Raw genomic sequence first — 224,411 nt, forward strand, 5'->3', positions numbered from 1 at the left:
CCTTGGTACCGGCCGACATCACGACTCACCTGCCTCGCGCCGGACGATGCGGCACTTCATCGGAAGCTTGTGAGCAGCGCGGGTGAGCGCCTCACGAGCAATCTTCTCGTTCGGGTACGACAGCTCGAACATCACCCGTCCCGGGTGAACGTTCGCGACCCACCACTCCGGAGAACCCTTACCGGAACCCATGCGGGTCTCGGCAGGCTTCTTGGTGAGGGGGCGGTCCGGGTAAATGTTGATCCAGACCTTGCCGCCACGCTTGATGTGGCGGGTCATCGCGATACGAGCCGCCTCGATCTGGCGGTTGGTCACGTACGCCGGCGTGAGGGCCTGAATGCCGTACTCGCCGAATGCGACCGTCGTACCACCCTTGGCCTGACCGCGGCGCTTGGGGTGGTGCTGCTTGCGGTGCTTGACCCTACGGGGGATCAGCATTTCGGTCAGGCCTCCGTTCCGGTGCTCTCAGCCGGAGCGGCAGCGGCGGCGGGAGCGTCGGCCTTGGGGGCCTCGGCAGCCGGCGCGGACTGCTGCTGCGGCTTGCGGCCGCGGCCGCCACGCTCGCCACCGCGGCCACCACGGGCCGGGCGGTCGTTGCCGCCGCCACGGGCCGGGCGGTTACCCGCACGGGCCGCGGCGTTCTCGGCGCGGACCTCGGCGATGTTCTTGACGTCGCCCTTGTAGATCCAGACCTTCACGCCGATGCGGCCGAAGGTCGTCTTGGCCTCGAAGAAGCCGTAGTCCACGTTCGCGCGCAGCGTGTGCAGCGGCACACGACCCTCGCGGTAGAACTCGGACCGGGACATCTCGGCGCCGCCGAGACGGCCGCCACACTGGATCTTGATGCCCTTGGCGCCGGCCTTCATCGCCGACTGCATGCTCTTACGCATGGCGCGACGGAAGGAGACGCGGGAGGACAGCTGCTCCGCCACGGCCTGGGCCACGAGCTGAGCGTCGACCTCGGGGTTCTTGACCTCGAGGATGTTCAGCTGGACCTGCTTGCCCGTGAGCTTCTCGAGGTCACCGCGGATGCGGTCGGCCTCGGCGCCACGGCGGCCGATGACGATGCCCGGACGAGCGGTGTGGATGTCCACACGCACGCGGTCACGGGTGCGCTCGATCTCAACCTTCGAGATGCCGGCGCGCTCCATGCCGGACGTCATCATCCGACGGATGGCGACGTCTTCCTTGACGTAGTCCTTGTACAGCTTGTCGGCGTACCAACGCGACTTGAAGTCGGTCGTGACACCGAGCCGGAACCCGTGCGGGTTTACCTTCTGGCCCATTACCGGGTTCCTTCCTTGCTGCTGACGACCACGGTGATGTGGCTGGTCCGCTTACGGATCCGGTAGGCACGGCCCTGAGCACGCGGACGGAACCGCTTCAGGGTCGGGCCCTCATCCACGTACGCCTCGCTGATGACCAGCGAAGAGGCGTCGTTGTGGTCGTAGTTGTGCGCGGCGTTGGCAATGGCGCTGTCCAGCACCTTGCCGACCGGCACGCTCGCGGCCTGCGGGGCGAAACGCAGGACCGCCTGAGCCTCCGTGGCATCCATGCCACGGATGAGGTCCACCACGCGGCGGGCCTTCATGGGCGTGACGCGGATGTACCGCGCCTGGGCCCTGGCTTCCATGGTTGTCCCTTCGGTGTTAGTCATAGTCGTTTCCACCCCGCGCTAGCGGCGCTTCGACTTCCGGTCGTCCTTGACGTGGCCGCGGAAGGTGCGAGTCGGCGAGAACTCGCCGAGCTTGTGGCCGACCATCGACTCGGTGACGAACACCGGGATGTGGGTCTTGCCGTTGTGCACCGCGATCGTGTGACCCAGCATGCTGGGAATGATCATCGAGCGACGGGACCAGGTCTTGATGACGTTCTTGGAACCGGCTTCGTTCTGCACGTCCACCTTTTTTACGAGGTGGTCGTCGACGAAGGGCCCCTTCTTGAGACTGCGCGGCATCTAAACCCGCTCCTAGCGCTTCTTGTTCGACTTGCGGCGACGGACGATGTACTTGTTGCTCGCCTTGTTGCGATCACGAGTACGACCCTCCTTCTGACCCCACGGCGAGACCGGGTGACGACCACCGGAGGTCTTGCCCTCACCACCACCGTGCGGGTGGTCGACCGGGTTCATCACGACACCACGCACGGTCGGGCGGACGCCCTTCCAGCGCATGCGGCCGGCCTTGCCCCAGTTGATGTTCGACTGCTCGGCGTTGCCGACCTCACCGATGGTGGCGCGGCAGCGCACGTCGACGAGACGGATCTCGCCGGACGGCATACGAAGGTGCGCCATGGCGCCTTCCTTCGCGAGCAGCTGCACCGAGGCACCGGCCGAGCGGGCGAACTTCGCGCCGCCGCCGGGCCGCAGCTCGATGGCGTGGAGGGTCGTACCCACCGGGATGTTGCGCAGCGCCATGTTGTTGCCGGGCTTGATGTCGGCACCGGGGCCGCTCTCAATCCGGTCACCCTGCTGCGTGCCGCGCGGGGCGAGGATGTAGCGCTTCTCGCCGTCCGCGTAGTGCAGCAGCGCGATGCGCGCGGTGCGGTTGGGGTCGTACTCGATGTGCGCGACCTTGGCCGGCACACCGTCCTTGTCGTGACGACGGAAGTCGATCACGCGGAAGGCGCGCTTGTGTCCGCCACCCTGGTGGCGAACGGTGATCCGACCGGCGTTGTTACGGCCGCCCTTGCTGTGCAGCGGGCGAACCAGCGACTTCTCCGGCGTGGACCGCGTTACCTCGACGAAGTCGGCGACGCTGGAGCCACGACGGCCCGGCGTAGTCGGCTTGTACTTGCGGATTCCCATTTCTCAGTCCTCGTCCGATATTCGGACCAGGGCGCTCCGTTAGGAGGCCTGGCCGAAGATGTCGATACGGTCGCCCTCAGCAAGGGTCACAATCGCGCGCTTGGTGTCGGCACGCTTGCCGAAACCAGACTTGGTGCGCTTGCGCTTGCCCTGACGGTTGATCGTGTTGACTCCGGTGACCTTGACCGAGAAGACCGACTCGACGGCCTGCTTGATCTGGGTCTTGTTGGAGCCGGGGGCCACGATGAACGTGTACTTGCCCTCGTCGAGCAGCGCGTACGACTTCTCGGAGACGACCGGCTTGACGAGGACGTCGCGCGGGTCCGAGAAGGACTTGCTCAGCGGGGTGGGCTCAACAGCGATCTTGCCCTCGGTCGCGATGCGCTTCGCCTTGGCGACGCGCGCGGCCTTGGCGGCCTTCGCAGCCTTGGACGCGATGCTCTGGTGACGAATAGCCATCAGGCTTCGCTCCCTTCGGTCTCATCGGCCTTGGGGCCAGACACGAAGGACTCGAAGGCGGCCTTGGTGAAGACCACGTCGTCCGAGACGAGCACGTCGTACGTGTTCAGCTGGCCCGGCTCCAGGATGTGCACCTGGGGCAGGTTACGGGCGGAGAGCAGCGCGGTCTCGTCCGAGCGCTCGATGACCAGGAGCACGTTCTTGCGCTCACTGACCTTGCCGAGCAGGCTCTTCGCGGCCTTCGTCGAGATCTCGCCCGCGACCACGTCGGAGACGACGTGGATGCGCGAGTTGCGCGCCCGGTCGGTGAGGGCGTGACGCAGAGCGGCAGCCTTCATCTTCTTGGGCGTGCGCTGCGAGTAGTCACGCGGCTGCGGGCCGTGGACGACGCCACCGCCGGCGAACTGCGGCGCACGGGTCGAACCCTGGCGCGCGCGGCCGGTGCCCTTCTGGCGGTACGGCTTCTTGCCGCCACCGCGGACTTCGCCGCGACGCTTGGTCTTGTGCGTGCCCTGGCGGGCAGCGGCCAGCTGAGCGACGACGACCTGGTGGATCAGCGGAATGCTGATCTTCTCGACGTCGAAGATCTCCGCGGGGAGCTCGACCGTCCCGGTCTTGTCGCCTGCCGGCGAAAGGATGTCAATGGTGCTCATGGGTTACCTCAGGCCCCCTTGGCCGCGGTACGGACCAGGACGAGGCCGCCGTTCGGACCAGGAACCGCGCCCTTGATGAGGAGCAGGCCCTTCTCCGCGTCAACGGCGTGGACGGTCAGGTTCTGGGTGGTGACCCGCTCGCTGCCCATGCGACCGGCCATGCGCTGGCCCTTGAACACACGGCCAGGCGTGGCGCAGCCACCGATGGAACCGGGCTTGCGGTGCACGCGGTGGGCACCGTGGGAGGCCTTGCCGCCGGCGAAGTTGTGACGCTTCATCACACCGGCGAAGCCCTTGCCCTTGCTCTTGCCGGTGACGTCGACCTTGATACCGGCCTCGAACGTCTCGGCAGTCAGCTCCTGGCCGAGGGTGTACTCGCTGGCGCCAGCGGTACGGATCTCGACGAGGTGGCGACGGGGGGTCACGTCGGCCTTGGCGAAGTGGCCCTTGAGGGGCTTGTTCACCTTGCGCGGGTCGATCTCGCCGAAGGCGATCTGGACCGACTCGTAGCCGTCGCTGTCATTCGTACGGACCTGGGTAACGACGCAGGGTCCGGCCTTGACCACGGTCACCGGGACGACACGGTTGTTCTCGTCCCAGACCTGGGTCATGCCGAGCTTCTCGCCCAGGATGCCCTTGATCTGCTTGGTCATCTTCTCCGCGCCCTTCAGAGCTTGATCTCGATGTCAACGCCGGCCGGAAGGTCCAGGCGCATCAGCGAGTCAACGGTCTTGGGGGTCGGGTCGAGGATGTCGATCAGGCGCTTGTGCGTGCGCATCTCGAAGTGCTCGCGCGAGTCCTTGTACTTGTGCGGCGACTTGATGACGCAGTACACGTTCTTCTCAGTGGGCAGCGGCACCGGGCCCGCGACCGACGCACCAGTACGCGTCACCGTCTCGACGATCTTCTTCGCCGAGGAATCGATGACCTCGTGGTCGTAGGCCTTGAGCCGGATGCGGATCTTCTGTCCCGCCATGGCTACTTAGTAGTCCTTTGTCTCGAACGCTCTGGCTCCCGGGAGGCCCTTTTTTCTACTTCCTCCGACCCACGCGGTCGGGCGTGTCGCAGTCCCGCTCACACAGTTCTCCCGAAGGAGAATCCCTGCTAGGGGCTGCGGCCCAGATGACCGCGGGTCCGGGGGAAGAAACCCACCGGGCGCCTGGTCGAGCCACCGCACCGCACTTCCCGAAAGATTCCCGTACGTCCGCCCCAGCGCTGCCAGTGGGCCTTTTCGGGCCCTGCGACAGATAAGGCGACGAGTACTGTGGGACTCGCTTCCGGTCCTCCCGGCGGGAGGCGCGCAGCATCGGCACTCAACCGAGCAACCATGACAGTCTGCCATACGGGGCATGCCTGGTGCCAATCGAGCGGATGAGCGTACCCCGTGAGTGACGGAGATCAAACCCGGGGACCCGGGTCGGCGCGCCGGAGCCCCGTGGGCATGGGGGTCTGGGCGACTGCGTCTCACCCCACCGGAACCCGCCCCCGCGTGCTCCGGTGGCGCGGGCGACTTCCCCCAAGAAACCTGAGAGAGAAAGAACCCCCACCAAGCCCCACCAGGCCCCGCCGGGCCGCGAGTCAGCGGTGCCGCGCCCGCTCACTCCCCCGAGTGAACATCACCGGCTGGGCTGGCTTTCCGACCCCCCAACTCCCTTACGCTCACCGCCAGCAGGCGAAATCGAATCGCCGCAGCGAAACAACCCCAAACATGCGACGGCCCCCGCCGGGACGGCAATCCCGTGGCGAGGGCCTGACCACCGAGGAAGTAGGCCCTTCCCGATGGATACCCAAAACACTAGCGCGCCCCCGTGCGCCAAGTCCGCCGACGGGGACAACAAACCCCCCGCAAGGGCGACCACACGTCCCCGAGGCGAAGCGCACGCCACCGCTGCCCGGCGCCAGCCGTCCGGCATCGCCCACGAGAACACCCGCCACACCGCCCGTTTCACGGTGATCGGCAACCACCTCGCGCAGCACCAGGAGCTCTCCCTCCTGGCGATCGGCCTGGCCTGTCACATCCAGTCGCTGCCGACCGGCGCCCGCGTCGACATCAAGACGCTGGCAGCCCGCTTCCCCGAGGGAGCCACCCGTATCGCCGCGGCCCTCCGTGAGCTGGAGACACACGGCTACCTGCGCCGGGACCGCGAACGCACCCCCACCGGCCGCATCGTCACCCGCACGACCTCCTGCAACCAGCCACGCACCACCCGGCAACACCCCCCGTCGCCGAAGCCCCACCCCGAAAAGGCGCGAGCCGAGCAGGCATCCCCCTCGCCACCCCGCAAAATTCCCCGCCCCCTCCCGGCGGTACCGCACCCCACCTGCGCGGCCCCGCACCTCCTCGACGAGGCGAACCAACTCCTCACGGGCCTGAGCCACCACGACCCGCGCCTGATCCTGACGGCTCGCGACACGGCCCACCTGACCACGGGTGTGGTCGCCTGGCTGGAACGGGACGTCACCCTTGAGGCCGTGCGCCACGCCCTGACGCACGACCTGCCACCCACGGGCCTGCACCGCCCGGCCGCCCTGCTGGCCCACCGCCTGACGGCCCTCCTCCCACCCGCACCCGCCTTCCGCACCCCGACGGCGATCCGGCACCCCCTCCAGAACTGCGACACCTGCGACCGCGCCTTCCGAGGCCCGGAGCCGGGGCCCTGCGGCGACTGCCGCGAGGCTGAGGAACCCGCGTCCGATCTGCCGTACACCCACTGACCAGCGGAAACACTGAACAATGTTCGCGTCCCCCCATCCCGAGAGCCACAGGCGACCGCAGGCCGACCACGGACACGAGCTGGCACCCCGCCCTGAGCACACGCCCGACGCCCTGCGCGCCGCCCTCGCCGTCGTCGCCCCGGCGCGCCTGCCGGAGATGCAGCTCACCAAGGACGAGGCCTTTGCCAAGGCCGTCGAGTGGCAGTCCCTCAGCCCGGTACGGAGCTGGGTCCTCACCTGGGCCCGGGACATCGAGATCGCGCGCCGCCCCGACCTGTCCGCCCGGCACACCCGCGCGACGCGGGACCTGGAGCACGAAGACGCGGCAGTCGCCGGGGAAGCCCTGCGTGAGCTGAGCGCTGTCCTCGACGAGGCCATGAAGGCAGTACGGGCTTGAGCTGGAGCTGGGAGTACGCCTTCGCAGCGGAAGAAGCCGCCCGTACCGCGCCAACGCGCACCACACACGCAAAAGGGCCCGTACGACCGAAGTCGTACGGGCCCTTCCGTTACTGCGTGTACTGCGATGCGCTCAGTTCAGAGCAACCGGGTCTCCCCGATCAACGCGCAAGCGGAATGCTTACTTGTTGATCTTGGTGACCTGGCCGGCGCCGACGGTCCGGCCACCCTCACGGATGGCGAACTTCAGGCCCTCTTCCATCGCGACGGGCTGGATGAGCTCAACGGTCATCTCAGTGTTGTCGCCCGGCATGACCATCTCGGTGCCCTCGGGGAGGGTCACGACGCCGGTCACGTCGGTGGTGCGGAAGTAGAACTGCGGGCGGTAGTTGTTGAAGAACGGGGTGTGACGGCCACCCTCGTCCTTCGACAGGATGTAGGCCTGGGCCTCGAACTCGGTGTGCGGCGTGACCGAACCGGGCTTGATGATGACCTGGCCGCGCTCGACATCCTCGCGCTTGATGCCACGGAGGAGCAGACCGACGTTCTCACCGGCCTGGCCCTCGTCGAGCAGCTTGCGGAACATCTCGATGCCGGTGACCGTGGTGGTGGTCTTCTCGGTCTTGATGCCGATGATGTCGACGGTCTCGTTGACCTTGAGGACACCACGCTCGATACGACCGGTGACGACGGTGCCACGACCGGTGATCGTGAAGACGTCCTCGATCGGCATCAGGAACGGCTTGTCGACGTCACGCTCGGGCTCCGGGATGGACTCGTCGACAGCCTTCATCAGGTTGAGGACGGACTCACCCCACTCCTTGTCGCCCTCGAGCGCCTTGAGCGCCGAGACCTTGACGACCGGCAGGTCGTCGCCCGGGAACTCGTACTCGGAGAGGAGCTCACGGACCTCGAGCTCGACGAGCTCCAGGATCTCCTCGTCGTCCACCATGTCGGCCTTGTTCAGGGCGACAACGATGTACGGAACGCCGACCTGGCGGGCCAGGAGCACGTGCTCCTTGGTCTGCGGCATCGGGCCGTCGGTCGCGGCGACCACGAGGATCGCGCCGTCCATCTGCGCGGCACCCGTGATCATGTTCTTGATGTAGTCCGCGTGACCGGGGCAGTCGACGTGGGCGTAGTGACGCGCCTCGGTCTGGTACTCGACGTGCGCGATCGAGATCGTGATACCGCGCTGGCGCTCCTCGGGAGCCTTGTCGATCTGGTCGAAGGCCGAGGCCTCGTTCAGGTCGGGGTACGCGTCGTGCAGCACCTTGGTAATGGCGGCCGTGAGGGTCGTCTTACCGTGGTCAATGTGACCGATGGTGCCGATGTTGACGTGCGGCTTAGTCCGCTCGAACTTTGCCTTCGCCACTGAATCCTCCTGCGGAGTGGTTCTGTACGCCTTGCTTCATCGGCGCCAGGTGATCTTTGCTGGGAAGCCAGCCGCCGGGGTTCTTGCCCTGGGGTTTCGAACCCCGGCGGATGGTGTCAAGCCTAAAGCGTGAACTCGGGTGAGCTACTCGCCCTTGGCCTTCGCGATGATCTCCTCGGCGACGTTCCGCGGAACCTCGGCGTAGGAGTCGAACTGCATTGAGTAGCTTGCGCGACCCGACGTCTTGCTGCGGAGGTCTCCGACATAGCCGAACATCTCCGACAGGGGCACGAGGCCCTTCACGACGCGAGCGCCGCTGCGCTCCTCCATGGCCTGGATCTGGCCACGGCGGGAGTTGATGTCACCGATGACATCGCCCATGTAGTCCTCGGGCGTGGTGACCTCGACGGCCATCATCGGCTCGAGCAGCACAGGGCTGGCCTTGCGCGCGGCCTCCTTGAAGGCCTGCGAGCCGGCGATCTTGAAGGCGAGCTCGGAGGAGTCGACCTCGTGGTACGCACCGTCGAGAAGCGTGACGCGGACACCGGTCATCTCGTAGCCCGCCAGGATGCCGAACTGCATGGCTTCCTGCGCACCCGCGTCCACCGACGGGATGTACTCGCGGGGGATGCGGCCACCGGTGACCTTGTTCACGAACTCGTACGACGCGTCGCCGCCCTCGATGGGCTCGATCGCGATCTGCACCTTCGCGAACTGACCGGTACCACCGGTCTGCTTCTTGTGGGTGTAGTCCACGCGCTCGACGGCCTTGCGGATCGTCTCGCGGTACGCGACCTGGGGCTTGCCGACGTTCGCCTCGACGCGGAACTCGCGCTTCATGCGGTCGACGAGCACCTCGAGGTGAAGCTCGCCCATACCACCGATGATGGTCTGGCCGGTCTCCTCGTCCGAGTGAACGCGGAAGGAGGGGTCCTCCTCCGAGAGACGCTGGATGGCGACACCCAGCTTCTCCTGGTCACCCTTGGACTTCGGCTCGATGGCGACCTCGATGACCGGCGCCGGGAAGTCCATGGACTCCAGGATCACCGGCTGCTTGTCGTCACTGAGCGTCTCACCCGTGGTGGTCTGCTTCAGGCCCATGACGGCGACGATGTCACCGGCGCCCACCGACTCGATCTCCTCACGCTTGTTCGCGTGCATGCGGTAGATCTTGCCGATGCGCTCCTTCTTGCCCTTGACGGAGTTCAGCACCGCGGTGCCGGAGTCCAGGCGACCGGAGTAGATCCGGACGAAGGTGAGCTTGCCGAGGTGCGGGTCGCTCGCGATCTTGAACGCGAGGGCCGACAGCGGCTCGTCGTCGGACGGCTTGCGCTTGACGACCATCTCCGGGTCCTTGACGTCGTGGCCCTCGATGGCCTCGACGTCCAGGGGGGACGGCAGGTAGCGCACGACCGCGTCGAGCAGGGGCTGGACGCCCTTGTTCTTGAACGCGGTACCGCAGAAGACGGGGGTGACGGTGGTGTCGCCGCCCTTGCCGGAGGCGATGGTGATGCGACGGATCGCCGCGTACAGCTGCTCCTCGGTGGGCTCCTGGCCCTCGAGGTACAGCTCCATCATCTCTTCGTCGTTCTCCGCGACGGCCTCGAGCAGCTTGCCGCGGTACTCCTCGGCAGCCTCGGTGTGCGTGTCGGGGATGTCGACGATGTCGTAGGCCTCGCCCATCTTGGTCTCTGCGGACCAGACGAAGGCCTTCATCGTGACGAGGTCGACGACGCCCTTGAAGTCAGCCTCTGCGCCGATGGGCAGCTGCATGACGATCGGGGTCGCACCGAGGCGGTCGACGATCATGTCGACACAACGGTGGAACTCGGCACCGGTGCGGTCGAGCTTGTTGACGAAGCAGATACGCGGGACGCCGTAGCGGTCCGCCTGACGCCACACGGTCTCGGACTGCGGCTCAACGCCGGCGACGCCGTCGAACACCGTCACGGCACCGTCGAGCACGCGGAGCGAACGCTCCACCTCGACGGTGAAGTCGACGTGGCCCGGGGTGTCGATGATGTTGATGGTGTGGTCGACGTCGTTCATCGGCCAGTGACAGGTGGTGGCAGCAGAGGTGATCGTGATGCCACGCTCCTGCTCCTGCTCCATCCAGTCCATCGTGGCGGCGCCGTCGTGGACCTCGCCGATCTTGTACGACACACCGGTGTAGAACAGGATCCGCTCGGTGGTCGTCGTCTTGCCCGCGTCGATGTGGGCCATGATGCCGATGTTGCGCACCTTGGCCAGGTCAAGTGAAGTGGTAGCCATGTCGGCTCAGTCTTCTCTCGGTCTCGATGTGGGTAGCGACTACCAGCGGTAGTGCGCGAAGGCCTTGTTGGACTCGGCCATCTTGTGGGTGTCCTCGCGCTTCTTCACAGCGGCACCGAGGCCGTTGGAGGCGTCGAGGAGCTCGTTGAGCAGACGCTCGGTCATCGTCTTCTCGCGACGGGCGCGGGAGTAACCGACCAGCCAGCGCAGGGCGAGCGTGTTCGCACGGCCCGGCTTGACCTCGATCGGGACCTGGTAGGTCGCGCCACCGACACGGCGGGACTTGACCTCAAGGGTCGGCTTGATGTTCTCGAGCGCGCGCTTCAGCGTGATGACCGGGTCGTTGCCGGTCTTCTCGCGCAGGCCCTCCATGGCGCCGTACACGATGCGCTCGGCGGTGGAGCGCTTGCCGTTCAGCAGCACCTTGTTGATGAGGGAGGTCACCAGAGGAGAACCGTAGACCGGGTCGATGATGACCGGGCGCTTCGGGGCGGGGCCCTTACGAGGCATTCTTACTTCTCCTTCTTGGCGCCGTAGCGGCTGCGGGCCTGCTTGCGGTTCTTGACACCCTGGGTGTCGAGGGAACCGCGGATGATCTTGTAGCGAACACCAGGCAGGTCCTTCACACGGCCACCACGCACGAGCACGATGGAGTGCTCCTGCAGGTTGTGTCCCTCACCCGGAATGTAGGCCGTAACCTCGATCCCGGAGGTCAGACGCACACGCGCGACCTTACGGAGGGCCGAGTTCGGCTTCTTCGGGGTGGTCGTGAACACACGCGTGCAGACGCCACGGCGCTGGGGCGAACCCTCGAGTGCGGGCGTCTTGTTCTTCTCGACCTTGTCCTGCCGGCCCTTACGGACCAGCTGCTGGATCGTAGGCACTACTTCTCCGGTTTCTGTGTGCCGAATAGGTAAAGCTAACCTGGAACATCTCCGACCCACGCGGTCGGGTGTGTCGAATGCTGCAGACTCCCGCCGCTAAGCGGAGAGTGGGCGCAGATCACGGTGGCCGTTCTCGGACTCCCGCTGCGGTTGAGGACACGCGCGCGAGCCCAGGCACACCCCAGGCACAAGGTCTGAGCGTACCTACCTCATCGAGTCTGGTCAAAACAAATGCGATGGGCCGCGACACGCCGGACATCTGGACGGATCCGTGACGCCGCGGAAGTCCTTGATCAATTCGCATGTGACCTGTTCACAGCCGGTGGACCAGCGAACGTCAGCGCCACAAGGGCCCTGGTCGGCGCCTGAACGGCCGGGACCGGCCCGCCCCTCCCCCGCGCCCTCCGCGGCCTCCAGCAGGGCGCAGCGCCCCCTGTACGCCCGGGAGGACGCCGAAGGGCGGTCACCCCGTGGCAACGGGGTGACCGCCCTTCAACAGACCTGAGCCTTACCGGCAGACCGGAGTCTTACTGGTTGTACGGCCCGTAGTCGTAGTCCTCCAGCGGAACGGCCTGGCCGGAGCCCGTGCCGAACGGGGAGTAGTCGATGTCGTCGTAGCCGACGGCCGAGTACATCGCGGCCTTGGCCTCTTCGGTCGGCTCGACCCGGATGTTGCGGTAGCGGGAGAGACCCGTACCGGCCGGGATGAGCTTACCGATGATGACGTTCTCCTTGAGGCCGATGAGGCTGTCGGACTTGGCGTTGATCGCCGCATCCGTCAGGACTCGGGTCGTCTCCTGGAAGGAGGCGGCCGACAGCCAGGATTCCGTCGCCAGCGAGGCCTTGGTGATACCCATCAGCTGCGGACGGCCGGAGGCCGGGTGGCCGCCTTCCGTGACCACACGACGGTTCTCGGTCTCGAACTTCGAGCGCTCGACGAGCTCGCCCGGCAGCAGCTCCGCGTCGCCGGACTCGATGATCGTCACACGGCGCAGCATCTGCCGGATGATGATCTCGATGTGCTTGTCGTGGATCGACACGCCCTGGCTGTTGTAGACCTTCTGGACTTCGCCGACCAGGTGGACCTGGACCGCGCGCTGACCGAGGATCCGCAGCACGTCGTGCGGGTTGGTGGCACCGAAGGTGAGCTTCTGGCCCACCTCGACGTGGTCACCCTCACGCACGAGGACCTTGGCGCGCTTCGAGATCGGGAAGGGAGTCTCGTCGCTGCCGTCGTCCGGCGTGACGACGATCTTCTTGGTCTTCTCGGTCTCCTCGATACGGACGCGGCCTGCCGCCTCCGAGATCGGGGCGACACCCTTGGGCGTACGAGCCTCGAAGAGCTCGACGACACGGGGCAGACCCTGGGTGATGTCGTCACCGGCCACACCACCGGTGTGGAAGGTACGCATCGTCAGCTGCGTGCCGGGCTCACCGATGGACTGGGCGGCGATGATGCCGACCGCCTCACCGATGTCGACCAGCTTGCCGGTGGCGAGCGAACGGCCGTAGCAGAAGGCACAGGTGCCGACCGCGGACTCACAGGTCAGGACCGAGCGGGTCTTGACCTCCTCGACGCCGTTGGCGACCAGGGCGTCAATGAGGACGTCACCGAGGTCGACGTTGGCCGGCGCGATGACCTTGCCGTCGATGACGACGTCCTCGGCCAGCATGCGGGCGTACACCGAGGTCTCGACGTTCTCCGTCTTGCGGAGCACACCGTCCTCGCCCTTGACCGCGATCTTGAGCTTCAGACCGCGCTCGGTGCCACAGTCCTCCTCGCGAATGATGACGTCCTGCGAGACGTCGACCAGACGACGGGTGAGGTAACCGGAGTCGGCGGTACGCAGAGCCGTGTCCGCCAGACCCTTACGGGCACCGTGGGTGGAGATGAAGTACTCGAGAACGGTCAGGCCCTCACGGAACGAGGCCTTGATCGGACGCGGGATGGTCTCGTTCTTCGCGTTCGACACCAGACCACGCATACCCGCGATCTGACGCATCTGCATCATGTTTCCTCGGGCACCCGAGTCAACCATCATGAAGATGGGGTTCGTCTTCGGGAAGTTCGCGTTCATCGCCTCGGCAACCTCGTTGGTCGCCTTGGTCCAGATCGCGATGAGCTCCTGCGTGCGCTCGTCCTTGGTGATCAGACCGCGCTCGTACTGCTTCTGGACCTTCTCGTCCTGCGCCTCGTAGCCCGCGACGATCTCCTTCTTGGCCGCGGGGACCACGACGTCGGAGATGGCCACGGTGACGCCGGAACGGGTCGCCCAGTAGAAGCCCGCCGCCTTCAGGTTGTCGAGCGTCGCCGCCACGATGACCTTGGGGTAGCGCTCGGCGAGGTCGTTGACGATCTCGGAGAGCTGCTTCTTGCCGACCGAGTAGTCGACGAAGGGGTAGTCCTCGGGCAGCAGCTCGTTGAAGAGCGCACGGCCGAGCGACGTACGCAGCCGGAAGCTGTCGCCCTGCTGGTACGGCCGCTCCTCGACGCCCTCGTCGCCCGCCTCGGAGACCGGCGGGGTCCAGCCGCGCGGCGGGATGGTGCCCACCGGGAAGCGGATGTCGACCGTCGACTGCAGCGCGAGCTCACCGGCGTCGAACGCCATGATCGCCTCGGCCGTGGAGCCGAACGCGCGGCCCTCGCCCTTGGTGTCACGGAGCTCACCGTCGGTGGTCAGGAAGAACAGACCGAGGACCATGTCCTGGGTCGGCATCGTGACCGGACGGCCGTCGGCGGGCTTCAGGATGTTGTTCGAGGACAGCATCAGGATGCGGGCCTCGGCCTGCGCCTCCGCGGAGAGCGGCAGGTGCACGGCCATCTGGTCACCGTCGAAGTCCGCGTTGAACGCGGTGCAGACGAGCGGGTGGATCTGAATGGCCTTGCCCTCGACCAGCTGCGGCTCGAAGGCCTGGATGCCGAGGCGGTGCAGCGTCGGCGCACGGTTCAGGAGAACCGGGTGCTCGGCGATGACCTCTTCCAGGACGTCGTACACGACCGTGCGGCCGCGCTCGACCATGCGCTTGGCCGACTTGATGTTCTGCGCGTGGTTCAGGTCGACCAGGCGCTTCATCACGAACGGCTTGAAGAGCTCAAGCGCCATGGCCTTCGGCAGACCACACTGGTGCAGCTTCAGCTGCGGGCCGACGACGATCACGGAACGCGCGGAGTAGTCCACACGCTTACCGAGAAGGTTCTGACGGAAACGACCCTGCTTGCCCTTGAGCATGTCGCTCAGGGACTTCAGCGGGCGGTTGCCGGGACCGGTGACCGGGCGACCACGACGACCGTTGTCGAAGAGGGCGTCCACGGCCTCCTGGAGCATGCGCTTCTCATTGTTCACGATGATCTCGGGAGCACCGAGGTCGAGAAGCCGCTTCAGGCGGTTGTTGCGGTTGATCACGCGGCGGTACAGGTCGTTCAGGTCGGAGGTCGCGAAGCGGCCACCGTCCAGCTGCACCATCGGACGCAGGTCCGGCGGGATGACCGGCACGCAGTCGAGCACCATGCCCTTGGGGCTGTTGCTGGTCTGCAGGAACGCGGAGACGACCTTGAGGCGCTTGAGCGCACGGGTCTTCTTCTGGCCCTTGCCGGTACGGATGATCTCGCGGAGGCGCTCGGCCTCCTCGTCCAGGTCGAACGACTCAAGGCGCTTCTGCAGTGCAGCGGCACCCATCGAACCGTCGAAGTACGTGCCGAAGCGGTCACGCAGCTCGCGGTAGAGCAGCTCGTCACCCTCCAGGTCCTGGACCTTGAGGTTCTTGAAGCGGTTCCACACCTCGTCGAGACGGTCGATCTCGCGCTGCGCACGGTCGCGCAGCTGCTTCATCTCCCGCTCGGCACCTTCGCGCACCTTGCGGCGCACGTCGGCCTTGGCGCCCTCGGCCTCGAGCTCGGCCAGGTCGGTCTCGAGCTTCTTGGCGCGGGCCTCCAGGTCGGAGTCGCGGCGGTTCTCGATCTGCTGGCGCTCCACGGAGACGTGCGCCTCCAGGGAGGGCAGGTCACGCGTACGGCGCTCCTCGTCCACGAACGTGATCATGTACGCCGCGAAGTAGATGACCTTTTCGAGGTCCTTCGGAGCGAGATCAAGCAGGTAGCCGAGGCGCGACGGAACGCCCTTGAAGTACCAGATGTGCGTGACAGGCGCGGCCAGCTCAATGTGGCCCATCCGCTCACGACGCACCTTGGCGCGAGTGACCTCGACGCCGCAGCGCTCGCAGATGATGCCCTTGAAGCGGACACGCTTGTACTTGCCGCAGTAGCACTCCCAGTCCCGGGTCGGACCGAAGATCTTCTCGCAGAAGAGTCCGTCCTTTTCGGGCTTGAGCGTGCGGTAGTTGATGGTCTCCGGCTTCTTGACCTCGCCGTGGGACCACTGTCGGATGTCGTCCGCGGTGGCAAGGCCGATCCGCAGCTCGTCGAAGAAGTTGACGTCGAGCACTTTGTCGTCAATCCCTCTTTCGGGGTCGAGTCTCAATCATGGTCTGAACGGGTCCGGGGAGAGCCGGCCGGACACGAGGTCCGGCCGGCCAACCCGTCAGACCTCTTCGACGCTGCTCGGCTCGCGCCGGGACAGGTCGATACCGAGCTCCTCCGCCGCGCGGAAGACGTCCTCGTCGGTGTCACGCATCTCGATGGACATGCCGTCCGAGGACAGCACCTCCACGTTGAGGCAGAGCGACTGCATTTCCTTGATGAGCACCTTGAAGGACTCAGGGATGCCGGGCTCGGGGATGTTCTCGCCCTTGACGATGGCCTCGTAGACCTTCACGCGGCCGGTCACGTCGTCGGACTTGATCGTCAGCAGCTCCTGGAGGGCGTACGCGGCGCCGTATGCCTCCAGCGCCCACACCTCCATCTCACCGAAGCGCTGACCACCGAACTGAGCCTTACCGCCCAGCGGCTGCTGGGTGATCATCGAGTACGGGCCGGTCGAGCGGGCGTGCAGCTTGTCGTCGACCAGGTGGTGCAGCTTCAGGATGTACATGTAGCCGACCGAGATCGGCTCCGGGAAGGGCTCACCCGAGCGGCCGTCGAACAGCGGCGCCTTACCGGTCGGGAGCACCATGCGCTCGCCGTCGCGGTTCGGGATCGTGTGCTCGAGCAGACCGGCCAGCTCGTCCTCGCGCGCACCGTCGAAGACGGGGGTCGCGACGTTCGTGCCGGGGTCGACCTGGTCGGCACCGATGGCCTGCAGGCGCTGCGCCCACTCGTCCGCGAGGCCTGAGACGTCCCAGCCGCGGCTGGCGAGCCAGCCGAGGTGGATCTCCAGGACCTGTCCCGGGTTCATTCGGGACGGCACACCCAGCGGGTTCAGGATGATGTCGACCGGAGTTCCGTCCTCGAGGAACGGCATGTCCTCGATCGGAAGGATCTTCGAGATAACACCCTTGTTGCCGTGGCGGCCCGCGAGCTTGTCGCCGTCCGTGATCTTGCGCTTCTGCGCCACGTAGACACGAACCAGCTGGTTCACGCCCGGCGGCAGCTCGTCGCCCTCTTCACGGTCGAAGACGCGGACGCCGATGACCTTGCCGATCTCGCCGTGCGGCACCTTCAGCGAGGTGTCGCGCACCTCGCGCGCCTTCTCACCGAAGATCGCGCGGAGCAGGCGCTCCTCCGGCGTCAGCTCGGTCTCACCCTTGGGCGTGACCTTGCCGACGAGGATGTCGCCGGCGACGACCTCGGCACCGATACGGATGATGCCGCGCTCGTCGAGGTCCGCGAGGACCTCTTCGGAGACGTTCGGGATGTCCCGGGTGATCTCCTCCGGGCCCAGCTTGGTGTCACGGGCGTCGACCTCGTGCTCCTCGATGTGGATCGAGGAGAGGACGTCGTCCTGCACGAGGCGCTGCGACAGGATGATCGCGTCCTCGTAGTTGTGACCCTCCCAGGGCATGAACGCCACGAGCAGGTTCTTGCCGAGGGCCATCTCGCCCTCTTCGGTCGCGGGACCGTCGGCCAGGACCTGGCCCTCGATCACGCGGGCGCCCTCGTCGACGACAACCTTCTGGTTGACCGAGGTGCCCTGGTTCGACCGGGAGAACTTGGCGATGCGGTACGTGGTGTACGTGCCGTCGTCGTTCGTGACCGTGACGTAGTCCGCGGAGACCTCCTGGACCACACCCGCCTTCTCGGCCTTGATCACGTCACCGGCGTCGACCGCACAGCGGTACTCCATGCCGGTGCCGACGAGGGGAGCCTCGGCGGTGATCAGCGGCACGGCCTGACGCATCATGTTCGCGCCCATGAGGGCACGGTTGGCGTCGTCGTGCTCGAGGAAGGGGATCATCGCGGTCGCGACCGACACCATCTGGCGCGGCGAGACGTCCATGTAGTCGACGTCCGTGCCGGGCACGTAGTCGATCTCTCCGCCACGACGGCGGATCAGGACGCGGGCCTCGGCGAAGTGGAGGTCGTCCGTCAGCGGCGCGTTGGCCTGCGCGATGACGAAGCGGTCCTCCTCGTCGGCCGTCAGGTAGTCGACGTCGTCGGTGACCTGGCCCTCGACGACCTTGCGGTACGGCGTCTCGACGAAGCCGAACGCGTTGACGCGGCCGTACGAGGCGAGCGAACCGATCAGACCGATGTTCGGGCCTTCGGGCGTCTCAATGGGGCACATGCGGCCGTAGTGAGACGGGTGCACGTCACGGACCTCGAAGCCGGCCCGCTCACGGGAGAGACCACCCGGACCAAGCGCCGACAGACGGCGCTTGTGGGTGAGACCCGACAGCGGGTTGTTCTGGTCCATGAACTGCGACAGCTGGCTGGTGCCGAAGAACTCCTTGATGGAGGCGACGACCGGCCGGATGTTGATCAGGGTCTGCGGCGTGATCGCCTCGACGTCCTGAGTCGTCATGCGCTCGCGGACGACGCGCTCCATACGAGCCAGACCCGTGCGGACCTGGTTCTGGATGAGCTCGCCGACGTTGCGCAGACGACGGTTGCCGAAGTGGTCGATGTCGTCGGTCTCGACGACGATCGACGTACCGCTGTCACCAACGGTCTCGGTCTCACCGGCGTGCAGCTTCACCAGGTACTTGATCGAGGCGATGATGTCCTCGACCGTGAGGATGCCCGCGTCGAGCGGAGCGTCCGCACCCAGCTTCTTGTTGACCTTGTAGCGGCCGACCTTCGCGAGGTCGTAGCGCTTGGGGTTGAAGTAGAGGTTCTCAAGCAGCGTCTGAGCGGCCTCACGCGTCGGCGGCTCGCCCGGACGGAGCTTGCGGTAGATGTCGAGCAGCGCGTCGTCCTGGCCCTGGGTGTGGTCCTTCTCCAGGGTGGCGCGCATGGACTCGTACTCGCCGAACTCCTCGAGGATCTGCTCGGTCGTCCAACCGAGAGCCTTGAGCAGAACGGTGACCGACTGCTTGCGCTTGCGGTCGATGCGCACACCGACCATGTCGCGCTTGTCGATCTCCATCTCCAGCCAGGCACCCCGGGACGGGATGATCTTGGCGGAGAAGATGTCCTTGTCGGACGTCTTGTCGATCGAGGAATCGAAGTAGACACCCGGCGAACGGACCAGCTGCGACACGACGACACGCTCGGTGCCGTTGATGACGAAGGTGCCCTTGTTGGTCATGAGCGGGAAATCGCCCATGAAGACCGTCTGAGACTTGATCTCACCGGTCTCGTTGTTGGTGAACTCGGCCGTGACGAAGAGCGGGGCGGCGAACGTGAAGTCGCGCTCCTTGCACTCGTCGATCGAGTTCTTCGGAGGCTCGAAACGGTGGTCGCGGAACGTCAGGGACATCGACCCGGAGAAGTCCTCGATCGGGGAGATCTCCTCGAAGATCTCCTCCAGACCTGACTTGGTGGGGACGTCCTGTCCGCTGTCCAGAGCCGCCTCGACACGAGCCTTCCACGCGTCATTGCCGAGCAGCCAGTCAAAGCTCTCGGTCTGCAGCGCAAGAAGGTTCGGAACCTCGAGGGGCTCCTTGATCTTTGCAAAGGAGATGCGCAGCGGGGCGGTGCTGGCGCCGTTGTTCGTATTCGCGGTCGAGGCAGTGCGCGAGGCGGCCAAGAGGGGGTCCTTCCGAGGGCTCGGACTCACTACGCGCGTACCGGTCCCAGGCTGGACACGGAGACAGACATCCCAGGTCAGGGAAGATTCGATCCACAGTGCTCAAGCATGGGCATGCCCCTGGTGACGGGCAGGAGGCAGCTAACAGGCAGCGCAAAGGGTCAGTGTAGCCACTAGGCCCACTGATGTCCAGTGCGGGTTTTTGAAGACCCTCGTTGTTCTCAACCCCTGCTGCAAGCCACGCCCTCGATGCACATCGATACTGCCCTCTTCGCCGCCGATCCATGCCTCGGATCCGGATCGTTGTGACGACGCGTCCTGAGAATTGCGCGCTGCGTGCGGTTCGTCAAGGCCCCCCATGCCCCGACATCGCCTGAGATCGTCACCGTCACGGGCCGTCCCGAGGCACAACGAAGATCACCATACTCGCCGGGACCGACATCGCAAGGCAGCCTTCGCGGGCGTGCCCGGGAACGCCAAAAGGCGACCACCCACATGGGTGATCGCCCTTGGCGACCCGCGCGTTACAGCGTCTGCGCCATACGTGCGGTGAAAGAGTCAGACGACTCGCAAGGTCACTTGACCTCGACGGAGGCGCCGGCGCCCTTGAGGGACTCGGCAGCCTTCTCGGCGGCCTCCTTGGTGACCTTCTCGAGGACCGGCTTCGGGGTGCCGTCGACGAGGTCCTTGGCCTCCTTGAGACCCAGCGAGGTCAGCTCACGCACGACCTTGATGACCTGGATCTTCTTCTCGCCGGCGCCGGTGAGGATGACGTCGAACTCGTCCTGCTCCTCGGCGACCTCGGCGGCGGCGGCCGGGCCGGCCGGGGCGGCGGCGACCGCGGCGGCGGCGGTGACGTCGAACTTCTCCTCGAAGGCCTTCACGAACTCGGAGAGCTCGATGAGGGTGAGCTCCTCGAACTGAGCGAGCAGGTCTTCCTGGCTGAGCTTCGCCATGATGGGCGATCCTTCCACTAATTCGGCTGGTGCCGGGTGTATATGAAGGCGGGCGTACGTTGGGCCCGCTGCGACCGTCGCCCTAGCGGGCGGCGATCAATGCGCGAGCCGAATTACTCGGCACCGCCCTGCTCGGCCTTCTTGGCGCGAAGCGCTTCCGCGGTGCGGACGAACTTCGACGGCAGAGCCTGGAAGAGCTGCGCAGTCTGCGTCTGCTTGCCCTTCAGCGCACCGGCCAGCTTGGCGAGCAGAACCTCGCGGGACTCGAGGTCCGCGAGCTTCTTGAACTCGTCGGCGGACAGCGCCTTGCCGTCAAGGACACCGCCCTTGATGACGAGGTTCGGGTTCTCCTTGGCGAAGTCACGAAGACCCTTCGCCGACTCCACCGGGTCACCGGTGACGAAGGCAACCGCCGTCGGACCCGTGAACAGGTCGTCCAGCGTGTTGATCCCGGCCTCGTTGGCCGCGATCTTGGTCAGCGTGTTCTTCACCACGGCGTACTCGGAGTTTTCACCGAGGGAACGGCGCAGCTGCTTGAGCTGGGCCACGGTGAGACCCCGGTACTCGGTCAGCACGGCGGCGTTCGAGCTGCGGAACTTGTCCGTGAGCTCGGCTACCGCGGCAGCCTTGTCGGGCGTCGGCATAGAGCGTCGGCCTCCTTCCGGGTGATGAGGACCGCTCAGAAGGGGCCGACAAAACGAAACGCCCCGGCGCAGGCGCACGGGGCGTGAGCTCGACCGAACCGAATTCGGTCCAGGAGCACATCCACAGTCACCTGCGCGGGTCGTCCGCCGTTTCAGCGGATCCTTCGGCCACTGCACCCTCTTGCGAGAACACAGCAACGACCAGCGGTCTTTGGCTTCTGTGGAAGAGTACGCGAACGGGGCCGCGTCGGGCAAATCCGGTCGAGCCTCAACGGCAGGCTCTCAGCCCTGGAGGCCCTTCATCTCCTTGGCGAGGTCCATGACCAGGTTCTTCGGCGGAGCCTCGACGTTCACCGGCTTGTTGTAGTCGAGGAAGGTGATGGTCATGTCGAGCGGGCCCTTGTCGCCCTTGCCGCGGGCGCGGAACTGCTTGGTGTGGTCCTCGCCGTCGACCCACAGGTCCATCGTGAGCTTCTCGACGCCCATGTCCTCGTACTGCTTGATGCTCTTCTCGCGGCGCTTCTTGGTGGCCGCGTCCTCGTCCTTGCCGAGCTCGCGCATCCGGTCCAGCGTGACCGTGCCCGTGTAGCGGGTGGTCTTGACTCCGCCGACGGATTCGTCGCCGACCTTCTTGAGGTCCTTGGAGCCGGTCAGCAGCGTGGACTGGTCGGCCGGGTTGTTCTCCGCCTGCGAGGAGACCGAGCCGCCGGCGGCCTTGCCGCCCCCCTTGCCCATGGCCGAGGCGTCGAACTTGATCCAGCTCTTGCCGTCCATCTCCTTGGCGGCCTCCTTGCCACCGCCGAGGTAGACGGCGCCGCCGACGAAGCGCAGCTCCATCTTCTCCGGGCCCTGGTCGGGCGCGGACATCTTCATGCGCATGGCGAGCGGCTTGGTGCTCATCGCCGCGTCGGCCTGGACCCGGCCGTCCTCCGGGACGGTGCCCTTCATCCGGAAGGTGAACGAGGTGAGGTCCTCGGTCTTGTCCGCGGCCTTCTTCACGGCGGCCGCGGGCGAGATGTCCTCCCCCGCCTCGTCGCCCTTCTCCGAGCCGCAGCCCACCGCCCCACCGGCGAGCAGCGCGGCCGCCAGCACGGCGCCCGCGGCTCTCTTGCGTCCCGTACGCACGGAAATACTCATGACCCCACCCCTAAGGAACATTTGATCCATTTATTGCGGTGGGCTGAGATTACCCGAAGGTACGCCGCGCTTTCCTGCGGGTTGTCTGCCGGTGAGGCCCTGCGGTGGGCCCTGCGGCCGTGCCCTACATCGCCGACTGCTTGTTCAGCAGGTCCTTGAAGCTCATGGTGTCCGAGGCCGGGGGCTTCGCCACGGAGAGCGGGGTGCCGTAGTCGCTGTAGTAGGCCGTCTGCTGGAAGGGGCCGTTCTTGGTGTCGGCCTTCTCGATCTTCTTGACCAGCAGGTCGTCGCCGTCGACCCAGATGTCGATCGTCTCGGTGTCCATGCCGACCTGGTCGAACTGCTTCTTCAGCTCGGACATCTGGTCCTTGTCCAGGTCCGCGCTCTTGGCGGTGAAGTCGGCGACGTCGACCTTGCCGGAGTAGTGGGTCGCCTTGGTCCCGCGGACGTTCTCCTCGCCGACGCGCTTCACGTCGCCGGAGGCAAGCAGCATCTTCACCGACTGGTTGGGGGTGGTGTTCTGCATCTGGTCCTGGAAGGCCTCGCCTGCGGCGCCGCTCATCTCGGCCAGGGTGTCGTAGTCGTACTCGAGCCAGTGCTTGCCCCCGCCCGCCTGCGCCGCGAACTTGTCACCCATGTTCGCGTAGAAGCCGTTCTTCAGGTAGCGGTAGTCGAGCTTCGGCTGGCCGAGCTGCCGCATCTGCTGGGCCTGTGTACCGCCGGTGAACGTCACCGTCACGTTGCCGGTGATGCCGTCCGACCAGCCCATGACGCCCTTCATGTCCATGGCCGTGACCGTGCCCATGGTCGTCGAGCCGTCGATCCGGGCGGTGTCCGCCTTGTCGGTGGACTTCTCGACGGTGCGCAGGGCGGCTATCGGGCTGAGGTTGATGCCGCCCTTCTTGCCGTCTCCCCCGCCCGCCTTGTCGGAGGAGCCGCCCGTATCGCCCGAGCCGCAGGCCGCGAGACCCGTCAGTGCGGCGACCACCGCGATCGAGAGTCCGGCACGGCGCATCGTCCTGCTGTTCATGTATCCCACCCCTTGGCCTTCGTGGAGCCTGCACGCTAGCGCAGACCTATGACACACCTGTCCGACAGGTCCGTACACAAACAGGACGGGCCCCGCACCTCGAAAGGTTGCGGGGCCCGTCCACAGAACGCGTGCGCGACGCGGCTGCCGTCAGTTTCAGACGGCGGCCGGGTCCTCCTCGGTGAGGAGGTTGCGGGTGCGGTTCGAGTCCAGCGGAATGCCGGGGCCCATCGTGGTGGTGACGGCGGCCTTCTTGATGTAGCGACCCTTGGCGGCCGACGGCTTCAGACGGAGGATCTCCTCCAGGGCCGCGGCGTAGTTCTCCACCAGCTTGGTGTCGTCGAAGGACACCTTGCCGATGATGAAGTGCAGGTTCGAGTGCTTGTCGACGCGGAACTCGATCTTGCCGCCCTTGATGTCGTTGACAGCCTTCACGACATCGGGGGTCACGGTGCCGGTCTTCGGGTTCGGCATCAGACCACGCGGACCGAGCACGCGGCCGAGGCGGCCGACCTTGCCCATGAGGTCCGGGGTGGCGACGACGGCGTCGAAGTCCAGGCGGCCCTTGGCGACCTCGTCGATGAGCTCGTCGGCGCCGACGATGTCGGCCCCAGCGGCTTCCGCGGCCGCAGCACGGTCACCGGTCGCGAAGACCAGGACCCGGGCGGTCTTGCCGGTGCCGTGCGGGAGGTTCACGGTGCCGCGGACCATCTGGTCGGCCTTGCGCGGGTCGACACCCAGACGCATGGCGACCTCGACGGTGCCGTCGAACTTGGTCGAGGAGGTCTCCTTGGCGAGACGGACGGCCTCGAGCGGGGCGTAGAGCTTGTCCCGGTCGATCTTGGCGTCCGCAGCGCGGAGAGTCTTGCTGCGCTTCACTTCTGCTCCTGTGTGTTCAGGGGATGGAGTTGTGGTGCGGACCAGCGCTTGGCCCTACCACTGAGAAAGGTCAGACGGGGGGAGGCTCAGCCCTCGACCGTGATGCCCATGGAACGGGCGGTGCCGGCGATGATCTTCGACGCGGCGTCCAGGTCGTTGGCGTTGAGGTCTTCCATCTTGGTCGTGGCGATCTCGCGGACCTGCGCCTCGGTGATCTTGGCGACCTTGGTCTTGTGCGGCTCGCCAGAGCCCTTCTCGACACCAGCGGCCTTGAGGATCATCTTGGCGGCCGGCGGCGTCTTGGTGATGAAGGTGAAGGAGCGGTCTTCGTAGACCGTGATCTCCACCGGGATCACCCAGCCACGCTGCGACTCGGTCGCGGCGTTGTAGGCCTTGCAGAACTCCATGATGTTGACGCCGTGCTGGCCCAGCGCGGGGCCGACCGGCGGGGCCGGGTTGGCTGCGCCGGCCTGGATCTGGAGCTTGATGAGCCCCGTGACCTTCTTCTTCTTGGGAGGCATTGCTCTCTCCGGGTCCTAGTGAGAGTTTCCAGCCACCATCCAGTCATCCGGATGGAGGCATACCGCACAACGATAACGGGTATAGTCGTGCGGCTAAAAACCGAGCAGGTCAGACCGGCTTTTGCAGCCTGTCTGACCTGTTCGGAAGCATGTGTTCCAGAGGGCGCCGCGGGGGCTAGTTCTTCTGGATCTGGTCGAAGCTGAGCTCGACCGGGGTCTCGCGGCCGAAGATCTCGACGAGGCCCTTGACCTTCTTCGAGTCGGCGTTGATCTCGTTGATCGTCGCCTGCAGCGTCGCGAACGGGCCGTCGGTGACGGTGACCGAGTCGCCCACCTCGAAGTCCAGGACCTGGACCTCGACCTTGCGGGCCGGAGCCGGCTTGCCCTCGGCCTCGGCGGCCTCGCGGGCGGCCTTCTCCTCGGCCTCCGGAGCGAGCATCTTGACGATCTCGTCCAGGGTCAGCGGGTACGGGTCGTAGGCGTTGCCCACGAAGCCGGTGACGCCGGGGGTGTTGCGGACGACGCCCCAGGACTCGTTCGTCAGGTCCATGCGCACCAGCACGTAGCCGGGGAGCTTGTTCTGACGGATCGTCTTGCGCTCGCCGTTCTTGATCTGGGCGACCTCTTCCTGCGGCACCTCGGCCTGGAAGATGAAGTCCTCGACGTTCAGCGAGACGGCGCGCTGCTCGAGGTTGGTCTTCACGCGGTTCTCGTAACCGGCGTACGTGTGGATGACGTACCACTCGCCGGGGAGGGTGCGGAGCTCTTCGCGCAGGGCGACGATCGGGTCGACCGGCGCGGACTCCTCGTCCTCGGTCTCCTCCGTGGCGTCCTCCGCGTCAGCGGCGGGCTCCTCGGCGGGCTCCTCGTCGGCGGACTCAGCGACGGCGGCCTCGTCCTCGGCGGACTCGGCGACGGCCTCGGCATCGCCTTCCAGGTGGATGGCGGCCTCTTCGGCGGGCTCGCCCGCGACAGCGTCGGCAGCCTCGGCCTGATCCGGCGCCTCGGCGTCCGCCGCCTCGACGATGTCGAGCTCGTCCTCAACGGACTCGACCGACTCGATGGCGTCGTTCAGGTTCGGGTCAGACACGGTGGCTGCTTCTTCCTGGATACATGGGTGGAACACGCGAATAGGGGCGCCGGGTACGGCGCCCTTCGCTCTCGGCTCAGCCGAAGATGTACTTGACAGCGTGGCTGAAGCCATAGTCAATCACGGTCACGAGGCCGATCATGATGATGACGAAGACGATCACCACGGAGGTGTAGGTCGTGAGCTGACTGCGAGTCGGCCAGACGACCTTGCGGAGTTCCGCGACAATCTGGCGGTAGAAGAGCGCGAGACGGCCGAAGGGGCCCTTCTTGCCGCGCTTGCCGCCCTTGCGGGCCTTCTTCTTGGACTCCGGCGCCTCGTCCTGGGCATCAGGCATGTCGATGGAGCCCACGGCGTCCGTCACTCGTCCTCACCTGATTCCGGGTCGTGGCCGTGCCGCGCCCGGTTGAGCCGCACGGCGGTGCAATGCAGTACGTACATGCGCACACATCCTGGCGAAGGAGTGTGTAGCAGGGCCGGAGGGACTTGAACCCCCAACCGCTGGTTTTGGAGACCAGTGCTCTACCAATTGAGCTACGACCCTTTGATTTCCCCCAACCTACCGCATCCGCCCATGTGCACGGAGTGCGTCGAGAGGGTGCGGCCGGTGAGGGCCAACGAGCAGTGAGTGTACGTGCTCCGCGGCCCCCCGTCGAACAGAAAGGGATCCGATGCTCTTGGAAACCCGCGCACCGGGGCTGTTCGAGGTCTGGAACGATGGGGTCATGAGCGCTGCAACTTCTCCGACCGAGCGCCGGGTGTCCGCGCGCATCGGCGCGATCTCCGAGTCCGCGACCCTCGCCGTCGACGCCAAGGCCAAGGCCCTCAAGGCCGCGGGCCGCCCGGTGATCGGCTTCGGCGCGGGCGAGCCCGACTTCCCGACTCCGGACTACATCGTCGAAGCGGCCATCGAGGCCTGCAAGAACCCGAAGTTCCACCGCTACACGCCCGCCGGGGGCCTCCCCGAGCTCAAGGCCGCGATCGCCGCGAAGACCCTGCGCGACTCGGGGTACGAGGTCGACGCGTCGCAGATCCTGGTGACCAACGGCGGCAAGCAGGCCATCTACGAAGCGTTCGCCGCGATCCTCGACCCGGGCGACGAGGTCATCGTCCCGGCCCCCTACTGGACGACGTACCCCGAGTCGATCCGTCTGGCCGGCGGTGTCCCGGTCGAGGTGGTCGCCGACGAGACCACCGGTTACCGCGTCTCCGTCGAGCAGCTCGAGGCCGCGCGCACAGAGCGTACGAAGGTCGTGCTCTTCGTGTCGCCGTCGAACCCGACGGGTGCCGTCTACAGCGAGGCCGACGCCGAGGCGATCGGCCGCTGGGCCGTCGACAACGGCCTGTGGGTCATGACCGACGAGATCTACGAACACCTCGTCTACGGAGACGCGAAGTTCACCTCGCTCCCCGCGATCCTGCCCGAGCTGCGCGACAAGTGCATCGTGGTCAACGGCGTCGCCAAGACGTACGCGATGACCGGTTGGCGGGTGGGCTGGGTCATCGGCCCGAAGGACGTGGTGAAGGCGGCGACGAACCTGCAGTCGCACGCCACGTCCAACGTCTCCAACGTCGCGCAGGCCGCCGCGCTCGCCGCCGTCTCCGGCGACCTGGTCGCCGTCGAGCGGATGCGCGAGGCCTTCGACCGGCGCCGCAAGACCATCGTGCGGATGCTCAACGACATCGAGGGCGTCGTCTGCCCCGAGCCCGAGGGCGCCTTCTACGTGTACCCCTCGGTGAAGGGCCTCATCGGCAAGGAGATCCGCGGCAAGCGCCCGCAGGACTCCGTCGAGCTGGCCGCGCTGATCCTGGAGGAGGCCGAGGTCGCCGTCGTTCCGGGTGAGGCCTTCGGGACGCCGGGTTACCTGCGCCTTTCGTACGCACTCGGCGACGAGGACCTCGTCGAGGGCGTCTCGCGCGTCCAGAAGCTGCTCGCCGAGGCCCGCGCCTGAGCCTGCCGGCCGAGAACAGCGCGCCACGCGCGCGTGCGGGCCGTCTCCCCTCCTGGGGAGGCGGCCCGTTTCTTCGTTCGGAGGATTCCACGAAGGGGGAAAGCGGCTACCCGGGCACCAGGTGCGTACGGCAAGATCCTGGAATGGAGCACGCGCGAAACGTAAGAGAGCTGCCGAAGGCTCACCTGCACTTGCACTTCACCGGGTCGATGCGGCCCGCCACTCTGCTCGAACTCGCCGACAAGTACGGGGTGCGGCTCCCGGAGGCGCTGACCGGTGCCGAGCCGCCGAAGCTGCGCGCCACGGACGAGCGCGGATGGTTCCGCTTCCAGCGGCTCTACGACGCCGCGCGCTCCTGTCTGCGCGAGCCCGAGGACATTCAGCGCCTGGTGCGCGAGGCCGCGGAGGAGGATCTGCGGGACGGGTCGGGGTGGCTGGAGATCCAGGTCGACCCCACCTCGTACGCGCCGCGCCTCGGTGGTCTGATCCCGGCCCTCGAAGTCATCCTGGACGCCGTCGAGAGCGCCTCGCGCGAGACCGGCCTCGGCATGCGCGTCCTGGTCGCGGCGAACCGCATGAAGCACCCGCTGGACGCCCGCACGCTGGCGCGGCTCGCGGTGCGGTACGCGGACCGGGGCATCGTCGGCTTCGGGCTCTCCAACGACGAGCGGCGCGGCATGGCCCGGGACTTCGACCGGGCCTTCGCCATCGCGCGCGACGGCGGTCTCCTCGCGGCGCCGCACGGGGGCGAGCTGACCGGGCCCGCGTCGGTGCGGGACTGCCTGGACGACCTGGAGGCGGCGCGCATCGGGCACGGGGTGCGGGCGGCCGAGGACGCGCGGCTCCTGAAGCGGCTCGCGGACCGGGGCGTGACGTGCGAGGTGTGCCCGGCGTCCAACGTGGCCCTCGGCGTCTACGAGAAGCCCGCGGACGTCCCCCTGCGCACCCTGTTCGAGGCCGGGGTGCCGATAGCTCTCGGCGCCGACGACCCGCTGCTCTTCGGGTCGCGGCTCGCCGCCCAGTACGAGATCGCGCGCAGGCACCACGACTTCACCGACGCCGAACTGGCCGAGCTGGCACGGCAGTCGATCCGCGGTTCGGCCGCGCCCGTGGACGTCCAGGACAAGCTGCTGGCCGGCGTGGACGAGTGGCTGGTCAGCTGATGCCCTTCAGAAGGGTGCGGGCGAGGGCCGCCGCGAACTCGTCGACGGACTGCGGGGGCTGCTTGCCGACCGTGGCGTCGTAGGCGAAGGCGCGCTGGGCGCAGGCGCCCATGAGGAGCGAGGCGGCCGCGAAGGTGTCGGCGTCGGGTGCGATGCGGCCGGCGTCGCGTTCGGCGCGCAGATAGGCGTCCAGGGCCTCGATGGGCATGTGGGGGCCCGCCCCCATCTCGCGCAGGGAGTCCTCGTGGCGGCGCTTCAGCTTGGTCTCGGCGTACAGGGAGGCCGCGATCGGGAAGCTCTGCGCGTAGAAGCCGCTGGCCGAGCGGGCGATCTCGGTGAGGTTCTCGGCCACGCTGCGCTCCCCCGGCTTCTCCAGGAGCTCGTCCAGGAGGGGGGTCAGCCGGGGCAGCCTCTCCTGGAGGACGCCCACGAACAGCTCCTCCTTGCTGGCGAAGTGCTTGTAGAGCGCCGCTTCGGAGCAGAGCGCCGCCTTGGCGATCTCCTTGGTGGTGGTCCTGGCCAGGCCGCGGGTGACCATGAGCTCGTGGGCCGCATCGAGGATGCGGGCCCGGGTGGGCTTCTGCTGCATGCCGTCCAACCTGATTTGACGAAGGGGTGAGTGCCTCCTCACCCTAGAGGTGAGTGAATACTTACCCACCCTTTGGGAAGGCGCGCGATGAAACTCACGGTGTTCGGTGCGACCGGTGGCATCGGTCAGGAGATCGTCCGGCAGGCGCTCACGGCAGGGCACAAGGTCACGGCGGTGGTGCGCGACCCGGCCCGCCTCACGGTGACCGGCGAGGGACTCGACGTGTTCCGGGCGGACGTACGGGATCCGACGGCGCTGCGCCCCGCGGTCGCGGGCCGGGACGCGGTCCTCTCGGGACTCGGCGTGCGCAACCGCGCGGACGCGGCACGGGGGATCGCCACGGAGCTGACGCGCTCGGTGCTGCGGGCGCTGGACGCGGAGGGCACCCGGCGGCTGCTGGTCGTGAGCGCGGCCCCGGTGGGGCCGGAGCCCGCGGACTCGCCGCTCCTGGACCGCCTGATGCGCCCGGTGATCAGCAAGATCCTCAAGGACGTGTACGCCGACCTGGCGGTCATGGAGGGCGAGCTTGCCGCGAGTGCGACGGACTGGACATCGGTCCGTCCGCCCAAGCTCCTCGACAAGCCCCTCACCGGCAACTACCGCACGGTCGTGGACGGCTTCCCGCGCGCGGGGCGCATGATCGGGCGCGCGGACGTGGCGCACGCGATGCTCGCCATGATCGACGACAGCGCGACCGTGAAGCAGGCCGTGGGGGTGGCCTACTGACCGGCCCGCGGGCCCTCTACAGGTCTACAGGCTGACGCCCACCGTCACCGGCTCGTTGACCAGCCTCACCCCGAAAGCGTCCCGCACTCCGGCGACGACCTCGCGGGCCAGCTCAAGGAGGTCCTCGGTGGTGGCGCCGCCCCGGTTGGTGAGCGCGAGCGTGTGCTTGGTGGAGATGCGGGCCCGGCCCTCTCCGTAGCCCTTGGTGAAGCCCGCCTTGTCGATGAGCCAGGCGGCGGAGGTCTTCACGCGGCCGTCGCCGGCCGGGAAGGCCGGCGGGGCGGCGTCCGGGCCGAGGCGGTCCGCCACGCGCGCGCGGAAGGCGGTGAACTCCGCCTCGGTGAGGATCGGGTTGGTGAAGAAGGACCCGGCCGACCAGCTGTCGTGGTCCTCGGGGTCGAGCACCATGCCCTTGCCCGCGCGGAGCTTCAGCACGGTCTCGCGGGCCACCGCGGCGGGGACGCGTTCCCCGGCCTCGACGCCGAGCGTGCGCGCCGTCTCCGGGTACTTGATCGGGGCGCTCATGCCCTGCGCGTCCTCCAGCTCGAAGCGGACCCGCAGCACCACGAAGCGGTCGGGATCCGCCTTGAAGCGACTGTGGCGGTACGAGAAGTCGCACTCGGCGTTCGACATCGTGACCGTCTCGTGCGTCTTCCGGTCGTACGCGATCACCTCGGTGATCGTCGACGAGACCTCCTGGCCGTACGCCCCCACGTTCTGGATCGGCGTCGCGCCCGCGGAACCGGGGATCCCGGCGAGGCACTCGATGCCCGCGAGGCCCGCCTCGACGGTCCGCGCCACGGCGTCCGTCCAGGTCTCGCCGGCCGCGAGCTCCAGCATCGTGCCGTTGAGCTCGAAGCCCTGGGTGGCGATGCGCAGGGCGGTGCCGTCGAAGCCCTTGTCGCCGATGACGAGGTTCGAACCACCGCCGATGAGCAGCAGCGGAGTCCCGGAGTCGTCGGCCTCGCGGACGGCTGCGACCACCTCGGCGTCGGTCGTCGCGGTGATCAGACGGGTCGCGGGGCCGCCGAGCCGGAAGGTGGTCAGCGGGGCGAGCGGAGCATCGTGGAGTTCCTGCACGTGCTCAAGAGTACGAGAACGGCCCCACCGGTCAGGGCAGGGCCGGTCTCGTACGACCGCTCAGGCGGCGATCAGGTCCTCGTGCGACTTCGGAGAGGCCGCGCCGGAGCCTCCGGTCGCCGCCCGGCGGGCCGGGATGAACAGCGCCGCCACCGCCGCGAGGGCCACCGTCGCCGCACCCACCCACAGCGCGGGCTCCAGGCCGTCCACGAAGTTCCGCGCCGAGTCGTAGCCGCCCTGCGCCGTGAAGATCGACGACATCACCGCGATGCCGAGGGCGCCGCCCACCTCGCGCAGCGCGTTGTTGGCGCCTGAGGCGATGCCCTGCTCCTGCGGGCGGACGCTGGACATGACCAGGTTGGCGGCCGGGGCGAAGTACAGGGCCATCCCGACGCCGCTGATGATCAGGGCGGGCAGCTGGGCGGCGTAGGTGGCGTCGGGCGCGACCACGACGGCGTACCAGGCCAGTCCCAGGGCCTGCAGGAAGAGCCCGGCTGCGACGACCGGACGGCCGCCGACGCGGTCGGAGAGGTAGCCCGCGAGCGGTGAGACGAGCATGGGCATGCCGGTCCAGGGCAGCATCCGCAGCCCCGCCTCGGTGGGCGAGTACCCGAGGACACCCTGCATGTACTGACTGAGGAGGAAGATCGAGCCGAACATGCCGAGGAACATCAGCAGGCTCGCGGCGTTGATGCCGGAAAACGCACGACTACGGAAGAGGCGCATCGGCAGCATCGGTGCGGTGCTGCGGATCCCATGGTGGATGAAGCCGCCGAGCAGGGCGATGCCCGCGATCAGGCTGACGAGGACGGTGGCGCTGGTCCAGCCGTCGAGCGGACCGCGCACCAGGGCGTACACGATGCCGAAGAGACCGCCGCTGGCAAGGAGGGTCCCTGCGATGTCGAGCCGCGCTCCGGGGGCGTAGGACTCGGCGAGGCGGAGACGGGCGAGCGGCAGCAGGGCGAGGCCGAGCGGGACGTTCAGCCAGAAGATCCACTGCCAGGAGACGTGCTCGGTGAGACTGCCGCCGATCAGCGGACCGCTGGCGACCGCGAGTCCGTTGACGGCGCCCCATATGCCGTACGCCATACCGCGCTTGGCCGGGGCCACGGCCGCCGTCAGCAGGGTCAGTGTCAGCGGCATCATGATCGCGGCGCCTACGCCCTGCACCGCGCGGGCGGCGATCAGCGCGTCCAGGCCGGGCGCCAGGGCCGCGGCGGCGGAGGCGCCGGTGAAGACCGTGAGGCCGACGATGAAGAGGCGCCTGCGGCCGAACCGGTCCCCCAGAGCCGCGCCGAACATCAGCAGCACGGCGAAGGTGAGGGTGTAGGCGCTCACCGTCCATTCGAGGTCGTGCAGCGCGCCACCGAGGTCCTCCCGGATGGAGGGCAGGGCGGTGGTGACGACGAGATTGTCGAGTGCCGCCATGAACCCGGCGACGCTGGTGATGACGAGGGCCCAGGCCGCTCCCCGGCGCTGGGCTGTCTGCTGTGACATCGCTTCCCCTGAGGTTAGTTATTGATGACTAACTTTCGTGGGCACAAAAAAACACGCACCCCCCGTGACAAACAGAACCCCTGCGCGCACCCCCGTGACACGCAGGACTCCCGCCTCATTGCTTGGGCTGAGGGGGCTCATAGAAGCCCTCCCACACCCGGTGGTCGGGCTGGAACCCCAACGACACCAGGACGTTGATCAGCATCCCGTACGCCAGGAACGCCGTCGTCTCGTCGACCCCGGCCCCCCGCGCGAGATGCACTGTGTCGTACATCTCCATCCAGGCGGCCCGCAGCGTCGCACTGAACTCCGGATCACCGGCCGCCTCCGCGGCGAACGCGGCGACGTACATCTGCATCTGCATGAGCAGCTTGTCGGGGTCGTCCGCGATGAGCGCCTGATAGGCCCGCCCCATGGCGCGCTCGGCCTCTTCCGCCTCCAGCCCTTCGGTCGCGGCCCGGAAGACCTCCGTGGTCTCCTGGCAGCAGCGCTCGGCGGCGGCGAGGAAGATGGCCCTCTTGTCCGGGAAGAGCCGGAAGAGATACGGCTGCGAGACACCCACCCGCTTGGCGATCGCCTCGGTGGAGGTGCCCTTGAAGCCGCCGCGGGCGAACTCGACCATCGCCGCGCGGATGACGCTCTCGCGCCGCTCCTCTGCGCTCATCCTGACCATGTGAGTAAGTTAGTGGCCAATCACTAAGTGGTCAAGAGGGGCCTTGGGGCCTTGGGGTCTTGGGCCTGACTCGCCCATGCGTAAGGGGCACCCTCAATGGAGGGCGCCCCTTACGTGGTACTGACGGTTCAGGCCAGCCGCACGACGGCCCGCGACATGCCGAGGACCTTCTGGTCCCCGCTCTTCGCGAGCAGGTCGACCCGCACGCGGCGGTCGTCCAGCTTGGCCGCGACCTTGGCGCTGACCTCGATCGTGGCGCCCTTGTCGTCGTTCGGGACGACCACGGGCTTGGTGAAGCGCACGCCGTACTCGACGACCGCACCCGGGTCGCCCAGCCAGTCGGTCACGACGCGGATCGCCTCGGCCATGGTGAACATGCCGTGCGCGATGACGTCGGGCAGGCCGACCTCGACCGCGAACTTCTCGTTCCAGTGGATCGGGTTGAAGTCACCGGAAGCGCCCGCGTACCGCACGAGCGTGGCGCGCGTCACCGGGAAGGTCTGCGCCGGCAGCTCGGTGCCGACCTCGACGTCGTCGTAGGAAATCTTCGCCGTCATCGCGTCAGGCCTCCTTCGCCGCGGGCTCCGCCGCACGCGAGACGAGCTTGGTCCAGGCGGTCACGACGTGCTCGCCGGCCTCGTCGTGGACCTCGCCGCGGATGTCCAGGATGTCGTTGCCCGCGAGGGACTTGACCGACTCGATGGTCGAGGTGACCGTGAGCCGGTCGCCCGCGCGCACCGGACGCGTGTAGGCGAACTTCTGGTCGCCGTGCACGACGCGGCTGTAGTCGAGCCCCAACTGCGGGTCCTCGATGACCAGACCCGCAGCCTCAAATGTGATCGCAAACACAAAGGTCGGCGGCGCGATCACATCCGGGTGACCGAGCGCCTTCGCGGCCTCCGTGTCGGTGTACGCGGGATTGGTGTCCCCCACCGCCACGGCGAACTCGCGGATCTTCTCCCGGCCGACCTCATAAGGATCAGTGGGGGGATAGGACCGCCCCACGAAGGACTGGTCGAGCGCCATGGCCCGGAACCTCCTGCGGTTGATTGATCACGACTGATTGATCAAACGACACGAGGCCGCCCCCAACAAACGGGGACGGCCTCGAGTACGAGCCTGTGTTTAGCGCGTTTCGCGGTGCGCAGTGTGCGCGTTGCAGCGCGGGCAGTGCTTCTTCATCTCCAGTCGGTCCGGGTCGTTACGCCGGTTCTTCTTGGTGATGTAGTTCCGCTCCTTGCACTCCACGCAGGCCAGCGTGATCTTCGGGCGGACGTCGGTGGCAGCCACGTGAGTGCTCCTTGACGGACGGATGGACGGATGAACGCATACAAGAGTAGCCGATCGAAGGACCGACCCAACAATCGGCTACCGTTGGTAGCGGTGACCGGACTTGAACCGGTGACACAGCGATTATGAGCCGCTTGCTCTACCGACTGAGCTACACCGCTGCGATGCCGAATCACCTCGCCCGAAGGCGAGGATCACTCAACATCAGAGCCCCAATGCGGAATCGAACCGCAGACCTTCTCCTTACCATGGAGACGCTCTACCGACTGAGCTATTGGGGCGAGCGATGAAGACATTACACGGTTGGTCGCCGATCGCCCAAATCCGTTTCGCCGGGGCCGCCCCAGGGCATCGGAAGGCCCGCCTCAGGGCTCTGTGAACGCCCCACCAGTGCACTCGCACCACACCGGTACGACTATTCCGCTCCTCCTCGAAGCGGGCCTTTCGCCGTCCTAGGCTCGGCACACGCTGCGTGATCTTGACGCCTCGACGACTGCAGCCGCCCCCGAGCCCCAGGAGCGCGATGTCCGACAGCCAGCCGCAGCAACCCCACTCCTCGGGCGCCTCCGGACCCTCCGGTTCCGGCCCCGCCGACGACTCCGGGGCCCTGCTCCTCTGCGGCGCCCGGCTCACCGACGGCCGGACTGTGGACGTCCGTCTCGGCGGCGGGCGCATCGAGGCCGTCGGCACCGCGGGCAGCCTGAGCACGCACGCCGCACGCGTGGACCTCGCCGGCTACCTCCTGCTGCCCGCGGCGGCGGAACCGCACGCGCACAGCGACACGGCGCTGTCGGCGGACATGCCGGGGCCGGTCTCGTACGACGTCCCTGACGTGCAGCGCAGGGCCACGGAGGCAGCGCTGCTGCAGCTCGGCCACGGCGCCACGGCGCTGCGCTCGCACGTGCGGATCGGCGACGTCCAGGGGCTCGGCCCGATGGAGGCGGTGCTGCAGGCGCGGCGCTCGCTCCGGGGTTTGGTGGACCTCACGGCCGTCGCCGTGCCGCGACTGCTCACCGGCGTCGCGGGCGCCGACGGGCTCGCGATGCTGCGGGACGCGGTGAAAATGGGCGCCTCCGTAGTGGGCGGTTGTCCTGATCTCGACCCCGATCCGACGGGGTACACGGAGGCGGTCCTGGAAATCGCCGCGGAGCACGGGTGCCCCGTCGACCTGCACACGGACGGTGACGATCCGGCGAGGCTCGGGCGGCTCGCGGCGATGGCCGGCGGGCTGCGGGCGGGCGTGACGATCGGGCCGTGCGGCGGGCTCGGGCGGCTGCCCGCGGATGTGGCCTCGCGCACCGCCGAGCAGCTCGCGGCGGCCGCCGTAACGGTAGTCTGCCTGCCGCAGGGCGGGTGCGGGAGCGCGGAGCGGCGCGGGGCGGCGCCCGTACGGCTGCTGCGGGCGGCGGGGGTGCGGGTCGCCGCGGGCAGCGGGGCGATGCGGGACGTGTCGAATCCGGTGGGGCGCGGGGATCCGCTGGAGGCCGCGTACCTGCTGGCCTCGCGGTGCGGGCTGCGGCCCGAGGACGCCTACGGCGCGGTGAGCGGGGCGGCGCGGGCGGCCATGGGGCTGCCGGAGGTGCGGGTGGAGGCCGGCTTCCCCGCCGAGCTGCTCGCCGTGCGCGGCGACCGGCTCGCGGGGGCGCTGTCGCTCGCGTACAGCCGGATCGTGGTGCACCGGGGGCGCGTCGTGGCGCGGACCAGCGCGGTGCGCGAGTACTGCGACTCCGCGGCCGCCGTGGCGCTGGATCTGCCGCGGCAGGGACGGTCGACGAACACGGCCCCCGGGCGGGCGAAGGGTGACGAACCGTCGGCCTGAGATTTCCGGCCGTCCGCGCGGAGCTCCCGGACGTGGCCGTGGAGGGTCGCCGGGCGGTCCGTGACGCCCCTCCACGCGTGTGTGCCTCGCGCTGGATCTCCGGGGCGCCGCGCGTGTGTTGAGCACTCTCGTCCGCCCTGTCGTACGGTCGGGAGTATGCGCATTGTCATCGCTGGTGGTCATGGTCAGATCGCGCTGCGGCTGGAGCGTCTGCTCGCCGCGCGCGGCGACGAAGTCGCGGGTCTCATCCGCAATTCCGGACAGGAAGCCGACCTGCGCGAGGCGGGTGCCGAACCGGTCCTGTGCGACTTGGAGTCGGCGTCGGTCGACGAGGTCGCCGGGCATCTGCGCGGCGCCGACGCGGCCGTCTTCGCGGCGGGCGCGGGGCCGGGCAGTGGCGTGGACCGCAAGGGCACCGTGGACCGCGGCGCGGCCGTGCTGTTCGCGGACGCGGCGGAGCGGGCCGGCGTGCGGCGCTACATCGTCGTGTCGTCCATGGGCGCGGACCCGGCCCACCAGGGCGACGAGGTCTTCGACGCCTACCTGCGGGCCAAGGGCGAGGCCGACGCGTACGTACGCTCGCGCGGCGCCCTGGAGTGGACGATCCTGCGCCCCGGGATGCTGACGGACGACGCGGGCTCCGGTCTGGTCCGCCTGGAGGCGTCGACCGGGCGCGGGCCGGTCCCCCGGGACGACGTCGCCGCGGTGCTCGCGGAGCTCGTGGAGACACCGGCGACGGCGGGCCTGACGCTGGAGCTGGTCAGCGGCTCCGTGCCGGTGTCGGTGGCGGTCAAGTCGGTCGCGGGGAATTGAGCCCCGCCGAGGCCCTGGGTGCCGGGGCTCCCGGGCCCCTCTGAGGGCCGCTCAGAACAGCGGGAGCTGGCCGGGGTGGTCCGGGACGACATAGCCGTCCAGAGCGGGCTGTGCGGCGCCCAGCTGGGCCTGGCTTCGGGAACCCGGGCACGAGATCAGGTCAGCGGTACCGCGCGGGCCCGGCGGGTCGTGGCGGGCGAACCGTCCGCCGACGACGGCGATCTCGCGGCGGCACACCGGGCAGTTTCTGCGACGGGACGACATGGGCCCCATTTTGTACACAGAGGGCCCCGGAAAGGCCCCGGAAAGGCTTCCGCGGGCGCATGAAAAGACCCTCCCCGACTTGCGTTTCCGCAAGTCGGGGAGGGTCTCCTTCATGTGGCGGCGCCAGGATTCGAACCTGGGAAGGCTGAGCCGGCAGATTTACAGTCTGCTCCCTTTGGCCGCTCGGGCACACCGCCGGGTTTGCTGCCTGCTCCGCTTTCGCGGGGCTCCGTGGCAACGACGTAAACGATACCTGATGCACAGGGGTGCTTCGCCACCCGATTGATCGGCACCCCGCGCGGGGGCGATGGCTAGGCTTTGCGGATGCGGCCGGCGCCAGAGGGCCGTATCCGCTGAGTACGCATACCCCGATACAAGGAGCCACAGGACATGGCCGACTCCAGTTTCGACATCGTCTCGAAGGTCGAGCGGCAGGAGGTCGACAACGCGCTCAACCAGGCCGCCAAGGAGATCTCGCAGCGCTACGACTTCAAGGGTACGGGCGCCTCGATCGCCTGGTCCGGCGAGAAGATCCTGATGGAGGCGAACGGCGAGGAGCGGGTCAAGGCGATCCTCGACATCTTCCAGTCCAAGTTGATCAAGCGCGGCATCTCGCTGAAGTCGCTGGACGCGGGCGAGCCGCAGCTGTCCGGCAAGGAGTACAAGATCTTCGCCTCGATCGAAGAGGGCATCTCCCAGGAGAACGCGAAGAAGGTCGCCAAGATCATCCGTGATGAGGGCCCCAAGGGCGTCAAGGCGCAGGTCCAGGGCGACGAGCTGCGGGTCAGCTCGAAGAGCCGCGACGACCTGCAGGCCGTGCAGGCCCTGCTCAAGGGGCAGGACTTCGACTTCGCGGTGCAGTTCGTCAACTACCGGTAGTCCAGGTAGTTCGCTGTCGTGCGACGACGGAGGGCGGGCGCCCCGTGCGGGGTGCCCGCCCTTGCTGCTGGCCGCAGACCGGGGGAACGGTTCCTCAGCGCCGTGAGTGGCCGAAGAGGATGCGGTAGGCGACGAGCAGGACGAGCGAGCCGCCGATGGCCGCCGCCCAGGTGGCGCCGTCGTAGAAGTGGTTGGTGATCGGGCGGTCCAGGTAGCGGGCGGAGATCCAGCCGCCGATGAAGGCGCCGGCGATGCCGATGGCGGTCGTGCCGATGAAGCCACCCGGGTCGCGGCCGGGCAGCAGCAGTTTGGCGACGGCTCCGGCCAGCAGACCCAGAACGATCCAGCTGATGATGCCCATGCGGTGACCTGACCTTTCTCGCGCGGTGAGCTCTGTGCGCTGTTGTCCTGGAAGACGTCACCGGGCGGGGTCGCGGTTGCGGTGACCCGTGGGGTGCGGCGTACGACACAGCGCATGGAACCGCAGGCCAGGCCCTACGCGCGCGTGCGCTCGTCCTGCCACATCGGCAGCTCCGGGTCGTCGCTGTCCTCCGCGTACCAGCCCGTGCCGTCGAGCCAGGCCGTGAGCCATGTCGTGAGGTCCGGGGAGTCGACGAACCAGGCGTGCCGCGGGTCGCCGCCGTTCGGCTCGAAGAGCAGGACCTGGGCGTCGTCGGTGCGGCAGTCCACGCACGCGTACATCGCGCAGCCCCAGTGCGATACCGGCAACACGCCTTCGGGCCAGCCCCACGCGGAATCGCGCATCGTGCGGTACTTCTCGACGACGGCCGGCTCGCCTCCGGAGGACTTCTCTTCGAGCAGGGGCAACAAGCCGTACTCCGGGCCGAATCCGCCGTCTCCTATGCGGGTGTAGAGCGCGGCGAGCAGGGGTGGCAGGTGAAAGCCCAGGCAGACCTCCGCCCTGGCCAGGGTCTCCGCGTCCACCGGGGTCGGCAGGGAGTCCCAGCCCCAGGGGCGGGTGGCGCGCGCCGCCGCGGCGACGCGGTCCAGCAACTGCTCGGTCTCGGTCATGAGTTCATGGTGGACCATGGCAGTGACAATCGGCGGCGGGCGCCGGTGGCGGCCGTCTGTCGGGCCGTCAGGCCGAGGCGCTTCTCGAAGGGCGGCGCAGTGCCCCCTAGTAGCGGGCCGCGAACGGCTGGTCCGTGCGGACGATCTCGCGGCCGAGCGGGAGCAGGGAGACCGGGATCAGCTTGAAGTTGGCGATGCCGAGGGGGATCCCGATGATCGTGACGCACAGGAGGAAACCCGTGACGATGTGGCCGATCGCCAGCCACCAGCCCGCGAGGACCAGCCACAGGATGTTTCCGACGCAGGACGGGGCGCCCGCGTCGCGGCGCTCGACCGTCGTGTAGCCGAACGGCCACAGCGCATAACGGCCGATGCGGAAGCTGGCCAGGCCGAACGGGATGCCGATAATCGTGACGCAGAGCAGTGCTCCCGCGACCAGGTAGGCCAGGAACATCCAGAAGCCGCAGAGTACGAGCCATATGACGTTCAGGATTGTCTTCACTGGTGGCGACCTGCCATCTGCTCGAGTCGGGCAATGCGCTCCGCCATCGGCGGATGCGTGGAGAACATCTTGGACATGCCCTGCCCCGGGCGGAAAGGGTTCGCAATCATCATGTGACTTGCCGTCTCGAGACGGGGCTCGGGCGGCAGCGGCAACTGCTTCGTCCCCGCGTCGAGTTTACGCAGGGCGCTCGCCAGAGCCAGGGGGTCGCCGGTGAGTTGTGCGCCGGACGCGTCGGCCTCGTACTCCCTGGAGCGGCTGATGGCGAGTTGAATGATGGAGGCCGCGAGCGGGCCGAGCAGCATGATCAGGAGCATGCCGAAGATGCCGGGGCCCTCGTTGTCGTTCGACCGGCCGACCGGGATCAGCCAGGCGAAGTTGACCAGGAACATGATCACGGAGGCCAGGGCGCCCGCGACCGAGGAGATCAAAATGTCGCGGTTGTAGACATGGCTGAGCTCATGGCCGATGACCCCGCGCAGTTCGCGCTCGTCGAGGAGGCGCAGGATGCCGTCGGTGCAGCACACCGCCGCGTTGCGCGGGTTGCGGCCCGTCGCGAACGCGTTCGGCGCCTCGGTGGGCGAGATGTACAGGCGGGGCATGGGCTGGCGGGCCTGGGTGGAGAGCTCGCGGACCATGCGGTACAGCTCGGGGGCCTCGAACTCGCTCACCGGGCGGGCCCGCATGGCGCGCAGGGCGAGCTTGTCGCTGTTCCAGTACGCGTACGCATTGGTGCCGAGCGCCACGAACAGCGCGACGATCAGGCCCGTACGCCCGAAGAAACTGCCGATGACAAGGATGAGCGCGGACAGTCCCCCGAGGAGTACGGCGGTCTTCAACCCGTTGTGCCGGCGGTGCACGGTACGCCCTCCTGGTGGTGCGTGGGGGAACCCTCTGCTGACTGGTGCTTCCACTGTTCAGTGGACCCTCCCGTACTGGTCAACGCCAGGCGGGGAGCACTAGTTCCCTTGTGCACGCAGGAGCGATGTAGGCCGCGCGGGTGACGGCCCCGGGGCCGGGTCAGAACAGGCCGGTGTCCGAGAAGCGCAGGATCAGCTGGGGTGCTCCGGAGAGCGCGATGCCAAGGACCGCCGTCAGCGCGATGGCCGCGGTGAGCGGGGCGGGCACCCGGTGCCGGACCGGTTCGCCCTCGGGGGCACGGAACAGGAGCGCGGTCCACTGCAGGTAGTAGTAGAGCGCGATCACGACGTTCACCGCCATCACCACGGCGAGCCAGCCGAGGCCCGCGTCGACCGCGGCCGAGAGGACCGTGACCTTCGCGAAGAGGCCGATGATGCCGGGCGGCAGGCCGGCGAGGCAGAGCAGGAAGAAGCCCAGGACGAGCGCGGCCAGCGGGCTGCGGGCGTACAGGCCGCGGTAGTCGCTGACGCGGTTGTGGCGCCGGGTACGGCCCACGAGGGCCGCCACGGCGAAGGCTCCCAGGTTCACGGCCGCGTACATCAGGGCGTACGCGACGGTGGAGCCGACGGCCTTCTCGGCGGCGGCCTCGTTGTCCGCGTAACCGGCCGCGGCGATCGGCACCAGGAGGTAGCCGGCCTGGCCGACCGAGGACCAGGCGAGGAGGCGGACCGCGCTGTACGCGCGCGTGGTCCGCTGTCGCAGGGCCGCGACGTTGCCCGCGGTCATGGTGAGCGCGGCGAGGACGGCGAGTGCCGGGCCCCAGACGTCCGCGTACGAGGGGAAGGCGACGACGGTGACGAGGATGAGGCCGGAGAAGCCGACGGCCTTTCCGACGACGGAGAGGTAGGCGGCGACGGGCAGGGGCGCGCCTACGTAGGTGTCGGGTACCCAGAAGTGGAAGGGGACGGCCGCCACTTTGAAGGCGAACCCGACGAGGGTGAGGGCGACGCCGGTCTGGGCGAGGGTGTGCAGCTGGCCGTCGACGTTCCGGAGCTCGGTGGCGATCTCGGTCAGGTGCAGGGTGCCGGTCGCCGCGTACACGAAGCTGACGCCCATGAGGGTCACCGCCGTCGCGGTGACGGAGGAGAGGAAGAACTTCAGGGCCGCTTCGGAGGAGCGCTTGTCGCCGCGCTTCAGACCGACGAGGGCGAACGCGGGCAGGGACGCGACTTCCAGGGCGACGATGAGCGTCGCGAGGTCGCGCGAGGCGGGCAGCAGGGCGGCGCCCGCCGCGGAGGAGAGCAGCAGGAACCAGTACTCCCCCGCGGGCAGTTCGTCCCCGGAGTCCTTGAGCGTGCTCATGGAGAGCAGGGCGGCGAGCAGGGCGCCGCCGAGGACGAGGAGCTGGATGACGAGGGTGAAGCGGTCCGCGGTGTAGCTGCACGCGTGCGTGCCGCCGCCGGTCAGGCAGAAGGTGGAGCGGTCGTCGTCCAGGAGGGGCAGCAGCGAGAGCGCGGCCGCGGCCAGGCCCGCCACGGAGATCCAGCCGAGGACCGCCTTCTTGCCGGTTCCTACGAAGAGGTCGGCGACGAGCACGACGAGGCCGACGACCGCCGCGACGGTCGGCGGCGCGATCGCGAGCCAGTCGACGGACTGGACCAGGTTTGCCGCGCTTTCGGCGCTTTCGGCGGCCACGGTCACGACTTGCCTCCAGTGAGGAGCTTCTGCACGGCCGGGTCGGTCAGGCCGAGGAGAGCCGCGGGCCAGAGTCCGGCGAGGACGGTGAGGGCGACGAGCGGGGTCCAGGCGGCGAACTCGTAGCCGTGGACGTCGGCGAGCGCCTTGGGCGCGGACCCGTCGGTCGCGGCCTGCGGCATGGGGCCCATGCAGACACGGCGTACGACGATGAGCATGTACGCGGCGGTGAGCAGGGTGCCGAAGGCGGCGATCGCCATGAAGGTGAGGAAGGCGGGGCGGCTCAGGTCGTCGGCGGGCTCGAACGCGCCGAACAGGGCGAGCATCTCGCCCCAGAACCCGGCGAGTCCCGGCAGTCCGAGCGAGGCGACGGCGCCGAAGGCGAGGAGGCCGCCGAGGCGCGGGGCCTTGCCGTAGAGCGCCGCGCCGGACTCCTGCGCGAGGGAGTCGAGGTCGGTGGTGCCGGTGCGGTCCTTGAGCGCGCCGACGAGGAAGAAGAGCAGGCCGGTGATGAGGCCGTGGGCGATGTTGGCGAACAGCGCGCCGTTCACGCCGGTCGGGCTCATCGTCGAGATGCCGAGCAGGACGAAGCCCATGTGGCCGACGGACGAGTAGGCGATGAGGCGCTTGAGGTCACCCTTCGCGCCCTGCTTGGCCAGCGCGAGGCAGGCCAGGGAGCCGTAGATGATGCCGACGACGGCGAAGGCGGCGAGATACGGCGCGAACTCCCGCATCCCGTCGGGCGCGAGGGGGAGGACGATCCGGACGAACCCGTACGTACCCATCTTCAGCATGACACCGGCCAGCAGCACCGAGCCGACGGTCGGCGCGGCGGTGTGGGCGTCCGGCAGCCAGCTGTGCAGCGGCCACATCGGCGTCTTGACCGCGAGCCCGATCCCGATCGCCAGAACCGCGATGACCTGCACGGATGTGGACAGCCCCCGGCCGTTGTCAGTGGCGAGTGCCACCATGTCGAAGGTGTCGGACTTGAGCCCGATCAGGAGGAGGCCGAGCAGCATCACGACGGAGCCGAGCAGCGTGTAGAGGATGAACTTCCAAGCGGCCTGGGCCCGTTGCTCACCGCCCCAGCGGGCGATGAGGAAGTACATCGGGATGAGCACCATCTCGAACGCCAGGAAGAACAGCAGCAGATCGAGGACGGCGAAGGTCGCGAGGGTGCCGGACTCGAGGACGAGGATCAGTGCGACGAATGCCTTGGGGGACGGCCCGGCAGGCATTTTGAAGTAGCTGTAGAGCGCGCAGAGGAAGGTCAGGAGCGCGGTCAGGACCAGGAGGGGGAGCGAGATGCCGTCGATGCCGAGGTGGATGCGCACGTCGAGCGCGGGGATCCAGCTGATATCCGTCGTGGCCTGCATCTTTGACGGGTGGTCATGGTCGAAGCCCAGCGCGAGGACGATCGCGGCGACGAGAATCGCGCCGGTCACGATCACGCCGTGGCGGAGCACCGCCTGGTCGGGTGACTTCCCCTTCAGTCCGGGCGGGGCCGGCAGCAGGGCGGCCACGGCGCCGATGAGTGGCCCGACGACGATCAACGCCAGAAGAAACTGCATCACGGACTCACTGATACCGATCACGGCTGCTCACGCTCCGGCGGTGGCGACGAGGACGGCGGCGACGGCCAGGACGACCGTGCCGGCGAGCAGCGCGCTCAGGTAGGTCTGGACATTGCCGGTCTGCGCGCGGCGGACGGCCGCGCCGAGCCAGCGGGGTGCCGTGCCCGCGCCGCGCACGTACGTCTCGACGACCTCGCGGTCGAGGAAGCGGACGAGGCTCGCGGCGGCCCGCACGGGGCGCACGAACAGGGCTGCGTAGACGGCGTCGAGACTGAAGCCGACGGCGGCGTGCCGGTGCAGCGGCCCGAGCAGCAGGCGGCCGGGGTCGGCCGGGTCCGGGGCCGACGCGACGTCCCCGTACGCGGGGGTGTGGGTGGCGATGGCCTCCGCCTCGACCAGACCGCCGTCGGCGTCCGGGTCCGCGGCGACCGCGCCCATCGGCACCCGGGCGGCCAGCGCCGAGGTGTGCCGCCACGCGCCGTAGGTGACCAGGCCGCCGACGAGTGCGAGGCCGGTGCCGAGGACGGAGGTGGTGAGCGTCGGGGTGAGCGAGTGGCCGTCGAACCAGTCCGGCAGGACGCCGACGGCGAGACCGAAGACGAGGGAGGGGACGGCGAGCACCCACAGCACGGCGGTCATGGCGAGGGGCTGCCGGCCGTGATCCGGGGCCTCGGTGCCCCGGCCGTTGAAGGCGAGCAGCCACAGGCGCGTCGCGTACGCGGCGGTGAGGAGGGCGGTGAACAGACCGGCGACGAGGACGATCCAGCCTGCCGCGGTGGGCACGGACTCGGCGTGGCCGGTGGCCGTGTGCTCGGCGGCGCCGAGCACCGCCTCCTTGGAGAAGAAGCCGCTGAACGGCGGGATCGCGGCGAGCGCGAGAAGCGCCACGGTCATCGTCCAGTAGGCGTCGGGGATGCGGTCGCGCAGGCCTTTCATCCGGGACATGGCGGCAAGGGAGTTGGTGCCGGCGGCGTGGATGATCACGCCCGCCGCGAGGAACAGCAACGCCTTGAAGGCACCGTGCGACAGGAGGTGGAAGACGGCGGCACCGCGGTCGCCGACGGCGAGGGCGCCGGTCATGTAGCCGAGCTGGCCGATCGTCGAGTACGCGAGGACGCGCTTGATGTCGTCCTGGGCGAGCGCGGCGAGGGCCGAACCGGCCATCGTCACCGCGGCCATGACCGCGAGGACGACCAGGGCGGCCGCGGAGGCGGCGAAGACGGGAAGGAGCCGGGCCACGAAGTAGACACCGGCGGCGACCATCGTCGCGGCGTGGATCAGCGCGGAGACGGGCGTGGGGCCCGCCATCGCGTCGGGCAGCCAGGTGTGCAGCGGGAACTGCGCGGACTTGCCCGCCACGCCCGCGAGGAGCAGCAGGGCGATCAGCGTGGGGTGGTCGAGGCCGCCGTCGTTGACCGTCGCGAGGATCGTCGTGATGCGGAAGGAGCCCGTGTCGGCGGCCAGGGCGAACAGGCCGATCAGGAAGGGGACGTCGCCGAGCTTGGTGACCAGGAAGGCCTTCAGGGAGGCGGCGCGCGCCTCGGGCGTCTCCCAGTAGTGGCCGACGAGGAAGTACGAGCAGATGCCCATGATCTCCCAGCCGACCAGGAGCACCATCAGGTCGCCGGAGTAGACGACGAGCAGCATCGCGGAGGTGAAGAGGGAGACGAGAGCGGCGTACGAGGGGTAGCGGGGGTCCTCGCGGAGGTAGCCCGTCGAGTAGATCTGCACGCAGGACGCGACGACGCCGACCAGGACGGCGACGAGGGCCGCGAAGCCGTCGATGTGCAGGGCGAGTTCGATGGGGACCGAGCCGGTCGGGGTGAGCTCGGTGGCGGCGTCGAGGGAGGCGTGCCCGCCGCCGGTGCCGCCGCCCTGCCGGACGGCCACGAGCACGGCGAGGAGCAGGGCCGTCAGCGTCGGCAGGACGGCGAGGGGACGTACGAGACCGGGGACCTTGCGGCCCAGCAGCAGGCCTGCGGCCGCGCCCAGGAACGGAAGGAGGGGGACGAGGACGGCGAGGGTGGTCGTGGTCACGCGGTGGCCTCAGCCTTCTGCGCCGGTGCGGCCTGCTGTTCGTCGGTGCCATCGGGGCCGACGGTGTCGTCGGCGTCGACGGTCTCGTCATCGTCATCGGGACCGTCGGGGCCCTCGGCGGTGTCGCGGAGGTCGTCGACGGCGGAGCTGCCGCGGTTGCGGTAGACGGCCAGGACGATCGCGAGGCCGATGCCGATCTCGGCGGCGGCGATGGCGATGGTGAAGAGGGTCAGGGCCTGACCGGCGTGGAGGGAGTCGCGGAGCCAGACGTCGAAGGCGACCAGGTTGAGGTTGACGGCGTTGAGCATCAGCTCGACGGACATCAGGACCAGGATCGCGTTGCGCCGGGCGAGCACGCCGTACAGGCCGACGCAGAAGAGGAGGGCGGCGAGGACGGTGGGATAGGCGAGGTGGAGGTGCATCAGCGGTCTCCCTCCGGGGCGGACGTGCCCTTGGCCGTCTTGCGGGACAGGACGATCGCGCCGACGAGGGCGGCGAGGAGGAGGACGGAGAGCGCCTCGAAGGGGAGCACCCAGTGCCGGAAGAGGATCGATCCGGTCACGTCGGTGGAGCCCTGGGCGGCGCCGTCCAGGTCGATCACCGTGGTGCGGAACGCGTCCACGACGACCCAGACCAGGGCGGCGGCAGCGGCGAGGGCCACCGCGAACGCGACCGGGCGGTTGCCCGAATCGGCGTCCGGGGAGCGGCCGATGGGCGCCCTGGTGAGCATCAGTCCGAAGAGGAGGAGGACGACCACGGAACCGACGTAGATGAGGACCTGCACCCAGGCGATGAACTCGGCGCTCAGGAGGAGGTACTCGACGGCGAGCCCGCCGAGCGCCACCACCAGCCAGAGCGCGGCGTGCACCAGCTGCTTGGTGGTGACCGTGATGACCGCCGCGCCGAGCGTGACGAGTCCGACGAGGAGGAAGGCGATCTCGACGCCGGTCGGCGACAGGAAGCCGTGGCTCTCGGCGGACTTGGCCACGGTGGCCTGCGCTGCCGTCGTGGCGGCTGCTGCGAACGTCACGCGTCCCCCTCCGGCCCGGGGTCGGGCGTCTCTTGGGCGGCGGCCAGTTTCTCCGCGGACTTGCGGGCGGCGGCGAGTTCCTTCGGGTCCTCGGCGCCGGGGTCCAGGGCGGGCGGGGCCGGGACCGTCCACATCCACTCGCGGAGTTTGTCGCGCTCGTGGGTGAGTTCGTGGATGTCGGTCTCGGCGTACTCGAACTCCGGGGACCAGAAGAGCGCGTCGAAGGGGCAGACCTCGATGCAGATGCCGCAGTACATGCAGAGGGCGAAGTCGATGGCGAAGCGGTCGAGGACGTTGCGGCTGCGCTCGCGGCCACCCGGGGCGGCGGGCGGGGCCGTCTCCTTGTGGGAGTCGATGTAGATGCACCAGTCCGGGCACTCGCGGGCGCACAGCATGCAGACCGTGCAGTTCTCCTCGAAGAGGCCGATGACGCCGCGGGTGCGGGGCGGGAGTTCGGGCTGGTGCTCCGGGTACTGCTCGGTGACGGTCTTCTTCGTCATCGTGCGGAGGGTGACGGCGAGGCCCTTGGCGAGGCCGCTGCCGGGAATCCGGGGCCGGGTGGGCGGGAGGGACGCAGCCATCAGTTGATCGCCACCTTCACGATTCCGGTGAGCGCGATCTGCGCGAGGGCGAGCGGGACGAGGAGGGTCCAGGAGAGCTTCTGGAGCTGGTCCTCGCGGAGACGGGGGTAGGACACGCGCAGCCAGATGACCACGAAGGCCAGGACGGCCGTCTTGAGCAGGGTCCAGACCCAGCCGAGGCCGTCGGCGCCCCACGGGCCGTGCCAGCCGCCCAGGAACAGGACGGTGGTCAGGCCGCACAGGACGACGATCCCGGCGTACTCGGCGAGGAGGAAGAGGGCGAAGCGCAGGCCCGTGTACTCGGTGTAGGCGCCGAAGATGATCTCGGAGTCGGCGACCGGCATGTCGAACGGCGGGCGCTGCAGTTCGGCGAGGCCCGCGATGAAGAACACGAGCGCGCCGACGAGCTGCCAGGGCAGCCACCACCACTCGAAGGCGTCGACGATGCCGGGCAGCGAGACCGTGCCCGAGGCCATCGCGACCGAGGCGGCGGCGAGCAGCATCGGGAGTTCGTACGCGAGGAGCTGGGCGGCGGTGCGCAGGCCGCCGAGGAGGGAGAACTTGTTGGCGCTGGCCCAGCCCGCCATGAGCGAGCCGAGTACGCCGACGCCCATCACCGCGAGCACGAAGAAGATGCCCGCGTCGACGACCTCGCCGACCGCGCCCTCGTCGGGGCCGACCGGGATGGCGATGAGGACGAGGAGGTAGGGCAGGAGGGCGATCGCGGGGGCCAGTTGGAAGACGCGGCGGTCGGCCTCGGCCGGGACGATGTCTTCCTTCTGGGCGAACTTGACGCCGTCGGCGACGAGTTGGGCCCAGCCGTGGAAGCCGCCCGCGTGCATGGGGCCGAGGCGGCCCTGCATGTGGGCCATCACCTTGTGCTCGGTCTGGCCGATGACGAGGGGCAGGACCAGGAACACCGCGAAGACGATGACGAGGCGCAGGGCGACGTCGAGGGCGTCGTTCACTCGGTGCCTCCTCGGCGTTCGCCGTCCTGGGGCTGGGGGTTCTCGGGTGGGGCGGGCTGCTCGGCGGGCGCGGGGGCCTGCTGTTGCGGGGCGGGGCCCGGCTGTTGCGGCGCGGGGCCCGGCTGTTCCGGCGCGGGCCGGTCGTCCGTTGCCGGATCGGGTGACGGCTCCGGCCTCGGCTCGGCCTGTGGCTTCGGCTGCTGTTCGGGGGCGTCGTCGAACGCCGGGCGGGCGTGGTGCCAGGGGGCGTCGGAGCTACCCGTGGCCTTGGACTCGGCCACGGGCTCAGACCCAGACCCAGGCTTCGGCTCCGGATTCACCGCAGGCGCGGCCCCCGGGTCCGGTGACGACTCCGGTGTCGAAGTCGACGCCCGCTGCGACGCGGACCCCTGGCTCACGCTGCGCGAACGCCTCGGGGGACGTGCCGACTCCGCTGCCTCCGGTTGCTGCGCCTCCGCGGGAGTCGTCTCGGCAGGAGTCGTCTCGGCGGGACGCGCCTCCGCGGGAGCCGTCTGGCTCGCCGAGCCCTGACCGGCCGTGCGGGTGCGCCGGGCCGGGCGTTCACCGGATGCCGTTGCCGAAGCCGAAGCCGATGCCGCCGCCGAGGCCGCCGCACGCCCCGCCCCACGAGCCGGGCGGGCCGGAGCCGCGGGGAGCTGCCCCTTCAGAGGGCCCCACTCGTTGGGGTCGGGCACGCCGGGCGGCAGCATCTGGCGGCGCTTGGGTCCGCCGTGCTCGGACTCCCCCGGCTCCTTGGCGCCGGGCCAGGCCTTCGCCACGCGGGCCGCCAGCACGAAGTCCTTGCGCAGGGGGTGACCCTCGAAGTTCTCGGGGAGGAGCAGCGGGGTCAGACCGGGGTGCCCCTCGAACGTCACGCCGAACATCTCGTGCGTCTCGCGCTCGTGCCAGGCGGCGCCCGCGTAGACGTCGACCGCGGAGGCCAGCACCGGGGCCTCGTGCGCGACCGTCGTACGGAGCAGGAGGCGGCGTACCGGGGAGAGCACCACGAGGTGGGCGCAGACCCGAAAGCCCGTCCCCGGCTCGTCGACCGCGCTCAGCCAGTCGAAGTACGTGCAGGCCAGCGTGGTGCGGGCGGTTTCGAGAGCGGTGATCCACGAGGCGGGCGGGACGTCGACGGTGAGTACGTCGTACGACTCCTCGGCCGTCGCCTCCGCGCCGAAGAGCTCCTCCACGGGGCTCGGCAGCCAGCCGGTCACCGGTCCCCCTCCTGCTCGGCCGTCGCCCCCGGCGCCGGGGCGGGCGGCTGCACCAACCCACTCCGCAGCGCCGCCGTCGACGGTCGCGCCCCGTTCCCGTACCGCTCCCCCAGCGACTCGCGCGCGATCTTCTCCTGGAGCTTGAGGATTCCCTGGAGGAGGGCTTCCGGGCGGGGCGGGCAGCCGGGGACGTACACGTCGACGGGGATGATCTGGTCGACGCCCTTGGTCACCGAGTACGAGTCCCAGTACGGGCCGCCGCAGTTGGAGCAGGCGCCGAACGAGATGACGTACTTCGGCTCGGGCATCTGCTCGTACAGCCGCTTCACGGCGGGCGCCATCTTGTCCGTGACCGTGCCGGAGACGACCATCAGGTCGGCCTGGCGCGGCCCCGGAGCGAACGGGATGACGCCGAGCCGGATGAAGTCGTGCCGCGCCATGGAGGCCGCGATGAACTCGATGGCGCAGCAGGCGAGGCCGAAGTTGAAGACCCAGAGCGAGTACCGGCGGCCCCAGTTGAGGACCACCTTCATCGGTTCGGGGGCGAGGCGGGCGAGCGCGCCCAGCCTCTTCGGCTCGGGGAGCGGCACGGGCTGCCCGTTGGTGTCCGGGGTCACGTCCATGTCAGGACGCCCTTCTTGTATGCGTACAGCAGGCCCACGGCGAGGAAGCCGAGGAAGATGAACATCTCCACGAGCGTCGTCGCGCCGTAGCCGGGCGCGGCGAAGACCGTCGCCCAGGGGAAGAGGAAGATCGAGTCGACGGCGAAGATCACGTAGAGGAACGCGTAGACGTAGTAGCGGACCTGGGTGTGGGCCCAGCCTTCGCCGACCGGGTCGACGCCGCACTCGTACGTCAGGAGTTTCTCCGGGGTGGGCACCACCGGGCGCAGCAGCCGCCCCGCGCCGAAGGCCACGGCGACGAACAGCACGCCCACGACGGCGAGCAGTCCGACGACGGAGTACGACTGGTAGTAGCTCGCCGCGACGTTCGTCACGTGCACGTCAGCCCCTCACTCCCTGACCGTCCTTGACCTGACCCGTTCGACGATCTGTACGCACGGGAGTCTAGGGCCTGCTAAAGGTTAGGTAAGCAGAGCGTCACGCATCCGTCAGCGCACGGCGTCACGCTTTCGGACAGCACGGGGCGTCACGCTTTCGGACAGCGCGCAGCGTCACGCTTTCGGACAGCGCGCGGCGGCGCACGGCTTCCGCCTCCGGTCCGGGTACGGCGGCACGCTCCGGACCGCGGGGTGGGGTTATCCCCAGGGCCCCCGGGCGGCCGCCCTCATGGCGCCGCGGCGGCGGGCCGGGCACTCTGGCGCGTATGACCGCACGCACCATGCCCCAGCACGACGACCGGCCGCCACCCGCGCGATTCGCGTACGACCGGCACACCTGGAAGGAGATCGCCCACCTCCTGGTGAACCTCCCGGCGGGCATCATCGGCTTCGTCTACGCGGTGGTCGTGTTCGCCCTGGGCATCGGACTGACGGTCACGGTGATCGGTCTGCCGCTGCTCGCGGCGGGGCTGCTCGGCGCGCGCGTCCTTGGCAGGTTCGAACGGGGGCGGGCCCGGAAACTGCTCGGCGTGCGGGTGGACGAGCCGAGTCCGATGCCGGGGTACCGCGGGCAGGGGATCCTCGGCCGGGTGTGGGCGAGCGTGAAGGACCCGGTGGGCTGGCGCACCATGCTGTACGCCTTCATCCGGCTGCCCTGGGGCGTGCTCACCTTCGCCGTCATGGCCACCGGGCTCTTCGTGCTCTGGCCGGTGCTGCCCTTCGTCGCGCGTCTCCTGGCCAACGCCGACCGGGCGATGGTGCGCGGACTGCTCTCGCCCTCCGACGAGTTGGAGCGGCGGATCGCCGAACTGGAGTCCGACCGCGGGGTGGTCGTGGACACCGCGGCCGCCGATCTGCGCCGCATCGAACGCGATCTGCACGACGGCGCGCAGGCCCGCCTGGTCGCCCTCGCCATGGGCCTCGGCCTCGCCAAGGAGAAGCTCCTGGAGGACCCCGAGGTCGCGGCCTCGATGGTCGACGAGGCGCACGGCGAGGTGAAGCTGGCGCTGCAGGAGCTGCGCGACCTGGCCCGCGGCATCCACCCCGCCGTCCTCACCGACCGCGGCCTGAACGCCGCGCTCTCCTCGGTCTCGTCGCGCTGCACGGTGCCGGTGAAGGTCACCGCCGACCTGCCGGCGCGTCCCGCGGCCGCCATCGAGGGCATCGCGTACTTCACGGTCTCCGAGCTCCTGCAGAACGTCAGCAAGCACAGCGGCGCCAAATCCGCGAGCGTCGACGTCTGGCGGGCCGACGACCGGCTGCTCATCCAGGTGTGGGACGACGGGCGCGGCGGGGCGCGGCTGGACGGCGGTACGGGCATGGCGGGGCTCGCGGACCGGCTCGGCGCGGTCGACGGGCTCTTCGTGATCGAATCGCCGGAGGGCGGTCCCACAACGGTCACGGCGGAGCTGCCGTGGCGCGACCGCCCGGCGGACGGCTCGCACCGGGCCTGAGGCCGGGCCCTAGGGTCGGGCCTGGTGCAGGGCCCGAAGACAGGGCCTGAGGCCGGGCCCGAAGGCAAGACCTGAGGCCGGGCCCGAAGACAGGACCTGAGGCCAGGCCCGAGGACAGGACCTGGTGCCACGCCCAAAGGCAAGACCCGGTGCCACGCCCAAAGGCAAGACCCGGTGCCACGCCCAAAGGCAAGACCCGGTGCCACGCCCAAAGGCAAGACCCGGTGCCACGCCCGAAGGAAAGACCCGGTGCCACGCCCGAAGGAAAGACCCGGTGCCAGGCCCGAAGGTAGGGAAAACCCCCGGGCGAAGAGGCCGACGCGCTCCATGGTCCGCAGCCGTCGCGACGGCGAATCTGGAACCACGGCACACAGGCGACAGCCAGGCGACAGCCCGGCAGCAGACGCAGAAACGGACGGCAGCGATGGCCACGGAGTACGGACAGGGGTACGCGCACATGGACCGGCCGGATTCCCGGGGACACGACGTCGGGGAGCGGCGCCGCCGCCTGCCCGCCGGACTGCGCGCCCCGGTGGAGGCCCGCACCTGGCGGGAGTTCGCCTACACGATGCTGAGCCTGCCGATCGGCATCACGTCCTTCGTCTTCGCCGTCGTGGCGCTCTCGCTCGGCGCGGGCCTCCTGATCACCTTCATCGGCATCCCGGTGCTCGCGGCCGGTCTCGCCGGCTGCCGGGGCATCGGCGCCCTGGAGCGGACGCGGGCCCGCGGGCTGCTCGGCCTCGAGGTCGCGCCGCCGGAGCCGCTGCGCCCCAAGGGCGGCGGTCCGATGGCGCTCATGGGTGCCGTCCTCAAGAGCGGCGCCTCCTGGCGGCACCTGCTGTACACGCTGCTGATGCTGCCGTGGTCGGTCTTCTCGTTCACCGTGGCGGTCGTCTTCTGGTCGTACGGCTGGCTGATGCTCACGTACCCGCTGTGGTTCTGGCTCTTCCCGATGTACGGCGGCCAGGGCGGCATCCAGCTCTTCGCCGACGACGGCCACCGCATCTACCTCGACAACCCCTTCGAGATCGGCGTCACCGCGGCGACCGGCCTGCTCATCACGCTCGCCACGCCGTGGATCCTGCGGGCCCTGACGACGGTGGACCGCCTGATGGTGTTCGGGCTGCTCGGCCCCTCGCGGCTCGCGACCCGCGTCGTCGAGCTGGAGTCGGACCGCGGCGTCGTCGTGGACACCGCGGCCGCCGACCTGCGCCGCATCGAACGCGATCTGCACGACGGCGCGCAGGCCCGCCTGGTCGCCCTCGCCATGGATCTGGGCCTGGCCAAGGAGAAGCTCACCGAGGACCCGGAGGCCGCGGCGCGCATGGTGGACGAGGCGCACGGCGAGGTGAAGGTCGCCCTCCAGGAGCTGCGGGACCTGGCCCGCGGCATCCACCCCGCCGTCCTCACCGACCGCGGTCTGGACGCCGCGCTCTCCGCGCTCGCCGCCCGCTGCACGGTGCCGGTCCAGGTGGAGGTGGACCTGACGAACCGCCCGGCGGCCGCCATCGAAGGCATCGCGTACTTCACGGTCTCCGAGCTCCTGCAGAACATCAGCAAGCACAGCGGCGCCAAGTCCGCGGGCGTCGACGTCTGGCGGGCCGAGAACCGGCTGATGCTCCAGGTCACCGACGACGGGACGGGCGGCGCGGACGTCTCGGCGGGCTCCGGCCTCGCGGGTCTCGCGGAGCGCCTCGGCGCGGTCGACGGAATCCTGGTGGTCGATTCGCCGGTGGGCGGCCCGACGGCGGTCACCGCCGAGCTGCCCTGGCGACAGGCCTGACCCGCGCCTGCCTGCGCCCCTGCCGGTGCGCCGCCCCCGGTTCGTACGCCGAGCCGGGGGCGGCGCATGCGCGGGCGGGCCGCCCGGCGACCGGCCCGGCGACCAGTCCGTCGACCGGACCGGTGAGCCGCCTCGGATCGCGCGATACTGGGGTGCCGAGTGTTCGGCGGGGCGATACCGTCGCCGGGCCGACGCGGGGGCGGACAAGCGCGCCGGGGGGCCGAAAAAAGTGCCGGGGGGCCAAAAAGTGGAGGACAAAGTGCGGGTGGTCATCGCCGAGGATTCAGTGCTGCTCCGGGAGGGCCTGACCCGGCTGCTGACCGACCGCGGGCACGATGTGGTGGCGGGAGTGGGGGACGCCGACGCGCTGATCAAGACGATCACCGACCTCGCCGCGCAGAACGACCTGCCGGACGTGGTCGTGGCCGATGTGCGGATGCCCCCGACCCACACCGACGAGGGCGTACGCGCCGCGGTGTATCTGCGCCACCAGCACCCGGGACTCGGGGTCCTGGTTCTTTCGCAGTACGTGGAGGAGCAGTACGCGACCGAACTCCTCGCCGGATCGAGCCGGGGCGTGGGCTATCTGCTCAAGGACCGGGTCGCCGAGGTGCGGGAGTTCGTGGACGCGGTCGTCCGGGTCGCGCAGGGCGGCACGGCACTCGACCCGGAGGTCGTGGCGCAGCTGCTCGGCCGCAGCCGCAAGCAGGACGTGCTCGCGGGGCTTACACCACGCGAACGCGAGGTACTCGGGCTGATGGCCGAGGGACGGACCAACTCGGCGGTGGCCCGGCAGCTCGTGGTGAGCGACGGCGCCGTCGAGAAGCACGTGAGCAACATCTTCCTGAAGCTCGGGCTGTCCCAGAGTGACGGGGATCACCGCCGCGTGCTGGCGGTCCTCACCTACCTCAACTCATAAATGACTGACACCCTGTCAGATGGCTTCCGGACCCGGAGATCATGACAGCGGGAGCAGGGACGATCACGGAGAGGCACCGCCGCGAGGGGGCCGTCGGGCGGTGGGTCCTAGAACCAAAGGATGAGCGGGGAGCGTCTTCCAAGGAGGACCGGGGGCGAGGCAAACCATGGCAAATGAGTGCGACACGGTGTCTCAGAAGTGCTTCCACCATGCGAACAACCCCAGGAAGGCACCCCTTACGGACGTAGGGTGGACCTTGGGAGCGCCGGTCGTCCCGGCGATTCCGCTCAGTCGCCTCGAGGGAGGTCCAGTTCAGTGACCAGCCAGGTCAGTAGCCAAGCCGAGCAGGCCGACGCGGCAGTCGTCGGAGGCCAACGCAAGCCTGCAGGTGACAAAGATGTGCGCCGTCTGGACCGGGTCATCATCCGTTTCGCGGGTGACTCCGGTGACGGGATGCAGCTCACGGGCGACCGGTTCACCTCGGAGACGGCGTCCTTCGGCAACGACCTGTCGACGCTGCCGAACTTCCCCGCGGAGATCCGCGCCCCGGCCGGAACGCTGCCGGGTGTCTCCTCCTTTCAGCTGCACTTCGCCGACCACGACATCCTGACCCCGGGCGACGCGCCGAACGTCCTGGTGGCGATGAACCCGGCGGCCCTGAAGGCGAACATCGGCGACGTGCCGCGCGGCGCGGAGGTCATCGTCAACACCGACGAGTTCTCCAAGCGCGCGATGCAGAAGGTCGGTTACGCCACCTCACCTCTCGAGGACGGCTCCCTGGACGGCTACAGCCTCCACCCGGTGCCGCTGACCACACTGACGGTGGAGGCGCTCAAGGACTTCGACCTCTCCCGCAAGGACGCGGGCCGCTCGAAGAACATGTTCGCGCTCGGCCTGCTGTCGTGGATGTACCACCGGCCGACCGCGGGCACCGAGAAGTTCCTGCGGGCCAAGTTCGCCAAGCGCCCGGAGATCGCCGAGGCGAACATCGCGGCGTTCCACGCGGGGTGGAACTTCGGCGAGACCACCGAGGACTTCGCGGTCTCCTACGAAGTGGCCCCGGCCACCCAGGCGTTCGCGACCGGCACCTACCGCAACATCTCGGGCAACCTGGCCCTTTCGTACGGCCTGATCGCGGCGGGCCGGCAGGCGGATCTGCCGCTCTACCTGGGCAGTTACCCGATCACACCGGCCTCGGACATCCTGCACGAGCTGTCCCGGCACAAGAACTTCGGCGTCCGCACCTTCCAGGCCGAGGACGAGATCGCGGGCATCGGCGCGGCGCTGGGCGCCGCGTTCGGCGGTTCCCTCGCGGTGACGACGACCTCCGGCCCCGGCGTGGCGCTCAAGTCGGAGACCATCGGCCTGGCGGTCAGCCTCGAACTGCCGCTGCTGATCGTCGACATCCAGCGCGGCGGCCCGAGCACGGGCCTGCCGACCAAGACCGAGCAGGCCGACCTGCTGCAGGCGATGTACGGGCGCAACGGCGAGGCTCCGGTGCCGATCGTGGCGCCGAAGACGCCGGCGGACTGCTTCGACGCGGCGCTGGAGGCGGCCCGGATCGCCGTGACGTACCGGACGCCGGTCTTCCTGCTGTCCGACGGCTACCTGGCCAACGGCTCGGAGCCCTGGCGCATCCCCGAGGTCGACGAACTGCCCGACCTGCGCGTGCAGTTCGCCTCCGGACCCAACCACACCGAGGCCGACGGCGCCGAGACCTTCTGGCCCTACAAGCGCGATCCGCAGACCCTGGCCCGCCCCTGGGCGATCCCGGGCACGCCGGGCCTTGAGCACCGCATCGGTGGCATCGAGAAGCAGGACGGCACGGGCAACATCTCCTACGACCCGGCCAACCACGACTTCATGGTGCGCACCCGGCAGGCCAAGGTCGACGGCATCGAGGTGCCCGACGTGGAGGTCGACGACGCGGGCGGGGACGCCGACACCCTCGTCCTCGGCTGGGGTTCGACGTACGGGCCGATCACCGCGGCGGTCCGCCGGCTGCGCACCGCGGGCGAGTCCATCGCGCAGGCCCATCTGCGCCACCTCAACCCCTTCCCGCGGAATCTGGGCGAGGTCCTCGCGCGTTACGACAAGGTGGTGATCCCCGAGATGAACCTCGGTCAGCTCGCCACGCTGATCCGTGCGAAGTATCTGGTGGACGCCGTCTCGTACAACCAGGTCAACGGAATGCCGTTCAAGGCCGAGCAGCTCGCCACGGCTCTCAAGGAGGCCATCGATGGCTGACACTCAAACGGCCGGGCCGGAGGGGACCGGGGGCGCGATCGAAGCACTTTCCCTGGTGCCCAAGGCCGATGCCCAGCAGTCCATGAAGGACTTCAAGTCCGACCAGGAGGTGCGCTGGTGCCCCGGCTGCGGTGACTACGCCGTACTGGCCGCCGTGCAGGGCTTCATGCCCGAACTGGGCCTGGCGAAGGAGAACGTCGTCTTCGTCTCGGGCATCGGCTGCTCCTCCCGCTTCCCGTACTACATGAACACGTACGGGATGCACTCCATCCACGGCCGCGCCCCGGCCATCGCCACCGGACTCGCCTCCTCGCGGCGGGACCTGAGCGTGTGGGTGGTCACCGGCGACGGCGACGCGCTGTCCATCGGCGGCAACCACCTCATCCACGCCCTGCGCCGCAACGTGAACCTGAAGATCCTGCTCTTCAACAACCGGATCTACGGCCTCACGAAGGGCCAGTACAGTCCGACCTCCGAGCTCGGCAAGATCACCAAGTCGACGCCGATGGGCTCCCTGGACGCGCCCTTCAACCCGGTCTCGCTGGCCATCGGCGCGGAGGCGTCCTTCGTGGCGCGGACCGTGGATTCCGACCGCAAGCACCTCACCTCGGTGCTCCGCGAGGCCGCCGCCCACCCCGGCACCGCGCTGGTGGAGATCTACCAGAACTGCAACATCTTCAACGACGGCGCCTTCGAGGTCCTCAAGGACAAGCAGCAGGCCGAGGAGGCGGTGATCCGCCTGGAACACGGGCAGCCGATCCGCTTCGGCGCCGACCGCTCGAAGGGTGTCGTACGCGACACCCTGACCGGCGACCTCAAGGTCGTCGCCGTCACGCCGGAGAACGAGGCCGACGTCCTGGTCCACGACGCGCACTCCACGTCACCGACCACGGCCTTCGCCCTGTCCCGGCTCGCCGACCCGGACACCCTGCACCACACCCCGATCGGCGTCCTGCGCAACGTCGAACGCCCGGTCTACGACACGCTCATGGCCGACCAGCTCGACAGCGCCATCGAGAGGGACGGCAAGGGCGACCTCGCCACGCTCCTCGCGGGCAAGGACACCTGGACGGTCGTCGGCTAGGCCCCCAGGTCTTCTCCTCTAGGCCCGGTTCTGATCTTTCAGGACCGGGCTTCGTCGTACTCCAGGCGCGCCTTGAGCACGTCGTCCATGCGCCGCTCCGTCCATGTCGCGAGGGCCCTGACCTGCGCTGCGGCCTCACGGCCGAGCTCCGTGAGGGAGTAGTCGACGCGGGGCGGGATGACCGGCTTGGCGTCGCGGTGCACCAGGCCGTCACGCTCCAGGATCTGCAGCGTCTGGGCCAGCATCTTCTCGCTGACGCTGCCGATCCGGCGGCGCAGCTCGCTGAACCGGTGCGAGCGCTCCTCCAGGGCGATCAGGACGAGGACGCCCCAGCGACTCGTGACGTGCTCAAGAACGAGGCGGTGCGGGCACATCTCCTCGCGCGCGGTCCAGTCGCTTACGTCCATGCCAGTACCTTACTTCAAAGTGGGTACTTACGGAAAGTTAGCGCTGTCTCTAGGGTGGGTGTCAGACCAGTCGTAACGAGTCCTAACGATTCAAAACGGAGATTCCACCCATGAGCATCGTCGTCACCGGAGCCACCGGAAACCTGGGCCGCCTCGTCATCGAGGGGCTGCTCGCCGCCCGCGTCCCGGCCGGGGAGATCGCGGCCGTCGTACGCGACAAGGAGCGGGCCGCCGACCTCGCCGAGCGCGGCATAGCGCTGCGCATGGCCGACTACAGCGCGCCCGAGACCCTGCGCGGCGCCTTCGCCGCGGGCGACCGCGTCCTGATGATCTCCGGCAGCGAGGTCGGGCGCCGCGTGCCGCAGCACCGCGCGGTCGTCGACGCGGCGCGCGAGGCGGGCGTCGCGCTCCTCGCGTACACGGGCATCCTCGGCGGCCCGGACGCCGACTTCGAGCTGGCGGCCGAGCACAAGGTGACCGAGCAGCTGATCCTCGACTCCGGCCTGCCCTACACCTTCCTGCGCAACGGCTGGTACCACGAGAACTACACCGAGCACCTCGCCCCGGTCCTGGAGCACGGCGCCGTCATCGCCTCCGCGGGCGAGGGCCGGGTCGCCTCCGCCTCGCGCGCCGACTACGCCGCGGCCGCCGTCGCGGTCCTGACCGGCGAGGGCCACGAGGGCAAGGTCTACGAGCTGAGCGGCGACGTCGCGTGGAGCTTCGCCGAGTACGCCGCCGAGGTCGCGGCGCGCAGCGGCAAGGACATCTCGTACGTGAACGTCCCCTCCGAGCAGCACCTCGCCGTGCTGACCGGGGCGGGGGTGCCGGAGCCCATGGCGGCGCTCCTCGTCGACGTCGACGCGGGGATCGGGCGGGGGCGCCTTGCGGGGACGAGTGGGGAGCTTGCTCGGCTGATCGGGCGGCCGACGACGGCGATCGGTGAGGCGGTGGCGGCGGCGCTGCGGGGCTGACCCCTTGCAGGGGGCTGGGCGGGGACTTCGGCTCGGTCTGTCGCCCTTCGGGCTCGTCCTCAAGCGCCGGACGGGCTGGATTGCCGCCCTTCGGGCTTGTCCTCAAGCGCCGGCCGGGCTGGATTGTGCGGCGGGGCATGTGTCATGAGTGTCTCTCTGAGACAGGCATGACAGGTGACCTTGCTCGGCGCTACCTTCTGGGAAGCAGCGTGGCGCTGCCGTGCACCTAGGAGGGGCCGTGGACAGCGGAGCAGCCGGGACGTCCGGGAGTGAGCAGCGCAGTGGGCTGCTGAGCGGCTTCGCCGCCTACGGGATGTGGGGGCTTATCCCCCTCTTCTGGCCGCTCCTCAAACCGGCCGGCGCCGCCGAGATCCTCGCCCACCGGATGGTCTGGTCCCTCGTCGTGGTCGGCATCGCGCTGCTCTGCATCCGGCGCTGGGACTGGGCGCGCGAGCTGCTGCGCCAGCCGCGCAGGCTCGGCCTGGTGGTGGTCGCCGCGGCGGTCATCACCGTCAACTGGGGCATCTACATCTGGTCCGTGAACTCCGGGCACGTCGTGGAGGCCTCCCTCGGCTACTTCATCAACCCGCTGGTCACCATCGCCATGGGCGTCCTGCTCCTCGGCGAGCGGCTGCGGCCCGTGCAGTGGACGGCCGTCGGCATCGGGGTCGCCGCCGTACTCGTGCTCGCCTTCGGGTACGGCAGGCCGCCGTGGATCTCGCTCAGCCTCGCCTTCACCTTCGCGACGTACGGCCTGGTGAAGAAGAAGGTCAACCTCGGCGGCCTGGAGTCGCTCGCCGCCGAGACCGCCGTGCAGTTCCTGCCCGCCCTCGGCTATCTGGTGTGGCTCGCCGCACAGGGCGACATCGTGTTCGGCACGCGGGGCGCCGGGCACGCGTCGCTGCTCGCGGCCACGGGTGTGGTGACCGCCGCGCCCCTGGTCTGCTTCGGCGCCGCGGCGATCCGGGTACCGCTCTCCACCCTGGGGCTGCTGCAGTACCTCGCGCCGGTCTTCCAGTTCGTGCTCGGGATCCTGTACTTCCACGAGGCGATGCCGCCCGAGCGGTGGGCGGGCTTCGGGCTCGTGTGGCTGGCGCTCTCGCTCCTGACCTGGGACGCGTTGCGCGCGGCCCGGCGCAACGCGGTACGGCTCGCCGCCGCGCGGGACGCGTCCGCCGCTCCCGCCGCCGCCCGGGGCGCGCGGGAGCCCGCGGTCTGACGTACCGCGTCACTCCTGTTCCTTTCCGGACCGTTCGGTGAGATCCGACGTGGCGGCATGCCGTAACCGCTATAACTGGTTACATGACCACGTTGCACTGGAAGCTCGTCATCGACGCCGCCGACCCGCACGCCCAAGCCGCCTTCTGGGCCAGCACGTTGGGGTATGAGATCGAGGACAACAGCTCGCTGATCGACCACCTGCTCGGCCTCGGCGCGGCGCCGGAGGCCACGACCGTCGAGTTCCGCGGCCGCCGCGCCTGGCGAGACCTCATCGCCGTCCGTCACCCCGACGACCCCTACGACGAGCAGAGCGGCACGGGCCTGGGCCGCCGGATCCTCTTCCAGCGCGTGCCGGAGCCCAAGACCGGCAAGAACCGGCTGCACCTCGACGTGCACACCGCGCCCGGCCGCCGCGACACGGAGGTGGCCCGGCTCGAAGGGCTGGGCGCCGCCGTGGAGCGGCACGTCAAGGAGCCCGGCGGCGAGTGGGTGATCATGACGGACCCAGAGGGGAACGAATTCTGCGTCCACTAGGGTTCTGCGTCCACTAGGGCGGCCCGGGGCCGGTGTAGGGGCCCCCTTGTTGGCAACGCCAGGATCCAGACGCCAGACGTGCGCCCCCGCCGCGTGCGCACGCTATCCGGAACTCCGCGCACGCTCTGCGGTCTTGACGGCACACCTGTCACCCACGCACCATCAGGCAACTCCGAACTCGTGTGCCACTCAGACGAGTTCGAGTTCGCGTGTCATCCCCCCCCACACACAAAAGAATCGGAAACCGGAGCCCCCACATGAAACTCTCCGTTCCCGGACGTACCGCGGCGGCCGCAGTCCTGGCCGTCACCGGACTCCTCGCCACCAACGCGATATCCACCGCGGCGCCCGTCCCCAAGGCCGCCGCCGCTCCCGACATATCCGTCGGCAACGTCAAAGCCCACCTCGCCGACCTCCAGGCCGTCGCGGACGCCAACGGAGGCAACCGCGCGCACGGCAGCGCGGGTTACAAGGCCTCCATGGACCACGTGAAGGGCAAGCTCGACGCCGCCGGATTCACCACCTCCGTCCAGGAGTTCACGGCGGACGGCAAGACCGGCTACAACCTGATCGCCGACTGGCCGGGCGGCGACGAGGGCAAGGTCGTCATGGCGGGAGCCCACCTCGACAGCGTCTCCGAAGGGCCCGGGATCAACGACAACGGCTCCGGGTCCGCCGCCGTCCTGGAGACCGCGCTCACCGTCGCCCGCGAGAAGTACCAGCCCACCAAGCACCTGCGGTTCGCCTGGTGGGGCGCCGAGGAGCTCGGCCTGGTCGGCTCCTCGCACTACGTCGAAAGCCTGGCCGGCGAAGACCGTTCGAAGATCAGCGGCTATCTGAACTTCGACATGATCAGCTCCCCGAACGCCGGTTACTTCGTCTACGACGACGACCCCACGATCGAGAAGACCTTCAAGGACTACTACGCGGGCCTGAACGTCACCACGGAGCCGGACGACGAGGGCGACGGCCGCTCCGACCACGCGCCGTTCCAGCAGGCGGGCGTCCCGGTCGGCGGCCTGTTCACCGGCGCTGAGACCACCAAGTCGGCGGAGCAGGCGCAGAAGTGGGGCGGCACGGCCGGCGAGGCGTTCGACAAGTGCTACCACTCGGCCTGCGACAAGGAGTCGAACGTCGACGCGACCGCGCTCGACCGCAACAGTGACGCGATCGCGTACGCGGTGTGGGGGCTCTCCTCGTAGGGCGGCTCTCCTCGTAGGGCGGCTCTCTTCGAGCAGGAGGGCTCTCCTCGTAGTCGCAGGAGGGCTCCCCTCGTAGCAACCCGCGGGCCTCTGAGCAGGGGCCCGCGGATTCCCCCTGGACGACATTGCTTGCGCATGCATATAGTGCGCGTGCAAGTAAACGTCGTAGGCATGCGTAGGCAACCCCAGGGGGATCCATGACCCGCTCGTTCCTCTTCGTTCTCGGCAGCGCCCGCCCCGAGGGCAACACCGAGCTCCTGACCCGCAAGGCCGCCGAGCAACTCCCCCCGGACGTGGAGCAGCGCTGGATCGATCTCGCCGAGCTGCCGCTGCCCGACTTCGAGGACGCACGCCACGACGCGACCCGCGAGCGGGCCCGCCCCCGCCCCGTCGGCACCAACGAAGCGGTGCTCCTGGACGCCACCCTTAAGGCCACGGACATCGTCATCGCGTCGCCCCTGTACTGGTACTCGCTCTCCGCCACCGTCAAGCGCTACCTCGACTACTGGGACGCGTGGCTGGAGACGCCGGAGATCTCCTTCAAGGAGACGCTGAAGGACCGCACCCTGTGGGGCGTGACCGCGCTCGCGCACCGCGAGGAGGAGGTGGCGGACCCGCTGATCGGCACGTTGCGCAACACCGCCGCGTTCTTCCCGATGCGCTTCGGCGGCGTCCTGCTCGGCAACGGCACCCGCCCCGGCCAGGTCCTGGAGGACACCGAGGCCCTGGCCCGCGCCAAGACGTTCTTCGCGCAGGAGCCGCCCCTGGCCCGGTACCCGTACGACAACTGAGGGTCCGTATGACAACTGAGGGCCCGTACGACAACTGAGCCCTACGCCATGATGTCCTTCGCCCCGAACCGCGCCCACGCCGCCGAGCCGAACACGGCCGCGTACAGGCCCTGCATCTGCAGGTTCTTGACGATGTCGGTCCAGTAGACCGGCTCGCGCATCAGGTCGGCGAAGGAGAGCCAGTAGTGCGAGAAGAAGTACGGGTGGAGGGCGTGCAGCTGCGGGATCTGGTCGAGGATCTGGACCGTGATCAGCAGGCCGACGGTCGTCGCCATCGCCGCGATGCCGCTGCTGGTGAGCGTCGACACGAACAGGCCGAGCGCCGCGACGCCGGTCAGTGACACGGCGACGACGAGCGCGATCAGCAGCGCCCGCAACAGCCCTTCGCCGAAGCCCATCCGGGTACCCGAGATCGTGGTGACATCGCCGAGCGGGAAGAGCAGCGCGCCCGTGGCGAGCGCGGACGTGGCGACGACGAGGGTCGCGACCAGGCAGAACGTCAGCGTGGTCGCGTACTTGGCGAGGAGCAGACGGGTGCGTCCCGCGGGCGCGACGAGGAGATAGCGCAGGGTGCCCGCGCTCGCCTCGCCCGCGACGGCGTCACCGGCGATGACGCCGATCGCCATCGGCAGGAAGAACGGCAGCGTCGCGGCGAGCGCGGTGAAGACCAGGAACAGACCGTTGTTGGTGATCTGCGCGATGAAGGCGGGCCCGCCCTCGTCACCGCCTGCGCCGATCGTGGAGCCGTCGCTGGTCTCGATCTTGACGGCGATGCCGACGAGGACCGGCACGGCGGCGAGCACCGCGAGCAGCGCGAGGGTCCGCCAGCGCCGGAAGGTGATCGCGAGCTCGCTGCGGAAGAGACCGAGGGTCCAGCTCCGCCGGGGTTCCCGTGCGCGGTCCGCCGCCGTCGGCCCGGGCGCGTCCGTGACCTCAGCCCGCGACATCGAAGCCCTCCCCCGTCAGCGCCACGAACGCGTCCTCAAGAGAGGCCCGTTCGAGCCCGAAGCCGCGGACGCGGACGCCCGCCCCGACCAGTGCGGCGTTCAGCTCGGCCAGGTCCACGTCCGGCCCGGCCGCGTCCTGACCGGGCGGTTCGCCCGTCACGCGGTCCTCCGTCACGACGAGGTCCGTCACACCCTGCTCCTTGAGGACGCGGGCGGCGTCGCCCGGGTCCGGTGTCGTCACGACGAGCCTGCCGCGCGCACCCGCCGCGAGTTCGGCGACCGGGCCCTGGGTGATCAGGCGCCCCTGGGTCATCACCGCCGCGTGCGTGCAGACCTGCTCGATCTCGTCGAGGAGGTGCGAGGAGAGGAAAACCGTCGTGCCCTCGGCAGCCAGCTCCCGCACCAGCGTGCGGATCTCGCGCATGCCCTGGGGGTCGAGGCCGTTCGTCGGTTCGTCCAGGACGAGGAGCCTGCGCGGCTGGAGCAGGGCGGCGGCGAGCCCGAGCCGCTGCTTCATGCCGAGGGAGTACGCCTTCGCCTTCTTGCCCGCGGCCGCGGTGAGCCCGACCCGGTCCAGGGCCGCCCCGGCCCGCGCCCCGCGGGTCCGCGGATCGGCGTTCGGGTCGGCGGAGTCGTACCGCAGCAGGTTGTCGCGGCCGGACAGGAAGCCGTAGAGGGCGGGCCCCTCGATCAGCGCGCCCACGTGCGGGAGCACCGTGCGGGCGGCGCGCGGCATGGGGCGGCCCAGGACCTGGGCGCGGCCGGAGGTCGGCTCGATGAGGCCCATCAGCATGCGGATCGTGGTCGTCTTGCCCGAGCCGTTCGGCCCGAGGAACCCGAAGACGCTGCCTTCCGGGACGGTGAGGTCGAGCCGGTCGACGGCGAGGTGTTTCCCGTACCGCTTGGTGAGCCCGTGCGTCTCGATGACGTGCGCCACCGAGGCGCCCCCCGCCGTGGCGGAGGCCTCCCTCACCGAACTGCCGCTGCTGCCCGGCACGTTGCCCTCCCGTCGTCCCCGTCGTCCGACGCGGCGGATGGAAGGTGCCCTGTCGCTGTCGGCACCTTCCATCCGCCGCATCCCCACGCTGCGCGCACCCCGCCAGGGGCGGGCCTAGTGCGCCTCGTTCGCCGCCTTCACCAGCGCGTCCTTGGTGACCGCGCCCACGTAGACCTTGCCGTCGTCGGTGACGAGGGCGTTGATCAGGCGGGTCGAGAAGACCGTTCCGGAGCCGAACTCGCCGTTGACCTGGTCGCCCAGCGAGTCGAGCAGCTTCTGCGCGTCCGGCGGGACGTCGCCCGAGCCGGCCGTCGGCAGGCCCTGGCCGCCCGGCAGCTTCAGCTCGGCTATGGAGCCCCAGCCCTTACCGATGATCTTCGGTTCGTTGAGGTCGCCCTCGCCGAACTCCTTGCTCCCCCTGCTCCCCTTGCCCTTGAAGTCCCGGCCCGGCGCGGCGTGCTCGTCGGCCTCGGTGACCTTCGTGCCCTTGGGCGGCGCGAAGTCGAACGTGTCCGCGGACGGCTTGCCGAAGTCGACCTTGGTGAAGCCCGCGTCGACGACGGCCGCGCCGCCGGAGGCCGGGGTCAGGGTGAACTTGAGCGGTGTGCCGGTCTCGCCGTCGACGGCGACCGTGATGCGGCCGACCGTCGAGCCGGAGTCCTTCGGCTGGATCACCAGGCGGTACGCGTCGCGGCCCGCGACCTGCGCGGTGCCGTCGACCTTCACCGAGGTGGTGTCGTCGACGGCCTTCAGGGCCTGCTCGGCGAACTCCTTGGGGGTGGAGGGGAGCTTCTGCGGCATGCCCTTGTCGCCCTTGCCGGGCCTCTCCGAAGAGGCGCCTTCGCCCTTCGCGTGGTACGCCTCGTTCGACGCGCTGTCGTACGCCCACAGGTCGTCGCCGTTGTGGATCATGCTGTACTCGGCGGCGTCCTCCAGGACGGACACCTTCTGCCTCTCGGGGCCGTCGGCCGCGACGCGCAGCGTGTGCGTGCCGGACGCCAGCTCCATCAGCTTGCTCTTGGGGTCGGCCGCCGAGCCCTTGTCGCCGCCGTCCCCGCCGCGGTCCGCACCGCCGCCGCCACCCGCGAAGCCGCCCGCCATGCCGCCGATCGACGGCAGGCCCAGGTCAGTGCTGATCTTGACGTTGCCGGACAGCTGCTGCGTGTCCGACGCGGCGATCTTCTCGACGAGCTCCTGTGCGGTGACCTTCGGCAGGTCCGGGTCGCCCGAGGTGGCGAGTGCCGGGACGAGCCCGATGGTCGCCGCCGCCACCCCCGCCACCGCGATCGGGACCGCGTAGCGGGCCGCCTTGCGGCGGCCGGCGCGCAGTTCCCCGGCCTCGCTGGTGTCCTTCTCCGGTTCGTACGGTGCCATTGTCTGCCTTACCTCCGTGGTCGGCGGCGGCCTTCCCTGTACGTGCCCTCGTCCACCCTGTGCCGCCATTCTCACCCGAATTGGTCAGGAGTGGTGGTTCTCTCTGGGATCCATCCGACCAAATCGGCCGATGAGAAGCGTCAGACCCCGGGCGCAACTCCGTGTACTGCCCTGGGATGAGACGGAGCGTCCGTACCTCCCCCGTCCAGTAGGGGATGCGCCCCTGCCGACCGGCAAGGGACACCGTCGGCGGGCAGGCAAAAACGGCCATGTGACTCACGTCACATGGCCGTGGTGGCGTAGCGGGAGCCTCAGGCTCTCAGCCGGCCCGGTGCACCACCAGGTCGCAGAGCTCCACGAGCGACGCCTTCGCGTCACCGTCCGGCAGCGGGCCGAGTGCCGCCCGGGCGCTCTCCGCGTAGCAGACGGTGTCCCGGCGGGCCTGCTCCAGGGCGGGGTGCTCCCGCAGCCGGGTCAGCGCCTCGGCGTGCCGCGCGTCGTCGGTGAGGTCGGAGTCGAGCAGTTCGCACAGGGCGATGTCCTCGGCGAGACCGAGCCGCGCCGCCCGCTCGCGCAGCCGCAGCACGGGCAGCGTGGGGATGCCCTCGCGCAGGTCCGTGCCCGGCGTCTTGCCGGACTCGTGCGAGTCGGAGGCGATGTCGAGGACGTCGTCGGCGAGCTGGAAGGCGACGCCGAGCCGCTCTCCGTACTGCGTGAGGACGTTCACGGCGGACTCGTCGGCGCCCGACATCATCGCGCCGAACCGGCAGGCCACGGCGACCAGCGAGCCGGTCTTGCCGCGCAGCACGTCGAGGTAGTGGTCGACCGGGTCGCGCCCCTCGGACGGCCCCGCGGTCTCCAGGATCTGGCCGGTGACCAGGCGTTCGAAGGCCTCCGCCTGGATGCGGACGGCCTCCGGACCGAGGTCGGCCAGGATGTAGGAGGCGCGGGCGAAGAGGAAGTCGCCGGTCAGGACCGCGACGGAGTTGCCCCAGCGCTGGTTGGCGCTCGCGACGCCGCGGCGCACCTCGGCGTCGTCCATCACGTCGTCGTGGTACAGCGTCGCGAGGTGCGTCAGCTCCACGACCACGGCGGAGGGCACGATGCCCGGCGCGTAGGGGTCGCCGAACTGGGCGGCGAGCATCACGAGCAGCGGGCGGAACCGCTTGCCCCCGGCACGGACGAGGTGCTGGGCGGCCTCGGTGATGAAGGGCACTTCGCTCTTGGTGGCCTCGAGCAGTCCCTCCTCGACAGCAGCCAACCCGGCCTGGACATCGGCTTCGAGAGCCTGGTCCCGCACGCTCAGCCCGAAAGGCCCGACGACGGTCACGAGAGGTTCTCCTGTCTGCTGACGATCACACGGCCAACTCGGTCGATCATTGGAACTCGGTCGATGACACGGGTTTGTCGATGTGTCGCTGCCATCACTCAAGTCAGCGTATCCGGTCGACTTTCGATCACGGCGAGCACCTGCCCGCCCGTCGCACGCCGCTGCCCTGGTCGGCGCGGCGCGTCGGCCCTCGCCGCCGCCCCGGCACACCAGGCCGCGCGGCCCCCAAGGTGCACCGGTATGTTCTTGATCAGCCCATACGACTGAGAAGACCGCCCTGCACCACAAGAACCGTAACGACCGGGAGAAGTAAGTTTGTCCCGTACTACGGCCGAGTACGAGCCGCCCGCCGAACCGACCGGCGACCCACCGCCGGGCGACGACCACGCCTTCTTCGGGCAGCCCCGCGGCCTGCTCACCCTCTCCGGCCTGGAGGTATGGGAGCGGTTCTCGTTCCTCGGCATGCAGGCCATCCTGGTCCTCTACTTCGCCGACTCCGTCGCGCACGACGGCATGGGGATGGACGCCGGGACGGCCGCGTCGGTCTCAGCCGCATACGGCACGCTCGTCTATCTGGTCTCCGTGGCCGGCGGCTGGCTCGCCGACCGCATGCTCGGCTCCTACCGGGCGGTGCTGTGGGGCGGCATCCTCATCGCCTGCGGCCACTACTCGATGGCCGTGCCGACGGCGACGATGACCTGGGCCGGCCTCGGCCTGATCAGCGCGGGCACCGGCCTGCTCAAGCCCAACGTCGCCTCGATGGTCGGCAAGCTCTACCGCACCGACGACGACCGGCGGGACGCCGGCTTCGCGCTGTACTACATGGGCATCAACATCGGCGCCTTCGCGGGCCCGCTGATCACCGGCTGGCTCGGCGACCACAAGGGCTGGCACTGGGGCTTCTCGGCGGCCGCGGTCGGCATGACGTTCGGCCTGGTCCAGTACGTCCTGGGCCGCCGCCACCTCGCCGGGCGCACGGCGTCGGCCGAGTTCGCGCTGCCCGGGGACGCCATGCGCCGCGCCGTGCTCCTGATCGTCGGGGGCCTCGTCGCGTGCGCCGCCCTCGCGGGCCTGCTGGCCGCCGTCGGCTGGCTGACCATGGACCGCTTCGTCGACCTGCTCACCCTCGTCTCGGTGATCGCACCCGTCGTCTACTTCGCGGTGATGTTCCGCAGCCCCCGCGTGAGCGCCGGGGAGCGCGAGCGCCTGAAGCCCTACGTGGTCCTCTTCCTCGCGTCGGTCGTCTTCAACTTCATCCTCTTCCAGGCCTACTCGACGATGATCCTGCTGGCCTCGACCAACGCCGAGACGTCGATCTTCGGCTACCACTTCCCTGCCAGCTGGTACGCCTCCGCGCTCGGCGCCTTCGAGGTCGCCCTCGCCCCCGTCGTCGCCGCGGTCTGGGCACGGCTGGGCCACCGCCAGCCGCACGCCTCCAACAAGATCGCGCTCGGCGTGATCCTCGGCGGCCTGTCGTTCCTCCTGATGGTCCTGCCCACCTCCGGGCACGGCGACGGCACGTACCGGATGGCGGTCTGGTGGATCGTCGGCTCGTACCTGCTCCTCGGCCTCGGCGACATCCTCGTGGAGACCTCGGGCATGTCGGCGACGACCAAGCTCGCCCCGAAGGCCTTCGCCAGCCAGACCATGGCGCTGTGGTTCCTCTCGCTCGCCCTCGCCAACGGCATCCAGGCGCAGGTCGTGAAGGTCTACGGAGAGGTTTCCGACCCGGCGTATTTCGGCGTGAACGGCGCGATCGCCGTGCTCGCGGGCATCGCCGTGATCGCGCTCGCCCCGTGGCTGCGCCGCACCATGCACCCCGTCCACTGAGGACACCCCACACACCGAGGACCCCCCGTCCACCAGAGCCATCCCCGCAACCGGGGACACCCCGTCCACTGAGGTTTCACTCATGCAGATCCGCGACTCCTTCCCGTACGAGACGGTCCGCGAGGACATCCGCGTACCCCTCGCCGACGGGACCAAGCTCTACGCGCGCGTGTGGCGCCCGGTCACCGACGAGCCCGTCCCCGTGCTCCTGGAGTACCTCCCCTACCGCCTCAGCGACTGGACGGCGCCGCGCGACTGGCAGCGCCACCCCTGGTACGCGGGGCACGGCTACGCCTCCGTGCGCGTCGACGTGCGCGGGCACGGCAACAGCGAGGGACTGCCCACCGACGAGTACTCGGCACAGGAGCTCGCCGACGGCGTCGAGGTGGTGAACTGGCTGGCCGCGCAGGCCTGGTCGAGCGGCAAGGTCGGCATGTTCGGCATCTCCTGGGGCGGCTTCAACTCGCTCCAGATCGCGGCCCTCGCCCCCGAGCCGCTCAAGGCGGTCGTCACGGTCTGCTCGGCGGACGACCGCTACGACAACGACGTGCACTACATGGGCGGCTCCGTCCTCGCGGTCGACATGCACGCGTGGGCGGCGACGATGCTGGCCTTCGTCTCGCGTCCGCCGGACCCGTACTTCGTGGGCGACGCGTGGCGCGAGATGTGGCTGACGCGCCTGGCGGCCGTCGAGCCGTTCATCCACACCTGGCTGGACCACCAGACCCGCGACGACTACTGGCGCCACGGCAGCGTCTGCGAGGACTACTCCGCGATCGGCGCCGCGGTGCTCGCGGTCGGCGGCTGGCACGACCCGTACCGCGACACGGTGCTCCGCCTGGTGGAGCACCTCCCCGACGACCAGGTGCGCGGCCTCATCGGCCCCTGGTCGCACCAGTACCCGGACCGCGGCCTGCCGCCGGGCCCGGCGATCGGCTTCCTCCAGGAGACCCTGCGCTGGTGGGACCACCACCTCAAGGGCATCGACACCGGCGTGATGGCCGAGCCGAAGCTGCGCTCCTGGATCAGCGACTCGCACCCGCCGGCGACGGTCTACCCGGAGCTGAGCGGCGGCTGGGTGGGCGATCCGTCCTGGCCGTCCCCGAACGTCACCCCCGTCGCGTACGCCCTCCAGGGCGCCCCTGTCGTCGTCGGCTCCCCCCAGCACACGGGCCTGGACGCGGGCCGCTACTTCCCCTTCGGCAACGACGCCGACCTGCCGCCCGACCAGCGCGACGAGGACGCCAAGTCGGCGTGCTTCGAATTCGAGGTGCCTTCGGAGGTACGGGTCCTCGGGCGGCCCAGGGTGACGCTGCGGCTGCGGATGGACGTGCCGTACGGGCAGGCGATCGCCCGCGTCTGCGACATCGCGCCGGACGGCTCCTCCACCCTCGTCACCCGGGGCGTGCTCAACCTCTCCGCCCGTCACGGCAGGGACCGCGCCGACGCGTGGCCGCTCGGCGCCACCGAGGACGTGACCTTCGAGCTCAACGGCATCGGCCACACCTTCCCGCCGGGCCACCGCATCCGCCTCGCGGTCTCCTCCGCGTACTGGCCCTGGATCTGGCCGCAGGCGGACTCGGTGGGCTTCACGCTGGACCCGGTGGGCAGCTCGCTGGAACTGCCGGTGCGCGAGGGCGACTTGGACCCCTCGATCACCTTCGGACCGCCGGAGCAGTCGGAGCCCCTCGGCGTGGTCCACCCGGCCACGCTGGACGAGCAGCGGCCCGAGCGCCTGGTCGTACGCGATGTCGCCAAGGGCGAGTGGCGGCTTGAGGTCGACCCGCGCTACGGCGGCACGCGCGTGTACCCCGACGGCCTGGAGTTCACCGAGGACGCCCTGGAGACGTACACGATCCAGGAGGACGACCCGCTGAGCGCCCGCACCCACTCGGACTGGACGATCCGCCTGCACCGGCCCGAGTCCGGCTGGGACGTGACGGTCGAGACGCGCTCGGAGATCACCTGCGACGCGGCGGACTTCATCACCTCGAACGAGGTGGTGTGCCGGGACGGCGCCGAGGTCGTCTTCCACCGGACCTGGGAGAAGCGGATCCGGCGGACGGCGGGCTAGCCGGTCCGGCCCAGGAGGCGTTCGAGGACGACGGCCACGCCGTCGTCCTCGTTCGAGAGGGCCAACTCGTCGGACACCGCCTTCAGTTCGCCGTGGGCGTTGGCCATGGCCACCCCGTGCGCCGCCCACAGGAACATGGGGATGTCATTGGGCATGTCCCCGAAGGCGAGGGTGTCCGCGGCCGTCAGGCCGAGCCGTTCGGCGGCCAGGGCAAGGCCGGTCGCCTTGGTCACACCGCACGGCTGGAGCTCCACCGTGCCGGGCCCCGACATGGTCACCGACGCGAGCGAGCCCACCGCGTCCCGCGCCACCGCCGCCAACTCGTCGTCCGCCAGCCTCGGATGGCGCAGCAGCACCTTGCTGATGGGCTCCTCCCACAACACGTCGCGCCTGGGCACGCGCACCGCGGGCAGCGTGGGGTGCGGCATCTCGTACCCCGGCTCGATGAGCGTGAGGCCCTCCACGCCGTCCTGGTCCACGGCCGCGTAGACCTGCCCGACCTCCGCCTCGATCTTCCCGAGCGCGGTCTCGCCGAGCTCGCGGTCGAGCGTGACCGACCACTCCATCCGGTCCGCCCCGGCGTCGTACAGCTGCGCTCCCTGGCCGCATACGGCCAGGCCTTCGTAGCCGAGCGCGTCGAAGAGGGGCCGCACCCGCGGCGCCGGGCGGCCTGTCACCACGAGGTGCCGGGCGCCTCGCCCGCCCACGGCGGCCAGCGCCCGCCGCGACCGGTCCGAGACCGTGTCGTCGCCGCGCAGCAGCGTCCCGTCCAGGTCAGTGGCGATGAGTGCATATGCGAGGGGAGCGGCCATGATCCAGAGAATACGGATCCTGGGCCCCACCGGAAGCTGCTTGGCAAGGTGCGCATACGGGCGGGTGAGGCCGGATGGGACAGCGGGCCCGCCGGTTCACCGGAAAGTGGAAGGTTATATTCCGGCATGCCTCATTCCGACTACGCGCTACGGTCAACACCCCTTCCCCCACACGGTCGTTCGGAGCACCGGCGCGAGGACCTGCGGACCTCCGGTCCGCCGCACACGCACGGCCACCCGCCACTCATTCGGACATTGCTGACTCTTTAGGCACTGCCGCAACAGGGGCCTCCACACGTAACGTGTGGCACACCCCTATGGAAAGCGAGGCAGGTACGCATGTCCGAGCAGACCCCGCTCGACCCGGCCGCCGGCGACCCCTTCGGCCTGCCCGAGGGCGACCCCTTCGGACCGCACAACCTTCCCTACGGCGTGTTCTCACTGGCCGGCGAGGCGGACGACCGGCGCAGGGTCGGGGTACGGCTCGGCGGTCACGTCCTGGACGCCGGTGCCGCGGCCGCCGCGCTCGGCGCCCCCTACGTATCGCTGCTCGCCCGGCCCACCCTGAACCCGCTGCTCGCCGCGGGCCGCAGGGCCTGGTCCGACGTGCGGCGCGCCCTGACGGCGTGGGTGACCGTGCCCGCCCACCAGGAGGTCGTACGCCCGCTGCTGCATCCCCTCTCCGAAGTGACCCTGCACCTGCCCTTCGAGGTCGCGGACTACGTCGACTTCTATGCCTCCGAGCACCACGCGAGCAACCTGGGCCAGATGTTCCGGCCGGACGCGCCGAGCCCGCTGACCCCCAACTGGAAGCACCTGCCCATCGGTTACCACGGCCGGTCCGGCACGGTGGTGGTCTCCGGGACCGAGGTCGTGCGCCCGAACGGCCAGCGCAAGGCGCCCTCCGACACGGCTCCCGTCTTCGGCCCCACGACGCGGCTCGACATCGAGGCGGAGGTGGGCTTCGTCGTCGGCGCCTCCTCGACGCACGGGACGCCCGTCCCCCTCGCGGACTTCCGCGAGCACGTCTTCGGGCTCACCCTCCTCAACGACTGGTCCGCGCGCGACATCCAGGCCTGGGAGTACGTCCCGCTGGGGCCGTTCCTCGGCAAGTCCTTCGCCACCTCGGTCTCCGCGTGGATCACCCCCCTTGAGGCGCTGGACTCGGCACGGATCGCACCGCCCGAGCGCACCCACGAGCTCCTGCCCTACCTGGACGACTCCACGGGCCCCGCGGCGGACGAGCCCGGCGGCTACGACCTGCGCATCACGGTGACGCTCAACGGGCGGGTCATCTCCGAGCCGCCGTTCTCCACCGTGTACTGGACAGCGGCGCAGCAGCTGGCGCACATGACGGTCAACGGCGCCTCGCTGCGCACCGGTGACCTGTACGGCTCGGGCACGGTCAGCGGTCCCGAGCCCGGTCAGTACGGCTCCCTGATCGAGATCACCTGGAACGGCCGCGACCCCCTCGAACTCCCCGACGGCAAGCGGACGTTCCTGGAGGACGGCGACGAGGTCACGCTCTCGGCCTGGGCCCCCGGCCCGCACGGCACCAAGGTGGGGCTCGGCGAGGTGACGGGCCGGATCGCGACAGCGCGCTGACCCACCGAAGAGGCACCTCGGCCGCCCGCTTGTGTCATGCACTTGGTTCAAGCGGGCGGCCGAGGTGAACTCGTACGGAAGCGCTGGACCCCATGTGACCTCGGCGGGGGCCCTCGAACGAGTCAAGGTGCCGACACTCGTTCACACGTGCGTGCAGACCTTTACGGGTTCCTGCCCGATACGCTGGTCGGACCGGTGAGACTCCACTCCATGGGAGCACTGATGAGTGTCGAACCCGAGGCTTCCGGGCCTACGTGGCCGGTCCCGCCCAAGGGTGGCTGGACCGCCGACGACCTGGACCGGCTTCCCAACCTGCCTCCGCACACGGAGCTGATCGACGGGAGCCTTGTCTTCGTGAGTCCGCAAACAATTTTCCACGAGTCGGCAGTCGACTTCTTCAAGTGGCAGCTGCGTTCTCTGGCTCCACGCGGGTTGGCCGTCCGACGTGAAATGACGGTGGTGATCGACAGCCGCAATCGACCCGAGCCCGATGTTCTGGTGCTCCGCAAGGGTGTAGTGACAGGTCCTGGCCAGACGCAGTTCGACGTGGAAGACGTCATCCTGGCGATCGAGGTCGTTTCTCCTGACTCCGAGATCCGCGACCGCGAGGCCAAGCCGCAGAAGTACGCGAAGGCCGGGATTCCCCACTTCTGGCGAGTGGAGAATGATCGGGGCCGTCCCGTGGTCTATGTCTTCGAGCTGGAGCCCGCGTCCCGCCAGTACGCACCGACCGGGATCTTCCACGACGACCTCAAAGTCTCCGTCCCCTTCCCCATCACTCTGGACCTCGCCGAGATCATGCGGGATATCGAAGAACCCGAGACCCCGTAGGGCTGTCCTGGCCGGCTCCCACCCCCGGGAGCCGGCCGTGGCACATCGGACCTACCAGTCCGGCTCCTCATCCCCCCAGTCCGGCTCCACCTCATCGCTGAGTGGCACCTCCGGCCCGCCCGGAGCCTCACCCGACGTCCCGTCCCCGGCGGGCGCCCCGCCCAGGAACTCTGCGACGACCCCGACCACGCCCTCGCCGTACGTCGCCCGCTTCTTCTCGCCCACGCCGCTGATGCCCGCGAGGTCCGCCACGGCGGCGGGCCGCAGCGTGGCGATCTCGCGCAGCGTGGCGTCGTGGAAGATCACGTACGCGGGGACGCCCTGCTCCTTCGCCTGGGCGCCACGCCAGGCGCGCAGCGCCTCGAAGAGCGGCACCGCCTCCTGCGGCAGCTCGGCGACCGCGGCCGCCGACTTCGCCTTGCGCTCGCCCTTGGACGTCCGCGCCGCCGGCGCCCGCTTCGGCTCCTTGCGCAGCCGGACCTCGCGCTCCCTGCCGAGGACGGAACCGCTCGTCTCGGTGAGCACCAGCGTCCCGTACTCCCCCTCGACCGCGATCAGGCCCTGCGCGAGGAGCTGACGCACCACGCCCCGCCACTCGGCCTCCGCCAGCTCCTCGCCGATGCCGAAGACGGAGAGCTGGTCGTGGTCGAACTGGATGACCTTCGCGGTCTTCTTGCCCAGGAGGATGTCGATGATCTGGCCCGCGCCGAACTTCTGGCCGCGCTCGCGCTGCAGGCGCACGACCGTGGAGAGGACCTTCTGCGCCGCCACCGTGCCGTCCCAGGTCTCGGGCGGGGCGAGGCAGGTGTCGCAGTTCCCGCAGGAATCCGGCGCCGTCGTCTCCTGGCCGAAGTAGGTGAGGAGCTGGGCGCGGCGGCACCGCGCGGTCTCGCACAGCGCCAGCATCGAGTCCAGGTGCGAGGCGGCCCGGCGCCGGAACGCCTCGTCGCCCTCGCTGCCCTGGATCATCTTGCGCTGCTGGACGACGTCCTGCAGGCCGTACGCCATCCAGGCCGTCGAGGGCAGGCCGTCGCGGCCCGCGCGGCCCGTCTCCTGGTAGTACCCCTCGACCGACTTGGGCAGGTCGAGGTGGGCGACGAAGCGGACGTCCGGCTTGTCGATGCCCATGCCGAAGGCGATCGTGGCGCAGACGACGAGGCCCTCCTCCCGGAGGAAGCGGGACTGGTGGGTCGCGCGCGTGCCCGCGTCCAGACCGGCGTGGTACGGGACGGCCTCGATGCCGTTCTTGCAGAGGAACTCGGCGGTCTTCTCCACCGAATTGCGCGAGAGGCAGTAGACGATGCCGGCGTCGCCCGCGTGCTCCTCCTTCAGGAAGGACAGGAGCTGCTTCTTCGGCTCGGCCTTCGGCACGATGCGGTACTGGATGTTGGGGCGGTCGAAGCTCGCCACGAAGTGCTTGGCGTCCGGCATGCCGAGCCGCTGCGTGATCTCCCGGTGCGTGGCGTGCGTGGCCGTGGCCGTCAGGGCGATCCGCGGCACGTCCGGCCAGCGCTCGCCGAGGAGCGAGAGCGCCAGGTAGTCGGGGCGGAAGTCGTGGCCCCACTGCGCGACACAGTGCGCCTCGTCGATGGCGAAGACGGAGATCTTGGCCCGCCCGAGGAGCTCGAGGGTCGCGTCGAGGCGCAGCCGCTCCGGCGCGAGATAGAGCACGTCGAGCTCGCCCGCGAGGAACTCCGCCTCCATCACGCGCCGCTCGTCGAAGTCCTGCGTGGAGTTGATGAACCCGGCCCGCACACCGAGCGCCCGCAGCGCGTCCACCTGGTCCTGCATGAGCGCGATGAGCGGCGAGACCACGACGCCCGTGCCCGGCCTGACCAGGGCAGGGATCTGGTAGCAGAGGGATTTGCCGCCGCCGGTCGGCATGAGGACGACGGCGTCGCCGCCGCCCACCACGTGCTCGATGATCGGTTCCTGCTCGCCGCGGAAGGCGTCGTACCCGAAGATGCGGTGGAGCGTGCGCAGGGCATCGCTCTCCGTCACGCCGCCGGCCGTCGCGCCCGGCACCGATACCGGCGCCGTCACCTCACTCATGCTGTCGGTCCCATCCATCGCCCTGTCCCCCGCCGTACGTCCTGCCTCGACCACTGCCTCCACGATAGGGCTCCCCGCCGACACCCCGGACAGTTATCCACAGGCCGCCGCCCGGCGCCCCCACTCTGGGGGTGCCGGGCGGCGACACGTGTGCGGAAGAAGCCGGGCTACCGGACGAAGACCCCCGCCTGGTTCGCCAGGTCCAGGAAGTACTGCGGGGCCACGCCCAGGACCAGCGTCACCGCGACACCCACGCCGATCGCCGACATCGTCAGCGGCGAGGGCACGGCGACCGTGGGGCCGTCCGCCTTCGGCTCGCTGAAGAACATCAGGACGATCACTCGGATGTAGAAGAAGGCGGCGATCGCCGACGACAGCACACCGACCACGACCAGCGGCCCCGCGCCGCCCTCCGCCGCCGCCTTGAAGACCGCGAACTTCCCGGCGAACCCGGAGGTCAGCGGGATGCCGGCGAAGGCGAGGAGGAAGACCGCGAAGGCCGCGGCGACCAGCGGGGACCGCCGCCCGAGCCCCGCCCACTTGGACAGGTGCGTGGCCTCGCCGCCCGCGTCCCGCACCAGCGTGACGACGGCGAAGGCGCCGATGGTCACGAAGGAGTAGGCAGCCAGGTAGAAGAGGACGGAGGAGATGCCGTCCGGGGTGGTGGCGATGACACCGGCGAGGATGAAGCCGGCGTGCGCGATGGAGGAGTACGCGAGGAGCCGCTTGATGTCGGTCTGGGTGATCGCGATGATCGCGCCGCCCAGCATCGTGATGACCGCGATGCCCCACATGACCGGACGCCAGTCCCAGCGCAGGCCCGGAAGCACCACGTAGAGGAGACGGAGGAGCGCGCCGAACGCGGCCACCTTCGTCGCCGCCGCCATGAAGCCGGTGACCGGCGTCGGGGCGCCCTGGTAGACGTCCGGGGTCCACATGTGGAAGGGCACCGCGCCCACCTTGAAGAGCAGCCCCATCACCACCATCGCGACGCCGATCAGGAGCAGCGCGTCGTTGCCCATGGTGTCGGCGAGCGCCGGGTCCACGGTCTTGACGTTGCCCTCGACGACGTTCGCGACCGTCGCGTACGACACCGAACCCGCGTATCCGTAGAGGAGCGCGATGCCGAAGAGCGTGAACGCCGAGGCGAAGGCGCCAAGGAGGAAGTACTTGACGGCGGCTTCCTGCGACATCAGGCGCTTGCGGCGGGCGAGCGCGCAGAGCAGGTACAGCGGCAGGGAGAAGACTTCCAGCGCGATGAAGAGCGTCAGGAGGTCGTTGGCCGCGGGGAAGACGAGCATGCCGCCGATGGCGAAGAGCGCCAGCGGGAACACCTCGGTGGTGGTGAACCCGGCCTTGACGGCGGCCTGTTCGCTCTCGCTGCCGGGGACGGAACCGGCCTGCGCCACGAACGAGTCGACGCGGTTTCCGTGCGCCACCGGGTCGAGGCGGCGCTCCGCGAAGGTGAAGATCGCGACGATTCCGGTGAGCAGAATGGTGCCCTGCAGGAAGAGCGCGGGGCCGTCGACCGCGATCGCGCCCATCGCCGAGACCTGCGCCTTGGTCGTGCCGAAGCCGCGGGCCGCGAGCCCGACGACCGCGGCGAAGGCGGCGGCCAGGGCGACCACGGAGACGAACAGCTGCACATAGTAGCGGGACTTGCGGGGGACGAAGGCTTCGATGAGCACTCCGAGGACGGCCGCGCCGATGACGATCAACGTCGGCGACAGCTGTCCGTACTCGATGTTGGGCGCGTCGATCTTGTCGATCGGATCGGCGGCCGTTGTCCACAGGCTGTGGACGGCTGATGCGCTCACTTGGCCGCCTCCACCTCGGGCTTGGGGTCCTTCTTCTGTACGTCGGACATCGTGTGCTTGACCGCCGGGTTCACGAGCTCGGTGAGTGGCTTCGGGTACACGCCGAGGCCGATCAGGAGCGCGATCAGCGGTGCGACGACGACCAGTTCCCGTACGCGCAGGTCCGGCATGGCCGAGACCTCCGGCTTCACGGGGCCCGTCATCGTCCGCTGGTAGAGGACGAGGGTGTAGAGCGCGGCGAGCACGATGCCGGCCGTCGCGATGATCCCGGCCACGGGGTAGCGCGCGAACGCGCCGACCAGGACGAGGAATTCACTCACGAACGGCGCGAGCCCGGGCAGCGAGAGGGTGGCCAGGCCGCCGATCAGGAAGGTGCCGGCGAGCACCGGGGCCACCTTCTGCACCCCTCCGTAGTCGGCGATGAGCCGCGAGCCGCGCCGCGAGATCAGGAAGCCGGCGACCAGCATCAGCGCGGCGGTCGAGATGCCGTGGTTGACCATGTAGAGCGTCGCGCCCGACTGGCCCTGCGAGGTCATCGCGAAGATGCCGAGGACGATGAACCCGAAGTGCGAGATCGACGCGTACGCCACCAGGCGCTTGATGTCGCGCTGGCCGACCGCGAGCAGTGCTCCGTAGATGATGCTGATCAGCGCGAGTACGAGGATGACCGGCGTCGCCCACTTGCTCGCCTCGGGGAAGAGCCCAAGGCAGAACCGCAGCATCGCGAACGTGCCGACCTTGTCCACGACCGCCGTGATCAGTACGGCGACCGGGGCCGTCGACTCCCCCATCGCGTTCGGCAGCCAGGTGTGCAGCGGCCACAGCGGCGCCTTCACCGCGAAGGCGAAGAAGAAGCCGAGGAAGAGCCACCGCTCGGTGTTGGTCGCCATGTCGAGCGTGCCGTTGGCCCGCGCCTCGGCGATCTCCTGGAGCGAGAAGTTCCCCGCGACCACATAGAGGCCGATCACGGCGGCCAGCATGATGAGGCCGCCGACAAGGTTGTAGAGGAGGAACTTCACGGCCGCGTACGAGCGCTGCGCCGACGCGTTCTCGTCGCTGCCCGCGTGGGCGCGGTCTCCGAAGCCGCCGATGAGGAAGTACATCGGGATGAGCATGGCTTCGAAGAAGACGTAGAAGAGGAAGACGTCGGTCGCCTCGAAGGAGATGATCACCATCGCCTCGACGGCCAGGATCAGGGCGAAGAAGCCCTGGGTCGGCCGCCATTTATAGGGGGCCTTCGCCTCATCGGGGCCGCCCCTGCCCGAACGAAGTGGAGCGTTTGGGGAAGGATCGGCGTCGTGCCAGCCCGCCAGGATGATGAAGGGCATCAGGAGCGCGGTGAGCGCGATGAGGGCGACCCCGATGCCGTCGACCCCGAGCTCGTACCGCACTCCGAAGTCCGCGATCCAGGCGCGGGATTCGGTGAGTTGATAGCGGTCGCCGTCCGGGTCGAAGCGCACGAGAACGGTCACGGCGAGCGCGAGCGTCGCGAGCGAGACGAGCAGCGCGAGCCACTTGGCGGCGGATCGCCGGGCGGCCGGAACGGCTGCCGTGGCGATCGCGCCGACCGCGGGCAGGACCGCCGTCGCTGTCAGGAGAGGAAAGGACATCGGTATCAGACCGCCCTCATCAGCAGGGTCGCGGCGATGAGTACCGCAGCGCCGCCGAACATCGAGACCGCGTAGGAGCGGGCGTAGCCGTTCTGCAGTTTGCGCAGCCGGCCGGAGAGGCCGCCGACCGAGGCCGCCGTGCCGTTGACGACCCCGTCGACCAGGGTGTGGTCGACGTAGACCAGCGACCGCGTGAGGTGCTCGCCGCCGCGGACCAGGACCACGTGGTTGAAGTCGTCCTGGAGGAGGTCGCGGCGGGCGGCCCGGGTGAGCAGCGAGCCGCGCGGGGCGGTGACCGGGACGGGCCGCCGGCCGTACTGCACGTAGGCGAGGGCGACGCCGATGACGAGGACCACCATGGTGGCGCCCGTGACCGTGGTGGCGCTCAGCGGCGAGTCGCCGTGGTCGTGGTGGGTGACCGGCTCCAGCCAGTGCATGAAGCGGTCGCCGATGCTGAAGAAGCCGCCCGCGAACACCGACCCGAAGGCGAGCACGATCATCGGGATGGTCATGGACTTCGGGGACTCGTGCGGGTGGGGCTCGTCGTGCGCGCCGCGGTGTTCGGCGGCGGGTTCGACATCCGGCTGGTCCGGGGAGGCGGTCGGGCGGTTGCGCCACCGCTCCTCTCCGAAGAAGGTCATGATCATCACGCGCGTCATGTAGTACGCGGTGATGGCCGCGCCCAGGAGCGCCACCGAGCCGAGGACCCAGCCCTCCGTGCCGCCCTTGGCGAACGCCGCCTCGATGATCTTGTCCTTGGAGAAGAAGCCGGACAGACCGGGGAAGCCGATGATCGCGAGGTAGCCGAGGCCGAAGGTGACGAAGGTGACCGGCATGTACTTGCGCAGGCCGCCGTACTTCCTCATGTCGACCTCGTCGTTCATGCCGTGCATGACCGAACCGGCCCCGAGGAAGAGCCCGGCCTTGAAGAAGCCGTGCGTCACCAGGTGCATGATCGCGAAGACGTAGCCGACGGGGCCGAGGCCCGCGGCCAGGATCATGTACCCGATCTGGGACATCGTCGACCCGGCGAGGGCCTTCTTGATGTCGTCCTTCGCGCAACCGACGATCGCACCGAAGAGGAGCGTGACCGCGCCCACCACGGTGACGACGAGCTGCGCGTCCGGGGCGGCGTTGAAGATCTCGCCGGAGCGGACGATCAGATACACGCCCGCGGTCACCATCGTCGCCGCGTGGATCAGGGCCGAGACCGGGGTCGGGCCCTCCATCGCGTCGCCGAGCCAGGACTGCAGCGGCACCTGGGCGGACTTGCCGCACGCGGCGAGCAGCAGCATCAGTCCGATGGCGGTGAGCTTGCCCTCACTGGTCTGGTCGGTGGCCTCCAGAACCGGCCCGAAGGCGAAGGTCCCGAAGGTGGTGAACATCAGCATGATGGCGATCGACAGGCCCATGTCGCCGACCCGGTTGACCAGGAAGGCCTTCTTCGCGGCGGTGGCCGCGCTGGGCTTGTGCTGCCAGAAGCCGATCAGGAGGTACGAGGCGAGGCCGACGCCCTCCCACCCGACGTACAGGAGCAGGTAGTTGTCGGCGAGCACCAGGAGGAGCATCGCCGCGAGGAACAGGTTCAGGTAGCCGAAGAAGCGGCGGCGCCGCTCGTCGTGCTCCATGTACCCGATCGAGTAGATGTGGATCAGGGTGCCCACACCGGAGATCAACAGGACGAACGTCATCGACAGCTGGTCGAGCTGGAAGGCGACGTCCGCCTGGAAGCCCTCGACGGGAACCCAGCTGAACAGGTGCTGCGACAGCGAGCGCTCCTCGGCGCCCTTGCCCAGCATGTCGGTGAACAGCACGACGCCGACGACGAAGGAGGCGGCCGCGAGCAGCGTGCCGAGCCAGTGGCCCACGCGGTCCAATGCCCGCCCGCCGCACAGCAGTACGGCCGCTCCGAGCAGAGGCGCCGCGACGAGCAGCGCAATCAGGTTCTCCATATTCACGGTTCCTGCGGCCCCTTACAGCTTCATCAGGCTGGCGTCGTCGACCGAGGCCGAGTGGCGGGAACGGAAGAGCGACACGATGATCGCGAGCCCGACCACGACCTCCGCGGCGGCGACGACCATCGTGAAGAACGCGATGATCTGGCCGTCGAGGTTGCCGTGCATCCGGGAGAAGGTGACGAACGCGAGGTTGCAGGCGTTGAGCATGAGCTCGATGCACATGAACACCACGATCGCGTTCCGCCTGATGAGCACGCCGGTCGCGCCGATCGTGAACAACAGCGCGGCGAGATAGAGGTAGTTGACGGGGTTCACTTCGACGCCTCCTCGGTCCGCCCGGTATCGCTGCGGCGCAGGTCGGTCCGGGCCAGGCGGTCGGTGGAGCGCTGCTCCAGCGCCCGCAGGTCGTCCAGCGCCTCGGTCGACACGTCACGGATCTGGCCGCGCTCGCGGAGCGTCTGGTTGACCGTGAGCTCCGACGGGGTGCCGTCGGGGAGCAGGCCCGCGATGTCCACGGCGTTGTGCCGGGCGTACACACCGGGGGCGGGCAGCGGCGGCAGGTGCTTGCCCTCGCGCACGCGCTCCTCGGACAGTTCCCGCTGGGTCTTGGCGCGCTCGGTGCGCTCGCGGTGGGTGAGCACCATCGCGCCGATCGTGGCCGTGATGAGCAGGGCGCCGGTGATCTCGAAGGCGAAGACGTACTTCGTGAAGATGAGCTGTGCGAGACCCTCCACGTTGCCGCTCGAGTTCGCCTTGCCGAGGCCGTTGAACTCCTTCATCGACGCGTTCCCGATGCCGGCGAAGAGCAGCACCGCGAAGCCGAGGCCGCAGAGCAGGGCGAGCCAGCGCTGGCCCTTGATGGTCTCGGTCAGGGAGTCGGCGGCGGTGACGCCGACGAGCATGACCACGAAGAGGAAGAGCATCATGATCGCGCCGGTGTAGACGACGATCTGGACGATGCCCAGGAAGTACGCGCCGTTGGCGAGGTAGAACACCGCGAGGATGATCATGGTCCCGGCCAGGCAGAGCGCGCTGTGCACGGCCTTCTTCATGAGGATGGTGCACAGGGCGCCGATCACGGCGACCGTGCCGAGCACCCAGAACTGGAAGGCCTCGCCGGTGGAGGTGGAGTAGGCGGCGAGCTGCGTCATCGACCGATCACCTGCTCCGACGCCGGCTCGCCGTCCCCGAAGTCCGAGGCCGCCTCCTGGGGCGTCTCCCCCTTGGAGTAGGCGACTTGGGGGACCGTCCCGGGCGCCGCCTCGGTCACCAGACCTCGGTAGTAGTCCTGCTCGTCCGTCCCGGGGAAGATCGAGTGCGGGCTGTCGACCATGCCCTCCTCAAGACCGGCGAGCAGTTGCTCCTTGGTGTAGATGAGGTTCTGGCGGCTGGTGTCGGCCAGCTCGAATTGGTTCGTCATCGTCAGCGCGCGCGTGGGGCACGCCTCGATGCACAGTCCGCACAGGATGCAGCGGGCGTAGTTGATCTGGTAGACGCGGCCGTACCGCTCGCCGGGCGAGTACCGCTCCTCGTCCGTGTTGTCCGCGCCCTCCACATAGATGGCGTCCGCGGGACAGGCCCAGGCGCAGAGCTCACAGCCGACGCACTTCTCCAGGCCGTCCGGATGGCGGTTCAGCTGGTGCCTGCCGTGGAAGCGGGGAGCAGTGGTCTTCTGCTGCTCCGGATACTGCTCGGTCAGCCGCTTCTTGAACATGGCCTTGAAGGTCACGCCGAAGCCCGCGACGGGGTTCTGGAACCCCTGCTTCGATTGGTTCGATTCGGGTGACTCCTGGTGCGACTCAGCCATCGGACGCCTCCTTTCCCTCAGTTCGGGTTCCGTCACTTTGAGTATCCGGTCCGCCACTGACAATCAGCTCCCGCTCCTGGCGCGAGCGTCGGCGCGGCACGGGTGGCAGGCTCTGTCCGGGCAGCGGAGGCACGGGGAATCCGCCTGCCATCGGGTCGAAGGCGGTCGGCTCCTCATCGTCGACGGTTTCCTTGTCGCGCTTGTCGCGGAAGATGTCCACGACCACGGAGAGCAACAGCAGCGCGATGATCCCGCCGCCGCCGTAGAGCGCGATCGAGGTGAACTCGTAGTCCTCGTTCCGCATCGCCCTGATCGTGGCGACGAGCATCAGCCAGACGACCGAGACCGGGATCAGGACCTTCCAGCCGAGCTTCATCAGCTGGTCGTAGCGGACGCGGGGCAGCGAGCCGCGCAGCCAGATGAAGAAGAACAGCAGCAGCTGAACCTTGATCACGAACCAGAGCATCGGCCACCAGCCGTGGTTCGCGCCCTCCCAGAAGGTGCTGATCGGGTACGGGGCCCGCCAGCCGCCGAGGAAGAGCGTGGTCGAGACCGCCGAGACGGTGACCATGTTGACGTACTCGGCGAGCATGAACATCGCGAACTTGATGGAGGAGTACTCGGTGTTGAAGCCACCGACGAGGTCACCCTCGGACTCCGGCATGTCGAACGGCGCGCGGTTGGTCTCGCCGACCATCGTCACGATGTAGATGATGAACGAGACGGGCAGCAGCAGGATGTACCAGCGGTCCGCCTGCGCCTCCACGATCGCCGAGGTCGACATCGACCCGGAGTAGAGGAAGACCGAGGCGAAGGCCGCGCCCATCGCGATCTCGTAGGAGATCATCTGCGCGCAGGAGCGCAGGCCGCCGAGGAGCGGATACGTGGATCCGGAGCTCCAGCCCGCGAGGACGATCCCGTAGATGCCGACGGAGGCGACCGCGAGGATGTAGAGCATCGCGATCGGCAGGTCGGTGAGCTGCATCGTGGTGCGGTGGCCGAAGATCGAGACTTCGTTGCCCGCGGGCCCGAAGGGGATCACCGCGATCGCCATGAAGGCCGGGATCGCGGCGACGACCGGGGCGAGGACGTAGACCACCTTGTCCGCGCGCTTGACGATCACGTCTTCCTTGAGCATCAGCTTGACGCCGTCCGCGAGGGACTGCAGCAGACCCCAGGGACCGTTCCGGTTGGGGCCGATGCGCAGCTGCATCCAGGCGACGACCTTGCGCTCCCACACGATGGCGAAGAGGACCGTCACCATCAGGAACGCGAAGCAGAAGACCGCCTTGAAGGCGACCAGCCACCAGGGGTCGCGGCCGAACATGGACAGGTCTTCCGCCGCAAGCGGCACCAGCGTGTGCGTCACGACGTCACCTCCGGGGCCTCGGTGGGCTCCGGCGGGACCGCCGGGCCGATGCGGACGAGATCGCCGGGGCGCGCGCCGGTGTCCGACATGACGCCTCCCCCGGCCGAGTTCAGCGGCAGCCAGACCACCCGGTCGGGCATCTCCGTGATCCGGAGCGGGAGTTCGGTCGTACCGGCCGGTCCCGCGACGGTGAGCGGGGCGCCGTCCCGCACGCCCGCCTCGGCCGCGGTGGCGGCGGACACGCGCGCGTGGGCGGCGTGCCGGGTGCCGGCCAGTGCCTCGTCGCCGTCCTGCAGGCGGCCCTGGTCGAGCAGCAGCCGGTGCCCCGCGAGAACGGCCTCCCCGGCGGCGGGCCGCGGCGGCTGGGCGCCGGTCTCAAGGGGTTCCGTCGCGTGCGGCCCGTCCCAGCCGCCTAGCCGGTCCAGCTCGCGGCGGAGCGTCACCAGGTCGGGCAGGCCGAGGTGGATGTCCCCGGCGTCGGCCAGCATGTGCAGCACGCGCGCGTCGGTGGGCGCCGGCCTGTGCGTCAGCTGGTCCGGCTTCAGCGCGGCGTCGAACATCCGTACCCGGCCCTCCCAGTTGAGGAAGGTGCCCGGCTTCTCCGCGACCGCGGCCACCGGCAGGACCACGTCGGCCCGCTCCGTCACCTCGCTGGGCCGCAGCTCCAGCGAGACCAGGAAGCCGACCTCGTCGAGCGCCTCGCGTGCGCGCGCGGGATCGGGCAGGTCGGCGACCTCGACGCCCGCCACCAGGAGGGCGCCGAGCTCGCCGGTCGCGGCGGCCTCGACGATCTGACCGGTGTCGCGGCCGAAGCGGTGCGGGAGTTCGGCGATACCCCAGGCGCCCGCGACCTCTTCCCGCGCGCGCGGGTCGGTGGCCGGCCGGCCGCCGGGCAGCAGCGAGGGCAGGGCGCCCGCCTCGATGGCGGCGCGCTCGCCCGCCCTGCGCGGGATCCACACCAGCCGGGCGCCGGTCGCGGAGGCGGCCCGGACGGCGGCGGTGAGCCCACCGGGCACGGCCGCGAGCCGCTCGCCGACGACGATGACGGCACCCTCGGCGCGCAGCGCCTCGGCCGCCTCGGGCCCCGCGCCCTCCAGGCCGACACCCGCGGCGAGCGCGTCCAGCCACTCGGTCTCGGTGCCCGGCGCCGCGGGCAGCAGCGTGCCGCCCGCCTTCTCCAGGCCGCGGGTCGCGAACGTCGCGAGGCAGAAGGTGCGCTGACCGTGCTTGCGCCAGGCCTTGCGCAGCCTCAGGAAGACGCCGGGCGCCTCCTCCTCGGACTCGAACCCGGCGAGCAGGACGGCGGGGGCCTTCTCCAGGAAGGCGTACGTGACGCCGCTCCCGTCGAGGTCCCGGCCCCGTCCGGCCACCTTGGCCGCGAGGAAGTCGGCCTCCTCGCTGCTGTGCACGCGCGCGCGGAAGTCGATGTCGTTCGTGGCGAGCGCCACGCGCGCGTACTTGCTGTACGCGTAGGCGTCTTCCACGGTGAGGCGGCCGCCGGTGAGGACCCCGGCCCGGCCGCGCGCGGCGGCGAGACCGCGGGCCGCGGCCTCCAGGGCCTCGGGCCAGCTGGCGGGCTCAAGATCACCCGTCGAGGCGTTGCGCACCAGGGGGGTGGTCAGCCGGTCGGGACGCTGTGCGTACCGGAAGCCGAAGCGCCCCTTGTCGCACATCCACTCCTCGTTGACCTCGGGGTCGTCCGCCGCGAGCCGCCGCATGACCTTGCCGCGCCGGTGGTCCGTGCGCGTCGCGCAGCCGCCCGAGCAGTGCTCGCACACCGAGGGCGACGACACCAGGTCGAAGGGGCGGGAGCGGAAGCGATACGCCGCCGAGGTCAGCGCGCCGACCGGGCAGATCTGGATGGTGTTCCCGGAGAAGTACGACTCGAAGGGGTCGCCCTCACCGGTGCCGACCTGCTGGAGGGCGCCGCGCTCGATGAGCTCGATCATCGGGTCGCCCGCGACCTGGTTGCTGAACCGGGTGCAGCGCGCGCAGAGCACGCACCGCTCGCGGTCGAGCAGCACTTGCGTCGAGATCGGCACCGGCTTCTCGTACGTCCGCTTCTTGCCCTCGAAGCGGGTGTCCGCGTCGCCGACCTGCATCGCCTGGTTCTGCAGCGGGCACTCGCCGCCCTTGTCGCAGACCGGGCAGTCCAGCGGGTGGTTGATGAGCAGCAGCTCCATCACGCCGCGCTGCGACTTCTCCGCGACGGGCGAGGTCAGCTGCGACTTCACGACCATGCCGTCGGTGCACGTGATGGTGCAGGACGCCATCGGCTTGCGCTGGCCCTCCACCTCGACGATGCACTGGCGGCAGGCGCCCGCCGGATCGAGCAGCGGGTGGTCGCAGAACCGGGGGATCTCGATGCCGAGCAGTTCGGCGGCCCGGATCACCAGCGTCCCCTTGGGGACGCTGATCTCGATGCCGTCGATGGTCAGCGAGACGAGGTCCTCGGGCGGAACCGCCGCCTCCGCGCCCCCGGAGGCGGCGTTGTTGGTGGTCACTGTCATGCGTTCACCTGCGCGCTTTCAGCGGGCCGGTCGGCCCAGAGAGTCGACTTGGCCGGGTCGAAGGGGCAGCCCTTGCCGGTGATGTGCCGCTCGTACTCCTCGCGGAAGTACGTGAGGGAGGAGAAGATCGGCGAGGCCGCGCCGTCGCCCAGGGCGCAGAAGGACTTGCCGTTGATGTTGTCGGCGATGTCGTTCAGCTTCTCCAGGTCCGCCATGACGCCCTTGCCGGCCTCGATGTCGCGGAGCAACTGCACCAGCCAGTACGTCCCTTCACGGCAGGGTGTGCATTTGCCGCAGGACTCGTGGGCGTAGAACTCGGTCCAGCGGGTGACGGCCCGCACGACGCACGTCGTCTCGTCGAAGCACTGCAGCGCCTTCGTGCCGAGCATCGATCCGGCGGCGCCGACGCCCTCGTAGTCGAGGGGGACGTCGAGGTGCTCGTCGGTGAACATCGGGGTCGAGGAGCCGCCCGGGGTCCAGAACTTGAGCCGGTGCCCGGCCCGCATGCCGCCGCTCATGTCGAGCAGCTGGCGCAGCGTGATGCCGAGCGGCGCCTCGTACTGACCGGGGCTGGTGACGTGCCCGCTCAGCGAGTAGAGGGTGAAGCCGGGCGACTTCTCGGTGCCCATCGCCTTGAACCAGTCTTTTCCGCGGTTGAGGATCGCGGGAACGGATGCGATGGACTCGACGTTGTTCACCACAGTGGGGCACGCGTAGAGGCCCGCGACCGCAGGGAAGGGGGGACGCAGTCGCGGTTGACCACGGCGGCCTTCGAGCGAGTCGAGCAGCGCGGTCTCCTCACCACAGATGTACGCGCCCGCGCCCGCGTGCACGGTGAGTTCCAGATCGAGCCCGCTGCCCAGCACGTTCTTCCCGAGGTAGCCCGCCGCGTAGGCCTCGCGGACGGCCTCGTGCAACCGCCGCAGTACGGGGACGACTTCACCCCGCAGATAGATGAAGGCATGCGACGAACGGATCGCGTAGCACGCGATCACGATCCCCTCGATGAGGGAATGCGGGTTCGCGAAGAGGAGCGGGATGTCCTTGCAGGTCCCCGGCTCCGATTCGTCGGCATTGACAACCAGATAGTGCGGTTTGCCGTCGCCCTGCGGGATGAACTGCCACTTCATCCCGGTGGGGAACCCCGCGCCGCCCCGGCCCCGGAGCCCGGAGTCCTTCACGTACGCGATGAGGTCGTCGGGGTCCATGGCGAGCGCCTTGCGCAGCCCTTCGTACCCCTCGTGCCGCCGGTAGGTCTCCAGCGTCCAGGACTTCTCCTCGTCCCAGAAGGCCGAGAGGACCGGTGCGAGGAGCTTCTCCGGGCTGGTCTCGTTGTTGATCTCGGCTGCCAAGGTCATCACTCCCCCTCCTCGGCGGTCGGTCCTGCCGGGTGCGCCGGGTCGGATGCCGAGGTCTGCTGCGGTGCGTCGTGCGAGCTGAGGTGTTCGGGGGGCGTCTGGTCCTGCGGGCCTCCCGTGCGCGGGTGGACCACGCGTGGCTGCGGCAGTTCGCCCTTGGCCAGGCGCAGGCCGATCAGCGAGGCGGGCCCCGCGCCACCGGTCGCCTCGACGGCGCCGGGGCGCTCGTCGGGGAAGCCGGCCAGGATCCGGGCGGTCTCCTTGTACGTGCAGAGCGGCGCCCCGCGCGTGGGGGCGACCGGTGCGCCCGCGCGCAGGTCGTCGACGAGCCGCTTGGCGGACTCGGGGGTCTGGTTGTCGAAGAACTCCCAGTTGACCATCACCACGGGGGCGAAGTCGCAGGCCGCGTTGCACTCGATGTGCTCAAGCGTGATCTTGCCGTCCGCGGTCGTCATATCGGCCCCGTCGTCTCCGACGCCGAGGTGCTGCTTGAGCTCGTCGAAGATCGCGTCGCCGCCCATGACGGCGCACAGCGTGTTGGTGCAGACGCCGACCTGGTAATCACCGGAGGGCTTGCGCCGGTACATGGTGTAGAAGGTCGCGACGGCCGTGACCTCGGCCGTGGTCAGGCCAAGGAGCTCGGCGCAGAACCGCATGCCCGTGCGCGTGACATGGCCCTCTTCGGACTGCACGAGGTGCAGCAGGGGCAGGAGCGCGGAGCGGGAGTCGGGGTAGCGGGCGATGACGTCCTTGGCGTCCACCTCCAGCCTGGCCCGCACGTCGGCCGGGTAGTCGGGGGCGGGGAGTTGGGGCATGCCGAGGCTGACGCCCGCGCCCTGCTCGGAAGGGGTGCTGGTCACCGGTCGACGCCTCCCATCACGGGGTCGATGGACGCGACGGCGACGATGACGTCAGCGACCTGGCCGCCTTCGCACATCGCCGCCATGGCCTGCAGGTTGGTGAAGGACGGGTCGCGGAAGTGGACCCGGTAGGGGCGGGTGCCGCCGTCGGAGACGACGTGCACGCCGAGTTCGCCCTTGGGCGACTCGACCGCGGTGTACGTCTGGCCCGGCGGGACCCGGAACCCCTCGGTCACCAGCTTGAAGTGGTGGATGAGGGACTCCATGGAGGTGCCCATGATCTTCTTGATGTGGTCGAGCGAGTTGCCGAGTCCGTCCGGGCCGAGGGCCAGCTGGGCGGGCCAGGCGATCTTCTTGTCCTCGACCATGACCGGGCCGGGGGCGAGCCGGTCCACGCACTGCTCGATGATGTGCAGCGACTGCCGCATCTCCTCCAGGCGGATCAGGAAGCGCCCGTAGGAGTCGCAGGTGTCGGCGGTCGGGACGTCGAAGTCGTAGTTCTCGTAACCGCAGTAGGGCTGTGTCTTGCGCAGGTCGTGCGGGAGGCCGGCGGAGCGCAGGACCGGGCCCGTGGCGCCGAGCGCCATGCAGCCGGCGAGGTCGAGGTAGCCGACGTCCTGCATGCGGGCCTTGAAGATGGGGTTCCCGGTGGCGAGCTTGTCGTACTCGGGGAGGTTCTTCCTCATCGTCTTCACGAACTCGCGCAGCTGGTCCACCGCGCCCGGCGGCAGGTCCTGGGCGAGTCCGCCGGGCCGGACGTACGCGTGGTTCATCCGCAGGCCGGTGATCAGCTCGAAGAGATCGAGAACGAGTTCACGATCCCGGAAGCCGTAGATCATGATCGTCGTCGCGCCGAGCTCCATGCCGCCGGTGGCGATGCACACCAGGTGCGAGGAGAGGCGGTTGAGCTCCATGAGGAGCACGCGGATGACCGAGGCGCGGTCCGGGATCTGCTCCTCGATGCCGAGGAGCTTCTCGACCCCGAGGCAGTACGCCGTCTCGTTGAAGAACGGCGTCAGGTAGTCCATGCGCGTGACGAACGTCGTGCCCTGCGTCCACGTGCGGTACTCGAGGTTCTTCTCGATGCCCGTGTGCAGATAGCCGATGCCGCAGCGGGCCTCGGTGACCGTCTCGCCGTCGATCTCCAGGATGAGCCGGAGCACACCGTGCGTGGACGGGTGCTGCGGGCCCATGTTGACGATGATGCGCTCGTCGTCGGACTTGGCGGCGGACCGGACGACCTCGTCCCAGTCGCCGCCGGTGACCGTATATACGGTCCCCTCGGTCGTCTCGCGGGGCGAAGCGTGGGAAGTGCCCTGTGAAGTGGACATCAGCTGTACGACCTCCGCTGGTCCGGAGCCGGGATCTGGGCGCCCTTGTATTCGACGGGGATGCCGCCGAGGGGGTAGTCCTTGCGCTGCGGGAACCCCTGCCAGTCGTCCGGCATCATGATCCGCGTGAGCGCCGGGTGGCCGTCGAAGATCAGGCCGAAGAAGTCGTACGCCTCGCGCTCGTGCCAGTCGTTGGTCGGATAGACCTCGACCAGCGAGGGCACGTGCGGGTCCGCGTCGGGGGCGGTGACCTCCAGCCGGATCAGCCGGTTGTGGGTGATCGAGCGCAGGTGGTAGACGGCGTGCAGCTCGCGGCCCTTGTCGCCGGGGAGGTGCACCCCGCTGACGCCCGTGCAGAGCTCGAAGCGCAGGGCCGGGTCGTCGCGCAGGGTCCGCGCGACGCGCACCAGGTGCTCGCGCGCGATGTGGAAGGTGACTTCGCCGCGGTCGACGACCGTCTTCTCGATCGCGTTCTCCGGGACGAGGCCCTGCTCCTCCAGGGCCCCCTCCAGTTCGTCCGCGGTCTCGTCGAACCAGCCGCCGTAGGGGCGCGAGGTCGCGCCGGGCAGCGTGATGGTCCTGACGAGCCCGCCGTAGCCGGAGGTGTCCCCGCCGTCGTCGGCACCGAACATGCCCCTGCGGACGCCGATGACCTCGCCGGCCGCGTCGCGTGGGGCCGGTACGCCGTTACCGTTCGGGTGCTCGTCGTGCGCGTCGCTCACCGCAGCAGCCCCTTCATCTCAATGGTGGGGAGCGCCTTGAGGGCCGCCTCCTCCGCCTCACGGGCCGCTTCTTCCGCGTTCACGCCGAGCTTGGTGTCCTGGATCTTCTGGTGGAGCTTGAGGATCGCGTCCAGCAGCATCTCGGGGCGCGGCGGACAACCGGGCAAATAGATGTCGACCGGGATGACGTGGTCCACACCCTGCACAATCGCGTAATTGTTGAACATTCCGCCCGATGAAGCGCAAACCCCCATGGAAATCACCCACTTGGGATTCGGCATCTGGTCATAGACCTGCCGCAGCACCGGCGCCATCTTCTGGCTCACCCGGCCTGCCACGATCATCAGGTCGGCCTGGCGCGGTGAACCGCGGAAGACCTCCATGCCGAAGCGCGCCATGTCGTACCGCCCGGCGCCGGTCGTCATCATCTCGATGGCGCAGCACGCGAGGCCGAACGTGGCGGGGAAGACGGACGACTTCCGCATCCAGCCCGCGGCCTGCTCGACGGTGGTCAGCAGAAATCCGCTCGGCAGTTTCTCTTCGAGTCCCATGCTCTTTGACCCCTCAGACCCTTAGTCCCATTCCAGGCCGCCGCGCCGCCAGACGTACGCGTAGGCGACAAAGACGGTGAGCACGAAGAGCAGCATCTCCACGAGCCCGAAAATCCCCAGCGCGTCGAAGGTGACGGCCCAGGGATAGAGGAAGACGATCTCGATGTCGAAGACGATGAAGAGCATCGCCGTCAGGTAGTACTTGATGGGGAATCGCCCGCCGCCGGCCGGCGTCGGCGTCGGCTCGATGCCGCACTCATAGGCCTCTAGCCTCGCGCGGTTGTACCGCTTTGGACCGATAAGCGTGGCCATGACCACGGAGAAGATCGCAAAGCCTGCCCCGAGGGCTCCCAGCACGAGGATGGGCGCATAGGCATTCACGCTCCTCGCTCCTCTCAGTCGGCACTGACTGTTGGCGGTTACGTCGGACCGAGTCCCGCTCCCCATCGAAGATCGCTTACATGTGAAGCAGGTCACAAGCCCAACTGCCCCGCATCTTATGCCCGCCGGTCTGTGATCTGCGACACGGGGTGCGACAACGGCTTTGTGATCTCCACCACCTGACGAAGGATCATGAAGTCGGATGAGCGGTGATCTTCGTACGCGAAGCGCCTGAGTGATCACTAGAGGTGACATCTCGACACGTCGTCGCTGGTCGAAGAGGTGGCGCTCTATCAAGCGGTGGCGCCTGCACGCAAATTGGCGCTGGACGCCGTCGCTTGATAGGGGAGCCGCGTTCACACTTTGGCGGCAGAGGCGCGGACGGATGTGGACGGATGCGGACGCGTGCGCGGATTCACGAGCACCCCGAGCCCACCCCGAGCCCACCCCGAGCTCGCTCCGGACGACGCACGCGACGGGCACCCCTTCTCCACCCCTCGCACACCCCTCACGCGCACGGGCGGCCGCGGCGGAAACCGCGGGAGATCTCAGGGATGTCTCAGCGAGATCTCAGGAAGATCCCCAAGGGGTCGCCGTGTGACCTGTGCCACAGAGGTACCCCTGCCGAATAAGCCGGGCTTGGCCAACGGACTCAACGGGTGGTAGACCGTGGGCAATTCGGGCGTATCGCAGAAAACCCATGATCACAGGCGTGATCAGCCCTGTCCGCATTGCCCGTTACGGCGTCAATAAAGAGCGACACGCCCGGGATTCAAACCCGAGAACGGCAACTGTGGCGCAGCACACGTTTCTTGAAGGGAACCGTGAGTCCCTGATAGCGGTTGGTCTCATGTCCCACACCGCTCACATACCCAGCCACCGGAAGCCCCGTCGCAGCGCCTCGAAGATTGCCCTGCGCGCCGGAGTTGCCGGTGGCGTCCTCAGCACCCTGGCAGTGGCCGCGGCGGCCGGTACGGCGAACGCGGCCGAGCCGGTGTCCGAGACCATCGAGATGCCCACGCTCACCACCGATCTGTCCGCCCAGATCGCGCAGTCGGCAGCCGCCACCCAGCAGGCCGCCGACACCTACGAGTCGCGCGCCGAGCAGGACGCGGCCGCCGCCAAGGCCGCCAAGCAGGCCAAGGAAGACCAGGCCAAGGCCGAGAAGAAGGCCGAAGCCGAGCGCAAGGCCAAGGCCGCCGCCGCCGCCAAGAAGAAGGCGGAGGAGGAGCGCGCCTCGCGTTCCACCGAGCGCACCACCCTCTCCGCCTCCACGCAGTCCGCCTCCGACACCTCGGACGCGCCCGCCCCGGCCAGCGGCAGCGTCGGCAGCGTCATCAGCTTCCTCAAGGCCCAGCTCGGCGACGCGTACGTGATGGGCGCCTCGGGCCCGAACGCCTGGGACTGCTCCAGCCTCGTGCAGGCCGCGTTCAAGCAGGCGGGCGTGGACCTGCCGCGCGTCTCGCAGGACCAGTCGACCATGGGCACCGAGGTCGGCACCTCGAACCTGCAGGTCGGCGACATCCTCTACTGGGGTGGCAAGGGCTCGGCGTACCACGTGGGTGTGTACATCGGTAACGGCCAGTACCTGGACGCCGCCAACCCCGGCAAGGGCGTTGTCATCCAGGACCTGTCGGGTTACCCGGCCTCGGGCGCCGTGCGCGTCCTCTGACGGCCCCTTAGAGCTACGACCAAGGGCCGGAACCCCCCTGGAGGGGTTCCGGCCCTTGACGTGTCCTGAGAGGGCTTCTCAGGCGTTCCTCACGCCTTCGTCAGGCGTTCTTCGGCTTCAGCTCCGCCATCTCGGACCAACCGGTGCCCTCGATCTCGGTGTTCACGATCTGCGGCACGGAGGCGATGAGCCCGCCCATCGTCTCCAGGCCTGCCTTGAAGTGGTCGGAGTTGACGTGCGCGGCGCCCGCGTCCCCGTCGGCGAAGGCCTCCAGGAGCACGAACTGGTTCGGGTCCTCGACGGAGCGGGACCACTCGAAGAAGACGTTGCCCGGCTCCGCGCGCGTGGCGGCGGTGAATGCGGCGGTCCGCTCGATCCAGCTGTCGCTGTGCTCGGGGCGGACGGTGAACTTGACGGCGATGAAAATCATGCGGCCAGCCTGCCCCGAAACCGACGGGTGGGGCAAACCGGGCACCATGGCTCCGACCAGTGCCGCGGCGCCCTCCTGGTGAGGTGACATCGCGGGGGCGCCCCGGAGCCGTGCGCGGCGCCCCCCGACGCTCACGCCTTCGGTGCCACCTTGCTCAGGCCGTTGATGATGCGGTCCATCGCGTCGCCGCCCGTGGGGTCCGTCAGGTTCGCCAGCATCTTCAGCGTGAACCTCATCAGGATGGGGTGGGTCAGGCCGCGCTGGGTGGCGATCTTCATGACCTTCGGGTTGCCGATGAGCTTCACGAAGGCGCGGCCCAGCGTGTAGTAGCCGCCGTAGGTCTCCTTGAGCGTCTTCGGGTAGTTCTGGAGTGCCAGTTCGCGCTGGGCGGGGGTGGCACGCGCGTGTGCCTGCACGATGACGTCCGCCGCGATCTGGCCGGACTCCATGGCGTACGCGATGCCCTCGCCGTTGAAGGGGTTCACCAGGCCGCCCGCGTCGCCGACGAGCATCAGGCCCTTGGTGTAGTGCGGCTGACGGTTGAACGCCATCGGCAGCGCGGCGCCGCGGATCGGCGTCGTCATGTTCTCCGGGGTGTAGCCCCAGTCCTCCGGCATCGAGGCGCACCACGCCTTGAGGACCTCGCGCCAGTCCAGCTCGCGGAACGACTTGGAGGAGTTGAGGATGCCGAGGCCGACGTTGGACGTGCCGTCGCCCATGCCGAAGACCCAGCCGTAGCCGGGCAGCAGCCGGTCCTCGCCGGGCCCGCGGCGGTCCCACAGTTCCAGCCAGGACTCCAGGTAGTCGTCGTCGTGGCGGGGCGAGGTGAAGTACGTACGGACGGCCACGCCCATCGGGCGGTCCTCGCGGCGGTGCAGGCCCATGGCGAGCGAGATCCGCGAGGAGTTGCCGTCGGCCGCGACGACGAGCGGGGCGTGGAAGGTGACGGGCGTCTTCTCCTCGCCCATCTTGGCGTGCACGCCGGTGATGCGGCCGGTCCGGTCGTCGATGACCGGCTCGCCTACGTTGCACCGCTCGTACAGGCGCGCGCCCGCCTTCTGCGCCTGCCGGGCCAGCTGCTCGTCGAAGTCGTCGCGCTTACGTACGAGGCCGTAGTCGGGGTAAGAGGCGAGTTCCGGCCAGTCGAGCTGGAGCCGCACCCCGCCGCCGATGATGCGCAGGCCCTTGTTCCGCAGCCAGCCCGCCTCTTCGGAGATGTCGATCCCCATGGACACCAGCTGCTTGGTGGCGCGGGGGGTGAGTCCGTCTCCGCAGACCTTTTCCCGTGGGAACGCGGTCTTCTCCAGAAGGAGTACGTCGAGTCCGGCCTTCGCCAGGTAGTACGCCGTCGTCGAACCGGCAGGTCCGGCTCCGACGACGATTACGTCCGCTGTGTGTTCGGAGAGGGGCTCGGTCACGGCGGGTTCTCCCCAAGGCTCGAAATCTGTGTGCCGACCGGCACGGGATATGGGCAGTCTATGAGGCGGTACTGATCAGCCAGCCGAAGGGCCACACGTGACCGACCGGACCGACACCCTGCCCGCGCCGAACCTCCCCGACGTGCGGCTGCGCGTCCCCACCCACGAGGACGCCGCCGTCTGGCACCGGCTCTTCGACGACCCGGAGGTCATGGAGTTCTTCGGCGGCTCGTCCGCCGAGCTCTCCATGTACGAGGAACTCACCGCCCGCCAGCGCAGACACGACGCCGAACTCGGCTACTGCCTGTGGACCCTGCTCGACGCCGACGACGAGCCGATCGGCTTCACGGGCGCCCAGCCCTGGCCACGGGACTGGGGCCCGACGGGCGAGATCGAGATCGGCTGGCGGCTCGCCCGCACGGCCTGGGGCAAGGGGTACGCGACGGCGGCCGCCCTGGCCACGGTCGAACGGGTGCGCGCGGCGGGCGTGCCGAGCGTGGTGGCGATCGTCGCCGAGGGCAACGCACGCTCCATCGCGGTGACCCGCAAGCTCGGCATGGAGCTCGCCGAGTCGTTCACCACTCCCCCGCGGATTCCCGGCGACGAGGCATCGCGGCAGACGGCCCACTGCTTCCGCCTCACGCTGTAGCAAGGCTGCAGCACGGCTGGTGGTGGCCCCGCCCCGGTCTCCGGGAGTCCGGAAGTCCTGGAGACCGGGAGTCCGGTAGCCCGGGAGCCCGGCAGTACGTCCGGGGCGGGGCCGGGGCCGTCGTCAGTCCGTCAGGCGCCAGGTCTCCAGGGCCGTCCTGTGCGTCCTCGCGCCCTCGTCCGCCGGCCAGAAGTCCTCGCGCCAGGACAGCTGGATCGCGTACTCCGTACCGTTCTGGGCGATGTAGCTCTGGTTGAGCGCGTGGATCGGGCGGCCCGACGCGTCGGTGTACGTGTACTCCCAGATCGCGCCGTCCTGTCCCTGGAAGGTGTTCTCCGTCAGCCGGACCCGGTCGTAGTCCGACTTGTCCGGCGCGGATTTGGTGTGCTTCTCGATGTTCTTGAAGTTCTCGTACGAGGTGTACGGCGCGTCCGTCACGACGCCGACGAGGAACTCCTCCCGCCCGGTCGGTCCCGCGTACGTGATCTGACCCGGTCGCTCGGGGTTCACGGACTGGCGGGTCCAGCCCTCGGGCACCGCGAAGGAGAAGCCCTCCTGGTCGGTCACCCGGTCGGTTCCTGCGGGGGTGTCCGACGCGCCGGTGACGTCGCGGCCGTCGCTGCCGCTCGGCTCCGGACTCGGCGACGGCGATGCCACCGGGCTCGGAGCCGCACTCGGGGCCTCGGACCGGCTGACCGCGGGCCGGTCGTCCTTGCCCGCTCCGTCCGCCTTGTCGTCCCCGGTGTCCTGCCAGAGCAGGATCCCGGCCGTCGCGCCGCCTCCGACGACGAAGGCGACGGTGAGCGTGGCGACCCAGATCCCGGCCCGCCCGCGCGAGGTGGCGGCGGGAGGCTGGTGACCGATGTGGACGGGGTGCGGGGCGTAGGCGGGGGCGGCGGCGCTCTGGGGGTGGGGGTAGGCGTACGACGGGGCGGCCGTGCCGGAGGGGGGCGCGCCGGGCGCGACAGGCGTGCCGGGCGTGCCGATCGCGCCGACCGCGTCGGACGTCGGCTGTTCGGCGAGGGGGACGGCGGGTGCGGGTGCGTCGGAGGCGGGGGCCGCGGTCGGCGGTCCCGCGGGCATCCCCGGCACCGGCGGCGTGCCGGGCGGCGCGTACGCGGGTACGAGTGAGGCTCCGGCTCCCGGCGCGGATGCGGCTCCTGGCATGCCAACGCCGCCCCGCTGCCCCGCCATCCGCAGCAGATACGGGCCGATCAGCACCGCGGGGACGATCCACAGCAGCCCGAACAGCAGCACCTCCGCGACCGCGAGCCCCACCTCCACGCTGCCGCTGCCCCCACTGCCGGACTCGCCGAACCCCGACCCGCCGTCGAAGGCCCGGCCGGACAGCTCGACGCCGATGCCGCTGAACCCGGCGAGCAGCAGGACGAGCCCGAAGAAGACACCACCGGCGAGCAGGGCCTCGCCCCGGCCCGCGCAGCGCCGCGCCGCGGTCACGCCCAGGGTCAGCGCACAGACCAGACCGAGCGCCAACGCCCCCACGATTGCCCAGTCGTTGGTGACGTCGCCCAGTTCGGAGAGGCCGAACGAGCCGCTCTCGTTCCCGCTCCCGTACATCGAGCTGCTACCGCTCACCGACCCCTCCGCGGCCGCGCCCCAGCCGATGCCGAGTGCCGTGACCGCGAGATTCGGCAGGACGAGCAGGGCGACGAGGAGCGGCGAGATGTCGCTGTCGTCGAGGTCGGTGAGTTCGGCCAGGTCGTCGATCTGGGTGAGGCTGATGAAGGCGACGACGGAACAGAGCGCGAGGACGACGACGAGGGCGCGCAGCGCGGCGCCGGTGGCCCGCAGGGCGGCCTGCGCGCCGGGGCGCGCGGCGACCCAGTGCGCCAGGCCGGGCCGGTGCAACACCGCGCAGGAGACGGCGAGTCCGAGCACCAGCGCCCCCAGCGCGGCGAGCACCGGGGACGACGACAGTTCGATCCCCTCGATCTCGGGCTGCGCGAAGAGCGCGAGGGCGAGGACGCCCGCGGTCACCAACAGGGCGACGCGGAGGGCCGCTTCGAGTCCCGCGGTCCCGCCGCCTTGGACCGCGCCCCGTGCCACGAGGCGGTTGCGCAGCACCCGTACGCCGATGAAGAGCGCCAGGATCCAGAGCACGGTCACGGTCAGCGGGACGGAGTGCAGGGCCGCCGAGCCTTCGAGCGCGGAGCCGGACGTGTCCGACCCCACCCCCAGACCGCCGGAGCCGCCGGAGCCACCGAAGTCCGGCCGGTCCTCACGGCCCGACAACTCGAAGCCGCCGCCGACCGATTGGAGCAGCAGCGCGAGCGCGATCCGCATCCGGTCGGTGAATCCGACGACGGCGTCGTCGTCCTGCCCGTACGAGGGGATGGCCAGCGACACGGCCGCGATCATCAGCAGCGCGACCGGCCAGAGCGCGGCCCCCGCGGACCCGGCCCAGTCGCCGCGGAACGTACGCCCGAGGAAGGCGCCGACGGGGGACGGGCCGGCCGGGGCGTGGGCGGGAGGCGGCGCGACGGGCGGCGGCGCGACGGCAGGCGCCGGGGGCTGCTTCGGTTCGAGCGGGGACGGAGACGGAGGCGGGGGCGGGGGCGCGTCCGTCGGTTCCTCGGCGGTCGGTTCCTCGGCGGTCGGCTCGGGAAGGCGTTCGCGCCCGCACTTCATGCAGAAGCGGGCCTCATCGGGGGCGGGAGCCCCGCAGTGTGGGCAGTACGACGCCATCAAGACGCTCCGTGGACTCAAGAGTTCAGCAACAGGAGGCGGATCCGACCCGTAAGCGCCGCATAAAGAAATGGCAGGGTCGTATCAACGGACACATCTTGCCCGCTGGCTGGTTCCCATGAGTCACAGAACCCCAGTCTCGACTGGAGCGTTACGAAGTGCGGCCGGCTCGCCCGGTCAGCCCTGCTTGAACCCGCGGTGCAGCGCCACGACGCCGCCCGTGAGGTTGCGCCAGGCCACCTTCGACCAGCCCGCGTCCTGCAGCCGCGCGGCGAGCGCGGGCTGGTCGGGCCAGGAGCGGATCGACTCGGCGAGGTAGACGTACGCGTCCGGGTTCGAGGACACCGCGCGCGCGACCGGCGGCAGCGCCCGCATCAGGTACTCCTCGTAGACCGTGCGGAACGGGCCCCACGTCGCGTGCGAGAACTCGCAGATCACGACGCGGCCGCCGGGCTTCGTCACCCGGTACAGCTCGCTCAGCGCGGCGTCCGTGTCCTGGATGTTGCGCAGCCCGAAGGAGATGGTGACCGCGTCGAAGGTGTCGTCCTTGAACGGCAGCTTCGTCCCGTCGCCCGCCGTGAACGGCATCCAGGGGTGGCGCTGCTTGCCGACCCGCAGCATGCCGAGGGAGAAGTCGCAGGGCACGACGTACGCGCCGGCCTGCGCGAACGGCTGCGAGGAGGTGGCGGTGCCGGCGGCGAGGTCGAGGACCTTCTGCGCGGGGCGGGCGTCGACGGCCCTCGCGACCTCCTTGCGCCAGAGGCGGGCCTGGCCGAGGGAGAGCACGTCGTTGGTGAGGTCGTACCGTTCCGCGACGTCGTCGAACATGGTGGCGACTTCGTGCGGCTGCTTTTCCAGGGTGGCTCGGGTCACCCGGCCTATTGTGTCAGGCCGGTCTTCTCTCTTGGCGTCGGCCCGTTTCGCCTGCGGCGGGCTTTTGCGCAGTTCCCCGCGCCCCTTGTCTGGCCTCGTCTTCTTCCGCGGGCTTGCCGGGGTTGCTCGCGCCGTTCCCCGCGCCCCTTGTCCCGGCCTCGTCTTCTTCCGCGGGCCTGCCGGGGTTGCTCGCGCAGTTCCCCGCGCCCCTTGTCCCGGCCTCGTCTTCTTCCGCGGGCCTGCCGGGGTTGCTCGCGCCGTTCCCCGCGCCCCTTGTCCCGCCTCGTCTTCTTCCGCGGGCCTGCTGGGGGTGCTCGCGCAGTTCCCCGCGCCCCTTACGGGGCCTGGGGGGCTCAGCGGGAGCGGTAGAGCAGGCGGCCTGCCAAGACCGTGGCCACACACGTGTTCGCGCCCTCGTTGACCAGGGTCTTGCGGTCGGGGACGTCGAAGGCCGCGAAGCGGGCCGGGGACCCCTCCCTCAGGGGTGGGAGCAGGACCAGGGGGGTCGGGGAGAGGGACGGCGGGCCCGGGAGGCGGGGCGGGCGTTGGCCCAGCGCAAGGCCCGCCCTGCGGACGGCGTCGACGACGGGACGGGCACGGAGTTCGCCCGCGATCGCCACCGTGCCGTGCGCGAGCAGGCGCTGGATGCCGCGCCGGGCGCTCGCGCCGAGGAGGGACGGGTCCGCGCGGAAGAGGGCCGCCGCGCGCTCCCCGCCGATGGGCTTCGTGCCGAGCCGGCCGGCCTCGCGCGGGTCGGGGTGGTACGTGGCCTCGAGGAGTTCGGGACCGTACGGGTTGAGCAGGCCCGGCGTGAGGATGCCGGGCCAGCGCCGGACGCGGGCCGCGGGGTGGGCCGCGGCCAGCTCCTCGTACGGGCCGACGGCGGCGACGCTCGCCCCGTCGACCAGGACCGCCGCCTCGGGTGAGCGCTCGGCGACGTGAAGTGTCAGCAACGGGGCCTCAGTTCCTCAGTTCGTGGCGAGGAGCTTCAGCTCCGGGTGGGCCGTGCCGCCCTCGATCGCCGTGGAGGAGATGTGCGAGGCGACGCGGTCGTCGACCGGGTCGTTCGCCGGGTCGTCGTGCACGACGAGGTGCTCGTACGTGGTGGCGCGCTGGGCGGGCACGCGGTCCGCCGTGCGGATCATCTCGATCATCTCGCGGAGGTTCGAGCGGTGCTTGGCACCGGCCGACGAGACGACGTTCTCCTCCAGCATCACCGAGCCGAGGTCGTCCGCTCCGTAGTGCAGGGTCAGCTGGCCGGCCTCCTTGCCGGTGGTCAGCCAGGAGCCCTGGATGTGCGCGACGTTGTCGAGGAAGATCCGGGCGATCGCGATCATGCGGATGTACTCGAAGATCGTCGCCTGGGTGCGGCCCTTGAGGTGGTTGTTCTCGGGCTGGTACGTGTACGGGATGAAGGCCCGGAAGCCTCCCGTCCGGTCCTGCACGTCGCGGATCATGCGCAGGTGCTCGATGCGCTCGGCGTTGGTCTCGCCCGTGCCCATGAGCATCGTGGACGTCGACTCGACGCCGAGGCCGTGCGCGATCTCCATGATCTCCAGCCAGCGCTCGCCGCTCTCCTTGAGCGGGGCGATGGCCTTGCGGGGGCGGGCCGGGAGCAGCTCGGCACCGGCGCCGGCGAAGGAGTCGAGCCCGGCGGCGTGGATGCGCTGGATCGCCTCCTCGGCGGACACCTTGGAGATGCGGGCCATGTGCTCGACCTCGGAGGCGCCGAGGGAGTGGATGACGAGCTGCGGGAAGTTCTTCTTGATCGCCGAGAAGTGCTCTTCGTAGTACTCGACGCCGAAGTCCGGGTGGTGCCCGCCCTGGAACATGACCTGGGTGCCACCGAGCTCGACGGTCTCGGCGCAGCGCCGCAGGATGTCGTCGAGGTCGCGCGTCCAGCCCTTCTTGGTGTCCTTCGGGGCGGCGTAGAAGGCGCAGAACTTGCAGGCCGTCACGCAGACGTTCGTGTAGTTGATGTTCCGCTCGATGATGTACGTCGCGATGTGCTCCGTACCCGCGTACCGGCGGCGGCGGATGGCGTCGGCGGCGGCGCCGAGCGCGTGCAGCGGGGCGTCGCGGTAGAGGTCGAGCGCCTCTTCGGGAGTGATCCGCCCACCTGCGGCGGCACGGTCGAGGACGGACTGGAGGTCGGCCTTCTCGGTCACCGGGGCGTCCCTTTCGTAAGGGTTGTGGACGGACCACGCCAGCGTACGCCAGCGGCATCGGCCGTCCGACGTGGGCTCAAGCGGCGTAGCCGCCGAGGAGCAGCCCCACGAACGCGCCCGAGATCAGGAACGGGCCGAACGGGATCGCCGTCTTGCGCCCCGCCCGGCGCGCGATCACGAGCCCGGCCCCGTACAGCGCGGCCAGCAGGAACCCGGCGAAGGTCCCCAGGAGCAGCACGCCCCACCCGTACCAGCCGAGCACGGCCCCGAGGCCGAGCGCCAGCTTCACGTCTCCGAAACCCATGCCGTTGGGGTTGATGAGGAAGAGCACGAAGTACGCGCCGGCCAGCGCGAGCGCGCCGTAGAGCGCCCCGGCCCAGGAGCCGCCCTGCTCGGGCAGGAGCGTGACGGCCCCGAGCAGCCCGAGCGCGGCGCCGCCGAGCGGCAGCGTGAGCACGTCCGGGAGCCGGTGCACGGTGAAGTCGACGAGGGCGAGCAGCACGCCGAAGGGCGCGAGCAGGAGCCAGGCGCCGAGCTCGGGCCGGGTGCCGGTGGTGAGGGCGAAGGCGGCGCAGACGAGGGCGGTGACCGGCACGACGCCCGCGGTCCGCGGCCCGTACCAGCCGCCCCGCGGGCAACGCGCGAGCCCGACCCACGAGGCCAGGGGCTGCCCGCCGGGGCTCTCGGCCCGCCACTCCTCGTCGGGCGCCACGGACAGCCGATAGGCCGCACGCGGCACGAACAGCCCGGCGATGGCGCCCCACAGGGCGCCGCCGAGGACGAGGATCAGCGACACGGGTTATGGCTTTCCGGGGTGGGTGGTGGGGTGTGGGGTGGTGGGGTGTGGGGTGGTGGGGTGCGGGTGCGGGGTGGTGGGGTGCGAGGTGGTGGGGCGGCCGACCGGACGACCGGCATCGCGGGCGGCGGGGCGACCGGGATCGCGACCGGCATCGCGGCTGACCGCGGGGCCAACGCGCAGGCCCACCGGGCGACCGGCGGTCGGACCGACCAAGTAGTGGGCGCGCCGGTCTTTGGCCAGGCGGACGGCGGTCGGACCGACCAAACGGTCGGCACGCCGGTCGGCCAGGCGGACGGCAGACGGGTCGTCCAAGCGGACGGCAGGCAGGTCGGCCAAGTGGTCGGCCGTGCCGGCGGCGGGCGGGAGCAACGCGTCAGCCCGCCGCGCCGACGCCACTGCGCCACGTCGGCAGCAGCTCGTCGAGGAGTGCCTCCGTGCGGGGCGGCAGACCGCGCGCGCCGCTGCGGGCGACCAGGTCGGCCGCGACCTGGCGCAGCCGGGCCGGGTCCCCCGTGGCGTGCGTGGCGCGGAGCAGCTCGTTCCAGAGACGCTCGTCGCCCGGCGCGGAGCCGAGCGCCGCGCCGAGCGCCTCGATCGCCTTCTCCGCCCGCCCCTTCTCCAGGTGGAATTCGGAGAGCGCCAGACCGATGTCGGCGACGAGCAGCGGCAGCTGGGCGTCGATGATCTCGTGCGTGAGCCAGCCGTACCGCCCCTGCGGCCGGTCGGCGAGCAGCGGCCCGCGCACCAGGACAAGCGCGTCGGTGAGCATGCGCCCGCGCACGGCACGGTTGCCCGCGCCGCGGCCCTGCGTGGCCTCGTGGTAGAGCGAGCGCAGCACGTCCAGGTCGGACACGACGGACTTGGCGAGCGTGAGCCGCCCGGTCCCGTCGACGGACAGCCGGGGCGACCCGTCGGGCTCGGTGCCGAGCCACTCGCGCAGCCGCTCGACGAGCGCGTCCCGTACGTCGTCGGTGACGCCGCGCGGCCACAGCGCGGAGGCGAGCACCCGGGGGTGGACTCCCTCGCGGTGCAGGAGCAGCAGGGCAAGCGCCTCGTGCAGCAGTGCGCTGCGCTCGCCGTCCGGGGCCTCCAGGCCGATGATCTCGTACGTACCCACGAGGCGGGCGTAGACCGCGGGCCTGCCCTGCTCGGTGACGTCGACGAGGAACGGCGGGGCCGCGCCGGTAGGGCCGTCGCCCGGGCCCGAGGGGTTCCCGGAGCCGTCCGGGTCGGCCTCGGTGAACAGCTGCACGACGGCCCGCTGCTGGGCCTCGGGCAGCGACTGCGCGTCCAGTTCGAGCCCGAGCAGCGGCGCGAGCAGCTTGCCCTGCCGGGTGATCTCCATCTCCCAGGCGGCGCCGGGCAGACCACCGGACTCCGCGCCGGACTCCGCGCCGGACTCCGTGCCGACGAGGTAGCCGATGCCCAACCTGCTGGCGTCGGCGGCCAGTTCGGCGAGCTTGACCGCGTCCTCGGCGCTCGGCTCGGCGGCGAGCAGCACGAGGTGCGGGGCCCAACGAGTGTGCTGGGCGGGCCCGGTGCGGCCGGTGAGCACGGAGTCGTGTCCGGCGGCGCCGAGCGCTCCGCGCCGCTGCCGCGTCTCGGCCTCCATCGTCTCGATGAGGGCCTCGACGTCCTCCAGGTGCCGCAGCCGGTTGGGGGCGAGCGGGGTGAGGTCCTGGCCGAAGCCGACGACGGTGATGGTCATCCGGTCCGACCAGCCGTTGGTGGCGAGCTCGGCGGCGACCGAGGCGAAGACGGCGGCACGGTCGGCCGGGCTGCCGCTCAGCGAGACGATGCCGGGCACGGACTCCAGGTTGAGGAGCAGCCGCGAGTCGTCCATGGTGCCCAGGCTGACGAGCCCGGGGTAGGGCGCTGCGGTGTCCACGTCCTCGTACCGTTCGGCGTCGGCGCGCGACAGCATCCAGAACGTCTGGTCCTGCCCCAACTGCCAGGGCGCGGGCGGCCGTCCCGCGGGCTGGGCGAGCTGCAGGTGCAGGTCGCCGTTGCTCAGCCAGGCCGCGTACACGGTCGGCAGGGCGCGGTTCTCCTCGGCGAGCGAGGCGGCGAGACCGCGCAGCGACAGGTCGAGGAGGCGTACGCCCTCGGGGTCGGCGCCCACGAGGAGCGCGTCCTGCGCGTCGGCCGCGGCCCCGGAGGGCGTCGGCGGCTGCATGCCGCCGCGCCCGCCGACCGCGCCCATGGCCGACTGCCACAGGGCGTGCCGACGACGGCGGCCGAGCGCGCCGAGGAGGCCTGCGGCGAGGAGGGGGGCGCCGAGGAGGGCCTGGGGCAACCCGAAGTCGAGGCCTTCGGAGGGGGCGGCCGCTTCGGCGCCGGGGGTCTGCGCCGCGGGGGCGTGGGCGTCCGGTGTGGCCGGGGCCTGCGGCATCGCGGGCTTCTCGGGGGCGCCGGGCCGCTGCTCGGGCAGGACGATGTGCGCGGTGTCGCGGTCGACGGAACGTCCGCCGCCCTGCTGCTGTCCCCCGCTCTCCCTGCCCGCTCCGGCCTCTCCGGTCTTGGAGTAGTCGGAAATCTGCTCCTTGACGTCCTCGGAGACCTTGGGCGCCTCGTCGGGCATCTCGACGAGCTCGCCGCCATGCGCGTCCGCGGGCATCTCCATGATCCAGCCGGGCCGGATGAGGCTGGCCTCGGAGAGCTTCGAACCGTCGGGCTGCTCGCGGTCCTTGTTGAGCTGGTAGATCTCCTTGTACCGGCGGCCGTCGCCCAGGTGCCGTTCCGCGACCTCCCACAGGGAGTCGTGGTGGCGCCCCTCGGGGGGCTGGATCCGGTAGTACTTCGTGTCGCCGTCCTTGGCGCCGCTCCCGCCGTCGGCGTGCGCGGCGGCCTGGTCGGCCTGCGCGGCCAGCGCGTCGGCGGCGCTCGCCGCGGCCTGCTGCTCCTGCCCGAAGAGACCGGGCGTCTGCTGGGCGGCGGCGGACGCCGGCTTCTGGTTGCCCTCCAACGACTGCCCGAACTGCGAGAGCCCCGGCGCGAAGCTGGCGGCGGTGGCCCCGACGAGCAGTACGGCGGCGACCAGCTGCCGCGCGAGCATCTGGCTGCCGCCGGCACCCGGCACCCGGTTCGGGATCCCGACGCCGGAGAGCGCGGCCTTTATCTCCACCAGCACACAGGCGGTGAACTGCGCCCAGGCGAACCAGACGACGACGGTCAGCACATTGATGAACGTGCTGACGGTGATCTCCTGCTGCAGCCACTCCAGCGAGGGGGCGCCACCCGGCAGCGGCCACCCCACGAAGACCACGAGGGCCCCGGGCACGCCGACGAGGAGCACGGCCAGCGCGACGAAGGCGAGGAAGGCCTTGACGAAGTCCGCGAAACTGCGCCGCCGCCGCGGCAACGGCTGCGGCGTACGGTTCCGCGGGCCCTGCGGGTTCGGCGGGCTCGTCGAGCGTGAAGTGGTGCGCGCCATGGCGGGTGTCCTGGTGTCCTGTGGGGAGGAGTGGATGGGCAGGTGGGTGGGGAGAGGGTCGGGTGATCGTACTGGGGTGATGGTACGGAAGGGGCCGAAGCTCAGACAGAGGCGGACGCCGCAGCACCCGCCCGGTTACGACCACCCCGCCCCAAAGGCCCGTTTCACCCCCTGCCCGACGGGGCCTGTCACCGACCGGTCCGAGCCCTGCGGTTACTTGGATCGGGGGGTGTCGTCACAGTTGCGGAACGGATGGGTGGCGGGGGCCTTCGCCTCGGCTCTTGACGGTCAGTCGCCCGACGGGGCGGCCCCGCCTCGGACCGGACGTCCACCAGTACCGGTAAGCGGGTCGTCGAAGCTGACCAGTTCGACACCGCCCCGCAAGATGCGGCGGTAGTCCTCTCGGCGATGCACAGCCTGGGTGCTCAGAGTCATGACAGCGAGACGTTCACCGTCCGGATGAGGCAGGTGGGCGTGGATCTGGAGCAGGGGGGCCACCGCAAGCCCACGCCCACTGGCCGCCATGGGCGTCCGCACGGTCTCGGTCAGACTGACCGGTCCACAGGGGGCGTTCTCGATGTACTCGACGTACAGGGGTTCATCCCCCTCGCAGGACGAGGTCGCCCGCGCTGCCGTGACGGACGGTGGAGCGATGGCGATGTCACGCCACGAGAGAGTCAGGAAGGACAGCAGCAGAGCCCCACCGGTGCCGCCTGCTTCGGCCCCGCATCCCCGTGCATCTCCGTGACTCCCTGGCAGGGCCCCGTCGCCAGTTTCGCTGTCATCACGGTGCAAACCGATTGCACAGTAGACGGTCCCCAACTCGCACAGCATCACCAACATTTGTTGCGCCGATTCAACGTGTGCCACGAGAAGTTGCCGAGCCAGTTCATCAGGTGCCGTGTCCAGAATCCGGCCCAGTGCAGCACGAACTGATCCGCTCCCCGTCCCGTCCGAAAGGTTCAGCAGAGTGTTCAGCGGAATGACAGTGAATCCCGCGGGCTCCGCGAACCAGATGTCAGCCTTCGGATCCCGGACGGATTCATCGATGACGAAAAGCGAGGGAGTGTCCTGCACGCTGATTTCCCATACATGTGAGGGGAGGCACCGAAGTTGCGCGACCCCGGCGGCACGGTCCCGCACCGGCAGCGACTCTCAGTTCAGGGGGACGGAGTAGGCGGTACTGCCGGCCCCGGTACGCGGGCACCTGCGTGACGAGCACGCTCCAAGGCGCCAGGACTGGCATTCCAGCCCACTGGTTCAGCACGCCGGTCCACAGCATTCGTTTGGTACAGGAGGTGCAGTCGACGGGGCGCCGAGCCACCGCGGCCGACGGCGACCACAGCGAGGAACCGAGGATCACCGGCGAACCACAGAGGTTCGAGTTCCGCCTTGCGCTCGGGCTTCGTATGGGGAGCGCCGATCCGCCTGAACCACCAGTGACTCCGATACGCGGATACAAAGGTCAGGGGAATGTTCTCAGTGACGACATCCGGGTTGGGGACTTCGAACCACATGCGCTTGTCGGAGGCTGCCGGGTGCGGTGCAATACCCTTCGGGACGTCTACGAGAAGCTGCCATTGATACGCTCTCAGCACTTTTCGCATACGCATCGAGGCGCGAACAAAGGAATATTCCACCAGGGCACGGAAGGGCGCATACAGCAGCACAGGAAACAGAATCCAGCCCACGGACACGGGAAGCCCGACGATTGCGAAGAGAGCCCCGAGTGCGAGACACCCCCACCCCAGCAATCTGAACACTCCCGCGATCAGATTGCGGTTCCAGGCCTTCCGAGTTTCCACGTGGTCCCACGCCACTTGGTGTTCTGTCGCACTCATATCAGTGGGTCCTTCCCATGAGAGCTATCGCCCAAAGACATGGCGAGCGACATCGACGATCCCGCCGCCATCGATGCCGAGGCGCGTGCCGTCAATACCGGCCACGGTTCCGCCCTTGATTCCGTCGTCATCCGCGTCCATCATCTTCATCGCCAGGCCGAATCCGGCCGTCCCCACACCCAGTGACGCGGAAGTCATCTGGACAGCCTTGATGACGGGCTCGGCCCTGGCACCTCTGACGGTCGTGGCGAGAAGTGAATTGCCCAGTCCTGTAAGAACCTTCGCCTCGTCCATCGTGCACGAGCCGACCTGGGCGATACGCCGTCCCAGAGGCATGATTTCCCCGGCTCCGTCGGCAGCCTGAAGGGCAGTGCGAGACCCCTTCCAGACCGCGCCCACTCCGGGGACCGTCCCCAACACGTCGCCGCCCACGGTCACCAGATTGCTCCAGAAGTCCTGGTCGAGCTCCCCTTTGGTGACACCGTCCCAGAGCGACGCCCGCAGTTCCGCGTCACCGAACACCCGCAACGCCAGCGCCCCCGCGCTGAGCACGGCGGCCGTCAGCAACAACACCGCCGCCACTGTCCCTCCCGACACCACGAACAGCGCCACCAGCCCCACACCGGCCGAGACCGTGCCGAGGATGTCGGGGAGGTTCTCCTCGACCCAGGCCATCGCCCTTTCCAGCCAGCCCGACTCGTGCGGGGCGAGCCTGTCCGTGGCGTCGCGAATCTTCGAGGCTCGCCGGCCGGCCTTCTCTTCATGCTCAAAGGCCAGTTGCCTCGCCCTGCCAAGAATGCGTTCGAGTTCCGCCTCAGCGTCCTCGACCCGGGCGTTGGCGCGGGTCATCGCCTTCTTTGCGGCTTCGTGCCCCGAGCCCTTCCTGTCGTCCAGATGCGGAGCATCCTCGGCCGCTCCTGCGGCGCCTTCCGCCTTGCGCAGGGCTTCACGTGCGTCCTTCGCATCGGATTCCAGTCGCTTCGCACGGCGCTGGAAGTCCTCCAGGTCGCCGTGCCAGCGGTCGAGTTGGCGAGCCGCCTTGGTGATCGAACGGGCTGCGTTCTGCAGGTTCTTCGCCAGCGGCCCGTCCTGAAGCTGCTCGCGCCAGGCGACAGCCGCGTCGCCCTCCCAATAGCTGCCATCCATCAGCTTGGTGACGGTTCCGTGCGTGTCGCCCAAGACCTTCGCGCAGCGGACCAGCTTCTTGTGCAGAGCTTTGACCGTGCCGCAGTCCCCTGGTACCGGATTGAATCCGAGAGCCGGATAGTCCGGATTCCCGACCTCTCCACCCGGGGCGGGCACTGCTGGAGGAGATTTCAGACCTTCCGGCAGCCGGGCATTTCTGGCGGCAGGCGAGTGCGCGAACGAGCCTTCTTCCCGGCCCGGTGTCACCGTCATCTCTCGCCCCTGCCGCTCTTCCGCTCAGCCCTCTCCCGGGACTTCCTCATCGTCTCTTCGAGTGCCTTGTCGACCTCGAAGTAGCTCTCCTTGTTCTTTCTGATGATTTTTGCGAGGTCCTCGGCCTGCTCGCCGATCTGTTCCGTGCCGTACTTCCAGTCGTCCTGGAATTCCTCACACGCACTGTCCAGGTCATCCGTCCCCAGGCCCGACACCGTGGCTTCGGACAACGCTTTTCGCAGGCCCTTCAGCTCGTCGTTCGACTTGCTCAGCAACCTGACGAACTTGTCCAGCTCGGTCCCGTCGACCCTCAGTCGCTCCGCCATACGCCCCTCGATCTCAGCCTGGAGTCGTCATCGGTTGACGGTCTGGATCTCCTGAACATGCACGCTTCGAGAGTTCTCGAACGTGCCGTCCGGGAGGTCGCCCTTCGCTCCCCCTGATCCGGCCCAGGAAATGTCCCAGGTAACGGACGCCTTCAGCTCGTACGGCCGGCCAGCCGTCGCGCGGAGGTACGCGATCCCACACGGCGGATCCTGGTGCGAAGCGCCCTTCACGTACGGCGTTCCGATGCTGCCGTCGCCACCGATCAGGCAGTCGCCGGAGGCCGGATATCTCTCCGCGTCCGCAGTGCCCGGCTCAAGATGCAGAGCGACCGGCTTGGCCGTGGTCACCGCCCACAGGCCGGTCCCGGGGAGGTCGGCACGGACCGTGACGGCCCTGAACGTGCCCTTGTCCAACCACATCCAAGTGGGCAGGTTCACCGTCGACCTGCCCTCCGGCTTCAACTTGATCTCGGCGTCCGGAACCTTGATCTTGTCGTACGCGAAAGCGGCGAGGGTTTTGGGCGTGGGAGCGTTCTCGTCCTCGGGGATCGTGCCCGCCTCCTGCCAGAACATGATGCGGCCGCAATCCCATGCCTCGGGATCCTGGTATCTGCCCTTGCGGACCGTACTGCGCCAGAACATGCCCTGTTTGCCCAGGTTGAAGTTCTTGTACCCGCCCGCTCCGGCGCCTCCGGTTCTGGTCAGGCCAAAGGTGCCGTCCGACGATTTCGCCTTCTCGTAGTGGTCCACCCACAGTCCATTGCTCCACCACACGTGGGCGTTGACCAGCCCGCCTCCTCCCGTCGCGACGGCGTCCTTGAGCTGCTTCGGGGAGAACACGGGCTCGTACCAGCACGCCGGGGGCCGCCAATGGGGATCGACCGGCTTGAGCCCGCCCAGTGACGCCTTCGACGTCCGGCCTCCTGAGTAGGCGAGCTTGATTCTCGTGTCGGACACCGACGCCATCAGCTCTCCGTCCGCGGCCTTCCCACTGGGGCCAGGCGGCGGTGTACTCGACTGCTTGTCCTCGTCACCGCCCCAGGCATGGGCCGTCGGAGTCATGAAAGCCATCGCGAACAACGGCGTCGCCAGAAGCCCGGTCGTCCCACGAAGACCGCGCCATGTCATCGGCACGCCCCCCGTTCCGTCTCCGCCGTCGTCGTCTTCCACACGCCTTGCTCTGTCTTGTCGAGGCGCGTCCGGTATTGGAGACGGGGGCTGGTTCCCTTCGGGGTGCCTGCTTCCTTACCGGTCTTCCGGTCCTTGGTGCGGCCGTGGCTCTCGTCGACGCAGTAGAAGAGGACCCCAAAGCCCTCATTACTGATGTGCACCTGAGGGTTGAATACTCGTCCCCTGCCCACGAGCGTGTGGTCCTCGTCCACGAAGCCCCGGATCCACTTGCGGGCCGACTTCAGGGAAGCACCCGAGTTGTAGAACTCGACGGCGCCCGAGGCGGGGTCGCCTTGGACGATCGCGGCGTACTCGGCGCGAAGCTCTTCTTTGCCGTCATCCAGGATCCTCTGCAGCTTGGGATCACTGTTCGTCCAGCCCTCGAAGCTGACCTGGAAGGACTCGGGGAGATTGATCACCGGCCGCTTGAGCCCACCGCCTGACGAGGGAGATACCGACGCACTACCGCCCTCATCAGCTCCCACAATCCCCGCACCCCCCTCACTCCCACCCGAACCACCACAAGCGACCAGTATCGAAGCCGCGGAAATGGTGAGGGCGGCCATGGCAATGCGGGTGCAGCGGTTCACTGGGGCTCCTGAGGAGGTGTGGAGGCGCTGGAGGCGAGGCCAAGCTATCCACACCGGACAGGGGCGTCCGGGCCCTTACGGCGGCACCTCGTGCTGTCGGAGCGGGGGTGTGAGGCGTCTCGGGAGGGAGGCGCGGGTGGGTTCAGCCGTCGCTCCGCGGGGCCGTGGTGGCCCGTTGGCCGGGGGTGGGGGGCGGCGCGGTGTGTCATTGCCCGGGTGATCCGCGCCAGTGGCGGATCGCTACGGCGCCCGCCGTCCGCAGCAAGCGCCCGTGGCATACGCGGAAACTCATCATCAATACGTGTGATGAGCCGAGCGGACCGAGAACGTCCCCCTGTCGTTGAGGGAGGGGGAGGAAGGGAAGGAGGGGAGGAGAGAAGGAGGAGGAAACGTCACCCCACCTCGTTCTCCGCCACCGCCCTACCCCTCACCGTCACATCCCCGCCATAGAACAGCCCGGTGAACACAGGGCTGTACGTCATCTGCACCTCGACCTCGACCTGCTGCGGATTCGCCCTCACACAGCGCGTGTTGCCGACGTCCGCGCCCTTCAGGCCCGCCTCTTGGACGTAGGCCCGTACCCGGGCGCCGCAGTTCTCGAAGTTGATGGGTGCGCCCTTCGCGCCCCCGTATATGTCCTCGAGTTCCAGGTCCTGCGCGGCGTAGCGCGCGGCCTGTTCCGCGATGTCCGCGGCGCGTTCCCGTTTGGAGATGGAGAGGCCGCCGTCGATGACGAACGCCGCGAGGGCGAGGAAGACGATCGCGAAGATGATGACCGCACCGGCGCCCGAGCCCCGGTCGTCGAGGCGGGCGCGGCGGGACGCGATCCAGGCGCGTACGAGGGAGTGACGTCTCACGCCGACCTCCGGTACGGGTCGAGCGGCGAGCTGAAGGAGGCTTCCAGTGTCGTCGGGATGTCGAGGCCGAGCATGGCGAGGCCCCTGACCTCGCAGCTGACCTCGACGGTGAAGAACGGGTCGACCTTCTCGTTGAATCCGTCGCTCTTCTGGACGACGTGGACCGGGCCCGAGCAGACGTCGGCCAGGTCCGCCCGCGCGGCCTTGCGTGCCTCGGACATCGCCGTGCCGTGGTCCTTCTGGATCGAGCCCGCGCGGGCGGCGTCGCGCGCCGCGCCGTCGATGGCGCCCCGGCCGTCGACGAGCTGGCCGAAGGCCACCAGGACCAGGATGAACAGGATCATCACCGGGGCGAGGATCACCACTTCGACGGTCGACAGACCGCGGTCGTCGCGGCGTCGGGCGCCGGTGGGCGCTGCGCCCCGTACGTTCCGCATCAGCCGTTGTCCTCCACGAACCGCTCCACAGGCCCCGACGACTGCGCGTGCACGGTCAGGTCGAGCCCGGGGAAGACCGTGGGGACCCGGGCCTCGATCTCCACGCCGACCGTGTTCTGCTCCGGCTGGATGGTCTTCACGTCCGGTCCGAGCACCAGCTTCGGGCCGAGCTGGCGGATGTAGGCGTCGGCCACGTCACGGGCCTCGCCCCGCCAGCCGCCCGCGTTCTCGTCGGCGGTGGCACGCGCCTTGCGCGCGCCCGCCTGAGCGGCGGCCTGGGCGACATGGTCCGCGAAGAAGTAGAGCGCGAACTGCACCGTCGCGAAGATCATGAAGAACAGCACCGGCGTGAGCAGCACGAACTCGATCGCGGTCATGCCGGATTCGCCGCGGGCGGAGGCAGCCTCCACCCTGCGGCGTACGAATCCACGCATTCCCCGCACCCGAACCCCGTCGCCTTTCACCGTGTCGCAAGCCGCCGATCAGTCGCAAGCCGCCGACCGTCAGTTGTCCGTCACCCGTCCTCCCGAGGAGGTCAGCAGGTGGAGGTCAGCAGGTGCTGCCCGCGTCCGCGCCCTCGATGCAGTCGCTCACCTTCTCGGCGCCGCCCTTCAGCGCGGCGTTGATGACGGCCGCCACCACGCCGACGATCGCCACGACGACCGCCGAGATGATGACCCATTCGACCGCCGACGCGCCGCGGTCGAGCTCGCCGGAGCGGGCGCGCTGGACGCGGCCCTTCAGGAAGGTCACGAGGAAGTCGACAGCCGGGTGACTGAAGTTCCGTCCGTTCATGATGAGTTGTCCTCTCAGAAGTGGTGGGGGGAGGCGCCGGGCCCCGTTTCGTCCGGCGCCGTCGTCGCAGAGCGCTCGCCGCGCCCGGAGCGGGCGCGGCGCCGCTAGACCTGGAACACGCGCATCGCCGCCGGGAAGATGAGGAAGACCAGGAAGCCCGCGCACAGCAGCAGCTGCGCGACCAGCATCGACTGGGATTTCTCGCCCGCGCTGCCCTCGATCTCGGCCAGCTCGCGGTGCCGCATCGTCTCCGCGCGGGAGGCGAGGGACTCGCGCACCTTCGCGCCGTCGTCCGCCACCAGCGCCAGGGACGCCGACAGGTCCTTCAGCTCTTCCACGCCCAGTTCCTCGCCGAGCGAGCCGAGGGCCTGCCACTGGCTGACGCCGGTGATGCGGGCGTCGGCCAGAGCGCTTCGGATACGTTGCGTCGCCCATCCGTCGGAGACCTCCGCCGCCGCCATGAGCGCCTCGGGCAGACCGCGGCCGCCCGCGAGGCTCATCGACACCAGGTCCAGATAGGCGCCGATGACCCGGCGCAGGTCGCGCCGCTTCTCCGCCGCGTCCCTGCGTACTTCCAGGTCGGGCAGGAAGAAGAAGAGCACGCCGAACATCAGCGCCAGCCACACCGGGATGACCGGGCTGCGGCCGACGCCGAGCGTGTAGATGATGGCGAAGAGGAACGGGCCGAAGAAGACACCGGCCGCGGCGAGCAGCACCTTCGTCGCGAGGAACTTCTCCCAGCTGCGGTCGAGGACCGCCAGGTCGGCCCGGAGCGAGCGCTGCTCCCAGCCCTGCTGGAGGTAGAACTCGGCGACGCGCGCGCCCACGCGGGAGCGCATCGAGCCGAGCCTGCCGGGGCGCTCGGTGTCCGTGGTGGCCCGCTGCGACTCGTACGCCGCGCCGCGCGCCCGCATCGCGTCGATGCGGGCGACCGTCGCGACGGCGCTGCGCTTCGACGGCATCAGGGCGCGTACGAGGGCGAAGATGCCCAGGCCGAGGATCGCGCCGATCAGTACCGGCATCGTCAGGCTCATCGCCGTACCCCCTCGGACGGGTTGGTGTAGCCCGGCAGGCCCTGCTGGGCCGGGCCCGGCCTGCCGAACTGCGGTGCCTGCTCGGGGCCGCCCGCCGCGGGCGCGCCGCCGGGACCCCGGGGACGTACGAACTGCACGCCCGGCTCGTCCTTGACCAGGAAGCGGTCCGGCGTCTCCACCGTCGACAGCTTCCGCAGCCACCAGAAGCCCAGCGCGAACAGGGCACAGACCATGGCGAGCACGAGCTGGCCGACGGGCGTGCCGTACGGCTCGACGAACTCGCGGTTGAAGATGGACAGGCCGAGCACGAAGGCGATGGAGACCGCGACCACGATCTGCACCGAGCGGCGCGTCGAGGCGCGCTGCGCCATGACGCGCTGGCGCATGTCGACCTCTTCGCGCGCCGACTTGGCGAGCGCGCCGAGGACCTGGCGCAGGCCGGGGCCGCGCAGTTTGGCGTTGAGGATGAGCGCGGCGACGATGATGTCCGCCGAGGCGTCGTCGATCTCGTCGGCCAGTGTCTGCAGGGCCTCGGGGAGCGGGGTGCGCGCCCGGAGGCGGTCCACGAGGGCGTCCAGGTGCGGGCGGAGCACCGGCGCCGCCGCCCGGGCCGAGGCCGGGATCGCCTGCTCAAGGCCGACCGCGCCCGCGATGGTGTCGCGCAGCGATTCCGTCCAGGCCGCGAGGGCCTCGACGCGCTTCATCTGCGCGCGCTCTTCGGCGGCTCCGCCGAAGAGCTTGTCCCAGAAGAAGACGAGGATGCCGGAGGCGATGCCCGCGACCGCCCAGCGGGTGAGGAGCAGGACGACGAGGCCCACGCCGATCGCGGCCGAGCCGCGCCGCCCGACGAAGCGGATCAGTTCGCTCGCGCGCTCGCTCGCCTTGTGCTTCTCGTGCGCGGGCTTGGCGGGCAGGCCGCGGATCGCCACGGCGAGCAGCGCGAGGCCGCCGCCGGCGGCGACGCCGCAGCCGAGTGCGTACAGGACGGGCAGCGAGAAGACGCCGCCCATGGAGCCGAGACCGTCGAGCGCGGCGAGTGTGGTCGTGTCGTGCCCGCTCATGTCGTACTCGTTCATGTCGTGCTCACCCCCACTGCCCGGCGGGGCGGTAGCCGAACGCGGCCAGGTCGTCCATGCAGGCGATCGGCGCGTGCGCGACGACGCGGCCGTCCGGCGCCTCCGCGAAGACCTCGCTGGACAGGACGCGGCCGTCGACGCCGTTGACCTCGCGGACCGAGGTCACCATGCGCTGGAGCTTGCCGCCGGACTGGTAGTTGTTGCGCCGCTGGATGAAGACGACGAAGTTGACCGCGCCCGCGACCAGCATCTGGCTCGCCTCGATGGGGAGGCGTTCGGAGGCCTGGAGCGCGTAGGTGGAAATACGGTTGAAGACCTCGCTTGAGCTGTTGGCGTGGATCGTTGAGAGCGAGCCGTCGTTGCCCTGCGACATCGCGTTCAGCATCGTCACGATCTCGTCGCCGAGGACCTCGCCGACGATGACGCGGGAGGGGTTCATACGGAGGGAGCGGCGCACCAGCTCCGCCATCGTGATCTCGCCCTGGCCCTCGGAGTTGGGCAGGCGCTCCTCGAAGGCCACCACGTTCGGGTGCAGATCGGCGAACTGGTCGAGGCCGAGCTCCAGGGCGCGCTCGACGGTCACCAGGCGCTCGTGCGGCGGGATCTCGTTGGCGAGGGCGCGCAGGAGCGTCGTCTTTCCCGCGTTCGTCGCGCCCGCGATCATGATGTTCTTGCGGGCCCGGACGGCGCAGGCCAGGAAGTGGCCGATCTCCGGCGTGATGGTGCCGTTGCCGACGAGGTCGGACATGAAGACCTTGCCCATGCGGGCGCGGCGGATGGAGAGCGCGGGACGGCGCGTGACGTCCATGACGGCGGACAGTCGCGAGCCGTCGGGCAGCCGCAGGTCGAGCTGCGGGTTGGCGGAGTCGAAGGGACGCGACGAAAGGCCCGAGTACGCGCCGAGGACCTGGATGAGCTCGACGAGTTCCTCGTCGGTCTCGGCGACCGGGTCGGCCTTGGCCTCGCGGCCGTCGGCGTATCCGACGAAGACCTGGTCGCAGCCGTTGATGTCGATGTTCTCGACCTCGGGGTCGTCGAGCAGCGGCTGCAGCCGTCCGACGCCGAAGAGCGCGGCGTGCACGGCGGCCGCGTACTGCTCCTCCGTCTCCGCGTCGAGGGGGGTGCGCCCGGCGTTGATCTCCGCGCGCGCGTACTCCTCCAGGATCTGCGCGATGACGGCGCGGGCGTAGTGCCGCTCGTCCTCGCCCGACATCGGGGTGACGCCGGAGACCTGGTCGAGACGGCGCTGCTCGGCGATGCGGTCACCGGCGTCCTGCCGGAACCGCTTGACGAGCTGATGATCGACGGGTGCGCTCATCGGGCCTGTCCCGGCTGCTGCGCCACGGGGTTGGTCCAGGCGGCGCCGTACTGCTGATACAGGTCGACGGTCACCTTGCGCGCGGAGCGGATGAGCAGCGACTTGTCGAGCCGGCCGCGCCTGCGTCCTGCCAACTGGTCGGCGCCCGCCGGGTCGTCGGCGAGGGTGCCCACGACGCGGGCGCCGGTCTGCGCGGCCATCAGCATGTCGTTGACCTGGTGCACGAGTTTCGCGGAGGTCGCCGGATCCGCGATCAGGAGTACGCCGATGAGGGGCTGGGCCAGCGAGGCCGCGCCGCGCGAACCGCCGTGCAGCTTGGCCGCGAGGGCCGCGGCCCGGTCCCGGACCCGCGCGATGGCCTCGGGCTCGGTGCGCGAGACGAGCAGCACGAGCGCCGCGTGCGGGAGGAGTTCGACGGCCGGGGTGTCGCCGCTGATCCGCCCGCAGTCCGCTATGACGTCGGCGGGGGCGTGCGGCGAGTCGGCGAGCTGGGAGAACGCGCGGCCGAGGGTGGGCCAGAGCCCGGCGAGACCGGCGGCCTGCTCCGCGATGCCGAGCCCGACGAGCACTTCGAGACCGCCGCTCAACGGCTGGGTGTGGTCCCAGAGCTGGTCGGGCACGAGGCCGCGGCGGGCGGTGGCGGCGATGCTCAGCATGCCGGTGTTGGGATTGAGCGGACCGCCGTGCGCGGCGGCGCTGCGGTAGACCAGGTCGCCGCCCGCGGGGTCGGTCTCGGCCACCAGTACGCGGCGCGGCCAGACCGCCGCGAGCGCGACTGCGGCCGTGGTGACGCCGGGGGAACCCTTGTCCGCGGCGAGTGCGATGAGCGCCATGTCTCCTCTACTCGCCTTTAGTTGTTGTCGTCGGAGACGCGGGCGACAACGACCTTGCCCTCGGAAGCGGCGCTGGCCAGGGCGGCGGCCTCCTCCTGCGGGACAAGGAGGGTGATGTTCTGGTTGCCGGTGCTCACCGTCGCGTCGCTCTTGTCCGCGATGGTGAACACCTTCGCGTCGGCGACCAGCGGGGTGCCGGAGGACGAGGAGCCACTGCCGGTCGATCCCTTGCCGGTGGACGTACCGGAGACGACCGGGTAGGCGGCGACGGTGTCACCGGCCTTCAGATCGGAGGGGTACTGGCCCTCCTTGAGGGAGAGACCCACGCTGGCCTTGCCTGCGGGCAGGCCGGTCTTCCTGGCGAACATCTCGCCGACGACGACGGCGCCCGCGGGGATGGCGCTCTTGGCCTTCAGCTTCGCGAGGACGCCGCGCTGCTCCCACTTCACGTAATTGATGCCGCTGTCGCCGGCGACCATCACGTGGTCGATGTTCTTGCCCTCGGCGGGCGACTCGCCCGCCGCGATGGGCGCGGTCACCCGCACGACCTCGATACGGTCACCGGCGCGCAGCACGAGCACGGTGGCGCCGAGCGCGCCGACGAGGATGAGGAGCACGGCGAGTGCGGCAAGTGCCGGTTTGCGCTCGCGAGGCGGCGCGGGAAGGCGCTCACCGACCGCTGGCTGAGCCGGCGCGGCGGAACGGTTGTTGCCCGCCCCCGTACGCTCCTGGATCTTCACGCAACTGCTCCCCGCACACCCAAGAAGATTCGGTCAATTTCCATCATTTGCGACACCGGCGACTCTCTCGCCCGTCCCGGGCGGGCTATTCAGCCGCAGACCCAGTGTCAAGTCATCGCACCGTATCAGCAGCACATAAGCCCCTCAAGGCGCGTTAAGGATCGCGAAGCTCACACCCTCCACCGTTATCCACACGCAACCCCAACCCCTCGGTTCTGATGCCGTTCCGATGTCGCGTCCGGGCCTTGAGGGGCAGGGAATGTGTGCGTACGCGAATCGGGATACTTTGCGCAACTGACGGCGTCCGGCAGCGGACCGGCCTGATTCGTCGACCCCAAAGGGGACGTCAGCAGGGGCCGGGACGGTTCCCTCGGGCACGCCGGGAGGCACGCACCCACCGCACGAGGAGACGGGGCTGCCGGACCCACCCCCACGGGACGCGCCCCACTCCTCCCCACAACCCACGCAATTCCGGCTGCCGCCGAGCTCCTGGCGCGGGCGGGGGCGCCCCCCGCCGGAAAACCGGCGACCGCCGGAATGAACCCTCTCCGCGCCATTCACCTCTCCCCTTTCGACGCGAGAGGATCCGCACCAATTTGTTGAATAGCTGATCAAATGCCGTACGTAGCGGCCTTGTTGGCGGGGCATTCGGTCCGGACTTCTCGCACACGGAGCGGCGCACTCGCCCCTGCCCCACAGCGCACCGCGCCGCGCCGCGATTCCGCAATTTCTGCCGTACGAAAGAGAAGCACCCCCCATGAACGTCAAGAGAACCCCCACGCGCACCCGCAAGGCCCCCGCTGCCGCCGCCCTCGCCGCGACGGCCGCCGCCCTCGCGATGGTCGCCACCTCCGCGCCCGCCGCGCACGCGATCATCGGCGGTACCGCGGTCCCGAACGACGCGTACCCCTTCATGACGGCGATCCTGTCGAAGGGTCCGGGCAGTGCGCTCGACCGACAGTTCTGCGGCGCCAGCCTGGTCACCCCGGACACGGTCGTGACGGCGGCGCACTGCCTGGTCGACGACGCGGGCAAGCCGGTCAAGCCCACGTCCCTCCAGGTGGCCGTCGGCCGCACGGTCCTCTCCGCGAAGCAGGGCCAGATACGCAACATCGCCAAGGGCGGCGTGGTCGTGCACCCGCGCTACCTCAAGGGCAAGGAGGCGTACGACGTGGCCTTCCTCCAGCTGGCGAAGCCGGTCCGCGGCATCCCGGCGGTGGCACTGCCCACGCAGGGCACGGACGCGCTGATCCGCCCCGGCCAGAAGGCGATCGTCGCGGGCTGGGGCAACACGGACACGGAGATGACCCACACCCCGGACCGCCTGCGCGAGGTGAAGGTCCCGATCCTCTCCCACGCCGAGTGCGGGACGAGCTACAAGGAGTACGACGCGAAGGTCAACTTCTGCGCCGGCGTGGAGACGAAGGACTCCTGCCAGGGCGACAGCGGCGGCCCCATCTTCCGCAAGGTCCCCGGCCGTGAGGCCCCGATCCTGATCGGCGTCGTCTCGTACGGCGAAGGCTGCGGCGGACAGGGCGCACCCGGCGTCTACACGTCGCTGAGCTCGTCGAAGCTGTGGAAGACGCTGGACGAGTCGCCGTCGGGCAAGAAGATCAAGCGGGCGATGAACCGGCGCTGAGGGCGGGGCCTTCGGGCCCTGGGCCCGGGACGCTCCGACACCAGGTCGCCGCGTCCCGGGCCACCTCCTCGGCCGTTCCGCGGCTTGCCCCAGGGCCTCATTGGCAGGAGGGGGAGTCTGCCCAGGTCCGGGGCGAGGCGGGGCAGTTGAGAAGTGACGCCGAAGGTCTCCGCTGTCACCGTCTGTCACCGTGAGGGCGCGGGCGCCTATGCGCGCTGCTCTGCTCTGCCATGCGCGCTGCTCCGCTCTGCTCTGCGCACTGCTCGGCGCGCTCCCTACTCTCCGACGGCTCCGTCGATCCGTTCCCTGAGCAGGTCGGCGTGGCCGTTGTGGCGGGCGTACTCCTCGATCATGTGCGTGAGGACGTAGCGCAACGAGTACGTGTCGCCGCGGAAGTCGACGGAGGAGTCGAGGGAGTCCAGGGCGTCCACGATGGCGCGGGAGCGGGCGCATTCGGCCTGCCAGACCTCGAACGCCTCGTCCGGATCGGCGTCCGCCACGTCGAAGTCGGCGTGCTCGCCGGGTACGCGGCCCTGCCAGTGCGCCCTGGCCGACTCACGGTTCAGGACATTGCGGAACCAGCTCCGCTCGACCTCGGCCAGGTGCCGGACAAGCCCGAGCAGCGACATGTCGGAGGGCGCCACGGCCCGTTCCTTGAGCTGCTCGGCACTCAGCCCCGCGCACTTCATGGCGAGGGTGTCGCGCTGGTACTGAAGGAAGGCGGTGAGGGAGGCGCGTTCGCCGGCGGCGGCGTGCGGGGGTTCGGTTCTATGAGCGGGCATCGGGCCATCATGACCGGGCCGGGGCGGATCCGCTCGTGATTACGGCGGTCGACGACATGTGGTCGACGGTATGTGGGTGGACACGAGCGGCGACCGACATCACGAGCCCCGCCACACCTCGCCAGCCTCGCCCCACGAGCGTCGGCCGGAAATGACCCCCTCTGCAGCGCTGCTCAAGCCCCGTGAATATCGTGAACACCGTTGGCCACACCAAGCATGTTCGAGCACAGCCGATAGCGCTCCGAGCACCGCGGCTGGGGCCACCGGAACACCGCACGCGAGACCGCGACCGTCCGGGCGGAGTGCCGGTCCATCGCCCTCCCCCCACGAGGAACGGAAGCACGACATGAGCGACCTTCGTCTCGACGGAACGGTCTTCGAGGACCTCAAGAGAACGTTTTCCGGAGTCAGCGACCGCATGGATGCCGCCCGCCGGACCCTGAAGGGCACCGACGGGTCGGTCGTCGGCGCCGAGAAGCTCATCGAGGACGTCCATGAATTCGCGGACGAGTGGGGGTACGGCGTCAAGCAGCTCGGTAAGCACACGCAGGGCGCCGTCAAGATGATCAACAAGATCGACGAAGAATTCAGCAAGCTGGACCAGGCCCTTGCCGAGTCGCTCAAGTCGGCCCGCAAGAAGGGAAAGTGACGTGACGGGCAAGCGTCCTGCCTTTCCCCACATCGGCTGGGACCCGACCCCCGGAAGCGTGGAGGACACGCGCGACCTGGCCAAGAAGCTCGGCGGCCTCGCGTCCGAGCTGGGGGCCGCGGTCCGCGACCTGGAGCGAATAGAGTGTGGTGCCTGGAAAGGCAAGGCCGCACTCGCCTTCACCGAGTACATCGGCGAGGACGTCACCCCGCTCATCCGCAAGAGCCACGAGTCCTTCAACAAGGCCTCGCGCGCGCTGTACCGGTGGGCGAAAGAGCTTCACGAGTTCCAGGTCGAGGCCGACCGGCTGGAGAAGCGGGCCGGTGAGAAGCTGGAAGCGCGTTCAGAGGCAAAGCTCGGCACCAAGGAAATGGGCAAGGCGTCGGGCGAGGTCACCACGGTCATCGCCGATGTCCATGACCTGGAGGACCGCTACGGCAAGGCCGCCGGAGCGATCAGCAAGGAACTCGACAAGGCGGGCGACATCGCGCCGGACGAACCGGGGTTCTGGGACAAACTCACCAAGGGTGTGGCCGATGCCTGGGATGCGGCCGGAAAATGGCTCCAGGACCACGCCGACCTGATCAAACTGATCGGCGATCTGCTGAGCGACCTGACCGCCGTCCTGGGGCTCCTGGCCATCGTCACCCTTCCCTTTCCGCCGCTCGCCGCGATCTTCGGCACGGCCGCGCTCATTACCAGCGGGCTTGCTCTGGGGGCACACGGGCTCGCCAAAATGAGCGGCGCTGACGTGAGTTGGGCGACGCTCGGGCTTGACGCGGTGGGGCTCATGCCGGGGATCGGGATGTTCAGCAAGGGCACCAAGGTTGTCGGAGAGGCCAGGGCAATCAAGGCAGTCGCCAATCTTGGTAAGGGCTTCGAGTATTCCAGCGTCGGTGAGGCAAAGATCCTCATGGCCTTTGGGAAAACCTCGCGGGAGGTCACCGGGGGCCTCGGCCTGGGCGGTCTCGTGAAGATCGGCGGTAGCTCCGGCGACGTCTACGAGGTGGCGCACGCCGCCAGTGGTCTGAGGTCCCGCATGGGCGGCCTTGCCGCAGCGGGCTATCACGAGGGTCAGTGGCTCGGATCCAAGGGGCTGAACATGCTCCCCAAAGTGAACATCGACCCAGTGGGCGCCGGTATCGCCATAGACGCGGGGCTCAAAATCTTCCCCAAGATCACGAGCATCCACCAGCACACGAGCGAAGCGCTGTTCCCCGGCGACCAATTCGCGCAGTCGGCGTCGGCAGGCTGAGAGCATATGACGCGAAATGCCGGAGCCAAAGCGCCGGGCGCCGAAGGCCATATCGCCAGAGAGGGAGAGTCATACGGATATGAACATCTGGCAGCCTGAACCGGGCGAGACGCTCCTCACCCGTAGGAACATCACCTTTGCCACCGGTGAGGCCACGCGTGTCAGGGGCATGCGCTGGTTCCGTGACACCGAGCGCAACGATATTCAGAACGAACTGCCCGGCTGGCCCGAAGGCCCCGCATACACCAACCGATCGAGTGGTAACTCGATTGCACGGACGGTCGGGAAGGGCGGCCTGATGGCCGTGGGCGGCATCATCATGGCCGCACTCAGCTCTGCCGGAGGCAATCTCAGTGGCGGTGCTTTCGGCGATTCCGGCTCCGACACCCCGGACGACCGCGCTGACGAAGTCGACGACTTCCCCGTCATGTGGGCCGCCCCGGGCACCCTCGCCCGCACTCTGCCCTGGGAACTGGACCCGGGACGTTCCGACGACGAGTACTACCGCACGCACGCGATCGTCACTGACCGGCGCCTGGTCATCGTCGGCCTCCCCTTCTACAAGAAGGACACCCACCGCATCGAGGACGAAGTCCTCTGGGAAACTCCCAGGTCGAACATCAGCAAGGTCGAGCCACGCGACTTCAAGGACGGGCGAGACTTCAAGATCCTCTTCAGCGACGGCTCATGGTGCAGGCTGAGAGCCATGTCCCGGGGAGGTCTCATCCGGTACCTGCACTCTCCCCTCGAATTGATCCCTCTGGAATCCCTGACGCAGGCACAGCGGGATGCCGTCGACCACTTCCTCGCCACCGCTCGTGCGCCGGACCTCTCAGAGCCCTTCGTCACCCGCCTGCCGTGCGGGCACTACCGAGCCGAGGCTCTGGTACCCAGCGAGCTCAGCGCATTCTTCGGCGCCGCCAGTCGCGACCTGAAAATGAACGCCGACGGCACCAAGGTGGCGTACACCGACTACCACCCCGAAGACCTCTGACCCCGCCTTCGAACCAAACCGGGACCCCTCGCAATCCATGACTTCGCCGATCAACCCCACGGACACACTCCCGGCTGCCCCCGCCGGTCACCTCGACCCCCCGCCCATCTGGTTCCACGTTCCCGACGGCTTCTACGCCCTCCCTCTCGCCGCCACACCGGAAGAGCGCGCCGAGCGCGCCGATGAATTCGTACGCGGGCTCTACTCCCGTGGAAACGACAGCATTTGGGAGCCCGCCGCCCCGTATTACGCGAGTCTGGCCGAGCTCATGGTGGCGACCGGTGTCTCCTACTCGGCGATAGGACTCTTCTCCACGGCGGAGGAGTCAGAGGAAGCGGACGAGACCCTCACCGGGCACGGAGCCTCCGGCGGTGTAGCCCAGTGCGCGTTCACCGTGGCTGCCGTCCCCACCGACCAGGCGTCGGGGGACACGGAGACCGTGGCCCAGGGGATTCTGGCCATCCTCTCCAGCGCCCCGCACAACGACGCGCGTTGGCTCGATCTACCCTGCGGGCCCGCGGTCTCCTGCATCACCCTGACCGAGTACAAGCTGAATCCGGAAATCACGGCGACCGGCGAGGCCACAGATCTCCTCACTGGACAGATACAAGTCCATGTACCTTTCCCCACAGGCCCGTTCACCGCGGTCTTCACTCTCCACACCGCGTCCACGGACTACTGGACCGAATTCTGCAACATCATGACGGCCATCCTTCAGACGGTCTCCTTCGCCGACGACTCCACCAGCGGTCACAACTCTGACGGGACACCGCCGGGATCGCCCAGTTGATATGCGATACCCGACCCATCAATCCCAGGACCGAACGAGGACCAACGGAGCAACCCGCATGGCGACATGGCAGCCCGCCCCCGGAGAAACCCTCCTCGCCCGCGACGCCATCGTGTTCGCGAGCGGCACGGACGACACCGTCTCCGGCATGCGCTGGTTCCGTGGTGCCGAGCGCGAGGACATCCAGCACGAACTCCCCGGCTGGCCGGACGGCCACTCGTACGCGCCGGAGCCCCCTGCGGCGAAAATCACCGCCCGCAAGGTGGGGCTCTTCGGCCTGGGGTCCCTGTACGCACTCGTCATGGCAGCTCTCGGCGCGTTCGGCAGCGGTACGGGGGCGGGCCCCGGTGGGCGCCGAGGGCCCGGGCGGCCCACCGATCGGGAGAACGAGGTGGGTGACTTTCCCGTCATGTGGGCCGCCCCCGGCACCCTCGCCCGTACCCTCCCCTGGCAGCTCGACCCCGGGCGGCGTCCTGCGGAGTACCGGACGCACTGCGTCGTCACCGACCGTCGGGTGGTCATCCTCGGGTTCCCCGACCTCGACCCCGGCCAGGACACGGTTCTCTGGGAGATCGGCCGGGACCGCATCGCCGGTGTGGAGCGCATGTCGTACAGCGATGTCGGCGGCGAGGCGAAGATCTGCTTCGACGACGGCTCATGGTGCAGGCTCGCGCCTCCGACAGAGCGGATCCACTGGACGGTGCTGCGTCACCTGACCCATCCGACGGTGCTGCTCGCCGTCTCCGAGATGACGCCGCGCCAACGCAAGTACGTCGAGTCGTACGTCGCATCCCTCTCCGAGCGCGAGCCCTCCGCCGCACCGGTCGTCACCCAACGCCCCAGCGGCAGGTTCCTGATCGAGGTCACCACCAAGGAGCCGCTCAGCGCGAATCACGGGATCACCAAGGACTACTGGTTCATGAGCAGACGCGGCGGCCGCGGCGCGATCAGGCCGAACGATCTCTGAGGCCGTACGGGGGCGGTGCGGTTGACGTCCCGCTCAGCATGCCGACCCCCACGACATCGGCCACCACCCAGGGCGCGGGGGCCGACAAGTGCCTGCCGCCCCCTCGACACCCACCAGTAGAGTGCGAGCCCGTACGGCCCCACCCGTCCCTCACCTCACAGCTGTCACGTGAGCCACCGACTGCCCGGGGCGCAGCCCAACAAGCCGTTCGCGAGCGGCTGCAGACTGGAGACCTCATGATGCGGATCCGCACCGGCCTGGTCGCTTCCGTCCTCACCGTCCTGTCCGTGTCGGCGCTCAGCGCCTGTTCGGACTCCGACGCGTCGGCAGACGGACCGGGCACCACGTCCAAGTCGCCGTCCGCCGCATCGGAGAAGAAGGCCCCGGACCCGGCGGCCGACCTGAACCGCGCCGCCCTGACCAAGAGCGACGTGAGCGGCTACCGGGTCAGCAAGCCCGAGCAGAAGTACGCGTTCGCCAAGACCAGAGGCGAGATAAAGGCCGACAAGGCCGCATGTGCCCCGCTCGCGTACGCGATGAACCAGTTCGCCCCCGGCAGCCCGCAGGCCGAGCTCACGCGCGTCGCCTCGCCCGGGGGCAAGTCCGTGGGTGCCTTCACCTACGTCACGCTCGCCACGTACCCGGACGGCGCCGCGAAGACCACCATGGCCGAACTCACCGAGGCCGTCGGCACCTGCGCCGGGGGCTTCACCGCCAAGGCGGCCAAGAGCAGCACCCTCTACGACTCGGTCTCCTCCGACGGCGCCCCCGCCCAGCCCGGCGCCGACCAGTCGACCGCCTTCCGCGCCACGACGAAGTTCAACGGCACCTCCCATACCGTGCGCACCCAGGTCGTCCGCCACGGCGACACCCTCGCCGTGTACTTCGCGGTGGACGGCATGGCCCTCGCCCAGGGCCGCTCCGGAGACGCGAAGGTCGCCAAGGCGGTCGTGAAGGCGCAGAGCGCGAAGCTGAGCTGAGCCGCTTCCCCGGTGCGTCACGACCCGGTGACAGTCCGCTGAAATCTGGCGGCTTGTCCCGCTATTGAACCTGGCGGAACCAAAACCCCGTTGGTTAACGTCGGCCTGCTGGAGACATCCCTCGTCCCACCGGGAGCCGACCGTGAACCGCCGCACCATGCCTGTCGCCACCGCGCTCGCCGCGACCGCAGCCCTGCTCCTGACGGCTTGCGGCAGCGGGGACGACGGCGACTCCAAGGACAAGGACAAGATCGCCGGGGCCGATCAGGACGCCGGGAAGCCGGAGAAGTCAAAGAAGCCGTCCGGTGCGCCGGCCAAGGCCAAACCGGACGGCGTGGACGTATCGCTGCCGAAGAGCATGAATCTGGTCTTCGACTGGAACAAGCCGAAGGACAAGGACGAGGCGGCGGCGATGGATGACGCCGCGAATTTCCTTCGCGCCATTTATCGGGGCGTCGACAAGCGCACCACCAAGGACGCGGCTCTCGCGGCCTATGCGACGGGTGGAGGACTGCACTACGGCAAGGTGCAGATCAAGGAGTGGCTCAAGGGCGGTTGGACCGGCAACGGCACCCGTCGCCACTACCAAGCGACCACACGCTCCGCCCCGAACGGCAAGTCGGTCGAGGTCGCCTTCTGCGCGGACGCCGGAAAGTTCTACGGCCAAGAGGTCAAGACAGGGAAGATCCTCAAGACCAAGCCCAGCCTCAAGGACTTCTCCTACTACAAGGTCATCATGGTCAAGTACCCGACGGGCAAGGGACTTTGGCAGGCCTCAAATGTGTTCGTCGAGACGAAGGCGGAGAAGTGCCAGTGAATAGATCACGCCACGCGACCCGCCGCCTCGGCACAGCGGGGGCCCTCGCGATCTGCACCGCTCTCGTCGCGGCTCCCTGTGCCGTGGCCGAGCCCGTGGACACCGGCAAGGGCGGGCGAGGCAGCAGCGCCGAGCAACAGGGCGGCGGCGACGGCAAGTCCGGCATCTACGCCGCCGCCAAAGTCCAATACTCCGGATCCGTAGCCAAAGGCGGCAGCCGCGGCAACGTCGCCTCCGCGGACGTCAACTGGGCGCCGCCGCCCTGCTGGTACGCCCCGGCCTACGGCGCCAAGCAGTTCAAGAAGAAGATGTCCAAGGAGCTCAAGGAGGCCGCGAGCGCGCCCGGGATGACCGGTCACGCGGGCGCGGCGATCAATGAGCTGCAGCGGCACTACGAGGACGACTACGGCTGGACCGACACCCCGGGCTACAAGGACTACAACGTCGACAAGGACGGCGAGGGGATGTTCTGGGCCGCCGTCGAGAACCCCGACGAGCCCGACTACCTCAAGCGGACCTCGTGCAGCGACATCCCCTTCTGGGTCGAGAACGGCGAGCCCCCGCCGCCCCAGCACGAGGAAGCCATCAAGCCGGAGATGCTCGCGGCCCTCGCCTACCAGCACATGGAGCTGCCGAAGACCAAGGTCTCCCTCGCACCCGACGGCACCACCAAGGTGAACCTGCCCACCTGGGCCTGGCTCGACAAGGCCGCCTTTGACGACGTCCGGGCGACCGCCACCGTCAACGTCCCCGGCTTCCACATCGAGGCGACGACGACCGCCAAGCCCACGTCGCTCACGCTCGACCCGGGCACCGAGGACGCCACCATGCTTCCCGCCGGCGGCGAGTGCCCCATCGTCGACGGCAGGATCGGCGAGCCCTACGCGAAGGGCAAGGCGAAGGAGACCCCGCCCTGCGGCATCGTCTACCACCGCTCAAGCGGAGGCCGGACTCTCCCGCTCAAGGCGGCACTCACCTGGGAGATCAGCTGGACGGGCACGGGCCAGGCCGATCCCGTCGAGATGCCGGACGGCACGATCGAGGTGACGCAGGAGGTCACGGTCGAGGAGGTGCAGTCCATCAACCGCTGACATCCCGACGGCGCTCGACTCGAACGCGTCGCGACGCCGCCCCGCCAGCCGTGGCCCAGTCCTGCACGACTCGTGGATTTCCCGTCACAGGGCGGTGCCATTCCGTGCCATTCCGTCCGTATACGACGGCTTGACCCGTTTTAGGAACTGGTGAGGGCGACAACCCTACAGTTATCGTCGGCTCCAGGCGTCGAGCCGGAGCAAACCGAACCACAGTGTGCACGGGGGAATGTGATGAGCGGGAGAACGCGCGCCGATCTGGGCGTGATCAGGGAATGCTCGGAGTCGTTGTTCAGGATCCATCGCGAGTTCAAGGACAACAGCAACCCGGCGGACGGATACGACAACGCACTCGGCAGTGAAAAGCTTCGTGACGTTTTCGACGATTTCTCGGATACCTGGAAAAAGACGCGCAAGAAACTCATGAAGGACATCGAGCAGCTGGCCAAGTTCACGGACACGGCGGCCGACACGTACGACAAAGTGGATCACGAACTCGCCGAGGCCCTCCGCAAGGCCCGCAAGGACGCCAAGAAGGGGAAGAAGTGACGGCGCGCCCCAGCGACTGGGAACCCCTGCACCCCGGCGACCCCATTCCGGGTGATCCGTACGAAGTCGCGCGGCTGGGCAAGAAGCTGCGGAACATGGCCGACGAGATCGACAAGCAGGCCCGGAACATCGAGGCCCTGGCGTCCGTGGAGAGCTGGGACAGCGAGGCAGGACGCGCGTTCCACGAGATCGCCGGCGGGACCTCCGGACGCCTGAAGCGGTCGTTCGAGCGTTACGACGAGGCGGCCAAGGCGCTCGGCACCAAGGTCGTCGAGGGCGAGTCGAAGGAGTACGCCAGCGAGCTGCACCGCGCCCAGAAGATCGCGGACAAGGCGCTGAAGGACTACCGCGAGGTGGAGGGCGACCTCGGGGACACGGATTCGCCTCTCAAGCCGACGGGGACGAAGCCTCCGTCGGACATGTCCGACACCGAGCGTGAGCGGCAGGCGCGGAAGCGGTCGGCGGCTCTGAGCACCATGGGCGACTGCCGGGCCGAGATCGATCGCGCGAAAGAAATCCGTGACGACGCCGCGAAGGCCGCCGCGAAGCACATCAAGAACATCATTCATCACGACGGGGTCCGGGACCCCGGTGGATTCATGAACTGGCTGGCAGACTGGGCCGACAGATTCTCCAATCTCTCGGCCATCTTCTCCATCCTGGCTGTCATATGTGCTTTCGTGCCACCGCTCCAGGTCCTGCTCCCCGTATTCACCGCCCTCGCCGTCATCACCAGTGCCGCCGCGCTGGCCGGGCACGCCTACGACATGACCGCGCGAGGCGGGAAGCTCAACCTGTTGAAGCTCGGTCTCGATGCTCTGGGAGTCATGCCCGGGGTCGGCGCCCTCAAGGGTTTCAGCGCGCTGAAGGGCCTCAAGGGCCTGTCCAAGCTGCGGGGCATCCGGTTCAGCGGTTCGGGTGCCGGGGCCGGCGTCACGGACAAGTTCTTCAACGGCATCGCCGTGAAGGGCGTCAACGCCCTTCTCAAGAAGGCGGGCAAGCCCGCCCTGGACGGCGAGCGGATCACCGCAGGCATCAAGACCGGCAGCCTCGGCAGCGCCCTGTACAAGATCTTCACCGGCAAGGACGGTGCGGCCACCGGAGACCCGGGCGATCCCGCGCCGAAGCCGCAGGGCACCATTCCGCCCACCCCCCGGCCTTCGCCCCAGCCGTCGCCGACACCGTCACCCAAGCCGTTCCACACCGCGCTCGCCCACTGAGCCGTCAGCGAAGGAGCAGGATTCACATGCCGGACGAGGACGAGAGCAATCGCGAACCCGGGCCGTGGGAGTACCGGGCACGGGAAGGCATCATCAGGAAGATGATTCCCGGTGATGTCTTCGCCGCGGTACCGGCCGCCCGGGAAGTCGCCGAGGCCGAGGGGCGCAGGCTGCAGTTCGACTTCTTCGACGACGAAGCGGTCCTGAAGATGCTCCGCCTCCGTCACCTCGACGAGGCCCAATTGAGCAGCGCGGGCAAGCGGTTGGCCTACCCCACGGCCATCGTCCTCTTCGGGCTCTTCGCCTATTGGGGCGCGTACGTCCAGTACTGGGAATCCGCTCGCAATCAGAAGCTCTTCTACGTGGCGGCCGGCGTCATCCTCGCCGGGCTCGTGCTGTTCTTCGTCACGACACTGATCCGCCAGTGGGGAAACCGCCCCCGGCAGAAGGTCCGTGCCAGGGCCGCGGCCTATCGCAAGGTCGCGCACATCGCCGCCGAGAACGGCGGTGACGTCCCGGCCTTCTACCCCCACTACGGGCCGTATCCCTTCGCCGCCAACTTCCATGCGGATGCCGAGGAGCTGGAACTGCCGGAGAGGAACAGGTACTGATGAGCGTGGTCATACCCGACGGCGGCCCGTCCAGGGCCTCCAGCGCGACGGCCGCCGCCGACGGGGAGCCGATCGAAGTCCGCTGGGTCATGCCCGAAGGGTTCTTCGAACTCCCCACGGAGGCCGAGTCCATCGACGACCTCGCCGACCAGCTCATTCAACTGGCCGAGGAGATCATCCCCAAGGGCACCCCGGACATGCAGTACCGGTGGGCCGCCCTGTGCGTCGCCTCGTACGACGAACTGGTCGAAACCGGCGTCCAGTACGCGGGCTTCGTCATCACCGAGGTCGACGGCGAGCGCTGCACCGCGAACGTGAGCCTCTCGCTGGTCGACCTGGCCGAGGAGGCCAGGGTCAGCCCGGTCCACAACACCGCGCAGGCGCTGCGTGCGCTGGGCCACGGCGACGTGGACGAGATCGAGCTGCCCTGCGGCCCGGCCGTGTCCTGGGTCGGCACACGTCAGGCGGTCATCGAGGCGGCGATCGCCCCCTCCGGGCAGGACGAGCCGTTCTGGACGTCCTTCATCAACGTCCAGGTGCCGCTCTCCAACGGCACCGCGGTCGTCCTGGAGATGACCACCCCCACCCAGGAGGGCTGGGACGTCTTCTCCTCGATGTTCGCCGGTATCGCGAAGAGCCTGACGCTGTTCGACACCGAGGGCAATCCCATGAACACCCGTGGAAAGCTGCTGGAGATCCCCGGGTGACCGAGACCGCCCCCTCGCACCCGCACGACGAACCGCCCGAGGACTACCACCTTCTGGTCCCCCGCGACTGGTTCCGCATCGATCTCACGCTCGACCGCTGGCGGCCCCAGCTGAAGACGTTCGTCGACCAGCAGGCCGCCGGCCGACACATGTCCGCGCAGGCGCGGCAGGGCCTGTGGACCACCCTGCGCAACACCGCAGAGAGCGGGGTCTCTCAAGGTTCCCTGGAGCTGTTCCTCAGATCGGAGTCGACCGTCGAGGCCGCGACGCCGGCCACCTTGCTGGTGTCGCTGCTCGCGATGCCGGGAGACCTGTACGCCACTCCGGAGGAGTGGGCGCGCTCCCTCTCCGACCGCAGGGGCGCCGACGCCGAGGTGACCCTCATCGACCTCCCCGCAGGCCGGGCCGTCCGCGTCGCCACGGCGACAGCCCTGGACCTCTTCGTCCACATGCCGGGCAGGGCGGGTTACCTGCTGCTCGCGTTCACCGTGCCGCTGAGCGGCGTCGACAGCTCCCTGGGCCAGCTGTGCGAGGCGATGGCGCGGTCGCTGCGGTGGGTGTGAGGGGCCTGGGCCGGTCCGGCCGAGCTCCGCGATCATCGGGCGCAACGTAGAACCACAAAGCGCCATGATCCGAGAGCGACTTCACCGAGATCCTCGTCGAGCTCTTCGGCGCCGTCATGACCACGTTCCGCTGGAGGACCGAGTGACCGTCACCTTCTCCCTCGACACAGACAGCGACGCCACCGTCTGGCCCGCCATGCCGATCCTCGGCGAGGGGCGGGGGGCCGCACGCGAGCGCAAGAAGTGGGCGCGGCGCACTTCCGAGCTTCTCTGGGGACTCGTCGACGATGAACCGGTCGACAAGAAGCAGGTCAAGATGCTGGCCTTCGAGCTCGACTCGGCGGCCGAGCTGATCCCCAAGACCGTGCCGGCGCACCAGATCTTCCTCTACGTTCCCGACCCGCGGCGCGAGTTCCTGACCTTCCTCGTGCACGCGGGGCCGAGTGAGGGTGACGTCGACACGACCCTGGACGAACTCGTCCAGAAGAACGAACCGGGCGCCGCCCAGGAACCCGAGGTCATCGACTTCGACACCGAACGACTGGGGCGCGGCAAGCGTTCGATCCGCTACTTCGTCGCGGCCAAGGCCGAGGCGATGTGCTGCTCGGTGAATTACGCGTGGCGCCTTGAGTCCCTGGGCATCGACGTCATCGTGCGCACGCTCGGCGAGGACATCGGGTGGATCACGTCGAACATCGACGAATTCGACGACTTCGCCCGGAGTCTGTTCATCAATCTGGAGCGGTGAAGCAACGGCAGCGGCGTGCCAGGCCATCCCTCACTTTCAGTCGTTGCAACAGAGAACGACGGCCCGGCAGGGGGTGAGCCCGGCGCTTCGGTCCACGCCCTTCCTCGACGGAAACAGGACGCTTTCCGTCCGTCTCTCCCCGATGTGGGTCGTTATGCACGGCCCCTCGGGCAGATCCACCTGGCGACACCTGGATGCTCACCGATAGCGTCGGATCGCTTTGCTTGTTTCTCGCCCCTCCTGGGAGTCAGCTGTGAACCACCGCACTCTTCCCGTTGCTGCCGTGCTTTTCGTGGCCACGGCGCTGTCGCTGACAGCCTGTGGCAGTGATTCCGACGCGAACGAGCCGATCAAGGGGGCCGAGCAGGGCGACGCCGGCAGCACGCCGAGTCCCAAGGCATCTCAAAGCTCATCGGCCAAGGTCGCGGACTTCGACCTGCCCAGCGACATCAAGGTCCACATCACCCCGGACAAGACCGGCGACAAGGCCAAGGACGCGATCCTGCGCGCGCAGGCGGAAGTGCTGATGGCACGTCAACGCGTCTTCGTTGACCTCGACCCCAAGTCCACGTTCCTCTCGACGTACTTCACGGGCAAGGCCGAAGCGTTCTACACACAGCAGTTGCAGCAGGCGAAGAAGCGCGGGAAGACCATCTCCGGGACGTATCGCTACTACGACCGCAAGGTCACCCAGCACACTTCCGACCTGGCCTACGTGTCCTACTGCGAGGACCAGACGAAGGCTTTCCCGAAGGACGTCAAGACCAAGAAGGTCGAGTCCACGACGCCCACTCCGAACGACTACACGCGCTACGACACGGTCCTCAGGAAGGCGACCGGCGGCGTGTGGCAACTGCAGAACCTCAGCGCCCGCCCCGACGCCAAGGAATGCCAGTGAGGAACCCTCAGCGGCGGCTGCTCGCCGTCTCGTGCGGGGCCGCCCTCATGTCCCTCCTGTCCATCCAGGCCGCGACCGCCGGAGACGAGCTCGGGAAGGCGCCGGAGGGGAGCGTGGAGCAGGGAGGCGGCTCCGGGGGAGGATCCGTCTCGGCTCAGGTTCAGTTCGCCACGAATTTCAAGGAAGAGAAGGGCGCGGCCTATATCCAGCCCACTGACTCCTCCTGGAAACCTCCCGTGTGCTGGACGCAGCCAAAATTCAGCCCGGAGCAGTACAAGAAGGAAACGAAGAAGACTTCCCCGGTCGACCCGGAGACAGGCAAGACCGTCCCCGGTTGGGACAAGGGGAAGGAATTCCACGAGAAGGACGACGGCGCATGGTGGTATCGCACCTATGCCGTGGACCAACTGAAGTCGGGCAATCTGAAGCCCGGCGACCTCAGCCACTGCAACTCGATACCGGGGATCCAGTGGGTGGAGCAGGGAGACGCCAAGCCCCCGAACGCCCTCTCGCCCAAGGACCTCGCCGGTCTCGCGTTCGCGGAAACGAAGCTTCCCGCCCCTCCCGTCACCCTTCGTCCGACCGACCATCAGATCGTGAACCTGGGGACCCATGTGAAGTTCGAGGCACCCCTCGAACCTGTCTGGGTGACGGCCACCTTCAATCACTTCGGTATCCATATGGCCGCGACCACCGTCGCGACGCCCGTGGGTCTTCGCGTGGACGCCGGCACTGAATTCGCGGACCCTCAGACCTGCGACTACGACCTGGAGAAGGCGGGAGACGGCTACAGGGTGGACACCTCCAAGTCCGCCTGCAACATCGCCTACAAAAAGTCCTCAGGCGATGGCACCTACCCTCTTCAGGCCCAGATCACCTGGAAGGTGACGTGGACCGACTCCGCGAATCCCGCCGGACCTCCGCGGAAACCGGAGCTCCCCGACGGCCTGTCCACCTTCGAACAGGACGTCTCGGTCAAGGAGGTTCAGTCCGTCAATCGCTGACCCGCGATATCGAGTCGGCCTACTCCCAGTGGAGCGTCCCGGCCACGGTGTCGAAGAGCTCCACCATCTGTTGCGCCAGACCCTCCATGGGGGTGGAGAAGGTGAGGTTCAGCCACTGCCTGCTCGCGGGGATCGGAACGTGATACGTCACGGTGGTCGTCGCGAGCGTGTTGCCCATCTGGCGCTCGGGATCAGCGGCTTCGGTCTTCTCGGTGCGTACCGCGTCGCCCGCGGCGTCCAGTGTCCGCACCTCGGCGGGGCGCCCCGTGTCCGCGAGCCGGCGGGCCAGATCGTGGGCCGTGCTGCAGCCGGGCCAGCCGTCGGGGAGCAGGCTCACGAGCAGCGACGACGCCAGCGGCAGGCCCTCGACGGTCAGCAGCGAGATGTACAGCTCGACACCGCCCTCGCGGTGGGCCGCCTTCGCCTGCTTCTGCAGGTCCCGCATCAGGCGTTCCTTGAGTACGGGCGCGTTGTCGATACCTTCGAACTGCCGGTCGGCCAGTGCGGCGATGCCGCGGTCGCGCTCGTCGGGGTCGAGGTGCAGTTGGAACCAGCCGGCGGGCACGAAGATCGTGTAGTCGCTGGGCGGGGTGTCCCATTCGGTGCGGAGAGGCATTTCAGAGCTCGCTGGGGGGTTCGGGGGCGTTGGCCGGGCCGGGCTTCAGGGAGGCGGGCACGAGACGCAAGGTGGGCACGACGCGGTCCACGAGGTCCGTCAGCTCATCCGTGCGCTCGAAGTTGTGCCACCTCGCCTCGACCAGCAGGATCTCCTCGTGACCGGTCGGCCAGACCCAGTACCGGAGACACTCGCTGAGCTTCCTGCCCCAGCCGAAGCGCCGCTTCTCGACCAGCACCGCCTGCACCCGAACAGCCGGGCCGATCGGCAACTCGACCTCGGTGATCTGGGCGTCACCCTTCACTTCGGCGTAGGACCACTTCAACAGCATGTCCCGGTACTCCTCGGGCGACGGTCGTGTGACCCCGTCCTCTCCGTAGGCGAGGACGGACATGTCCGCCAGGAACACACCACTGTCCGTATAGGCGACAGCGGTCAAGAGTGGTCCGGACTCGTAAACCGACAGGGCATGCTTCTCCAGTTCTTGCTGAAGCGCCGCCTTGCCGACATCCAGACGCAGCGGGTCGAACTGATCCACCAGGCCTGCGGCCAGCTGGCGGGCCTCCGCCCGGGTGCCCTCGAGGAGCGTGAGACCGAGCCATCCGCCGTCGAAGTCGAATTCGACAGTGAAATCATCCTCAGGACCGGGCAAACTTCCGTCTGGATTCTGTTGCTCTTGCTTCATCACGACACCTCGTCGAAGAACAGGCCGCCGGCGGTGACTCCACTGCCGGCCACACTCAGCTGCGTCGCCCTGCGCGACAACTTGTTGACATCGAACCCTGCGTCTCCCAGGCCCTTACCCAAAAGCTTGGCTTCGCTGAGGGATGACGCCGCCGACGAATCTGCCAAGGTGAACGACTTGCCGATCCCCTTCAAGGGATTTCCGTTCCCGACCTCCTTCAGTGTCCGCCCCATCTCACGGTAACCCCCCTTGAAGACGGCCTTCCAAGTGGATCCACTGAACAGTTCCGTGACTGGCTCCCGGATCGACTTCGCGATGTCGCCCTTTTCGAGCCCCTTGATGACACCGGCATCACGGTTGAACTTCTGACGGTTGCGCTTGAGCTGCCGCCCGGTCAACTTACCGGCCTTGGCCTGCTGCATGCGGTCCACAAGGCCCTTGGCATACCGTCCGCTGACCTTGGACATCGCCTTGCCCGCGCCCATCATCAACAGCCCCACCGCAGCCGTGGCAAGCGCTGTCCACGACTCGTCACCCATTCCGACCTGGATCGCAGTGCAGGCGATGTTGACCAGCGTGGCCAGCATGGACACGGCGCCCAGGAACCCCGCCAACCCCTGACCGACGACAGGGATCCAGCCGACCGCCAAAGCGGCGATACCGGCCCACTTGGAGATTTCCTCCGTCCAGTGCGCCACTGAGTCCACGACATCGGCGAAGTCGTCCCAGAACCCATCCTTGAGCGCATCGTCGGAGATGACGTCGTCGATGGCGTCACGCGCCTTGCGCGCCGCATCGTCGCGGATGCTCTGCGCCTTCTGGAGCTTGTTCCTGGCCGCCTCAAGGGACTTCCCGGCGGCCTCCGCCCGGCCTTCCAGCTTCTTCTTGCGCCCCTTGTCGTCGCCCTTGGCGCCGTCACCCTTCCCGGGTTCCCCGGACAGGCCATCGAGGCTCTTCTTGGCGGCGCTCTTTTCGGCCTCGGCCTCCTGCGCCTCCTGCCGGGCGATCTCCGCGATGCGCTGGGCACGGTGGAGTTCCGTGGCGTAACTGCCGGGTTGCGCCGCGGCATTCGACTCGTAGTCGGAACCGTGGTCCACGATGCGGTCGCCGACCGCGTCGGCCACGGTCTTGTAGCGCTTGTGCGCGGCTTCCAGACGGCCGCGGCACTTCTTGGCCTTCTCGCGGAACTCGTTACCGGCGTCGCTGTCCCAGGACTTCACCTCGGACGCCGCCTTGAGATGACGAACCTGGCGTTCGAGCTCGTCTGCCGTCTTGCGGAGCTTGCGGCCCAGTTGTTCCAGTCGGACCGGATCGCCGGGGATCGGGTCCTGATCCGCCAACGGCTGCCAGTCCTTGGGGCGCGCGCCGGCCATCAGGGCTTCTTCTTGTCGGCATCGCGGAGGGCCTTGGCCAGCTCACTGTCGATCGTCTCGTATGCCTTCGCGGCGGCCTTCGCGATGTCGCCGAGGCGTTTGATCTCGTCGCCGAGTTCCTCGCGGTGGCTTTCCCAGTTCTCGACGAAGTCCCCGAACTGCCAGGCGAGGTCGTGTTCCCCGAAGTCGTCTTCGTACTGTCCCTTGAGTTTCCCGAGACCGTCGAACGCTTCCTTGATCTTGCCGAGCCCGACGCCCATCTCGCGGATGACGTTCAGGTCGTCGATCCTCGAGTACTCCCCCACGAGGCATCTCCTCCGTGCGCCGTAGTCTTCCGTCGCTCGTCGCTGCCGCCCTGCCGCCCTGCCGCCCTGCCGCCCACAAGCCCTCAGCGTCTCCAAGGGCCGTGAACCGAGGCCGGGGCGGCGGATGCGTCCCGCCGCCCCGGACTGACCGCTCGTGCCGAGTCGGCTACTTCCGCGCGGCCTTGCCCAGCTCGTCATCGATCTGCTCGTACTTGTCCGCGGCATTGGTCAGGTAGTCGCCCATGCCGTCCAGACCGTCGATGGTCTTCTTCGCGCCCTCGACGAACTCGTCGAAGTTCTCGTCGAACGCCTTCGAGGCGCTCTTGGTGACGAAGCCCGTCTCGACGAGGTGCTTGATGTACTTCTTCAGACCGTCGAGCTTCTCGTGGAGCTTGTCCTTCTCCTTGACCACGTGCTTGGCCGCGTCACGCATGTCCTGATATGTGACATCAAGGTCCTTGGCCATGAGGCTCTCTCCCATACAACTCGCCGCAGGGCCAACCCCCGTGGCTCCCTCAACGCGGATGGTGTGATCTTCCGCTCTTGCGCCAGCAGCTTACGGGTGGGGCTGGTGGGATCACAGCCCGGTTCAGTCACAGCTCTGCTATGAGCGACTGCGAAGTGGTGCGAAGCCGCGGGTGCGGTTTGCCGGTGGGGCCGGGCACAGGCCGTTGCCGGTGGGAAGGGGGGAGCGGATATCGTCAGGCGCATTGTTCAGCTCCGGGGAGGACGATCGTGCGCCTGACTCTGACCGTCGTCGATCCGTTCGGCGGGGGCTCCGCCGACGTGGTTCTCGACGCCGATCCCGAGTCCACCGTGCAGGACATCGCGGTGGAACTGGCCCGGCAGACCGGCCGCAGCGGCGCGCAGATCATTCCGATCGGGCAGGGGCAGCAGGTGCCGGGCGGTGGCGCGCCGATGATCTACGTCGACGGGTACGCCGTCGACCCCACCGCGACCGTCGTCACCTCGCCGCTGCGCGAGGGCGCCGTCGTCAGCCTCGACGACCCCGCGGGGTGTCTGCCGGGCGAGCCCTCCGGTCTGGTCGAGCTGCGCGTGGCGAGCGGGGCCGCCGCGGGCTCCGTGCACCGGCTCGGCATCGGGCGGTACGACATCGGCAGCGGGCCCGCCGCGTACATCCGTATCGACGATCCGGAGATGCCGGCCCGCGCGCTGACGTTGTCAGTTGCAACCGACGGCACCTGCCAGGCCACCCTGCACGGGGAGGCGAAGGACAAGGAGGGCGTCACCCTCGACGGCGAGCCCTTCGGTGTGGAGAAGGAGGAGCCCGAGCCGGCCGCGGCGCCCGCGCCCGAGGGCGAGTCCAAGAAGGACAGGAAGGCCCGGGAGAAGCGGGAGAAGCAGGAGAAGCGGGAGTGGAAGGAGGCGCGGGCCAAGGCTCGGGCGGCAGGGCGGCGCGACACCGTCCCGTGGCCGCTCGGCGCGCAGATCGCCGTCGGCAACACCCTCCTCGAACTCGTCCGGTACACGCCCCCGAACGCCGCCCTCAAGTGGTCCGAGGACGGCGCGGGGCTCGACTACAACCGGCCCCCGCGGCTGCGCCCGCCCGAGCGGCAGACCACCTTCCGGCTGCCCGCCCCACCCCGCGAGTTCGAGGCGCGCCCACTGCCGTGGCTGATGGCGCTGTTCCCGCTGGTCGGTGCCGTCGTGGCGGCGATGATCTTCAATCGCTGGTACTACCTGATCATGGCGGGGCTCAGCCCGATCATGCTCTTCGGCAACTACTTCATGGACAAGAAGCACGGGCGCAAGTCCCATGCGAAGCAGGTCAAGGAGTACAAGGAGACGAAGGCGCGGATCGAGAAGGACGCCCAGGACGCGCTGGTCGCCGAGCGGCTCGACCGACGTAACGCCGTGCCCGATCCCGCCGCCGTGCTCGCGCTCGGCACCGGGCCCCGCACGCGGCTGTGGGAGCGGCGGCGGACCGACGGCGATCACCTGCTTCTCCGGTTCGGGACCGGGCAGCTGCCCTCCGAAGTCGTGCTCGACGACCCGGAGAAGGACGAGCACCGGCGGCAGGTGACCTGGAAGATAGAGGACGCGCCCGTCGCGCTGCCGCTGAAGGGGCTCGGGGTCATCGGCATAGCCGGGCCCGACGACTCCGCCACCGCGCTCGGGCGCTGGGCCGTCGCGCAGACCGCGACGCTGCACAGCCCGATGGACGTGCAGTTGTACGTCCTGACCGAGAACACGTCCAGGGACAGCTGGGACTGGGTGCGGTGGCTGCCGCACGCCCGCCCCTCGGGCGGGCAGGACATCAACGTCCTCATCGGCACGGACGCCGAGACCGTCGGCGCCCGCATCGGTGAGCTGACGCAGATCCTCGACGCGCGCGTGAAGGCCGCGGAGGAGAACAAGGGCCAGGGCGCGAACTTCTCCGACCCGGACATCGTCGTGGTGTGGGACGGCTCGCGGCGGCTGCGGTCGCTGCCCGGTGTGGTGCGGCTGCTGCGTGAGGGGCCCGCGGTGCACATGTACGCGCTCTGCCTCGATACCGAAGAGCGGTTCCTGCCCGGTGAGTGCCAGGCCTTCGTGGTCGCCGAGCCGAAGCCGGATCCCCACGCGTACGCGGCCGGGGCGGGGGCGGCGGGCATGCCGGTGTCCGCGGGCGTGCCGAACGCGCCCGCCCAGCCCACGCAGGCCCCGCAGGCCCCCGGCGGCTTCCCCTCCTTCCAGGCGTGGCACCACACCGCGCCCGACACCCGCCAGACCGGCGCCCCGCGCGAGCTGCGGCTGCGCGTCGAGATGTCGGGCGCGGAGCGGCTGCGCGACGTACGGCCCGACTTCGTGACCCCCGCCTGGTGCCTGCGCCTGGCGCGAGCGGTCTCGCCCCTGCGCGACATCAGCGGGGAGACCGAGGACTCCGCGCTGCCCGGGTCGAGCCGGCTCCTGGACGTGCTGCAGCTGGAGCCGCCGACGTCCGGCGCGATCACCGCGCGCTGGCAGGCGGGCGGGCAGTCGACGATGGCCGTCATCGGTGAGTCGTACGACGGGCCGTTCGGCATCGACATGCGCAAGGACGGCCCGCACGGTCTGATCGCGGGTACGACCGGTTCCGGTAAGTCGGAGCTGCTGCAGACGATCGTGGCCGCGCTGGCCGTGGCCAATACGCCCGAGAACATGACCTTCGTCCTCGTCGACTACAAGGGCGGCTCCGCGTTCAAGGACTGTGTGAAGCTGCCGCACACCGTCGGCATGGTCACCGACCTCGACGCGCACCTCGTCGAGCGCGCCCTCGAATCGCTCGGCGCCGAGCTGAAGCGGCGCGAGCACATCCTCGCCGACGCCGACGCCAAGGACATCGAGGACTACCAGGACCTGGTGCGGCGCGACCCGTCGCACGCGCCCGTGCCGCGACTCCTCATCGTCATCGACGAGTTCGCCTCCATGGTGCGTGACCTGCCCGACTTCGTGACGGGTCTGGTCAACATCGCCCAGCGAGGCCGTTCGCTCGGCATCCACCTGCTGCTCGCCACGCAGCGGCCCTCCGGTGTGGTGTCGCCCGAGATCCGCGCCAACACCAACCTGCGCATCGCACTGCGCGTCACCGACGGCGGCGAGTCCAGCGATGTCATCGACTCCCCCGAGGCCGGGCACATCTCCAAGAACACCCCCGGTCGCGCGTACGTAAGGCTCGGACACGCCTCCCTCGTGCCCTTCCAGTCGGGACGCGTCGGTGGCCGTCGCCCCGGCGCCGCCGACCCGGCCCTCCTCGCCCCCTGGGTCGACACCCTGGACTGGTCCGCGCTCGGCCGCGCCTCGCTGGTGAAGCCGAAGGCCCAGGCCCGCGAGGAGGAGGAGATCACCGACCTGAAGGTCCTTGTCGACGAGATCATCGAGGCCAACCGCACGCTCGGCATCCCCGCCCAGCACAGCCCGTGGCTGCCCGCGCTCGGCGAGACCCTGCTGCTCGACGAGATCCCGGTGCCCGCACCGCGCACGGCGCCCGGCTCGCTCACGCCCGCCGCGTTCGGCGTCGAGGACCTGCCCGCCGACCAGGCGCGCCGCCCGGTCGTCGTGGACTTCGCGAGCTTCGGCCACCTGATGATCGGCGGTGCGCCGCGCTCCGGCCGCTCGCAGGTGCTCCGTACGATCGCGGGCTCCCTGGCGCGCACGCACTCCTGCGCCGACGTCCACATGTACGGCATCGACTGCGGCAATGGCGCGCTGAACGCGCTGACCCGGCTGCCGCACTGCGGCGCCGTCGTCGGCCGCAACCAGACCGAGCGCGTGGTGCGCCTCATCAACCGCCTCAAGGGCGAACTCACCCGCCGCCAGGAGCTGCTTGCCGACAAGGGGTACGCGGACATCGGTGAGCAGCGCGCCGGCGCCGCCGAGGACGAGCGCCTCCCGCACCTGGTCGTGCTGCTCGACCGCTGGGAGGGGTGGCTGCCCACGCTCGGCGAGATCGACCACGGTTCGCTCACCGACGAGATCACCACGATCATGCGGGAGGGCGCGAGCGTCGGCATCCACATGATCATGACGGGTGACCGGCAGATCCTGGTGGGCCGCATCTCCTCCCTCACCGAGGACAAGTACGGCCTGCGCCTCGCGGACCGCTCCGACTTCTCGATGCTCGGCATCCCGGCCCGCAAGGTCCCCGAGGAGATCGCGCCGGGCCGCGCCTTCCGTAACGAGAGCGGCACGGAGACGCAGTTCGCGCTGCTCTCCGAGGACTCCACGGGCCAGGGGCAGGCCGCGGCGATCGCCGCGATCGGCGAACGGGCCGCGGCCCGCGACGCCGAAGTCCCGCGCGCCCGGCGCCCGTTCCGTGTCGACACGCTGCCGAGCCGCATCTCCTTCGAAGAGGCGTGGGAGCTGCGCGACCCGGACGCCTCGCGCTCCAAGCTGTGGGCGCTGGTGGGCATCGGCGGCGACGAGGTCATGGGCTACGGGCCCGACCTGGCGCAGGGCGTGCCGGCGTTCGTCATCGCGGGCCCGGCCAAGTCGGGGCGCTCGACGGTCCTGATGAACATGGCGCGCTCGTTCCGCTCGCAGGGCGTACGTCTCGTCGTCGCCGCCCCGCGCCAGTCCCCGCTGCGGGAACTGGAGGGCACGGAGGGCGTGTTGAAGGTCTTCACCGGTGACGACATCGACGAGGACGAGTTCGAGGAGCTCATCGACGAGGCGGACGCGTCCCGCGAGGAGCCCGTCGTCGTCCTCATCGACGACGCGGAGATGCTGGAGGACGCGGACGCGGCCAGCCAGTTCAAGCGGATCGTCCAGCGCGGCGCCGATCAGGGCCTCGCCCTGGTGCTCGCCGGTGACGAGGAAGACGTCTGCAGCGGCTTCTCGGGCTGGCAGGTCGACGTGAAGAAGGGCCGCCGCGGCATCCTGCTCTCCCCGCAGGACAGCTCCAGCGGCGACCTGATCGGGCTGCGGATCTCGCGCAGCCTGGTCGGCGGCCCGATCACCCCCGGCAAGGGCATGCTGCACCTTGGCAACGGCGAACTGGCGACGCTGACGACGCCGTTGTAAGCACCCAGGCAGTTGTCAGCACCCAGGTACAGGAGCGGGGGCATCGTGGGCGGTTCGGCGAAGAAGGCGCGACGGCGCGCCGCGGGGCCCGCGCTGCGGTACGAGCATGTGCCGGGGGCGCGGACGGCGGGCCGTCGGCCGGGCAAACGGAGGCGGGCGGAAGAGGGTGAGGAGAACAACTGGCTCTTCGGCACCCTGATGTGTCTCACCGTGCTCGTGGTGATGGCCCTGTTCGCCCTGGCGGGCATGGCCTGGAACGCGACGCTGTGGGGCGAGGTCGCGCCCGCCTGGCCCGGCGGCGGCTACGGCTTCGCGGTCACCATCGGGCTCCTCGTCCCGCCCGCCGCGGCCGCTATCATCGTCCCGCTCAGCCGGGCGAACTGGAAGAAGGAGCCGCTCCGTTCGACCGGGTGGGCGGTCACGGCGCTGCCGGGCGTGGCGCTGTCGTGTCTGCTGCTTCTGCTCACCTTCGGGGCGACCCGGCCCAAGCACCGGCGCAGGGGGCCGGGGTGCTTCGCGCACGGCGAGGCCTGCTGGGTCCACGAGCAGTACCCCTACCTGTGGGCGCCCGGGATCGCGGCGGCCGTGCTCTGCGCCGCGGTGGGCGGCCGGCTCGCCTACCTGTACATCAGGAGGCGGCGCGCCCGCCGCACGCCACCGGAGCCCAGTTCACCAGAGCCCAGTTCGCCGGAGCTCAGTTCACCGGAGTGAGCCGCGCCTTCGGGTCCCCCGCCCCCGGATCGTCCGACGTGTACGCGAGGCTCTTGCCGTCCGGCCGGAGATGGACCGTGTGCGTGGTCTGGGAGCACTGGCCGCCGTTGTTCTCCGCCCCCTTGCCCGTCGCCACGACTTCCTTCTCCGTGGCCGACTTGAGGGTGAGGACGTCCGTGCACGTGTTGCCGATCGGGTCGTGCTGCACCACCGTGCCGAGCCGCTGCCCCGGCTTCGTCTGGCGCAGGGTGACCGTGAACGTGCCGAGGGGGACCCTGCCGCCGCTCGCGTCGGCCTTGCCGCGCCACGTGCCGAGGTAGGCCCCGGGGACCTCGCCGCCGTCCGCGGAGTCACCCGGCTCGCTGGGTGCCGCGGTCGCCGCCGGGGGCTGTTCCCCCGCGTCCTGCGACGCGTCGTTGTCGTCCGGCAGCATCCCGAAGACGAAGACCGAGCCGACGGTGACGGCGGCCAGCGCCCCGGCCACCGCGAGCGCGACCGTACAACTCATCCTGCGGCCACGGCCGTGCGCGCCCTCCGGTACGGACGTCGCGGCCACGGATACGGAGAACCTGCCCGGCGGGCGGGTGTCCGCCAGGGACTCGGCGCGGGGCTCCGGCACGGCGGCGGGCGCCTGCGGGGGCGGGGGCCGGTCCGCGAACCCGACGGACGCGACGTACGAGGGGTCCGGGGGCCCGAACACCCCCTGGGCGGCAGAGGTCTCGAACGCCACCGGTCCGGAGGGGGCGTCCACCGGCGCGGCTCCGGCGGCCGCTCCCGCCCCCGCTCCCGCCCCCGTGTCCAGGTCGAGCAGCCGCACCGCGCGCCGGCTCACCCGCTCCACCACCGGCCCCGGCAGCCATCCGGCGGCCACGAGCCGGGCCGCGCCCTCGGGGGCGAGGCGGCGGGCGAGGTCGCCGGGGGCGGGCCTGGCGGCCGGGTCCTTGGCGAGGCAGGCGGCCGCGACGTCCCTCAAGTCGCCGGTCAGCGCGCCCAGTTCGGGCTCCTCGTGGACGACCTTGTAGAGCAGGGCGGCCGACGAATCACCGGGGAAGGGTGACTCCCCCGTCGCCCCGTACACCAGGACCGCGCCCAGCGAGAAGACGTCGGCCGCGCCCGTGACGGCCTTGCCGAGGATCTGCTCGGGCGCCATGTAGCCGGGCGAGCCGATGGAGACGCCGGTGGAGGTGAGCGAGGCCGTGCCGTCCGTGGCGCGCGCGATGCCGAAGTCGATGAGGCGCGGCCCGTCGAGCGTGAGCAGGACGTTCGACGGCTTCACGTCGCGGTGGACGAGCCCCAGCGCGTGCACGTGCGCCAGCGCCTCGGCGAGACCGGCGCCGAGGACGCGTACGGAGTGCTCGGGCAGCGGCGCGCCCTCGCGCACCGCCTCGGTGAGCGAGGGCCCGGCCGCGTACCCCGTGGCGACCCACGGCACGGGCGCCTCCGGGTCCGCGTCCAGGACGGGCGCCGTCCAGTCGCCGCCGACCCGCCGCGCGGCGTCGACCTCGCGTCGGAAGCGGGCGCGGAACTCCTCGTCGAGCGCGAAGTGCGGGTGGACGATCTTCACGGCGACCGTGCGGCCGCCCGCGCTGCGGCCGAGGTAGACCCGGCCCATACCGCCCGAGCCGAGCCGGCCGAGCAGCCGGTAGGGCCCGATCGCGGCAGGTTCGTCGGCTTCGAGCGGATGCATGACCTTGACCTCCCCCAGGCGCGACGCCGGACACCTCGCGCGGATCGGTACTGCGGATCGGTACTGCGCATCGGCGCGCGCGGGTCAGCACTGCGGGTCAGCGTAGTGCGGAAGCCGGTGAGGGAACGCCCCTGCCCGGGTTCCCCTCTACCTGGGCGTAATGACCGTATTGCTCGTCTACGTCCCCATACCGAGGTCCTCATGAACCGCCGCCGCCCGTCCCCCACCGCCCTCGCCGCGACCGCCGCGGCCCTGACTTCGGCGCTGCTCCTGTCGGCCTGCTCGTCCGGCAAGGGCGAGCCGGTGAGCTTCGACGACCCCAAGCCGCCGGGCGCCACCCGGCAGGCGAAGAACGCGGCGGCCGACAGGACGCTGCTGCCCACCGGACCCAGGTCGGCCTTCGTCACCGAGAACACCCTGGAGGACGGCACAAAGATCGCCGTGACGACGCTCAAGGGAAAGAAGTCCGGATTCACCGGCAAGGTATGGGTATGGGCCCCGAAGCAGTACTTCGACCCGAAGTACGCCGACAGCGGCTTCCCGGTACTGATAGCCCTGCCCGGCGGCAACGGCTATCCCAGCAATTACTGGATGGGGACCGACCTCAAGCTGGAGAGCAGCATCGCCAAGTGGTCGGGACAAGGCAAGAGCCTGCCGTTCATCGTGGTGATGCCCGTACTCAATCCGGACGCAAAGAACTATTACGACGGCAGCGATATACCGGGACAGCCCAGAATGGGCACCTGGATGACGGACGACGTCCCCGATTTCGTCAAGGCGAATTTCCGTACGTTCAAGTCCCGCGACGGCTGGGCCTTCATGGGTTCCTCGTCGGGCGGCTTCGTCGGCCTGAAGTCCGTCCTGAAGCACCCGGAGAAGTTCCGGGCCGTCATCGCGAGCGGACCCGACCTCGTCCCCGACTCCCCGCTCTGGGCCGGCCACGAGAAGGAGCGCCAGGCCGACAACCCCGAGAGGCTGGCCCGCCGCCTCGCCGAACGCAACGGCCCCGAGGTCGACCTCGCCTTCCAGATCGGCACGGAGGAGTCCGGCCAGGCCAAGCTGCGGTCCTTCATCAAGACGTACGGGAAGGGCCCCGTGAAGACGCGGCTCAACGTCATCCAGGGCGGCGGCCACAACGCGCGGAGCTACGTCCCCGCCATGGCCGACGGCCCCATCCAGTGGATCAGCAAGCACCTGCAGGCGCCGATCCCGAGCAGGTGACCGGCCAGGTCAGGGGCTCAGCAGCGCCACTTCGACGTCGGCCGGGAAGCCCGTGGTCGGGCCGACCCTGCGGGCGAACTCGGTGACGCCGGCCAACTGCTCGCCGCCGAAGCGGAAGTCGAGCGTCGTGAAGTACCGCTCCAGGACACCGGCGTCGAAGGCCTCCCAGCGCGCGGCCTGCTCGGCCACCTTCGTCACTTCCTCCAGGGAGAGATCGCGGGAGGAGAGGAACGCCTTGTGCACCTCGCGCACGACCTCCGGCTCGCGCGCCGCGTACTCGCGTCGCGCCGCCCAGACGGCGAAGACGAACGGCAGGCCCGTCCAGTCCTTCCACATCTGCCCGAGGTCGTAGACGTCCAGGCCGAGCCGCGGCCCGTCGATCAGGTTCGCGCGCAGCGCCGCGTCGCCGATGAGGACGGCGGCGTCCGCCTCCCGCATCATCAGCCCCAGGTCGGGCGGGCAGGTGTAGTACTCGGGCCGCACGCCGTGCCGCTCGGCGAGCAGCAGCTGCGCGAGCCGTACGGAGGTGCGCGAGGTCGAGCCGAGCGCGACGCGGGCGCCGTCCAGCCGGTCGAGCGGCACCTGCGAGACGATCACGCAGGACATGACGGGGCCGTCGCAGCCGACCGCGAGGTCGGGGAAGGCGACGAGCTCGTCGGCGTTCTTCAGGAACTCGACGAGCGTGACGGGCGCGATGTCCAGCTCGCCCCTGACCAGCTGCTCGCTGAGCTTCTCAGGGGTGTCCTTGGTGAGCTCGAAGTCGAGGAGCGTCCCGGTCCGCGCGAGCCCCCAGTACAGGGGCAGGCAGTTCAGGAACTGGATGTGACCGACGCGCGGCCGGGGGGTGCGGCGGGAGCCGTGTCGGTGTTCGGCGCCTGCCTCCGCGGAGGCGTCCAGGGGAGAATTGTCCACATCGGGGAGGCTAGCCCCCATGCGGTACGGTGCGGGCGCCGGGGCGCCGACGCGCCTCTCGTCAACCCCGTCGGGGGCCTCGTCAAACCTCCGGGTGACGTGATCTTGCCCCCTATTGCATTCCGCCGTCTGCGTGCTAAGCTCGCCGCAAGTTGCAGTTTGGTTTCCCTTGCAGTACAGAGCCTGCGGAGCATGTAACTCCGCGGGCTCTCGTCGTTTTCAGACTTATGCAGTTGTTTAAACAATCGCTGGTTCTGGAGCAGGGCAACCCTTTGGCCCAAGGAGGGCTTATGGCTACCGGAACCGTGAAGTGGTTCAACGCTGAAAAGGGCTTTGGCTTCATTGCCCAGGAAGGCGGCGGCCCGGACGTCTTCGTCCACTACTCCGCGATCAACGCCAACGGCTTCCGCTCCCTCGAGGAGAACCAGGCCGTTTCCTTCGACGTGACGCAGGGTCCGAAGGGCCCGCAGGCGGAGAACGTCACCCCGATGTAATCGGGCGCCTCACGCGAGTGGGGCGTGTGGTTGCTCCGGTGACCAGATCCGGAGATTGAGAGCAGTACCCAAGGAGCCCTGCTCCTCCGCGGTTGCGGGGGAAGCGGGGCTCCTGCCTTTTGCTGGCCCCTGGGCCTTGGTTGGGCGGGCGGTGGGGTTCGGGGGGCTTCGCGTCGGGGGGCTGCTGCGGGTTCGATGTGGCTGGGTGCGCAGTTCCCCGCGCCCCTGAGAGGGCTGAGCGCGTGCTTTCCTGCGGCCCTGAGGGGGCTGAGCACGTGTTTCCCTGCGGCCCTGAGGGGGCTGAGCGCGCAGTTCCCCGCGCCCCTGACGGGGCGCTGCCGCGGTCCCATCAGGTGTGTTGCATGATCAATACGAATGTTGTGGCGGGGGTCAGGGCCTCGTAGGCGTGGGGGACGTCGCCTCGGTAGGACATGTAGTCGCCGGGGGAGAGTTCGACCGACTCGCCCTGGGGGCCGGCCAGGAGGCGGCCCGTGCTGATGATCAGGTGTTCCACCGAGCCGGGGATGTGCGGGGCGGACTCGCGCGGGGCGCCCGGCTCCAGCGCGCCGTGGTAGATGTCGCGCCGCACGCCGGTCGGGCCCGCCGAGAGCAGCGTGCCCGAGTAGGAGGAGTTCTCGGCGAGCATCGTCGGGCCCTCGCCCGCGCGGATCACCGTCACCGCGGGGGCGGGCGACTCCACCAGCACGCTGAACGGCACGCCGAGCGCGACGGCCAGGGCCCAGAGCGTCTCGATGCCGGGGTTGCCGGTGGCCGCCTCCAGCTGGGACAGCGTGGACTTCGCGATACCGGCGCGTTTGGCCAGTTCGGAGAGGGAGAGTCCGGCCTTGGTGCGCTCGCGGCGCAGGGCCGCCGCGACCCACTCGCGCGGCATGCGGGACCCGTCGGTCATCTGTGCTTCTCCTCGGTTCTCTCCCCGTTGCGTTCGGCAGAGCGGACCAATCGTTCGGCTTGACGAACGACGCCCGCTCCGCTCATCCTACGACGCATGCGTTCGCCACACCGAACAGACAGCCCACCCCACCGAACGGACCGGGCAGCCGGCGGCCTCGTGCGCGTCTCCGACCTGCCGCCCGGCGTCCTGCGCGACATCGCCCTCGTCTGGCTCGCCGACGCCGTCGTCGGCGTCTCCTTCGGCGCCATCGCCGTCGCGGGCGGGCTCCCCCTGTGGGTCCCCGTGGTCATGTCGCTGCTCGTGTACGCGGGCTCCGCCCAGTTCAGCGCGGTCGGCATCCTCACCGCGGGCGGCGGCCCGGTGGCCGCGGCCGCCACCGGGCTGCTGCTCAACTCCCGCACGGCGGCGTTCAGCCTGGCCCTCGCCGACGACCTCGGCCGGTCCTGGCCCGCCCGGCTGATCGGCGCCCACCTCGTCACGGACGAGACCGCCGCGTTCGTCCTCGCCCAGGAGGGCCGCGCCCAGCGCAGGGCGGCCTTCTGGATATCCGGCATCGGCCTGTTCGTCGCGTGGAACCTCAGCGTGCTCGTCGGCGCACTCGCCGGGTCCGCCCTCGGCGACACCGACCGGTTCGGGCTCGACGCCGCGTTCCCCGCGGTGCTCCTGGCGCTGGTGCTGCCCGCGCTGCGCGGTGACAGCGCGGCGCGGCGGGCCTCGGCGGCCGGCGCCGTCATCGCGGTCGTCGCCGCGCCGCTGCTGCCCGCGGGCGTGCCGGTGCTGCTCGCCCTCCTCGGGCTGCTCGCCGCGCGGCGCGGGCCCCGCCGCCCCGGCCGCCCCCGCCCCGCCTCGCCGAGGAGTGCCTCGTGAACGCCACGCTCGCCTGTGTCCTCGCCCTCGCCGCGGGCACCTACGCCTTCCGCCTCGCCGGGCCCGTCCTGCACGGCCGCGTCGAACTCTCCCCCCGCGTGCAGGAGTTGCTGACCGTCGGCGCCACGGTGCTGCTCGTCGCGCTGCTCGCCACCGGCGCGCTCACCGAGGGGCAGGACTTCGCGGGGTGGGCCAGGCCCGCCGGAGTGCTGGCCGGCGGCGTGCTCGCCTGGCGCAGGGCGCCGTTCGCCGTGGTCGTGGTGGGCGCGGCGGCGACTACGGCGCTGTTGCGTCTCGCGGGGCTGTCGTAGCGCCCCGCGCCGCCGGACCCCGCCCGGAGGGCCCGCCCCGCTCGTACAGCTCCTCCACCACCCCCGCGTACCGCTCCGTCACCGCCTTCCTGCGGACCTTCAGGCTCGGCGTGAGGAGGCCGTCCGCCACCGTGAAGTCCTCGTCCAGGACGGCGAACGCGCGGATCCGGGCGGGGCGTGAGACGGCCGCGTTGGCGGCTTCCACGGCCTCGCGGACCAGTGCCCGCACGCGCGGGTCGCGGGAGGCGGGATCCGTCAGCGTCACCCCTTCCCGCGCCGCCCAGCCGGTCACCTCCTCCGCGTCGAGCGTGACGAGGGCGACCGGGTAGGGGCGGCGGTCGCCCACCATCACGGCGCGGGAGACGAACCGCGAGGTCTGGATGGCGAGTTCGCTCAGCGAGGGGGTGAGGTTCTTGCCGCCGGAGGTGATGATGAGGTCCTTCTTGCGGCCGGTGATCGTGAGGAAGCCGTCCTCGTCGAGCTCCCCCAGGTCGCCGGTGTGCAGCCAGCCGTCCTCGTCGAGGGTGTCCTGAGTGGCCCGCGGGTTGTTGTGATAGCCCGGGAAGACCATGGCGCCCCGCGCGAGGACCTCCCCGTCGTCGGCGATGCGCAGCTCGACGCCGTCCACCGGGCGGCCGACGGTCCCGTAGCGCACGGAGCCCGGGTGGTTGAGGGTGAGGACGCCCGCCGACTCCGTCATCCCGTACCCCTCGTAGACCGCGATGCCGCAGGCCCGCAGGAAGTCGACGGTGTCCGGCGCGATGGGCGCGCCACCGGTCAGCGCCCACCGGACACGCCCGCCGAGCGCCTGCCTGACCAGGCCGTAGAGCGCCTTGTCGGAGGCTTCGTACGCGTCCCTGAGCTCCTCGGGCAGCACGCCGTCCGCCGCGAGGACCCCGATGCGGACGGCCTCGTCGAACCGTTCACGGCCGCCCTCCTGCACCTCGGCGAGGGACAGCACCACCGACCTCACCTTCTCGAACAGCCGCGGCACGGACGGCAGATGCGTGGGCCGCGCCTCGGCGAGCTCGGCGACGACGTCCTCGACGCGCCCGCCGAAGAAGGTGAGGGTGGCGCCCCCGATGAGCGTCGTGAACTCGATGAGCTGGGCGAGGAGATGGGCGAGCGGGAGGTAGAGGTACGTCGAGTCGCCGGGGCCCCCGTCGACCAGCGGCACGGACGCGGCCTGCACGGCGAGCAGGTTGCCGTGCGTGAGCAGACAGCCCTTGGGCGGCCCTGTGGTCCCCGAGGTGTAGATGATGGTGGCCAGGTCCTCGCCGCGCCGCGTCTCGGCGCGCGCCAACAGCTCCTCCAGCGAGCCGATCTCGTCCGGTTCGCGGGTCATCAGGACCACGTGCCGCACGCCGGGCAACCGCCCCCGCAGCCGCTCGATCTTCGCCGCCTGCGCCTCGTCCTCGCAGATCACCACCGAGGCGCCCGAGTCCGCCACGACCCAGGCGACCTCGTCGTCGCCCGCCGTGGGATAGACCGGCACCACCACCGCGCCCGCCGCCAGGACACCGAAGTGCGTCCAGGTCCACTCGGGGCGGGTCTCTGCGAGGACCGCGACACGGTCGTCCGGACGGACCCCGAGCGCGAGCAGGCCCCGGCCGACCCGGCGCGCGGCGTCCCGCAGCCCGGTGTACGACAGCTCGGTCCACGCCCCCTCGCGCCGAAAGCGCAGCGCGGGCAGCTCCCCGTGGCGCTCCCCCGCCCACTCGGCCAACAGGGCCAGCGTGCCGGGCAGTTCGGCCGGGTCCTTCGGGTCCTTACCTGTCTGCTGCATGAGTACGACGCTAGGGAGCGCGCCCGGCCCCCGGGATGACGGGAAACGTCAGCACCACTGACCGGGGCGCTCAGCCGGGTGCACGGGTTTCCGGGGGCCACGCGGTGTTCTGGGCAGGCCCTCCCGGCGCTAACGTCGTGACATGGCCAGGCGGACGATCACCGTGCACCATGTGCGGGCCGTGCTGCGCGGCGCCGAACGGCGCGGCGTCGACACCGTGCCGCTGCTGCGGGGAGCGCAGATCCCGCCGCTGCTCCTCGGCGACGACCAGGCCTGGGTCACCGCGCCCCAGTTCACCCGTCTCTTCCGGGAGTTGTACCGGGCCACGCAGGACGAGTTCCTCGGCCTCGGCGCCGCCGTCAGCAGACCGGGCACGTTCGCGATGATGTGCCAGGCCGCTCTGGGCTGCCGTGACCTCGGCGCCGCCGTGCAGCGGGGCACCACCTTCTACGGCCTGTTCCCGGGCGGCCCCGACCTCGTCCTGGAACGCCGCGGGGACGAGGCGGTGTTCGGCGTCCGCAACGACCTCGAACAGGACTACTTCCTCGCCGAGTGCCTCGTCATCATCTGGCACCGCCTGTGCAGCTGGCTGATCGGCCGCCGCATCCCGCTGCGCTGGGCCGAGTTCGGGCACCCGCCGCCCCCGCACAAGGACGAGTACGAGGTGCTCTTCGGCTGCGCCGTACGGTTCGGCGCCGAGCGCACCGGCGCGGGGTTCGACGCGCACTGGCTGGACGCGCCGCTGATCAGGGACGAGGACGCGCTGGACGAGATGCTTCGCCGGGCGCCCTTCGAGCTGCTCACCCGGCGCGAGTACGGCACCACCGTCGCCGAGCAGGTGCGCCGCGTCCTCGCCCGCGCGCTGCGCACCTCACCGCGGCTGCCCTCACTCGGCGAGATCGCGGCGCGGCTGGCGGTGAGCCCGGCGACGCTGCGCCGCCGGCTCGCCCAGGAGTCCACGTCGTACCAGCAGTTGAAGGACGCGGTGCGGCGGGACGCGGCGATCGCCGGTCTGGTGGAGGGCCGCGAGCCGATCGCGGAGCTCGCCGCGCGGCTCGGCTTCTCCGAGGACACGGCCTTCCACCGGGCGTTCCGGCGGTGGACGGGGACGACTCCGGGTGCCTACCGGACGGAGACGGAACGGCCCTGCGGGGGGCCTGGCCCGCACCACGGCTGAGCCCCCGACTCCTCGTAGCGGATCGCCATGTCGTGCAGGACCGCCGCACGGCGCCCGGTGTCCGCGATCCGGGGTCAACGAAGGTGAGCGTCCCGGTCAGCCCCGAACTTACTCACAGGTCACTACGGTCGTTGCCGCAACACCCCGGAACACCCCGGTTCCAGCAACACCCCTGCCCCTGAGGACAGTTGGGAGAGCCGCATGCACACACGCACCGGCGTCGGAGCGTGGGCCGTGGTGGCCGCGCTCGGCCTGTCGGCCGTCGCCCCGCTCACCACGGCGCACGCCGACCAGAGCACGGCCGCGGCCGTGTCCCCCGGCGACATCGTGAGCTCCGCCCCGAGCAGCTTTCACCCCCTGCCGGGCCAGCCGACGAACACCAGGGCCTGGAAGATCCACTACCGCTCGACCACGGCCAAGGGCGAGCCCAACACCGTCTCCGGCACGGTCATCGTCCCGCAGGACGGCCACAAGGGACCGCGCCCCCTGATCACGTACGCCGTCGGGACCGTCGGCGTCGCCGACCGCTGCGCGCCCAGCGCGGGCTTCCCGAACGGCACCGCCGTGGAGGCCAATCTCATCCAGCAGCTCACCCTGCGCGGCTGGGCGGTGGCCGTCACCGACTACGAGGGCCTCGGCACCCCCGGCGACCACACCTACACGGTGGGCCGCGCCGAGGGCCAGGCCATGCTGGACGCCGCCCGCGCCGCGATCCGGCTGCCCGAGGCGGGCCTCGGCAAGGACACGCCCGTCGGCATCATGGGCTACTCGCAGGGCGGCCAGGCCTCGTCGTGGGCGGCCGAACTGCACGGATCGTACGCACCCGACCTGGCCGTCAAGGGCACGGCGACCGGCGGCATCCCCGGTGACCTGCTGAAGGTCGCGAAGTTCAACGACGGCTCGTACGGGTCCGGCCTGATCTTCATGGCGGCGCTCGGCCAGAACGCGGCCTTCCCCGAGCTGAAGCTCGACTCCTACCTGAACCCGGTGGGCAAGGCGCTCGTCGGCGCCATGAAGAACTCCTGCGTCGCGGACGGCGCCGTGCTCGGCTCCTTCAAGACGATCGCGTCGATGACCACGAGGAACCCCCTCGACGAGCCCGACTGGCAGCAGCGCCTGAACGAGTCGCGGGTCGGCACGGTCAAGCCGGACGCGCCCGTCTACCAGTACCACGCGCTGGCCGACGAGCTCATCCCGTACGGCGTGGGCAAGCAGGTCCGCGAGGACTGGTGCGCCCGGGGCGCCACCGTGGAGTGGCACACCGTGCCGGTCGGCGAGCACGTCAGCGGCGTGATCACGCAGTCGCCGCTCGCGGCCCAGTGGCTGGCGGACCGGTTCGCGGGGAAGCAGGTGCGGGGCAACTGCTGAACTCCCCCGCCCCGCCGGGAAAAAGGAGTGGGCAGCGGCACGTCGTCCCCCTAGGATCTTGAGGTTTGCGGAATTCGAATTCTCGACTTCCGCACTACTTCGAGAACCGGGGGGACTTCTCGTCATGCTGATCACACCCACGGCCCTGGCCATGCTGACCCTGTTCGTCCTGGCGATGAAGGCGTCCGACACGACACCGCACCGCCGCGCGACCGAGCCGGACATCAAAGCGGAGGGCCCCGGACAGGGAGCCGCCCGATGACCGCACCGTCTCCGCAGACCGCAATCAGGCCCACGGATGCGGGCCTCGCGCCGCTGACGCCCCCGCCGGGCGACCCCTCCCTCGCCGACCCCGCCCCCGGCCCCGACTTCGTCACCCCGGTCGACCACGTCTTCGTCCGCACCCACCTGGGCCTGCCGGAGATCGACCCCGCCGACTGGACACTGACGGTGGAGGGCCTGGTGGAGCGGCCCCTGCGCCTGGACCTCGCGGCGGTGCTCGCCCTGCCCGCGCGCCAACTGACCGCCTTCCACGAGTGCTTCGGCAGCCCGCTCCGCCCCGACACACCGACGCGCGCGGTGACGAACGTGGAGTGGACGGGCCTGCCCCTGGCCGCGCTCCTGGACCGCGCGGGCCCGCTGCCCGCCGCCCGGCACGTGGTCTTCGAGGGCGCGGACACGGGCTCCTACGGCGACGAGGACGGCCTCTCCTACGTGAAGGACCTGCCCCTCGACACGGCGCACCGCGACGGCTTCCTGGCCCACGGCATGAACGGCGAGCCGCTGCGCCCCCGGCACGGCCACCCCCTGCGGCTCGTGGTCCCCCGCATGTTCGGCACGAACTCGGTGAAATGGCTGACCCGGATCGTGCTGACGGACAAGCGCCCGCAGCACATGTTCACGACGACGTTCTACACACGGACCCTGCCGGGCGGTTCCGTGCCGCAGCCGGTGCGCGAGGTCGACGTCAACAGCAAGATCCTCTCCCCCGCGCCGGGCGACGAACTCCGGCGCGGCGCCCTGACGTTCAGGGGCCGCACCTGGTCCACGACGCGAGTCGTCCGCCTCGACCTCTCCGTCGACGGCGGCCCCTGGGAGCCCGCCACCCTCGACGTCCCCGGCGGCGAGCCTGCCTGGCAGGGCTTCTCCCTGCGCCGCCGGCTCACGCCGGGCCCCCACACGATCCGCTCCCGCGCGACGGACGCGGCGGGCCGCGTGCAGCCACCGCCCGGCTCCCGCAACTCGGTTCACGAGGTCGCTTTTACGGTGGCGTAGGGCCACAGGTCTACGGTGGCGTAGGGCCACGGGTTTACGGTGGCGTAGGGCCGCCGCAGGGACGGCCGAGCCCCGCCGCCATCCCACGGAGCAGGCTCTGTGGCTTTCCGGGCCTACCCGGCGTACCCGTACCTCGCCGACGCGCCCAGCTCCTCCTCGATGCGGATGAGCCGGTTGTACTTGGCCGTGCGGTCGGACCGGGACAGGGACCCGGTCTTGATCTGCCCGCACCCGGTGGCGACGGCCAGATCCGCGATGGTCGTGTCCTCCGTCTCGCCGGAACGGTGGGAGATGACCGCCGCCCAGCCGGCGCGCCGCGCGGCGCCCACCGTCCCGAGCGCCTCGGTCAGCGTCCCGATCTGGTTGACCTTGACCAGCACCGCGTTCCCCACTCCCGTACGCACGCCTTCCCGTACCAGCGCCTCATTGGTGCAGAACACGTCGTCCCCGGTCAGCTGGCACCTGTCGCCGACGCGTGCCGTCAGCTCGCGCCACCCGTCGAGGTCGTCCTCGGCCATCGGGTCCTCCACCGAGACGATCGGGTACGCGTCGAGCAACCCGGCCAGGTAGTCGACCTGTTCGGCGGAGGTGCGCCGGACGCCCTCTCCCGTGTACTCGTACACGCCGTCCCGGTAGAACTCCGACGTCGCCGGGTCCATGACGAGGCCGAGGTCCGTGCCGGGCCGGTACCCGGCACGCTCGATCGCGGCCACGACGAAGTCGAGCGCCTCCTCGGCCGTGCGCAGCGCGGGCGCGAAGCCTCCCTCGTCGCCGACGGCCGTGGAGTGGCCCGCGGCCAGCAGGTCGCGGCGGAGCGTGTGGAAGACCTCGGAGCCCATCCGGACGGCCTCAGCGAAGGTGCCCGCGCCCACCGGCGCGATCATGAACTCCTGGAAGTCCAGCGGGTTGTCGGCGTGGGCGCCGCCGTTGACGATGTTCATCATCGGCACCGGGAGCACGCGGGCGTCGGCGCCGCCGAGGTAGCGGTAGAGCGGCTGCCGGTGCGAGGCGGCGGCGGCCTTCGCGGTGGCGAGGGAGACGCCGAGCAGGGCGTTGGCGCCGAGCCGCGCCTTGGTGGGCGTGCCGTCCAGCGCGACGAGCGCGGCGTCGAGACCGGCCTGGTCGTCGGCGTCGCGCCCGGTGACGGCGTCCGCGATCTCGCCGTTCACGTGGGCCACGGCGCGGTCGACCCCCTTGCCGTGCCACCGCCGCGGGTCGCCGTCGCGCAGCTCCACGGCTTCGCGGGCGCCGGTGGAGGCGCCGGAGGGCACGGCGGCGCTGCCCAGGGAGCCGTCGGCGAGGAGGACGTCGACCTCGACGGTGGGGTTGCCGCGGCTGTCGAGGACGGTGCGGGCGGTGACGCGGCGCACGGTGGTGGATTCAACTGACCGGTCGGGCATGGGAGTTCCTTCCCGTTGTCGTCTGCCGGACGTGGCTGCGACGACGCTGGCGCTTGGCCCGACGCGAAAACTATACAGCGCTGCTGTTCACCTTGGCTGTACACCTTTGCTGTACACCTTTGCTTTACACCTTTGCTGTTCAGTCCTGCTGCGCAACGGCGTTTCCGGGTTAAAGTGCCCTATGCCCACCCCGGAATCCGCCACCGTCGCCGCCGAACTGCGTACCGCGATGGGCAAGCTCACCCGGCGCGTAAAGCGCGAGGACCGGATCCCGCACGGGCAGATCGCCGTACTCGGCGTCCTCGACCGCGACGGCGCCATGACCACCAGCGATCTCGCGACCGACCAGCGCGTACGCCCCCAGTCGATGGCCCGAGCGGTCGGCCTCCTCCTCGACCAGGGCCTGGTCACGCGCAGGGCCCACCCCACGGACGGCCGCAAGTCCCTGCTGGAGCTGTCGGAGGCCGGCGCGGCCGCACTGGAGGCGGAGCGCGGCCGCCGGGCCGGCTGGCTGGCCCTCGCCATCGAGACGGAACTCAACGATGCCGAGCGGGAGTTGCTCGCGCGCAGCGCGGCCCTGATGGAACGGCTGGCCGCGGGCCGGGAACGGCCGTGAGAGCGGGCCCCGCGAGAGGGGTGCCGCCAGCCACGGTCAGTCGTCGAGCGCCACGCTTTCGGGCGTGAGCAGGCAGAAGGGGCGCCCGACCGGGGCTCAGACCCCCGGGCCGCCCATGTTCTGGTTCCTGGCGTTGACCCCGCCCATCCCCTGCGCGAGCCCCTGCGCCGCCGCACCGCGCTCCACCGCGCCGCGCTCCCCGGAGCCGCCCCGGCGCCGCAGGACGACCAGGCAGGCAGCGATCACTGCCGCGGCCACGACCAGTACGGAAACGATGATGAGCATGTGGTCCTCTTCCCCCGTCGGTCCGGAGGGACCACGCCGTGACCCCTCCACTACCCCCAGTCTCACCCGTCACCCCGTCATTGCGATAGCCCGCTTTCCGCCCCGGTGCCCCCGGGCCGGTACGGAAGCTCCGCCCAGACGGTCTTGCCCGCCCTTCGCTCGTCGACGCCCCAGGCCGCGGCGAGCGCTCCGACCAGGCACAGGCCTCGGCCGCCCGCTCCGTCGGGGGCGGGGTGCTTCCGCGCCTGCGGCCATCGCTCTCCGCGCGCGTCCGCGACCTCGATACGGAGCATGGCTTCCGCCTTCCGCTGAAGGAGCCGGAGCTCGAAGTCCCGGCCGGGCACGCAACCGTGCGTCACCGCGTTGGCCGCGAGCTCGGCGACGATCTGCGCGGCGGCGTCGGAGACCGCGCTGCCGTGCGGGAGGCCCCAGAGGTCCAGTTGGTGCACGGTGAGGCGCCGGGCGAGGCGGGCGCCTCGGGGGGGTGGGGCTGAGGAGTTGCCGGAAGGCGCCCAGGCGCTCCGGGGCGTCCAACCCGTTTAGGGGGGTGGAGATTTGAGTTTCCATGTCACCGAGCGTGGCGGGCGGGTTCTACGCTGGCCAGGCACGACGCCAAGACGCCGGGTGCGTGTACGAGTACGTGAGCTCGGCTGTACGAGGCGTCGACCGTGACCACGCGAGGACGGTACGGGCATGGCGGGTACAGATCGTGAGGAACGACCGGAGCGGCCTTCCGAGACGGACGGCACGGCCCATCTCTTCAGCGCCCTGGGCAAACAGATCAAGGTGCTTCGCGAACACGCGGGGTTGAGCCAACGGGAGCTCGGCAAGGCAGCGCACTGCGGGGAGGCGCTGATCTCTTCGATAGAGCGCGGCGTACGGACACCGCAGCCCGAATTCTTGCGCCGGGTGGATGAGTTGCTCGACGCGAGAGGCGTGCTGGCCGCTGCGGCCGACGACGTACGGGAAGCGCAGGCGAAGGCGCGGACGAGACATCCGGAGTGGTACCGGAGCTACGCCGGGTTGGAGGCTGATGCCGTCGAGCTGTACGACTACAGCTCCATGGCCGTACTCGGCCTCCTCCAGACCGAGGAATACGCGCGGGCCGTCTTCACTCAGCGGCGGCCACCTCTGGACACCGGGACTATCGAGAAACGGGTTGCCGACCGGCTCTCGCGTCAGCAGATCTTCGAGCAATGGCCGCCGCCGGAGTTCAGCTTCGTCATGGAGGAGTCCGTATTGCGCCGACCCATCGGCGGTAAAACGGTCCATGCAGAGCAGCTCCGGCATCTTCTGCGCATCGAACAGATGCGCACAGTTCAGTTGCAGGTGATGCCGACGGACCGCGATGAACATCCCAGCCTCGGCGGCTCGTTCACCCTGCTGACACCGAGGGGTCGGGAGCCGGTGGCGTACATGGAGACGCAGGGGTACCCCCGGCTCATCACCGACCGGGAAGAGGTCCGCATCATCGCCCTCCGCTATGGGATCATCCGAACTCATGCCCTCAACCCCCAGGAGTCCCGGGCTCTGATTGCGAAGATGCTGGGAGATTGATGAACACCGAGCAGCTCCACTGGTTCAAGAGCAGCTACAGCGACGGCGAAGGCGGCCAATGCCTCGAAGTCGCCTACCCCTGGCGGAAGTCGAGCTACAGCAGCGAAGGTGGTGGCGAATGCGTAGAGCTATCGCCCTGCCCCCACGCCATCCACGTACGTGACTCCAAGAGCCTCGATGGCCCCGCCCTCACCATCTCGCCCACCCCCTGGTCCCGCTTCCTCGCGTACGCCACGGCCTGACCGCCGTCAGTCCCGGGGAAGCAGCCACGCCGCGAGAGCCGTGGTGACGCACAGCACCGTGCCCACGACCACGAGACCCGTGTGCATACCGGCGAGGGAGAACCCGGCGTCGTCGCCGCCGCTGCCCGCGAGGAGCGCGCCGAAGAGGGCGACGGACATCGCTCCGCCGGTCTGGCGAAGGGAGTTGAGGAGTCCGGAGGCCGTGCCCGCGCGCTCGCCGGGGACGCTGTCCATGAGCTGCGCGGTCAGGGCCGGGACGGCGAACGCGCCGCCGAGGCCGGTCGGCACGAGCAGGAGAAGGACGAGCCACAGCGGGGTCTCGGCGCTCAGCGGGACGAGGACGAACATGGCAAGGGCGAGGATCGCCTGCCCGAGCACGATGACCCGGCGCCGCCCGAACCGCTCGGCGGCGCGGGGCGATACGAGATTGGTCCCCGTGATGAACACCGCGAGCGGCACGAACATCAGGCCCGCCTCGACGCCCGACATGCCGCGCAGCTGCTGGTAGTAGAGGCCGAGGAGGAAGGTCACGCCGTAGAACCCGGCGTTCACCGCGAAGCCGACCGCGAGGGCGACCCCGACCTGCCGCTGCCGCAGCAGACCGAGCGGAACCATGGGCTCGGCGTGCCGCTTCTCGGCGGCGTGGAAGGCGAAACCGGAACCGAGAGCCACGGCGAAGGCGGCGAGCACGGGCGCGCTCGTCCACCCCAGGTGCCCGCCCTCGATGACCGCGAACGCGAGCCCGGCGAGGGTGAGGACGGCGGTCGCCTGACCCGCGAGATCGAGGGGCGCGGGGCGGCGGGGAGAGCGGGCGGTGCGGGCGAGGAGCGCGAGGATCACGGCGCCCACGGGCAGGTTGAGCAGGAAGACGGCACGCCACCCCGCGCTCTCCGTAAGGACCCCGCCGAGCACGGGCCCGACCGCGACGGCCGCGGAACCGCCGACCGTCCACAGCGCGATGGCGCGGGCGCGGCGGCGCGGGTCGTCGTAGGCCTGCCGGATCAGCGCGAGCGAGGCGGGCATCACGATCGCGGCGCCCGCGCCCTGCACGACGCGCGCCGCGATCAGCGCGCCGATGCCCGGCGCGAGGGCGCAGGCCAGCGAGGCGAGGGTGAAGAGCCCGACACCCCACACGTACGCCCGCCGCGCCCCCGCCCGGTCGGCGAGCGCCCCGGCGGACAGCATCAGCGCGGCGAACATGAGGGTGTACGCGTCCACGACCCACTGCAGTCCCGCCATGCCGCCGTGCAGGGTGGCGCGGATGTCGGGCAGCGCGATGTTCACGGCGGTGACGTCGATGGTGATGACGGTGAAGCCGAGGAGCGAGGCGACGAGAGCGAGGGCGGCGGAAGAGGATCGCGGGGCGTCGGTCCGGTTCCGGACGGGGGAAGCGGGGGGAGTGGGGGGAGGGGACAGCACGGGGGCAGACATGGGGCTCCTACGAGGAGGGAGTCGCGTCGCGGAGCGACGGGGTGATCGGGTTCGCGGTGGTGCGGAGCAACGGGCGGGTGGGTGGGGGAAAGCCGCCGCGGAGCGGCGAAGAACAGCCGCGGAGCGGCGGAGAACCCCCGTCGCGGAGCGGCGAAGAGAAACGGCACGGACGGCAGCCGGCACCGACCGAGAAACGGCACAGACGGCGGCCGGCACCGACCACCGCACCGCGGCCCGGTGACATCGCACCCCCTGGGTCACGGTGGCCGGGCCACCCGCACAACCCTCACTCTCCCGGGCGGCAGCCCCCCGTGGGAGGCCGCACCTCACCGGGGTCCCGCGTTCCTGGCCCTGACACGGCCCCCCACGCCGGACACCGACCAGGGACAATGACTGGATGACGGACAGTACGGCGCCAGCTCCCGCCCCCACCGCCAAGGCCACCGGCACCAGCACCGGCACCGGCACCGGTACCGAGCTGGGCCGGTACCTCCGAGCCCGGCGCGCCAGGGTCACCCCGGCCGAGGCGGGCCTCCCCGCGGGCACCGGCCTGCGCCGCACCCCGGGCCTGCGCCGCGAGGAGCTCGCCACGCTGGCCGGTGTGAGCGTCGACTACTACACGCGTCTGGAGCGCGGCCGCGAGGCGAACCCGTCCCCCGCCGTCATCGACGCCCTGGCCCGCGCCCTGCGCCTGACGGGCGACGCCCACGACCGCCTGCGCGATCTGGCCGAGCTGGCCTCGGGCCGCCTCACGGAACCGCACCCCACGGCCGACCACACGGTCCGCGAGTCCACCCTGCGCATGCTGGAGGCGCTGGCCCCGCTGCCCGCGTACGTGGTGAGCAGGCACAGCTACATGCTGGCCGCCAACGCCCCCGGCAGGGCGCTGCTCCCGGGCCTGTGGGACTGGCCGGACGAGCAGCGCAACGTCGTGCGCTACCTCTTCCTGCACCCCGTGGGCCGGGTGCTGTACCGGCCCTGGGAGGAGACGGTCGCCAAGTCGGTGTCACACCTGCGCGCGATCGCCGGCACGGACACCGACTCGCCCCAGCTGACGAACCTGGTCGGCGAACTCCTCCTGAAGTCGCCGGACTTCGCCCGCATCTGGGAGCGGTACGACGTGAGCGAGCGCGGGGGCGGCACCAAGTCGTTCGAGCACCCGAAGGTCGGCGCGATGACCCTCACGTACGAGGTGATGAAGCTGGCGCGGTCGGGCGACCAGCGCATGGTGGTCTATCAGGCCCCGCCGGACACCCCGGACGAAAAGGCGATGCTCGACCTGGCCTGACGCGGCCCGCCCGTACCCGGCACTCCCCCCACCGCCCACCTCACCCCATCACCCCGCCTCACTCCGCGGCGCAGGAGCTCCCGGTCTTCGGCGTCTCCCCGTACAGCAGGAACCCGTCCACCTTGTCCTGCACGCACTTGGAGCCGAGGTAACCGGTGTGCCCGTCGCCCTTGTTGTCGAGGACGACGGCCTGCGAGCCGAGCCGACGCGCGGTCTCCTCCGTCCACCGGTACGGCGTGGCCGGGTCGCCCCGCGTGCCGACGAGCAGCATCTTGGGCGTCTGTACGTCCCGTACGTCCTCACGGATGTAGCTGGTCCCCGCGGGCCGGCCGAAGCACAGCAGCACCGGCATCAGCATCGACTTGCCGAAGACCGGCGAGGCCTCCTCGAACTGCTTCTGCAGCTTGCCGACTTCCTTCTCGATGTGCGCGGCGTCGGGCCGGTCGGGGTCGTCGGCGCAGTTCACGGCCATGAGGGCGGCGGACAGATTGTCCGGAGGAACCTCCTGCCCGGCACCGGCCGCACGGACCGGCCCTTGCCCGGCACCGGCCGCATGAACCGGCCCCTGCCCGGCACCTGCCGCACGGACCGGCGAAGGCACCGGAAGCCCGCCGCCGCCCGGGAGCACCCCGCCCGGCAGCCCGCCGCTCATCCGGATCAGCGCCCGCGGGTCCCCGTCGGCGAGCAGCGCCCCCAGGGCCTGCGAGAGCGCGGGCCAGGCCTGCCTGCTGTACAGGGCCTGGCTCAGGACGCCGACGACGTCCTGCCCGGTGAACTGCTGGCCGTCCATGGACTGGAGCGGCATCGCGTCCATCTGCCGAACAATTTTGACCATGCTCTGCCGTGCGGTGCGGGAGTCGGTGCCGAAGACGCAGCCGGCGTTCCCGGTGCACCAGGTGAGGAAGTTGTCGAGGGCGGTCTGGCGCCCCTCGACGGTCGCGAGGGACTGTGCGGCGACGGGCTCGGTCAGCGTGTCCACGCCGTCGAGGGTCATCCGCCCGACCTTCTGGGGAAACTGGGCGGCATAGACGGCGCCGAGCCGCGTCCCGTAGGAGAACCCCAGGTAGTTCAGCTTCTTGTCGCCGAGGGCCTGCCGCATGACGTCCATGTCGCGGGAGACGTTGACGGTCCCCATGTGCGGCAGGACGGGCCCGGACTTGGCCTCGCACTCCTTGGCGACCTTGCGCAGCTCCCGCAGGACCGCGGCCGCGTCGTCCGAGTCCTCCGTGGTGGGGTCGGCGTTGCCCGCCGCGTCGCCGCAGCTGACCGGCTCGCTCTGGCCGACGCCGCGCGGGTCGAAGGAGACGATGTCGTAGTCCTTGCTCAGGAAGCTGAACTCCTTCTGCGCGCCGGCGAGCGCGGAGACGCCGGGCCCGCCGGGTCCGCCGAAGTTCAGCAGCAGGGATCCGCGGGGTCTGCCGCTCGCGCTGGACTTCAGCCGGATCATCGCGACGTCGACGGTCCCCGCGGCGGGCTTCGCGTAGTCGAGCGGGACGCTCACGTGCCCGCACCGGACGTCCTTGGCCCCTTCCGAGGCCTCGGCCACGGCTTCGGTATCGCCCTTGCAGGCGACCCATTTGATCTTCTGCGTGTAGTAGCGCGACAGGTCGGGCCGTCCGCCGCCGTCATCGGCGACGGTGGCGCCCGACGCCACGCCCGGCGCACCCGTTCCCACGACGACCAGCACGGTGACACCGGCTATCGCACAGGCTCCACGCACGGCAACCTCCCAGGGTGTGGCCCCTCGCTCACCCTAAGGGCGGCCCGCGGCCCTCGCCCGTTCAGCGCAAGGTCACCGTACGCGCACGCCCATTACTCCACGTGACGGCCGCCCCTCGTCAGTCCCGCTCAAGGATCGCGGTGACTCCCTGCCCGCCCGCCGCACAGATGGAGATCAGTCCGCGCCCGGGCCGCCCCCGCTCGGCGAGGAGCTTGGCGAGGGTGGCGACGATGCGCGCACCGGTCGCCGCGAACGGGTGACCGGTGGCGAGCGACGACCCGGCGACGTTCAGCCGCGCCCGGTCCACGGCGCCGTGCCCCTGCTTCTCCCAGGCGGCGAGCGTGGCGAGCACCTGCGAGGCGAAGGCCTCGTGCACCTCCACGAAGTCGAAGTCGCCGAGTCCGAGGCCGGCCCGCTCCAGCATCCGGGGCACGGCGTACGCGGGCGCCATCAGCAGCCCGTCCTCACCCCCGGCGACATCACCGTCGACGAAGTCGACCGCGGCGCTCTCGCAGGCGGTGAGGTACGCGAGCGGTGCGAGCCCCCGCCCGGCGGCCCACTCCTCGCTGCCCAGCAGGGCGACGGCGGCGCCGTCCGTCAGCGGGGTGGAGTTGCCCGCGGTCATGGTCGCGCCGGGTGCGTCAGCCCCGAACACGGGCTTCAGCCGGGCGAGCTTCTCCACCGTCGATCCGGGCCGCAGGTTCTGGTCCCTCGCGAGCCCGCGGAACGGTACGACGAGATCGTCCAGGAACCCCCGCTCGTACGCGGCCGCGAGCCGCTGGTGGCTGAGCGCCGCGAGCTCGTCCTGTGCCTCGCGCGTGATGCCCCACTTCCGCGCGGTCACCGCGGCGTGCTCGCCCATGGAGAGCCCGGTGCGCGGCTCGGCGTTGCGCGGGACGTCCGGTACGAGGTGCCGTGGCCGCACCCGCCCCAGGGCGCGCAGCCGACCGCCCACCGACGTGGCCCGCCGTGCCGCGAGCAGGATCCGCCGCAGCTCGTCGTTGACCCCGAGCGGAGCGTCGCTCGCGGTGTCGGATCCCCCGGCGATCCCCGACTCGATCTGCCCGAGCATGACCTTGTTGGCGACGGCGACGACGGCCTGAAGGCCGGTCCCGCACGCCTGTTGAAGGTCGTACGCGGGCGTACGGGAGTCCAGGGCGGACCCGAGCACGACCTCCCGGGCGAGGTTGAAGTCCCGGCTGTGCTTGAGCACGGCACCGGCGACGAACTCCCCCACGTCTCCCGCGCCTTGGAGGTCATATCGCTCGACCAGACCGTCGAGGGCGGCGGCCAGCATGTCCTGATTCGAGGCGGTGGCGTACGGCCCGTCGGAGCGGGCGAAAGGAATGCGGCTGCCGCCGACGACGGCGACGCGGCGCACAGAGGGACGACTCATGTCTCGACCAGCTCCTGACCCCTGAGTAACCTTACTCCGAAGTAAATTTACGACCGAGCTGGGAGTTGGACAATGGCCGACCGCTACCTGACCTTCGCCACCACCGGCCCCGGCCGCTTCCTCACCCGCCACCTGGGCCTGCCCCAGCCGGCCCAACTGCACCGCCACTCTCCAGAACACCCCACCCTGGACGGCGAGTTGCTCCTGCTCACGGCGGGCAAGTCCACCTACCCGGCCGACCTGCCCACGCTCCTCACCTCAGCGGGCCACACGATCGCCTCAACCACCCACCACCCCACGGCAGTTGTGCTTGACGCCACAGCGGTGACCGACGTCGAGACCCTCTCCGAGGTGCACACGGCCCTCCACCCCGTGGTCCGCGAGGTGGCGGAGAACGGCCGCGTCGTGATCCTCGGCAGCCCGCCCGACCCGGCCGACCACCACCAGGCCGCCGCCCAGCAGGCGCTCGAAGGCTTCGTACGCTCCCTCGCCAAGGAGCTCGGCCGCGGCCGCACCGCCACACTCGTCCGCGTCACCGGCCCGATCGCCACCGCCGAGCCGACCCTGCGCTTCCTGCTCTCCCCCAAGTCCGCCTACGTCACCGGCCAGATCATCCAGACCGGCCCCGCCGAGACGCTCGCCGCCCCCGCCGACTGGGACCGGCCCCTGGCCGGGCGCACCGCCCTGGTGACGGGCGCGGCGCGCGGCATCGGCGAGGCGGTCGCGGAGGTCCTGACCCGCGACGGCGCCACGGTGACGCTCCTCGACGTCCCCTCGGCCCAACAGGACCTGACCCGCGTGGCCGGCCGGCTGGGCGGCTCGGCACTGCCGCTCGACATCACGGCGCCCGACGCCGGCGACCGCATCGCCGCGGCGCTGCCCGACGGCCGGCTCGACATCCTCGTCCACAACGCAGGCATCACCCGCGACCGCAAGCTCGCCAACATGGCGCGGGAGCGCTGGACGTCGGTCCTCGACGTGAACCTCGCCGCGGTCCTCGCCACGACGGACGCGCTCCTCAAGGCCGGGGCGTTCAGCCCCGGCGGCCGGATCATCGCCACCGCCTCCATCGCGGGGATCGCGGGCAACGCGGGCCAGACGAACTACGCCGCGAGCAAGGCGGGCATCGTCGGCCTCGTCCGCTCGCTCGCTCCGCGGGCGCTCGCGGAGCACGGGGTGACGGTCAATGCGGTGGCCCCCGGCTTCATCGAGACGAGGATGACGGCCGCGGTGCCGCTGCTCATCCGCGAGGCGGGGCGCCGCATGAACTCCCTCGGGCAGGGGGGCCTTCCCGTCGACGTGGCGGAGACGACGTCGTGGCTGGCGCAGGGAGGTGTCAACGGCCAGACGGTACGGGTGTGCGGGCAGAGCCTTCTCGGCTCGTGAGTGGCCGTTGCACTCGGCTCAGGCAGGGACATCTCCCCCCGCCCCCTCCGACGGCCCAACCAGCAGCCCCGCCGCTCCGCGACGGATTGGACCGGGGGGTGGGTATCCCCCCCCCCGCTTCCCCCTGCGGGCCCAAACAGGGCCGAGCCCGCCGCTCCGCGGCGGAGGGGGCCGGGGGGTGGGTGGGTGTCTCCCCCGCTTCCCCGCTCGCGGTACGAACAGGACCGCCGCTTCGCGGCGGAGTTATCCCACCCACCCACCCGTTTGCCCCGCGACGTATGGCGGGAGTAGGGGCGGGTGGGTGGGGGGCTGGGGGGCGCCGTGACCATCCGCGGGAGTAGGGGCGGGGGGTGGGGTTTGCCGTGACCATCTGCGGGAGTAGGGGTGGGGACGTTTGCCTCGCGACGGGGCGCAGGAGTATGGGCGGGGCCTTTACCCCGCGACGTACGGCGGGAGTCGGAGCTGGGGCCTTTACCCCGCCACGAGCCGCAGGAGTAAGGGCCCGGGCCTTTACCCCGCCACATACGACGGGAGTCGGAGCTGGGGCCTTTGCCCCGCCACGGGCCGCAGGAGTGAGGGTGGGGGCGTTTGCCCCGCAACGTACGGCGGGAGTCGGAGTGGGGGGCTTTGGCTCGCGATGGGGCGCACGAGGAGGAGTCGGCCGCCCCCACCGGCCTGCCAGGCGCCCGAGCGGCCCGAGGGGGCGTGGGGGTATGTGCGCACGGAGCACCGAGCATGCTCTGGCGTCTTTGTCCGTGCAGCGCGACGCAGGGATGGCGAGTACGCACATACCCCCACGCCCCCGCCCCCCACCACCGGACACAAGGCGCCCCGCCAGCCAACGCGTCCCACCCGCCACCTCACGAAGGACGACCATGCGTACTCCGCTCCCCGCCCTCCTTCTCCGCGCCGCTCTCGCCTCCCCCTTCAAACGCCCCAGCACCCACCCCCCTGCCCGGAACGTCCTCACCACCACACCCACCACCCCCGACCCCCACCACCTCGCCGCGTACAACGCGGTCTGCGGGTACCCCGACCGTGGCGGCACCCTTCCCCTCACCTATCCGCACGTCCTCGCGTTCCCCCTGACCATGCGCCTCATGGCCGCCCGCGACTTCCCGCTCCCCCTCCTGGGCCTCGTGCACACATCCATCGAGATCACCCGGCACCGCCCCCTGCCCGCGACCCAGGAGCTGCAACTCTCCGTCCGGACAGAGAAGTTGACCCCCCACCGGCGCGGCACCGAAGCGACCCTCACCATCGAGGCAGCCTCCCGGGACGGCGAACTCCTCTGGGAGTCCAGCAGCACCTATCTGGCCCGGCACCGACACGGCACACACCAAAGGCCGACCGAAACCCCCACCCCCGCCCCCGCCGGAACGCACTGGCACCTGCCCCCCGACCTGGGCCGCCGCTACGCCTCCGTCAGCGGCGACCGCAACCCCATCCACCTGCACCCGCTCACCGCCCGCCCCTTCGGCTTCCCCCACGCCATCGCCCACGGCATGTGGACCATCGCCCGCTGCACAGCGGAGCACGGAGACGGGAGCGAGGTCGAGAGCGAGGGCGAGGGAGCCACCTACCTCAAGGCGGACTTCAAGGCGCCCGTCCCCCTCCCGTCCACGGTCACGTACACCGCACACGGCAGCTCCGCCTTCGAACTCCGTTCCGCCACGGGCAGACCACACCTCACCGGCGTCCTCACGCGGGAACCCAGCGCCGCCCCTCCATCAGACCCCCAAGCCCCGCCCACGCGAAGTTCATGAGCGTCGCCGCCGCCTCCTTCGCGGAGACGGAGCCGTCCGTGTTGGCCCAGCCGGCCAGCGACTCCGCCGCACCGACCAGCGCCTGCGCGAGCCCCGCGACCTCGCGGTCGGGCAGGGAGGGGTCGCCGTGCGCCGAGCGCGCCGCGTCCGCGATCAGCGACGTCACGAAGGCGACGATCTCCTCCCGCATCGCGGCGACCTCGGCCGCGAACGGCTCCCCCTGGGTCCGCGCCTGGCTGTGCAGCACGGCCCAGCCGTCGGGCCGCTCGGCGGTGTGCGAGAAGAACGCCCGCAGCCCGTCCCACAGCTGCCGGTCCGCGGGCTCCCCCGCGAGGGCGGCTCCGCTCGCCCCCTCCCGCACCGCGGCGACGAGCGCGGCGGCCTCACGCCGGATGCACGCGCTGAAGAGCTCTTCCTTGGAGTTCAGATACAGATACACGAGCGGCTTGGAGACACCGGCGAGCTCCGCGATCTCATCCATGGACGCCGCCCGGTACCCCCGCTGCCCGAACGTCCGCACCGCCGCGTCCAGCATCTGCCGCTCACGCACGGCTCGCGGCATTCTCTTCTGCCGCCGCTTCTCGCCCACCCCGGCCCCCGCCCTCTTCACGCTGTCCGTTCAGACGTCAGCGTACGGTCAACGGGCGCCGGGGCACGATTAACGGAGACGGCCGAAGCCCCGTCCCGGAGTGATCCGGGCCGGGGCTTCGGCGAAACGACGAGCGACGCACAACGCGCAACGCCGCTCAGGCCGCAGCAGCCACAGGCCGCGACGAGGACGACGCCCTGTCGAAGTCGTCCTCCAGCTCGTCGAGCGGCGAGGCCGACGCGTTCTCGTACGCCTCGCGATCGAGGATGTTCTCGCGGGCGGCGACGATCACGGGAACCAGCGCCTGCCCTGCGACGTTGGTCGCGGTGCGCATCATGTCGAGGACCGGGTCGATGGCGAGGAGCAGACCCACGCCCTCCATCGGCAGACCGAGCGTGGAGAGGGTCAGCGTCAGCATGACCGTGGCGCCCGTGAGGCCCGCCGTGGCCGCCGAACCGACGACCGACACGAAGGCGATGAGCAGGTACTCCTTGATGCCCATGTGCACGTCGAAGATCTGCGCGACGAAGATCGCGGCGATGGCCGGGTAGATGGCGGCGCAGCCGTCCATCTTCGTCGTGGCGCCGAAGGGCACCGCGAACGACGTGTACTCCTTCGGGACGCCGAGGCGCTCGGTGACCTTCTGGGTGATCGGCATGGTGCCGACCGAGGAGCGGGAGACGAAGGCCAGCTGGATGGCGGGCCAGGCACCCTTGAAGAACTGGAGCGGGTTGACCTTGGCGACGAAGGCGAGCAGCAGCGGGTAGACGCCGAAAAGGACCAGGGCGCAGCCGATGTAGATGTCGGCGGTGAACGTCGCGTACTTGCTGATGAGGTTCCAGCCGTAGTCCGCGATGGCGAAGCCGATGAGGCCGATGGTGCCGATCGGGGAGAGCTTGATGACCCACCACAGCGCCTTCTGCAGGAGGGCGAGGACGGACTCGCTCAGCTCCAGGATCGGCTGGGCCTTGTCGCCGATCTTCAGCACGGCGACGCCGGCGACGGCGGCCATGAAGACGATCTGCAGGACGTTGAGCTGGGTGAACGGCGTGACGACGTCCGTCGGGATGATGCCGGTGAGGAAGTCGATCCAGGAGCCCGCGTGGTCGGGGGCCTTGCCGTCCTTCGGGGTGAGGCCGGTGCCGGAGCCGGGGTTGGTGAGCAGGCCGATGGCGAGGCCGATGGCGACCGCGATCAGCGACGTGATCATGAACCACAGCAGGGTGCGGGTGGCGAGCCGCGCGGCGTTGTTGACCTTCCGCAGGTTGGTGATCGACACCAGGATCGCGAAGAAGACGAGCGGGGCGACCGCCAGCTTCAGGAGCCCGATGAAGGTGTCGCCGACCTTGGAGAGGGTGGTGACGAGCCAGTCGACGTCCTGGTTGCGGGCGATCCAGCCGAGCAGGACGCCCAGGACCAGGCCGCCGAGGATCTGCGCCCAGAAGGGGATCTTGAGGAACTTGGGTATCCGGAAGCCGGTCTTGGGCTTCTCGGGTCCGCTCGCCTGGTCGGCGGGCGTGGCGGAATTCGCGGACACGGACACACTCCGGTGAGGTGAGTCAGGGGGTGGGGGACGTACGGGAGCGGCGACCGCGAAGGGTCAGCAGTGCCGCTGCGGCGGGGGTCACGTTCAGATGTGACAGGCCGCGGACATGCAGCGGCAGAGGTCGACATGCAGGCGCGCCACGAGCGGGACGCTCATGGCGTGGCGGTGCGCTGCTGCTGTCTTCATGTCGAACACGTTAACACTCGTGCTTTGAGAACATCAAAGGTCTTGTTTGAGGTAAGCGGAATCAACAACCCCATATCACCTCGCAACCCCCACATCACCTCGCGACCCGCGCGTAACCCCCGCCCCAACTCCCCCTCGACGCACAGAACCCCGGCCCCGGAGCGATGAGCTCCGGAACCGGGGTCCCGAGAAGTGTGTGACGAAGCTTACGAGGCTCGCGCCGCGCGAGCCCTTCCGCTTACGAGCCCTGCGCCTGCGTGCGCCCCTGGCCCTGCGAGCGCGCCGCGTCGTCCGCGTCGTCCTCCTGGGTGCGGTTGGCGTCCAGGTTCGCCTTGGCGCGGTCCACCCGGGCGACGACGTCCATCGAGGCGCGGTCGCGCTCCTTGCGGAGGGCCACGAAGCTGATGGGCGCCGAGACGACCAGCGAGAGCAGGAGCACCCACAGCAGGTTCGAGTCGCCGAGGCCACGCGGCAGGATCTCGGAGTAGACGAGGCCCCAGACGACCAAGAAGCAACCCACGAAGATCCCGAGGCGCATCAGCGTGTAGCGGAGCATGTCAATCCACTCTTCCGTTCCGAAATGGGCCCGAGTAGGACGAGCCCCTCCAGTGAAGCATGCAAGGAGGCGCGTCCGGCAAGGGGGTGAGGCCCTCGCGCGGAACGTCAGCCGCTCGGGAACCGGAGCGTCGCCGCTCGGGGAACCGGAGCGTCAGCCACTCGGGGAACCGGAGCGTCAGCCACTCGGGGAACCGGCCACTCAGACCCGCATGGCCTGCGGCGTCTCCCGCAGCATCGGGTCGGGACCCTCGTACTCGCGGATCGACTCGTAGCGCGTGTTCCGCTCGACCGGGCGGAAGCCCGCCTCGCGGATCAGGTCGAGGAGGTCCTCGCGGGTCAGCTTGTTCGGGGTGCCGAAGTTGTCCGCGTCGTGCGTGATCTTGTACTCGACGACGGAGCCGTCCATGTCGTCCGCGCCGTGCTGGAGGGCGAGCTGCGTCGTCTGCAGGCCGTGCATGACCCAGAAGACCTTGACGTGCGGGACGTTGTCGAAGAGGAGACGCGAGACCGCGAAGGTCTTCAGGGCCTCGGCGCCCGACGCCATGGTCGTCCGCGCCTGGAGGCGGTTCCTGACCTTGCCGTCCTTCATGTCCACGAAGTCGTGCTGGTAGCGCAGCGGGATGAAGACCTGGAAGCCGCCGGTCTCGTCCTGGAGTTCGCGCAGGCGAAGGACGTGGTCGACCCGGTGACGGCGCTCCTCGATGTGGCCGTACAGCATCGTGGAGGGGGTCTTCAGACCCTTCTCGTGCGCGAGGCGGTGGATGCGCGACCAGTCTTCCCAGTGGGTGCGGTGGTCGACGATGTGCTGACGCACCTCCCAGTCGAAGATCTCCGCGCCGCCGCCGGTGAGGGACTCCAGACCGGCCTCGATCAGCTCGTCGAGGATGTCGGACGCCGACATCCCCGAGATCGTCTCGAAGTGGTGGATCTCCGTCGCGGTGAAGGCCTTCAGGGAGACGTTCGGCAGCGCCTTCTTGAGCTCGCTCAGCGAACGCGGGTAGTAGCGCCACGGCAGGTTCGGGTGCAGGCCGTTGACGATGTGCAGCTCGGTGAGGTTCTCGCCCTCCATCGCCTTGGCGAGGCGGACGGCCTCCTCGATGCGCATGGTGTACGCGTCCTTCTCGCCCGGCTTGCGCTGGAACGAGCAGTACGCGCACGACGCGGTGCACACGTTGGTCATGTTGAGGTGGCGGTTGACGTTGAAGTGCACGACGTCGCCGTTCTTGCGCGTGCGCACCTCGTGGGCGAGGCCGCCGAGCCAGGCGAGGTCGTCCGACTCGTAGAGGGCGATGCCGTCCTCACGGGACAGCCGCTCACCGTCCCGGACCTTCTGCTCAAGATCGCGCTTGAGACCTGCGTCCATGCCCTCGCCCTTACCTCTCCCAGCGACCCACGACCTACGACCTACGACAAACTCCGCCAACCGTACTCCCCCGCCCCGCAGGTCCAGGGCGGGGCCTACTCCTCTTCCGGGAGCTCCCCGACGCGGTTCTCCCACTTGGTGGAGAGCACGATCGTCGTACGGGTCCGTGAGACGCCCCGGGTGCCGCTGAGCCGGCGGATCGTCTTCTCCAGACCGTCCACGTCGGTGGCCCTGACCTTGAGCATGTACGAGTCGTCGCCCGCGATGAACCAGCAGTCCTCGATCTCGTGCAGGTCCTTCAGGCGCCGCGCCACGTCCTCGTGGTCGGCCGCGTCGGAGAGCGAGATGCCGATGAGGGCGATGACGCCGAGGCCGAGCGAGGCGGAGTCGACGGTGGCGCGGTAACCCGTGATGACACCGGCCGCTTCGAGGCGGTTGATCCGGTCCGTGACGCTGGGCCCGGAGAGGCCCACGAGCCGCCCGAGTTCGGCGTACGAGGCGCGGCCGTTCTCCCGCAGGGCCTGGATGAGCTGCCTGTCCACGGCGTCCATAGGTGCGATGCCTTTCATTATTCAGCGATACCGCGAGTCTATGTGTAGAATCTAAGGCGTAACAGGGTCTAGCCCCTGTGAATCTTTCTCAATCTCAGCCGATCAACGACGATCCTTCAGGAGTGAGTCACCGTGTACTCGATCGAGATGGCCTACGCCCGGATGCGCGAGCTTCAGGACCTGGCCAACCGCTCGCGTGCGAACGTTGCGGCGCCGCGGAAGGCCACCCGGAAGCTGCGGGGCGCCAAGAAGCGGTAGTCCCACCGTGGGGGTGGGGGGCGGTGCCGACTGCGGGTTCGTCTTGGTTGCTCGCGCGGTTCCCCGCGCCCCTTCGGGGGCGCTCAGTCGGCACTGGAAGCGCCCCCCAGCTCCCCTTTCCACCGGCGGTACAGCTCGTGCGGCACCCGCGCCGCGTCGAGCACCCGCCCGGCGACGAAGTCCACCAGATCCTGGATGTGCGTCGCCCCCGCGTAGAACGCCGGAGAGGCGGGCAGCACGATCGCGCCCGCCTCGTCCAGGCTCACCAGGTGCTTCAGCGTCTGCCCGTTCAGCGGTGTCTCGCGTACGCAGACCACGAGCCGTCGGCCTTCCTTCAGCGTCACGCTCGCCGACCGCTGCAGCAGGTCCTTCGAAAGTCCGAGCGCCACCCCGGCCACGCACGCCGTGGACGCCGGCACGATCAGCATCCCCTTCGTCGCGTACGAACCCGAGGAAGGCCCCGCCGCCAAGTCACCGGCGGCCCAGTACCGCACGTCCGACACATCGGCGTCGAACACACCCGGCTTGCCGTCCGCGCCGCGCCCCAGCCACTGCCGCAGGTCGTCCCGCCAGTGCGCGTCCCGGAACGCGATGCCCGTCTCGTCGAGCAGCGTCAGACGCGAGGCACGCGAGACGACGAGGTCCACGCTCTCGCCCGCTGTCAGCAGAGCACGCAGGACCGCGGCGGCGTACGGAGTGCCCGAGGCGCCCGACACCCCCACGATCCAAGGCCTACGCTCTGTATCTCCTGGGTTCACGCTGTGAAGCCTATCCGGCGGTGTTTCAGACAGTGAGGCCGCGTACGAGCAGGTCGAGTAGCGCGCACGCGAACAGGGCGATCCCGATGAAACCGTTCACCTGGAAGAAGGCGCGGTTCAGCCGGGACAGGTCGTGCGGCTTCACGATCGAGTGCTCGTAGACGAAGGCGCCCGCGACGACCGCGAGGCCGAGCCAGAAGAACCCGCCCGCGTCGGTGGACGCCGCGTACCAGACGAAGAGCGCCGTGGTCACCAGGTGACAGGCGCGGGCGCCCCAGATGGCGGCCGGGATGCCGAACCGCGCGGGCACCGACTTCACGCCGACCTCGCGGTCGGTCTCCACGTCCTGGCAGGCGTAGATCAGGTCGAAGCCGCCGATCCAGATGCCGACCGCAAGGCCGAGGATGACCGCCCGGCCCGACCACTCGCCGGTGATCGCGATCCAGGCGCCGACCGGGCCCATCGCCTGGGCCAGGCCGAGGATCGCCTGCGGGAAGTTCGTGAACCGCTTGCCGTACGGATAGACCACCATCGGGATCACCGCGACGGGCGCGAGCGCCAGGCAGAGCGGGTTGAGCAGGGCCGCCGAGCCGAGGAAGACCACGAGCGCGATCAGCGCGCCGGTCCACGCGGACTTCACCGACACCGCGCCCGTGACCAGTTCGCGGTGCGCGGTCCTCGGGTTACGGGCGTCGATCTCGCGGTCGATGATCCGGTTCGCGGCCATCGCGAAGGTCCGCAGGCCCACCATGCAGACGGTGACGAGGAGCAGGCGCCCCCAGTGGATGTTCTCGTCAAGGCGGTACATCGCCGTCAGCGCGGCGATGTAGGCGAAGGGCAGCGCGAACACCGAGTGCTCGATCATGACCAGGCGCAGGAACGCCTTGGTGCGGCCGGGCCGCGGCAGCGCGGCGGAGGCTGAACTCACAGCCCGTACTCCTTCCAGCGGCGGTCGACCTTCGACGCCGTCTCCGGGTCGGACTCGACCATGTTCGGCCAGCCCCCGTCCCGGGTGTAGCCCTCCTCGGGCAGCTTCTTCGTCGCGTCGATGCCTGCCTTGCCGCCCCAGAACTGCTGGTAGGAGGCGTGGTCGAGGTGGTCGACGGGGCCTTCGGCCACCGTCAGGTCGCGCGCGTAGTCCGTGTTGCCGAGTGCGCGCCAGGACACCTCGTGCAGGTTGTGCACGTCGCAGTCCTTGTCCACGACCACGATCAGCTTGGTCAGCGACATCATGTGGGCGCCCCAGATGGCGTGCATGACCTTCTGCGCGTGCTTCGGGTACTTCTTGTCGATCGAGACGATCGCGCAGTTGTGGAAGCCGCCCGACTCCGGCAGGTGGTAGTCCACGATGTCCGGGACGATCACCTTGAGAAGGGGCAGGAAGAACCTCTCCGTCGCGCGGCCGAGGGGCCCGTCCTCCGTCGGCGGGCGGCCTACCACGATCGACTGGAGCAGCGGACGCCTGCGCATCGTCACGCAGTCGATCTTCAGCGCGGGGAAGTCCTCCTGCGGCGTGTAGAAGCCGGTGTGATCGCCGAAGGGGCCCTCGGGCAGCATCTCGCCCGGCTCCAGCCAGCCCTCGATGACGACCTCGGCGTGCGCGGGGACCTGGAGCGGGACGGTCTTGCAGTCGACCATCTCCACGCGCTTGCCCTGGATGAACCCGGCCAGCATGTACTCGTCCATGTCACCGGGCAGCGGCGCCGTCGACGCGTACGTCACGGCGGGCGGACAGCCGAAGGCGATGGCGACGGGGAGCTTCTCGCCCCTGCGGGCGGCCACCTGGTAGTGGTTGCGGCTGTCCTTGTGGATCTGCCAGTGCATGCCGATGGTGCGCTTGTCGTGGCGCTGCAGGCGGTACAGGCCGAGGTTGCGCACGCCCGTGTCGGGGTCCTTGGTGTGGGTCAGGCCCAGGTTGAAGAAGGAGCCGCCGTCCTCGGGCCAGGTGAAGAGCGCGGGCAGCTGCTCCAGGTCGACGTCGTCGCCGGTGAGGACGACCTCCTGGACGGGCGCGCTGTCCGACTTCACCTTCTTCGGCGGCACGTGCGTCATCGCGCCGAGCTTCCCGAACGCCTCGCGCACCCCGACGAAGCCCTGCGGCAGCTCCGGCTTGAGCAGGCCGCCGATCTTGTCGCTGATCTCGTTGTACGACGTCAGGCCGAGCGCCTTCAACAGGCGGCGGTCCGTCCCGTACACGTTCATGGCCAGGGGCATCGAGGAGCCCTTGACGTTCTCGAAGAGGAGCGCGGGGCCGCCGGCCTTCTGGACGCGGTCGGTGATCTCGCCGACCTCCAGGTACGGGTCGACCTCGGCCTTGATGCGCTTGAGATCGCCCTCGCGGTCCAGTGCCCGGAGCAGGGAGCGAAGATCGTCGTAAGCCATGCGTTCCAGTATCCGGCACCGGCTACCCTGGCCCCGTCACCGGGGGCTCGCACGCTCCTCGCCGCCACCGCTTGGGGGATCGCGCCACCATGCTCAGGTATCTGCCGTTCCTGCTGGTCCTGGCGGTGTGGATCTATGCCTTCATCGATGTCCTGAACACCCCTGAGAAAGAGGTCAGGCATCTGCCCAAGGTGGTGTGGGTCATCATCGTGCTGCTCTTCGGAGAGGTCCTGCTCGGCCCGATCGCCTGGTTCGTCACCGGCAAGGTGCGCCACGCGCCCGGCGCGGGCGGCGGCATCGGCGGGCGCGGCCGCGGGGGCAGCACGCGGTGGGTGGCGCCCGACGACAATCCCGAGTTCCTGAAGTCCCTGCGGGACGAGGACCCGGACAAGAAGCGGCGGGACCAGGGCGACGAGGGCTGAGGGCCGATGGAACTGCGGCTGCTCCAGACCTTCGAGAAGGTCGCCACCGTCCTCAGCTTCACCCGGGCCGCCACCGAGCTGAAGTACGCCCAGTCCAGCGTCACCAGCCATGTCCGCGCCCTGGAGACCTCCCTGGGCACCGAGCTCTTCGACCGGCTCGGCAGCCGGATCCGGCTGACCGAGGCAGGCGAGCGGCTGCTCCCCTACGCCCGGCAGATCATCGAACTCGCCGAGGAGGCACGGACCGCGGTCGTCGGCGCCGAGGAGCCCTCCGGCACGATCGCGGTCGGCACGATGGAGTCCCTGACCTCCTACCGGCTGCCGCCGCTCCTGGAGCTCTTCCACCACCGCTATCCGAAGGTGCGGCTCTCGCTGCGCCCCACGCTCGGCGACGAGACCCGGCAGGCGCTGCGGCAGGGGACGTACGACGTGGGTTTCCTGATGGAGCCCGAGACCGTGCACCAGGGCCTGGAGACCGAGGTCCTCGCCGAGGAGCCGCTGGTCCTGGTCTGCGCCCCGGCCCATCCGCTGGCCGCGGGCGGGGCGCGGGAGCTGACCACGGTGGACCTGGCGTCGGCGCGGCTCGTCGGCACCGAGCCCGGCTGCCCCTACCGGGACCTCTTCGAGGACGAGCTGCGCACGCGGACCGGGGCGCCGCCGCCGTTCATGGAGTTCGGCACCATCGAGGCGACGAAGCAGGGGGTGGCGGGCGGGCTCGGCGTCGCCCTGCTGCCCGCCGTGGCCGTGGCGCGGGAGCTGGCGGCGGGCACGCTCGTGCGCCTTGCGTGGGAGCCGCCGTTCACGCTGTGGACGCAGCTCGCGTGGCGGTCGGGGAAGCGTCTGCCGCCGCAGGTGCGGCTGTTCGTGGAGCAGGCCGTGCGGCTCGTGCGGGAGCAGAGCTCGTCGTCCGGGCCAGGGTGACCTTGAGGCTCGCGAGCACGATCAGCGGGACGCCGAGCGCCTGGACGAGCCCGATGTGGTGGCCGTAGACGGCCCAGTCCGCGACCATCGCGACCGCCGGGTAGGTGAAGGCGAGCACGGCGATCTTGGCGGTGGGCAGCTTCGCGTACGCCGCGTACATCAGGACGTACATCAGGCCGGTGTGGATCACGCCGAGTCCGGCGAGCCAGGCCCATCCCGTGCCGGTGCCGCTCATCGCGCCGAAGTCGGTGAAGGGCAGCAGGAGCGGGATGCCGACGACGACCTGGACGAGGGCGATCAGGTGCGGGCGCACGCCGGTGACGCGCTTGGTGACGAGCGTGGAGAGGGCGTAGAGGACGGCGGCCAGGAGCGCGAGGCCGATGCCCGCGAGCGAGCCCGCGTCGCCGGGGCGCACCCCCGACACCAGCAGGAGGCCCGCGAACGCGGCGGCCAGCCAGCCGAGTTGGGAGCGGGAGAGCCGCTCGCGCAGGACGAGGGCGCTCAGCAGCACGAGGAAGAACGGCTGCGTGTGGTAGACGACGGTGGCCAGGGAGATCGAGGTGGCCTCGTACGCCTTGAAGAGGAACACCCAGTTGAAGACGATGAACACGCCGCCGAGCGCGGCGAGGACGAGCTTCTTGAGGGTGAGGCCGTGGTCGCGGAAGTAGCCGCGGGCGAAGGCGTACGCGCCGAGGGCGAGGGCGCCGAACAGGACGCGGAAGAAGACGACGTTGAAGGCGCTCGCGCCGGATTCGACGACGAAGACGCCGAGGGTGCCGGAGAGCGTCATGGCGGCGGTGAGCTGGGCTGTGCCCCGGTTCTCCAGGGCGTTCCTGTGAGTCATGGAAGGAACGTACGAGCGGCCGTACGTGCTGGTCCACGCGCCAGTGGGGCGTCCTCCCGATGGCCCCATCGGTGCTGCCGATGAGGCCTGACCGCGGGCCCGCACGGGCACGATGACAGGCATGAGCAGCGCATCCCGCATTCCGACGGTCGACCTGCGGCCGTGGCTTTCCGGCGACCCCGAGGCCCGTGCGCGGACGGCACAGACCGTCGACGAGGCCCTGCGCACGGCCGGGTTCCTCCTGCTGACCGGGCACGGCGTCGACCCGGCCCTGCGCGCGGCGATCCGGTCGTCGGCCCGCGGCTTCTTCCACCTGCCCGAGCGGGCGAAGCGGCCGTACGCGGTGAAGGTCGGCGGGCGCGGCTGGCTCGGTCCCGGCGCCGAGGCCAACAGCTACGCGGAGGGCACGGCCGCTCCCCCGGACCTCAAGGAGTCGCTGTCCTTCGCCGCCGACGAGCCGACCGGTGACGCGGCCGTCGACGCGGAGTGGTTCGCGGCGAACACCTGGCCGCAGGAGACGCCCGGGCTGCGGGTGCTGGTGACGACGTATCTGCGTCAGATGCGGTCGCTCTCGGACCGTCTCCTCGAACTCCTGGGCGTGGCCCTTGGCGAGGAGGCGGACTTCTTCACCCGCCACACCGGCCACCCCACCTGGGGCTTCAACATCAACTGGTATCCGGGCCGGGAGAGGGTGGGCGATCCTGCGCCCGGCCAGTTCCGCATCGGCCCGCACACGGACTTCGGCACGGTGACGGTCCTCGACCGGGAGGCGGGGCGGGGCGGGCTCCAGGTCTTCACGGACGAGGACGGCTGGCAGGACGCGCCGTTCGACCCGGCGGCCTTCACGGTCAACATCGGTGATCTGATGGCGCGCTGGACCGGTGGACGCTGGCAGTCCGGCCGCCACCGCGTTCTGCCGCCCCCGGCCGGCCTGCCCGCCGAGGAGCTGATGTCGCTCGTGTACTTCTACGAGTGCGATCCGGGCACGGACGTCCGGGGCGTGGACTCGCACGTGTACCTGCGGGGCCAACTGGACGCGATCACCGTGGAGCCGTGACGTGCCCGCCGGCGCTCCCGCCGCGCCCGCGGTTCGCGTACGGCAAAGGCCGGTTCCCGCGACCTGGGTCACGGGAACCGGCCTTGAGGGGCGGCGGTACGCGGGGGTCAGACCCCGGCGTACGAGTGCTTGCCGGTGACGAAGATGTTCACGCCGTAGTAGTTGAACAGCCAGCAGCCGAAGGCGATCAGCGCCAGGTAGGCGGCCTTGCGGCCCTTCCAGCCGGCCGTCGCGCGGGCGTGCAGGTAGCAGGCGTAGGCGACCCAGGTGATGAAGGACCAGACCTCCTTGGGGTCCCAGCCCCAGTAGCGGCCCCACGCGTCGCCCGCCCAGATCGCGCCCGCGATGATCGTGAACGTCCAGAGCGGGAAGATCGCGGCGTTCAGGCGGTACGAGAACTTGTCGAGCGAGGCCGCCGACGGCAGCCGCTCCAGGACCGACGTGGCGAACCTGCCGGGCTGGCCGCCGCTCTGCAGCTTGGTCTCGTAGCTGTCCCGGAAGAGGTAGAGCAGCGTGCCGACGCCGCCGACGTAGAAGACAGCGCCGCAGAAGATCGCCGTGGAGACGTGGATCCACAGCCAGTACGAGTGCAGGGCGGGGACCAGCTGGTCGCTGTCGGTGTACAGGACGGTGACGGCGAGACCGAGGTCGAGCAGGACCGTCGTGACCAGCGGGAGGCCGAGCCAGGCGATGTTCTTCTTCAGCGCCATAAGGACCAGGTACACGGCGACGGCGACGGTGGAGAAGGTGATGCTGAACTCGTACATGTTGCCCCACGGCGCCCGCTGCACCGACAGGGCGCGGGTGAGCACGCCGCCGAACTCAAGGAGGAACGCGAGGACGGTGAGCGACACGGCGATGCGGCCGTAGAGGTCGCCCTTCTCGTCGCCCGCGGCGGCGCCGGGCCCGTCCGGCACGTCCCGGGTGCCGGCCACGGACCGGGTGACGACCTTGGGCCGCTCCAGGGTGGCGGTGCCGCCCGCGGCCTTGACGGTGACGGCGGGCGCGGCGGCCGCGGCGGCGGCCTTGCTCGGCGTGAGCGCGGCCGCGGTGCGGGCGACCTTGCTGCGGCTGCCGAAGAGCCACTCCGCCATGTGTGCGAAGAAGGCCAGGAGGTAGACGGCCATCGCGGAGTAGATCAGCACGTTGCTGATGTGCGCGAGGTTCTCGTTGGGCTCGGCGGCCAGGGTGGCGGCGAGATTCACTTCTCAGCCCCTTCGGCAGGTACGACATCGGGGTCGGAGTCGGAGGAGGCTTCCTCGTCCGGGTCTGGCTGGGGCGCCGTCGGCGCCCGGTCGTGCAGCTGGGCGGCGAGCTGGGAGAGCTCCTCGGGCACCTTGGCGGACTCGCTGCGGCCGAGGCCCGCCATCTCGACGACGGTGACGCCGTCGGCGCCCTTCACCGCCCGTACCCATACGCGGCGGCGCTGGATGAACAGCGACCCCGCGAGACCGGCGACGGCGGCGATCGCGCCGCCGAGCGCCCATCCGGTGCCGGGCTGCTGGGAGATCTGGAAGGTCGCCCACTCCTTGAGGTCCTTCTCGAAGGTGATCGACCCGGCGCCGTTCGGGAGCTTCATGGTCTCGCCGGGGCGCAGCCGCTGCTTGAACAGCTCGCCGTCGGCGCCCTTGAACTTCGTCATCTTGCGGGTGTCCAGCTGGTACACGTTCTGCGGGATGCCCGCGTCGACGCCCAGGCTGCCGTGGTACGCGGACAGCGCGAGCACCGGGTAGTCGGCGGCGGGGAACTGCGAGAACATCTGGCCCTTGCCGACACCCGCGAAGGTCGGCACGAAGAAGGCGTTGAAGCCGAGCTGCTCCTGCTTGCCGTTCTTGTCGCGGTAGCCGTCCATGACCTTGATGGCGCCGGTGGCCGTGCCGTTCTGGTCGATGGGCAGCACCGGCACGGACGCCCGGTAGACGACCTTGCCCTTGCCGTCGCGGACGGTGACGGCGGGGGCGAAGCCGTGGCCGATGAGGTAGACCTTCGAGCCGTCGACCTCGAGCGGCTTGTTGACCTCGATGGACTTCTTCTTCTCGGCGCCGTCGGGGCCTTCGCTGTAGCTGACGTCGGCCCGGTAGGTGCGGGCGGTGCCGCGGTTGGGGCCCGACTTCTCGTACGTGCCGACGAACTTGTCGAGCCGGAAGCTGAACGGTTCCAGGTTCCCGGTGTCGAAGAGGCTGCCGGACTTGAAGTCGTCGTACTGGCTGAGGGTGTTGGAGAAGCCGTCGCCCTCCATGACCAGCTTGCCGCCCTCGGACTTGAGGAGCTGCCCGGCGGCGAACGCGATCAGCATCACGATCAGCGCGATGTGGAACATCAGGTTGCCGACCTCGCGCAGGTACCCCTTCTCGGCGGCGACCGAGCCGCCCGCGCCGGAGCCCGCGGTGTGCACGCGGAAGCGGCGCTGCTTGAGCATCGCGAACGCGGCCTCGTGCACCTGCTCGGGCTCGGCGTCGGTGCGCCACGTCGTGTACGCGGGCAGGCGCGTCAGCTTCCTGGGGGCGCCCGGCGGGCGGCTGCGCAGCTGGCCGACGAACTGCCAGGTGCGGGGCACGATGCAGCCGATGAGGGAGACGAACAGCAGGATGTAGATCGCGGAGAACCACACGGAGCTGTAGACGTCGAAGAGCTGCAGCTTGTCGTAGAGCGGACCGAGCGTGGTGTGCCGGTCCATGAAGTCCTGGACCTTGAGCTCGTCGACGTTGTTCTGCGGGATCAGCGAGCCGGGGATCGCGCCGAGCGAGAGCAGCAGGAGCAGGATCAGCGCGACCCGCATCGAGGTCAGCTGCCGCCAGAACCAGCGCGCCCAGCCGATGACGCCCAGGCGCGGCATGTTGGGCGGCTCGTCCCGTTCCTGCGGGGCGGTCGAGAGCTTGGCGCCGGCGGCGCCGAGGTCGTTCTCCTCACGGGCCTCGGTCGTGCCGTCGGGAGCTTCGGTCTTGCTCATGGATTCAGATCCCCACCGTGTAGCCGCTGGACCAGACTTGCATCTGCTGCACGATGCTGTCCCACACGCCGGTGACGAGGAGCAGGCCGGTCGCGATCATCATGACGCCGCCGATGCGCATCACCCAGGCGTAATGCCGCTTCACCCAGCCGAAGGCGCCGAGCGCCTTGCGGAAGGCGACGGCCGCGAGGATGAACGGGACGCCGAGCCCCAGACAGTACGCGACACCCAGCAGCGCGCCGCGTCCCGCACTCGCCTGGTTGAGGGAGAGCGCACTGACGGCGGCGAGCGTCGGGCCGACGCAGGGCGCCCAGCCGACGGCGAACAGGGCGCCCAGTATCGGGGCGCCCGCGAGGCCGACGGCGGGCTTCTTGTGAAAACGGAACTCCCGCTGGGAGACCTTGGGCATGAGCCCCATGAAGAAGAACCCGAGCAGGATCATCACCGCGCCGAGCACCCGCGTGACGACGCTCTGGTTCTCCTGCAGGGTCCGCCCGAACTCCCCGAACAGCGCCCCGTAGGAGACGAAGACGACGGTGAAGCCGAGCACGAAGAGGCTGGAGCCCGCGACCATCCGGCCCCGCTTGGCCTCGCCCATGTCCTGGCCGCTGACCCCGGTGACGTACGACAGATAGCCCGGCACGAGCGGCAGCACGCACGGCGAGAAGAACGAGACGAGGCCGCCGAGCAGGGCGACGGGCAGCGCCAGCAGGAGGGCGCCGCTCATCACGGTCTGGTTCGGTCCGCTGATGGCGGCGAGGGTCGACATCACTTCTCCGCGAGCACGGGGTCGATCATCTTCCGCAGCTTCTCTTCGTTCAGCGGCTGCTGCGAGCGGGCCGCGATCTTCCCGTCCCGGTCGATGACGAGCGTGGAGGGAATGAAGTTCGGGTTGAGCGAGCCCTTGGGGAAGCGGAGCATCAGCTTGCCCATCGGGTCGTGCAGGCTCGGATAGGGAATCCCGTGCTGCTTCTCGAACTGGATCGCGGGGCCGCGCTGCGGGTCACGGGTGTTGATCCCGACGAATTCGACGCCCTTGGCCTTGGTGTCCTCGGCGACCTTCACGAAGTGCGGCGCCTCCAGACGGCACGGCGCGCACCAGGAGCCCCAGACGTTGAGGACGACGACCTTGCCCTTGTAGTCCTCGGCGACGTTCAGACTCTTGCCGTCGAGGGTCTCTCCGTCGAGCGAGGGGGCCGCCTTGCGGTCGCCCTTCTTGACGGTGGCGATGCCGTCGGAACCGGCGATGAAGTTGGTGTTTCCGGAACCACCCGACATGCCGCCGGAGCTGCAGGCGGACAGCGCCAGCGCGACGACCGAGAGTCCTGCGGTGAGCAGGGCAGCACGGCTGCGGCGTCGACTGCTGCTATCGGTGCGGTATGGGGCACGGCAGGCAACACTCATGTGAAAAGTTTCGCATGTCCGAATCGGGGATCTTCCGCACCCCCTCCACTCGCGAAACAACTGCGAAAACACGCTCTTCAGACGGGCTACGGCCCCCTCCGGGCACGCGCGTGGCCCCCTCCGAGGCGCCGGAGGGGGCCACGCGCGCGCCGTGCTCCGGTCAGCGCAGGCTCTTCCAGCCGCCGGCCGGCTGCTGGCCGACCTCCAGGCCCTGGAGCTTGGCGAGGACCTTGGGGTCCTGCACGTCGAGCCAGTCGACGAACTGACGGAAGGAGACGAGGCGTACGTCCTTCTTTCCGGCGATGTGCTTCATGGCCTCCTCGACGGCGTCCATGTAGATGCCGCCGTTCCACTCCTCGAAGTGGTTGCCGATGAAGAACGGCGCGCGGTTGCTCTCATAGGCGCGCTTGAACCCGGATATGTAGGCCTCGGTGGCCTGCTTGCGCCAGCCCGGGTAGTTGTGGGCCGGTGCCTTCGTGGAGTTCTTCGACTGGTTGGCAAGGATGTTGTAGTCCATCGAGAGGACCTCGAAGGAGTGCCCGGGGAAGGGCACGGCCTGCAGCGGCAGGTCCCAGACGCCCATCTTCTTCTGCGGCCACTTCTGGCGGCCGCCGGGCGAGGACGCGTCGTAGCGCCAGCCGAGCTTCTTCGCGGTCGGCAGCAGATTGTCCTGGCCGAGCAGACAGGGCGTGCGGCCGCCGACGAGTTCCTTGTCGTAGTCGAAGGGCAGCGACGGCAGATCGGTCCAGCCCGTGTTGGTGCGCCACTTCTTCACAAAGGACTTGGCCTGGTCGATCTCGTCCTGCCATTGCGCGGACGTCCAGTTGCCCACCGTTCCTGTGCCCGTGCAGAAGTGCCCGTTGAAGTGCGTGCCGATTTCGTGGCCCTCGAGCCAGGCCTGCCGTACGTACTTCAGTGTGTCCTTGATGTGACCGTCGGTGAGATAACCGATGTCGGATGCACCGACCGCGTTGTTCGGCGGCCGGTACATACGCTTCTTCGATTCGGGCAGCAGATAAAGCCCGGAGAGGAAGAACGTCATGTGCGCGTCGTGTTCCTCGGCGAGCTTGAGGAAACGGGGGAACAGTCCGTTCCCGACCTCGCCCGCACCGTCCCAGGAGAAGATCACGAACTGCGGGGGCGTCTCACCGGGCTGCAGCGGTACCGGCTTGCCCGGCTGACGAGGCTGCTTACCGGTGTAAGCGGTCGACCCGTCACCGATCGGCCTGGCGGGGCGCTTCGCGGCACCGCCATGGCCTTCACCGGCCTTCCCGGCGGGCCCGGACGAATCGCCGCCGCCCGAGCCGCATGCTGCGAGCCCGAAAGCGGCGGCCGCGCCGGCCCCGACTCCGAGCATTCCCCTGCGGCTGATGTCGCGCATTCCCATCCCCATTCGTCGCGCCCCTGGATCCGTTCTCGCTGTAGGTGCAAAGCAAGAGGGACGACCAGTTAGAGGGCGCGACGAACACCGGGGTTCCGGCAAGCCGCATTAAATTGTGCGGATTCGCCGAGAAGGGACATACAGTTGCCGCGCGATTACACGCGGTCGATCATGGGCCGGTTTATCAGGCCCCGAATGCCTTGCCGTTGCCCTTATTCCTGCCCTTCACGGGCTTGGCACCGGCGAGGAGATGTGCGGGCACGAGATCCCGGGCGGGCTCGCTGTAACCCACCGAAACGATCTTGTCGCCGCGGTAGGTGAACGACGTCAGCGACGCCAGCGTGCACTGCCGCTTGCGCGGGTCGTGCCACAGCCGCCGCTTCTCCACGAAGCTGCGCACGATCCAGATCGGCAGCTGGTGGCTGACGCACACCGCCTCGTGCCCGCGGGCCGCCTCCTTCGCCGCGTCCAGGGCGCCCATCATCCGGACGACCTGCTCGATGTACGGCTCGCCCCAGGACGGCTTGAAGGGGTTGACGAGGTGCTTCCAGTTGTCCGGGTTCTTCAGCGCGCCGTCGCCCACCCCGAAGGTCTTGCCCTCGAAGACGTTGCCCGCCTCGATGAGCCGCCCGTCGGTGGCGAGGTCCAGGCCGTGTGCCTTGGCGATGGGCGTGGCCGTCTCCTGGGCGCGGTCGAGCGGCGAGGCCACGACATGCGTGACGTCGCGCCGGGAGAGGTGCTCGGCGACCCGGTCGGCCATCTGCCGGCCCAGTTCGGACAGGTGGTAGTCGGGCAGCCGCCCGTACAGGATCCCGTCGGGGTTGTGCACCTCGCCGTGGCGCATCAGGTGGACGACGGTCAGCTCGTCGCCCGCTGCGGTGCCGCTCATGCGGTGGCCTCCGTCGCTTCCGCGGCCGCGCGCGCGGCACCCGGCAGGGCGGCGGCGATGCGCTCGACGGCCTGCTCGTCGTGGGCGGTGGACACGAACCAGGACTCGAAGGCCGACGGCGGCAGATAGACGCCCTGCGACAGCATCGAGTGGAAGAACGCGGTGAAGCGGAAGGACTCCTGCGCCTTCGCGCCCTCGTAGTCGCGCACCTCGCGGTCGGTGAAGAAGACGGAGAACATGTTCGACGCGTTCTGCACCCGGTGGGCGACGCCCGCCTTGGTGAGCGCCTCGGTCACGAGCCCGCGGAGCTCCTCGGAGACGGCGTCCACCTTCTCGTACGCCGCGTCGTCCAGGAGCCGCAGCTGGGCGATGCCCGCGGCGGTCGCGACGGGGTTACCGGACAGCGTGCCCGCCTGGTAGACGGGGCCCGCCGGGGCGAGGTGCGCCATGACGTCGGCGCGGCCGCCGAAGGCCGCCGCGGGGAAGCCGCCGCCCATGACCTTGCCGAAGGTCATCAGGTCGGGGCGCACGCCGTCGACGCCGTACCAGCCGGCCTTCGACGTACGGAAGCCGGTCATCACCTCGTCGGAGATGTAGAGGGCGCCGTTCTTGGCGCAGGCGGCCTTGAGGCCTTCGTTGAAGCCCGGCCGCGGCGGCACCACGCCCATGTTGCCCGGCGACGCCTCGGTGATGACGCACGCGATCTCACCGGGGTGCTTGTGGAAGGCCTCGTGCACGGCCTCGATGTCGTTGTACGGCACGACGATGGTGTCGCCCGCCTGGGCGCCGGTGACGCCCGGAGTGTCGGGCAGCCCGAAGGTCGCCACGCCCGAACCCGCCGAGGCGAGCAGCGCGTCGACGTGCCCGTGGTAGCACCCGGCGAACTTGATCACCTTGGCGCGGCCGGTGAAGCCGCGCGCCAGACGGATGGCGGACATGGTCGCCTCGGTGCCGCTGGAGACGAGCCGCACCTGCTCGACGGGGTCGATGCGGTCGACGATCTCCTCGGCGAGTGCGACCTCGCCCTCACCCGGCGTACCGAAGGAGGTGCCGCGCGAGACGGCCTCCTGCACGGCGGCGATCACCTCGGGGTGGGAGTGCCCGAGGATCATCGGGCCCCACGAACACACGAGGTCGACGTACTCGCGGCCGTCGGCGTCGGTCAGGTACGGACCGGTACCGGACACCATGAAACGGGGCGTACCACCCACAGCGCGGAACGCGCGCACGGGAGAGTTCACACCGCCGGGCGTCACGGCCGCCGCACGGTCGAAAAGAGTCTGCGAAACTGGGGCGCTATACGGGAAGCTCACACGGGCCATGGTGTCAGAGGGTCCGGACATCCTGCGGACAGGTGTTTCACTCCACGTTTTAGCGGGTGAACGTGGGGGAGGTCACTGACACGATGATCGGGTTGCGTGGCGGGGGCCGCGAGGCCTAGAAAAGACAGGGCCGTGCCGCCCTGGCAAAGCAGTCGGGTGGAGATATGCATCGCGGTGGCGGACTGGGCGAGGGGACCGACGGCCTGGGCCCGCGGCGTGCCCGGCGGGGCAAGCACCGACGCGAGGCGGAAGCGGAGCCGGCGCAGGCGCCCGACCAGGCGCTCGGCGGATCCGGCGAGTCCCGGAGGGACCGGGTGACCAGCAGGAGTGGCGGGGTCGGGGTGACGTACAAGTACTTCGGCGCCCCGGACGGTGCGACCGCCGCCCGCGTGCCCATCTCGATGCGACCCGAGGAGCTCGGCGGCGACGAGCTGGGCATGGGCGGGATGTTCACCAAGATCAAGCCGGAGACGATGGCCGCGATGGTCCTCACCGGCATCGAGGGCATACCCCTGCACAAGGTCCCCCCACTGGAACTGGTCGTCCTCCACCCCGACTACGCCGTGGTGAAGCTCCCCATGACCGTCGTCGACCCGCTGCGCGGCGTCGGCGAGGAGTCGGTGGGCGCCGCGGCCTTCATCTGGTCCACCGTCCCGGACCGCGGCGGCCCCCGCGACGCCTTCAACGTCTATCAACTCCTGCACGAGTGGCAGGATTTCAGCCACCGCCTGCATGACGCGGGCCACCAGGCGTACTGCCTGGTGTGGCCCTGAGCCTTCGGCTCCCCCGTTCGCCGGCGCGACGCCGCCAAGGCGCGACGAGGTGCCCGCTTTCTCGTCGAAATGACATCCTGGAAGCCGCACCTGCGAAAGGGAGTTGGGCTCATGCAATGGACCGTCCACGGTGAGCGGCAGATCTACAGCAATCCCTGGGTCAATCTGTGGCTCGTGGACGTCCAGCAGCCCGACGGCCGCCGCTGGGAACACCACGTCGTACGCATGCGGCACCTGGCAGTGGCCACCGTGGTCGACGACCAGAAGCGCGTGCTGATGATGTGGCGCCACCGCTTCGTCACCGACGCATGGGGCTGGGAACTCCCCATGGGGCTGATCGAGGAGGACGAGACACCGGAGCAGGCCGCCGCCCGCGAAGTCGAGGAGGAGACCGGCTGGCGAGTGGAAGCGGTGAAGCCCCTGGTGTACGCCCAGCCGGCGAACGGCATCACCGACTCCGAGCACCACGTCTTCCGTGCGGACAATGCCACGTACATCGGCCCTCCGACCGAGAAGAACGAAGCCGACCGCATCGAATGGATCCCCCTCTCGGAGATCCGGGGAATGATCGACCGCCGCGAGATCGTCAGCAGCGGCAGCCTGGTCGGACTGCTCTACCTCCTCCTCGACGAGGCCACCAAGGGCGTGAGCGGCGGAGCGTAGCCCTATCGCTGCTGTCCGCGTATCTGCCGCTCGAACTCGATCACCGGCGCCTCACGGGCGTACGGAGCCAGACGGTGGTGGAATTCTCGGACATGGCCGGTGACGCGAGGTGAATCGATGGAAGCGGTCAGGCTGAGGGCGATTCCGGCGCTGTCGCAAGCGGCGTCGAGCTTGCCCTGCTGAAGCTGGGTCGTAGCGAGCCAGAAGGCGTGTAAAGCCCGCCCGCGCTGCTGGGCAGCCTTCTCCCTGCGCAGCCCCTCGCAGATGAGCGGTTCCGCGCGCGTGGCCTCGCCCAGCCGGGACAGAGCGATCCCGGTGTCGAAGGGCCCGAGGCGTTCGCACCTGATCGCCGAAGCCGCCCACTCGATCCGCGACGGCAGGCAGAGCGAGCGGCGACAGCGGGCACATCCAGAGCGGGACATCAGGCCTACTGCCCGGCCTGGCCCCGAGCCCCCTTCCGTTTCCCCTTCTTCCGGCCTTCCGACCGTGCCTCAGCTGCGGCTCCAGTGCGGGTCACGCCCCGTCTGGGCGAGCAGCAGCTCGAAGTCGGAGGCCTTCTCGGGTGCCGTGACCGGCTCGCCGAAGACGCCCATCTTCCGGGCGGTGGGACCGAGTCCGTCGACCGTCTCCCGCAGCCGCGCGACCACCACGGCGCTCCCGGCGTCCGGCTGGAACTCCTCCCCCGTGGCACGGGCCAGATCCCAGGCGTGCACGGTCAGATCGAGCAGCGCCATATGGCCGACCATTTCGGCCGGCATGTCCATCGCTCCCGTGGCGCCCTGGTCGGCGCCGGGCTCGCCCCAGGCACGGACGAGTTTCTCCGCCTCCGCGACGAAGCGCTCGCGCCAGTCGCCGCCCTCGGCGACGTAGTCGGGCGTGGTGGAGAAGTCCGAGTCCCGTTTGGCGGCCAGCTCCTGGAACTGGACGACCACTTGGAAGAGGTGGTTGACCAGCGCGCGCACGTCGTAGTCGGCGCACGGGGTGGGGTCGCCGAGGCAGTCGTCGGGCAGGGCGCGGACGACGGGGGCGACCCGCTCGACGGCCAGGGCGAGCAGGTCGCTGACGGTGGGCCCGGGGGTGCGTGAAGTGTCCATGGAGCGACCGTACGAGGGGCGGCCCGCCCGTGACTTGAAGAAACGCGACGCCCGCGCTGCGGAGGCGGACGCGCCGATCCACGCCCCGGGACCTACGATCCCTCCATGTCAGACGCATCCGCTCCGCGCCGTGACACCCGGGGCATCGTGGACGCGGCCGGGCTCTTCGCCAAGGTGCGCTTCCGCCGCCACGCGCCCGCCGAGGCGCTGCGCGGCCATCTGGAGCACTACTGGCTGATCGACTGGGACCTGCCCGAGCCGTACGCGTCACACGTGGTGCCGCACCCGTCCGTGAACGTGGTCGTCCAGTCGTACGCGCCGCACGCGCAGGAGCCGTCCGATTCGGCTGGGCGCCGCTTCGGTGAGGTCGCGGGCATCGGACTCGGCCTCTTCAGTAAGAAGCTGGAGGGTCGCGGGCGGGTGTGCGGGATGCAGTTCCGCCCCGGCGCCTTCCGCCCGTTCGCGCCGGACCGGCCGGTGTCGGCCTGGACGGGCCGCAGAGCGCCGCTGCACGAGGTCTTCCCCCGTACTCCCGAGGAGGTGTCGGACGCCGCGGCGGCGGTCCTCGGCCCCGACGACGAGCACGCGCGCGTGGCGGCGCTCGACGCCTTCCTGCTGAGCCTCGGCCCCGCCCCGGACCCGCAGGCCGACCTCGCGACGGCCCTCGTCGAGCGCATCCGCGGGGACCGCTCGATCCGCCGCGTGGCCGCGTTCGCCCGCGCGGAGGGCATGTCTGTACGGGCGCTGCAGCGGCTCTTCTCCGCGTACGTGGGGGTGGGGCCGAAGTGGGTCATCCTGCGGTACCGCATCCACGAGGCCCTGGACCGGGCGGAGTCGGAGGAGGACGTGGACTGGGCGGAACTGGCGGCCACCCTCGGCTACGCGGACCAGGCCCATCTCGTACGGGACTTCACGGCGACCGTGGGGGTGCCGCCGACGGCGTACGGGTCGCATTAGAGGGCTGGGGACTGGGGAGGGACTGTGGCTGGGGCGGTCGCGGCCCGCTGTCAGACCCTCCGCCTACCGTGAGGGAATGGAGCGATCACTGGCACCGGAGATGCGGCTCGAACCCTGGGTGGACGAAGGCGGGCTCGCCCTGCTGCTGCGTCTCAACACCCCTGACATGACAGCCCACTTGGGCGGCCCCGAGACGCACGAGAAGGTGGTGGACCGCCACCGCCGCTATCTGGATCTCGACGACAAGGGGCGGATGTTCCGCATCACGCTGGACGGCGAGACGGCCGGCTCGATCGGGTACTGGGAGACGGTCTGGCAGGGCGAGACCGTCTGGGAGACCGGCTGGGGCGTGCTGCCCGAGTTCCAGGGCAGGGGCGTCGCCGCGGACGCGGCGCGGCTGGTGATCGCGGAGGCGAGGGCGGCGAGGCGCCACCCCGCCCTGCACGCCTTCCCCGCGACGGACCACGGCGCGTCCAACGCGGTCTGCCGCAAGGCGGGATTCACGCTGCGCGGGGAGGCGAACATCGAGTACCCGAAGGGCAATTGGCACCCCTGCAACGACTGGCGTGTCGCCTTGAGCTGACGCCGGCACCCGGGCCGCGGCTCCGTTCGGCCCGGCACCGTCTACGGCGTCACGATCGGCGGCATCGCCCCCGAGGAGGCGGGCAGCGCGAGCGGTTCAAAGACAGGCTCTGAGCGCGGTGCGGGCGCTCGCCGGCGCCATCGGGGCGGCCACGGTCACCACCGTCCTCATGCCACCCTGTCGACCATGCTGATCGTCCGCTCCGCCGCCCTCTTCGTGCTCGCCGCCCTCTTCGAGATCGGCGGCGCCTGGCTCGTCTGGCAGGGCGTGCGCGAGCACAAGGGCTGGGCCTGGATCGGCGCGGGCGTCATCGCGCTCGGCATCTACGGCTTCGTGGCCACGCTGCAGCCCGACGCCGAGTTCGGCCGCATCCTCGCCGCGTACGGCGGGGTCTTCGTCGCGGGCTCCCTCGCCTGGGGCATGGTCGCGGACGGCTACCGCCCGGACCGCTGGGACGTGGTCGGCGCCCTGGTCTGCCTCGCCGGAATGGCCGTGATCATGTACGCCCCGCGAGGCGACTGAACCGCCCGCATATCCTGGCCGGAAGACCGTTCGAAACCACCGCACCGGCACCACCGCCGAGAGCCCCGCCTGCCCGAGGAGCGCCCATGACCGCCACCGCCACCCGCATCGCGATCATCACCGGCGCGAGCAGCGGTATCGGCGCCGCCACCGCCCGCGGCCTCGCCGCCGCCGGTTACCGCGTCGTCCTCACCGCACGCCGCAAGGACCGCATCGAGGCGCTCGCCGCGGAGCTGACCGACGCCGGGCACGACGCGGTCGCGTACGCGCTCGACGTCACCGACCGCGCCGCGGTCGACACCTTCGCGACGGCCTTCAAGAAGATCGCCGTCCTGGTGAACAACGCGGGCGGCGCGCTGGGCGCGGACCCCGTCGCCACCAGCGAGCCCGCCGACTGGCGCCAGATGTACGAGACGAACGTCATCGGCACGCTCAACGTGACGCAGGCCCTGCTGCCCGCGCTCACCGCGAGCGGCGACGGCACGGTGGTCGTCCTCTCCTCCACGGCGGGTCACGGAACGTACGAGGGAGGCGGTGGCTACGTGGCCGCCAAGCACGCCGAGCACGTCCTCGCCGAGACCCTCCGCCTGGAGATCGTCGGCACCCCGGTCCGCGTCATCGAGGTCGCCCCCGGCATGGTCAAGACCGACGAGTTCGCGCTGACCCGCTTCGGCGGCGACGCGGACAAGGCCGCGAAGGTCTACGCGGGGGTCGCCGAGCCGCTCACCGCCGACGACGTCGCGGACACGATCACCTGGGCGGTCACCCGCCCGCCCCACGTCAACATCGACCTCCTGGTGGTGCGCCCGCGCGCCCAGGCCTCCAACACCAAGGTCCACAGGGAGTCCTGACGATGCCGCTCCCGGGCGACGACCCAGGCAGACCCGCCTACTCCGCGGACTCCCCCGACCCACTCGAACGCCTCACGCACGAGCACGAGTCCCGCCGCCTGTCCGAGGAGAAGAAGGACGAACGGATGATGTGGTGGTACCTCGCGTACTTCCTCTTCGGCATCCACATCGTCGCGTTCGTCATGATCTACGCGGTCCGCCACGCGAAGTAGGGACCTTCCCTCAGCCCTTCACGCAGACGACCTGCTTCAGCTTCGCCACGACCTCCACGAGGTCACGCTGCTGGTCGATGACCTGCTCGATCGGCTTGTACGCACCCGGAATCTCGTCCACCACGCCCGCGTCCTTGCGGCACTCGACACCCCGCGTCTGCTCCTCCAGGTCCTTCGTGGAGAAGCGCCGCTTCGCCGCGCCCCTGCTCATGCGCCGTCCGGCGCCGTGCGAGGCGGAGTTGAAGGACGCCTCGCTGCCGAGGCCCTTCACGATGTACGAGCCGGTGCCCATCGAACCCGGGATGATCCCGTGGTCACCGCTGCCCGCCCGGATCGCGCCCTTGCGGGTGACCAGCAGGTCCATCCCGTCGTAGCGCTCCTCGCTGACGTAGTTGTGGTGGCAGGAGATCTCCTGCTCGAACGTCGGCCTGGCCTTCTTGAACTCCTTGCGGATGACGTCCTTGAAGAGCGCCATCATGATCGCGCGGTTGTTCTTCGCGTACTCCTGGGCCCAGAAGAGGTCGTTGCGGTACGCGGCCATCTGCGGGGTCTCCGCGATGAAGACCGCGAGGTCGCGGTCGACAAGGCCCTGGTTGTGCGCGAGCTGCTGGGCCACGCCCATGTGGTGGTCGGCCAGCTCCTTGCCGATGTTGCGGGATCCGGAGTGCAGCATCAGCCAGACCGAACCCGACTCATCGAGACAGAACTCGACGAAGTGGTTCCCCGATCCGAGCGTTCCCATCTGCTTCGCGGCGCGTTCGTGACGGAATTTGACCGCCTCCGCGACCCCCTCGAACCGCCCCCAGAAGTCCTCCCACCCCGCCGTCGCCATCCCGTGGAAGCGCCCCGGCCCCACGGGGTCCTCGTGCATGCCCCGCCCCACCGGAATGGCGGCCTCGATCCGCGACCGCAGCCGGGAAAGATCACCCGGAAGGTCGTTCGCGGTCAGCGACGTCCTGACCGCCGACATGCCGCAGCCGATGTCGACGCCGACCGCCGCCGGACACACCGCGCCCTGCATGGCGATCACCGAGCCGACCGTCGCGCCCTTGCCGTAGTGGACGTCCGGCATGACGGCCAGGCCCTTGATCCAGGGCAGCGTCGCCACGTTCTGCAGCTGCCGCATCGCCGCGTCCTCGACGGACCGCGGGTCTGTCCACATCCGGATCGGTACCTTCGCCCCAGGAACCTCTACATACGACATTTCGCCCTCAAACCCCCGTAATCCACCACAAGCCAGGAAGTGCAAATACCGGAGCCAAGGTCAACGAAAGGGGTGACGGACCGGCATCCACGGCAGCGCGTGCGATACACATTGTCTCCACCGGTCGCCCATCAGCGGCAACCCAATATCCAGGCAGAGCCAGGCGAGAGGAGCCATCACGGTGCAGCGGAAGGCCAAGGCCTGTGTCCCGGGTGTCGCCGCACTCCTCGCGGCGATCCTGACCGGCTGTTCCGGCGGGTCCGGCCTCGGCGACGAGAGCGGCGACGCGAAGCCGGGCGACAGCGGCAGCTCCACCGCCGTGGCGCAGCCCGGCAAGTACCGCACGCTCCCCGAGCCGTGCGGCGAGGTGGATCACGGCACCCTCGACGCGATGCTGCCCGGCATCGTGGAGATGGAGGACACCGAGCAGCGCGAGAAGGCGTACGAGGGCACGCCCGCGGTGACGTACGACACCGACCGGCGCGTGGGCTGCAACTGGAAGATCGAGTCCTCCGGCGCCTCCCACCACCTCCTCGTCGACTTCGAGCGCGTCGTGTCGTACGACAGCACGGTCAGCGACGACGCCCGCGCAGCGGAGGCCTACGCGACGAAGCTGCGCGAGGCGGGGCTTCAGAGGCCCGCCGGAACCGCGTCCGAGGGCGAGGGTGGCGAGGACAGCGAGGACGGCGGCGAGGACGCGGGGGCCGAGTCCGCGGGCGGTTCGCCCGGCGAGTCCGGCAAGGCCGACGACCCCGGGTCCGGCGACAAGGCCCAGGGCGGCAAGAAGGGCACGAGCGAGGACGACAAGGGCAGGAGCGAGGGCAAGAACGGCGGGAGCGGCGAGAAGAAGGCGGCCGGGGGTGCGCAGGACGACGGCGCCCAGCCGACCACCCCGCCCCCCGGCCTGGAGCCCCGCACCCTCCCCGACCTCGGCGACGAGGCCTTCCTCGACGACGCCCTCACCACCTCCGCGTCGGCCTCCCGTCACCGCACCGTGACTGTGGTGTTCCGCACGTCGAACGTCATCGTGACCATCGAGTACGACGAGCAGCCCGGCCGCCGCACGGATGTCCCCGACAGCAGGGAAATGCAGGACAAGGCGCAGGATCTGGCCGACCGGCTGGCCGGCGAGTTCGACGAGTAGCGGCCGGCCGGGGCGGGTACGGAAGGCCGTCCGGCTCACCCGAACCGGAGCCGCCCGCTGTCCCATGCGCGTACCGTGGCCCCTCGGACCCGACGACGTCACGAGACGAACTGGACGTCACGAGACGAACAGAGTGAAGGAACCATGCACCGACCTGCACAGCGAAAGCGACAGCTCCGCAGCCGCCTCCTCGTCTGCGCGGCCGCCGTACCGGTGATCCTCGTCGCCGGCTGCTCCTCCGACTCCGGCTCCGACTCCGGATCCGACGGGGCCAAGAAGGACTCGGGCGCGAAGGCCTCGGCCCCGGCCCCGGCCAAGGGTGAGGACAAGGCGAGCGTCGAGAAGGCCGCGTACACCAAGCTTCCCGAGCCCTGCGACGTCCTGTCGAAGAAGACGCTCGAGGAGATGGTGCCGAAGGCGAAGGACAAGTCGGGCAAGACCGGCACGTCCAGCGACACGGCGCTGCGCGGCAGCTGCTCCTGGGACAGCCTCGACAACAACGGCGTGGACGGCTCCCAGTTCCGCTGGCTGCGCGTCTCGCTGCTGCGTTTCGAGTCGGACGCCTCCCTCGGCAGCGGTGCGAAGCGCGCGGAGAACAACTTCGCCAAGCAGGTCGAGGACGCCAAGGCGACCAAGGACGCCAAGGGCGTCAAGACGGAGCCGGTGCAGGGTGTCGGCCAGCAGGCGACGCTCGTGCGGTACGACCTGAAGAAGGACAAGGACACCTTCAAGCAGCAGACGTTCGTCGCGCGCATGGAGAACGCGGTCGTCACCGTCGACTTCAACGGCGCCGGCCTCGCGGGCGACGAGGCCCCCGACGCGGGCAAGCTGTCGAAGGACGCGCAGAAGGCCGCGAAGGAGGCCGTGGAAGCGGTCGTCTCCGCCAACGGCAGCGGCAAGGCGTCCTCCGGTGCGGGCGAGAAGCCGAAGGGCGACGACTCGAAGACCGAGGCCCCCAAGAAGGGCGAGCCGAAGAAGGACGAGGCGAAGAAGGACGACGCCACGTCCGACGACGCCAAGTCCAAGGCGTCGGACAAGCCCAAGGACAAGGCCGACAGCAAGTCCTGACCCGGCGCGTTCAGCGCCGACGCCCGCCCTGAACAGGCGAGTTGACGGAGCCCGGCCCCTCACGGGCCGGGCTCCCGGCGTACCGGCACACGGCCTTCCGCACGCATGTGCCAGGCTGTCGCTCGCAACAAGCCGATACAGGCCTTGAACAGGGAGGGGTTCGCGGGTGGCCGCGATGCAGCTGACACGCACGCACCGGATACTCATCGGAGTGGTCGTCGCCGGAGCGGTCGTCATCGCCGGGATCGGCTTCGCGGGGTCGTACGCGGCCGTGCGCGAGCTCGCGGAGGAGAAAGGCTTCGGCGGCTTCTCGGCGGTCTTCCCCATCGGCGTCGACGCGGGCATCTGCGTCCTGCTCGCCCTCGACCTGCTGCTGACCTGGCTGCGCATTCCCTTCCCGCTGCTGCGCCAGACGGCGTGGCTGCTCACGGCAGGGACGATCCTCTTCAACGCGGCCTCCAGCTGGGGCGACCCGCTCGGTGTCGCGATGCACGCGGTGATCCCCGTGCTCTTCGTGGTGGCCGTCGAGGCGGCCCGGCACGCGGTGGGCCGGATCGCGGACATCACCGCCGACAAGCACATGGAGGGCGTGCGCCTCACCCGCTGGCTGCTCTCCCCCGTCCCCACCTTCAAGCTGTGGCGCCGCATGAAGCTGTGGGAGCTGCGCAGCTACGAGCAGGTCATCAAGCTCGAACAGGAACGTCTCGTCTACCAGGCGCGCCTGCAGGCCCGGTTCGGCCGCGCGTGGCGCCGCAAGGCCCCGGTCGAGTCGCTGATGCCGTTGCGCCTCGCGCGCTACGGCGTCCCGCTCGCGGAGACCGCCCCTGCGGGCCTCGCCGCGGCGGGCATCGAGCCGGTGCTGCTGCCGCCCGCCCCGGCGGCCCCCGCGGGCCCGGAGCTCCCGGCGGCCCCGGCGGCACGGCCGTCCGCCGGGTCCGGCCAGCCGCAACTGGCCGCCACGCCCGCCGAGTCCGGCCCTGCCCCCGAGCACGAGCCCGAGCCCGCGCAGGACCCGGCGTCCCGCGCCCCCGAGGAGAAGCTCCCGGTGGCCAACCACGCGAGCCCCTGGTTCGCGGAGCACAACGCGTCGTACGCGCCGGTCGCTCCGTACGACGAGTGGTACGCCCAGCAGGAGCGGCAGCAGGTCGCGGGCGAGGGCCAGGAGGGCCAACAGGCGTACGAGCAGCAGACCTACGCTCAGCAGGCTCAGCAGGCGGCCCAACAGGCCTACGAGCAGCCGCAGGAGCAGTCGCCGCAGCCCCACCCCGTGGAGCACGGCCCGCAGTTCCCCGTGCCGAACGGCGCCGGCGGCACGCGCCCGCTCGGCGACGGCACCCCGCAGCAGGGCGCCGCTCCCGGTCCCACCGACGAGGACCTGTACCAGGTGTTCCGGCACTCGATAGAGGGCGAGGGCATGCCGACCCCCGGCGCGTTCGCGGCCAATGCCGAGGCGGCCTTCGGACTGCGTCTCCAGTCGCGCGAACTCAACCATTACATGGACCAGTTCACGGCCCGCCTGGACAACGAACTCATGGAAGACCACATCGCATAACGGGCCTTCAGCCGACGCTCTTCTGCCGCTTGCGCGCCGCCTCCCCGTAAAACGCGAGGCCCGTGCCCGCCAGGAAGAGCACGGCGTAAAGCGGTGTGGGCACGTGCCACCAGTTCTGCAGCACTCCCCAGGCCTCGTCGTCGAACACGCGCCCGGCCACGCCGAGAGCGCCCTGGACTCCGACGATCCATCCGACGATCGCGATGAGTTCCTTCATACGTTCATGATCGGCGCCGGGTGAGGGGTGCGCGTCATGCCTCCGGCGGAGCCGCCGGTAGTCCGAAGGGTGCACCCCCGAAGAGGTGCACCCTTAGGTGAGCTAGGCGCCCAGGTAGGTGAGCTAGGCGCCCAGGAGCTTGCGCACCCGGTCCGCGCCGACGGCGAGCAGCAGGGTGGGCAGGCGCGGCCCGGTCTCGCGGGTGACGAGGAGGCGGTAGAGCAGCGCGAAGAACGAGCGCTGCGCGACCTTGATCTCCGCGGGCAGCTCCTTGGCCGTCGCGTCCGCCGAGAAGCCCGCCTGTACCTTCGGCACGCCGTAGACGAGGTGCGTGAGGCCGTCCAGGGACCAGTGCGAGTCGAGGCCCTCAAGGAGCAGCCGCAGCGACTCGCGGCCCGCGTCGTCCAGGGACGACAGGAGCTCCGTGTCCGGCTCCGCGCGCACGATGGTGCGTGCGTCGGCCGGGACCTGGGTGGTGATCCAGTTCTCGGCGCGGTCGAGGCGCGGCCGTGCCTCGTCGAGCGAGGTGATCGGGTCGGACGGGTCGAGGTCGCGCAGGATGCGCAGCGTCTGGTCCTCGGCGCCGGCGGTGACGTCCGCGACGGACGCGAGCGTCCGGTACGGCAGGGGGCGCGGCGTCTTCGGCAGTTCACGCGCGGCCGTGCGCACCGCGCGCGAGTGCGCGGCGGCGTCGGCGGGCAGCACGGAGCCGTCGGCGACCTTGGACTCCAGCTTGTCCCACTCGTCGTAGAGCCGCTGGATCTCCTGGTCGAAGGCGATCTTGAAGGACTGGTTGGGCCTGCGGCGGGCGTACAGCCAGCGCAGGAGCGGCGCCTCCATGATCTTCAGGGCGTCGCCAGGGGTCGGCACGCCGCCCTTGGAGGACGACATCTTCGCCATGCCGGAGATGCCCACGAAGGCGTACATCGGGCCGATGGGCTGCACGCCGTCGAAGATCTGGCGCACGATCTGGCCGCCGACGACGAAGGAGGAGCCGGGGGACGAGTGGTCGACGCCGGACGGCTCGAAGACGACGCCCTCGTACGCCCAGCGCATCGGCCAGTCGACCTTCCAGACCAGCTTGCCGCGGTTGAACTCGCTGAGCAGGACGGTCTCGCCGAAACCGCACGCCGTGCAGGTGTAGACGAGCTCGGTGCTGTTCTCGTCGTAGGAGACGACGGTCGTCAGGTCCTTCTCGCACTGCCCGCAGTAGGGCTTGTACGGGAAGTACCCGCCGGTGCCGCCGCTGCCGTCGTCCTCGCTCGCGGCGCCGGAGCCCTCGGCGGCCTCCAGCTCGGCCTCGTCGACGGGCTTCTGCGACTGCTTGCCACCCTTGCCCGCCTTGGCCGGATCCTTCTTGGTGCGGTACTGGTCGAGGATCGCGTCGATGTCGCCGCGGTGCTTCATCGCGTGCAGGACCTGCTCGCGGTAGACGCCCGAGGTGTACTGCTCGGTCTGGCTGATCCCGTCGTACTCCACGCCCAGCTCGTCGAGCGCGGCGGTCATGGCCGCCTTGAAGTGCTCGGCCCAGTTCGCGTACGCGGAACCGGCCGGGGCGGGCACGGAGGTCAGCGGCTTGCCGATGTGCTCGGCCCAGGACTCGTCGACGCCGGGGACGCCGGCCGGGACCTTGCGGTACCGGTCGTAGTCGTCCCAGGAGATCAGGTGGCGGACCTCGTGCCCGCGGCGGCGGATCTCGTCGGCGACCAGGTGGGGGGTCATGACCTCGCGGAGGTTGCCCAGGTGGATGGGGCCGGAGGGGGAGAGTCCGGATGCCACCACGACCGGTTTGCCCGGGGCACGACGCTCAGACTCGGCAATGACCTCGTCCGCATAGCGGGAGACCCAGTCGGCGGTATCTGTGCTCTGAGCTGCCACGATCGGCACGTCCTCTTGTTTCCTCGGCATTCTCGGAATCTGGCGTCAGCCATTGTCCCAGACGGAAGGAGCCGGTCCGGGGTTGCTCTTATCCAGGAGCGACGGTGTCCACGCTCATGGGACACTTGACGCTCACCCTGACGCACCCCATTTACGAGAACGGAAGCTCATGGCCCCGGTCACGTCCCTCACCGCCTCCGTCCACCAGCGTCTCGCGGACGCCCTCTCGGCTGCCCTGCCGGAGGCCGGCGCCGCGGACCCGCTGCTGCGACGGAGCGACCGGGCCGACTTCCAGGCCAACGGCATCCTGGCGCTCGCGAAGAAGGCGAAGGCGAACCCGCGGGAGCTCGCGACCCAGGTCGTCGAGCAGATCACCAACGGCGATCTGCTGGCCGAGGTCGAGGTCTCGGGCCCCGGCTTCCTGAACGTCACGGTCACCGACAGGGCGATCACCGAGACGCTCGCGGCGCGCGCCGCCGACGGCGACCGGCTCGGCGTCCCGCTGAACCCGGACGCGGGCACGACGGTCATCGACTACGCCCAGCCGAACGTGGCGAAGGAGATGCACGTCGGCCACCTGCGCTCCGCCGTCATCGGCGACGCCCTGCGCCACATGCTGGACTTCACCGGCGAGAAGACGATCGGCCGCCACCACATCGGCGACTGGGGCACCCAGTTCGGCATGCTCATCCAGTACCTGATCGAGCACCCCGACCAGCTGGCCCCGGCCGACGAGGTCGACGGCGAGCAGGCGATGAGCAACCTGAACCGCGTCTACAAGGCGTCGCGCGCGGTCTTCGACGCGGACGAGGAGTTCAAGGAGCGGGCCCGCAAGCGGGTCGTCGCCCTGCAGTCCGGCGACCAGGAGACGCTCGACCTGTGGCAGCGCTTCGTCGACGAGTCGAAGGTCTACTTCTACTCGGTCTTCGAGAAGCTCGACATGGAGGTCCGCGACGAGGAGATCGTCGGCGAGTCCGCGTACAACGACCTGATGCCGGAGACGGCCCGCCTCCTGGAGGAGTCCGGCGTCGCCGTCCGCTCCGAGGGCGCGCTCGTGGTCTTCTTCGACGAGATCCGCGGCAAGGACGACCAGCCGGTCCCGCTGATCGTGCAGAAGGCCGACGGCGGCTTCGGGTACGCGGCGTCCGACCTCTCCGCGATCCGCGACCGCGTCCTCGACCTCAGCGCGTCGACCCTGCTCTACGTGGTGGACGTGCGGCAGTCGCTGCACTTCAAGATGGTCTTCGAGGCGGCCCGCCGGATGGGCTGGCTGAACGACGACGTCACCGCGCACAACATGGGCTACGGCACGGTGCTCGGCGCGGACGGCAAGCCGTTCAAGACCCGTGAGGGCGAGACGGTGCGCCTGGAGGACCTGCTCGACGAGGCGGTCGAGCGGGCGACGGCGGTCGTGCGGGAGAAGGCCGAGAAGGTCGGCCTCTCCGAGGAGGAGATCGTCGAGAACGGCCGGTACGTGGGCATCGGCGCCGTGAAGTACGCGGACCTGTCGACGTCGGCGAACCGCGACTACAAGTTCGACCTGGACCAGATGGTGTCCCTCAACGGCGACACCTCGGTCTACCTCCAGTACGCGTACGCCCGGATCAAGTCGATCCTGCGCAAGGCCGAGGGCGCGGCCCCCGTCGCCCACCCCGAGGTCGGACTCGCCCCGGCGGAGCGGGCGCTGGGCCTGCACCTGGACGCGTTCGGCGAGCTGATCGCGGACGCCACCGCGGAGTACGCGCCGCACAAGCTGGCGGCGTACCTGTACCAGCTCGCGTCGCTCTACACGACGTTCTACGACCAGTGCCCGGTCCTGAAGGCGGACACCCCGGCGCAGGTCGAGAACCGCCTGTTCCTGTGCGACCTCACGGCGCGGACGCTGCACAAGGGCATGGCGCTGCTCGGCATCAGGACGCCCGAGCGTCTGTGACGCCCGGGCGGCCCTGACGGGGGCGGGTCAGGCGTAGCAGTGGAGGGTGCCGCCGTTCAGAGCACGCCGTTCAGAGCACGTCTTTCAGCGCACGGCCGAGGCGCCGCAGCCCCTCCGCGATCTCCTGCGGCGTCTGCGTCACGAAGCACATCCGCAGCGTCGCCCGGTCCGGTTCGCCCGCGAAGAACGGGGCACCGGGGACGTACGCCACCCGGTGCGTGATGACCGTCCGCAGCAGCTCCGTCGTGTCGTACCCCTCGGGAAGCCTCGCCCACACGAACATGCCGCCCTCCGGCCTGAGCCAACTGGCCCCTTCCGGAAGGGAGTCGGCCAGGCCCGCGAGCATCGCGTCGCGGCGGTCGCGGTAGACGCCCGCGACCCGGGCGACGTGCGCGTCCAGGTCCCGGTCTGCGAGGTAGCGCGCCGCGGCGAGCTGGTTGACGGTGGGCGTGTGCAGGTCCGCGGCCTGCTTGGCGACGGTGCAGGCGCGCAGCAGCGCGGCGGGCGCACGCAGCCAGCCGAGCCGCAGGCCCGGCGCCATGACCTTGGAGAAGCTGCCGAGGAGGACGGTGCGGTCCGCGGCCCCGGGGTACGTGGCGATCCACGGCGTGCGCTCGCCCTCGAAGCGCAGCTCGCCGTACGGGTCGTCCTCGACGATCCACAGCCCGCGCCGCCCGGCGACCCCGGCGATCGCCGCGCGCCGCTCGGCGGGCAGTGTGCGGCCGGTCGGGTTCTGGAAGGTGGGGACGGTGTAGAGCAGCTTGGGGCGGTGCAGGGCGACGAGTTCGTCGAGGGCGGCGGGGTCGATGCCGGACGCGTCGCAGGGCACGGGCACCACGCGCGCGCCCGCGAAGGCGAAGGCCTGAAGTGCCGCCAGGTAGCAGGGGTTCTCGACCAGGACGGTGTCCCCGGGCTCGATCAGCGCGGTCGCTAGCAGCGAGAGCGCCTGCTGCGATCCGGTGGTGACGAGCACGTCGTCGGCGTCGGTCGGCAGTCCGCGAACGGCCGTGCGCTGCGCTATCGCGGCACGCAGCGCGGGTTCGCCCTCGGTCGTCGAGTACTGCAGCGCCCGCTCGGGCGTCTCGTCGAGCACCGCACGGAACGCGGCCGCGATGCCCTCGGCGTCGAAGAGGCCGGGCGCGGGCAACCCGCCCGCGAAGTTGATGACTTCGGGCCGTGCGGTGACCGCGAGGATGTCCCGTACCGGCGATCCGCCCACCGTCGCGGCGCGCGCGGCGAGCGGCGGGGTGGGGGCGGCGGCGGTGGCGGTGGGGGACGGCTCGGTGAGGCTCACGGCGGGCTCCTTCGGCTCGGACGGCGTCGCCCGCACCCTGTGTCGGACGGCGTCGCCCGCACCCTAAGCACGTGTATGCCCTCTACACGCGCCATTCCGGGATGCGGACGAGACCGTACCGGGGCGTCCCACCGGGCTTCGAAGACAGGCTCTCAGCCGTCCTGCAGCTGCCGCTCCCACTTGTCGGCGCCGGGCGGCCAGCCGTAGGTGGGCCGCCCGGCGCTGCTGCTGGTGCGGAAGGGCTTGTTCTGGTCGTCGACCCGGAGCACGCCGTGCCGCTTCCCGCTCGACCACCGCAGTTCCAGGTACCAGCGCACGTCGTGCGACGCGACGTCGGCGTTGATGTAGAAGACCTCGGGGTCGTTCTCGCTGACCTTGTACGGGAAGTCGCGCTGGCCGTTCTTCGGCGTGACGCGCGGCGCCGCGTCGTCGAGGTCGACGTGGAAGGACTTGGTGGACACGTTGCCGCCACAGCCGGTCGCCATCTGGAAGTTGTTCCAGGCCAGCGGCGCGCTGGTGCTCTGCACGCGGACGTCCATGCCCTCCAGGACGACGGTCTCCTTGCCGAGGCCCTGCACGGTCACCTCGATGTACTGGCTGCCGGACGAGACGGCACCGAGGTCGCCGACCCAGCCGGCCGTGTCCTGCACGGCGGGCTGCTGCGGCACCTCGCCGGGCTTCCGGTTGACCAGGAAGTCCATGCCGCAGGGGTCGTCGAAGGCGTACGGCTTGGTGCGCGTCGTCACCAGGTCGATGTCGCTCTGCACGCTACCGGTGTCGGGCCCCTTGCCTCCGCCCCGGGAGGCATCGGGCGACGGGGCGCCCTTCTTGGAGAGCGGGGCGGAAGGGCCGCCCTTCTTGCCCTTGCCGCCGTCCTTGTCCTTCTTCTCGTCCTCGTCCGTGCCGCCGCCCTTGCCGGGGGCGTCGGACGGGCCGGTGTCCGGGTCCGACGCCGCGGCGGAGCTCGGGTTCCGCTTGTGCCCGTCGTCGTCACGGCCGTTCAGGGCGAGGGCGACGGAGCCCAGGCCGACGACCGCGGCGACGGCGGCCGCCAGGATGACGGTGCTCCGCCTGCGCGAACGGCTGGGCGAGCGGCTGGGCGGGGCGCCGGGCTCGGACGGCTGCGAGGGGGTGCCCGTCGCCGACTCGGGGTCCGGCTCGGGCTCCTGCTCGGGATCCGGCTCCGGGGCGCGTGGGACGGGGGGTTGCTGCCCGGCGGGGGATTGCTGTGCGGCAACGGATCGCTGCGCGGCGGCGGATCGCTGCGCGGCGGCGGATCGCTGCGCGGCGGCGGATCGCTGCGCGGCGGCGGGCGGTTGTGGTTCCGGCTTACGCCGCCGGTCCGCGTCCGCGAGGATCCACCGCCGGTGGACCTCCACCAGTTCGTCCGGCGTGGCCTTGCAGAGGCGGGCGAACCGCTCCACCGGCGCGAACTCGGTGGGCACCGCGTCTCCGTTGCAGTACCGGTGCAACGTCGACGTGCTCATGTGAAGCCGCTTGGCCAGCACTCCATAGCTGTGCCCGGACCGCTCCTTGAGCTCCCGGAGCAACTCCGCGAGCGATGCCATCTCCGCCCTCCCCCATTCCAGTCCGTCGTTCCAGTCCGTCATTCCAGGGCAGTCACGTCTTCCCTGGTCAGAGTCAGTGTGAACGTTCCAGCGTCCCCAACTCCCCCGTGCCCGTGGCGACCGGGACGCAGCACCCCACAAGCTTTCGTCGTCCCAGCATGTCGCCTCCGGCACACATCACGAAGGATCAGCCATGTTCCGCACCAGTACCGTTACGAACACCCGTCCCCCTCTCGCCGTCCGAGCCCTCGCCGCCACCGCGATCACCGTCGGCAGCCTCGCCCTGACGGCTTGCGCGGACGGCACCGGAACCCGGGACGAGGGCGCGGCGACCTTCGCGGCACAGACAGCTGCCAAGCACAGCACGGAGTCGCAGCCCGCCACCAACCGGCGCACCGCGCCGGGCGGGAATCCGGTCACCTGCACGGGCGGCACCGTCACGGTGAGGGTCACCGAGGCCCCCCGCCCCGCGAACCACCTCCTGATCACCGCCACCAACACCGGCCCCACGCCTTGCTTCGCCTACGGAGCCCCCTACCTCCGCTTCGACGACGCGCAGGCCCCCGCCGACACCCGGACCGGCTCCGTCCCGCAGGCGGTCGTCACCCTCAAGCCCGGGCAGTCGGCGTACGCGGGCGTCATGACCTCGGCGGCCGACGGCAGCGGGGTGCACGGCCGCACCGCCCACCGCATCGGCGTCCTGTTCGCCGGCCGGTCGATGGACGGCAGCGTCGGCAAGGAGGCGGCCGTCGAGCTGCCCGCAGGCGGCGTGTACGTGGACAGCACGGCCACGACCACCTCCTGGCAGACGTCCCCGGAAGCCGCCCTGACCTGGTGACGCAGGCCGGGTGAGTACCAGCCCGGCCAGCCCGGCCAGTTCGGCCAGTTCGGCCAAGCCCTATCGGTCATCGGTCCCGGGCGCGGGGCGCCGTCCCGGGAGGCTACGGGACCAGCACCACCTTCCCCGTGGTCTCCCGCCGCTCAAGGGCGGCGTGCGCCTCGGCCGCCCGCGCCAGCGGGAACGTCTGGACGGCGGGCACCAACTGCCCCTTGGCGGCGGCCTCCAGGGCCTCGCGTTCACGCGCGTGGCCGTCCCCGGGGTTCTCGATCAGCTGCGACAGCGCGTTGGTGAAGGTGATGCCGCGCTCCGCGAGCAGCGCCGGGTCGGGGTCGAAGGCCTGCTGCGACGACCAGCCGATGACGACGTACCGGCCGCCGTCGGCGATCAACTCGAAGGCCGCCGCGCCCTTTTCGCCGCTCACCCCGTCGAGTACGGCGGTGACGCGCCGCCCACCGAGCCGCTCGGCGACGCGGTGCTGCCAGCCGGGCTCGTCGTAGTCGACGGCGACATCGGCGCCGAGCTCCCGTACGGCCTCGGCCTTGGCGGGCCCGCCGGCCGCGCCGACCACCGTGGCGCCGAGCGCGTGCGCGTACTGGACGACGAGCCGGCCCACGCCGCCCGCGGCGGACGTCACCAGGACCACGTCGTCGGGGCGGAGCCGGGCCACCCCGAGGAGCCCCATGGTGGTGGCCCCGGTCATCACCATGGTCACCGCGGCCTCGAAGCCGAGCCCGTCCGGGATCACGTGCAGGGCGCCGGTGTCGGCGACCGTCAGCTCGGCGTATCCGCCGGGGGACGAGCGCGGGACGACCACGGGCCGCCCGAGCCACTCGGGGCCGACGCCCGGCCCCACGGACTCCACCGTTCCCGCGACCTCGCCGCCGAGGACCGCCGGCAGCTCGGGCGGCGGGGGCGCCATGCCGGAGGCGTCGCCCCGGCGCATGACGGTCTCGACGAAGTGAACTCCCGCCGCCCGCACGGCGATCCGCACCTGTCCGGGCCCGGGGACGGGGTCGGGAAGAGTCTCGTGACGCAGGTTCTCGGCGGGTCCGAACGCGTGCAGGACGACAGCGCGCATGGTGTGCTCCTCGAAACGTGGGAAGAACGTCGATGCACACCACCCTCCGACTTCAACCAAGGTTGAGGTCAAGGGCTGCCGGTGGAGGGCCCTGCGGTCCGCGCCGGTCAGAGCCGGCGCGCGACCTCGGTCGCCCAGTACGTCAGGATCATGTTGGCGCCCGCGCGCTTGATCCCCGTCAGGGACTCCATGATCGCCTTGTCCCGGTCGATCCAGCCCCGCTCTGCGGCGGCCTGGATCATCGCGTACTCGCCGCTGATCTGGTACGCCGCCACCGGCACGTCCACCTCGTCGGCGATCTTCGCCAGGACGTCGAGGTAGGGCCCGGCGGGCTTCACCATCACCATGTCGGCGCCCTCCTCCAGGTCGAGCGCGAGCTCCCGCAGGGACTCCCGGGTGTTGGCCGGGTCCTGCTGGTAGGTCTTGCGGTCGCCCTTGAGGGAGGAGCCGACGGCCTCGCGGAAGGGCCCGTAGAAGGCCGACGAGTACTTCGCGGTGTACGCGAGGATGGACACGTCGTCGTGCCCGGTCTGGTCCAACGCGTCGCGCACGACGCCGATCTGACCGTCCATCATGCCGCTCGGGCCCACCACGTGGGCGCCCGCGTCGGCCTGCACCTGCGCCATCTCCGCGTACCGCTCCAGGGTCGCGTCGTTGTCGACCCGGCCCTGGGCGTCGAGGACGCCGCAGTGCCCGTGGTCCGTCGTCTCGTCGAGGCACAGGTCCGACATGACGATGAGGTCGTCGCCGACCTCGGAGCGCACGTCACGCAGCGCCACCTGCAGGATGCCGTCCGGGTCCGTGCCCGCCGTGCCCACGGCGTCCTTCTTCGACTCCTCCGGCACGCCGAACAGCATGATCCCGGCGACCCCGGCCTCCAGCGCGGCGACCGCGGCCTTCTTCAGGCTGTCGCGGGTGTGCTGGAAGACGCCGGGCATGGCCCCGATCTCCACCGGCGCACTGGCCCCCTCGCGCACGAACGCGGGCAGGATCAGATCGGCCGGATGCAGACGCGTCTCGGCGACCATGCGCCGCATCGCGGGGGTGGTGCGCAGCCGCCGCGGCCGCGCACCGGGGAACGATCCGTACTTGGTCACTGACTGCCCACCTCACGCTCAGTTCACTTGCGCCCCCCGTTGTGGGCAGGCGTTCCGCTGGGGGTCCCCCCAGGCCTTTGAGGCCCTGAGGGAGGGACGGGTGGGCACAACCCGCGGTGCAGAGCACTTTCCAGGGAGGCGCCCACCCATAGAAACCTACGGCGCGGTGCGTCGCCGACGCGAACCGGGCCGACGTTCACTGGGCCGGGTGACAGGATCCCCCGCCTCCAGCGCGGCCGCACGCCTCGCCGCACCGAACTCCGCCAGCGCCGCCGCGAGCTTGTGGACCGAGGGCTCGGGAGCCATCACGTCCACCCGGAGCCCGTGCTCCTCCGCGGTCTTCGCGGTGGCGGGACCGATGCACGCGATCACGGTCACGTTGTGCGGCTTGCCGGCGATGCCGACCAGGTTCCGCACGGTCGACGACGAGGTGAACAGGACCGCGTCGAAGCCGCCGCCCTTGATCGCCTCGCGCGTCTCCGCCGGCGGCGGCGACGCCCGCACCGTCCGGTAGGCGGTGACGTCGTCGACCTCCCACCCGAGATCGATGAGACCGGCGACCAGCGTCTCCGTGGCGATGTCGGCCCGCGGCAGGAACACCCGGTCGATCGGGTCGAAGACCGGGTCGTACGGCGGCCAGTCCTCCAGGAGACCGGCGGCCGACTGCTCACCGCTCGGCACCAGGTCCGGCTTCACACCGAAGGCGATCAGCGCGGCGGCGGTCTGCTCACCGACGGCCGCGACCTTGATCCCGGCGAAGGCGCGCGCGTCGAGCCCGTACTCCTCGAACTTCTCCCGCACCGCCTTGACGGCGTTGACGGACGTGAAGGCGATCCACTCGTACCGGCCGGTCACCAGGCCCTTGACCGCGCGCTCCATCTGCTGGGGCGTGCGCGGCGGCTCCACCGCGATCGTCGGCACCTCGTGCGGCACGGCGCCGTACGAACGCAGCTGGTCGGAGAGCGAGGCCGCCTGCTCCTTCGTGCGCGGCACGAGCACGCGCCACCCGAAGAGCGGCTTCGACTCGAACCACGAGAGCTGCTCGCGCTGGGCGGCGGAGGAACGCTCGCCGACCACGGCTATGACGGGCTGGCCCCCGTCCGGCGAGGGCAGCACCTTCGCCTGCTTCAGGACCTGCGCGATGGTGCCGAGCGTCGCGGTCCAGGTGCGCTGGCGCGTCGTCGTACCGGCCACGGTCACGGTCATCGGGGTGTCCGGCTTGCGGCCCGCGGCCACCAGCTCGCCGGCCGCGGCCGCCACGGAGTCGAGCGCCGTCGAGACGACGACGGTCCCGTCGGACACGCCGACCTCGCTCCAGCAGCGGTCGGAGGCGGTACGGGCGTCGACGAAGCGAACGTCCGTGCCCTGCTCGTCCCGCAGCGGCACACCGGCGTACGCGGGCACACCGACCGCGGCCGCGATGCCCGGCACGACCTCGAAGGGGATGCCCTCGGCGGCGCAGGCGAGCATCTCCTCAGCCGCGTACGCGTCGAGGCCCGGGTCGCCGCTCACCGCCCGCACGACCCGCCTGCCGCCCTTCGCGGCCGCCATGACAAGATTGGCGGCAGCTCGGAACGGCGTCGCGTCGGCGGTCATTGACGTGTCGTCAGCTGTCGGCTGGGGTGTGTCCACACCTCCCCTGGCATGCACGCGGACGACGTCGAGCACATCAGGCTCGGCGATCAGCACATCCGCTCGGGCCAGCGCCTCGACGGCGCGCAGGGTCAGCAGTCCCGGATCCCCGGGTCCGGCACCGAGAAAGGTGACGTGCCCGTGGGCGGGAAGGCCTGGAAGGTTCGAGGTGGGGCTCAAAGTGCTCGCTCCCCCATCAGACCGGCCGCGCCCTTGGCAAGCATCTCGGCAGCGAGTTCGCGGCCCAGCGCCATGGCTTGGGTCTCCGTCTCGGGCACGGGACCGGTGGTGGACAGCTGCACCAACGTCGAGCCGTCGGTCGTACCGACGACGCCGCGCAGGCGCATTTCCTTGACAATCTGCCCGTCGGCCAAGAGGTCGGCCAGCGCGCCCACGGGCGCGCTGCAACCGGCTTCCAGGGCGGCGAGCAGGGACCGCTCGGCGGTCACGGCGGCCCGGGTGTACGGGTCGTCGAGCTCGGCGAGCGCGGCGGCGAGTGACGCGTTGTGCGCGGCACACTCGATCGCCAGTGCCCCCTGGCCGGGGGCGGGCAGAACGGTGTCGACCGACAGGAGCTCGGTCACCTCGTCGGCCTTGCCGACGCGGTTGAGTCCGGCGGCGGCGAGCACGACGGCGTCGAGCTCCCCCTTGTGCACGTATCCGATGCGGGTGTCGACGTTCCCGCGGATCGGCACGGTCTGGATGGTCATGCCGTGGCTGCGCGCGTAGGCGTTCAGCTGCGCCATGCGGCGCGGCGAGCCGGTGCCGACGCGAGCCCCCTCGGGGAGCTCGGCGTAGGTGCGCCCGTCGCGTGCGATCAGCGCGTCGCGGGGGTCCTCGCGCAGCGGTACGGCGGCGAGGGTCAGCTCGGCGGGCTGCGCGGTGGGCAGGTCCTTGAGGGAGTGGACGGCGAAGTCCACCTCGTCGCGGGCCAGTGCCTCGCGCAGGGCGGTCACGAAGACCCCGGTGCCACCGATCTGCGCGAGGTGCTCGCGCGAGGTGTCGCCGTACGTCGTGATCTCCACCAGCTCGACGGGTCGCCCCGTCAACTCCCTGACTGCCTCGGCCACTTGGCCGGACTGGGCCATGGCCAGCCTGCTGCGCCTGGTCCCGAGCCTGAGGGCCTTCTCGGTCATGCCCGGCCTCGATTCGGGTCGTCGTTCTCGTTGTTCATGTGGTCAGCCCGGCTGACCGCCGCGACCGTCTGCGGGTCGAGGTCGAAAAGCGTGCGCAGCGCGTCCGCGTACCCGGCGCCGCCGGGCTCGCTCGCCAGCTGCTTGACCCGCACCGTCGGCGCGTGCAGCAGCTTGTCGACGACGCGGCGCACGGTCTGCGTGATCTCCGCGCGCTGCTTGTCCGCGAGGCCGGGCAGCCGTCCGTCGAGCCGGGCGATCTCGCTCGCCACCAGGTCGGCGGCCATGGTGCGCAGGGCGACCACGGTCGGCGTGATGTGCGCGGCCCGCTGCGCGGCGCCGAAGGCGGCGACCTCGTCGGAGACGATGCCGCGCACCTTCTCCACGTCGTCGGCCATCGGGGCGTCCGCGGACGCCTCCGCGAGCGACTCGATGTCGACGAGGCGCACTCCGTCGATGCGGTGCACCGCGGCGTCGATGTCGCGCGGCATGGCCAGGTCGAGCAGGGCGAGCGACGTCGTACGCCCGTCGAAGGCCTCGCCGTCCGTCGCGCCGGCCCGCACCGGGCCTTCGCCCCGCGCCTTCGCCAGCCACGCGGCGTGCTGTTCGAACGCGGTGGCGTCGCCCGCCGTCGCGGAACCGGCCGGGTCCGCGGACGGCGCGAGGGCGTCGCGCACGGCGGGCGGCGGCGTGGCCCCGCCCACCGCGGCGGCCACGGCCTCGGCCGTGAGGACCAGTCCGGTCGCGCCCGTGCAGGACACCGCCACATCGGCACGTGTCAGTTCATCGGCCACGGCGCCCATGGGAACGGCGCGCGCCGACACCCCGGTACCGGAGTCCGCGAGGATCTCCGCGAGGCGCAGCGCCCGCTCAAGGGTGCGGTTGGCGACGACGATCTCCTGGACACCGGCGCGCGCGAGCGTCGCGGCGGCCAGCGAGGACATGGAGCCCGCGCCGATCACCAGGACCCGCTTGCCCTTGGCCCAGGTCTCCACGGAGCCGCCCGCGGCGAGCTGTTCGAGCCCGAACGTCACGAGCGACTGCCCGGCCCGGTCGATGCCGGTCTCGGAGTGGGCGCGCTTGCCGACCCGAAGGGCCTGCTGGAAGAGATCGTTGAGGAGCTTGCCCGCGGTGTGCAGCTCCTGCGAGCGCGCCAGGGCGTCCTTGATCTGCCCGAGGATCTGCCCCTCGCCGACGACCATCGAGTCGAGCCCGCAGGCCACCGAGAACAAGTGGTGGACGGCACGGTCCTCGTAGTGGACGTACAGATAGGGGGTGAGCTCCTCCAGACCGACGCCGCTGTGCTGCGCGAGCAGCGTGGAGAGCTCGGCGACGCCCGCGTGGAACTTGTCCACGTCGGCGTAGAGCTCGATGCGGTTGCACGTGGCGAGCACGGCCGCCTCGGCGGCGGGCTCGGCGGCGAGGGTGTCCTGCAGGAGTTTGGCCTGCGCGTCCGCGGACAGCGCGGCCCGCTCCAGGACGCTCACCGGTGCGCTGCGGTGGCTCAGCCCCACGACCAGGAGACTCATGCCGGCATCACGGCGGGGACGTCCCCGTCGGGTCCCTTCCGCTGCTGCTTGGCCGACACGGGCGGGACGGGCCCCTCGTGGGCGGCGTCCTCGCCGGCCTTGCGCTGCTCGTGGAAGGCGAGGATCTGCAGCTCGATGGAGAGATCGACCTTGCGTACGTCGACGCCGTCCGGCACGGAGAGGACCGTCGGCGCGAAGTTCAGGATGGAGGTCACACCGGCGGCGACGAGCCGCTCGCAGACCTGCTGGGCGGCCCCCGCCGGGGTCGAGATGACGCCGATCGAGACGCCGTTGTCCTCGATGATCTTTTCGAGGTCGTCGGTGTGCTGGACCGGCATGCCCGCGACGGGCGTGCCCGCCATGGCCGGGTCGGCGTCGATCAGCGCGGCGACGCGGAAACCGCGGGACGCGAAGCCGCCGTAATTGGCGAGCGCGGCGCCGAGGTTACCGATGCCGACGATGACAACCGGCCAGTCCTGGGTCAGCCCGAGTTCACGGGAGATCTGGTACACGAGATACTCGACGTCGTACCCGACGCCGCGCGTCCCGTAGGAACCGAGATACGAGAAGTCCTTGCGCAGCTTCGCGGAGTTGACCCCCGCGGCGGCCGCGAGCTCCTCGGAGGAGACCGTGGGCACCGAGCGCTCCGACAGTGCGGTGAGGGCTCGGAGGTACAGCGGAAGCCTGGCGACGGTGGCCTCGGGAATTCCTCGGCTGCGGGTCGCCGGTCGGTGAGTTCGGCCAGTTGCCACGGTGCTCCTGCGGGTAGAGCGGGGCTGCAGGCGGTCACTCGTCCCCAGACCGCCCCGTCGAATGCAGGCTATGTCTTTGTGAACGCGTGCACAAAGATGGTGTCCGATTTGCCCGGCCAACGTGACCGGGGTCACGCGCCCCCGGCGCGCGATCGCGGAACCGGCGCGCAGACGGCGTCGTTGCTCATTTGCAGGGGGCAAAACCGCACACTCTCCTCACGATCATCGCCCCCGAGACCAAAACCGCCCCAAAGCGTAATCCAATTCGCGGACACTTTGGACTGGTCGGTCAGTAGGTGCCTGAGCTAACCGGTCAGTTCCCGCCGCAGCCGGTTCTCGTCCACACGCCAGAAGGTGTGCTGCTCCCCGTCCACGAGCACCACGGGAATCTGCTCCCAGTAGGCCCGGTGCAGCTCCTCGTCCTGGGTGATGTCCTTCTTCTCCCAGGGTGTGCCGAGCTCCCCGCAGACCTTCTCGATCACCGACTGTGCGTCATCGCACAGGTGACATCCCGGCTTCCCGATCAGGGTGACAAGGCGCTCCTGTGGCTTCTTCTTCTCCGTACGACCGCCGCTACGACGAAAAATCGGGCTCATGCCCCCTATTCTCGCCCGGCCCGCGCCCCCGGCGGACACGTTCCGCGCACGCCCTTTCACGGCCCCGACGCGGAGAGTTCACAGGCCCGAATCCTCCCGACTCCGGAACCGCCGAACAGACTGGCTATGCTCACGACATGGCCGCTCTCGGATGGCTCACCCCCCGTAGGCGCTCCGCCACGGCGCGGAGCGTGTTGGCAGGCGAGGCCTCGGCTGAGGCAGCGCGCAAGACCTCCCAGGAGCTGGAGGAGCTCGAAAGCCTGGCGGCGAGGACCGCGGCCGACGAGGAGCCGAAGGAACCGGAGTTCCCCGTCGTCGGCGACGACAAGGCCGCCGCCTTCTTCGACCTCGACAACACCGTGATGCAGGGCGCCGCGATCTTCCACTTCGGCCGCGGCCTGTACAAGCGGAAGTTCTTCGAGCGCCAGGAACTGTTCCGGTTCGCCTGGCAGCAGGCCTGGTTCAGGCTCGCAGGCGTCGAGGATCCCGAGCACATGCAGGACGCCCGCGACAGCGCCCTGTCCATCGTCAAGGGCCACCGCGTCGCCGAGCTGATGTCCATCGGCGAGGAGATCTACGACGAGTACATGGCCGAGCGCATCTGGCCGGGCACCCGCGCCCTGGCCCAGGCCCACCTCGACGCAGGCCAGAAGGTCTGGCTGGTCACCGCCGCCCCGGTGGAGATCGCCACGGTCATCGCCCGCCGCCTCGGCCTGACCGGCGCCCTCGGCACCGTCGCGGAGTCCATCGGCGGCATCTACACCGGCAGGCTCGTCGGTGAGCCCCTGCACGGCCCGGCGAAGGCCGAGGCCGTCCGCGCGCTGGCCGCCGCCGAGGGCCTGGACCTCGGCCGCTGCGCCGCGTACAGCGACTCGCACAACGACATCCCGATGCTCTCGCTCGTCGGACACCCCTACGCGATCAACCCCGACGCCAAACTGCGCAAGCACGCGCGGGAACGGGACTGGCGGCTGCGGGACTACCGCACGGGCCGCAAGGCCGCGAAGGTCGGCATCCCGGCCGCGGCCGGCGTCGGCGCGCTCGCGGGCGGCGCCGCCGCGGCCATCGCCCTGCACCGCCGCCGCCACTGAGAGCCTGTGTCGCCTCGCCCCGCGCCGCGCGGCCCGAGCATTCCGTCGGTCCTACCCCGCCCTGGCTCCCGCCAGTCACGCCGGTAGCACTCGGCCACAACACGCCTCATGCCGACACGGAATGTGAACCCAATCGACCAACAAACGGTCACTCTCCGGTACTTGAGCGGGCGTCAATCGGTTACAGAAGCGACGTAATCGGTGATTTTAGCAACTGGGTGTAGCGCTGCCTGTACGAAGCGTTATTCTCCTCAGACGCATAAGGGACCCCACGCGTCGCTACGACGGGTGAACAGTCCCGTACTGCACGTGATGGAAGCTCTGCCTCTGGGAGTCCCGTGTACCCACACGTCGGGGTTGACGCCTCGGGCCTGGCTACGCTGCGCGCAACGGTCATCGACCGCTTGCGCGGCTTCGTCCCCACCGCGTACGCCGTCCCCGCCGTCCCCGCCCTCGCCGTCCCCGCACCCGCCGGGCCGTGCTATGCCCTGGCGAACGGCGGTGCGGCAGTCAGCAGACGGTCCCGCTCCGGCGCCGCTGCCGCCACCTCTGCCCCCACCCCACGCCGTCCCGCCGCGGACAGCGACAGCGCCCGCATGATGGACCTCGTCGAGCGCGCGCAGGCCGGCGAGTCCGACGCCTTCGGCCGCCTCTACGACCAGTACAGCGACACGGTCTACCGCTACATCTACTACCGCGTGGGCGGCAAGGCGACCGCCGAGGACCTCACCAGTGAGACCTTTCTGCGCGCGCTGCGCCGCATCGGCACCTTCACCTGGCAGGGCCGCGACTTCGGCGCCTGGCTGGTCACGATCGCTCGCAACCTGGTCGCCGACCACTTCAAATCAAGCCGTTTCCGCCTCGAAGTGACCACCGGCGAAATGCTCGACGCCAACGAGGTCGAGCGCAGCCCCGAGGACTCCGTCCTGGAGTCCCTCTCGAACGCGGCACTCCTGGAAGCCGTCCGCCGCCTCAACCCCCAGCAGCAGGAGTGCGTGACCCTGCGCTTCCTCCAGGGCCTCTCCGTCGCCGAGACCGCGCGGGTCATGGGGAAGAACGAAGGTGCGATCAAGACCCTCCAGTACCGCGCGGTGCGCACGCTCGCCCGCCTCCTGCCCGACGACGTCCGCTAGGTCCTGAGGCGCCGGGGCCCAGGCCCGCCGACGACGCCCCCACCCCCTCCGTCATGCTCCGTAATCCCCAACTCACCTTCCGTGGCGGTCAGATGGCCGCCGCGGACTTGTCGCGGTCCGATCATCCTTCGTCCGTAACCCAAGTGCCGCGACGCTCGTTGTGCGGGATGCAGGCTCCCTGTGGTCGCTACCTGACTGGCTCCGCTCACTCGATCGTGTGGAAATGGTCAGGACACGCAACCCTCAGGACCCCCTGGGGAGTCGACCGTCTTGACGAGAGGAGGTGCCGCCAGTGATCGCGAACGTATCGGCCCACCGGCGGGCGAACGCCTTCGCCCAGGCCCTGGAGGAGCATTCCGACCAGGGTCCGGCGGCCGAGCAGTCCGAGGACTCCGCGCCCACATCCGCACCCGCGGCCGCATCCGTGGAGTCCCCCGAAACCACCGCGGCCCGTTCCGAACCGACCGGGCAGGGCCACATGCTGGCCCTGACGGAAGGTCTCGACGCGCTGCCCAAGCCCGCCCTCGACCCCGAGGTCAAGGTCGTCCAGCGCGCCCAGCTCGTGGCCGCGATGGAAGCCATGCTTCTCGAGGGCAACAGTCCATCGGTGCCCGAGCAGCGGTCCCGCAAGGGTGCTCATCGAGCGGGCGCCCTGCGGAAGTTGCGGCCGCGCTCCCGTCTCTCCAAGGGCATCGCGGCAGGCGGCCTCACCGTCGGCGTCGCCGCGGGCGCGTTCGGCGGAGTTGCGGCCGCCAGCTCCGACGCCCTGCCCGGCGACTCGCTGTACGGTCTCAAGCGCGGTATGGAGGACTTCAAACTGGGCCTGGCCGACGACGACACCGACCGCGGCCAGCTCTACCTCGACCATGCGTCGACCCGGCTGAACGAAGCCCGCAGACTCATGGAACGGGGCCGCACACGCACCCTCGACCACGAGTCCCTCGGCGAGGTCAGACGAGCCCTCTCCGGCATGCGACACGATGCCACCGAGGGCCACCGCCTGCTCCTCCAGGCCTACGAACGCGACGGCTCCCTGGGCCCCATCCAGGCGCTGTCCGCGTTCTCCCGCTCGCACCGCGAGGCGTGGAGCGACCTTCAGGGCCGCCTCCCCGTCCAGCTGGGCGACGTGGGCCAACAGGTCAGTTCCGTCTTCGACGCCATAGACGAAGAGGTCGACCCGCTGCGCTCCCGGCTGCCCCGCGCCCCGGAGAAGGGCGGCACGCCCGGCCGGACAGCTCAGAGCCCCAGCGGCTCCGGCACCTCCGGCGGACGTCCCTCCCACCCCTCGGGCGGCGGCAGTACGCACAGCGGTGACACCCGACACGACAGCAAGCCAAGGCCGACCACCTCGCACAGCAAGGACGACGGCCTCCTCGGCGGGACCACAGGCGGCCTCCTCGACCCACCGGCCGAGAAAAAGACGTCCCCGCCCCCGTCGGACGGCAAGAGCAAACCCCGGCAGGACAGCTTCCCGGCCAAGCCGGACGTCACCCTGCCCCCGCTCCTGCCCGGCCTGCTCCCCGAGCTGGGCGTCGACGGAGAGGACGCGAAATAGTCCTCGGCGGTACGTGAGCGGGGGCGCCCTCCTGGCGGGGAGGGCGCCCCCGATGCGTTGTCAGAAGAACACCGACCGCCGCTGCACCAGCAGCTTGTACAGCGAATGCTGGATCTGCTCCCGCACCTGGTCCGTCAGGTTGAACATCAGCATCGGGTCCTCCGCCGCCTCCGGCGGATAGCCGTCCGTCGGGATCGGCTCCCCGAACTGGATCGTCCACTTCGTCGGCAGCGGCACCGCGCCCAGCGGGCCCAGCCACGGGAACGTGGGCGTGATCGGGAAGTACGGGAAGCCGAGCACCCGCGCCAGGGTCTTCGCGTTGCCGATCATCGGGTAGATCTCCTCCGCCCCGACGATCGAGCACGGCACGATCGGAGATCCCGTGCGCAGCGCCGTCGACACGAACCCGCCGCGGCCGAACCGCTGCAGCTTGTAGCGCTCGCTGAAGGGCTTGCCTATGCCCTTGAAGCCCTCCGGCATCACACCGACCAGCTCGCCCCGCCCCAGCAGCCGCTCCGCGTCCTCGGCGCAGGCCAGGGTGTGGCCGGCCTTGCGGGCCAGTTCGTTGATCACCGGCAGCATGAAGACGAGGTCGGCGGCGAGGAGCCGCAGATGCCGGCCCTGCGGATGGTTGTCGTGCACCGCGACCTGCATCATCAGGCCGTCGAGCGGCAGCGTCCCGGAGTGGTTGGCGACGATCAGCGCCCCGCCGTCGGCGGGGATGTTCTCGACGCCCTTCACCTCCACCCGGAAGTACTTCTCGTAGAAGGGGCGGAGAACCGACATCAGGACCTGGTCGGTGAGCTCCTCGTCGTAACCGAAGTCGTCGACCTCGTACTCGCCGGTCAGCCGCCGCCGCAGAAAGGCCAGGCCCCCCGCGACGCGCCGGTCCCAGTCACCACCGCGGCGCGGCTCCGGCGCCCGGCCTGCCGGTTCCGGGCGGGCCGCCTGCGGCTCCCCGCCCTGCTGCCCGTCCTGTCGCAGCCCGTCCTGCTGGCCGGGCAGCGCCTTCACCCCGGCCACGGGATCACCCGCGCGCCGAGGCGCCGACCTGCGGCGCGCCGCGCGCTGCGCGCTCCCGCGCGACCGGTCGTCATCGAACGGAATGACCTTGGCGTCCGCCATCGTTGACGCTCTCCTCAATTGACGCTCTGGTTGCCGCCCGCGAGGGGCAGCGCGGCGATCCGGTCGACTGCCCCCGCGAGGGCACTTGGCGGCAGCAGCCCGGGGCCCCGGCTGCGTACGAAGTCCGCGAACGCCTCCGCGGTCGTGTACTTCGGCCTGAACCCCAGTGTCTCGCGCATCTGCCGGGTGGCCACGACCCTGCCGTGCGTGAGCAGCCTGATCTGCTCGGGCGAGAAGTCCGTCGCTCCGAGCGTGCGCAGCGCGGAGCCGACCCAGGTGACGGCCGGCAGGAACATCGGCACGGTGGGGCGGCCGAGCCGCCGCGAGCACTGGGACAGGAGCAGCTGGCCGTCACCGGCGATGTTGAAGGTGCCGCTGTTGAGCGTGCCACGCTCGGGCTCGTGCGAGCCGAGCCGCAGCACCTCGACCGCGTCGTCCTCGTGGACGAACTGCAGGCGGGGGTCGTAGCCGAACACGGTCGGCAGGACCGGCAGCGAGAAGTACTCGGCGAGCGGGGAGTCGGCGGCGGGACCGAGGATGTTCGCGAAGCGCAGCACGCACACCGCGACGTCCGGGCGGCGCCGCGCGAAGCCGCGCACATAACCTTCGACCTCGACGGTGTCCTTGGCGAAGCCACCGCTGGGCAGCGATTTCGGCGGCGTGGACTCGGTGAACACCGCGGGATCCCTGGGCGCCGACCCGTACACGCTGGTGCTCGACTTCACCACGAGCCGCTTCACCGTCGGCGACTTCTGGCAGGCCCCGAGGAGCTGCATGGTGCCGATGACGTTGGTCTCCTTGACCGAGCCGCGGCTGCCCCGGCCTCCCCGGCCGAGCGCGGTGGCCGTGACGTCCATGTGGACGACCGTGTCCACGCTGTGCTCCGCGAGCACCCGGGCGATCGTGGCCTGCCGGATGTCGGCCTGGACGAAGTCGGCGCCGCCGAGATGGTGCTCGGGTGGGACCGCGTCGACGGCGATCACCCGGTCGACATCGGGGTCCCGCTGGATGCGCCGGACGAACCGTCCGCCCAGTTGCCGGGCCACTCCGGTCACGAGCACGACCTTGCCCAAGATCAGCGCCTGCCTTTCCCCAACCCTCAGCCCTTGCCGCGCGGTGTCGGCTGTGTTGCGGCCCACGCTAGCGGGTGGACGTTGCGGTGTGATGTCCGTGCGCCCAGAGACGGCCGAAAACACCGAAGCCCTCCCGTCGGATGACGGGAGGGCTTCGGTACACGCTGTTGCAGCGGCCGCTTACTTCTTGTTGCGACGCTGAACGCGAGTGCGCTTCAGCAGCTTGCGGTGCTTCTTCTTGGCCATCCGCTTACGCCGCTTCTTGATAACAGAGCCCACGACTACCCTCGCTCACTTCTCTTCACTCGGTGCGGGGCAGCAGACTGGGCCCACACGACCTACGTCGGCCTAGCCTACCTGCCCCCGCGTGAGGGACGTAATCGAGGGGCCATGACCCCTGCCGCGACGGACCCTGAGGCCCCTCGCTCAACCTGCTTCGACCCCCACATAGGACTCGCGGAGGTACTCGTGAACCGCCTGCTCCGGAACCCGGAAGGACCTTCCGACCCGGATGGCGGGCAGATGACCGCTGTGCACCAGCCGGTACACGGTCATCTTGGACACTCGCATTACCGAGGCGACTTCCGCCACGGTCAGAAACTGAACCTCGTTCAGCGGCCTCTGGTCTGCAGCCATGACACCCCACCTGAACCTTCCGCACATGACGGGCACCGGCTTCCCCTTCCGGTGACTCTTCGTCGCTATGCGCTCACTCCCCAGACTAGGGGCGGATGATGCGAGTGGGGAAGAGGAGCAGCGATCGGCCGCCTACTGTGACAGACACGCTCGATTGAGTACATAGCGAGTAAGCGGTCGGTAGTAATCAGACCGCACAGCGTCATCAAGCGGAACGACGACGGACACCCGCCCCTCGGCCTCTCCGACGAACAGCGCGGGATCATCCGTATCCGCCAGACCGATCGCCTCGAACCCCAGCTGACCTGCCCCGCAGACCCATCCGTGGTCCCCTACGACCAACCCGGGAAGCGGCCCGCCGGCCTCCGCCGCGGCATCCAGAGCGGCCCGAACCGGCAGTGGTGAGTGGGTGTGTGCGCCGGTCTCACTCCCGGCGGGACGCGCGCCGGGTTCGCGCACCAGCGCGACTCCTTGTGCGTAGTCAAGGTTGTACGTGCGTAGGCCGAACCGGGTCGTTATGTCGACACTGTCACCCTGCGCCGGGGTGAGGACAGTGCATCCCGCCGCCGACAAAGCGTCCGCCAACGCGGCGTAGAAGCCGAGCAGACGGTGCGGATGACCGGTCCCGAGGAGGACCGGGAGCCGCCGTCGAGCCGCGTCCGCGAGCCGTTCCGCGAAGGCGTCGAGCGCCGCCAGCGTCCGCTCCGGATCGATGACGTCGGCCCCCGTGGTGAGCGCCGGATCTGCGGATACCCCGCACTTGTCCGCCATCAGCCCCAGCAGATCACCGGGGCCCCAGCTCCACTCGGGGTCGAGCCCGAGCAGTATCCGCGGGTCGCGGGCCGCGAAGAGCCGATAACTCCGCAGGCTCTGCTCCCGCGAGGTGGCCACGGGCCCGGCCAACCGAGCCGCCAACAGATGCGCACGCAGGGCGCCGGTGCTCAACACGCTGCCGATGCTGGTGCATCGACCACCCCCGAACCCACAAAACCCCGGAAAACCCCCACACTTGGGCTAACGCGGGCACAATACGCCCCCGACTTCGGCCGGGAAAGCCCCTAGGTCACGCCTAGGCCAGCAGGCCCCGCAAGGGGAACGAGGCCCGCCGGGCGGCGATCACCGCCTGGTCGAGCCGGTCCGCCGGGTCGTACCCCGACTCCCACCCCCGCCAGTCCACGGGCCACCGCCCGTCCGTCATCCGCCCCGGCGCCAACTGCCGTGTCCGCGCGAAGACTTCCTGCCGCCACG

Annotated in this window: 215 protein-coding genes, 4 tRNA genes and 2 pseudogenes (2 of these 221 only partly in view); 76 read left to right on the forward strand and 145 right to left on the reverse strand. The window is 69.9% G+C overall.

The window, feature by feature from the left end:
• The 10 genes in view from rpmC to rpsJ are tightly spaced (at most 42 nt apart) and all read right to left on the reverse strand, a layout consistent with a single transcriptional unit that may run on beyond the window.
• A protein-coding gene (rpmC, locus tag ACFVYL_RS11970) for a 50S ribosomal protein L29 (RefSeq protein WP_127912615.1) crosses the window boundary here: on the reverse strand, positions 1–19 show its beginning. 206 nt of this gene lie to the left of the window's left edge; the window shows 19 of its 225 coding nt (coding positions 1–19); it begins with the start codon at positions 17–19; the stop codon falls past the left edge of the window.
• Positions 19–438: a 50S ribosomal protein L16 gene (rplP, locus tag ACFVYL_RS11975; RefSeq protein WP_030782563.1), complete on the reverse strand. Its 420-nt coding sequence runs from the start codon at positions 436–438 to the stop codon at positions 19–21. Before rplP ends, rpmC begins: the two co-directional genes overlap by 1 nt.
• A 5-nt stretch (positions 439–443) precedes the next feature.
• A complete protein-coding gene (gene rpsC, locus ACFVYL_RS11980) occupies positions 444–1,286 on the reverse strand; it encodes a 30S ribosomal protein S3 (protein ID WP_125514476.1) in 843 nt (280 codons plus the stop codon).
• Positions 1,286–1,633: a 50S ribosomal protein L22 gene (gene rplV, locus ACFVYL_RS11985; RefSeq protein ID WP_361716672.1), complete on the reverse strand. Its 348-nt coding sequence runs from the start codon at positions 1,631–1,633 to the stop codon at positions 1,286–1,288. The genes rpsC and rplV overlap by 1 nt, the downstream gene beginning before the upstream one ends.
• Positions 1,634–1,675: 42 nt before the next feature.
• Positions 1,676–1,957 carry a 30S ribosomal protein S19 gene (gene rpsS / locus ACFVYL_RS11990; RefSeq protein WP_356251643.1) on the reverse strand — a complete coding sequence of 94 codons (282 nt, stop codon included), beginning with the start codon at positions 1,955–1,957 and terminating at the stop codon, positions 1,676–1,678.
• A gap of 12 nt (positions 1,958–1,969) precedes the next feature.
• Entirely contained in the window at positions 1,970–2,806 is an 837-nt protein-coding gene (gene rplB / locus ACFVYL_RS11995) for a 50S ribosomal protein L2 (protein ID WP_361716676.1), read from the reverse strand.
• Positions 2,807–2,845: 39 nt separating this feature from the next.
• Positions 2,846–3,265, reverse strand: coding sequence for a 50S ribosomal protein L23 (gene rplW / locus ACFVYL_RS12000; RefSeq protein WP_223776220.1), 420 nt, complete (start codon positions 3,263–3,265; stop codon positions 2,846–2,848).
• Positions 3,265–3,918 carry a 50S ribosomal protein L4 gene (rplD, locus tag ACFVYL_RS12005; protein WP_389714788.1) on the reverse strand — a complete coding sequence of 218 codons (654 nt, stop codon included), beginning with the start codon at positions 3,916–3,918 and terminating at the stop codon, positions 3,265–3,267. The genes rplW and rplD overlap by 1 nt, the downstream gene beginning before the upstream one ends.
• Before the next feature lie 8 nt (positions 3,919–3,926).
• Positions 3,927–4,571 carry a 50S ribosomal protein L3 gene (gene rplC, locus ACFVYL_RS12010; protein ID WP_055564825.1) on the reverse strand — a complete coding sequence of 215 codons (645 nt, stop codon included), beginning with the start codon at positions 4,569–4,571 and terminating at the stop codon, positions 3,927–3,929.
• Positions 4,572–4,585: 14 nt separating this feature from the next.
• Complete coding sequence (gene rpsJ, locus ACFVYL_RS12015) at positions 4,586–4,894, reverse strand: 30S ribosomal protein S10 (RefSeq protein ID WP_003948644.1); 309 nt, start codon at positions 4,892–4,894, stop codon at positions 4,586–4,588.
• An 803-nt stretch (positions 4,895–5,697) separates the two neighbouring features.
• Here rpsJ and ACFVYL_RS12020 point away from each other — a divergent pair.
• Both ACFVYL_RS12020 and ACFVYL_RS12025 read left to right on the forward strand, forming a co-directional pair.
• Positions 5,698–6,633, forward strand: a complete 936-nt coding sequence (locus ACFVYL_RS12020) for a helix-turn-helix domain-containing protein (RefSeq protein WP_389714790.1) — start codon at positions 5,698–5,700, stop codon at positions 6,631–6,633.
• A 19-nt stretch (positions 6,634–6,652) separates the two neighbouring features.
• Positions 6,653–7,030 (forward strand): hypothetical protein, encoded by a 378-nt coding sequence (locus ACFVYL_RS12025; RefSeq protein ID WP_389714792.1) that lies wholly within the window; start codon positions 6,653–6,655, stop codon positions 7,028–7,030.
• Between the two features lie 180 nt (positions 7,031–7,210).
• Here the strand turns inward: ACFVYL_RS12025 and tuf are convergent, their stop codons facing one another.
• The 15 genes from tuf to ACFVYL_RS12100 form a co-directional block, all read right to left on the reverse strand.
• The gene (gene tuf, locus ACFVYL_RS12030; RefSeq protein WP_161692952.1) at positions 7,211–8,404 is read right to left on the reverse strand and encodes an elongation factor Tu; all 1,194 of its coding nucleotides are present in this window, start codon (positions 8,402–8,404) and stop codon (positions 7,211–7,213) included.
• A gap of 144 nt (positions 8,405–8,548) precedes the next feature.
• The gene (gene fusA / locus ACFVYL_RS12035; protein WP_389714794.1) at positions 8,549–10,675 is read right to left on the reverse strand and encodes an elongation factor G; all 2,127 of its coding nucleotides are present in this window, start codon (positions 10,673–10,675) and stop codon (positions 8,549–8,551) included.
• Between the two features lie 39 nt (positions 10,676–10,714).
• Positions 10,715–11,185, reverse strand: coding sequence for a 30S ribosomal protein S7 (gene rpsG, locus ACFVYL_RS12040; protein WP_003974303.1), 471 nt, complete (start codon positions 11,183–11,185; stop codon positions 10,715–10,717).
• Positions 11,186–11,187: 2 nt separating this feature from the next.
• A complete protein-coding gene (rpsL, locus tag ACFVYL_RS12045; RefSeq protein ID WP_003948652.1) occupies positions 11,188–11,559 on the reverse strand; it encodes a 30S ribosomal protein S12 in 372 nt (123 codons plus the stop codon).
• Between the two features lie 527 nt (positions 11,560–12,086).
• Complete coding sequence (locus ACFVYL_RS12050; RefSeq protein ID WP_389714795.1) at positions 12,087–16,001, reverse strand: DNA-directed RNA polymerase subunit beta'; 3,915 nt, start codon at positions 15,999–16,001, stop codon at positions 12,087–12,089.
• Between the two features lie 96 nt (positions 16,002–16,097).
• A complete protein-coding gene (rpoB, locus tag ACFVYL_RS12055) occupies positions 16,098–19,583 on the reverse strand; it encodes a DNA-directed RNA polymerase subunit beta (protein WP_389714797.1) in 3,486 nt (1,161 codons plus the stop codon).
• Between the two features lie 575 nt (positions 19,584–20,158).
• Positions 20,159–20,539 (reverse strand): 50S ribosomal protein L7/L12, encoded by a 381-nt coding sequence (gene rplL / locus ACFVYL_RS12060; RefSeq protein WP_389714798.1) that lies wholly within the window; start codon positions 20,537–20,539, stop codon positions 20,159–20,161.
• 113 nt (positions 20,540–20,652) lie between these two features.
• The gene (rplJ, locus tag ACFVYL_RS12065; protein ID WP_389714800.1) at positions 20,653–21,183 is read right to left on the reverse strand and encodes a 50S ribosomal protein L10; all 531 of its coding nucleotides are present in this window, start codon (positions 21,181–21,183) and stop codon (positions 20,653–20,655) included.
• A gap of 282 nt (positions 21,184–21,465) precedes the next feature.
• Positions 21,466–22,308, reverse strand: a complete 843-nt coding sequence (locus tag ACFVYL_RS12070) for a DUF1396 domain-containing protein (RefSeq protein ID WP_389715085.1) — start codon at positions 22,306–22,308, stop codon at positions 21,466–21,468.
• 136 nt (positions 22,309–22,444) lie between these two features.
• Positions 22,445–23,350, reverse strand: a complete 906-nt coding sequence (locus ACFVYL_RS12075) for a hypothetical protein (protein WP_389714802.1) — start codon at positions 23,348–23,350, stop codon at positions 22,445–22,447.
• Positions 23,351–23,506: 156 nt separating this feature from the next.
• Entirely contained in the window at positions 23,507–24,229 is a 723-nt protein-coding gene (rplA, locus tag ACFVYL_RS12080; RefSeq protein WP_389714804.1) for a 50S ribosomal protein L1, read from the reverse strand.
• Positions 24,230–24,315: 86 nt separating this feature from the next.
• Positions 24,316–24,750: a 50S ribosomal protein L11 gene (gene rplK / locus ACFVYL_RS12085; RefSeq protein ID WP_355803871.1), complete on the reverse strand. Its 435-nt coding sequence runs from the start codon at positions 24,748–24,750 to the stop codon at positions 24,316–24,318.
• Between the two features lie 175 nt (positions 24,751–24,925).
• Positions 24,926–25,840, reverse strand: a complete 915-nt coding sequence (gene nusG, locus ACFVYL_RS12090) for a transcription termination/antitermination protein NusG (protein ID WP_389714805.1) — start codon at positions 25,838–25,840, stop codon at positions 24,926–24,928.
• Positions 25,841–25,916: 76 nt separating this feature from the next.
• Positions 25,917–26,204 (reverse strand): preprotein translocase subunit SecE, encoded by a 288-nt coding sequence (secE, locus tag ACFVYL_RS12095; RefSeq protein ID WP_389714807.1) that lies wholly within the window; start codon positions 26,202–26,204, stop codon positions 25,917–25,919.
• A 107-nt stretch (positions 26,205–26,311) separates the two neighbouring features.
• Positions 26,312–26,384 (reverse strand) — tRNA-Trp (locus tag ACFVYL_RS12100).
• 181 nt (positions 26,385–26,565) lie between these two features.
• On the opposite strand from ACFVYL_RS12100, the gene ACFVYL_RS12105 reads away from it, so the two are divergent.
• A complete protein-coding gene (locus ACFVYL_RS12105; protein ID WP_389714809.1) occupies positions 26,566–27,792 on the forward strand; it encodes a pyridoxal phosphate-dependent aminotransferase in 1,227 nt (408 codons plus the stop codon).
• Positions 27,793–27,935: 143 nt separating this feature from the next.
• Complete coding sequence (locus ACFVYL_RS12110) at positions 27,936–28,955, forward strand: adenosine deaminase (protein WP_389714811.1); 1,020 nt, start codon at positions 27,936–27,938, stop codon at positions 28,953–28,955.
• Here ACFVYL_RS12110 and ACFVYL_RS12115 read toward each other — a convergent pair.
• Positions 28,948–29,544, reverse strand: coding sequence for a TetR/AcrR family transcriptional regulator (locus tag ACFVYL_RS12115; RefSeq protein ID WP_389714813.1), 597 nt, complete (start codon positions 29,542–29,544; stop codon positions 28,948–28,950). The genes ACFVYL_RS12110 and ACFVYL_RS12115 overlap by 8 nt on opposite strands.
• A gap of 87 nt (positions 29,545–29,631) precedes the next feature.
• On the opposite strand from ACFVYL_RS12115, the gene ACFVYL_RS12120 reads away from it, so the two are divergent.
• Positions 29,632–30,270: an NAD(P)-dependent oxidoreductase gene (locus tag ACFVYL_RS12120; protein ID WP_389714814.1), complete on the forward strand. Its 639-nt coding sequence runs from the start codon at positions 29,632–29,634 to the stop codon at positions 30,268–30,270.
• A gap of 24 nt (positions 30,271–30,294) precedes the next feature.
• Here ACFVYL_RS12120 and ACFVYL_RS12125 read toward each other — a convergent pair.
• From ACFVYL_RS12125 to ACFVYL_RS12160, 8 genes and pseudogenes are all read right to left on the reverse strand, one after another.
• Positions 30,295–31,368 (reverse strand): annotated as a pseudogene (locus ACFVYL_RS12125) (UDP-N-acetylmuramate dehydrogenase); the annotation flags it as partial.
• Positions 31,369–31,410: 42 nt separating this feature from the next.
• On the reverse strand, positions 31,411–32,847 hold the full coding sequence (locus ACFVYL_RS12130; protein WP_389714815.1) for an MFS transporter: 1,437 nt from the start codon (positions 32,845–32,847) through the stop codon (positions 31,411–31,413).
• A gap of 115 nt (positions 32,848–32,962) precedes the next feature.
• A complete protein-coding gene (locus ACFVYL_RS12135; protein WP_389714817.1) occupies positions 32,963–33,520 on the reverse strand; it encodes a TetR/AcrR family transcriptional regulator in 558 nt (185 codons plus the stop codon).
• A 128-nt stretch (positions 33,521–33,648) separates the two neighbouring features.
• Positions 33,649–34,077, reverse strand: a complete 429-nt coding sequence (locus ACFVYL_RS12140; RefSeq protein ID WP_389714819.1) for a MaoC family dehydratase — start codon at positions 34,075–34,077, stop codon at positions 33,649–33,651.
• 4 nt (positions 34,078–34,081) lie between these two features.
• On the reverse strand, positions 34,082–34,546 hold the full coding sequence (locus tag ACFVYL_RS12145; RefSeq protein ID WP_389714820.1) for a MaoC family dehydratase N-terminal domain-containing protein: 465 nt from the start codon (positions 34,544–34,546) through the stop codon (positions 34,082–34,084).
• A gap of 99 nt (positions 34,547–34,645) precedes the next feature.
• Complete coding sequence (gene rpmG / locus ACFVYL_RS12150; RefSeq protein WP_004571794.1) at positions 34,646–34,810, reverse strand: 50S ribosomal protein L33; 165 nt, start codon at positions 34,808–34,810, stop codon at positions 34,646–34,648.
• Positions 34,811–34,895: 85 nt separating this feature from the next.
• A tRNA-Met gene (locus tag ACFVYL_RS12155) sits at positions 34,896–34,971 on the reverse strand.
• A gap of 47 nt (positions 34,972–35,018) precedes the next feature.
• Positions 35,019–35,091 (reverse strand) — tRNA-Thr (locus ACFVYL_RS12160).
• Positions 35,092–35,333: 242 nt separating this feature from the next.
• On the opposite strand from ACFVYL_RS12160, the gene ACFVYL_RS12165 reads away from it, so the two are divergent.
• Together ACFVYL_RS12165 and ACFVYL_RS12170 are read left to right on the forward strand one after the other, a co-directional pair.
• On the forward strand, positions 35,334–36,629 hold the full coding sequence (locus ACFVYL_RS12165; RefSeq protein ID WP_389714821.1) for an amidohydrolase family protein: 1,296 nt from the start codon (positions 35,334–35,336) through the stop codon (positions 36,627–36,629).
• 156 nt (positions 36,630–36,785) lie between these two features.
• Positions 36,786–37,442 carry an SDR family oxidoreductase gene (locus tag ACFVYL_RS12170; RefSeq protein WP_389714822.1) on the forward strand — a complete coding sequence of 219 codons (657 nt, stop codon included), beginning with the start codon at positions 36,786–36,788 and terminating at the stop codon, positions 37,440–37,442.
• A gap of 51 nt (positions 37,443–37,493) precedes the next feature.
• On the opposite strand, the gene ACFVYL_RS12175 is transcribed toward ACFVYL_RS12170, so the two are convergent.
• Together ACFVYL_RS12175 and ACFVYL_RS12180 are read right to left on the reverse strand one after the other, a co-directional pair.
• Positions 37,494–37,706 carry a hypothetical protein gene (locus ACFVYL_RS12175; RefSeq protein ID WP_389714824.1) on the reverse strand — a complete coding sequence of 71 codons (213 nt, stop codon included), beginning with the start codon at positions 37,704–37,706 and terminating at the stop codon, positions 37,494–37,496.
• Between the two features lie 115 nt (positions 37,707–37,821).
• Positions 37,822–37,903, reverse strand: a tRNA-Tyr gene (locus ACFVYL_RS12180).
• Between the two features lie 193 nt (positions 37,904–38,096).
• Between ACFVYL_RS12180 and ACFVYL_RS12185 the strand changes: the two genes are divergently transcribed.
• Complete coding sequence (locus ACFVYL_RS12185) at positions 38,097–38,585, forward strand: YajQ family cyclic di-GMP-binding protein (RefSeq protein ID WP_055564526.1); 489 nt, start codon at positions 38,097–38,099, stop codon at positions 38,583–38,585.
• Between the two features lie 94 nt (positions 38,586–38,679).
• Here the strand turns inward: ACFVYL_RS12185 and ACFVYL_RS12190 are convergent, their stop codons facing one another.
• The 14 genes from ACFVYL_RS12190 to ACFVYL_RS12255 all read right to left on the reverse strand — a co-directional run bounded on the left by ACFVYL_RS12190 (position 38,680) and on the right by ACFVYL_RS12255 (position 51,085).
• Positions 38,680–38,946 (reverse strand): GlsB/YeaQ/YmgE family stress response membrane protein, encoded by a 267-nt coding sequence (locus ACFVYL_RS12190; protein ID WP_389714826.1) that lies wholly within the window; start codon positions 38,944–38,946, stop codon positions 38,680–38,682.
• A gap of 134 nt (positions 38,947–39,080) precedes the next feature.
• Entirely contained in the window at positions 39,081–39,617 is a 537-nt protein-coding gene (locus tag ACFVYL_RS12195) for an SMI1/KNR4 family protein (protein WP_389714828.1), read from the reverse strand.
• Between the two features lie 106 nt (positions 39,618–39,723).
• On the reverse strand, positions 39,724–40,119 hold the full coding sequence (locus ACFVYL_RS12200) for a YccF domain-containing protein (RefSeq protein WP_389714829.1): 396 nt from the start codon (positions 40,117–40,119) through the stop codon (positions 39,724–39,726).
• On the reverse strand, positions 40,116–40,979 hold the full coding sequence (gene htpX / locus ACFVYL_RS12205) for a zinc metalloprotease HtpX (protein ID WP_361716783.1): 864 nt from the start codon (positions 40,977–40,979) through the stop codon (positions 40,116–40,118). The genes ACFVYL_RS12200 and htpX overlap by 4 nt, the downstream gene beginning before the upstream one ends.
• Before the next feature lie 160 nt (positions 40,980–41,139).
• On the reverse strand, positions 41,140–42,681 hold the full coding sequence (locus ACFVYL_RS12210) for an NADH-quinone oxidoreductase subunit N (RefSeq protein ID WP_389714831.1): 1,542 nt from the start codon (positions 42,679–42,681) through the stop codon (positions 41,140–41,142).
• Positions 42,678–44,270 carry a NuoM family protein gene (locus tag ACFVYL_RS12215; protein WP_389714832.1) on the reverse strand — a complete coding sequence of 531 codons (1,593 nt, stop codon included), beginning with the start codon at positions 44,268–44,270 and terminating at the stop codon, positions 42,678–42,680. Before ACFVYL_RS12215 ends, ACFVYL_RS12210 begins: the two co-directional genes overlap by 4 nt.
• Positions 44,271–44,276: 6 nt before the next feature.
• A complete protein-coding gene (locus ACFVYL_RS12220; protein ID WP_389714834.1) occupies positions 44,277–46,286 on the reverse strand; it encodes an NADH-quinone oxidoreductase subunit L in 2,010 nt (669 codons plus the stop codon).
• The gene (nuoK, locus tag ACFVYL_RS12225; RefSeq protein WP_389714835.1) at positions 46,283–46,708 is read right to left on the reverse strand and encodes an NADH-quinone oxidoreductase subunit NuoK; all 426 of its coding nucleotides are present in this window, start codon (positions 46,706–46,708) and stop codon (positions 46,283–46,285) included. The genes ACFVYL_RS12220 and nuoK (ACFVYL_RS12225) overlap by 4 nt, the downstream gene beginning before the upstream one ends.
• Entirely contained in the window at positions 46,708–47,316 is a 609-nt protein-coding gene (locus ACFVYL_RS12230) for an NADH-quinone oxidoreductase subunit J (RefSeq protein ID WP_389714837.1), read from the reverse strand. Before ACFVYL_RS12230 ends, nuoK (ACFVYL_RS12225) begins: the two co-directional genes overlap by 1 nt.
• Positions 47,313–47,897 carry a NuoI/complex I 23 kDa subunit family protein gene (locus ACFVYL_RS12235; protein ID WP_389714839.1) on the reverse strand — a complete coding sequence of 195 codons (585 nt, stop codon included), beginning with the start codon at positions 47,895–47,897 and terminating at the stop codon, positions 47,313–47,315. The genes ACFVYL_RS12230 and ACFVYL_RS12235 overlap by 4 nt, the downstream gene beginning before the upstream one ends.
• Positions 47,897–48,865, reverse strand: a complete 969-nt coding sequence (locus ACFVYL_RS12240; RefSeq protein ID WP_389714841.1) for an NADH-quinone oxidoreductase subunit H — start codon at positions 48,863–48,865, stop codon at positions 47,897–47,899. Before ACFVYL_RS12240 ends, ACFVYL_RS12235 begins: the two co-directional genes overlap by 1 nt.
• Entirely contained in the window at positions 48,862–50,082 is a 1,221-nt protein-coding gene (locus tag ACFVYL_RS12245) for an NADH-quinone oxidoreductase subunit C (protein WP_389714843.1), read from the reverse strand. Before ACFVYL_RS12245 ends, ACFVYL_RS12240 begins: the two co-directional genes overlap by 4 nt.
• The gene (locus ACFVYL_RS12250; protein WP_389714845.1) at positions 50,079–50,705 is read right to left on the reverse strand and encodes an NADH-quinone oxidoreductase subunit B; all 627 of its coding nucleotides are present in this window, start codon (positions 50,703–50,705) and stop codon (positions 50,079–50,081) included. The genes ACFVYL_RS12245 and ACFVYL_RS12250 overlap by 4 nt, the downstream gene beginning before the upstream one ends.
• Positions 50,696–51,085 (reverse strand): NADH-quinone oxidoreductase subunit A, encoded by a 390-nt coding sequence (locus ACFVYL_RS12255; protein WP_055547887.1) that lies wholly within the window; start codon positions 51,083–51,085, stop codon positions 50,696–50,698. The genes ACFVYL_RS12250 and ACFVYL_RS12255 overlap by 10 nt, the downstream gene beginning before the upstream one ends.
• A gap of 323 nt (positions 51,086–51,408) precedes the next feature.
• On the opposite strand from ACFVYL_RS12255, the gene ACFVYL_RS12260 reads away from it, so the two are divergent.
• The 5 genes from ACFVYL_RS12260 to ACFVYL_RS12280 all read left to right on the forward strand — a co-directional run bounded on the left by ACFVYL_RS12260 (position 51,409) and on the right by ACFVYL_RS12280 (position 58,629).
• On the forward strand, positions 51,409–52,596 hold the full coding sequence (locus ACFVYL_RS12260) for a sensor histidine kinase (RefSeq protein WP_389714847.1): 1,188 nt from the start codon (positions 51,409–51,411) through the stop codon (positions 52,594–52,596).
• A 424-nt stretch (positions 52,597–53,020) separates the two neighbouring features.
• A complete protein-coding gene (locus tag ACFVYL_RS12265; RefSeq protein ID WP_389714849.1) occupies positions 53,021–54,379 on the forward strand; it encodes a sensor histidine kinase in 1,359 nt (452 codons plus the stop codon).
• Between the two features lie 259 nt (positions 54,380–54,638).
• Positions 54,639–55,298, forward strand: a complete 660-nt coding sequence (locus ACFVYL_RS12270) for a LuxR C-terminal-related transcriptional regulator (protein WP_389715087.1) — start codon at positions 54,639–54,641, stop codon at positions 55,296–55,298.
• Between the two features lie 315 nt (positions 55,299–55,613).
• Positions 55,614–57,545: a 2-oxoacid:acceptor oxidoreductase subunit alpha gene (locus tag ACFVYL_RS12275; protein ID WP_389714850.1), complete on the forward strand. Its 1,932-nt coding sequence runs from the start codon at positions 55,614–55,616 to the stop codon at positions 57,543–57,545.
• Positions 57,538–58,629 carry a 2-oxoacid:ferredoxin oxidoreductase subunit beta gene (locus tag ACFVYL_RS12280; protein ID WP_389714851.1) on the forward strand — a complete coding sequence of 364 codons (1,092 nt, stop codon included), beginning with the start codon at positions 57,538–57,540 and terminating at the stop codon, positions 58,627–58,629. Before ACFVYL_RS12275 ends, ACFVYL_RS12280 begins: the two co-directional genes overlap by 8 nt.
• Positions 58,630–58,667: 38 nt before the next feature.
• Here the strand turns inward: ACFVYL_RS12280 and ACFVYL_RS12285 are convergent, their stop codons facing one another.
• Positions 58,668–59,036 carry a winged helix-turn-helix transcriptional regulator gene (locus tag ACFVYL_RS12285; RefSeq protein WP_389714853.1) on the reverse strand — a complete coding sequence of 123 codons (369 nt, stop codon included), beginning with the start codon at positions 59,034–59,036 and terminating at the stop codon, positions 58,668–58,670.
• Positions 59,037–59,146: 110 nt separating this feature from the next.
• On the opposite strand from ACFVYL_RS12285, the gene ACFVYL_RS12290 reads away from it, so the two are divergent.
• The 5 genes from ACFVYL_RS12290 to ACFVYL_RS12310 all read left to right on the forward strand — a co-directional run bounded on the left by ACFVYL_RS12290 (position 59,147) and on the right by ACFVYL_RS12310 (position 63,755).
• Positions 59,147–60,007: an SDR family oxidoreductase gene (locus ACFVYL_RS12290; protein ID WP_389714855.1), complete on the forward strand. Its 861-nt coding sequence runs from the start codon at positions 59,147–59,149 to the stop codon at positions 60,005–60,007.
• Positions 60,008–60,245: 238 nt separating this feature from the next.
• Entirely contained in the window at positions 60,246–61,226 is a 981-nt protein-coding gene (rarD, locus tag ACFVYL_RS12295) for an EamA family transporter RarD (protein WP_389714857.1), read from the forward strand.
• Positions 61,227–61,309: 83 nt separating this feature from the next.
• Entirely contained in the window at positions 61,310–61,762 is a 453-nt protein-coding gene (locus ACFVYL_RS12300; protein WP_389714859.1) for a VOC family protein, read from the forward strand.
• Between the two features lie 257 nt (positions 61,763–62,019).
• Positions 62,020–62,964: a M28 family metallopeptidase gene (locus tag ACFVYL_RS12305; RefSeq protein ID WP_389714861.1), complete on the forward strand. Its 945-nt coding sequence runs from the start codon at positions 62,020–62,022 to the stop codon at positions 62,962–62,964.
• 197 nt (positions 62,965–63,161) lie between these two features.
• Positions 63,162–63,755 carry a flavodoxin family protein gene (locus tag ACFVYL_RS12310; protein ID WP_389714862.1) on the forward strand — a complete coding sequence of 198 codons (594 nt, stop codon included), beginning with the start codon at positions 63,162–63,164 and terminating at the stop codon, positions 63,753–63,755.
• A gap of 41 nt (positions 63,756–63,796) precedes the next feature.
• On the opposite strand, the gene ACFVYL_RS12315 is transcribed toward ACFVYL_RS12310, so the two are convergent.
• From ACFVYL_RS12315 to ACFVYL_RS12330, 4 genes are all read right to left on the reverse strand, one after another.
• Positions 63,797–64,702 (reverse strand): ABC transporter permease, encoded by a 906-nt coding sequence (locus ACFVYL_RS12315; protein ID WP_389714864.1) that lies wholly within the window; start codon positions 64,700–64,702, stop codon positions 63,797–63,799.
• On the reverse strand, positions 64,689–65,675 hold the full coding sequence (locus ACFVYL_RS12320) for an ABC transporter ATP-binding protein (protein WP_389715088.1): 987 nt from the start codon (positions 65,673–65,675) through the stop codon (positions 64,689–64,691). Before ACFVYL_RS12320 ends, ACFVYL_RS12315 begins: the two co-directional genes overlap by 14 nt.
• A 138-nt stretch (positions 65,676–65,813) precedes the next feature.
• Positions 65,814–67,073 (reverse strand): outer membrane lipoprotein carrier protein LolA, encoded by a 1,260-nt coding sequence (locus ACFVYL_RS12325; RefSeq protein ID WP_389714866.1) that lies wholly within the window; start codon positions 67,071–67,073, stop codon positions 65,814–65,816.
• Positions 67,074–67,392: 319 nt separating this feature from the next.
• Positions 67,393–68,403, reverse strand: coding sequence for a polyprenyl synthetase family protein (locus ACFVYL_RS12330; protein ID WP_389714868.1), 1,011 nt, complete (start codon positions 68,401–68,403; stop codon positions 67,393–67,395).
• Positions 68,404–68,718: 315 nt separating this feature from the next.
• Between ACFVYL_RS12330 and ACFVYL_RS12335 the strand changes: the two genes are divergently transcribed.
• Together ACFVYL_RS12335 and ACFVYL_RS12340 are read left to right on the forward strand one after the other, a co-directional pair.
• Positions 68,719–70,233: a peptide MFS transporter gene (locus ACFVYL_RS12335; RefSeq protein WP_389714870.1), complete on the forward strand. Its 1,515-nt coding sequence runs from the start codon at positions 68,719–68,721 to the stop codon at positions 70,231–70,233.
• Between the two features lie 82 nt (positions 70,234–70,315).
• On the forward strand, positions 70,316–72,307 hold the full coding sequence (locus tag ACFVYL_RS12340; RefSeq protein WP_389714871.1) for a CocE/NonD family hydrolase: 1,992 nt from the start codon (positions 70,316–70,318) through the stop codon (positions 72,305–72,307).
• On the opposite strand, the gene ACFVYL_RS12345 is transcribed toward ACFVYL_RS12340, so the two are convergent.
• Positions 72,304–73,119 carry an HAD family hydrolase gene (locus ACFVYL_RS12345; RefSeq protein WP_389714872.1) on the reverse strand — a complete coding sequence of 272 codons (816 nt, stop codon included), beginning with the start codon at positions 73,117–73,119 and terminating at the stop codon, positions 72,304–72,306. The two genes, ACFVYL_RS12340 and ACFVYL_RS12345, sit on opposite strands and share 4 nt — an antisense overlap.
• Before the next feature lie 339 nt (positions 73,120–73,458).
• Between ACFVYL_RS12345 and fahA the strand changes: the two genes are divergently transcribed.
• The gene (gene fahA / locus ACFVYL_RS12350; protein WP_389714873.1) at positions 73,459–74,724 is read left to right on the forward strand and encodes a fumarylacetoacetase; all 1,266 of its coding nucleotides are present in this window, start codon (positions 73,459–73,461) and stop codon (positions 74,722–74,724) included.
• Between the two features lie 222 nt (positions 74,725–74,946).
• Positions 74,947–75,555 (forward strand): Uma2 family endonuclease, encoded by a 609-nt coding sequence (locus ACFVYL_RS12355; protein ID WP_389715089.1) that lies wholly within the window; start codon positions 74,947–74,949, stop codon positions 75,553–75,555.
• Between the two features lie 51 nt (positions 75,556–75,606).
• On the opposite strand, the gene recQ is transcribed toward ACFVYL_RS12355, so the two are convergent.
• The 15 genes from recQ to ACFVYL_RS12430 form a co-directional block, all read right to left on the reverse strand.
• Positions 75,607–77,607, reverse strand: coding sequence for a DNA helicase RecQ (recQ, locus tag ACFVYL_RS12360; RefSeq protein WP_389714874.1), 2,001 nt, complete (start codon positions 77,605–77,607; stop codon positions 75,607–75,609).
• 167 nt (positions 77,608–77,774) lie between these two features.
• Positions 77,775–79,424, reverse strand: coding sequence for an NADH-quinone oxidoreductase subunit NuoN (gene nuoN, locus ACFVYL_RS12365; protein WP_389714875.1), 1,650 nt, complete (start codon positions 79,422–79,424; stop codon positions 77,775–77,777).
• A complete protein-coding gene (locus ACFVYL_RS12370; RefSeq protein ID WP_389714877.1) occupies positions 79,421–81,034 on the reverse strand; it encodes an NADH-quinone oxidoreductase subunit M in 1,614 nt (537 codons plus the stop codon). The genes nuoN and ACFVYL_RS12370 overlap by 4 nt, the downstream gene beginning before the upstream one ends.
• A 5-nt stretch (positions 81,035–81,039) precedes the next feature.
• Entirely contained in the window at positions 81,040–82,986 is a 1,947-nt protein-coding gene (gene nuoL / locus ACFVYL_RS12375) for an NADH-quinone oxidoreductase subunit L (RefSeq protein WP_389714878.1), read from the reverse strand.
• 21 nt (positions 82,987–83,007) lie between these two features.
• On the reverse strand, positions 83,008–83,307 hold the full coding sequence (gene nuoK / locus ACFVYL_RS12380; RefSeq protein ID WP_020130147.1) for an NADH-quinone oxidoreductase subunit NuoK: 300 nt from the start codon (positions 83,305–83,307) through the stop codon (positions 83,008–83,010).
• On the reverse strand, positions 83,304–84,143 hold the full coding sequence (locus ACFVYL_RS12385) for an NADH-quinone oxidoreductase subunit J (protein WP_389714880.1): 840 nt from the start codon (positions 84,141–84,143) through the stop codon (positions 83,304–83,306). The genes nuoK (ACFVYL_RS12380) and ACFVYL_RS12385 overlap by 4 nt, the downstream gene beginning before the upstream one ends.
• Positions 84,140–84,799 carry an NADH-quinone oxidoreductase subunit NuoI gene (gene nuoI, locus ACFVYL_RS12390; RefSeq protein WP_389714881.1) on the reverse strand — a complete coding sequence of 220 codons (660 nt, stop codon included), beginning with the start codon at positions 84,797–84,799 and terminating at the stop codon, positions 84,140–84,142. The genes ACFVYL_RS12385 and nuoI overlap by 4 nt, the downstream gene beginning before the upstream one ends.
• Positions 84,792–86,126, reverse strand: coding sequence for an NADH-quinone oxidoreductase subunit NuoH (gene nuoH / locus ACFVYL_RS12395; protein ID WP_389715091.1), 1,335 nt, complete (start codon positions 86,124–86,126; stop codon positions 84,792–84,794). Before nuoH ends, nuoI begins: the two co-directional genes overlap by 8 nt.
• A gap of 38 nt (positions 86,127–86,164) precedes the next feature.
• Entirely contained in the window at positions 86,165–88,678 is a 2,514-nt protein-coding gene (locus tag ACFVYL_RS12400) for an NADH-quinone oxidoreductase subunit G (protein ID WP_389714883.1), read from the reverse strand.
• The gene (gene nuoF, locus ACFVYL_RS12405; RefSeq protein ID WP_389714885.1) at positions 88,675–90,036 is read right to left on the reverse strand and encodes an NADH-quinone oxidoreductase subunit NuoF; all 1,362 of its coding nucleotides are present in this window, start codon (positions 90,034–90,036) and stop codon (positions 88,675–88,677) included. Before nuoF ends, ACFVYL_RS12400 begins: the two co-directional genes overlap by 4 nt.
• On the reverse strand, positions 90,036–90,851 hold the full coding sequence (nuoE, locus tag ACFVYL_RS12410) for an NADH-quinone oxidoreductase subunit NuoE (protein WP_389715093.1): 816 nt from the start codon (positions 90,849–90,851) through the stop codon (positions 90,036–90,038). The genes nuoF and nuoE overlap by 1 nt, the downstream gene beginning before the upstream one ends.
• A 41-nt stretch (positions 90,852–90,892) precedes the next feature.
• Positions 90,893–92,227 carry an NADH-quinone oxidoreductase subunit D gene (locus ACFVYL_RS12415; RefSeq protein WP_389714887.1) on the reverse strand — a complete coding sequence of 445 codons (1,335 nt, stop codon included), beginning with the start codon at positions 92,225–92,227 and terminating at the stop codon, positions 90,893–90,895.
• Entirely contained in the window at positions 92,227–92,949 is a 723-nt protein-coding gene (locus tag ACFVYL_RS12420) for an NADH-quinone oxidoreductase subunit C (protein ID WP_389714888.1), read from the reverse strand. The genes ACFVYL_RS12415 and ACFVYL_RS12420 overlap by 1 nt, the downstream gene beginning before the upstream one ends.
• Positions 92,946–93,500, reverse strand: a complete 555-nt coding sequence (locus ACFVYL_RS12425; RefSeq protein ID WP_389714890.1) for a NuoB/complex I 20 kDa subunit family protein — start codon at positions 93,498–93,500, stop codon at positions 92,946–92,948. Before ACFVYL_RS12425 ends, ACFVYL_RS12420 begins: the two co-directional genes overlap by 4 nt.
• A 21-nt stretch (positions 93,501–93,521) precedes the next feature.
• Positions 93,522–93,881: an NADH-quinone oxidoreductase subunit A gene (locus ACFVYL_RS12430; protein ID WP_030420561.1), complete on the reverse strand. Its 360-nt coding sequence runs from the start codon at positions 93,879–93,881 to the stop codon at positions 93,522–93,524.
• Between the two features lie 850 nt (positions 93,882–94,731).
• Here ACFVYL_RS12430 and ACFVYL_RS12435 point away from each other — a divergent pair.
• The gene (locus tag ACFVYL_RS12435; RefSeq protein WP_389714891.1) at positions 94,732–95,553 is read left to right on the forward strand and encodes a C40 family peptidase; all 822 of its coding nucleotides are present in this window, start codon (positions 94,732–94,734) and stop codon (positions 95,551–95,553) included.
• 100 nt (positions 95,554–95,653) lie between these two features.
• Here the strand turns inward: ACFVYL_RS12435 and ACFVYL_RS12440 are convergent, their stop codons facing one another.
• Together ACFVYL_RS12440 and ACFVYL_RS12445 are read right to left on the reverse strand one after the other, a co-directional pair.
• Positions 95,654–95,983 (reverse strand): putative quinol monooxygenase, encoded by a 330-nt coding sequence (locus ACFVYL_RS12440; protein ID WP_389714893.1) that lies wholly within the window; start codon positions 95,981–95,983, stop codon positions 95,654–95,656.
• A 131-nt stretch (positions 95,984–96,114) separates the two neighbouring features.
• Positions 96,115–97,401, reverse strand: coding sequence for a geranylgeranyl reductase family protein (locus ACFVYL_RS12445; RefSeq protein ID WP_389714895.1), 1,287 nt, complete (start codon positions 97,399–97,401; stop codon positions 96,115–96,117).
• Positions 97,402–97,498: 97 nt separating this feature from the next.
• Between ACFVYL_RS12445 and ACFVYL_RS12450 the strand changes: the two genes are divergently transcribed.
• Positions 97,499–98,050 carry a GNAT family N-acetyltransferase gene (locus tag ACFVYL_RS12450; protein WP_389714897.1) on the forward strand — a complete coding sequence of 184 codons (552 nt, stop codon included), beginning with the start codon at positions 97,499–97,501 and terminating at the stop codon, positions 98,048–98,050.
• Between the two features lie 123 nt (positions 98,051–98,173).
• On the opposite strand, the gene ACFVYL_RS12455 is transcribed toward ACFVYL_RS12450, so the two are convergent.
• The 20 genes from ACFVYL_RS12455 to ACFVYL_RS12550 form a co-directional block, all read right to left on the reverse strand.
• Positions 98,174–100,756, reverse strand: a complete 2,583-nt coding sequence (locus ACFVYL_RS12455; RefSeq protein ID WP_389714899.1) for a zinc ribbon domain-containing protein — start codon at positions 100,754–100,756, stop codon at positions 98,174–98,176.
• A 177-nt stretch (positions 100,757–100,933) separates the two neighbouring features.
• A complete protein-coding gene (locus ACFVYL_RS12460; RefSeq protein ID WP_389714901.1) occupies positions 100,934–101,629 on the reverse strand; it encodes a demethylmenaquinone methyltransferase in 696 nt (231 codons plus the stop codon).
• 353 nt (positions 101,630–101,982) lie between these two features.
• Positions 101,983–102,582, reverse strand: coding sequence for a hypothetical protein (locus tag ACFVYL_RS12465; protein WP_389714903.1), 600 nt, complete (start codon positions 102,580–102,582; stop codon positions 101,983–101,985).
• A gap of 15 nt (positions 102,583–102,597) precedes the next feature.
• Positions 102,598–103,797 carry a cyclic dehypoxanthinyl futalosine synthase gene (mqnC, locus tag ACFVYL_RS12470; protein WP_389714905.1) on the reverse strand — a complete coding sequence of 400 codons (1,200 nt, stop codon included), beginning with the start codon at positions 103,795–103,797 and terminating at the stop codon, positions 102,598–102,600.
• A 76-nt stretch (positions 103,798–103,873) separates the two neighbouring features.
• Positions 103,874–104,593: a prepilin peptidase gene (locus ACFVYL_RS12475; RefSeq protein WP_389714906.1), complete on the reverse strand. Its 720-nt coding sequence runs from the start codon at positions 104,591–104,593 to the stop codon at positions 103,874–103,876.
• A 376-nt stretch (positions 104,594–104,969) separates the two neighbouring features.
• Positions 104,970–108,029: a BTAD domain-containing putative transcriptional regulator gene (locus ACFVYL_RS12480; RefSeq protein WP_389714908.1), complete on the reverse strand. Its 3,060-nt coding sequence runs from the start codon at positions 108,027–108,029 to the stop codon at positions 104,970–104,972.
• Between the two features lie 288 nt (positions 108,030–108,317).
• The gene (locus tag ACFVYL_RS12485) at positions 108,318–109,106 is read right to left on the reverse strand and encodes a hypothetical protein (protein WP_389714910.1); all 789 of its coding nucleotides are present in this window, start codon (positions 109,104–109,106) and stop codon (positions 108,318–108,320) included.
• A gap of 788 nt (positions 109,107–109,894) precedes the next feature.
• Positions 109,895–111,268 (reverse strand): hypothetical protein, encoded by a 1,374-nt coding sequence (locus ACFVYL_RS12490; RefSeq protein WP_389714912.1) that lies wholly within the window; start codon positions 111,266–111,268, stop codon positions 109,895–109,897.
• Positions 111,265–111,594, reverse strand: a complete 330-nt coding sequence (locus ACFVYL_RS12495) for a hypothetical protein (protein WP_389714914.1) — start codon at positions 111,592–111,594, stop codon at positions 111,265–111,267. The genes ACFVYL_RS12490 and ACFVYL_RS12495 overlap by 4 nt, the downstream gene beginning before the upstream one ends.
• A 27-nt stretch (positions 111,595–111,621) precedes the next feature.
• Positions 111,622–112,665, reverse strand: a complete 1,044-nt coding sequence (locus ACFVYL_RS12500) for a hypothetical protein (RefSeq protein ID WP_389715095.1) — start codon at positions 112,663–112,665, stop codon at positions 111,622–111,624.
• 53 nt (positions 112,666–112,718) lie between these two features.
• On the reverse strand, positions 112,719–113,354 hold the full coding sequence (locus ACFVYL_RS12505; RefSeq protein WP_389714916.1) for a hypothetical protein: 636 nt from the start codon (positions 113,352–113,354) through the stop codon (positions 112,719–112,721).
• A gap of 392 nt (positions 113,355–113,746) precedes the next feature.
• On the reverse strand, positions 113,747–114,211 hold the full coding sequence (locus ACFVYL_RS12510; protein WP_389714917.1) for a TadE/TadG family type IV pilus assembly protein: 465 nt from the start codon (positions 114,209–114,211) through the stop codon (positions 113,747–113,749).
• On the reverse strand, positions 114,208–114,648 hold the full coding sequence (locus ACFVYL_RS12515; RefSeq protein ID WP_389714918.1) for a TadE/TadG family type IV pilus assembly protein: 441 nt from the start codon (positions 114,646–114,648) through the stop codon (positions 114,208–114,210). The genes ACFVYL_RS12510 and ACFVYL_RS12515 overlap by 4 nt, the downstream gene beginning before the upstream one ends.
• Positions 114,648–115,082, reverse strand: coding sequence for a TadE/TadG family type IV pilus assembly protein (locus ACFVYL_RS12520; protein WP_389714919.1), 435 nt, complete (start codon positions 115,080–115,082; stop codon positions 114,648–114,650). The genes ACFVYL_RS12515 and ACFVYL_RS12520 overlap by 1 nt, the downstream gene beginning before the upstream one ends.
• Before the next feature lie 115 nt (positions 115,083–115,197).
• A complete protein-coding gene (locus ACFVYL_RS12525; protein ID WP_389714921.1) occupies positions 115,198–115,443 on the reverse strand; it encodes a hypothetical protein in 246 nt (81 codons plus the stop codon).
• Between the two features lie 104 nt (positions 115,444–115,547).
• On the reverse strand, positions 115,548–116,477 hold the full coding sequence (locus tag ACFVYL_RS12530) for a type II secretion system F family protein (protein ID WP_389714923.1): 930 nt from the start codon (positions 116,475–116,477) through the stop codon (positions 115,548–115,550).
• Complete coding sequence (locus ACFVYL_RS12535) at positions 116,474–117,487, reverse strand: type II secretion system F family protein (protein ID WP_389715096.1); 1,014 nt, start codon at positions 117,485–117,487, stop codon at positions 116,474–116,476. The genes ACFVYL_RS12530 and ACFVYL_RS12535 overlap by 4 nt, the downstream gene beginning before the upstream one ends.
• Positions 117,488–117,560: 73 nt before the next feature.
• Positions 117,561–118,871: a CpaF family protein gene (locus ACFVYL_RS12540; RefSeq protein ID WP_389714925.1), complete on the reverse strand. Its 1,311-nt coding sequence runs from the start codon at positions 118,869–118,871 to the stop codon at positions 117,561–117,563.
• The gene (locus ACFVYL_RS12545) at positions 118,868–119,704 is read right to left on the reverse strand and encodes a hypothetical protein (protein WP_389714927.1); all 837 of its coding nucleotides are present in this window, start codon (positions 119,702–119,704) and stop codon (positions 118,868–118,870) included. Before ACFVYL_RS12545 ends, ACFVYL_RS12540 begins: the two co-directional genes overlap by 4 nt.
• A gap of 17 nt (positions 119,705–119,721) precedes the next feature.
• Entirely contained in the window at positions 119,722–120,444 is a 723-nt protein-coding gene (locus tag ACFVYL_RS12550; RefSeq protein ID WP_389714928.1) for a hypothetical protein, read from the reverse strand.
• Between the two features lie 757 nt (positions 120,445–121,201).
• On the opposite strand from ACFVYL_RS12550, the gene ACFVYL_RS12555 reads away from it, so the two are divergent.
• Positions 121,202–122,083 carry a S1 family peptidase gene (locus tag ACFVYL_RS12555; RefSeq protein ID WP_389714930.1) on the forward strand — a complete coding sequence of 294 codons (882 nt, stop codon included), beginning with the start codon at positions 121,202–121,204 and terminating at the stop codon, positions 122,081–122,083.
• A gap of 275 nt (positions 122,084–122,358) precedes the next feature.
• Here ACFVYL_RS12555 and ACFVYL_RS12560 read toward each other — a convergent pair whose 3' ends face one another.
• The gene (locus tag ACFVYL_RS12560; protein WP_389714931.1) at positions 122,359–122,865 is read right to left on the reverse strand and encodes a DinB family protein; all 507 of its coding nucleotides are present in this window, start codon (positions 122,863–122,865) and stop codon (positions 122,359–122,361) included.
• A gap of 346 nt (positions 122,866–123,211) precedes the next feature.
• Between ACFVYL_RS12560 and ACFVYL_RS12565 the strand changes: the two genes are divergently transcribed.
• The 16 genes from ACFVYL_RS12565 (at position 123,212) to ACFVYL_RS12640 (ending at position 136,708) form a co-directional block, all read left to right on the forward strand.
• Entirely contained in the window at positions 123,212–123,514 is a 303-nt protein-coding gene (locus ACFVYL_RS12565; protein ID WP_389714933.1) for a hypothetical protein, read from the forward strand.
• 1 nt (position 123,515) lies between these two features.
• On the forward strand, positions 123,516–124,769 hold the full coding sequence (locus ACFVYL_RS12570) for an enoyl-CoA hydratase/isomerase family protein (RefSeq protein ID WP_389714935.1): 1,254 nt from the start codon (positions 123,516–123,518) through the stop codon (positions 124,767–124,769).
• 79 nt (positions 124,770–124,848) lie between these two features.
• Positions 124,849–125,763, forward strand: coding sequence for a hypothetical protein (locus ACFVYL_RS12575; protein ID WP_389714937.1), 915 nt, complete (start codon positions 124,849–124,851; stop codon positions 125,761–125,763).
• A gap of 37 nt (positions 125,764–125,800) precedes the next feature.
• Entirely contained in the window at positions 125,801–126,553 is a 753-nt protein-coding gene (locus ACFVYL_RS12580; protein WP_389714939.1) for a hypothetical protein, read from the forward strand.
• A gap of 58 nt (positions 126,554–126,611) precedes the next feature.
• Positions 126,612–127,520, forward strand: coding sequence for a hypothetical protein (locus tag ACFVYL_RS12585; protein WP_389714941.1), 909 nt, complete (start codon positions 126,612–126,614; stop codon positions 127,518–127,520).
• A 236-nt stretch (positions 127,521–127,756) separates the two neighbouring features.
• Positions 127,757–128,500 carry a hypothetical protein gene (locus ACFVYL_RS12590; protein WP_389714942.1) on the forward strand — a complete coding sequence of 248 codons (744 nt, stop codon included), beginning with the start codon at positions 127,757–127,759 and terminating at the stop codon, positions 128,498–128,500.
• Positions 128,501–128,642: 142 nt separating this feature from the next.
• Positions 128,643–129,317 carry a hypothetical protein gene (locus ACFVYL_RS12595; protein ID WP_389714944.1) on the forward strand — a complete coding sequence of 225 codons (675 nt, stop codon included), beginning with the start codon at positions 128,643–128,645 and terminating at the stop codon, positions 129,315–129,317.
• Positions 129,314–130,408, forward strand: a complete 1,095-nt coding sequence (locus ACFVYL_RS12600; protein ID WP_389714945.1) for a hypothetical protein — start codon at positions 129,314–129,316, stop codon at positions 130,406–130,408. The genes ACFVYL_RS12595 and ACFVYL_RS12600 overlap by 4 nt, the downstream gene beginning before the upstream one ends.
• A 234-nt stretch (positions 130,409–130,642) precedes the next feature.
• Positions 130,643–130,957 carry a hypothetical protein gene (locus ACFVYL_RS12605; RefSeq protein ID WP_389714947.1) on the forward strand — a complete coding sequence of 105 codons (315 nt, stop codon included), beginning with the start codon at positions 130,643–130,645 and terminating at the stop codon, positions 130,955–130,957.
• Positions 130,954–132,177: a putative T7SS-secreted protein gene (locus ACFVYL_RS12610; protein WP_389714948.1), complete on the forward strand. Its 1,224-nt coding sequence runs from the start codon at positions 130,954–130,956 to the stop codon at positions 132,175–132,177. Before ACFVYL_RS12605 ends, ACFVYL_RS12610 begins: the two co-directional genes overlap by 4 nt.
• Positions 132,178–132,203: 26 nt before the next feature.
• Positions 132,204–132,788, forward strand: a complete 585-nt coding sequence (locus ACFVYL_RS12615; RefSeq protein ID WP_389714949.1) for a hypothetical protein — start codon at positions 132,204–132,206, stop codon at positions 132,786–132,788.
• Entirely contained in the window at positions 132,788–133,495 is a 708-nt protein-coding gene (locus tag ACFVYL_RS12620) for a hypothetical protein (protein ID WP_389714951.1), read from the forward strand. The genes ACFVYL_RS12615 and ACFVYL_RS12620 overlap by 1 nt, the downstream gene beginning before the upstream one ends.
• Positions 133,492–134,058 (forward strand): hypothetical protein, encoded by a 567-nt coding sequence (locus ACFVYL_RS12625; RefSeq protein WP_389714953.1) that lies wholly within the window; start codon positions 133,492–133,494, stop codon positions 134,056–134,058. Before ACFVYL_RS12620 ends, ACFVYL_RS12625 begins: the two co-directional genes overlap by 4 nt.
• A gap of 142 nt (positions 134,059–134,200) precedes the next feature.
• Entirely contained in the window at positions 134,201–134,806 is a 606-nt protein-coding gene (locus ACFVYL_RS12630; protein ID WP_389714954.1) for a hypothetical protein, read from the forward strand.
• A 292-nt stretch (positions 134,807–135,098) separates the two neighbouring features.
• Positions 135,099–135,704: a hypothetical protein gene (locus ACFVYL_RS12635; protein WP_389714956.1), complete on the forward strand. Its 606-nt coding sequence runs from the start codon at positions 135,099–135,101 to the stop codon at positions 135,702–135,704.
• Positions 135,705–135,751: 47 nt separating this feature from the next.
• Positions 135,752–136,708 carry a hypothetical protein gene (locus tag ACFVYL_RS12640; protein WP_389714958.1) on the forward strand — a complete coding sequence of 319 codons (957 nt, stop codon included), beginning with the start codon at positions 135,752–135,754 and terminating at the stop codon, positions 136,706–136,708.
• 19 nt (positions 136,709–136,727) lie between these two features.
• Here ACFVYL_RS12640 and ACFVYL_RS12645 read toward each other — a convergent pair whose 3' ends face one another.
• From ACFVYL_RS12645 to ACFVYL_RS12665, 5 genes are all read right to left on the reverse strand, one after another.
• Positions 136,728–137,324: a hypothetical protein gene (locus ACFVYL_RS12645; RefSeq protein WP_389714960.1), complete on the reverse strand. Its 597-nt coding sequence runs from the start codon at positions 137,322–137,324 to the stop codon at positions 136,728–136,730.
• A gap of 1 nt (position 137,325) precedes the next feature.
• Positions 137,326–138,009, reverse strand: coding sequence for a hypothetical protein (locus ACFVYL_RS12650; RefSeq protein WP_389714962.1), 684 nt, complete (start codon positions 138,007–138,009; stop codon positions 137,326–137,328).
• Positions 138,009–139,382, reverse strand: coding sequence for a hypothetical protein (locus ACFVYL_RS12655; protein WP_389714963.1), 1,374 nt, complete (start codon positions 139,380–139,382; stop codon positions 138,009–138,011). Before ACFVYL_RS12655 ends, ACFVYL_RS12650 begins: the two co-directional genes overlap by 1 nt.
• Positions 139,382–139,687, reverse strand: coding sequence for a hypothetical protein (locus ACFVYL_RS12660; RefSeq protein WP_389714964.1), 306 nt, complete (start codon positions 139,685–139,687; stop codon positions 139,382–139,384). The genes ACFVYL_RS12655 and ACFVYL_RS12660 overlap by 1 nt, the downstream gene beginning before the upstream one ends.
• Before the next feature lie 166 nt (positions 139,688–139,853).
• Positions 139,854–140,153, reverse strand: coding sequence for a WXG100 family type VII secretion target (locus ACFVYL_RS12665; protein WP_384250691.1), 300 nt, complete (start codon positions 140,151–140,153; stop codon positions 139,854–139,856).
• A gap of 269 nt (positions 140,154–140,422) precedes the next feature.
• Here ACFVYL_RS12665 and ACFVYL_RS12670 point away from each other — a divergent pair, with 269 nt between their 5' ends.
• Together ACFVYL_RS12670 and ACFVYL_RS12675 are read left to right on the forward strand one after the other, a co-directional pair.
• Positions 140,423–145,189, forward strand: coding sequence for an FtsK/SpoIIIE domain-containing protein (locus ACFVYL_RS12670; protein ID WP_389714966.1), 4,767 nt, complete (start codon positions 140,423–140,425; stop codon positions 145,187–145,189).
• 45 nt (positions 145,190–145,234) lie between these two features.
• Positions 145,235–145,900: a hypothetical protein gene (locus tag ACFVYL_RS12675; RefSeq protein WP_389714968.1), complete on the forward strand. Its 666-nt coding sequence runs from the start codon at positions 145,235–145,237 to the stop codon at positions 145,898–145,900.
• Here ACFVYL_RS12675 and ACFVYL_RS12680 read toward each other — a convergent pair.
• On the reverse strand, positions 145,884–147,587 hold the full coding sequence (locus ACFVYL_RS12680) for a serine/threonine-protein kinase (protein WP_389714970.1): 1,704 nt from the start codon (positions 147,585–147,587) through the stop codon (positions 145,884–145,886). The two genes, ACFVYL_RS12675 and ACFVYL_RS12680, sit on opposite strands and share 17 nt — an antisense overlap.
• Positions 147,588–147,788: 201 nt before the next feature.
• On the opposite strand from ACFVYL_RS12680, the gene ACFVYL_RS12685 reads away from it, so the two are divergent.
• The gene (locus ACFVYL_RS12685; RefSeq protein ID WP_389714972.1) at positions 147,789–148,808 is read left to right on the forward strand and encodes an alpha/beta hydrolase; all 1,020 of its coding nucleotides are present in this window, start codon (positions 147,789–147,791) and stop codon (positions 148,806–148,808) included.
• A 9-nt stretch (positions 148,809–148,817) separates the two neighbouring features.
• Here ACFVYL_RS12685 and ACFVYL_RS12690 read toward each other — a convergent pair whose 3' ends face one another.
• Positions 148,818–149,705: a menaquinone biosynthetic enzyme MqnA/MqnD family protein gene (locus ACFVYL_RS12690; protein WP_389715097.1), complete on the reverse strand. Its 888-nt coding sequence runs from the start codon at positions 149,703–149,705 to the stop codon at positions 148,818–148,820.
• A 305-nt stretch (positions 149,706–150,010) separates the two neighbouring features.
• Between ACFVYL_RS12690 and ACFVYL_RS12695 the strand changes: the two genes are divergently transcribed.
• On the forward strand, positions 150,011–150,214 hold the full coding sequence (locus ACFVYL_RS12695; protein WP_006138897.1) for a cold-shock protein: 204 nt from the start codon (positions 150,011–150,013) through the stop codon (positions 150,212–150,214).
• 349 nt (positions 150,215–150,563) lie between these two features.
• On the opposite strand, the gene ACFVYL_RS12700 is transcribed toward ACFVYL_RS12695, so the two are convergent.
• Positions 150,564–151,124: a helix-turn-helix domain-containing protein gene (locus ACFVYL_RS12700; RefSeq protein WP_389714973.1), complete on the reverse strand. Its 561-nt coding sequence runs from the start codon at positions 151,122–151,124 to the stop codon at positions 150,564–150,566.
• A gap of 96 nt (positions 151,125–151,220) precedes the next feature.
• Between ACFVYL_RS12700 and ACFVYL_RS12705 the strand changes: the two genes are divergently transcribed.
• Positions 151,221–151,994, forward strand: a complete 774-nt coding sequence (locus ACFVYL_RS12705; RefSeq protein WP_389714975.1) for an AzlC family ABC transporter permease — start codon at positions 151,221–151,223, stop codon at positions 151,992–151,994.
• Positions 151,991–152,305, forward strand: coding sequence for an AzlD domain-containing protein (locus ACFVYL_RS12710; RefSeq protein ID WP_389714976.1), 315 nt, complete (start codon positions 151,991–151,993; stop codon positions 152,303–152,305). Before ACFVYL_RS12705 ends, ACFVYL_RS12710 begins: the two co-directional genes overlap by 4 nt.
• Here the strand turns inward: ACFVYL_RS12710 and ACFVYL_RS12715 are convergent.
• Positions 152,271–154,091, reverse strand: a complete 1,821-nt coding sequence (locus ACFVYL_RS12715; RefSeq protein ID WP_389714978.1) for an AMP-dependent synthetase/ligase — start codon at positions 154,089–154,091, stop codon at positions 152,271–152,273. The genes ACFVYL_RS12710 and ACFVYL_RS12715 overlap by 35 nt on opposite strands.
• 142 nt (positions 154,092–154,233) lie before the next feature.
• On the opposite strand from ACFVYL_RS12715, the gene ACFVYL_RS12720 reads away from it, so the two are divergent.
• The 4 genes from ACFVYL_RS12720 to ACFVYL_RS12735 all read left to right on the forward strand — a co-directional run bounded on the left by ACFVYL_RS12720 (position 154,234) and on the right by ACFVYL_RS12735 (position 157,911).
• Positions 154,234–155,268, forward strand: coding sequence for an AraC family transcriptional regulator (locus ACFVYL_RS12720; RefSeq protein WP_389714979.1), 1,035 nt, complete (start codon positions 154,234–154,236; stop codon positions 155,266–155,268).
• A gap of 201 nt (positions 155,269–155,469) precedes the next feature.
• Positions 155,470–156,636 (forward strand): lipase family protein, encoded by a 1,167-nt coding sequence (locus ACFVYL_RS12725; protein WP_389714981.1) that lies wholly within the window; start codon positions 155,470–155,472, stop codon positions 156,634–156,636.
• Positions 156,637–156,760: 124 nt separating this feature from the next.
• Entirely contained in the window at positions 156,761–156,898 is a 138-nt protein-coding gene (locus tag ACFVYL_RS12730) for a hypothetical protein (protein WP_389714982.1), read from the forward strand.
• Positions 156,895–157,911 (forward strand): molybdopterin-dependent oxidoreductase, encoded by a 1,017-nt coding sequence (locus tag ACFVYL_RS12735; protein WP_389714983.1) that lies wholly within the window; start codon positions 156,895–156,897, stop codon positions 157,909–157,911. Before ACFVYL_RS12730 ends, ACFVYL_RS12735 begins: the two co-directional genes overlap by 4 nt.
• Positions 157,912–158,024: 113 nt before the next feature.
• On the opposite strand, the gene eno is transcribed toward ACFVYL_RS12735, so the two are convergent.
• Positions 158,025–159,311, reverse strand: coding sequence for a phosphopyruvate hydratase (gene eno, locus ACFVYL_RS12740; RefSeq protein WP_389714985.1), 1,287 nt, complete (start codon positions 159,309–159,311; stop codon positions 158,025–158,027).
• A 181-nt stretch (positions 159,312–159,492) separates the two neighbouring features.
• On the opposite strand from eno, the gene ACFVYL_RS12745 reads away from it, so the two are divergent.
• Complete coding sequence (locus ACFVYL_RS12745; RefSeq protein ID WP_389714987.1) at positions 159,493–159,927, forward strand: MarR family winged helix-turn-helix transcriptional regulator; 435 nt, start codon at positions 159,493–159,495, stop codon at positions 159,925–159,927.
• 96 nt (positions 159,928–160,023) lie between these two features.
• Here ACFVYL_RS12745 and ACFVYL_RS12750 read toward each other — a convergent pair whose 3' ends face one another.
• Positions 160,024–160,212, reverse strand: coding sequence for a hypothetical protein (locus tag ACFVYL_RS12750; RefSeq protein WP_389714989.1), 189 nt, complete (start codon positions 160,210–160,212; stop codon positions 160,024–160,026).
• Between the two features lie 77 nt (positions 160,213–160,289).
• A complete protein-coding gene (locus tag ACFVYL_RS12755; protein WP_389714991.1) occupies positions 160,290–160,661 on the reverse strand; it encodes an ATP-binding protein in 372 nt (123 codons plus the stop codon).
• A 244-nt stretch (positions 160,662–160,905) separates the two neighbouring features.
• Between ACFVYL_RS12755 and ACFVYL_RS12760 the strand changes: the two genes are divergently transcribed.
• Together ACFVYL_RS12760 and ACFVYL_RS12765 are read left to right on the forward strand one after the other, a co-directional pair.
• On the forward strand, positions 160,906–161,769 hold the full coding sequence (locus ACFVYL_RS12760; protein WP_389714992.1) for a Scr1 family TA system antitoxin-like transcriptional regulator: 864 nt from the start codon (positions 160,906–160,908) through the stop codon (positions 161,767–161,769).
• Positions 161,769–162,011, forward strand: a complete 243-nt coding sequence (locus tag ACFVYL_RS12765; RefSeq protein ID WP_389714994.1) for a DUF397 domain-containing protein — start codon at positions 161,769–161,771, stop codon at positions 162,009–162,011. Before ACFVYL_RS12760 ends, ACFVYL_RS12765 begins: the two co-directional genes overlap by 1 nt.
• 6 nt (positions 162,012–162,017) lie before the next feature.
• On the opposite strand, the gene ACFVYL_RS12770 is transcribed toward ACFVYL_RS12765, so the two are convergent.
• Positions 162,018–163,442, reverse strand: a complete 1,425-nt coding sequence (locus ACFVYL_RS12770) for an MFS transporter (protein ID WP_389714996.1) — start codon at positions 163,440–163,442, stop codon at positions 162,018–162,020.
• A gap of 397 nt (positions 163,443–163,839) precedes the next feature.
• Here ACFVYL_RS12770 and ACFVYL_RS12775 point away from each other — a divergent pair, with 397 nt between their 5' ends.
• Positions 163,840–164,730 (forward strand): helix-turn-helix transcriptional regulator, encoded by an 891-nt coding sequence (locus ACFVYL_RS12775; protein WP_389714998.1) that lies wholly within the window; start codon positions 163,840–163,842, stop codon positions 164,728–164,730.
• 58 nt (positions 164,731–164,788) lie between these two features.
• Here ACFVYL_RS12775 and ACFVYL_RS12780 read toward each other — a convergent pair whose 3' ends face one another.
• Complete coding sequence (locus ACFVYL_RS12780; protein ID WP_389715000.1) at positions 164,789–166,450, reverse strand: alpha/beta hydrolase; 1,662 nt, start codon at positions 166,448–166,450, stop codon at positions 164,789–164,791.
• Between the two features lie 118 nt (positions 166,451–166,568).
• A complete protein-coding gene (locus ACFVYL_RS12785) occupies positions 166,569–167,846 on the reverse strand; it encodes an acetyl-CoA C-acetyltransferase (RefSeq protein WP_389715001.1) in 1,278 nt (425 codons plus the stop codon).
• A gap of 72 nt (positions 167,847–167,918) precedes the next feature.
• Here ACFVYL_RS12785 and ACFVYL_RS12790 point away from each other — a divergent pair, with 72 nt between their 5' ends.
• Complete coding sequence (locus ACFVYL_RS12790) at positions 167,919–169,232, forward strand: 3-oxoacyl-ACP reductase (RefSeq protein ID WP_389715003.1); 1,314 nt, start codon at positions 167,919–167,921, stop codon at positions 169,230–169,232.
• A gap of 875 nt (positions 169,233–170,107) precedes the next feature.
• A complete protein-coding gene (locus ACFVYL_RS12795) occupies positions 170,108–170,998 on the forward strand; it encodes a MaoC/PaaZ C-terminal domain-containing protein (RefSeq protein WP_389715005.1) in 891 nt (296 codons plus the stop codon).
• On the opposite strand, the gene ACFVYL_RS12800 is transcribed toward ACFVYL_RS12795, so the two are convergent.
• From ACFVYL_RS12800 to ACFVYL_RS12820, 5 genes are all read right to left on the reverse strand, one after another.
• Positions 170,934–171,560, reverse strand: a complete 627-nt coding sequence (locus ACFVYL_RS12800; protein ID WP_389715007.1) for a TetR/AcrR family transcriptional regulator — start codon at positions 171,558–171,560, stop codon at positions 170,934–170,936. The two genes, ACFVYL_RS12795 and ACFVYL_RS12800, sit on opposite strands and share 65 nt — an antisense overlap.
• A gap of 184 nt (positions 171,561–171,744) precedes the next feature.
• Positions 171,745–173,124, reverse strand: coding sequence for a dicarboxylate/amino acid:cation symporter (locus ACFVYL_RS12805; protein ID WP_389715008.1), 1,380 nt, complete (start codon positions 173,122–173,124; stop codon positions 171,745–171,747).
• A gap of 433 nt (positions 173,125–173,557) precedes the next feature.
• Complete coding sequence (locus ACFVYL_RS12810) at positions 173,558–173,875, reverse strand: DUF4229 domain-containing protein (protein WP_389715010.1); 318 nt, start codon at positions 173,873–173,875, stop codon at positions 173,558–173,560.
• 201 nt (positions 173,876–174,076) lie between these two features.
• On the reverse strand, positions 174,077–175,240 hold the full coding sequence (gene mqnE, locus ACFVYL_RS12815) for an aminofutalosine synthase MqnE (RefSeq protein ID WP_389715012.1): 1,164 nt from the start codon (positions 175,238–175,240) through the stop codon (positions 174,077–174,079).
• Positions 175,241–175,335: 95 nt separating this feature from the next.
• Positions 175,336–175,791, reverse strand: a complete 456-nt coding sequence (locus ACFVYL_RS12820; protein WP_389715098.1) for an Lrp/AsnC family transcriptional regulator — start codon at positions 175,789–175,791, stop codon at positions 175,336–175,338.
• Positions 175,792–175,923: 132 nt separating this feature from the next.
• Here ACFVYL_RS12820 and ACFVYL_RS12825 point away from each other — a divergent pair, with 132 nt between their 5' ends.
• Positions 175,924–176,049 (forward strand): hypothetical protein, encoded by a 126-nt coding sequence (locus ACFVYL_RS12825; protein WP_389715101.1) that lies wholly within the window; start codon positions 175,924–175,926, stop codon positions 176,047–176,049.
• Positions 176,050–176,132: 83 nt separating this feature from the next.
• Here the strand turns inward: ACFVYL_RS12825 and ACFVYL_RS12830 are convergent, their stop codons facing one another.
• The 3 genes from ACFVYL_RS12830 to ACFVYL_RS12840 are packed head-to-tail and all read right to left on the reverse strand — an operon-like array spanning position 176,133 to position 179,189.
• Entirely contained in the window at positions 176,133–176,807 is a 675-nt protein-coding gene (locus ACFVYL_RS12830) for a UbiX family flavin prenyltransferase (protein ID WP_389715014.1), read from the reverse strand.
• A 25-nt stretch (positions 176,808–176,832) separates the two neighbouring features.
• Entirely contained in the window at positions 176,833–177,735 is a 903-nt protein-coding gene (gene mqnP, locus ACFVYL_RS12835) for a menaquinone biosynthesis prenyltransferase MqnP (protein ID WP_389715015.1), read from the reverse strand.
• Positions 177,732–179,189: a menaquinone biosynthesis decarboxylase gene (locus ACFVYL_RS12840; protein WP_389715017.1), complete on the reverse strand. Its 1,458-nt coding sequence runs from the start codon at positions 179,187–179,189 to the stop codon at positions 177,732–177,734. The genes mqnP and ACFVYL_RS12840 overlap by 4 nt, the downstream gene beginning before the upstream one ends.
• 89 nt (positions 179,190–179,278) lie before the next feature.
• Here ACFVYL_RS12840 and ACFVYL_RS12845 point away from each other — a divergent pair, with 89 nt between their 5' ends.
• Both ACFVYL_RS12845 and ACFVYL_RS12850 read left to right on the forward strand, forming a co-directional pair.
• Complete coding sequence (locus ACFVYL_RS12845) at positions 179,279–179,611, forward strand: PLD nuclease N-terminal domain-containing protein (protein WP_389715019.1); 333 nt, start codon at positions 179,279–179,281, stop codon at positions 179,609–179,611.
• Positions 179,612–179,617: 6 nt separating this feature from the next.
• Positions 179,618–180,508: pseudogene (locus tag ACFVYL_RS12850) on the forward strand (LysR family transcriptional regulator); the annotation flags it as partial.
• On the opposite strand, the gene ACFVYL_RS12855 reads toward ACFVYL_RS12850, so the two are convergent.
• Complete coding sequence (locus ACFVYL_RS12855) at positions 180,411–181,376, reverse strand: DMT family transporter (RefSeq protein ID WP_389715021.1); 966 nt, start codon at positions 181,374–181,376, stop codon at positions 180,411–180,413. The pseudogene ACFVYL_RS12850 and the gene ACFVYL_RS12855 overlap by 98 nt on opposite strands.
• A gap of 121 nt (positions 181,377–181,497) precedes the next feature.
• On the opposite strand from ACFVYL_RS12855, the gene ACFVYL_RS12860 reads away from it, so the two are divergent.
• The gene (locus ACFVYL_RS12860) at positions 181,498–182,433 is read left to right on the forward strand and encodes an isopenicillin N synthase family dioxygenase (RefSeq protein ID WP_389715023.1); all 936 of its coding nucleotides are present in this window, start codon (positions 181,498–181,500) and stop codon (positions 182,431–182,433) included.
• Between the two features lie 107 nt (positions 182,434–182,540).
• On the opposite strand, the gene ccsB is transcribed toward ACFVYL_RS12860, so the two are convergent.
• The 7 genes from ccsB to hemL all read right to left on the reverse strand — a co-directional run bounded on the left by ccsB (position 182,541) and on the right by hemL (position 190,379).
• Entirely contained in the window at positions 182,541–183,638 is a 1,098-nt protein-coding gene (gene ccsB, locus ACFVYL_RS12865; protein WP_389715025.1) for a c-type cytochrome biogenesis protein CcsB, read from the reverse strand.
• On the reverse strand, positions 183,635–185,383 hold the full coding sequence (locus tag ACFVYL_RS12870) for a cytochrome c biogenesis protein ResB (protein ID WP_389715027.1): 1,749 nt from the start codon (positions 185,381–185,383) through the stop codon (positions 183,635–183,637). The genes ccsB and ACFVYL_RS12870 overlap by 4 nt, the downstream gene beginning before the upstream one ends.
• A 4-nt stretch (positions 185,384–185,387) precedes the next feature.
• Positions 185,388–186,152, reverse strand: coding sequence for a cytochrome c biogenesis CcdA family protein (locus ACFVYL_RS12875; protein ID WP_389715028.1), 765 nt, complete (start codon positions 186,150–186,152; stop codon positions 185,388–185,390).
• Positions 186,152–186,787 carry a TlpA family protein disulfide reductase gene (locus ACFVYL_RS12880; protein ID WP_389715029.1) on the reverse strand — a complete coding sequence of 212 codons (636 nt, stop codon included), beginning with the start codon at positions 186,785–186,787 and terminating at the stop codon, positions 186,152–186,154. Before ACFVYL_RS12880 ends, ACFVYL_RS12875 begins: the two co-directional genes overlap by 1 nt.
• A gap of 160 nt (positions 186,788–186,947) precedes the next feature.
• On the reverse strand, positions 186,948–188,168 hold the full coding sequence (locus ACFVYL_RS12885; RefSeq protein WP_389715030.1) for a hypothetical protein: 1,221 nt from the start codon (positions 188,166–188,168) through the stop codon (positions 186,948–186,950).
• Positions 188,169–188,352: 184 nt separating this feature from the next.
• Positions 188,353–189,057: a histidine phosphatase family protein gene (locus tag ACFVYL_RS12890; protein WP_389715031.1), complete on the reverse strand. Its 705-nt coding sequence runs from the start codon at positions 189,055–189,057 to the stop codon at positions 188,353–188,355.
• Entirely contained in the window at positions 189,054–190,379 is a 1,326-nt protein-coding gene (gene hemL, locus ACFVYL_RS12895; RefSeq protein ID WP_389715033.1) for a glutamate-1-semialdehyde 2,1-aminomutase, read from the reverse strand. The genes ACFVYL_RS12890 and hemL overlap by 4 nt, the downstream gene beginning before the upstream one ends.
• A 314-nt stretch (positions 190,380–190,693) precedes the next feature.
• On the opposite strand from hemL, the gene ACFVYL_RS12900 reads away from it, so the two are divergent.
• Positions 190,694–191,152 (forward strand): hypothetical protein, encoded by a 459-nt coding sequence (locus tag ACFVYL_RS12900; RefSeq protein WP_355820168.1) that lies wholly within the window; start codon positions 190,694–190,696, stop codon positions 191,150–191,152.
• 111 nt (positions 191,153–191,263) lie between these two features.
• Positions 191,264–191,815: an NUDIX hydrolase gene (locus ACFVYL_RS12905; protein WP_389715034.1), complete on the forward strand. Its 552-nt coding sequence runs from the start codon at positions 191,264–191,266 to the stop codon at positions 191,813–191,815.
• Positions 191,816–191,817: 2 nt separating this feature from the next.
• Here ACFVYL_RS12905 and ACFVYL_RS12910 read toward each other — a convergent pair whose 3' ends face one another.
• Together ACFVYL_RS12910 and ACFVYL_RS12915 are read right to left on the reverse strand one after the other, a co-directional pair.
• Complete coding sequence (locus ACFVYL_RS12910) at positions 191,818–192,237, reverse strand: hypothetical protein (protein WP_389715035.1); 420 nt, start codon at positions 192,235–192,237, stop codon at positions 191,818–191,820.
• A gap of 69 nt (positions 192,238–192,306) precedes the next feature.
• Complete coding sequence (locus ACFVYL_RS12915) at positions 192,307–192,909, reverse strand: TIGR03086 family metal-binding protein (RefSeq protein ID WP_389715036.1); 603 nt, start codon at positions 192,907–192,909, stop codon at positions 192,307–192,309.
• Between the two features lie 105 nt (positions 192,910–193,014).
• On the opposite strand from ACFVYL_RS12915, the gene ACFVYL_RS12920 reads away from it, so the two are divergent.
• From ACFVYL_RS12920 to ACFVYL_RS12940, 5 genes are all read left to right on the forward strand, one after another.
• Positions 193,015–193,866, forward strand: coding sequence for a DUF6597 domain-containing transcriptional factor (locus ACFVYL_RS12920; RefSeq protein WP_389715037.1), 852 nt, complete (start codon positions 193,015–193,017; stop codon positions 193,864–193,866).
• A gap of 76 nt (positions 193,867–193,942) precedes the next feature.
• The gene (locus tag ACFVYL_RS12925; protein WP_389715039.1) at positions 193,943–194,449 is read left to right on the forward strand and encodes a GNAT family N-acetyltransferase; all 507 of its coding nucleotides are present in this window, start codon (positions 193,943–193,945) and stop codon (positions 194,447–194,449) included.
• A gap of 186 nt (positions 194,450–194,635) precedes the next feature.
• Positions 194,636–194,971 carry a YnfA family protein gene (locus tag ACFVYL_RS12930; protein ID WP_389715041.1) on the forward strand — a complete coding sequence of 112 codons (336 nt, stop codon included), beginning with the start codon at positions 194,636–194,638 and terminating at the stop codon, positions 194,969–194,971.
• Between the two features lie 86 nt (positions 194,972–195,057).
• The gene (locus ACFVYL_RS12935) at positions 195,058–195,822 is read left to right on the forward strand and encodes an SDR family NAD(P)-dependent oxidoreductase (RefSeq protein WP_389715043.1); all 765 of its coding nucleotides are present in this window, start codon (positions 195,058–195,060) and stop codon (positions 195,820–195,822) included.
• Positions 195,823–195,824: 2 nt separating this feature from the next.
• A complete protein-coding gene (locus tag ACFVYL_RS12940; protein WP_389715044.1) occupies positions 195,825–196,034 on the forward strand; it encodes a hypothetical protein in 210 nt (69 codons plus the stop codon).
• Positions 196,035–196,044: 10 nt separating this feature from the next.
• On the opposite strand, the gene ACFVYL_RS12945 is transcribed toward ACFVYL_RS12940, so the two are convergent.
• A complete protein-coding gene (locus tag ACFVYL_RS12945; RefSeq protein ID WP_389715045.1) occupies positions 196,045–197,238 on the reverse strand; it encodes an RtcB family protein in 1,194 nt (397 codons plus the stop codon).
• 181 nt (positions 197,239–197,419) lie between these two features.
• Between ACFVYL_RS12945 and ACFVYL_RS12950 the strand changes: the two genes are divergently transcribed.
• The 3 genes from ACFVYL_RS12950 to ACFVYL_RS12960 all read left to right on the forward strand — a co-directional run bounded on the left by ACFVYL_RS12950 (position 197,420) and on the right by ACFVYL_RS12960 (position 201,002).
• A complete protein-coding gene (locus ACFVYL_RS12950) occupies positions 197,420–198,382 on the forward strand; it encodes a DUF3558 domain-containing protein (RefSeq protein WP_389715046.1) in 963 nt (320 codons plus the stop codon).
• A 144-nt stretch (positions 198,383–198,526) separates the two neighbouring features.
• The gene (locus ACFVYL_RS12955) at positions 198,527–199,450 is read left to right on the forward strand and encodes a DUF3558 domain-containing protein (protein WP_389715047.1); all 924 of its coding nucleotides are present in this window, start codon (positions 198,527–198,529) and stop codon (positions 199,448–199,450) included.
• A 175-nt stretch (positions 199,451–199,625) separates the two neighbouring features.
• On the forward strand, positions 199,626–201,002 hold the full coding sequence (locus ACFVYL_RS12960) for a DUF2637 domain-containing protein (protein ID WP_389715049.1): 1,377 nt from the start codon (positions 199,626–199,628) through the stop codon (positions 201,000–201,002).
• Between the two features lie 7 nt (positions 201,003–201,009).
• Here the strand turns inward: ACFVYL_RS12960 and ACFVYL_RS12965 are convergent, their stop codons facing one another.
• Together ACFVYL_RS12965 and lysS are read right to left on the reverse strand one after the other, a co-directional pair.
• On the reverse strand, positions 201,010–201,219 hold the full coding sequence (locus ACFVYL_RS12965; RefSeq protein WP_389715050.1) for a hypothetical protein: 210 nt from the start codon (positions 201,217–201,219) through the stop codon (positions 201,010–201,012).
• A gap of 123 nt (positions 201,220–201,342) precedes the next feature.
• Positions 201,343–203,106 carry a lysine--tRNA ligase gene (gene lysS / locus ACFVYL_RS12970; protein WP_389715100.1) on the reverse strand — a complete coding sequence of 588 codons (1,764 nt, stop codon included), beginning with the start codon at positions 203,104–203,106 and terminating at the stop codon, positions 201,343–201,345.
• Between the two features lie 160 nt (positions 203,107–203,266).
• On the opposite strand from lysS, the gene argS reads away from it, so the two are divergent.
• Entirely contained in the window at positions 203,267–205,030 is a 1,764-nt protein-coding gene (argS, locus tag ACFVYL_RS12975) for an arginine--tRNA ligase (protein ID WP_389715052.1), read from the forward strand.
• Between the two features lie 70 nt (positions 205,031–205,100).
• Here the strand turns inward: argS and ACFVYL_RS12980 are convergent, their stop codons facing one another.
• Together ACFVYL_RS12980 and ACFVYL_RS12985 are read right to left on the reverse strand one after the other, a co-directional pair.
• Positions 205,101–206,324: a PLP-dependent aminotransferase family protein gene (locus ACFVYL_RS12980; RefSeq protein ID WP_389715053.1), complete on the reverse strand. Its 1,224-nt coding sequence runs from the start codon at positions 206,322–206,324 to the stop codon at positions 205,101–205,103.
• A gap of 152 nt (positions 206,325–206,476) precedes the next feature.
• The gene (locus tag ACFVYL_RS12985) at positions 206,477–207,892 is read right to left on the reverse strand and encodes a helix-turn-helix domain-containing protein (RefSeq protein ID WP_389715054.1); all 1,416 of its coding nucleotides are present in this window, start codon (positions 207,890–207,892) and stop codon (positions 206,477–206,479) included.
• Between the two features lie 193 nt (positions 207,893–208,085).
• On the opposite strand from ACFVYL_RS12985, the gene ACFVYL_RS12990 reads away from it, so the two are divergent.
• A complete protein-coding gene (locus ACFVYL_RS12990) occupies positions 208,086–208,730 on the forward strand; it encodes a DUF4232 domain-containing protein (protein WP_389715056.1) in 645 nt (214 codons plus the stop codon).
• A 103-nt stretch (positions 208,731–208,833) separates the two neighbouring features.
• Here the strand turns inward: ACFVYL_RS12990 and ACFVYL_RS12995 are convergent, their stop codons facing one another.
• The 7 genes from ACFVYL_RS12995 to ACFVYL_RS13025 all read right to left on the reverse strand — a co-directional run bounded on the left by ACFVYL_RS12995 (position 208,834) and on the right by ACFVYL_RS13025 (position 216,550).
• On the reverse strand, positions 208,834–209,811 hold the full coding sequence (locus tag ACFVYL_RS12995; protein ID WP_389715058.1) for a zinc-binding dehydrogenase: 978 nt from the start codon (positions 209,809–209,811) through the stop codon (positions 208,834–208,836).
• Positions 209,812–209,918: 107 nt separating this feature from the next.
• On the reverse strand, positions 209,919–210,908 hold the full coding sequence (hemB, locus tag ACFVYL_RS13000) for a porphobilinogen synthase (protein ID WP_389715059.1): 990 nt from the start codon (positions 210,906–210,908) through the stop codon (positions 209,919–209,921).
• Positions 210,909–211,064: 156 nt separating this feature from the next.
• Complete coding sequence (locus ACFVYL_RS13005; protein ID WP_389715060.1) at positions 211,065–212,720, reverse strand: uroporphyrinogen-III synthase; 1,656 nt, start codon at positions 212,718–212,720, stop codon at positions 211,065–211,067.
• Positions 212,717–213,676, reverse strand: a complete 960-nt coding sequence (gene hemC / locus ACFVYL_RS13010; RefSeq protein WP_389715061.1) for a hydroxymethylbilane synthase — start codon at positions 213,674–213,676, stop codon at positions 212,717–212,719. Before hemC ends, ACFVYL_RS13005 begins: the two co-directional genes overlap by 4 nt.
• Entirely contained in the window at positions 213,673–215,202 is a 1,530-nt protein-coding gene (locus ACFVYL_RS13015; protein WP_389715062.1) for a glutamyl-tRNA reductase, read from the reverse strand. The genes hemC and ACFVYL_RS13015 overlap by 4 nt, the downstream gene beginning before the upstream one ends.
• A complete protein-coding gene (locus ACFVYL_RS13020; RefSeq protein WP_389715064.1) occupies positions 215,199–215,954 on the reverse strand; it encodes a redox-sensing transcriptional repressor Rex in 756 nt (251 codons plus the stop codon). Before ACFVYL_RS13020 ends, ACFVYL_RS13015 begins: the two co-directional genes overlap by 4 nt.
• A gap of 305 nt (positions 215,955–216,259) precedes the next feature.
• Positions 216,260–216,550 (reverse strand): glutaredoxin family protein, encoded by a 291-nt coding sequence (locus ACFVYL_RS13025; protein ID WP_389715066.1) that lies wholly within the window; start codon positions 216,548–216,550, stop codon positions 216,260–216,262.
• Positions 216,551–216,687: 137 nt separating this feature from the next.
• Here ACFVYL_RS13025 and ACFVYL_RS13030 point away from each other — a divergent pair, with 137 nt between their 5' ends.
• The 3 genes from ACFVYL_RS13030 to ACFVYL_RS13040 all read left to right on the forward strand — a co-directional run bounded on the left by ACFVYL_RS13030 (position 216,688) and on the right by ACFVYL_RS13040 (position 220,329).
• Complete coding sequence (locus ACFVYL_RS13030) at positions 216,688–217,641, forward strand: HAD family hydrolase (protein WP_389715067.1); 954 nt, start codon at positions 216,688–216,690, stop codon at positions 217,639–217,641.
• A gap of 338 nt (positions 217,642–217,979) precedes the next feature.
• Positions 217,980–218,774 carry an ECF subfamily RNA polymerase sigma factor, BldN family gene (locus ACFVYL_RS13035; RefSeq protein ID WP_361732441.1) on the forward strand — a complete coding sequence of 265 codons (795 nt, stop codon included), beginning with the start codon at positions 217,980–217,982 and terminating at the stop codon, positions 218,772–218,774.
• 292 nt (positions 218,775–219,066) lie between these two features.
• Positions 219,067–220,329: a DUF5667 domain-containing protein gene (locus tag ACFVYL_RS13040; RefSeq protein WP_389715068.1), complete on the forward strand. Its 1,263-nt coding sequence runs from the start codon at positions 219,067–219,069 to the stop codon at positions 220,327–220,329.
• Positions 220,330–220,389: 60 nt separating this feature from the next.
• Here ACFVYL_RS13040 and ACFVYL_RS13045 read toward each other — a convergent pair whose 3' ends face one another.
• From ACFVYL_RS13045 to ACFVYL_RS13070, 6 genes are all read right to left on the reverse strand, one after another.
• A complete protein-coding gene (locus ACFVYL_RS13045; RefSeq protein ID WP_389715070.1) occupies positions 220,390–221,454 on the reverse strand; it encodes a lysophospholipid acyltransferase family protein in 1,065 nt (354 codons plus the stop codon).
• A gap of 14 nt (positions 221,455–221,468) precedes the next feature.
• Positions 221,469–222,527: an NAD-dependent epimerase/dehydratase family protein gene (locus ACFVYL_RS13050; RefSeq protein WP_389715071.1), complete on the reverse strand. Its 1,059-nt coding sequence runs from the start codon at positions 222,525–222,527 to the stop codon at positions 221,469–221,471.
• A gap of 180 nt (positions 222,528–222,707) precedes the next feature.
• Entirely contained in the window at positions 222,708–222,806 is a 99-nt protein-coding gene (locus ACFVYL_RS13055) for a 30S ribosomal protein bS22 (RefSeq protein ID WP_003948845.1), read from the reverse strand.
• Between the two features lie 147 nt (positions 222,807–222,953).
• Entirely contained in the window at positions 222,954–223,163 is a 210-nt protein-coding gene (locus ACFVYL_RS13060) for a helix-turn-helix domain-containing protein (protein WP_157869005.1), read from the reverse strand.
• A 132-nt stretch (positions 223,164–223,295) separates the two neighbouring features.
• On the reverse strand, positions 223,296–224,111 hold the full coding sequence (locus ACFVYL_RS13065; protein ID WP_389715073.1) for a phosphatase: 816 nt from the start codon (positions 224,109–224,111) through the stop codon (positions 223,296–223,298).
• 121 nt (positions 224,112–224,232) lie between these two features.
• Positions 224,233–224,411, reverse strand: the final stretch of a protein-coding gene (locus tag ACFVYL_RS13070) for an acetoin utilization protein AcuC (RefSeq protein ID WP_389715074.1). It continues 997 nt past the right edge of the window; 179 of the gene's 1,176 nt are visible here — the last part of the coding sequence; its start codon lies off the right edge, out of view; the stop codon is at positions 224,233–224,235.

The organism is Streptomyces sp. NPDC058308 (assembly GCF_042880275.1).
In the GTDB taxonomy this organism is placed as follows: domain Bacteria; phylum Actinomycetota; class Actinomycetes; order Streptomycetales; family Streptomycetaceae; genus Streptomyces.

Coding starts and splice junctions, on each gene's coding strand:
- rplP (WP_030782563.1), bottom strand. CDS start 438: ATGCTGATCCCCCGTAGGGTCAAGCACCGCAAGCAGCACCACCCCAAG.
- rpsC (WP_125514476.1), bottom strand. CDS start 1,286: ATGGGCCAGAAGGTAAACCCGCACGGGTTCCGGCTCGGTGTCACGACC.
- rplV (WP_361716672.1), bottom strand. CDS start 1,633: ATGGAAGCCAGGGCCCAGGCGCGGTACATCCGCGTCACGCCCATGAAG.
- rpsS (WP_356251643.1), bottom strand. CDS start 1,957: ATGCCGCGCAGTCTCAAGAAGGGGCCCTTCGTCGACGACCACCTCGTA.
- rplB (WP_361716676.1), bottom strand. CDS start 2,806: ATGGGAATCCGCAAGTACAAGCCGACTACGCCGGGCCGTCGTGGCTCC.
- rplW (WP_223776220.1), bottom strand. CDS start 3,265: ATGGCTATTCGTCACCAGAGCATCGCGTCCAAGGCTGCGAAGGCCGCC.
- rplD (WP_389714788.1), bottom strand. CDS start 3,918: ATGAGCACCATTGACATCCTTTCGCCGGCAGGCGACAAGACCGGGACG.
- rplC (WP_055564825.1), bottom strand. CDS start 4,571: ATGACCAAGCAGATCAAGGGCATCCTGGGCGAGAAGCTCGGCATGACC.
- rpsJ (WP_003948644.1), bottom strand. CDS start 4,894: ATGGCGGGACAGAAGATCCGCATCCGGCTCAAGGCCTACGACCACGAG.
- ACFVYL_RS12020 (WP_389714790.1), top strand. CDS start 5,698: ATGGATACCCAAAACACTAGCGCGCCCCCGTGCGCCAAGTCCGCCGAC.
- ACFVYL_RS12025 (WP_389714792.1), top strand. CDS start 6,653: ATGTTCGCGTCCCCCCATCCCGAGAGCCACAGGCGACCGCAGGCCGAC.
- fusA (WP_389714794.1), bottom strand. CDS start 10,675: ATGGCTACCACTTCACTTGACCTGGCCAAGGTGCGCAACATCGGCATC.
- rpsG (WP_003974303.1), bottom strand. CDS start 11,185: ATGCCTCGTAAGGGCCCCGCCCCGAAGCGCCCGGTCATCATCGACCCG.
- rplL (WP_389714798.1), bottom strand. CDS start 20,539: ATGGCGAAGCTCAGCCAGGAAGACCTGCTCGCTCAGTTCGAGGAGCTC.
- rplJ (WP_389714800.1), bottom strand. CDS start 21,183: ATGCCGACGCCCGACAAGGCTGCCGCGGTAGCCGAGCTCACGGACAAG.
- ACFVYL_RS12075 (WP_389714802.1), bottom strand. CDS start 23,350: ATGAACAGCAGGACGATGCGCCGTGCCGGACTCTCGATCGCGGTGGTC.
- rplK (WP_355803871.1), bottom strand. CDS start 24,750: ATGCCTCCCAAGAAGAAGAAGGTCACGGGGCTCATCAAGCTCCAGATC.
- ACFVYL_RS12105 (WP_389714809.1), top strand. CDS start 26,566: ATGAGCGCTGCAACTTCTCCGACCGAGCGCCGGGTGTCCGCGCGCATC.
- ACFVYL_RS12110 (WP_389714811.1), top strand. CDS start 27,936: ATGGAGCACGCGCGAAACGTAAGAGAGCTGCCGAAGGCTCACCTGCAC.
- ACFVYL_RS12115 (WP_389714813.1), bottom strand. CDS start 29,544: ATGCAGCAGAAGCCCACCCGGGCCCGCATCCTCGATGCGGCCCACGAG.
- ACFVYL_RS12120 (WP_389714814.1), top strand. CDS start 29,632: ATGAAACTCACGGTGTTCGGTGCGACCGGTGGCATCGGTCAGGAGATC.
- ACFVYL_RS12130 (WP_389714815.1), bottom strand. CDS start 32,847: ATGTCACAGCAGACAGCCCAGCGCCGGGGAGCGGCCTGGGCCCTCGTC.
- ACFVYL_RS12135 (WP_389714817.1), bottom strand. CDS start 33,520: ATGGTCAGGATGAGCGCAGAGGAGCGGCGCGAGAGCGTCATCCGCGCG.
- ACFVYL_RS12140 (WP_389714819.1), bottom strand. CDS start 34,077: ATGACGGCGAAGATTTCCTACGACGACGTCGAGGTCGGCACCGAGCTG.
- ACFVYL_RS12145 (WP_389714820.1), bottom strand. CDS start 34,546: ATGGCGCTCGACCAGTCCTTCGTGGGGCGGTCCTATCCCCCCACTGAT.
- ACFVYL_RS12165 (WP_389714821.1), top strand. CDS start 35,334: ATGTCCGACAGCCAGCCGCAGCAACCCCACTCCTCGGGCGCCTCCGGA.
- ACFVYL_RS12170 (WP_389714822.1), top strand. CDS start 36,786: ATGCGCATTGTCATCGCTGGTGGTCATGGTCAGATCGCGCTGCGGCTG.
- ACFVYL_RS12175 (WP_389714824.1), bottom strand. CDS start 37,706: ATGTCGTCCCGTCGCAGAAACTGCCCGGTGTGCCGCCGCGAGATCGCC.
- ACFVYL_RS12185 (WP_055564526.1), top strand. CDS start 38,097: ATGGCCGACTCCAGTTTCGACATCGTCTCGAAGGTCGAGCGGCAGGAG.
- ACFVYL_RS12190 (WP_389714826.1), bottom strand. CDS start 38,946: ATGGGCATCATCAGCTGGATCGTTCTGGGTCTGCTGGCCGGAGCCGTC.
- ACFVYL_RS12195 (WP_389714828.1), bottom strand. CDS start 39,617: ATGACCGAGACCGAGCAGTTGCTGGACCGCGTCGCCGCGGCGGCGCGC.
- nuoK (WP_389714835.1), bottom strand. CDS start 46,708: ATGCACCTCCACCTCGCCTATCCCACCGTCCTCGCCGCCCTCCTCTTC.
- ACFVYL_RS12235 (WP_389714839.1), bottom strand. CDS start 47,897: ATGGCTGCGTCCCTCCCGCCCACCCGGCCCCGGATTCCCGGCAGCGGC.
- ACFVYL_RS12250 (WP_389714845.1), bottom strand. CDS start 50,705: ATGGACGTGACCCCGGACACCAACGGGCAGCCCGTGCCGCTCCCCGAG.
- ACFVYL_RS12260 (WP_389714847.1), top strand. CDS start 51,409: ATGACCGCACGCACCATGCCCCAGCACGACGACCGGCCGCCACCCGCG.
- ACFVYL_RS12265 (WP_389714849.1), top strand. CDS start 53,021: ATGGCCACGGAGTACGGACAGGGGTACGCGCACATGGACCGGCCGGAT.
- ACFVYL_RS12280 (WP_389714851.1), top strand. CDS start 57,538: ATGGCTGACACTCAAACGGCCGGGCCGGAGGGGACCGGGGGCGCGATC.
- ACFVYL_RS12285 (WP_389714853.1), bottom strand. CDS start 59,036: ATGGACGTAAGCGACTGGACCGCGCGCGAGGAGATGTGCCCGCACCGC.
- ACFVYL_RS12290 (WP_389714855.1), top strand. CDS start 59,147: ATGAGCATCGTCGTCACCGGAGCCACCGGAAACCTGGGCCGCCTCGTC.
- ACFVYL_RS12300 (WP_389714859.1), top strand. CDS start 61,310: ATGACCACGTTGCACTGGAAGCTCGTCATCGACGCCGCCGACCCGCAC.
- ACFVYL_RS12305 (WP_389714861.1), top strand. CDS start 62,020: ATGAAACTCTCCGTTCCCGGACGTACCGCGGCGGCCGCAGTCCTGGCC.
- ACFVYL_RS12310 (WP_389714862.1), top strand. CDS start 63,162: ATGACCCGCTCGTTCCTCTTCGTTCTCGGCAGCGCCCGCCCCGAGGGC.
- ACFVYL_RS12315 (WP_389714864.1), bottom strand. CDS start 64,702: ATGTCGCGGGCTGAGGTCACGGACGCGCCCGGGCCGACGGCGGCGGAC.
- ACFVYL_RS12325 (WP_389714866.1), bottom strand. CDS start 67,073: ATGGCACCGTACGAACCGGAGAAGGACACCAGCGAGGCCGGGGAACTG.
- ACFVYL_RS12340 (WP_389714871.1), top strand. CDS start 70,316: ATGCAGATCCGCGACTCCTTCCCGTACGAGACGGTCCGCGAGGACATC.
- ACFVYL_RS12345 (WP_389714872.1), bottom strand. CDS start 73,119: ATGGCCGCTCCCCTCGCATATGCACTCATCGCCACTGACCTGGACGGG.
- fahA (WP_389714873.1), top strand. CDS start 73,459: ATGTCCGAGCAGACCCCGCTCGACCCGGCCGCCGGCGACCCCTTCGGC.
- ACFVYL_RS12355 (WP_389715089.1), top strand. CDS start 74,947: ATGAGTGTCGAACCCGAGGCTTCCGGGCCTACGTGGCCGGTCCCGCCC.
- recQ (WP_389714874.1), bottom strand. CDS start 77,607: ATGAGTGAGGTGACGGCGCCGGTATCGGTGCCGGGCGCGACGGCCGGC.
- ACFVYL_RS12370 (WP_389714877.1), bottom strand. CDS start 81,034: ATGTCCTTTCCTCTCCTGACAGCGACGGCGGTCCTGCCCGCGGTCGGC.
- nuoL (WP_389714878.1), bottom strand. CDS start 82,986: ATGGAGAACCTGATTGCGCTGCTCGTCGCGGCGCCTCTGCTCGGAGCG.
- ACFVYL_RS12385 (WP_389714880.1), bottom strand. CDS start 84,143: ATGACGCAGCTCGCCGCCTACTCCACCTCCACCGGCGAGGCCTTCCAG.
- nuoI (WP_389714881.1), bottom strand. CDS start 84,799: ATGGCTGAGTCGCACCAGGAGTCACCCGAATCGAACCAATCGAAGCAG.
- nuoH (WP_389715091.1), bottom strand. CDS start 86,126: ATGTTCGGCCGCGACCCCTGGTGGCTGGTCGCCTTCAAGGCGGTCTTC.
- ACFVYL_RS12400 (WP_389714883.1), bottom strand. CDS start 88,678: ATGACAGTGACCACCAACAACGCCGCCTCCGGGGGCGCGGAGGCGGCG.
- nuoF (WP_389714885.1), bottom strand. CDS start 90,036: ATGACCTTGGCAGCCGAGATCAACAACGAGACCAGCCCGGAGAAGCTC.
- nuoE (WP_389715093.1), bottom strand. CDS start 90,851: ATGCCCCAACTCCCCGCCCCCGACTACCCGGCCGACGTGCGGGCCAGG.
- ACFVYL_RS12415 (WP_389714887.1), bottom strand. CDS start 92,227: ATGTCCACTTCACAGGGCACTTCCCACGCTTCGCCCCGCGAGACGACC.
- ACFVYL_RS12425 (WP_389714890.1), bottom strand. CDS start 93,500: ATGGGACTCGAAGAGAAACTGCCGAGCGGATTTCTGCTGACCACCGTC.
- ACFVYL_RS12435 (WP_389714891.1), top strand. CDS start 94,732: ATGTCCCACACCGCTCACATACCCAGCCACCGGAAGCCCCGTCGCAGC.
- ACFVYL_RS12440 (WP_389714893.1), bottom strand. CDS start 95,983: ATGATTTTCATCGCCGTCAAGTTCACCGTCCGCCCCGAGCACAGCGAC.
- ACFVYL_RS12455 (WP_389714899.1), bottom strand. CDS start 100,756: ATGGCGTCGTACTGCCCACACTGCGGGGCTCCCGCCCCCGATGAGGCC.
- ACFVYL_RS12480 (WP_389714908.1), bottom strand. CDS start 108,029: ATGGCGCGCACCACTTCACGCTCGACGAGCCCGCCGAACCCGCAGGGC.
- ACFVYL_RS12490 (WP_389714912.1), bottom strand. CDS start 111,268: ATGACGGTGACACCGGGCCGGGAAGAAGGCTCGTTCGCGCACTCGCCT.
- ACFVYL_RS12495 (WP_389714914.1), bottom strand. CDS start 111,594: ATGGCGGAGCGACTGAGGGTCGACGGGACCGAGCTGGACAAGTTCGTC.
- ACFVYL_RS12500 (WP_389715095.1), bottom strand. CDS start 112,665: ATGGCTTTCATGACTCCGACGGCCCATGCCTGGGGCGGTGACGAGGAC.
- ACFVYL_RS12515 (WP_389714918.1), bottom strand. CDS start 114,648: ATGCGGAACGTACGGGGCGCAGCGCCCACCGGCGCCCGACGCCGCGAC.
- ACFVYL_RS12520 (WP_389714919.1), bottom strand. CDS start 115,082: ATGCGTGGATTCGTACGCCGCAGGGTGGAGGCTGCCTCCGCCCGCGGC.
- ACFVYL_RS12525 (WP_389714921.1), bottom strand. CDS start 115,443: ATGAACGGACGGAACTTCAGTCACCCGGCTGTCGACTTCCTCGTGACC.
- ACFVYL_RS12530 (WP_389714923.1), bottom strand. CDS start 116,477: ATGAGCCTGACGATGCCGGTACTGATCGGCGCGATCCTCGGCCTGGGC.
- ACFVYL_RS12535 (WP_389715096.1), bottom strand. CDS start 117,487: ATGGGCGGCGTCTTCTCGCTGCCCGTCCTGTACGCACTCGGCTGCGGC.
- ACFVYL_RS12540 (WP_389714925.1), bottom strand. CDS start 118,871: ATGAGCGCACCCGTCGATCATCAGCTCGTCAAGCGGTTCCGGCAGGAC.
- ACFVYL_RS12545 (WP_389714927.1), bottom strand. CDS start 119,704: ATGGCGCTCATCGCACTCGCCGCGGACAAGGGTTCCCCCGGCGTCACC.
- ACFVYL_RS12555 (WP_389714930.1), top strand. CDS start 121,202: ATGAACGTCAAGAGAACCCCCACGCGCACCCGCAAGGCCCCCGCTGCC.
- ACFVYL_RS12560 (WP_389714931.1), bottom strand. CDS start 122,865: ATGCCCGCTCATAGAACCGAACCCCCGCACGCCGCCGCCGGCGAACGC.
- ACFVYL_RS12565 (WP_389714933.1), top strand. CDS start 123,212: ATGAGCGACCTTCGTCTCGACGGAACGGTCTTCGAGGACCTCAAGAGA.
- ACFVYL_RS12575 (WP_389714937.1), top strand. CDS start 124,849: ATGAACATCTGGCAGCCTGAACCGGGCGAGACGCTCCTCACCCGTAGG.
- ACFVYL_RS12580 (WP_389714939.1), top strand. CDS start 125,801: ATGACTTCGCCGATCAACCCCACGGACACACTCCCGGCTGCCCCCGCC.
- ACFVYL_RS12585 (WP_389714941.1), top strand. CDS start 126,612: ATGGCGACATGGCAGCCCGCCCCCGGAGAAACCCTCCTCGCCCGCGAC.
- ACFVYL_RS12590 (WP_389714942.1), top strand. CDS start 127,757: ATGATGCGGATCCGCACCGGCCTGGTCGCTTCCGTCCTCACCGTCCTG.
- ACFVYL_RS12605 (WP_389714947.1), top strand. CDS start 130,643: ATGAGCGGGAGAACGCGCGCCGATCTGGGCGTGATCAGGGAATGCTCG.
- ACFVYL_RS12615 (WP_389714949.1), top strand. CDS start 132,204: ATGCCGGACGAGGACGAGAGCAATCGCGAACCCGGGCCGTGGGAGTAC.
- ACFVYL_RS12620 (WP_389714951.1), top strand. CDS start 132,788: ATGAGCGTGGTCATACCCGACGGCGGCCCGTCCAGGGCCTCCAGCGCG.
- ACFVYL_RS12640 (WP_389714958.1), top strand. CDS start 135,752: ATGTCCCTCCTGTCCATCCAGGCCGCGACCGCCGGAGACGAGCTCGGG.
- ACFVYL_RS12645 (WP_389714960.1), bottom strand. CDS start 137,324: ATGCCTCTCCGCACCGAATGGGACACCCCGCCCAGCGACTACACGATC.
- ACFVYL_RS12650 (WP_389714962.1), bottom strand. CDS start 138,009: ATGAAGCAAGAGCAACAGAATCCAGACGGAAGTTTGCCCGGTCCTGAG.
- ACFVYL_RS12655 (WP_389714963.1), bottom strand. CDS start 139,382: ATGGCCGGCGCGCGCCCCAAGGACTGGCAGCCGTTGGCGGATCAGGAC.
- ACFVYL_RS12665 (WP_384250691.1), bottom strand. CDS start 140,153: ATGGCCAAGGACCTTGATGTCACATATCAGGACATGCGTGACGCGGCC.
- ACFVYL_RS12680 (WP_389714970.1), bottom strand. CDS start 147,587: ATGCATCCGCTCGAAGCCGACGAACCTGCCGCGATCGGGCCCTACCGG.
- ACFVYL_RS12685 (WP_389714972.1), top strand. CDS start 147,789: ATGAACCGCCGCCGCCCGTCCCCCACCGCCCTCGCCGCGACCGCCGCG.
- ACFVYL_RS12695 (WP_006138897.1), top strand. CDS start 150,011: ATGGCTACCGGAACCGTGAAGTGGTTCAACGCTGAAAAGGGCTTTGGC.
- ACFVYL_RS12700 (WP_389714973.1), bottom strand. CDS start 151,124: ATGACCGACGGGTCCCGCATGCCGCGCGAGTGGGTCGCGGCGGCCCTG.
- ACFVYL_RS12705 (WP_389714975.1), top strand. CDS start 151,221: ATGCGTTCGCCACACCGAACAGACAGCCCACCCCACCGAACGGACCGG.
- ACFVYL_RS12715 (WP_389714978.1), bottom strand. CDS start 154,091: ATGCAGCAGACAGGTAAGGACCCGAAGGACCCGGCCGAACTGCCCGGC.
- ACFVYL_RS12720 (WP_389714979.1), top strand. CDS start 154,234: ATGGCCAGGCGGACGATCACCGTGCACCATGTGCGGGCCGTGCTGCGC.
- ACFVYL_RS12725 (WP_389714981.1), top strand. CDS start 155,470: ATGCACACACGCACCGGCGTCGGAGCGTGGGCCGTGGTGGCCGCGCTC.
- ACFVYL_RS12730 (WP_389714982.1), top strand. CDS start 156,761: ATGCTGATCACACCCACGGCCCTGGCCATGCTGACCCTGTTCGTCCTG.
- ACFVYL_RS12735 (WP_389714983.1), top strand. CDS start 156,895: ATGACCGCACCGTCTCCGCAGACCGCAATCAGGCCCACGGATGCGGGC.
- eno (WP_389714985.1), bottom strand. CDS start 159,311: ATGCCCGACCGGTCAGTTGAATCCACCACCGTGCGCCGCGTCACCGCC.
- ACFVYL_RS12745 (WP_389714987.1), top strand. CDS start 159,493: ATGCCCACCCCGGAATCCGCCACCGTCGCCGCCGAACTGCGTACCGCG.
- ACFVYL_RS12750 (WP_389714989.1), bottom strand. CDS start 160,212: ATGCTCATCATCGTTTCCGTACTGGTCGTGGCCGCGGCAGTGATCGCT.
- ACFVYL_RS12760 (WP_389714992.1), top strand. CDS start 160,906: ATGGCGGGTACAGATCGTGAGGAACGACCGGAGCGGCCTTCCGAGACG.
- ACFVYL_RS12765 (WP_389714994.1), top strand. CDS start 161,769: ATGAACACCGAGCAGCTCCACTGGTTCAAGAGCAGCTACAGCGACGGC.
- ACFVYL_RS12770 (WP_389714996.1), bottom strand. CDS start 163,442: ATGTCTGCCCCCGTGCTGTCCCCTCCCCCCACTCCCCCCGCTTCCCCC.
- ACFVYL_RS12775 (WP_389714998.1), top strand. CDS start 163,840: ATGACGGACAGTACGGCGCCAGCTCCCGCCCCCACCGCCAAGGCCACC.
- ACFVYL_RS12785 (WP_389715001.1), bottom strand. CDS start 167,846: ATGAGTCGTCCCTCTGTGCGCCGCGTCGCCGTCGTCGGCGGCAGCCGC.
- ACFVYL_RS12790 (WP_389715003.1), top strand. CDS start 167,919: ATGGCCGACCGCTACCTGACCTTCGCCACCACCGGCCCCGGCCGCTTC.
- ACFVYL_RS12795 (WP_389715005.1), top strand. CDS start 170,108: ATGCGTACTCCGCTCCCCGCCCTCCTTCTCCGCGCCGCTCTCGCCTCC.
- ACFVYL_RS12800 (WP_389715007.1), bottom strand. CDS start 171,560: ATGCCGCGAGCCGTGCGTGAGCGGCAGATGCTGGACGCGGCGGTGCGG.
- ACFVYL_RS12810 (WP_389715010.1), bottom strand. CDS start 173,875: ATGCTCCGCTACACGCTGATGCGCCTCGGGATCTTCGTGGGTTGCTTC.
- mqnE (WP_389715012.1), bottom strand. CDS start 175,240: ATGGACGCAGGTCTCAAGCGCGATCTTGAGCAGAAGGTCCGGGACGGT.
- ACFVYL_RS12820 (WP_389715098.1), bottom strand. CDS start 175,791: ATGGACGCCGTGGACAGGCAGCTCATCCAGGCCCTGCGGGAGAACGGC.
- ACFVYL_RS12840 (WP_389715017.1), bottom strand. CDS start 179,189: ATGGCTTACGACGATCTTCGCTCCCTGCTCCGGGCACTGGACCGCGAG.
- ACFVYL_RS12845 (WP_389715019.1), top strand. CDS start 179,279: ATGCTCAGGTATCTGCCGTTCCTGCTGGTCCTGGCGGTGTGGATCTAT.
- ACFVYL_RS12855 (WP_389715021.1), bottom strand. CDS start 181,376: ATGACTCACAGGAACGCCCTGGAGAACCGGGGCACAGCCCAGCTCACC.
- ACFVYL_RS12860 (WP_389715023.1), top strand. CDS start 181,498: ATGAGCAGCGCATCCCGCATTCCGACGGTCGACCTGCGGCCGTGGCTT.
- ACFVYL_RS12870 (WP_389715027.1), bottom strand. CDS start 185,383: ATGAGCAAGACCGAAGCTCCCGACGGCACGACCGAGGCCCGTGAGGAG.
- ACFVYL_RS12875 (WP_389715028.1), bottom strand. CDS start 186,152: ATGTCGACCCTCGCCGCCATCAGCGGACCGAACCAGACCGTGATGAGC.
- ACFVYL_RS12880 (WP_389715029.1), bottom strand. CDS start 186,787: ATGAGTGTTGCCTGCCGTGCCCCATACCGCACCGATAGCAGCAGTCGA.
- ACFVYL_RS12885 (WP_389715030.1), bottom strand. CDS start 188,168: ATGCGCGACATCAGCCGCAGGGGAATGCTCGGAGTCGGGGCCGGCGCG.
- ACFVYL_RS12890 (WP_389715031.1), bottom strand. CDS start 189,057: ATGAGCGGCACCGCAGCGGGCGACGAGCTGACCGTCGTCCACCTGATG.
- hemL (WP_389715033.1), bottom strand. CDS start 190,379: ATGGCCCGTGTGAGCTTCCCGTATAGCGCCCCAGTTTCGCAGACTCTT.
- ACFVYL_RS12905 (WP_389715034.1), top strand. CDS start 191,264: ATGCAATGGACCGTCCACGGTGAGCGGCAGATCTACAGCAATCCCTGG.
- ACFVYL_RS12910 (WP_389715035.1), bottom strand. CDS start 192,237: ATGTCCCGCTCTGGATGTGCCCGCTGTCGCCGCTCGCTCTGCCTGCCG.
- ACFVYL_RS12915 (WP_389715036.1), bottom strand. CDS start 192,909: ATGGACACTTCACGCACCCCCGGGCCCACCGTCAGCGACCTGCTCGCC.
- ACFVYL_RS12920 (WP_389715037.1), top strand. CDS start 193,015: ATGTCAGACGCATCCGCTCCGCGCCGTGACACCCGGGGCATCGTGGAC.
- ACFVYL_RS12925 (WP_389715039.1), top strand. CDS start 193,943: ATGGAGCGATCACTGGCACCGGAGATGCGGCTCGAACCCTGGGTGGAC.
- ACFVYL_RS12930 (WP_389715041.1), top strand. CDS start 194,636: ATGCTGATCGTCCGCTCCGCCGCCCTCTTCGTGCTCGCCGCCCTCTTC.
- ACFVYL_RS12935 (WP_389715043.1), top strand. CDS start 195,058: ATGACCGCCACCGCCACCCGCATCGCGATCATCACCGGCGCGAGCAGC.
- ACFVYL_RS12940 (WP_389715044.1), top strand. CDS start 195,825: ATGCCGCTCCCGGGCGACGACCCAGGCAGACCCGCCTACTCCGCGGAC.
- ACFVYL_RS12945 (WP_389715045.1), bottom strand. CDS start 197,238: ATGTCGTATGTAGAGGTTCCTGGGGCGAAGGTACCGATCCGGATGTGG.
- ACFVYL_RS12955 (WP_389715047.1), top strand. CDS start 198,527: ATGCACCGACCTGCACAGCGAAAGCGACAGCTCCGCAGCCGCCTCCTC.
- ACFVYL_RS12960 (WP_389715049.1), top strand. CDS start 199,626: ATGCAGCTGACACGCACGCACCGGATACTCATCGGAGTGGTCGTCGCC.
- ACFVYL_RS12965 (WP_389715050.1), bottom strand. CDS start 201,219: ATGAAGGAACTCATCGCGATCGTCGGATGGATCGTCGGAGTCCAGGGC.
- argS (WP_389715052.1), top strand. CDS start 203,267: ATGGCCCCGGTCACGTCCCTCACCGCCTCCGTCCACCAGCGTCTCGCG.
- ACFVYL_RS12985 (WP_389715054.1), bottom strand. CDS start 207,892: ATGGCATCGCTCGCGGAGTTGCTCCGGGAGCTCAAGGAGCGGTCCGGG.
- ACFVYL_RS12990 (WP_389715056.1), top strand. CDS start 208,086: ATGTTCCGCACCAGTACCGTTACGAACACCCGTCCCCCTCTCGCCGTC.
- ACFVYL_RS12995 (WP_389715058.1), bottom strand. CDS start 209,811: ATGCGCGCTGTCGTCCTGCACGCGTTCGGACCCGCCGAGAACCTGCGT.
- hemC (WP_389715061.1), bottom strand. CDS start 213,676: ATGACCGAGAAGGCCCTCAGGCTCGGGACCAGGCGCAGCAGGCTGGCC.
- ACFVYL_RS13015 (WP_389715062.1), bottom strand. CDS start 215,202: ATGAGTCTCCTGGTCGTGGGGCTGAGCCACCGCAGCGCACCGGTGAGC.
- ACFVYL_RS13025 (WP_389715066.1), bottom strand. CDS start 216,550: ATGAGCCCGATTTTTCGTCGTAGCGGCGGTCGTACGGAGAAGAAGAAG.
- ACFVYL_RS13030 (WP_389715067.1), top strand. CDS start 216,688: ATGGCCGCTCTCGGATGGCTCACCCCCCGTAGGCGCTCCGCCACGGCG.
- ACFVYL_RS13045 (WP_389715070.1), bottom strand. CDS start 221,454: ATGGCGGACGCCAAGGTCATTCCGTTCGATGACGACCGGTCGCGCGGG.
- ACFVYL_RS13060 (WP_157869005.1), bottom strand. CDS start 223,163: ATGGCTGCAGACCAGAGGCCGCTGAACGAGGTTCAGTTTCTGACCGTG.